Origin of the sequence: Variovorax paradoxus NBRC 15149 (assembly GCF_001591365.1) — a bacterium.
In the GTDB taxonomy this organism is placed as follows: domain Bacteria; phylum Pseudomonadota; class Gammaproteobacteria; order Burkholderiales; family Burkholderiaceae_C; genus Variovorax; species Variovorax paradoxus.
The window spans coordinates 561,974-780,591 of the sequence record NZ_BCUT01000002.1 but is presented as its reverse complement, the minus strand read 5'-3'; the positions used below and the strand labels follow the sequence as shown (position 1 = coordinate 780,591).

Here is a 218,618-nt window from a genome sequence, read left to right as displayed (position 1 = left end):
CGGCGCGCCCGCCGAACCGGTGGGCACCGTTGCCACCACCGAGAACACCACGCTCACCGTGCTCGTGACCGATCAGCCCATGCCCTCGTTGCTGTTGCGGCAACTCGGCAGGCAGGTCCACTCGTCGATGGCCCGCGCCATCCAGCCGTTCCACACGCCGCACGACGGCGACATCCTCTTCGCGCTCTCCACGGGAACAGGAACTGCAACGGTCGACCCTTTCGTGCTTGCCGAAGCCGCATCGGACCTTGCGTGGGATGCGGTTCTTCAGGCGGTGGACGCCTGACCGCTGCGAATCATCAATCGACGACTCCAAGGAAATCAATGAACCACAAAGCCCCCCTTCGCCTGCTCCTGGCTTGCTTCAAGCACGAAACGAACACCTTCTCGCCCGCGCCAACGCCGCTGCGGCGATTTTTCCGCGACGGCGACACCCCGCTCGTCGGTGATGCCGCGGCGGCAGCCCGGCGTGGCACGGGCACGGGAATGGGCGGCTTCCTTGAAGTGACCGATCGCGAAGGCTGCGAGATCACGGTGGCCGTGGTCGCCGAAGCGAGCCCGAGCGGGCTGGTCGACACCGAAGCCTACGAGCGGATCGTGGGACTGATCCTCGACACAGCCCGTGGCAAGGTCTTCGACGGGATCCTGCTCGATCTGCATGGAGCGATGGTCACGCCCGCGCATGAAGATGGCGAAGGCGAACTCCTGCGCCGGCTTCGCGAGCTGCAGCCGACAGTCCCGATCGGCGCGGCATTCGACATGCACGCCAATCTCTATCCTGGGATGGTCGCGCGCCTGACGGTTCTCAGCGGCTACCACACCTATCCGCACGTCGACATGGCCGCCGCGGGCCGGCGGGCCGCGGAACTCCTGGTGCGCACGATTCGTGGAGAAATTCGTCCCGTGCTCGCGTGGGACAACCGGCCCATGCTGCCGCACGTCATGCGCCAGGGCACGCATGCGCAGCCCAACCGGTCGCTGCAGGCGCGTTGCATCGAGTTCGAGCAAACCGGGACAGTGCTCGCTGCCTCCGTGTTCACCGGCTTCCCGCATGCGGACATCCGCAACGCCGGCCTGTCGGCCGTGGTGTGCACGGACGCGAATGAAGAACAGGCCAGGCGAGTGCGCGATGAATTGCTGGATCAGGCCTGGGAGAACCGCTCGGCCTTCGTGTACAAGGGACAGCCCCTGGAGAAATCGGTCGCACAGGCCAAGTCGGCCACCGGACGGCTGGTGGTCCTCCTCGATCACTGCGACAACAGCGCGTCCGGTGGCACGATGGACACCACGGGCGTGCTGGCCGAGGTGCTGCGCCAGGACCTTCAGGACGCGGTGTTCTACGCCATTCGCGATCCGCAAGCGGTGGAGCAGGCCATTGCCGCAGGCATCGGCAACGAAGTCACGCTGTCTGTCGGCGGCCTGAGCGAGCTGACCGCCACCGGCGATGCCAACCCGCCGATCACCCTTTCGGCGCGTGTGCGCACCATCAGCGATGGCGCATTCCGGCTGCGCGGTCCCATGATGGCCGGCGTGGCGATCAGCGCAGGCAAGACCGTCGTGCTTCAGGCCGGCGGCGTCCAGGTCGTGGTGACTTCCATGGCGACCGAGCCGCATGACCTGGCATACCTCATGTCGCTCGGCATCGACCTCGATCGCGTCAGGTACCTGGTCTTGAAGAGCCGGGTGCATTGGCGAGCCGGCTTCGGCAGCCTGGCGGAAGACGTGATCGAATGCGACAGCGTCGGTGTGACGACGTCGGACTATTCGAAGTTGCGCTTCGAGCGCGTGCGGCGTCCGATCTACCCGCTGGATGCACTGTAAGTCGATCGCTCGCTCAGGCCATCGCAGTCTCGCCCGAAGCCGCCTGCACCGGAATGTGCGCGCGCTCTTCCTTGATGCGGTTGGCGCCGTCCACGAACACCAGCTTGGGCTTGTAGCCTGCCACCTGGTCTTCGGGCACCAGGCCGAAGGCCGCGATGATGATCAGGTCACCCACCGACGCCCGGCGCGCGGCCGAGCCGTTGACCGAGATGATGCCGGTGCCGCGCTCGCCGCGGATCGCGTAGGTGACGAAGCGCTCGCCGTTGTTGATGTTCCAGATGTGCACCTGCTCGTTCTCCGCCAGGTTGGCGGCGTCGAGCAGGTCTTCGTCGATGGCGCAGGAGCCTTCATAGTGCAGTTCGCAGTCGGTGACGGCGACGCGATGGATCTTGGACTTGAGCAGGGTGCGGAACACGGGTGGACTCTTTCTTTCTCTCTGCGAAAAGGTGGGTCGGTCCGGCGTCCATCGATGAGCGCGGCGGAACGAGGGGCACCGCATGCGCGGCGGGCGAAGCATAGTCGAGTCGTCAATGGCCGGACGGCGAGCGGGTCACGGCGTTGTGGCAGTTCGGCGCGGGGTCCTTCGGGGGCCTCTGCGAAAGGTGGGATGGGCTTGCCTGTGGGCCCTGAGGCTGCCCGTTCAGCGATGTGAGATCGTCGGCGCGTAATCAAAAAAAATCGTCATCGACCATTCGTAATGATTTTTTCGCGCCAGTAATTGTTTCCATAGACAATTTAGGGGCCAGATCTGCTTGGGCTGGCTGCAGAAGGCCTGGCGCAGCTTCAGGAGGCCATCCTGGGCAAGACAACAACCCTGCCCGCCTATGGCCTTCGCCGGTCGCCTGTGTACGTGGGGCAAACCGTGCGTTACGAGAACGTCGTGCACTACTTCGCACCGCCATGGGAGGCCGTCCCGCGGATGGTTGATGCCCTGAGCCAGTTCCTGATCCGAACAGAGGGTGCGCCCAGCGTCATGCGCGCCGCGGTGGCGTCCTTCGGATTCGTCGATATCCATCCCCTGTCCGACGGGAACGGACGCGTCCATCGCTTCCTGCTCAACGACATACTTCGCCGAGATGGCGCGGTCCACGCGCCGTTCATCCTGCCTGTGTCGGCGCTGATCACAGACAGCACCCTTGAGCGCGCAAATTACGACCGCGCCCTCGAGGCCTTCTCCAAGCCGTTCATGGGCCGCTTCGCCGAAGCGAGCTCGTTTCGGCGGGAGCCCGTTGCACAACCTGATGGGGTGCGCTCCAATTTCGAATTCGCGGCCTATGACGAAGCGATGCCGGCCTGGCGGTTCATCGATCTCACCTCACATGTCGAATACATGAGCGGTGTGATCGACAGGACCATTCGCAAGGAGATGCACAGCCAAGCCGCGTTCTTTCGTGCACATGACCACGCGCGTCAGGAACTGAAGGAAATCATCGAAGGTCCCGACGCTCACCTGGACATGATCATCCGTTCCATTCGCCAAAACGAAGGGCGCTTGAGCGACAAGCTGCGCGGACAGTTCCCGCAGCTTGGGGTGCCTGGTGTCTGGGAGCAAGTCGCGCGTGTCATCGACGAGGCCTTCGCAGTTCCAGGCGGTAATCCATTCCGGCCCGATGTCGACCCTCCACGAGGTGATCCTTGAAAACTGGGCCTGATGCAGGCCCAAGTGGAGTCGATTGGTATTTGATCGTCTCGCAGGTCCGGATGAGCGCGACGGCCAGCTGACGGGCAACCGGTCGTCGCGCCGTCGAGGCCGAACAGAAGGCAGGCGGTGCGCAGGTCGTGGCGAGCAATGGTTCAGAGCGGCTTTCGTGCGACCCGACAAGGCAAATCGTCGAGGTGTCGGCCGCCCGAACCTACGGCAGGCGTTTCGATACTCCCCACTTGAACTGGCCAGTTTGCCCAGCTTGTCTGGCGAAGCTCCCCGACTGCTGGCGCTTGTGGGGCAGGCCTTGTGTCGGTGGAAGGCCGATCGAAGCGTTTCTCGGGAGCGCCCGTCGGGGGCATCTCCGTCTCCTGCAGCAAGCTCCGCTGGCGAGAAGGCCGCCCGCAGATTCGCGGAATTTCGGAAAACCAGAAATTTTGCGCTGGTTGCGTTGAAAGACGGCTAAAGTTTCGGAATTTAGCGAATGCTGTCTCAAAGCGCGTCGCGCAGTATTAAAATTCGGAATATCAGAAATATCCCCTCGGTACGCCGAGTTCATGCGATTATTTGGTAAATTCCGAAATGAAATCCACCAGCGTCAAGGTCGAGGCGGTCGGCGCCGCTGACCCGATTGCGCCGCCCCCGATTCTGGTGCGCGGGCAGGGCGGCCTTGGGCAGTACGTGCGCCAGGCCAGAAAGCGGCAGCAACTTCGCATCGACGACGCGGCGAGCCTCTTTGGCGTCTCTGTCGACCTGGTCTCGCGACTTGAGAATGAAGCGGGCTCCGTCCGGCTGGACAAGCTGCAGGCGGTACTCGACGGGCTGGGTCTTGCGCTTGTGGTCGGACCCAAAAGTGACCTGCAGAGTTTTGTGGCCGGGCAGAAGGCGTCGGACGATGAGCGAGTCTGAGGACAACGTGCATCGCTTGCGCGTGACACACGATGGTGGCACCCCGGTCGGCGAACTCGCCTACTCAAGCGCGGAAGACCGGTGGTCGTTCCGTTATGACCACGCATGGGCGCGCCAGGGTGCCTTTCAACTCTCGCCGGCGTTTCCCTTTGAGCCGCCACCTGCCGGCTATGACTCTCATGCGATCCGACGCTTCATCGTGAACCTCTTTCCGGAGGGGGCACCTCTTCGCGCCGCACTCGAGCAACTCCATGTCGCACCGAGCAACGCATTTGCACTGCTGCGGGAAATGGGAGGGGAGACGACCGGAGCACTGGAGTTCCAGCCCGTCGATCAACCACCGGCTGCGGCCGCTCGTCGGGAACAACGCTTTCTGTCGCGAGAGGAGCTCAGCGGCCGTATCGATGCTGCAAAGGAAGGCGGCCTCACGGTGTGGGACGGCCGGGTGCGAATGTCGATTGCGGGCTATCAGGACAAGCTGGCCGTATGGGCTGCGCACGACCTCGTCCACGACACGGAGGCCAGCATGTGGCTGCCGGAGCCGCCACTGGCTTCGACTTTCATTCTCAAGCCGCAGCCGGCCGGCCCACGCACACCTCACCTCGCGGCCAACGAGCACTACTGCATGACGCTCGCAGGGGCGTATGGCACTCAGGTGGCCCGTGTTGCGATCATGCGGCTGAAGGTTCCGGTTCTGGTCGTCGCCCGGTTCGACCGGCAATGGCGCGCCGAAGAAAACCACGATTGGGTGACAAAGCTGCACGTCATCGACGCCTGCCAGGCTGCCGATCTTTCGGTGGATTCCAAATATGAGCGCCATCTGGGCAATTCCCCCGCCCTTGCACCATATCGCGATGGGATGAGTCTGCCGCGACTTTTTGGTCTTGCCGCTCTCATGCGCCGCCCGGCGGTGGCGCGGTTGGAGATGTTGCGTTGGGCACTGTTCCAGCTGGCGGTCGGCAACTCCGATGCGCATGGAAAGAACTTTTCGTTCTTTGTCGACCGAACCATGCTTGAGCCCGCGCCGTGGTACGACGTCGTGAGCGTGGCCCAATATCCGGAACTCGACCAAAGCTTCGCAATGTCCTTCGGCGACGCCTTCGGATGGGAAGAACTCAACGCGATGGAGCTTGCGCATTTCGCCCACCTATGCGGCATCGATCAAAAGCTGCTGCACCGGGAGACCGAGCGGCTGTCCCGTGCGATGAAGAGAGCACCCGAACTTCTTTCCGCCCCGGTGTACACCGAAGCGGAGCGTGACTTTCTGCACCCGATATGCGAACTGGTGCAGCGGCGCAGCCAAACGTTGGTGGAGCTGGCGGCCGGCGCCGGTGCCTTCACCGCCGAGCACTTCTAGCGGGCGTGGCGCCGTCGGGTATGCCGTTCACGACCATGAAGAAGTACACCAGGACGCGCTGAAGCCTGATGGCGCCGGTGCTCAAGATGGGCGAGACGATCTACTCTGGCGTCGGGCTCGTTGAGGTTCCTGAGATCGCCGGGCTCCGTTCTGGGGAACAACCGGTTGCATCCTGCGCGGCGCCCCGAGACTGACGATGAGAAACGCAACCTAAGCGCTCAGAGTCGTGCCTTGGCCGCCAACTCGGCCACGGACACGCCGAGGCCGGCGGCGATCTGTACAACGGTCATCACGCCAGGGTTTTGCATCCCCCTTTCGATGCTGCTCATGTAAGAGCGATCGATGTGGCTGCGATGCGCAAGTTCTTCTTGTGAAATGCCATGCGTCTTGCGCAATGCCTTGATGGCGATGCCAAGAGCCAACAACGCTGGGTCGAGCGCATGTTTGGGCGAGGCAATTGGCATGGACAAATGCTCTCGCCTTGTGTACGATTGAACCACGGATGATCTTCCACATATAGGCCTTCCTCTTCTATGTACGGCGTCGCCTCCAAGCCGGTTCTGGTCCGCAGAGGCTGTTTTGTTGTTGCATGACGCGCAGACTTGCAGCCTCTCCACTCCCCACGGCTCATCCTCTGCGGCTGCCGGCGTCGATCACGCGTGTCCGGCCGCGGCAACCCGCGCCGGTCGTGCGCAGCCTGTCCGCGGTACGCATCGGGGCGCAGGTGAGGGCGCTGCGCATGGCGGCCGAGGTATCAGGCGGGGCGCTGGCGAAGACCTCGGGGATTTCTGCGTCGATGCTTTCTCGCATCGAGCGCGGGCTGGTCTCGCCTTCGGTGGAGACCCTGGAGCGCCTCGCGAATGGTCTTGGGGTGCCGACGTCGCGGTTCTTCGGGGACCAGGCGCGGCGCACGGACTTCTGCCATGTGCGCGCAGGACATGGTGTCTTGGTCGATCGCATCGGTGCGGTCTCCGACTACCGCTACGAGCTGCTGGGCCATCTGCTGTCGGGCAACCTGTTCGTGGAGCCCTACCTGGTCACCTTGCTGCCCGGTGCCGATCCCTATGTGACCTTCCAGCATCCAGGTCTCAAGTTCCTGTACTTCCTGTCCGGGGAGGTCCGCTACCGCTACGGCGGCAGGACTGCGGAGGTGAGGGCAGGGGATTCGCTGCTGTTCGATGCAACCGCACTGCATGGGATCGAGGCCATTCAGACCCAGCCGGTCTCTTACCTGTCGCTGGTGTTCACATTGCGCGAATAGCGTTGGTGCGCGTCGACTTGCGGGCTCGCTGGCGGCACGGCGGCGACCACCGCCCGCTTGCGCCCGTCCTGCGAGTCATCGAGGCAACGCATGGAGCCTCGGAGATCCTGATCGGAGACAGCCTTTTTGCGGAGCGTGCCGCTGCAGCGCCCCGGTTCGGACATCAGATCAGGACCGGCGCTTCCTGCTCTTAACCCAATGCGGGATAACCTCCGCTGCCAGGTCCGGCGGCGCGCTCAAGGCATAGAATTCGTGCAGCTGTGCCGCCACGCCCCTTTGTCTGGCAGCTGCATCGTTATTGCTACCAGTGCAGGCGAGAGCGTGCGGCTCGGCGCGTATTCCAGCACCTCCCTGTTCTTGCTGGCGCACAGCAGCAAACCAATGACGGGTTCTCGTGCGGCTTCTTCACGTCACGGTCCAGCGCTTCCAGGTAGAAGTTCAGCTTGCCCAAGTGTTCGGGTTCGAAGGCGGGGACCTTCAGTTCGATGGCCACGAGGCAGTTCAGGCCTCGGTGGAAGAACAACAGGTCGTGCGCGAAGTCCTGGCTGCCCACTTGCACAGGGTATTCGCTGGCGATGTAGCAGAAGTCCTGTCCCAACTCGGTGAGGAAACGGCGAAGGTTCATCAGCTGGCCGCGGTCCAGTTCGGCCTCGGAGTGCGGGTCGGGCAAGGCGAGGAAACCGACGCACATGAGTGCCGCCATGTCCTGCGAAGCAACTCGGGCGCCGCGCAAACAGAAGGACGAGGTGTCCTCTTTCCTCACTGGTGCCTTGCACCGACGCACCGGCCGAGCGCAAGGCCTTGTATTTCCGCGGTGCCTGCCATCGCGCCTGGCCAATTTGACGTCGCCACTTCGTCGAGGATCTGAATCGCCACCTCGAGGGCGCACGGCGATCGATCAACTGGTGCGCGACCTCATGGCCTTCATCGACGCATCAAGGCCAATGGCGGGGCCAAGGGGGACCGTGGAGCAGCTGTCCGCCCACATCGACCTGCGCGACCCGGCCGACGTGGCTTCTCGGCCCAGAACCTGCGGTGCATGCGGCAGTTCTTCCAGGTCTACCCGCCAGGCTCAAAACTCTCAACGCTGTTGAGAGCAATGCAGCCGCAGGCCGCGCAGCATTTCAAGGTCGCGTACCTGTTGGATTCCGCCTTGCGCATACCCAGTACGAAGTCCGGGGCTGCTGTCGACTCCGATTTCTGCCAGTGGGCTCGACGGCCGAACCACGCCAGCCTTCGAGGGGGCGCGACCGTTGCGCCGCTCGGGGCATCCATCTTGCCTTCGCGTGGCCCGCGTGCGGTGCGCGGACGGCGGTGACGCCTGGACGCCGATGCGCGCGAGGGTCGGAGAAGGACCGGGCGACCGGGGAATCGGCGCGGGTCGCCAAGTGGCCGTGCATGCACGGCAGTCACTGGCCAGGCCGCTCGCCTCGGCGTTCGGCGGTTCCTGACAGGGCCGGAGGCGCGCGCTTCGCAGCGGCCTCGGTGGCATGCCGCCTTGGGCGGCGCGGCGTCGCGTGCGGGTGCCTGCGGCCTGTGCGCATGGCCTCTGCGTTCGAAGCCGCCTCTTGGCCGACGCATAGCGCGCACGGGCCGCTGTCCAGGGCTGCGGGCTTTGCCACCGTCCTCACCCGGTCCTCGCTGGCGCTCGGCTGCGGCTTGCGGGCGGTCCCTGGACATCGGCCCTTTTCGCGCGCTGTTCATGCGTCGAGGCGGCTCCGAAAGCAGATGTTCAACCACCGCGGCACATGCCGCAGAAAGGCCCAGCCATGCACGCGAATTCGACTTCCAGCGCCACCGCGCATCACGCGGGGACTCCAACAGCCACGGGCGTTCCCCCCGCACCCCCCGAGGACTCACCCAAAGCAGGTGGGGGCGTTGCCCCAACCCCGGGCACCGCTGCACGGGGGCCGGACCGCATGGACGTGCGGCAGGTCGTGACGGACCGGATCATCGCGATGCTGGAGAAGGGCGCCGGCGTGTTCCGCGAACGCTGGACGCGGGCGGCGGCGCGCGGGGTGCCTCGCAACGGCAAGACCGGGGCGCCCTACCGCGGCGCGAATGTGCTGCTCCTCTGGGAGGCGGCGATCGAGGCGGGCTACGCGTCCAACGTGTGGCTGACCTACCGGCAGGCGCAGAGCCTCGGCGCCCAGGTCCGTGGGGGCGAACGCGGCGTGCTGTGCGCGCACTTCGAGCGCAGGGCGCGGGAGCACCTTGACGATGCCGACGATGTCCTCTCGGAGGGCGGCGTGGATGAGGCGCCCCTGACGGCCCGTTCCGGTGCGCGCGCGGGCGTGCTGCTGTGCCGGCCGTTCTGGCTCTTCAACCTGGCGCAGATCGAGGGGTTGCCGCTCGAGGTCGTGGATCGGGGCGTTACCTCGCCGGCGGCGTCGCAGGGTCCCGTGGAGCGGGCGATGCGGCTGCTCGGGGGCTGCCATGCGACGATCCGGCACGGGTTCGACCGGGCGGCCTACCTGCCGACGCTCGACGAGATCCGTCTGCCGTGGCCGCGGCAGTTCACGAGCGCCGAGGCGCTGTGCGCGACCGCGCTGCACGAGCTGGTGCACTGGACCGGCCATCCCGAGCGGCTGAACCGCAGCTTCGGGCGGCGTTTCGGCGATGCGGCCTATGCGTTCGAGGAACTGGTGGCGGAGCTCGGCAGCGCGTTCCTCCTGGGGCACTGCGGGCTGGTCGATGCCACCGTCGAGGGGCATGCGGCCTACGTCGACGCCTGGCTGAAGGTGCTGCGGGCCGACCGCACGGCGATCTTCATGGCGGCGCGCCTCGCGGAGGAGGCGTTCGCGTACATCGTGGCGCGGGAGATGCCTGCGTTGGGGGAGGCCGCGATGGACTGAGGGCGCAATGCGCCGGGTGTCGCGAGGTCTCAGAAGGAGCCGTTGGCGATCTGGTCGAGGTACAGCTGGAAGCTTGTCCTCGCGCGGTACACCCCAGCGATGCCGGCCGTGCCTGGCGCCGGAAGCTCGTAGGTCGAGTATTCGAGTGTCCCGTCTGCGAGCAGAAACAGAAGCCAGTCAGAACTCGCATGGGCTGTGCGAGAAATGGCAGAGGCCGTGCCGTGGGGCCACCATGTCAACCTGCTGGCCGACTGTGATCCGCGCGTGGGACACGCGTCACAACACCCCGCATCGCAGATGGGCCCTCCGTGCCGCCCTCATAGCCGCACAAGGACTTTGCCTCCGAAGTTTCGACGTTGTCCTGCGACCGGCAGGTTGCGCGCAACTGTGCATGTTGACAGGCGACGCGCGATCGTCCCTGCACTAGGCTTTACCTCGAGTCGATCCGGTGGCGGGCAGCCCGGACCACGTCCCTGGACTTTCGGAGGTTCCCGATGCACATGCGTGTTCCGATTCGTTGTTTCCGAGCGGCCGGCGCGATGGCCGTCACGCTGGCCACACTCGCCTGTGCTTCGGACGCCACCGGGCCCGACCGGTCCGAGGGCTTCTCGACCCTCGTGGCGCTGAGCGCGGCGCGGCTCGACCTGTCCCGGCAAGTGGCGCTGACCAAATGGGACAGCCGCCAGCCGGTCGCGGATCCGCCGGGCGATCCGCGCGAGCAGGAAGTCGTTGCGGCGGCTGCGCAAGAGGCGAGCGTGCGCGGTTTGCCAGGAGAACTGGCGACCGCGTTCTTCACAGACCAGATCGAAGCGAGCAAACTCGTCCAGTTCGCGCTTATCGCCCGCTGGTGGCGGGGGGGAAGAGCACCGGACGAACCTCGCGCAGACCTGAGGAACGAACTTCGTCCGGCGCTCGATCGGCTCCGCCCCCGGTTCATCGACGAACTTGTCGCGATCCGGTCGCTGCGCGAGCGGCCGGATTGTCACGAGCGGTTGACGCATGCGACCGCGCGGCACGTCGACGCGCACGGGCTGTCGCCGCTGTTCGCGATCGCGCTGGACCGCGGCTTGGCACGCGTGTGCGCCGAGTGAACGCACGAACTTCCGGCAAGGACCTCGGGTCAGAAGACCTTGCCGAGACGCTGCGGATCCGGCCGCACCGTGCCGAAGGACTCGGGAGACGTCAGTCAGCATTTGTAGCACAACCGTGCTACTATGTGCGTACGAAAGGTTTGACCATGTCGACAACCACCATTCGCCTGGATGACGATCTCAAAGAGCGTATCTCCGCAGCAGCGGACCTGGCAGGCAAAACTGCCCATGCTTTCATCGTCGATGCCATCGCTCGCACAGTCGAGCAGGTTGAAGCAGAGGAAGAGTTGCATCGCATCGCCGAGAAGCGCTGGGCAAAGTTGCTGGCGACCGGGAACTCCGTGCCTTGGGACGACGCGAAGAAATACCTTGCTGCTCGTGGGCGAGGCGAGAAACCCGTCAAGCCCACCGCGCGAAAGCTCGAGCACTGATGGGCAGATGACGCAGATTGAACTCGCTCCAGAAGTTTTCGATGACTTCGACCGGTTCATCGATCACCTTGCGAGATTCGAGGAGGTCGATGTCCCGCAACGGCTTGGCGAGGTCATGCAAGCGATGGAGATCCTGAGACACAGCCCCCTGATAGGTCGTCCGGTCAAAGCGGGCCATCGGGAGTTGCTGATAGGACGCGGATCGCGCGCGTACATTGCGCTCTATCGATATGTTGTCGACATCGATACCGTGTTTGTTCTCGCGCTGCGGAACCAGCGAGAAGCAGGGTTCAAGCGGAAACGTTGATGGCACTGACCCGCGTGTGCCCATCCTTCGTTCATACAAGCAAGTAGCCGTCGCCGAAGCAGGTCGGACTGGACCGTGGCCCGGCACGCGTGTAGGCCAGTTGATGATCGACTGTCGCGTCGAGCCCGAGATCAGAAGACCTGGCTGAGGAATCGCTGGATCCGCGGATCCGCGCAGTGGCCGAAGAACTCGCCGGGCGGCGCGGCCTGCACGATGCGCCCGCCGTCCATGAACGCGACCTTGTCGGCGACCGCCCGCGCGAAGCCCATTTCGTGGGTGATGCAGATCATCGTCATGCCGTCCCGCGCCAGCAGGATCATGGTCTCGAGCACTTCCTTGACCATCTCCGGATCGAGTGCCGACGTGGCCTCGTCGAACAGCATGACGGAAGGATTCAGGCAGAGTGCCCGCGCGATGGCGACGCGCTGCTGCTGTCCGCCGGAGAGCTGGGCCGGATAGGCCGACGCCTTCTCGGCGAGACGGACCTTGTCGAGGTACGCGAGTGCGGTCTGCCGGGCCTCCTGCCGGGAGCGGTGCCGGACCCAGCGCTGCGCCAGGGTGCAGTTCTCGAGCACGGTGAGATGCGGAAACAGGTTGAACTGCTGGAACACCATGCCGATGTTGGCCCGTACCAGATCGACATGGCGCATGCGCGGTGAGACAGCGACGCCGTTGACCGTCACGGTGCCGCTTGCGTAGCTCTCGAGTCCGCTGATGCACCGTGCGAGCGTCGACTTGCCCGAACCCGAGGGGCCGCACACGACCACGCGCTCGCCGGCGGCGACGCTCAGATGGACGTCGCTGAGCACCTGGTGTGCGTGGAAATGCTTGGACAACCCCGCGATCGAGACCATCGGGTCGAGAGAGGAGATGGCCGTGCCCATGCTCAGGCTCCCCGCCGATAGAGCAGGGCGGCGGGGCTGTCGCGCCAGGCGCTCAGTTCCCCGGTGCTCACGCGGGTGCGCCCATAGACCATCCAGGCATCGTCGACCGTGCCGATGAACTGCCTCACATAGAGGAGCTCGGGGTGCTTTTCCGCGGCGGAGGCGTAGCCGAGGCCGACGGCATACTTCCCGTCGCTCACGCCCTGGGTGACCTCGGCGACGGTCGCCACGAATTCGATCTGCGGCCACTGGCGGCGGTCGATGTACGGCAGGGTCGGGCGCATGACCGCGAGGGACGTGGGTTGCGCGGCGTCGTGGCGCTGGAGGATCGCCAGATCCTGGCTTGGCGAGATGAAGGTGTCGATCAGGTGGAGGCCGACGAAGCACTTCGCGACCGTCGAGGCGGCCGCGGGATGCACTGCGCACTGGACCATGAAATCGGCCTCGCCCCGAAGCACGGCATCGGCGCCGTGCTCGAAATCGGCGACCAGGTCCAGGATCGCGGTGTCGCGCAGCCCGTGAAAGTCGAGGTAGCGGCGGGTCACGAATTCGTGGTTGCTGCCTGCCGGGCCCAGGGTGAGGAATCTCATGTGTTTGCTTGGGTTCAGTGGGGACGATTCAACGAGGCCTCGAGCGCGCGGATGCCGCGCAGCAGGACGTAGTTGATGGCGAGATAGACGAGGCCCGCGCCGAGAAAGATCTCGTAGGGCGCGTAGGTCTCGGCGGTGAGCAGGCGGGCGCTGCCCGTGAGCTCGAGCAGGGTGACGGTGCTGGCGAGAGACGTCGCCTTGCAGGTCAGGATGATCTCGTTGCCGAAGGCCGGCAGCGCCGTGCGCACCGCGAGCGGCAGGTCGATCAGGCCGAAGGCCTGGACGCGGCCGAGCCCGAGGACGCGGGCAGCCTCGCGCGTCCCCCGCGGGATCGCGGCCAGCGCGGCGCCCAGTGTCTTGCCCGTGTAGGCGGCCGAGTTCAGTGCCAGGGCGATCACCACGCACCAGTAGGGATCGCGCAGCACGGGCCACAGCACGGAATGCCGGATCAGGTCGAACTGGCCCGCCCCGTAGTAGAGCAGGAACAGCTGGACCAGCGCGGGGGTCCCGCGAAAGAAGAGCACGTAGGCATGGGCCGCCGCGCGCAGACCGGCGGCCCGCGCGTTCCGGCCGAGGGCGACGGGGATCGACAGGGCCGTGCCCAGGAGGATGACCCAGGCCGTGAGCGCGAGCGTGAGCCCGGCGCCCTCGACCAGCGCGGGCAGCACGGACCACAGAAGGGTGATGTCGAACATGGCGTCAGGCGGCCAGCGGGCGGGCGGCTCGGCGCTCCGCCCACTCGAGGCACAGCGTGGCGAAACCGGTCAGCGCAAGATAGATGCAGGCGGCGGCGAGGTACATCGTGAACGGCTCGCGCGTCGCGCCAGAGGCCTCTGCGGCCTTGCGCATGAGTTCGTCGCACCCGACGATGGAGACGATCGAGGTCTGCTTGAGCAGAACGATCGACTGGTTGCCGAACGGGGCGAGCGCGAAGCGGGCCGCCTGCGGCAGCACGACGGTCCACAGCGCCTGGGCGCGCGACAGTCCGAGCGTCCTTGCGGCCTCGCGCTGGGTTTTCGGGACCGACAGCAGTGCGCCCCGCGCGATCTCGGCGGCATAGGCGCCGAACGAGAGCGCCAGCGCGGCCACGCCGGCGAAGAAGGTGTCGATCTCGACATAGCGGCCGGTGAGCGCGGCGAGCGTGAGCGAGCCGCCAAAGAAGACGGCGAAGACGATCAGCAGGTCGGGAATGCCCCGGACCACCGCGGCGTAGCCGTCGCCGGCGGCCCGCAGGACGCGGTGACCCGAGAGCTGCAGGCTGCAGACGGCGGCGCCGAGCAGCGTGCCCAGCACCAGCGCGGCGGCCGCGAGCTGCAGCGTCGCGAGCGCGCCCAGGAGCAGCTGCCCGCCAAAACCATGGAGGATGTTCATCGGGGGTCGCGGCGCCTACATCAGCTTGAACGGGAAGTACTTCGCCGTGATGCGGTCGTAGGTACCGTCGGCCCGGATCGCTTCAAGCGCGGCGTTGATCCTCGCCAGGGTCTGCCCATCGTCCTTGCGCACGGCGATGCCGTTGCCTTCGCCGAGGATGCCGCCCTTGAGCTCCGGGCCGACGAACGCGAAGTCCCTGGCCTCGGGCGTCTTCAGGAAGCCGACGTGGTAGGTGACCATGTTGCCGAGGATGTACTCGACGCGGCCGGCGACGAGATCGAGTTCGGCGGCCTGCGGCGTGTCGTAGAACTTGAGGTTCGCGGCCTGGTAGTTCTGCGCGAGGTAGGCCGCCTGGACCGAGCCGCGCTGCACCCCGATGGTCTTGCCTTTCAGTGCCGCGGGGCTGACGTCCGGCGGCATTCCCTTGCGCGCGACGAAGCGCGAAATCGTGTCCTTGTACTTGGCCGAGAAGGCCACGCGCTCGCGGCGTTGCGGCGTGATCGCCATGCTCGCCACGATCATGTCGTACTTGCGGGCGACGAGGCCCGGAATGATGCCATCCCAGTCCTGCGCGACGATCTCGCACTTGGCCTTCATCTTCTCGCACAGTGCACGTGCGATGTCGACGTCCCAACCCTGGAGCATCCCCTGCGAGTCCTTGAAGCTCCAGGGCGGGTAGGCGCCTTCGGTCGCGATGCGGTAGCTGCCCTGGGCGTTGGCCGCGGCCATGCAGAGGCATGACGAGAGCGCGAGGCAGAGGGGCCGGCGAAGCAAGCCGGGAAGCGAAGCGTGGAAGCGCATGGACATTGTCTCCGAGACGAATCGTTGTGATGCGCGAATCGTCGAGGAGCTTCGGAGCGTGCGCAATGCTTGCATCGGATGCAATTGCCCGTTCGAAGGACCGCCCTTCGGGCGCCGAGGGGCCAGCGCGCCGGGGGACGCGCACATTGCATCGCGGGCAATTCGAGTCGGCGCCTGCGAACCTGCCTGGCGGCGCGCCGGAGGTATGGAGCCGCGCCGCGGTGAGCGCATCGATCTGTGCCTCGCCACCGCGCCGCCGCCGACGACCTCGTTCCACTCGCCGATTCGCGCCATGAGGCGTCCTACAGCCAGGCCTTGACCATGGTGCGCAAGTTCGCAGGGGAGTGCGGGGGACGCTCTGTGCGTACTTTGATCAAATCGCATGCCATGCCCGTGGAGGAACGCTGGTCGATGACCGTGCCCGACCTGATCGACGTCGAGAAGGTGCAACTGCCTCAACCCCTCGCCACTGATCCGTCTGGCAGCGTTCAAGAACCCCGAGTTTTTCAAAGCGCAGGCGATCCCGAACGAAAGCATGTTTTGATGCGCTGATGCAAATTGAAGTGCGTCAAGTGCGCTTGAATTGAAGCGAGGGCCAGCCACCATCAGAGGCGGCAGTGTGGCAAAAAGTATTGACGTTGTATATACTTCGTTGGTATCAATGTTTCTGGAACCGGTCATGTCCAAAGAAGCCATGTTCACCATGAAGCTGGAACCGGAGTTGCGCGACGCCTTCATGGCAGAGGCCGAGGCCAGCCACCGACCGGCGTCACAGGTGGTGCGCGAACTGATGCGTGAGTTCATCGAGCGTCAACGGCAAGCCCGTGAATACGACGCCTTCCTGCGTGCCAAGGTCGACACGGCGCGTGCGCAGATCGCATCCGGTCAATACGCCAGTGATGTCGACGTCGAGGCTCGCTTTGCTGCCCGTCGCGCTGCACTGCGGGCCAAGGCTGGCGGCGACGCATGAGGGTCCTGTGGACCCTGTCCGCCGAACAAGACCGCGCCGACATCGTCGACTTCATCGCCCAGGACAACCCGCTCGCCGCCATCCGCATGGATGAGACTTTCTCGGCAGCCGTCGGCCGGTTGGCCGAGCACCCCCTGCTAGGACGGGCAGGACAGATCCCGGGCACCCGTGAGTTGATCCCGCACGAGAGCTATCGGCTGGTCTATGAGGTGCGGGCCGATACCATCTGGATCTTGACCTTGGTGCATACCGCTCGCCAGTGGCCGCCGACCCGGTCGTGATCGACGGCCAGCAAAAGCGCTCGGTTTCTGACGGCGGAAGCGGCGGCAAAACATGGGTGGTGCGCGGCCGAAGGCCACGATCGAGGATGCGCAAAGTCTCTGCGGCCTGAACGTCACGCAAGCCCGGCTGGAGGCGGTCGGCGAGAGCGACGTGCTGATGCTGCAGCGGTTCGACCGCGACTACACCGACAAGGGTTACCTGCGTTTCGGTTTCGTCCGTGGCCTGACCGTGCTCGACTGCGGCGATAGCCACCTGGACCGGGAACGTTGGTCCTACCCGTTGATGGCCGATAACCTGCGTCGCCGGTCCGACAAACCGGAAGCCGACTGCGCCGAGCTATTCAGGCGGATGGTCTTCAATGCCGCCATGACCCACAACGATGATCATCCGCGCAATCATGCGCTGCTGCGCGGGCGGAAGGGATGGCGGCTGTCTCCGGCCTACGACCTCGTGCCCGCACCCGTGGTCAGTCTGGAGAGGCGCGACCTGACGTGACGTTGACTATCGGCCACTACGGTCGCACGGCCAGCATCTACAACCTCCTGTCGCAGGCGGGGCGTTTCGGCTTGTCGGCGGAAGAAGCGCGCGGGGAGATCGATCGACTCGTCGATGTTGTCCGGCATTGGCGCGACGGTTTCTTCGCCTGCGGCGTCTTGGTCAAGGACATCGACTACATCGCCGCGGCCATCCTGCCTGACTGCTTCTTCTTCGAAAAGCAACCGGGCGCGTAAGTCATTGAGCCGCGTTCACCTTCGGCAAGCCACGCACAGCTTCTGCGCCGATGTTGGCATCCGGCGCTCCTCGACGAGGACCGTGCCCGACCTGATTGACTTCCAGAAGGTGCAACTGCCTCAGCTCCCCGCTTGTTCGAGCGCGGAATCTGAGCCCATCCCCGGAGGCATGTTGCAATAATTATGCATTTGGCAATCAATGACGAAATATCGCTCTTGTGCCGACGAAAAAAGCGCCTCTGCCTTGAAGCCTGCGGTGATCGCTTCGTGTCGGTCGTGCGACGGGTGTCCGAGCAAGCGACGGATCAATGTGCAGGCCGCGTCTCGGCCGGCATGCCGCCTCCGGCGACCTGTGGTGGCCGGTGCCTTGCGAGGCACCGGCATCCAACGGCAATGACGGCATGGGCAGCGCACCCACGCCCCGTCAAATCCCCCTCGTCCGAATCTTCATGCCCGAGCGACGCAGCGCAAACACGCCATCGAAGGTCCGGCACCACACGAGCTCCTGCGAGCTTGCGATGAGGCGCGCAGGCATCGAATGCTCGGCGCCCCCTAGCAGCTCCGTCGAGAAGACGAACTCTCGCTCGGGCGGAGCCTTCGCGGACGCGTCCTTCCTGCCGGCTTCCTCCCTGGCGATGAAGGCCGCGAGTTCGTCGAAGCCCTGCGCGGTCTCCGCAGCGAGTTTGCGCTGAAGGTCTTCCGAGGGCCGGGCCAGTTCGTCGAGGCTGTAGGTCGAGGCCAACTGGTACATGTACAGGCCCGACCACTGCGCGGCCCCGCTGCCCAGTTCGAGCTGGACTGCCGCAGCCGCCACCAGCCTGCCGCTGGGCGACTTGCTGATGGAGAGATAGGGGGTTGCGTCCGTGCGGGCTGGGCCGCTGGTGTCGGTGAGTTCGAGCCCCTGCCGGATCGCCGCATCGAGGAACAACTGCCGCGGCTCGAGCCTGAGCTTGCCTTTCATGCGCGCCGCGTCGAGGCCGGTCTGGCTGTCGACCATGCCCATGTTGGCGAGCGCACCCAGGGCACCGAACACCAGGCCGGCGGTCAGGCTGCCGCCCTGTGTCTGCGCGTAGACGATGGTCTTCGCCTCGTCGAGGTGGCGAGTGGCGTGCCGCGGCTCTTCCACGATCGCGGCATGCGCGAGCACGAACGTCGACGGTGCGTCCGCCGCGACGGGGCGATTCCTGTAGCTCGGCGGCGCCACGCAAGCTGCCAGGCCCGCTAGCGCCAGCAACGCGCACACCCTCAGGACGCGACGATGCGCGCGGGCCTCGAAACCGATCATGGTTTTTTTCTCCTCGCTCCGTGGTCTGACAGGCCGCTCTTCGGCGGCGGGCGGATCATAGCCGTCGGGCCGCGCGCAACCATGGCCGGCCGGTTCGCGAGCGCGTCAGCGCGCATGGAAGCCTTCGGCTTCGGTGACCCATGGCGATGAGGGGCTGAACGACGAGACGTGTCGCCTGAACGATCGTCAACTTGCCCACTGAGAAAACCGTCAGCGCAGCTGCGAACGCCTGCTGCCGATGGCAAGTTTTGACTCGTGGGAGGCCTGATTGGCGCGACGCTTTCTGCTTTGCTCACCCATGGATGGCTCAACGACATGCGTATTGCCTTGCAATAAGTCCGGAACCGTCGTTTTTAGCGCGAATGCCAGGGTGCCAAGAGTCCACAACGATGGATTGGCCAACCCTCGCTCGATGAGCGATATGTAGGTCCGATCAAGTTCGCAGTCGAAGGCGAGTTCGGTCTGAGATCTATCCGCTTTGATCCGAAGTTCTTTGAGACGCTTACCGAGTGCAATCGAAATAGGCTCTCTGTGCGTTGGAGCCTGTGGGTTCGATCTCTTGGTGGCAGTGGGCATACCCACTGACGATCTTTCTTTGCAGTCCTAGAATCGACGGCATATACACTGCATAGAAAACCTGTCATGGCTCTCTATCAAGCGTCACCGTTGCCGACCGGGCGACCCGTGCGGGTTCCCACTTCCGCATTGCCCGCAAAAGCACGCCGACCGGCACCTACCGCGCGCAGCCTGTCTGCGGTTCGCATCGGTGCGCAGGTGAGGGCGCTGCGCATGGCGGCCCAGGTGTCAGGTGGAGAGCTGGCGAAGACCTCGGGGATTTCGGCCTCGATGCTTTCGCGCATCGAGCGCGGGCTGGTCTCGCCCTCGGTGGAGACGTTGGAGCGTCTCGCGCAGGGGCTGCATGTGCCGGTTTCGCGCTTCTTCAGTGATCAGGCGCGCCGAACGGATTTCAGTCATGTGCGCGCAGGGCAGGGAGTCATCGTCGATCGCGTCGGCGCGGTGGCGGACTACCGGTACGAACTGCTGGGTCATCTGCTGTCGGGCAATCTGTTCGTCGAGCCCTACCTGGTCACGCTGCTGCCGGGTGCCGATCCCTACGTGACCTTTCAGCATCCGGGCCTCAAGTTCCTGTACTTCCTGTCGGGGGAGGTCTCCTATCGCTACGGTGCCAAAGTGGTCGAGGTGAGGGCGGGGGACTCGTTGCTGTTCGACGCAACCGCCCTGCATGGGATCGAGGCCATTGGGACCCAGCCGGTCTCTTACCTGTCAGTGGTGTTCACTCTGCGAGAGTAGGCTGTTCTTGGCGGCTCTGCCGCGCAGCGGGGCGACGCGAATGCCCATTCGATGGTTCCCCGCGAATTCGCTGCGTGCCGAATTCACCTCTCTGTCCGGCTCCATTTCCCGGTGTTCGGTATGCCGAACACCGAGAAAATTGCGTATTTCAGCCCATCGTGGACGGCGTTTCAGGCTGATCGTGGACGCCGTTTCAACGTGATCGTGGACGGCATTTCAAACTGATCGTGGACGCTGTTTCAGCGCGATCGTGGACGATTTGGGGAGCGCGCAAGTGATCTTTTGACCGGGCGTCAAGCTCATCGCCTTTTGCGGTGAAGCCTGATGCCCACGAACAGAATCACGATGCGCCGAATCCGAGAGACATTGCGCCTGCACCTGCAGGCAGACCTGAGCTACAACGAGATCGGCCGAGCGCTCAAGATCTCCAAGAGCGTCGCGGGCAAGTACGTCTCGCTCGCCCGCGCCGCAGGCATCGACTGGGCGGTCGCCCAGGCGCTCACCGACGAGGAGCTTGAATCCCGGCTGTATCGACCGGCGTTGCCCCGCTCCAGCCACCAACTCGCCCCCGACTTCGCGCTGGCGCATCAGGAACTCAAGCGCGCCGGCGTCACCCTGCAGTTGCTGTGGGAGGAGTACGCCCGCAGCCTCGCCGGGGCCGGCCAGCAGGCCTACAAGTACACAAGCTTCTGCGTGAAGTACCGTGCCTGGGCGCTCGGGCTGAAGCGTTCCATGCGCCAGACGCACATCGCCGGCGAGAAGCTGTTTGTGGACTATGCCGGCCAGACCGTGCCGCTTGTGGACGCGGCCACCGGCGAGATCGCCGCCGCGCAGATCTTCGTGGCCACGCTCGGCGCGTCCAACTACACCTACGCCTGCGCCACCGCGCGTCAGACCACCGCAGACTGGATCGGCGCCCAGGTGCGTGCGCTGGAATTCTTCGGCGGCGTGCCGCGCTTGATCGTGCCCGATCAGGCCCGCGCGTTGATCAAGAGTCCAGATCGCTACGACCCCGAACCCAATCGCCTATACGACGAGTTCGCCACCCATTACGGCTGTGCGTTGCTCGCAGCACGCCCGGCCCATCCTCGCGACAAGCCGAAGGTCGAGAACGCGGTGCTCGTGGTCGAGAGATGGATTCTGGCGCGCCTGCGCAACCGGCGCTTCTTCAGCCTGGACGAACTCAACCGGGCGATCGCCGCGCTGCTGGTCGATCTGAACCAGCGCCCCTTCAAGAAGCTGCCCGGCTGCCGGCGCAGCGCCTTCGAGAGACTGGACGCGCCCGCGCTGCGGCCACTGCCGGCCCAGCGCTTCGAGACGTGCCTGTGGAAGAGCGCCAAGGTGAACATCGACTACCACGTCGAGTTCGACGGTCACTACTACAGCGTGCCGCACGCCCTCGTGCGCACCACCGTCGAGCTGCGCGTCAGCGCCAGCCTGGTGGAGTGCTTCGCGGCCAACCAGCGCGTGGCCTGTCACGCGTTGAGTCACCGCAAGGGCGCACACACGACCATCGCCGAGCACATGCCGGCGTCGCACCGTGCCCACCTGGAGTGGACGCCCCAGAAGCTGATCGACTGGGGCCGGCGCATCGGCGTCAGTGCGGCGGCGGTGGTGACATGGCAACTCGAACACCGCCCGCATCCGGAGCAGGGCTACCGCGCCTGCCTGGGGTTGCAGCGTCTGGCGCGCGAGTACACGCCGGCACGGCTGGAAGCCGCCTGTGCCCGGGCGCTGGCGATCCGCGCGCCGACCTACCGCAGCGTCGCCTCGATCCTGAAGAACGGCCTGGACCGCCAGCCCGCCCTGTTCGCGACGACACCCACGCCGCTGCCCGCTCACGAGAACGTGCGCGGCCCGGACTACTACCACTGAACCACTGAAGGAGATGACGATGCTGAATGAACACACCCTGGACCAACTGCGCAGCCTGCGCCTGGACGGCATGGTGCGCGCAATCCAGGAGCAAACTACGAGCACCGCGGCGGCCGCACTGGGCTTCGACGAGCGCCTGACCATGCTCGTGCAGCGCGAGATCGCCTGGCGCGATGACAAGCGGGTGGCGCGTCTGATGAAGGCCGCCCGGTTGAAGGTCGGCACGGCCTGCGTGGAGGACATCAATTGGCGCGCGAGTCGTTCGCTGGACCGCGCCCAGGTGGCCGCGCTGGCCGGCGGCGACTGGCTGCGAAACGCGCAGAACTTGCTGATCACCGGCGCGACGGGGTGCGGCAAGACCTGGTTGGCATGCGCGCTGGCGCACCAGGCGGCAAGGTCAGGCTTCTCGGTCCTCTACACCCGCGCTGCGCGCCTGTTCGATGAGCTGCAGGTCGCCCACGGCGACGGCAGCTTCACCCGGCGTCTGGCGCAGCTGGCCAAGCTCGATCTGATCGTGATCGACGACTTCGCGATCTCCCCGGTCGGCGCGCCCGAGCGAAACGATCTGCTGGAGGTGCTGGACGATCGCGTGGGCACGCGCTCGACGCTGATCACCAGCCAGTTGCCGGTACGAGCCTGGCACACCTACCTGGACGACCCAACCCTCGCCGACGCGATCCTGGACCGTGTCGTGCACAGCAGTCACAAGATCGAGCTCAAAGGCAAATCGCTGCGCGATGAGGAACCGATGCAATGAACGCGGCGCCTGCCTCACAAGCCCGAGGGCTTGAAAACGACTTATCCACCGCGTCGGCCGGTACGTCGCAAGCGCCGTCCGCCGCCGTGGATAAGTCTGCGCCGCGACCCTCATCAAACATCTGGAACCTCGCTTCGCGTCAGTGCGCTTCAAACTGATGATGGACGATTGAGATACATTGAACCCTTCGCTTGCGCGCATCCCCTGCGCGTCCACGATGGCGCTGAAACAGCGTCCGCGATCAGCCTGAAACAGGCGTCCACGATCGCTGAAATGCGCAGAGAAAATCTCGAACGGTCGCAACAGCGAAGGTCTTCTGCTTGATGGAGCCGTGAGGAAATTTGTGCAGCGGCCGCGTGGGCTTGCTCTGCGAGCGGAATGAATTTTCGATTTCGGTAGCCTGGACGCGGCGGTCGCAGGCCGACGTCGAAACTTCAAGGGCAAAGCCCTTGTGCGGCTATGAGGGCAGGACAGATCCCGGGCGCCCGTGAGTTGATCTCACACGAGAACTATCGGCTGAGAGGCACCGCCTGATCGGCGGAATCGTGACCGTCCAACTTCTGGGGGTCAGTTCAATCCGGGGCGATTCAAGCCGCCCACTGAATATTGGGATGGCGGGGGAACGCGGAAACGGGATCAATCCGCGCGATGATCTTCCAGTTCAGTAAAGAACGGGAGGAGCGCTTGGCCCGGATGATCAGCGAGATCTTCTACTCGGCCGCCGACTTAGTCCGCAGCTCTTTCTTGTAGCGCTTCATCAAGGAACTCATGAGTTCCGACGGCTCTACCTCGAGCCCATTGCACAAAAAGATGAGACTGGTCAATGAAGGGCTGGTAGTGGCCGTCTCCAATTTGGCAATGAATGTGCGATTGAGGCCCGAGGCAAAACCGAGCTCTTCCTGATTGAACCCGCGCACTGCCCGCCGAGCCTTCAGCTCGGCCGCAAAGGCTTTCAGTAGTGCGGGATCCTGCGTCGATCGCATGCAGCGAATCTCGCTGCATGGACTTCTTTATGCACCCGCTTGTATGGTACATAATGAGTTGCGGCGCTGCGCTTTAAGCCTTGCGATGGATCGCTTCTCGTGCCGGTTTCCTCAGTTGCCAAGCTTCGGAGCTTTACTGCTCACAACGAATTCAAATGACGCGTCGACAAGTCGCTTCGCCTCTGCCTACGGCCCGCCCCCTGCGGTTGCCGGTTTCGGTGACGCGTGTCCGGCAGCGGCAAACCGCTCCTGTCGTGCGCAGCCTGTCCGCGGCGCGCATAGGCGCGCAGGTGAGGGCGCTGCGCATGGCGGCCGATGTGTCTGGCGGCGCGCTGGCCAAGACTTCGGGGATTTCTGCCTCGATGCTTTCTCGCATCGAGCGCGGGCTGGTCTCGCCTTCGGTGGAGACCTTGGAGCGCCTCGCGCAGGGCCTGCATGTGCCGACCTCACGCTTCTTCAGTGATCAGGCGCGGCGCACTGACTTTTGCCATGTGCGCGCAGGACATGGTGTCTCGGTCGATCGCATCGGCGCGGTTTCAGACTACCGCTATGAGCTGCTGGGCCATCTGCTGTCGGGCAACCTGTTCGTCGAGCCCTACCTGGTCACGCTGCTGCCCGGGGCCGATCCCTACGTGACCTTCCAGCACCCGGGCCTCAAGTTCCTGTACTTCCTGTCCGGTGAGGTCAGCTACCGCTATGGCGGCAAGTCAGTTGGGGTGGGGGCAGGGGACTCGCTGCTGTTCGAAGCGACCGCGCTGCACGGGATCGAGACCATTCAGAGCGGGCCGGTGTCGTACCTGTCGGTGGTTTCCACGCTGCGCGAGTGAGGCTGGATACAGGGCTTGATCGCGACTGGCGCTTGCTCGCCCTGTATGAGACGCCCGCGTCGATGCGGTCTCGTGGTCTGTCGCATGAGCCAATGATCCCGGCGTTTCCGGGAAAGCTCACGGTCCTGGCGGGGCAGAAAATCGCATCCGCCGTTTCTGTTCGTCGAAGTTCGGCACGCGTCCGGCGATCGCGGCGATTCAAACAATGCGCCCAGCGCCCAGACAACCCACGCATCTTTTTCGAGCAAGTGAGTAGGCCGGCCAGTCTTTGCCCGGGCCTGTTCCAGAATTTCGTCTTGCTCTTCATTGCTCTTCATTGCTCTTCATTGCTCTTCATTGCTCTGAGCGAAGTGGTGTTCAGCCACGCAGCGCCTCTTCGCTGATGGCCCTTGCCATCCAGGCTGGCAGGGTCGCGCGCGCCGACGTCAGTGTCCGCCACTCAGCGGGCGGCAACGCGCGGCGCAAAGCCGCCAGCGACTCGCTCACATGGGCTGGGCCCATCCAGGCCAGAGCACGCACCGCCGCACCGGCTGGCCCAGCTCCGAGCGCCAGCGTCCAGCGAGGGGCATGCTTCACCAGGATTTCAGAGCTCCCGAGCTTGAGCTTGCGCGTGCGTCCCGAGGTCAGGTAGACCTCGCGAATCGGCACCTGCTGGGTCAGCCCCAGCGCGTTGGCGGCGCTCGCGCCGTGGGACATCACGACCTCGCCACTTTGGGCGGCCATCGCGTGAACTACCTTCTCGGGCGACGGCGCGCGTGTCCCGAACCGGTTCGACACCGGGGCGGTATAGAACGCACGCGCAACGCGCAGCAGCTTGTCTTCCTTCGTGAGCCAAGACAGTGCCTGATCGACGGCAGCCCGGCTTCCAAGGTGCAGGAACTCCTTGGGCGACACCAGACCTCCCTCAGGCAGGGACCGTGCGCGCATCAAGATGGATTCAGGAAGCGTGGTCATGATCATTTCCAGATGTCAGAATTGTTCGTCGATTTCTGACATCGTGCTGCTTCACCCGTCTGGGTGTTAATTCGCCTCATGCTCCTCGAATGTTCGGCATGCCGAACATCGAGAAAGCCTCGAGCGGGTATCGACAGCGGAGGTCTTCCGCTTGATTGAGCCCTCAGGAAATTTATACAGCGGCCGTCTGGGCTTGCTTCGCGAGCGGATTGAATTTTCGGTTTCGGTAGCCTGGACGCGGCAGTCGCAGGACGACGTCGAAACTTTCGGGGCAAAGTCCTCGTGCGGCTACGAGTGCGGGACCGTTCCGTCTACCTCCGTCATGTTCGGCATGCCGAACATTGATGGAGGGCGCCGAACTGCCGATCGACCGCAACGCGCTGGGAGTGGCGAAACGGCGAGGGGAGCTCGACGCTGGAATTCCGAGGGCAAAGTCCTTGTGCGGCTATGAGGGCAGGATAGACTGCCGTCAGACATTGTTTACGGCAACGGCGTTGCAATGACCAAGACCTCTCGACCGAGCCGCGTGATAGCTACCCGGGTGCCGCCCGAGACGAGGGTGCAGTTCGCCGCGCTGGCCGCGCGTCACCATCTCAGTGCGTCGAGCCTGCTCGCGAAGATGATCGACGAGGTCCTCAAGACCCACGGCGATATCTCGCCGGGCTCGGGTGCACAGCGATTCCCGCACGAAACGGAAAGCGACGTTGGCGCGACGGACCGCGTCACGCTGCGGCTTCGCCAAGGCGATCGCGCGCTGGCGGCACAGCGCGCCCATTCCCGTGGAATGAAGACAGCCAGCTACCTGGCCCTGCTGATCCACAACCATGTGCGTGACGCGGCCGTGCTGCCGCCGAACGAACTGGATCAAATCAAAGTGACCGGCGCCCGACTGGCCGCGTTGGGGCGGCAGCTTCGAATGTTCGGCATGCCGAACACGCTGCCCGAGCCGGTGGCGTCGGACCTGGGCGAAGCGATCGCGTCGGTCCGGCGGGAAGTCGAGGCGGCACGCGAAGCCACGGCCGCCCTCGTGCGTCGCAACCTCATCAGCTGGGGGACCGGCGGAGGGAGCCGCCATGCCTAAGCAGATGGTGCGCGTGGACAGAAGCGGCCTCGGCCCGACCGATGCGCCGCGCGACATGACCCTGGACATCGTGAGCTACGGCCGGCGAGGACCGGGCGGCCAGCTCCGCCTCGGCGCCGACCAGATCGCGCAGATCCAGCGCACCGTGGGGCGCACGCCCGAGGTGATGGTGAAGGTCTCCGGCGGCGGGCGGGACATCGGCGGCGTCGAGGCCCATCTGCGCTACATCGGCCGGCACGGCAAGCTGCCGATCGACACCGACGAGGGGCTGGCGCAGCAGGGACGAGGCGCAGCCAAGGAGATCACGGCCGACTGGCAGCTTGAGCTTTGCAGAAGCCAGTACAAGCCGAGACCCGCTTCGGGGCAAAAAGATACGCGTGCGAAGTTGGTTCACAACATCGTCCTGTCCATGCCCGCCGGCACGCCGCCGGAAAAGGTGCTGGCTGCGGCGCGTGTCTTCGCACGCGAGAACTTCGCGCTGCAATATCGCTACGCCATGGTGCTGCACACCGATCAGCCGCATCCGCATGTGCATCTGGTGGTCAAGTGCGAGCACGAGTTCGAGCCTGGCCAGCGCCTCTACATCCGCAAGGACACGCTGCGCCAGTGGCGCGAGCAGTTCGCCGCACTGATGCGAGAGCAGGGCGTGGCGGCCAATGCCACACCGCGACAGGTGCGAGGGCAGACCCGCAAGCCGTACAGGGATGCGATTCATCATCGGCTTCGCGCGCTTCGGACATTCGGGCAACTGCCGCCCAGCGCTCGGGCCAAGCATCGACCGCCGAAGACCTCGACCTTCATGCGCGCCAAGCTGGAGAACCTGCTCCAGGCGCTGGGTTCGGGGCGGGGCGCCGTGGATAACGGACAAGAGCAGATGCGAAACACCCGGCGGGCAGTGGTCGCAGATTGGCGCGCCACAGCAGATGCGCTTCGAAGACAGCGCAAGGCAGATCTTGCCGCCCAAGTGGATCATTTCGTCGAAAGAATGCCAGACATACAAACCGACTCGCAGCGGCTGGCCGACCACTGGAAAGAGCAGATCAGACGCCGAACTCCAGACCGAGACAACGCTCAGCCGCCCGCAACGCGCACCCGGTGAACGCGACGCGCACTCGGACGTAGGCCGCGGAGCATTGGATCCGCATTGGAGCATCCGCGCCAGTTCAATCTTCGGTGACGATCACCACCAGGGCGATCAGAGAGAGGTGGATTGGATAGAAGGCGTAGAAGACCCACCGACTGCGCGACAACGGAATCTCGACGTGCCGAGCTCCCCAGATCAAGAGCAGGGCGACCGCTGCGGCGAAGTTGCCGTTGATGGCAGTGAGTGAAGCCATCGCCAAGGCCCACAACAGCATCCGCAGACCATTGGGCCTGCGCAGGAACGCCCAGGAGCCCAGGCAGCAGAGCAGTGCCGGCCACCAGAACTCCACCACGGCGCCACCAACGAGGAAGGCGATCAAGGCCGTGCAGCGCGCGGCCCAGCCGCCCCGCTCCAGCAGCCGGACGATCAGCGTTGCCAGAAAAAAGGTGGCAAGGATGTTCAACGGCCACCAGCCGACCAGATGCACGAAAGCTGGTGTCGCCAGCAGGGCAAAGATCGCCAGTCGCTTCATGACGCGTAGGTGCAAGCCGCTTTCGAGCGTTCCGGGGCGCGTCAGGTTGACCATGAGCACGAAGCCGAAGAGCGGCATCGCCATGCGACCTAGTGCGTAGAGAGCCGGGCTCGACTCATGCAGCAGGTACTTGTTGACATGATCGCCCGCCATGAGCAGCAGACCAACCCATTTGAGCGCTTCGAGCGAGCCGTTCGAGATCGACCAGCTGCTCACCTGCGGCTGAGTTTTCATTCGATTGCGTATCTGGAGCTTTCGGGACATTGCGGCGGGACCGATTGAATCCCTTGCGCATCAGGACGCTGGCCACACCGTGCGACGCGGGGAGCACCGGCGCATTGAGTACAACCAACAAGCTCTCGGCGTTGTCGTGGAGCGGAGGACGCGCGGTTGGGGCGGCCGGCCTGCACGTCCATGTCTTCCGCCGCAGTGAACTTGTGCTGTTTCAAGGGTATGACGCGCGTTCGAGCGACCGGCGCCGTTCCTTGACCGGAAATCTGGTGGTGGAGCAGGACCGAACAGCCTCGCCGCGTCTCGGTGCCGAAAGCATCGGCCCTGCGAGCCGGCGTGTCGAGCAGGCGCCTCGGATGGTGTTCTCCGCCAGCGCAGGAACGGAGAGAGGCGCGGACAACGCGCACGCAAGGCTGGACGAAAAGCTGCAAGCTTCAACCCCTGTTTCCAACGATTTCTAGACGCGCTCGCGGCTCAACTCCTCCTGGCTTCTGGCCGTGCGTTGGCGCGCATGCATGCGAGCGACGCGCGGGAGTCGATCCGGAAGGTGGATAGCGTGGCCCTGCGCTAGCGCCTCGGCGATCCGATCGCGAATCAGCTGTACGAGGTGCTGCTGGGAGGACGGATCGCTGGTCACACGCTGTGCGTACTGCTCAGCCAACTTGAGATTCGCTGCCGCCGTGGTCAGTTCGGGGTGCGGACCCTGGGCCGCATCGGACAGCAATTCCCCGGTGCGTATGCGCATGGCGTGGTGTTCCATCGCGCGAAGGTGATCGGATGTCTCGATGCTCCAGTGCGCACGCTGCGCGACAATTTTCTTTTCGCCGACCAGCTCGCCTTCCGCATTGCGGGTCGCCACTCGGACGTTGACCGGACGGGTGCCGCGCTGCGTGAGCACCACTTGGTCGCCGATGCGCGGTTGAGAGGTCGACTCTGCGAGGGCTCTCTCGAGGTCCGTACCCCAGATGGTGCGAGCCCCGGTCTCCACGCGAACGGTCACGTAGAAGGACATGCGCTGCGTTGGAGCGAATTGATAGGGTGCGGCAGCGGCCGCCACGAGCATCCCCCTGACTGGCGATCTTGGTCCTCCCCGCTCGAATCGGCGGTCTTGCGGTTCGTACTTGTGCGGACGAAGACTGGCACTGGGATCGGCTTCGGCGGGTACGGCGCTGTGGTGCACGGGTGTTGCTTCGCGGTCCAGCGACGCAGGTATCGGACGCCGTCCATTCTCGTGCGACGGCGGGCCTCGTTTCTTCAACGCACGCTGGACCTGGAGGATTTCAGTCGAAGTCGGTTCGTAGCCTCGGGCCTCGATGCCTCGCAGCGCGGCTTCGTGCCACATGCCCTGGCAGAAGGTCTCGGTGCCCGTGAGTTCGATGACCCGCCAGCCGCGCGTTTCGGCGATCGCCACGACGCTGTGCAGCACCTCGCGGTTCTCGGTTCGCACGCGGAGACGGCCGCCGTCGTCGATGAACGCGAGGGTGCGGTCCGGGAAGAAGTAGCGATTGTCGATGCGCAGGTAGCGGCGCTCGATGGCATCGGGCACCCGGGTATGACCGCGGCCCGCAGCAGGCGCATCTCCCTGGATGGAGCCCACGCCATTCCAAGGTGCGGTGCTCTCGATCGCGTTCGGCGCTTGGCTTCCGGAAGAACTGTCTGTGGACATTGCGGCTCCTTTCATGTGTGCTGTCAGGCAGGGTGACCCTGACTGTCCAAACCGGTTCGATGTGGCATCAGTCCAGGATTCGCGCCATGAACTCATCGGCGTGGCGCTTCAGGTCCTCGTCGCTGAGCTTCTCCGTGGGAATCTCCACGTCGTCGAAGTCGAAAGAGAAGTCGTCCAACTTCAAGTCGTCGTTCAATACATTGCTGGCCACGGTACCGGCCTGCCTGGCCGTCGGCGCAGCGCCACCGTCCGGAGGCGTGGCGTTGGAGAGAGATTCGGGACCTGTGCCGGACGTGTCTTTCCTGTCATCGAGCATTGCCGCCGGCACGGTTGTGGCGACGCCGCCGGGCTTATCGACGTTCAGCTTCGGCACCGGTGGTGGCGGCAGTTCGCGTGGGGCAAATGACCTGTCGCGAAAGTAGAGGATCCGATGCGCCAGCACCGGCCGCAGGCCTTCGTAGAACAGGATCATCCGGTCCGGTCCCAGTTCCTTGACCTCCTGGGGCAGCAGCAGGCGGCGCGGCTGCTCGCTGATGGTCACGGTGGGCTCCTTGTTCGCACCGCCCCACATCGGGCGGCTGATGTTCTTCTGTCGGACCGTGTAGGTCCCCAGCTCTCGCGAGATGGCCTCGGCGTCCTCGTACTCCTTGGGTGGGAACACGATGCGCGCCGCGAGCATCTTGCGGATCGACTTGGCGCCCTCGATACCGTACTTCTCGATCAGTTGCGAATTGGACTGGACGATGATCACGGCGCGCACGTTGTAGCCGGGCAGGAAGGCAGTGGAGTCGGCGATGACGGGAATGCGCCCGAGCGCCGGAAATTCGTCGAGCATCAGGAGCACCTGATGGCGAAGCTCGGGATTGTTCTCGGGGAGTTCCCGCGTTTGCAGACCGATCGCCTGCTGGAAGAACAGGTTCAGCAGCGGCTGCAGCCGGGCGATGTTGTCGGGGTTGATCTGGACATAGATCGAGATCGGATGCTTGCGCAGTGCCCTCAGGTCGAAATCGTTGGCCGAGGTGGCCGCATCGATCATCGGGTTGAGCCACAGGTCCAGGCGGCTGGTGAAGGTCTTGCGGATGCTGGAGGCCGTGGTCGGTGCTAGGTCGATCACGTCGTAGAGGCTCTGCACCGCTTCCTGCGACAAGGGATACCCGGCGCGCTCGCAGGCATCAATGACGCGCCTCCAGTGCTTCTGAAAGCCCTCGGCATCGCTGGCCATGCCCTGGCGCAGGATCTCGCCCAAGGTGCGCGTGGCACCTTTGGTCTCGAAGAGGTAGAGGGCAATGCCCAGGAACAGAGATCGGGCCGAGGAGGTCCAGAAGGGATCGCCGGCCTGTGGATCGGGAAAGAGCATCGTGCCGATGCGCTGCAGATCGTCGATGCAGCGGTAGGGCGTCTCGGAGACATAGCCGAGCGGATTCCAGCGAGCCGAGCGCTCGCGCTCGGACAGGGGATCGAACAGGTGCACCTGCTGCCCATGGGCCGCACGGAAGCCGGCGGTGCGTATGAAGTTCTCGCCCTTGATGTCGCTGATGAGGGCCGAGCCGGGCCAGTTCAGCAGATTGGGGATGACCACGCCGACGCCCTTGCCACTGCGCGGCGGCGCCTCGAGTGCGACGCCCTGCTGGCCGGGAAGCACCAGGTAGCGGTTGCCGAGCCGCCCGAGGATGATGCCGTGCTCGTTCAGGAGGCCCGATCGCGCGATCTCGCGACGGCTCGCGAACCGGGCATTTCCATGCAGCGGCCGGCGGCGGGGCAGCATGGCAATTCCCACCAGACCGAGCATCAGCCCCTGGGAGCCGACCAGCGACGCAATGAGGACACGGCGCACGTCCCGCCGCTCGCCGTAGGCCTGCCAGTACTCGTGAAGGGTCAGCAGCGTGGCGTGCTGTGGCGGCAGATTCATCGCGATCAGGAACGCTTGGCCGGCGACGTACATGCCGACCAGCGCTGCGATCAGCAGCGCGACCGCGATTCTGAAGGGACTAGGCAAGCCTTCGTATCTTGGTGCCAGGGTCATACCAGATCTCCCGCACGCTACGCCGCAGCAGGCCGTCCCGGCGCTCTCGCGCGCACTGCACGACGATGTCCACGCTCATCTGCGCCAATTCCACGCCGTCGCGCGTGGTCATGCCGTGGCCTGCCTGACTGCGCTTCATCAGCTGCGCTAGCGCCACGAAGGCCATCTCCGCGTTGTCGGCGTGCACGCTGGTGATCGAGCCCGGATGGCCGGTGTTCACGGACACCAGATAGTCGTAAACCTCCTCGCCGGTGCGAAGCTCGGACACGAACACCCGGTCGGGGCGTTGCCGCTTGGCGCTGGCGAGCAGTTGACCGGGCGTAACCTCGGCCTGCCCCTGGGCGCCTTGCGAATAGAAGAGCCTCACATGGTTGGGCTGATTGCGCAGCGACAGCTCCTTCACGTCCTCGATCGTGATCAGGCGGTCCTCGGACGGCACCTCGAGGATCAGCGCCTTGCCGACCGTGGTCTTGCCGGAGCCGGTGGCACCGGACAGTAGGATGTTCTTGCGAAACTGGACGGCGCGACGCAGGAAAGGCACGAATTGCCGGCGTGCAAGGAGGTCGGTCAGCTCGCGGTCTTCGGGTGACAGGGACGCCAGTTCAGCCTGGCGCGCCGGAGCCGCGGGAGCGCTGTACGTCGTCTCGAAGATGTGCAAATCCCCCAGTTCTTCGAGGGTCCAGAGCGTGTTCGAGGGGCGCCGGATTGTGATCGAAACGGTCTGGTCCAGAGTCGCGGGCGGCAGCACGATCTGGATCCTTTCGCCGCCTGGGAGCGTGGCGGACAGGAGCGGCTCGTTGGCCGAGATGCGCTGTCGCGTGAAGTTGGCCACGAGCTTGGCGATGGACATGCACCAGTCGAAGTTCGCGAACGGCAACGCCTCGCGCGTCCAGCCGGACTGCCGTTCCACGAAGGCTGCACCGGGCTCGTTGATGCAGATCTCGGTCACCGCGGGATCACCCAATAAATGGCCGAGCGGACCGAGAAAGAGAGCAAGCGATGACGGCGGCTCTGCGGAGGCTTCGTCATGCGCGTGCGCTTGCGCCGGCTGGCGGCCGCCTGTGGCGGCGCCGGGCTCGCCATCAAGGGATGGCCGGTTCGGTTCGAAGCGCATAGACGCTCCTGAAATCCACATCGCGGGCGACCAGGATCTGGATCCGCTCACCCTGGTTCTTGATAACGGTCGGCGGGATCGACACGGTGCTGCGCAGGACCTCCGTGATGATGTCGCGGCTGCCCTGGGGGGCGAGCACCACGCCGCCGCCGCTACCGAAAGACGTGCCGCTTTGCTGGTGGGCGGCGATCGTCTGCATCGTGCCATCGATCACCGAGATCAGGACCGCGGCACCGAAGCGGTCCCAGAAATGGGTGTCGACGAAGCCGGGGACGCCGCTGCGCCCCAATTCGTCGGTACCCGGGGAAGCCAGCTGGACCACGACGCCGGTTGGCGTGCGCGCTTCGTTCCAGACGATGAAGACGCGGCCCTGACCCTGTCGCGGCGTTCCACGCTGTTCGCCGACGTACTTGGTGCCACGCTCCAGCAGCACGACCTTGCCGTCTGCCCCGTAGACGTCGCTCGCGCCGATGCAGGTGACCATGCCTTCATAGGTGGAATCGATGGCGGTTTCCAGCGTGCAGTCGATGAACGCGCCCTTGGGCAAAAGCATGCGCCGTGTCGGCAGGGTCTGTGCGACCACCGCCGGCGTCGGCGTGGGCCGAAGGCTGGCGGCGAGCTGGCCGCCGCCGGGTGGCGCCGAACTGGCGTGGGGCGGCTGCAGCGCACCGATCAGCTGGGCCATGCTTGGCACGTCGCCGGGAGACAGCATCGCCGGATCCACGAGCGCTTGCGGCGCAGTGGCGCTGCGCGCCTGAGCGGTTTGGGCGCGCCGAAGCACCGGGGCGCTCAGCTGTCGTTCCAGTGCAATCTGCTCGGGTGTCTTCTGCGGCGGTCCTGTATTGGCGCCGTTCGCCGACGGTGGCGGCGGGAAGGGAGCGGCGGCAGCCACTGGCGCTTCCGACGCCGCTCTGGGCGGATCGATGCGGCCGAGCGGCGGGACCTTCATCTCGCCGCCGGCGCGCGCAGCAGCCGCCTCTCTCGCAGCCTCTTCGGCCTCCTGGATCTTGGCATACTTGGTGTTGTAGTACCAGAACAGGAATCCGCCGCCAAGCAGCATGATCGCTGTCAGCGCCAGGAACCCGCTGATGCGCGACTGGATGGAGCGCTCGCGATTGACCGATGGAATGGCGCGCTCGCCCTGGATCGTCGTGCGATCTTCGGCCACCCGGAACGCCCCGTCTCCCGGGGCCGCGGCTCGCTGCGCCGACAGGATCTCTCCGGTGCTCGGGTCGATGGCCGGCGTGTCGCCATGCTCCTGGGGATCGGTCTGGCACGCGCGGCGGGGCTCGCTCATCCAGGTCATGGTCCATCCCCTGCAGTGATGCGCTGCACGCCTGTTGCGCTGGTGTTGGTGGGGGTGCGCGCGCCGCCACCAACAAAGGACCGGTTGATCACGCAACCGACCAGCCCGCCGCGACGCAGCACGAAGCGGCGCGCCACACGGTGGATCACCACCTCATCCGCTTCGACGTTGAAGTTCAACAGCGATTCGGACCCGTCGTCGTTCTGGACGAACATGGCCGGAAAGTCGGAGCGCGCCTGGAAACGCAGGCGCGTTTGCGCCCCGTCGTCATGGGCGCTCACGGGCTTGAGCGCATCGCTGCCGCAGAACCAGTAGTCGGAGTTGCGTGGCCGATCCGTCGCCCCTTGGCTCATGCGGGCATCGGCCCGGCGTCGTTCCTGATCCGCGGCTGCCGCCCGGGCCTCGTCCTCAGGGTAGCTGAAACGTATCGAATACACCATGCGCCTGGTGGCAGCGCGTAGCGGCGTGATGGGGGAGACGGTGTAGTCGAAATGATAGGCCCGCCGGTTCGTGAGGACAGTGAAGTTGGTCGCGGCGCGCGCTTCCTTGGGCTTGATGAAGAAGTGATTGCGCTCGGCACCGATATCGAAGGCACCGTTGTCGCCGGAGCCGAGATTCACGAACTCCTCGCCTTCGGCAAACTGCAGATGGATCTGATAGCCCACGTAGCCCTGCAAGCTGATGACGTCCGCCGGGTCGTAGGCGACCACCCGTACCCGGGCATCGACCTTGCCGGGAGCCGGCACAGTCGCCGCTCGGCCGTCTGGCGCTGCGAGCGCCAGACTTGCCGCCAGTCCGATCACCAGCGGAAAGCTGCGGTGCACGCGCCGGGGCTTCATCGTGCATCCTGCTTGCCGGGTGCAACGTTAGCCGGGGCGACCTCGGGCTCGCGGCGGTATTCGACGATGCGAAAGCCCAGCGGATTGAGCGACCGCGTCTTGTTGTCCGTCGAGGGTGGGACATAGGCGAACTCGATCGTGGAGACCCAGTGGCTGGTCTGCTCCTCCCCAGTGCCGCCTGCGCGCGTCGAACGGGTGAAGCGGACCTGTGCCAGCTTGTCCTTCCCGCTCTCCAGCTTGAGGAAAGTGACCGATTGCACTTGCGCGCGAATGGAAGTGCCGTCCTTGTAGACGTTCAGAGGTGAGGCCGGGTTGTCGACCGCCCACAAGGTCGCCCACTCCTGGTTTAGACGAGGCGAGTTTTGCGAGGCGACCAACTCGTAGTCGGCCTCCGCGGTGCCGTAAAAATAACGCTCGCGCGCAATTACGTAGTTCTGCAGCAGGTTGCGTGTCACGAGCTGCTCGATGTCGGTCGTGCCTTCGTAGGTGGGAACGATGTCGACGATGCCGCTGCTGCCGTCGACCCGGATGAGAACGGGAACCGGTTTCTTCAGCGGCGTGAGCCCACTGACGGCGGCGACGGCGAGAACCGCGATGAGTGCTGCCGATGTGGCCACGGCCCAGGCGATCCTGGTCGACCGCTCCGCCTGACGCGCGCGGTCGAGTTCCCAGTTCTGGGCTTCGCGCAGGTAGTTCTCAAGGGAGCGGTCCCGACGCATTGACCGCTCCTGATGGGGAAACCCCGCCCGAGATGTTGATCGGTGTGAGTGGCCCTTCGCAGTCCGGCGGTGCAGATGGGCGAGTGCCGCAGGCCGCCAGGAGAAGGGTAAGCAGAAAAAGGATGATCGAAGGCTTCATCTGCACACTCCACCGCTAGCGACTGCGCGAGAGGCTCGGCATGACCTGCTCTCTGGAAAGCACAGTGCCACCTCGGCGCGGGCTACCGATCCCTCTGAGGGAAGCCACGCCGGCGCCGACGCGGTTGCCCGCCAAGCGGCGGAACGAATCCCAGCGACTGCCAGGTTCTCGCTGTAGGGCGTCCAGCACGCCGCGTCCGAACTCGTAGCTGGTGCGCTTGGCCCCTCCCATTGCCCACCGCGCCAATCCGCTGATGAGCCCAAATGAACTCAGTGCAATCCCACTCGCAAGACCGGCTGCAATGGACATGGTTTGGCGCATCACCAGCAGCACAAGCGAAGCACACAGCACCATGTTCAGTGCGTCTACGGTCACAATGGCCGCGCCCCTTGCTGCTGTCTGGGTGGCGTAGGAAGAAACAACCTGAAGCATGAGGCTCGCCACCAGCGAGCTTAGGACAGCGACCAGTGCATAGTTGGCCATCTGGGCGATCCAAGCCTCGAAGAATCGCCGTGTAGCCTCGAAGAAAAGCAGGCAAATGAAAATCGGACCCAAGGCAAGGATCAGTGCCAGTGCGAGCTTGGACAAAACAAGCAGGAAGAACGAGTAGACGGCGACGCCTCCAATGATGAAGTAGACGATCGCTCCCGCCAAATAGAAGCCAAAGTCACCGTTCAATACGCCGCCTTTGTTCCAGAGGTTCGAAGCAACAGTCCCACCTTTTTCCCAGATCGTGTCGATTACGGACACCGGGCTCGATGCTGCGGTGATCTTGGCAGCCAGTTGGGTTGGTGCATTGAAGAACGTGTCGACAATGACCTCGTTATAAAGCCAGAGTCTCAGGCCGACGCCAAGTACGATCGCGATGAAAAGGATTCGCTTGACGCTCTCCCATATCGGTTCTTGAACTCTCCCGGTCAGGCTGAGGAATCCCCAAATCATCACGTAAATTGTCGCAAGCGTTACCACCGCCGGCTCGAGGGCACCGGCCACGGCCGCCGTCTTTGCCGCGAGGTATTCCGTCAATCGAGAGGTCAGCCACGTCCAGAATTGCTGGAAGAACATTGCTCGTCCTATCGAATCTTCATTTCTCAGCGTCGCTGGCAAGCGGCATCGTTGGCCGAAACCGATTCTGGAAGTCCCCGTGGTCGACGCTCGGTGTTACCGGCTTGCCGGTTTGGGACGGCACAAGTTCGGGCGGGACTATTGGCGTCGAGTCTTGTTTCAGCAACAGATAGGCGCCGCCTGTACCAAGTACCGCAATCACGGCGATGACGATCAATGATCTGGACATAGTGGTTCAGGGATTGGGAATAAATCTTGCGTTGAATCCGCCGTGGCCAGAGATGACTTGCTCCCGAGCGCGCTGCTGCTGGGCAGCTTCCTCGGCCATTGCAATCTGATAAAGGCTCTGCAGCTTCGTCTGCTCGTTGGTGAGCATGTTCTGCTCGACCTGGATTCTTGCCTGCAGGTCCTGGATCGCTTTGGGATCCTGTGCGGAAGCGATGCGATCGATCAGCAGTTGCAAGGCCGAGAAGCGCTGGCTGGTGTTCTGGTACGCGTTCTGGGTCATTCCGTTGAGCAGCGCTGCTGATTGCCGTCCTTGCTCGACGACCTGGCGTAACTCCGGACTGAGCCCCTCCAACTGCGTTCGCGAGAGGACGCTGTTGGCTTTCATGATCGACTGGACCTGAGCGGCCAGCCCCGCATAGCTGTCTGACGAGCCGTTGAGCGTGCCCATCAATTCGTCATAGTTGGGAGGCAGGTAGTTGCGTGCGAGGTCCGAGGTCGGCAGCAACTGCTCCATGCCTCGGCTTCCCGTCATGGCGTTGTGGGTCCGGGTCAGCTGGTCCTTCGATTCCTTCAGTTGGTCGTACTGCTTCTGCATCCCGGAGATTTGCTGTTGCCAGTACATGACCTGCTGTATCAGGTTGGCGACGGCCGTGACGTCGATCACCGGGATGCCGGCTTTCGCGTGCGGCGGTGCGAGCGAGGCTGTGGCTGCGAGGAAGAGAGCAGTAAGGAATCTACGCATGGAAGATCTCCTGGTGTGAGGATGAACGGGAAGGGTTGTTCGCAAGCGCCCTGCGGAATGACGGCAGCCATTGGGCGGGATCCGGTCCGCAGATCGCGATGAGTTCGCGCATGAGGCGGACGTTGCCGGTGCGCCCGGAGATGACGTGCAAGGCGTCGTCGAATCCATGGAGATCGAGCTGCGCGACCACGCTGACATGGTTCTGCTTGATGAGGAACTGACGAGAGCCAGGCTCGATCTCCTGCTTGATGAGCGCGAACTCCCGGTCGGTCAGGTTGAAGCCTCGGGTGTAGTCGTCGTAGTCCGCCTCCGGATTCGGGAACAGGATCTTCGTCGGCGTCTGCTCGACGATCGCGCGGGCGATGTCGGAATCGAGCACGTGGCTGGTGCTCTGGGTGAAAGTGGCGATGTTCGCGTTCTTCTTGCGCCAGGTCTCCAGGCCGTTCTTGGCGAACTTCGTGAAGGCCGGATCGCTCAGCAGCTTGGCGAACTCGTCCATCCAGCACACCAGCGGGCGGCCGTCGACCATCCGGTTCACGAGATGAAAGAGGTACAGGGTCAGCGGGGCGCGCACGACCTCGTTGTCCAGGAAGTCGGTCACATCGAAGCCCACGAGGGCGTGCCGGGCAAGCAGCGGGGCCACGTGGTCGTGCTCGTTGTCGAAGACCCAGGCATAGTCGCCGCGTTCCGAGGCGCACCACCGCCGAAGGCGTGCGTGCATCCCCTCCGGATCCGTGATATCGAGGAAGGCGGCGAGCCGGGACAGGCGCCTGAAAGAGGGCTCGAGCTTCAGGGTGCCGCGCAGTGCCTGGTCGAGATCGTCTTCCTGACGGACGGTCAGCGTCTCGCCCGGCGTGCGCATCACGAGGCGCCTGAGCCAATGCCGCATGAACTCGACGTTGTCGGCGATCGAATCGTCGAGCTGCAGCGGGTTGCAGCCGGTTGGTGCCCCGTTCTTGAGCGGGAGGTACTGGCCGCCCAGGGCCCGCACCAGGATGTGCAGCCCTTCATCCTTGTCGAAGACCACTTGTGTGGCATCGAGGCGATTGCAGATCGCCACCATGCAGAAGCCCAGCAGCGTGGTCTTGCCGGTCCCGACCGGTCCCACGCCCGTGATGTGTCCGACATCGCGGCGGCTGCCGCCGTCCCGGCTGCGCGGGTCGCTCGCATGCAGCGAGAAGTAGTAGGGCGAGCCCGCGCGCGTGGTGAACATGGTCAGCGCATCACCCCAGTAGTTGCCCATTGCCCGACCGGTCGGGAAATTGTGGAAAGGCGACATGGCGGCGAAGTTGCGGCTGGTGACGGGCGCCTTGCGGCTGCGGTAGCCGAAATTTCCCGGCAGCTGCGCCCAGAAGGCCGCCTCCAGCGCGAGGTCCTCGCGGGCCACCACCATTCCCGCGTCGCCCAGCAGGTAGCGGGCGCGGGCGACGTTGTCGTTGAGTTGCTTCAGACGGGGCCGGCCCTCGGCCTCGCTGAGGCCGTCGTAGGTGTCGGCCAGCACATGCAGGCTGAAATGGTGGTCGCCCACCACGAAGCGATTGCTCATCAGGTCGTCCAGTGCGTCCTTGAGTTCCTCGGCCTGCGAGACCGCGAGGTCACCGGCGGCGGCCATCCGGTGATGCTGGCGGCTCATCATGTCGGTGGCCGTGCCCTTGGCCAGGAAGGTGAAGCTTTGCGTGAGCACGAAGGGGAAAGGTGCGGTCAGCAGGGCGCTGAACATGCCCGGCGCGGTGGGGGTGGGGTATTCCTTGATGCCGAGGAAGGCGCCAATGCGGGTCTGGGTGCCGGCCCGGTATTCCATGGCCTCGTTGCCGAAGAAGGGCCGGGTGGTCGCCAGGACCTCGTTGAGGGGGGCGCGCGGCAGCGGCATGCGCTGCCACTCCCCATTGACGAGTAGGCCGTGGAATTCCACGAGGGAGGAAAAAAGCCCGTCGTTCCCCTGCAGCCGATAGATGCCCAGTGCTTCGGGGTCGTAGCGTTCCAGGGCGGCGAGCAGTTCCTGGCGCAGCTTGCTGCAGGCATCCAGCGCATCGCGCAGCTCCGTCCGCGCCCCCTCCGGGTCCGCGCGCTTGAACAGCCGCAATGCGGCGTTGCCGATGCGGGTGGGCTGCGGCCGGAAGACGACCGACAGGTACAGTTCGTTAACCATCAGCCGCTCGCCAGCCATCTTGCGGCGATAGCGCTGCTCGATCTCGTCGGCGAAGCCGGGCGTCGTCCGCCCGGCCGGATAGGTCGTCTCGCGACGGCGGATCACGTGGGTCCAGAGCGCCAGGTTGGGCGACGCGATGTTGCGCAGCAGGACATTGAGGCGCTCATGCCAGCTGTTGATGTCCTCGTCGTCCGCGCTTTCGAAGCTCGTGCCGGCCAGGCGGAGTGTCTGCACATAGTCTCCGGCACGTGTCAGGGCCACATGCTCGTCCACATGCGCCGAAAGCGGAATCATGGTCGCGGCGCCGGCTTCGCGGCGCAGCGCGTGCTCGGGGCGTGAGAGCAGCTTCATGGCGCGGAACGGCGTCAGACCAAGGTCACGGGCGGCGTGCGCATGCGGCGATGCCCCCGCCAGTCAGGCATGTCCAGCGCCAGGGGGCTGTACGAGTTCGCACGCCAGAACCGCAGGTTGCCGCCGAGCATGGCCGGCAGGCGCGTGCGGCCCCAGAGCTGCAGCAGATCGAAGAAGCGCGGCTCGTACAGGCAGACCAGGTAGAGCACGCCGTGGATCGGCACGAAGGCCAGCAGCCACGCGAGGCTCTTGGTCACGATGAACGACTCGGTCGTGACGACGATGTTGAACATCATGGCCGAGTAGGTGACGCCCCAAACCATCGAAGGCCGCGTCATGCCGACGAACAGGGGGTCCGCGGCAATGCCCTGGTTGCGACTCATGGACCGCTCCCTTCAGACCCCGAACAGGCCCCGAATCCAGGACACGATCTGTGGGCCGCCGAAGACCAGCACGGTGCCGATCACGACCGCGACCATCCACCACCAGCTCAGACGCCCGAACCAGGCCATGGCACCGGAGACCATCACGGCGACTGCGGCCAGCGGCGTCAGGATGGCGACGAGTTGCTGCTGTGTCGCGTTCGCACCGGTCGCGAACGGGCTCCCCGCCCAGGCAACCTCGACAGGTGCGGCGGCGATGAGCCAGGCGATGAGCAGCCATCCGATCCATTTGACACGGATGTCGGCTGCCGTTGCGGGCCGGATGTGGATCGAGCATGCGGTCATGGCATTACTCCGTTGGGCCGGGGGCTGATCCCGCGGGCGCTTGCACAGGCGGGGACGCAAGAGAAAGTGAAGCAGGCGATTCAATGCGCCGGCCGCTGCCGTAGACGTCCCACCACGGTGCCGGCACCGCGCGCTTGCCGGCGGCGGAAGGATGCCTGGCGGCCTGAACGGCCATGGGCCTGACCGCCGCAGCCTGGGTAGCGGCGTGAGAGACCGAAGCGATCTCCCGCCGGATGGCCGCGATGTCGCCGAGCGTACGGTCGCGCTGTTCCTCGGCCTCGGCCGCTGCCTTCAGGTCGGATGCGGCGAGCCGCTCGGCCTTCCGGCGCATGAGACCTTCCAATTGCGCTTCCGACTTCCTGAGCTCCTCGCGAAGGATCTCGATGCGGTCGTTGTCGCGCCCCGCCTGCTGCCGTGGTCCGACGCCCTGCGATGCGCTGGGCTCCGCCTGGGCCCACAGGGGGCGCGCGTGCGCCGCCAAGCCGGCGAACATGAGCATGGAGAGCCAGACTGAGCGTCGGCCTTCGTCGGTCGCATGCCCGCATTGAATGTCGTTTGCTTGCATGGGGCGCAATGTCCGCCTCTGCCCGTGCGTGTGTCGACTATTGTTTTTGATAGTGGTGTCGCAAAGCGCGAGGCGGCGATATTTCGTGAGCGACGCCGCAGGGCGGTTCGAGCACGGAGCAGTGAGGTGGGTCCGCCGGTGTGAGGCGAACGAGCCCCTGTTGCAAGTTGCAGCGGCTGTCCGCGAAGGTGTGCCGTTCGGGTGTGATGGACGCGCGTCCCGCGCCGAGGCCTGAGGAGCAAGTCATGGGTAACGTGGTCATTTTCGGCAACCAGAAGGGCGGCGTCGGCAAGTCCACGCTGGCGGTGCTCTACGCATGCTGGCTGGCCGATGTGCGCCGCCGGTCGGTGTGCGTGATCGATCTGGACGCGCAGGCGAACAGCTCGAAATCGCTGAATCAGTCCTCGGCAATCGCCGAAGCGGTGGAACTGTTCGGTCAGGATCTGGGCCCGATCGCCCCGCCGCGCGAGCGGACCATTGCGCTGGCGGCGGGCAGCAGAAAGCTGGCCGACGTCGAACTCGCGAGAGCGGACCTCGTGATTCCTTTGTTCCGCGGGAATGTGAGGCGCCTGGCGCAGGATTTCGACGCGGTCGTGATCGACACGCCCCCGGCGCTGGGCTTGCGCATGAGCGCGGCGCTGATTGCCGGCCATGCGGTGGCGTGTCCGATCGAGCTGGAGGAGTACAGCATCCACGGCGTCGCCGACATGCTCCGGACCGTGTTCGGGGTCAGGCGGCGCTACAACCCGCAATTGCGGATGGCGGCCATCGTGCTGAACCGGTTCAATCCGCATTCGCTGCGGCAGAAGGCCGCGATGCAGGACCTGGCCTTGAACTTCCGGGAGTTCGTGATACCGGCGCGGATCTCGACCCGTTCGGCCATTCCCGAGGCGCTGGCCGCGGGAGTGCCCGTGTGGCGGCTGCCCAAGAGCGCGGCACGCGAGGCGAGCCTCGAGGTGATGCGGGTGTTCGAGTTGCTGCAGCAACGCATCGACGGCTCGAACGCGCCGATGCCGGCGGACACGCAGGCATGAAGGCGGCCGACGGCCTGGACCTGAGTGCGCTGTCGCAGTTCAGGGCGGCCGATCTGCTCACGGTCGAAGCCGTCCCTGCGGGCCCAGGTGCACCGACGCAGGTGGCGCTCGAACGCATCGACTTCGACCCCGGCCAGCCGCGCCGTCGCATGCGGGGCGAACGCATCGAGGAACTCGCTGAATCGATCCGCGAGCATGGCGTGTTGGAGCCAGTGTCCCTGCGCTGCCATCCCGAGCACGCGGACCGGTACATCGTCAATCGCGGCGAACGCAGGGTGCGCGCGGCGCGCTGGGCCGGCCTGTCCTGCGTTCCGGCGTTCGTGGACCCGCGGGTTGACCCCTTCGCGCAGGCGGCGGAGAACCTGCACCGTGAGGACATGTCGCCGTTCGACTTGGCGACCTTCATCGCCGAGCGGGAAGGGGAAGGCCATTCGCGCGCCGAGATCGCGCGCCGGTTGGGCAAGCCGCGTTCCTTCATCACCGAGGCCGCGCGGCTCAGCGACGCGCCGGCGCAGTTGCGGGAAGCGGTGGAGGAAGGGCGGCTCGGCACGGATGTGCGGGTGCTCTACCAGTTGGTGGCCGTCGCGCGAGATCGCCCGCAGGAACTCCAGGAACTGATCGCGCGGGGCGGCCCGATCGGACGTGTCCAGACCAGGAGTCGCCCCCAATCGCCTGAGCCCGTCGGCGGCTCGGCGGCGCCGCCGCCCGGAAACGGGAACCCGAGGATCATCAGCGGCGGCCGTACGGTGCTGGTGGTCGAGCATGGTGGACGGCGCGGCTCCTTGCGCATCAAGGCGAAAGACGGCAACGTCGGCGAAGTCCGCTTCGGCGATGGCGCGCGCGTCCTGCTGCCGCTGGCGGACTTGCGGCTGGTGTGCTGGGCCACGGAGGAATAGCAATGCCGGCGTCCGCCGGCGAGGCTCGAGACCTGGTGGCGCGGCAGCGTCCTGCTAGGCCGCGCCGGCAGCTTTCATCGTCGCGTGGCGGCGCCGATATTCGCGCGGCGTCATCTGCAGGTCGCGAACGAAGGCCCTTCGCATCACCTCCTCGGATCCGTAGCCGCACTGCGCAGCGATGGCCTTGAGGGGGCGCGTGCTCGTCTCGAGCAGGCGACGGGCGGCGTCGAGGCGAATCTGCTGAACGCCACGCCCTGGTGAGAGACCCGTTGCGCGTTCGTAGAAGCGCGCGAAGGAGCGCGTGGACATGTGGACCTCCTGTGCCAATCGGGCGACGCTGAGCTTCTCCCGCAGATGTGCCGCGATCCACTGGTGCAGCACGCCGATCCGCCCGTCGGGCGTGGACGGCTCGAGCGGCAAGCGGCGACGGCGCAGCATGCCGCAGCGACGGCTGCGCGGTCCGGGCAGGCGGGAGGCAAGCGTCTCGACAAACGCGGCGCCCCGGTCCTCCTCGATCCAGGACAGCGCCAGATCGGCGCCCTGACCCGGTTCGATAACGCGCCAGCTGCGCGTTCTCATGTCGGCCGCGAACAGGTCCGCTCCCCGCCCGCCACAGCGCAGCGCCGGCGGCGCGGCGTGCCCCCGGCGCCGCACGACGCGGGCCTCCGGCACGGGCGGCAGCAATGCCTGGCCGCCCAGCACGGCGCAGCGGTTCAGCCGCCGCCCGTTCCTGGAGAGCCATTCGCGCAGGCGCTGCACGCCTGCCGCCCCGACCGCGCCCGGAACGGGTTCGCCGGTGATGAAGAGCGTGCTCGCCCGCCCGGCGAGCCGGTGCGGCAAGACACTCGTCGACAGTGCCACACCGCTTGAACTCAGGGTTTGGCCGCCCGCGGCGGAGGCCAGCCGCACATCGTAGCCTGCGAGCTTGTTGTGCGTCCGGCGCAGGGAGGCATTGGCGGCCTTGAAGACCGCGAGCATGCGGATGACGTCGAGAAGAAGGAAGCCGGGAAGCAGCAGCAGCCAGACCTTGTGCATCATGAGAAGCCCATGTAGGAGGATCGATCCGCAATCTCCCGACCCTGGGCCGCACCGCGCCATTGCGCGAAATGCAGGCTCGCGAGATTGGCAGAAATGGTGGTGAATTTTGCCTCCGGGCTCTGCGAGGCGCTTCTAGACTGTCGCACCCCTGCCTCCATCGCGCGCTGAACGACCGCCACACCCGCCGCAACGCGGGCTGGTTCAGGGGCTGCAGCCGCAGGCCCCGGCGCCCGCCGGGCTCCGCCGCGGGAGCGTCGCCCGCGGCCGCGAAGAAGGTGGGGTGCCGACGCCGCAGGAAGTGCGCCTATGGACGAGTGGACCCAAGACATTCTCGGTCGGTTGAGCGAGGCCTGCGAGCCATCCCAGGTGCTCGCGCAGATCAGCGGGGCAGCCAGGCAGCTCGGCTTTGAGCACTGCGCCTACGGGCTGCGCACCCTCGTGCCGTTCACCCGGCCGAAGACTTTGATGTTCAGCACCTACGATGAGCGATGGAGTCGCCGGTACATCAATGCGGGATACCTCCAGGTGGACCCCACGGTCGTCCACGGCGTGCACAGCGGGACGCCCGTGGTCTGGAGCAACGAAGTCTTCCGCGACGCGCCGCAGATGTGGGACGAGGCGCGCTCGTTCGGCCTGCGCGTCGGCTGGGCGCAGTCGGTCTTCGAGCCCGACGCGCGCGTCGGCATGCTGACGCTTGCGCGGTCGGGCGAACCGCTGACGCCCGCAGAGATGCGTGCCAAGGATCCCTTGCTCCAGTGGCTGGTGATTACCGCCCACCGCGCGTTCTGCCGCCTCCTGGGAGGCAGCCCGCTCGCGGGTGTTGAACCGCTGACTGCACGGCAGGTGGAGGTGCTGCGCTGGACGGGCGACGGCAAGACGAGCGACGAGATCGCGTGCATCCTCTGCATCTCGAAACCCACGGTCGATTTCCATCTGAGGAACGCAATGGCGAAATTGGGTGCCAGCACCAAGAGCTCGGCCGCGGCGTTCGCTTCACGTCTCGGGCTCCTGAACTAAACGGGTGGCAGCGGCCCCTTTGCCCGCAGGCCGGCGGGCGACTCGGCCGATCCCATCGGCGTGGCGGTCCCGGTGCGGGCACCAGTTCTTGTCCACGTCGATGAGGCAGGCGAACAGAAGCTGGCCGTCGACCCGCATCGGCGGTGCCGCTCGGTACGCGGACAGGCCCGTGCGGCGCAGGATGCGCTCGATGCCCAGGGGCGAGGCGCTGATGAGCCGTCGTCCGCCCTCCTTGGCGACGGTCCGCATCGCCGCGCTCAGCATGTCCAGCGCGAGCGACCATCCATGCGGATCCCCGCCGATCCCGAGCCGCGTGCCGTCGCCGGCGGCGAATCGCGACAGTTCCCAGATGTCGGGCGAGCACGGCGCCGGCGTGTCGCCGAGCAGCTGCGGGAAGAGGCTGGCCAGAAGATAGGGCCGGTGCGTGGGCAACAGGCGGCTCGTGCCGACGATCTCGCCGACCGGATTGCGTGCGATCAGATAGATGGTGTCCTTCCGGTCGAATTCGTCGAGTTCCAGCCGGCCGCGCGTATGGAGTTTCCAGCCCAGCTTCTCGACGAAAACCTCATGCCGGTAGCGAGCCATGTCGAACAGCACGTCCGCCGAGAAAGTATCGATCGTTCCCGCAATGATCTCCATGAGGTCACCTCGCTGAATGAGGCCGCATTACAGCCTGATGACGCACACCGGGGACACTGTCAAAGTTAATAGGGCTGGCGGACCGGGCCTTCGTTTTCTGGGGCGATCGCCCTCGCAGACTGCCGTTTTGGGGCAGATCGGTTGTCGGGGGCCGTCGCGCCGCAGGCGAGAGTCCCGGCGGTTCGCTCACGGACGGCGCGCCGCCCGGATGGTGAAGGCACCGGCCGCGACGATCAGGACCACGCCGGCGGCGGCTTCGAGGCGCGGCACGTCGCCCCAGATCGCGTATCCCAACAGCAGCGCCCAGAGGATCAGGCTGTAGCGAAAGGGCGTGACGACCGAGAGATCGACGCCGCGGCAGGCCACGATGAGCGCGTAGTTGCCCAGTGCCGCGCAACCCGCCGCCGCCGCGAGCATGCCGAGCTCGTGGCGCGTGAGCGGCGCCCAGCGTTCCACGAGACCCAGCAGCAGGCCTGCCAGACATACGGCGAGCGTGGTCGCCACGGCGATGACTGCCGATGGGACCGTGACGGGAATGCGCCGCGTCACCAGGTCGCGCGCGGCCAGCGAAGCGGCACACAACAAGGCGCAGGCGAGCCCGGCTGCAGGGACCTCGGACCGCGCAGACGGCTGGATCACCAGCAGGACGCCGGCGAATCCCGCCGCGGTGGCCAGCAGCCGGCCTCCATGCCAAGGCTCCCATCGCAGCGCCATCGCAGTGGCGGCAATCATCAGCGGCGCGGTCATCATGAGCGTGCTGACCGTGGCGAGCGGCGCGAGCGACAGGGCGACGACGGAGCTCAGGGCGGTCGTGATCTCGAGTCCGCATCGCACGCCGACGATCGGCTGCAGTGCGCTGCGCCAGCCGGCGCGTGTCCCGCGGGCGAGGGCCAGGACAAAGAAGGTGGCGAAGGCGCCGCGCACGGCCAGGACCTGCCCGGGCGGGAGGCTCTGTGCTGCCAGCTTCACGAAGACATCGTTGAGCACGTAACAGCCCATGGCCACCAGCATGAGCAGGATTCCGCGGCGGTGGGCCTGTGCGCTAGCCATTGCCGGACGCAGGCGGGGACGGCGTAGAGGTGCTTTGCGGAATCTCGGGCGCGGACGGCGACCCCGGAGGCCCCGGAACCCCGGGATCGCCCGCGGCACGGGCATCCGGCGCTGTCCCCGGCCGCGGACCGAATGGTGCGCCGCAACGCCTGAGGACGTCCCACAGCGCCTGCGCCTTCAGAACGATCTCCTCGACCTCGGCGTCAGGATCGGACATGGCGACGATGGCGCCACCGGCGCCGATCGAGACGCGGCCGTTGGCCGACACCAGGGTGCGGATCACGATGTTGAGCTGCGCCGCGCCGTTGAGCGAGAGATAGCCGATGCTGCCCGAGTAGATGCCGCGGGCCGCCGCCTCGAGTTCGTCCAGGATCTTCATCGTGCGTACCTTCGGCGCACCCGTCATCGAGCCGCCGGGGAACGCGGCGCGGATGCCGTCGACCGCTCCGAGGTCCGCGCGCAGCCGCCCCCGGATCGTGCTGACCAGCTGGTGCACGGTCGCATAGGTCTCGACCGCGAACAGGCTCGGCACGTAAACGCTGTCGATCTCGCAGACCCGGTTGAGGTCGTTGCGCAGCAGGTCGACGATCATCAGGTTCTCCGCGCGGGTCTTCTCGTCGGCGACCATGGCGTCCGCGATCGCCTGGTCCTCGGCCGGCGTCGCGCCTCGCGCCGCGGTGCCCTTGATGGGCTTCGATTCCACATCGCCGGCGCTGGAGATGTGCAGGAAGAGTTCGGGGGAGGCGCACAGCACGGCATAGCCGCCGATGCGCAGGTAGGCCGCATAGGGGGCAGGGTTGTGCCTGCGCAGGATCCGGTAGATCTCCAGCGGATGGATGCGCCCTTCGCCGACCAGTTGGTTCGTGAGGCAGACCTCATAGGTCTCGCCCTGCAGGATCTCGTGCTGGCAGCGCAGGATCAGCTCCCGGTAGATCGCCAGGTCGATCCGCCAGGCCAATGGTTGCAGATCGCGGGCCGCGGCCGCGCTGTCGTCCGGCGCGGTCGCCTGTGCGCCTGCCAGCCGCGCGCGCATGGTCTGCATCCAGCGGCGATTCTCATTGGATGGCACGGCCTCATCCAGGCAGACGATCCAGACCTGTTGCTCGGCGTGGTCGAAGGCGAGGAAACGGTCGGCGAGGATCCACATCGCGTCCGGGGTGTCCGCATCGTGGGCATGCGTGCCATCCAGCTCCCGCTTGAGCTCATAGCCGAAGTAACCCACGAAACCGCACGCGAAGTCGAAGGGAAGCGGAGGACCGGCAGGCGGTTGGCCCGGCAGGTGGTCGCGCAGATAGTCGAAGATGCTCTCGTCGCGCACCTGGACGACGTCGCCCCGGCGCACCATCAGTTCGCGCGGAGCGGTGCGGTAGTTCAGCACCTGGGCACGCGGGCCGCTCGCGTCGCCCATGAAGGAGAAGCGCGCCCGCCCGGGCTCGGCGAGGCTGCTGTCCAGCCAGAAAACGCAGTCGCGCTGTGCGAACGTGCGCATGAACACGGCCTCGGCATCGGCTGCGGTGTCGATGCACTCCGCATGCAGCGACAGCGCCTGCGGGCCCTCGAAGCGCAGCGCGGGTCCGAAGCGATTCCGTGCCTCGCGCCGCGGCGCCTGTGCGAGCCATTCCAGCGTCAGGTCCCTGAAGTTGCGCAGCAGCCGTGCGCCAAACTCGGTGCAGATCGACTCCGGATGGAACTGCACCCCCCACCAGGGCAGGGAGACGTGACGCAGTCCCATCAATGTGCCGTCGGACGTCCAGGCGAGCGGCTCCAGGGATGAGGGCAGCTGCGTGACTGCGAGCGAGTGGTACCGCACTGCCTCGAAGCGGTCCGGGATGCCGGCGAAGAGGTCGCGCTGCGCGTGCGAGATGCGGTCCAGGCGTCCGTGCATCGGTCGCACCGCCAGGTCGACACGGGCGCCGCAGTGGTGGGCGATGGCTTGGTGGCCCAGGCACACGCCGAGCACGGGTTTGCGCGAACGCTGCAGCGCGTCCGCCGAGATGCCGAGATCGGCGCGCCGCTGCGGACGTCCGGGGCCCGGCGAGATCACGATGTTGTCGAAGTGCATGCGCTCGACCTCGTCCCAGTGCATCTCGTTGTTGCGCAGCACGATCGGGGGCTCGCCGTTGCAGGCTGCCAGGTACTGGTAGAGGTTGTAGGTGAACGAGTCGTAGTTGTCGATCAACAGCGTGCGCATGGAAGGCTCCTCGGCCGAAAGCGGGACTGTGCATCGTTGAAGAATCGAACGGTCGTCGCCACTGCGCAATGTGCTAGTTGCGCAGGCCGACAGCGCCTGTGCAAGCAGCGCGTTCACCGCCTGCATGTGCGGGTCGTGCGCTTTTCTGGGATGTTCCGGTCCGTGCGCGGGCCTTCTGAGGCGGGCGAGCGTCAGGGGCCCTGCAGCTTGGGCGCCGACGCTGTAGGTATGCGCGGGCCGGGTGGGCGACTGGCGGTCTTGTGCAGGCGCGAGTTCAGATGCTCCGCCGCCAAAGCCCATGATGGGCCGATGCGCAACAGTCGTTGCGCTTGCTGGCCGAGCATGCCTCCTAGCGCCGCGAAGCCCCAGGTCCGGCCTTCGGGCCGAGCAGGTGGCCCAGCGGCAGCGCCACCTCCGACTTGATCTCGCGCAGCACGATGCTCGAGCGCACGTGCGTCACGCCCGGCAGGCTGAAGAGCACCTCGTGCAGGAAGCGCTCGTAGTGCTTCATGTCCGGCACGGTCACGTGGAGGATGTAGTCCGCGGGGCCGGTGGCCGACACGCATCGGATGATCTGCGGGCTCGCGGCCACCACCTCCTCGAAGCGCTGCACCATCGCCTCGCTGTGGCGGTCGAGGTTCACCTCGGCCACTGCCGAGACGTGCAGGCCCACCAGTTCGGGGTCGACACGCGTGGTGTAGCCGCGGATCACGCCGGCGGCCTCCATTTCCTTGATGCGTTTCCAGCAGGGCGTGGGCGAGAGCCCGACGGCCTCGGAAATCTGCTGCACGGTTTGCCGTCCGTCGTGCTGGAGCGCAGCAAGGATCTTGAGGCAATGCTCGTCAAGAGAAACAGGATCAACGTTCATTGCAGTTTTCGAGAGGATTCTTCTTCAAACAAGGGTCTGCGCGAGTGTATTGAAGAAACACTTACTTGGGGTGCGGCAGAACAATTCCGGGCATGAACGCCCCCCACAAGACGACCGCACTCCAGCGACCCGGCTACCAGCTGTCCGACAACCTCTGGGCCGATGCCGGCGCCGTCTTCATCACCGGCACGCAGGCGCTGATCCGAATCCTGGCAATGCAGAAGCGGCGCGACGCGGCACGCGGCCTGCACACGCAGGGCTTCGTGAGCGGCTACCGCGGCTCGCCGCTGGGCATGGTCGACCAGGCCATCTGGAAGGCCGGCGACCGCTTCAAGGAGGCCGGCATCCGCTTCGTGCCCGCGGTGAACGAGGAGCTTGCGGCCACGCAGGTGCTCGGCACGCAGCGTGTGGAGTCCGACCCCGAGCGCACCGTCGACGGCGTCTATGCAATGTGGTACGGCAAGGGGCCGGGCGTGGACCGCGCGGGCGACGCACTCAAGCACGGCAATGCCTACGGCTCGTCGCCGCACGGCGGCGTACTGGTGGTGGCGGGCGACGACCACGGCTGCGTGTCGTCGTCGATGCCGCATCAGAGCGACCACGCCTTCATGGCATGGCGCATGCCCGTGATGCAGCCCGCGAGCGTGGCCGAGTACCTGGAGTTCGGCCTGTATGGCTACGAGCTGTCGCGCTATTCGGGCGCGTGGGTCGGCATGGCGGCGTTGTCCGAGATCGTCGAGAGCGCCGGCACGGTGGATGTCGATGCGGTGAACGCGCGCGTGTCTGCCTGGGAGGACGCTGATGTCGTGCGCGCCGCCACCGGTCACCGCCCGCCAGCGGACGGCCTGCACTACCGCTGGCCCGATCTGCCGTCGCTGCGCATCGAGTCGCGGCTGGAGGACAAGCTCGCGGCCGTGGCCGCGTTCGCGCGGCGCAACAGCATCGACCGCCACATCATCTTGAGCCCGCACGCCCGGGTGGGCATCGTCACCTGCGGCAAGGCGCACCACGACCTGATGGAGGTGCTGCGGCGCCTGGAACTCTCGCCCGCGCAGCTCGCGCGCGCCGGTGTGCGGCTCTACAAGGTGGGGCTGAGCTTTCCGGTCGAGCAGACGCGCATCAAGGACTTCGCGCGCGGGCTCGACGAGATCCTCGTGGTGGAAGAGAAGGGGGCGGTGGTCGAGACGCAGCTGCGCGACATCCTCTACAACGCCCCCGCCGACGCGCGCCCGGTGCTCGTCGGCAAGCAGGACCGCGAAGGCCGACCACTCGTGTCCGCGCTCGGCGAGCTGCGCCCTTCGCGTCTCATCGAACTGGTCGCGCACTGGCTGGCCGTGCACTTTCCCGACAACCTCGACCTGGGCGACCATCTGCAGCATGTGCGCGACTTCACGCCGCCCGAGCTGCTGGGCAATGCGAGCGATGCGGTCAAGCGCCTGCCGTACTTCTGTGCCGGCTGCCCGCACAACACCAGTACCAAGGTGCCAGAGGGATCGACGGCGCGCGCGGGCATCGGCTGCCATTTCATGGCCAACTGGATGGACCGCAGCACGGCCGGCCTCATCCAGATGGGCGGCGAGGGCGTCGACTGGATCTCGCACGCGATGTTCACGAAGACCGCGCATGTGTTCCAGAACCTCGGCGATGGCACCTACTACCACTCGGGCTACCTGGCGATCCGCCAGGCCGTCGCGGCGAAGGCCACGCTCACCTACAAGATCCTGTTCAACGACGCGGTCGCGATGACCGGCGGCCAGCCGGTCGACGGGGTCATCAGCGTGGACGCGATCGCGCGGCAGGTGGAGTCGGAAGGCGTCACCAAGGTAGTGGTCGTGAGCGATGCCATCGGCAAGTACGACGCCATCAGGAGCCGCTTTCCGCACGGCACCGAATTCCATGACCGCGCCGCGCTCGACGAGGTGCAGCGCCGCCTGCGCGAAATGACCGGCGTGACCGTGCTGATCTACGAACAGACCTGCGCCGCTGAGAAGCGCCGCCGTCGCAAGAAGGGCGAGCTGGGCGACCCGCCCAAGCGCCTCTACATCAACGAGGCCGTGTGTGAAGGCTGCGGCGACTGCACTGTGCAGAGCAACTGCGTGGCCGTGCTCCCGCACGAAACCCCGATGGGCCGCAAGCGCAAGATCGACCAGACCAGCTGCAACAAGGACTATTCCTGCGCCAAGGGCTTCTGCCCGAGCTTCGTGGGCGTCACCGGCGGCAAGCTGCGGCGCAAGAGCGGGGCGCTGGCGGTCGGGCGCGATGCCTTCCTGCACCGCGTGGGCGCGCTCGCGCACCCCGCGCCGCACGCATGGACCGGCCCCTACGACCTGCTCGTGACCGGCGTGGGCGGCACTGGCGTGGTGACGGTGGGCGCGGTCATCGCGATGGCCGCGCACCTGGAGGGCAAGTCGGCCAGCGTGCTCGACTTCATGGGCTTCGCGCAGAAAGGCGGCTCGGTGCTGAGCTTCGTGCGTCTGGCCGACACGCCCGAGCGGCTGAACCAGGTGCGCATCGACACACAGCAGGCCGACGCGATCCTCGCGTGCGACGTGGTGGTGGGTGCGTCGCCCGACGCGCTGCAGACCGTGCGGCATGGGCGCACGCGCGTGCTCGCCAACATCCACGAGATCCCGGTGGCCGAGTCGCTGCGCAACCCCGATGCCGACCTGCATGTCGATCTGCTGCTGGAGAAGATGCGCTTCGTCGCGGGCGAGGAGCAGGTCGAGACCTTCGATGCGCAGAGCCTGGCCGAGGAGTTTCTCGGCGACACGCTGGCTGCGAACATCGTCGCGACCGGCTATGCGTGGCAGCGCGGCCTGGTGCCACTGAGCCTGGAGGCGCTCATGCATGCGATCGAACTCAACGGCGTGGCCGTGGCGGCCAACCAGTCGGCGTTCTCGCTGGGGCGGCTCGCGGCGGGCGACCCCGCTGCGCTCGACCAGTTGCGTGCTGCGCCCCTGCAAGCGCAGGCGCAGCAAACCGACGCGCGCCCGCTGGATGTGCTGCTCGCCGATGCGCGCCGCCATCTCACCGGCTACCAGAACGCCGCGTGGGCCGAGCGCTTCGACAAGCGCATCCGCGCGCTGCAGGCGGCCGAGTCCGCGCTGCCGGGCGGCGATGCGCGCCTGCCTTTCACGCACAACGCGGCGCGCAGCTTGTTGAAGCTCATGAGCTACAAGGATGAGTATGAGGTCGCGCGCCTCTACACCGACGGCGCGTTCATGCAGAAGCTCAAGGACCAGTTCGAAGGCGACCTGAAGCTCGAGTTCCACATGGCGCCGCCGCTGCTTTCGCGTCCGGCGCACGGCCAGGCGCCCCCCAAGATCCGCCTCGGCGCGTGGATCCTGCCGGCAATGAAATGGCTGGCTCACGGCAAGCGGCTGCGCGGCACGGGCCTCGACCCGTTTGGCTACACGCAGGAGCGCCGGACGGAGCGCGCGATGATCATCCAGTTCGATCATCGGCTCGATCAGCTGGTCGCCGAGCTTTCACCGGCGAACCAGCAGCTCGCCGCGCAGATCGCGGCGCTGCCGCTCTCGATTCGCGGCTTCGGTCATGTGAAGCTGGCCAACCTTGCGCTCGCCACCGAGCGCGAGGCGGAGCTGCTGCACCGCTTCGCGCCGCAGCGCTATCCCCGGCCGGAGAAGAAGACGAAGCCGGGGCAGTTCAGAGGGATCGCGGTCGTGTCGCAGTGACCGCGGGTCGAGCGCAGGGCGCGCCGCGGCTGGCTTGGTTGGGCTGGACAACAAGGGCGGTTTGTCGGCAGCGGCGAGGCTCCGCCGGCGCGCGGCTGCGCCAACGTTCGGCGCATCCTGCTGCCGATGGCAAAAGGCGACATGTGCGAGCGTAGGCTCAATGCCCGACCGGGCGGTGGACCACTGCAAATCGGTGTGCCAAGTCGCCCAAGCGCCTGTCCAAGGTCCACAACTCCGCCCCTGGTGTCATGAGCGTGGATGCCAGCAGAGTCAGGTCGATAAGCCCGCACCCCACTCCAAACAGGCGTTCCGTCTCAATCAGGACGAGCACCTCCCGCAAGTTCGCCTGCTGCATCTGTCGCAGGTGCTGGAGATGGCCGAGCGTCTGCTTGCGCGACGGCGGGGTGCCGCACGCAAGCTCTCCCAGAACCATAGGATGCATCAAAACCCTATCCAGTTCGAGCAATTGCTCTAAGGCGACATTGCGGGCGCGAAAGTGGTCAACCCAGACCGAGGTGTCGACCAGGACAGGTTTCACGAATTCATGCCTCCGCGACGGCGGGGCACATCGGGCATCTTGGGCGCACGCCCCCCGAGGGCTGCAAGTCGCTTGGCCGCTTGCACCCTCACGAAGGTCTTGATCGCTTCCCTGAAGAGGTCCGATTTGTCCATGCTGGGATCCGCAACTGCGAGCGCTTCCTCGTAGAGAGCGTCTTCAATGGTGACAGTAGTTCTCATGGCAAAATTACGTCATCAAAAGCGATGCATTTTAGCATCGAAATAGATGATTTTCAAGCCGCATGCCGTAGCTCGCGCCTGTCCGATCGTCGGGCTCGTCGACGGCATTGCGCAGGCGGCGCAGAACATCGTCCAGGGTTTCTCCGGCTGGCTGTCGGACAGGCGGCAGTGCCGCAAGCCGATCGCGCTCGCCGGCTATCTGCTGGCGGCGCTCGCCAAGCCGGTGATCGGCCTCGCGGCGGGCTGGCCGACGGTGCTGGGCGCGCGGTTCCTCGACCGGATCGGCGCGGGCTTTCGCTCGGCGCCGCGCGACGCGCTGCTCGCGTCCTCCTTTTCCGAGGCGCACCGCGGTAAGGCCTTCGGGCTCGAAGGCTTCGGCGACAACCTGGGGGCTTTCCTCGGGCCGCTGCTCGCGGTGCTGCTGATGGGTGCGCTGGCGGTCGAGATCCGCTGGATCTTCTACATCGCATTCGTGCCGGGCCTGCTTGCCTTCCTGATGGCGCTGCTGGTGGGCGAGCGTCCGGCAGCGGCGGTTGCGGCCAAGGCCCGGATCGACATCGGGCCGCAGCAGTTTCCCAAGGCCTACTGGGCCTATCTGCTGGCGACGGCGCTGTTCGGCCTCGGCAATTCGAGCAACGCGTTCCTGATCCTGCGGACCCAGGAGATCGGCGCCTCGCTCGTGACCACCACGCTGATCTATGCGGGCTTCAATCTGGTGGCGGCGCTGGTCTCTTATCCGGCCGGCTTCCTGTCGGACCGCTTCGGACGCAAAGGCGTACTGCTGCTGTCGTTCGGGATCTTCCGCGCGGCCTACATCGGCTTTGCGCCGGCGGCATCCAGCTGATTGCGCTGCTGTTCGTCTTCTACGGGCTCTACCAGGGCATGTTCCGCTCGGTCGGCAAGGCGTTTGCCTCCGACTTCGTGCCCGAGCGGCTGCGTGCCAGCGGCATCGGCTGGTACAGCACCACCGTGGGCCTCCTCGAACTGGCGGCCAGCATCGTCGCCGGGCTGCTCTGGGACCATGTGGGCCACGCCGCGGTCTTTCTCTATGGCGCCGTCTTCGCGGTCGTCGGCGCGGGTGCGCTGCTCGTGCTGGTGCCGGACGGCGTCATCGCTTCGAAACGAACGGATGGCCGCTGAACGGGCCGATGCCGCGGCACCGGCCCGCGCCGGATGCGGCATACTCCCACCCCCCAACTCGCCAGAGACCCCGCTGAATGGACAAGGAAGTCGACCCCAAAGTGCTCGCCGTCATCGATGAGATGCGGCTTTCCGGACCGCGGCTCACGCCGGTCGAGATCGTTGCGAAGATGGGCGTCTTCGATGCGCGGGAAAAGCCGTTCGACCACGCCTGGCTTGCAACGGGCGACAACGTCATTGCCACCATCTGGGCCGAATTCGTGAACATCGGCGCCGGCGGACACTGGTTCTGCCTCGAGTCGCTCGACACGCAGCACCGCGTCGGCGGCGGCGTGCGCAGCCCCCAGCAGATCCAGCGCGCCAAGGACCGCCGTGCGCTGCTCAAGCGCACCGTCGATGCGGGCCAGGGCTTCCGTGCCGTGCTGCAGACCAACCGCGTCGCCATTGCCGAGCTCGAGAGCAACAAGAGCGCGAAGGTTTCCACGCGCGTGCGCGACGACGCCGAATGGCATGTTGCAAGCTGGGATTCCGACCAGCAGCTCGCGATCCTGGTGCGCGGTGCGCGCGGCTGGGTGCCCGGCGAAGCGGAGATACAGGCGGCCAAGGCGCGGGGCAGCGTGCCGGTCGCTGCGGCCGCCGATGCGGGCGCGGCGGCTGCCGAGCGGTCGGCCTCGCGGGAGGAGGTCCAGGCCGCCGCCATGGACTACGTGATGCGCCACTTCAAGGGCTACGGCTACAACGCCGAGGACGTCACAAGCCAGAAGCTCGGCTACGACCTCGAAGTGTCGAACGCGAAGGGCGCCAAGCTTCTCAGGGTGGTGGTGAAGGGCACGTCCACCGGAGTGCCCGGTTTCCGGCTCACGGACGAAGAACGCGCAAGCTCGGCGCGCGAGCCGCTCTGGCGGCTGCTGGTGGTTGCCGATGCCATCGGCACCGCGGCGCAGCACAAGATCTACAAGCCTTCAGAAATGGAGCAGGCGCCGGGGTTCGAGCCGCTGGACTAACGGGCATTGCTGCTTTCGTGGCCGGTGTGCGCCCGGAAGCCCTGGCTCAGCTGAACAGCTTTCCGTTGAACGCGATGCGCAGGGTGCGCACCGTGAGCACCGCCAGCGCCACGGTCAGCATCCCGAGCAGCAGGACCGCGATGGTCCACAGCGGCGCGGTCGCCCGCAGTTGCGCGTACTTCAGCGCCGCGTTGGCCAGTGCGGCCATCGGGAAGCCGATCGCCCACCATCCCGCGGAGAAATTGATGCTGGGCCTGAACACCTTCGGCGCAAGCACCGCGAACATGAAGAGCGCGAAGTAGAAGAGCAGCGCGGCAAAGCGGTCGATGCTGCCCGTGATGTTCGTGTAGGCGAGGAACCCGACCGCGAAGGGCCCCACGAGGATCATCAGCGAGGGCGTCATCGCCGGCGCGAGCGGCGGCTGGTGCACCAGCCGGCCGACGATGAGCACGAGCAGCACCAGTGCGAGCACCGCGCCCACGGCCATTGCGAGCAGGTTCAGCTCTGCGGCCCAGGCCATGGACGGCTCGTGCCCGGCGGTCACTGCGATGTCCAGCGTGGCGACGCCAGGGATCAGCCAGGCCGGCACCGCATGCGATGCATCCAGTTGCCCTCTGAGCAGGCGCGAGACCACCACGAAGCCGAGCACGAAGGTCGCGATCGCGCCCAGGGTCCACAGCGCGTGCGCGGCGGACGCACTGTAGGGCGCGATCACGGCCGACAGCAGCAGCATCGAGATGACGATGGTGCCGAAGAAGTTGCCGGTCACCGGGTGATTGAACTCTCCGCGCACGGCCTGCGGATGCCTGGCCAGCTTCATCGCATAGCCCAGCGCCAGCAGCACGAAGACGCCGAGCGCAAAGGCGCCGATGGCCTCGCCGATGACGGCCGGCGCGCCCAGGCTGCCATGTGCCAGCCGCCAGGCCAAGGCCAGCCCCGAAAGCCCCATGACAGAGCCGAACAGGTTGACGGGCAGGTTGCGCAGCGAAGCTTCGCTTGCGGCGTGGAACACCGGAAAGGGCGGATTCAATGACTCGTTCTGCATGCTGGCCTCGTTGGCTGAATTTGCTGGTACGGATAGTTTCTGCCAAACTGCTCGGGCCGTGGGCGCCGCGGCACGACGTTTTCTGCCAATCACCGAGCCTTCACCGCCATGCGTGTCGCGATCCTTGCCTTTCCCCGTGTCCAGCTGCTCGACGTCGCCGGCCCCGCCGACGTGTTCGCCGAGGCGGCCCGCCAGCTCGGGCAGCCGCGCGCCTACCAGGTGCAGGTGATCGGCACCGAGACAGGGTTGCTCAAGAGCAGCAGCGGGGTGCGGTTGGCGGTCGATGCCACGGTGGGCACGCATCGCGGGCCGATCGACACCTTGCTCGTGGCCGGCAGCCCCGGTATGAATGACGTGGTCGGCGATGCGGCGTTGCACAACTGGCTCAGGCGCCAATCGCGCACGGTGCGCCGCTACGGCTCGGTGTGCAGCGGCGCCTTCGTGCTCGCGTCCGCCGGGCTGCTGGACGGCAAGCGCGTGGCGACCCACTGGAACTCCACCGCGCGCCTGGCCACGGCCTACCCGCTGGCATGTGTCGAACCGGACGCGATCTACGTGAAGGACGGCAAGCTCTTCACCTCGGCCGGGGTGACCGCGGGCATGGACCTGGCGCTTGCCATGGTGGAGGAGGACCACGGCCGCGAACTCGCGCTGCGCGTCGCGCGTGAGCTGGTGATGTTCCTCAAGCGCCCTGGCGGCCAGAGCCAGTTCAGCGCCCACCTGGCGGCCCAGACTTCCGAGCGCTCGAGCATGCGGCAGGTGCAGGACCATGTGCTTTCGCACCTGAAGGACGACCTGTCCGTGCCGGCGCTGGCCGCGCGCGCGGGCATGAGCGAGCGCAGCTTCGCGCGGATTTTTCGAAGCGAGACCGGCACCACGCCGGCCGAGTTTGTCGAGAACGCCCGCATCGATGCCGCCCGCCGCCTGGCCGAAGAGTCGCAGCTGCCGGCCAAGCGCCTGGCGGGCGAGGTGGGCTATGCCAACGTGGACGGCTTCAGGCGCGCCTTCGGCCGGCGCCTTGGCGTGAGCCTCGTGGAGTATCGGAGGCGGTTTGCGAAGTGATGGCCGGTCCCGGCCGAGGCGTCAGGTCAGAATAGCGAGGCCCCATCCTTCACGAAGCCCATGAAAGCCATCGCGTCCGCCACGGCCCTTGTGCTGGCCACCTGCCTTGCCGCGGCGCCTCGCGCCCAGCCTGCGCAGACTTCGCCGCCCTATGCCGGCCCGCTGTTCGACACGCACCTGCACTACAACCAGGAAGCCTGGGACGGCAACACCGGACCCTATCCGCCCGCCGAGGCGCTCGCGCGCATGCAGCGCAACAACGTGACGGCCATCATTGCCAACTCGCGGCCCAATGCCGGCACGCAAACGCTGGCCGCGGCGCGCGAGACCCGCGCCGCGGGCGTGGCCGTGGTGCCCTTCGTGCGGCTGTACCGCAACCGCGACGACTACAGCAACTGGTTCCGCGACGAGACGATCCACGACATGGTGCAGGCCGAACTGGCGCGCGGCACCGCGAGCGGGCCCTACCGCGGGATCGGCGAGTTCCACCTGTACGACAGCGCCAATGCCGACGGCCCGGTCGCGAAGAAGCTGGTCGCGCTGGCGGAGCGGCAGAAGCTCGCGGTGCTTGCGCACGTCGACGACGTGGCGATTGACCTGTTGATGGCCAACGCGCCGTCGAAGGGCCGGGACCTTCGCCTGATCTGGGCCCACACCGGCATCGGCGGTGCGCCCATCGAACGGGTGCAGGCGATGCTGGAACGCTATCCGCTGCTGATGGGCGAACTCTCGTACCGGCCGGGCCTGACCTGCGAAGGCGGCCGGCTGTGCCCCGAGTGGCGCGCGCTGATCCTCAAGTACCCGGAGCGCTTCATGATCGGCTCCGACACCTGGGTGAACCAGCGCTGGAGCGCCTACGACGAGATCATGCGCGGCTACCGCACCTGGCTCGGCGACCTGCCGCCCGACGTGGCGAAACGCATCGCCTGGGGCAACGCGGCTGCGCTGTTCGAGCTGCGCTGAGCGCTTCGACCGCTCAATTGCCGGCGGCGCCTTCGGGTTGCGGCTGCAGCCATTGGGCGGCCTGTTCGCGCAGCGCCTCGATCTGCTGGCGGACCCGCGCGAGCTCGGTGCGGAACAGCCGCGCGGCGTGGTCGCCGGCATCGCTTCCCTGGGGCAGTGCTTGCGGCAGTGCAAGATCCGCGGGCTCGGCCACGGCTTCCGGTGGGCCGCCTTCCAGGTACGACGCCAGCGCGTCCAGCGCCGCCGCGGCGCCCTCGGCCTCCGCGCGCAGCGCTTCAAGCTGCTGCGGCGCAGGCAGTGCCACGCGGTGCGCGCCGAGCGCCGAGAGGTAGCTCAGCAGCGCATGCGACTGGATCAGGAAGCGCAGCGCCGTGCCCGCGCGCGGCCGCACGAAGCCGGGTTCGCGGAACATCTCGAACACGGCGGTGGACAGCGTCGCATCGGCGTTGTGGGCGTTGCGCCGCGCGAGCCGGTAGGCCAGGTCGTCGCGCGCGCCCGAGCGGTACTGGCCCGCGATCTGCCGCAGGTAGTGCGCATGGTTGCGCAGCGCCGCGGCCGCCAGGTCGCTGAAGCGCCGCGCCTGCCAGTGCGGCAGCACCAGCAGCATCGCGAGCGCGGCAATCAGGCTGCCGATGGCGGTGTCGATCAGCCGCGGCACCATCAGCATGTCGCTGTCGCCCACCTGGTTGAAGCACATCAGCACCAGCACCGTGACGGCGGCGGTCGCCAGCAGGTAGCGTGTCGCGCGCGTGGCGAAGAAGAACACGCCCGCGGCCACCGCCAGCAGCGACTGCGCCCAGGGCTGCGGAAAAAGCACCAGCAGGGCCCAGCCCGCCACCACGCCGATCGCCGTGCCCGCGACGCGCTGGCCGACGCGCGACACCGTGTCGCCCCAGGCCTGCTGGCAGACGAACAGCGTGGTCAGCAGGATCCAGTAGCCGCGCACCGGATGGATCAGCAGCATCACGCCGTAGCCGGCCACCAGCGCCACCGCCAGCCGCAGCGCGTGGCGGAACAGCGCCGAGCGCGGCGTGAACTGGCGCCGCACGCGTTCCACCATCTCGCGCGCTGAACGCGGCGAGCGGTCGAACAGGCCCATGTCGGCGCGCCCGGCGCGGGCCGAGGGCTCGGTGGCGCCGGCGAGCTGCCGCTCGAGCTGCGCCAGGTTCCACGCCATGGCCTCGACGGATGCGAGCAGTGCCTGCCGGCGCGGTTCGCGCAATGGCTGCGCGCGCTCGTGGTCGATGGCGCTGTGCAGCTCCGCGAGCGCGTGGCCGGTGGCGGGATCGGCGGCAAAGGGTTCGCGCCGCTCGACGGACACGGCGAGCCGCCGGCAGGCCTCGCCCTGCAGCGCCAGCACGCGCTGGCAGCGGTAGAGCAGGTCGCTGTGGAAGAAGGCATCGGCCAGCGCGTTGTAGTCGTCATGCGAGGAGGTGGCGCGCTCGTGCACGTCCTGCGCTATCAGGTAGAGGCCGCGGTAGCGCACGATGCGGCCCGTGGGCGCGCGCGTGCTGCCGATGCGCCGGAAGATGCCTTCCTTGGCCGCGTTGAGCCCGGCCACCACCTGCGTGTTGAGCTGCGCGAGCGACAGCCGCTTGCGCTCCATGTCGATGCCGCGCAGCGGCTCGAAGAGCGAGGCCTTGAAGCACACGTAGTCGCCCAGCACGCGGAACAGCCCCGCCAGCTGCGCCTGCACCGGCTGCGCCGGAAAGAGCGTGCACCAGGCCACCGAGAACACGCCATACCAGGCGGCGCCCGCCAGCAGCCACAGGGCCTCGCCGAGCCGGCCGGTGCCGCCCGGCGCGGCCGCGCCGCCGTCGATGCCCAGCATGGCGTAGATCGCCAGCGCGAGCGTCGCAAAGCCGACGGCCTTGTAGCGCGGCTCGATCGCGCCCAGCATCGTCAGCGCGAACGCGGCCAGCGCCAGTCCGGGGACGAAGAGCAGGGGGTGGTCGATCCACGACACCACCGCGAAGGCCGCCGCCGCGAAGCACGCCAGCGTGACGGCCTGCGCGCGCAGCCGGCCCCGGGCACTGTCGTCGGTCTCGGCCAGCGCGCTTGCAATGGCACCGAGGAAAAGCGGCGTGATCGCTTCGGCATGTCCGCTGAGGCTGCCGATCGCCATCAGGCTGCCGAGCGTGAGCAACACCCGCAGCGGCTGGGCGCGGCCCGCCATCCAGCGAAGCCGCTGGTGGAAAAGATCGAGGGAGAAAAGAGAAGGCATTGCCATCGTTTTGCACGATGCGTGCCAGCGCGCGGCCTGTGCCGCGGCCGCGGGATTGATTCAGCCCGCCTCGGGCCAGCGGTGCCGGGTGCCGCCCGCGCGCCGGTCGGCCTTCTCCACCACCACGCCCTGTGCGCTCAGCGCGCCGGCGCGCTGCTCGAGGTGCTGCAGGCACTGCAGGAACACGTCGAGCTGCGCGGGCGCGATGCCGGCGAGCAGATCGGTGTTGAGCGCCGCGATGCGCGGGAACACCCGCTCGAAAAGCTCCCGGCCCGAGGGGCTCAGCCGGACATGCACGCCGCGCCGGTCCTCCTCGTCCTGCCGGCGCGACACCAGCTTCTTCTCGACCAGGCTGCGCAGGCCGCGCGAGGTGCGCACGCGGTCCAGCTGCAGATGCGCGGCCAGCGCCGAGGAGCTCATCTCGCCATGCTGCGCGAGCGTGCCGATCATTCCCCACTCGCGCCGCGTGATGCCGAAGCCGCCTTCGACCAGGCGCGTGGCCATGCCGCTGGCGGTGCGCACCGCGCGCGAAAGCCGGTACAGCAGCAGCTCGTCCAGGGAGCGGGGCGCGCGCAGGGCGCTGGCGTCGGGAAAGGCTTGCATGCCTTGCGTGTCGTGCATCAGGTCGGGGCCGTCAAGGCGGTGTCGTTCGCGCGCCTCGCGCGGAAATGATGGATTAGATCAACTGTTTGTTGCGTGCGTATAACCATGTAACAAATGACACGGGAAGAAACGAATGTGGGCTGGCGATTGTCGCCGTGAAGTCCTGCGCGCGCCCGGTCGCCACCACTGCAAGCAGGAAGATCCGATGACCGCATTCCTTTCCCGGCGCAAGCTCACGGCATGGTGCCTGGCGCTCGCCGCCGGTGCCGCTCCCCTGGCCCACGCCCAGGCGCCCGCGCTCGATGGCGCGCTCACGCTCGTGGTCGGCTACACCGCCGGCGGCAGCACCGACCGCATCGCGCGCCTGGTCGCCGAGCGGCTGGGCCCCAAGCTGGGCGTGGCCGTCACGGTGGAGAACCGACCCGGCGAAGGCGGCCGGCTCGCGGCCAAGGAGCTCCGGCGCGCGCCCGCGTCGCAGAACGTGCTGATGCTCGGCAATCCCGCGGTGATGGTGGTGGCGCCGCTCGTCTTCAAGGACGCGGGTTACGACGCCGAGAAAGACTTCGTGCCGGTGTCGCAGGTCAGCAGCTACGACTTCGCGCTGGCCGTGGGCAACAAGCTCCAGCTCGACCGCGCGATGTTCCTGGTCGGCCGGCTCTGGGCGCATCCCGAAGAGGCCGTCTTCGGCGTGCCGGCCACCGGCAGCCTGCCGCACTTCTTCGGCCTGATGGTGGGCGACGCGCTGAGCGTGCAGCCGCAGATCAAGGGCTACGGCGGCTCGGCGCCGCTGTCGGCCGACCTGAGCGGCGGCAGCCTGCCGATTGCCATCGACACGCTCGACTCGCTCTACGGCCAGCACGTGGCCGGCAAGATCCGCATCCTGGCCGTGTCGGGCAAGCAGCGCGTGAGCTTCGCGCCGGGCATCCCCACCTTCCGCGAAGCCGGCATGAAGATCGATGCCGACGGCTGGAACACCTTCTTCGCCCCGGCCACGATGCCGCCGGCCAAGGTGCAGCTGCTGTCCACCAGGATCCGCGAAGTCATGCAGGACCCGGCGCTGCAGAAGGCCGCCAACGCCGCCTACATCACGCCCATCGTGAGCACGCAGGCCGAGACCGTGCAGATGCTCAAGGCCTTCCGCCAGCAGTGGGAGCCGGTGGTGCGGCGCTCGGGGTTTCAGCCCTGAGGGGGCGGTCGGCGTTGCCGATTGGCGCGGACTTTTCTGGCCGCGGGTTCCTATCCGCTGTTCTTGAGTAGAGACTGGTGGCCGGTCACTGAGCGGATGCCGGTCTCAGGTTTCTCCCGGCTTCCAGTCCGGGCTGAAGCCACCCAGGGCGGGGTGGTACATCTCGTCGCCTTCATGCTGGGTGAACTCGACGTTCAATCGGTCCTCGCGCAGGCCCAGCAGTTCGATGCAATGCGCGCACAAGGCTTTGGCTACCTCCATCCGAAGCTCGGCTGGCCGGCCGCGGCGGATGTCCAGCATCAGCAAGGAAACGGGCACAGGCGCCTTGCCCGCTTCGGCGACGCGCCAGATAGCGCCGGCGCCCAATTCCCGGATCGCTACGGATATTCGCCGAATATCAACGCTCATCATCGAAGCATAGGTCTCGCACATCCGAGCCGCGAGCTGTTGCTTCAAATCCTCGGGATAGCTGTCGTTGACGTCGAGTTGCAGGTAAGGCACAGGATTTCCTTGGAAAATCTAAGGCTCGCATTCCGCCAGGGGATCAGCAGAAATGATAGGCCTCACGCTCGCGCCGACGGTACGCGAATGAGCGGTCAAGCCGAAGTACGTCGTATCGTCGTGCCACTGCGCGCCCCGAAGGAGTTCCCCGCCAATGACCTGGTCACTGTTCTATCGCTTCGACAACGAGGTGCCCACGGACTTTCACGAACTGCGCCAGTTCGGCAATTCGCTGTGGAGCGCGAACGGCAAGGTGAACACCATGGGGCACTCCATGGTCGCCGAGTTCGCAAGTCCCCAAGCCGCAAAGAATGCCCTCGCGCAGCGCGGCCACGAGATCGAGGCGCAGGGCTACAAACGGGTGCGCCAGGGCATGCACGATCCCGCTCGAATCGACTTCCCCTTGCTCACCAAAGAGATTCGCGAAGGTGCTCGCCGCGCCTTCCAGGCCATCCGCGCGGCCCATCCTGACGAAACCATCCGCCTTTTCTCGCTCGGCAGCGATGACGGTGCGATGACCATCGTCCATGCCGCTGGCCATCTCGCTTTGGGCGCTCCGGGCGACATGGACGATGAAAGCGAAGTCTGGTGCTCCGCCGAGTGGCCCTACGCGGAGGGCGGTGAGTTCCTCGACATCGCCTACCGCATGATCCTGCCATGCCACCGCAGCGACCTGCCTTGCGACGTTGAATTCGACGTCCTGTACGCAGGCCTGTTCGAGGCTTGCATTGCCGCCATGGAACAACTCGATCGTGAGGGTTTCTTCGGCACCGGCGACGCGCGTGAAGAGGTTGTGCTGCTCTGCCAGATCGAAGGCAACGAGGATATGGAAGGCTCGATCGGCCGACTCAACACTTCTCGCGTGGTGGGCCGGCTCGAACGCTGGATCAAGCTCTGCGAATGAGCTGCGATTGGAATCGCCTTCAAGGCGCCCAGCCGTTGAGCTTCGATCGCGCCCTCGTCAGAAGGCGCTCTTGACGACACCGCCGTCGACGCGCAGGGCCGCACCCGTGGTCGCCGACGCGAGCGGACTTGCCACGTAGGCCACGAGCGAGGCCACCTCCTGCGGCGAAGCGAAGCGCTTGATCAGCGAGGTCGGGCGGACGTGGTCGAAGAACTCTGCCTCGACCTGCTCGAAGCTCTTGTCGCTCGAGCGCGCCATGCCTTCCACGAAGTCGCCGACGCCGCGTGATCTGGTCGGGCCCGGAAGTACGCTGTTCACCGTGATGTGGGTGCCGGCGAGCGATTCCGCAAGACCGCGCGACACCGCGAGTTGCGCGGTCTTCGTCATGCCGTAGTGAATCATCTCGGTCGGGATCTGCACCGCGCTTTCACTGGAGATGAAGATGATCCGGCCCCAGTTCGCGCGCTTCATCTCCGGCAGCACCAGGCGCGCGAGACGAACGCCGCTCAGCACGTTGATGTCGAAGAAGCGCTGCCAGTCTTCATCGGGAATATCTTCGAAGGCCTTGGCCTCGAAGATGCCGAGGTTGTTCACGAGGATGCCGATGCCGGGGTGGCGACGCACGGCTTCCTCGGCAGCGTCGGCCCGGCTGAGGTCCCCGGCATAACCGAGCACCGTGCCTTGCGTTTCCGAGCGGATGCGGTCCACCGCCTCGTCGACCGCTGCCTGCGATCTGCCGTTCACGATCACGCTTGCGCCCTCCTGGGCCAGCGTGCGCGCAATTGCAAAGCCGATGCCGGCGGTGCTTCCGCTCACCAGGGCGAGCTTTCCATCGAGTTGCAGGTCCATCTTGGTTCTCCAGGTTTGGCAGCTTTTCCGCTAGCCCAGGAAATTGATCAATGCCGGAATGACCTGCTCTGGCGCCTCTTCCATCAACCAATGCCCGGAGCCTTTGACGAGGACGCCCTGCACGTTGGTCGCAACCATCTTTCCCTGCTCGATCAGGAAGGTACCGCCGGCTTTTTCACCGGAGAGCACCAGCATCGGCATGGGCAGCGGCGTCTTGCCCAGTTCGGCGAACTCGGCCGCATCCTGCTCGAAAGCCTTGAAATATTCAAACCCTGCACGCATGCCACCGGGTTGCGCGTAGGCCCTGGCATAGAACTGGCGGTCGGCTTCGGGCACCGAGTGCTTGGGGTCGGCCGCAAAGTCGTTCCAGAAGTGCTCGAAATAGATGCGCTCGCGTCCTTTCACGAGCGCCAGCGGCGTCGCGCCGTGGAAATGGAAATGCCACAGGTCGCGCAGGAGCCAGACGTTTTGCCATTCGCCGATGCCGGGCAGGAAGGCGTCCATGAGCACCACCTTGTCGGTCTCCGAAGGAAACTGCGCGGCATATGCGTAGGCCACCATCAGGCCGATGTCGTGGCCGACGATGCTGACGCTGCGAATGCCGAGCGAGCGCACAAGCTCGTGGATGTCGACAGCCATGTTCTTCTTGCCATAGCCTGTCTCGGGCTTCGAGGAATCGCCGGCACCCCGAAGATCGGGCACGACCACGGTGTGCGTCCTGGCCAGAAGCGGCATCAGCGGGTTCCACATGTGCCCGGTCTCGGCATAGCCGTGCAGCAGCACGACGGCTGGCCCGCTGCCGCCGATGCGGTAGTGAATGCGGGTGCCGTTCACCTCCGCGCTGCCCGAGCGGAAGCCCGGCACCGCGTTGGCGGCGGGTGCCGCGTGTGCGGCGCGGCCCATGGCCAGGGTGGCGCCCACGGCGACGGCGCCGCCAAGCAGGGCGCGGCGGGTGGGCGCAGAGGGGGCGGCGGAGCTGAGATCGGTGTCGGTCATGGGGTTTTCCTTTCTGTTGGTGTTGGGGTGAGGTGAATTTATGATTCAGCTTCACTTCCAGAAAGAGCCCAAAAGTGGTTTACTCATTCAGCTTTTATGAATGATTGGAAGTGGGCCCATGGACCGATTGCGTGCGTACGAGGTGTTTGTCACCGTGGTGGCGCGGGGCAGCTTCACGAAGGCGGCCGACGCGCTGGACACCTCGCCGGCCAACGTGACGCGCTACGTCAATGAGCTGGAAGCCCACCTGCGCACGCGGCTCATGAACCGCACGTCGCGGCGCCTGTCGCTCACCGAAGGGGGCGAAGCGCTCTTCGACCGGGCGAAATCGATCCTCGAAGAGGTGGCGGAGACCGAGGCCCTGGCGACCACCGCGTCATTGCAGCCGCGCGGGCGCCTGCGCATCAACGCGCCGCTGAGCTTCGGCAGCCTCGTGCTGGCGCCGCTGTGGCCGAAGTTCATGGCGAAGTACCCCGACGTCGAGCTCGACATCGCGCTCATCGACCGCGTGGTCGACATCGTCGAAGAGGGCTACGACCTGGCCATCCGCATCTCGCGCACCACCTCGGGCAACCATATCGCGCGCCGCCTGGGCCGCTCGCAGAACCTGGTCTGTGCCTCGCCCGGCTACCTTGCGGCCCATGGCATGCCCGAGATGCCGGCGGACCTTTCGCGGCATCCGTGCCTGGGCTACACCTACGGTGCGACCTCCGACGAGTGGCAGTTTGCCGGCCCCGGCGGAACACTGGAATCCGTGCGCGTGCGCTGGGCCTTGCGCGCCAACAATGGCGAAACCGCCCGCGCCGCGGCGCTCGCTGGTGCCGGCGTCATCTGGCAACCGAGCTTCGTGATTGGCGAGGATGTGCGGGCTGGTCGATTGGTCGAGGTCATGCCTGGTTATCACATGCCGCCCGTCGACATCCTGGCAATCTATGCAAGCCGTCGACATCTCAGCGCCAAGGTGCGGATGATGGTCGACTTCCTGGTCGATGCTTTTCAAGACTCGCCGCTGGTGACAGGCGGGATGGCGGCGGTGGGCAAGTGAGTCTGCGCCGATCCAGACCGGTCATCCGGGGAACTGCACCAACGGGCCGCCAGGCTTGTTGGCACCCGGCGGTACGAAAGCGGGCGCCGGGTCGCCACCGCGGCCCAGCGAGCGGGTGTAGGCGTAGATGGCCTTCAAGTCCGCGTCCGTCATCGGGCGCACGTTGAACCATGGCATGGGCGGGCGGGGTGTCATGGTGCGAGCATGCTTCACCCACTGCTGCTTGCTCATGTCGGCCATGAACAAGCGCAGGTTGACCGGATACGTCGTGCCCCAAGGGCCGGACCAGCCCAGGGCGTCGCCCGTCAACCACAGCTTTTCATCCACCTCACCGTTCTTTGCGGCGTAGCCGGGCGTGTGGCAATCATTGCAGCCCGCGACCATCACCAGATAGCGGCCGCGCTGGATCTCGCCCTTGTCTGCCTTCTGGCTGCTGGCTGTTTGCGCCCCTGCCAGGGCTGAGGACAGGAGGACGGTCAACACGGCGGTGGCGCGCGCGACGCGGCGAACCGGGCGAGCCATCAGGGCGGCATGTGGACTCATGCGATTCTTCATTGGCTGGCCCCCGGTTTGGCGTTCATGCCGAAGCAGGCATGGCACCACGGTAGCGATCGGTTCCGGACCGCGCATGGGCGCTTTGTCCTATTTCTGCCCAGGCGTTTTGTCATGGGTGGCTAACCACGCGCTGGCGCGACGATGCCGCGGCACCCACCCAAAAGCCGATGCACCGGAGGTCCTCGAGTTCACAGTAGCCGCGCAAGAGGGTGCAAGGAGCCGCCGGTGAACGGCAACATCACATCCAAAGTCGCGGCACTGCTGCTCGGCGCGGCCATCGGCAGGCCGGCTTTCGAGAAGGCCTGAGGTGATTCTGCAGAGGCGCTGGAGATGGTGTGAATCCTGCAGGTGATCCAACCAGCCAAGGAGTTCGATGCGCTCTAGGGCGGACGTCGAAGGCGTACTGCCCACGCCCGCACCCGGTCTCTTGGTCAGGCTCTCGAGGTAGATGGTGGGCGGCCGAATCGACCGACGGCTTTCTGGAGAACTGAAAGACTGGGCCAGGCCCACTGCGGTCCTGCTGAATACTCCGAAGCGGTCGTTCCATCAGGCGCTCATGCGGCTGTGCTTTCATTTTTGAGGCCAGTCTCGCACTGGTAAAGCGCTGCTACGTAGCCACTTTGTAGAGCCCGTTCGCCGACTTGAATGAATCCTCGTCTCTCGTAGTAGCGGCAAAGGGCGAAGTTCTTCTCATCGCAGTCCAGCCGAAGATACTGCCGGCCCTGCCGGGCTGCCTCCTGAACAGTCCAAGTCAGAACGTCCGCGCCTACAGCTTTGCCGTGAGCGCTTTCCTTGACGGCGAGCCCGTGCATGTAGGCCGCCACCGGCGGCTGCTTCCCCCAATAGTGCTCATCGTCCCACTGGAGGCGGAAGGTGCCGACGACATCGCAGTCGCTCAGGACGACGTACATTTCCTCTCTGTTGATTTGCTCCAGCACCTCTTGCTCGCTTGGACCGCGGCTGCCCCAGGCGAAATCGCCGCGCTGAAGTTTGTATTTCGTCGCGTCCGTCAACACGGAGACGATTTCAGCCGCATAGCCCACTGTCGCTTTGACTACCTGCATTTCAGTGTTTCTTTGCATCAACTTCACGTCACTCCTCCCCACCAAGTTCGCTGTCATTTAGCCCCGCCTCTCGAAGGCCTGCAGTTGGCCGTGAGGAGGCGTCTTGGTGATCGTCCTCATGCCGCGAACTCAGCAGTGCTGAACGAGAGTTGTGAACGCGTTCTTCGCCGGGTCATGAAAAACATACACCGCCGCCTCGTCATGAAAGTAGTCGGCGACAGGAAACTGCCCCAAGAAGACCAAAGGGCCAGCATCTCCGATGGGCCACGCTGGAGACTGCAACCAGCGCGGGGGCTGCTTGGCGTACTTGAACAGCTCCAAGATTCTCTGGCGCAGCCATGCCTTTCTCTGTTTGGAAGGTAGACATGGCGCGGCAGCGAGTAACGAGGCAAGGAACTTGACGTCCGCGTCCAGCCAGCGCGGCTGGGCATCGAGCAGCAGCGCATATTCCGCCGTTGCGGCCCCGTCCAGCGTTGTCGTCATTCCGTGCTTCTGGAGCAACGAGACCAACACGTCCTTTGCGCTGAGCACGTGGCCTGGGTCGCTGAGGTCGATTCCAATCAGGTAGTGGAACAGCGTTGTCCCCGTTTGGCAAAATCGGGGAGCGCTCTCTGCCGAGAGCAATGTTTCAATCTCCGGATCGTTGTAGAGCTGTTGCTCGAACTCAGGCACCGGGGTTTTGCCAGAGGCGAAGTCGCTCAGTCGTTGCAGGGCTTCAGTTGATGGAGGCATTTTCGAAGGCTTCTAGATTGGCATGCGCCGCGAACGACCGGTCTCGCGGAATTGGTGGCAATTGGCTGAATGACTGCATATGGCCGGCTGAAGCACGTTACTGGAGAACAGCATCTTGCTTTTCCTCAGCAGAGGCGGCCAGGGCCTCCTCGAGTATTTGGAACACGTCGCCTCCGGTGCTCGACACGAAGTAGTTGCCAAGGCTCGCCGTTACTCCGACTGCCATCAGCGCTCCTCGTGAACCGGCATCGCGTCTTGCGTCGCCTTCTATGACTGCTATCGGGTGCATTCTGCCTCGGAGCCGTACGGCCGGTTCTGGCCGACCGTAGCCGGTCGCAACGTCCAGAGCTTCAGGCCCATTGCCGTCCTTCGAATCCGCAAGGCACTAATGCCTTCTTGTGCTCGACGGAGCGCGCAGGCCGCAGAGCCGCGCATGCCACTTGTCGCAATTCGCTCTCTAGGCGGCCCGTCTTGCAGTGTCTGCGTCAGCATTGGAAATTGTTCCTGGTGGCAAGTGCTTTCGAAAGCGAGAAGACCATCAGAACTGGCGGCGACAAGTTGACGCAGCCTTCCAGGTCAGCTCGCCGGCAACGGCGCAGCGTTGACCGCCAGCTGCGCGGCGAATGCCCGCTGGTAGGCCGGCCGCGCTTCGCCGCGAGCGACATAGGCGGCCAGGCTGGGAAACTCGTTCAGCAGGCCGGAGGGCCGAAGCCGCAGCAGCACCGACACCATCAGCAGGTCGCCCGCGCTGAAGCCGCCGTCGAGCCATTCCGCATCTCCCAGGCGCGCGGACAGCTGGTTCATTCGGGCGCGCACCCGGTCTTCCACGAGGGGCATGCGCTCGGCCTTCCAGGGCTTGTCGCCCTCCATCAGCTTGACCGTGACGAGTTCGAGGATGGGAAGCTCGACCGTATTGAGTGCCGCGAACATCCACGTGATGGCGCGCGCCCTTGCGTTGGCATCGGCGGGGAACAGGCCCGGGTGGCGCTCTGCGATGTGCATCACGATGGCGCCGGTCTCGAACAGCGCGAGCTCGCCTTCCTCATAGGTGGGGATCTGGCCGAAGGGATTCAGCGCCAGATGCGCGGCCTCCTTCATCGCGCGGAAGGACACCAGGCGCACCTGGTAGGGCAGGCCGGCTTCTTCCAGCGCCCAGCGCACGCGCGTGTCGCGCGCCAGGCCCTTGCCGCCATCGGGCGAGCGTTCAAACGCGGTGATGGTGATGGTCATGGTGAGTGTCCTTTCGGCGTATGGCAGGAAGCGCCGGCGCCATTCTCAGCGAGGCCGCTCGGAAGATAGTTCACGGCGCGGCAGATGCGGCTTTCACGGTAAATTGTGCTCAAACCAAAGGAGACCGCATGCCCGCCATTCCGCACTTCAACCGCTTCGCCTTGCGAGCCGCCCTGTACTCCTGCCTCGCGATGCTCGCCCTGTCGAGCCGGGCCGCCGACTACCCGGCGCCGAAGGAGGGCAGCTGGATTGCCAAGGACTTTCGCTTTCACACCGGCCAGGTCATGCCGGAACTGCGCCTGAACTACATCACCATTGGCGCACCCAGCGGCGAGCCGGTGCTGATCCTGCATGGAACGGCCGGCTCGGCGGCCAGCATGCTGACGCCCGCATTTGCCGGCGAACTGTTCGGCGTGGGTCAGCCGCTGGATGCCACCCGCTACTACATCATCATTCCCGACGGCCTGGGAACCGGCAAGTCGGCCCGCCCCTCGGATGGCCTGCGCGCCAGCTTTCCCCGCTACAACTACGACGACATGGTGGACGCACAGTACCGGCTCGTCACCGAACACCTTGGCGTCAAGCACCTGCGGGCGATCATCGGCAATTCGATGGGAGGCATGCATGCCTGGGTGTGGGGCGTGAAGCACCCCGACGCCATGGACGCGCTGGTGCCGATGGCGTGCCAGCCGACCGAGATGTCCAGCCGCAACTGGATGATGCGCCGGCTGCTGACCGAGTCCATCCGCAGGGATCCGGAGTGGAACAACGGCAACTACACCACCCAGCCTCGCAGCGCCCAGTTGGCCTCCGTGTTCTTCGCCACCGCCACCAGCGGCGGCAACCTGGCGATGTACAAGGCCGCGCCGACGCGTGCCCAGGCCGACAAGCTGCTGGAGACGCGCCTGGGTGCGCCCTTCACTGCGGATGCAAACGACATCCTCTACCAATGGGAGGCGTCCGCCGACTACAACCCGTCCCCCGGGCTGGAGCGCATCCAGGCGACCGTGCTCGCCATCAACGCGGCCGACGACGAACGCAACCCGCCTGAGACCGGCATCATGGAACGCGAAATGAAGCGCGTGAAGAATGGCCGCTATTACCTGATTCCGGCCAGCGACCGAACCACCGGGCACGGAACCACGGGCCAGGCCACGTGGTGGAAGGCGCAGCTTGCGGAACTGCTGCAAAAGGCGCCAAGACCAGGGCTGTAGAAAACCGGCAGGCCCACCGGCGTTGACGCAGCCATCGGCCGAGGCATAGCATCGGCCTGCACGGCACTCTTGCATACGTCAGGCCGTGCGGAGGGATTGCCATGAGCACCACGTCCTCGACCTTCGTCGCCGCCGACGGCGACGGCTATGAACGGCTGATGGGCCGCTGGAGCCGCCTTCTTGCGCTGCCTTTCCTCGACTTTGTCGGCACCGCGGACGGCGACCGCATCCTCGACGTCGGATGCGGCACCGGCCACCTGACCTTTGCCGTGGCCCGCCGCACCGGCGCCGGCGAAATGCGGGGCGTGGACATCGCGCTGCCCTACATCGAGCATGCCAGGCGCCACAACGAGGATGCGCGCATCGTCTTCGAGGTGGGCGATGCCTGTTCGCTGCCGTATCCGGCGCAAAGCTTCGACCGCGTGCTCTCGCTGCTGGTGCTGCACTTCGTGCCGGAGCCGGGCAAGGCCATTGCCGAGATGCGCCGCGTCGCCCGGCCCGGCGCGGTGGTCGGTGCGGCGGTGTGGGATGCGCGCGGCGGCTGGGTCTCCAACCGCATGTTCTTCGACACCGCCGCCATGCTCGACCCCGAGGCCGGCGCCCGCCGCGCCCGCAACTACACGCGGCCCCTCACGCGGCCCGGTGAACTGGCCCGGGCCTGGCGCGACGCGGGGTTCAAGGGCGTGGAAGAAACGACGCTCGCCATCCGGATGGAGTTTGCCTCGTTCGCCGACTACTGGGCGCCCTTCGAGGGCAAGGACGGGCCCGGCGTGGAATACGTCGCGACGCTCGATGCGGATGCGCGCTCCAGGCTGCGCGAGGCGGTCGAGGCGGCCTACCTCGACGGCGAAGCCGATGGCGCGCGCTCCTATGCCGCACTCGCCTGGGCCGTCAAGGGCACGGCGCCGGCGTAGCCGCAGCGGCTGCACTCCATTGTTGGGCGCCGCCTATTTCCTTGCGACAACTTGTCCAAGAACTATCCGCCCTTCCTGGAGATTTCGCCCCTGATTTTGTGCCATCGCCTGAAAGTCGGCCCCGAGGAGCAGATGGAATCCAAGCGGCGGAAAGCCTTCCTTGCGGATCTTCTCGGCCAGGGACACAAACCACGTGCGCGCTGCCTCGGTCGTGTCCATCCAGTCGGAAATCGTGAATCCAGCGTTCTCGAGAAGCCCGCGCAACTCGTCCGGCTGCACGAGGAAGCTCGTATCCGGCGTGCGCGCCCACGGGACGGGAAACAGGACCGGTCCGGAAGGGCCGGCCAATACGTCGTAGATGGCGAGCGTGCCGCCCGGCTTCAGAACCCGGTGCATCTCCTTGTACAGCCGGAGTTTGTCTGGAATGTTCATGGCCACGTGCTCCGTCCAGACGACATCGAACACGCCGTCATCAAACGGCAGGTGGGTGGCATCACCCTGGCGATAATCGACCAGGTCCGCCAGGCCGACCTTGGCAGAGAGCATTGCAGCGGCGCGGCAGTATTCGTCTGTGAGGTCAATGCCGGTGACGTGGCAACCGAATTCCCTTGCAAGGCAGCGCGAAGTTCCGCCAACACCGCTGCCGACATCGAGCACACGCTTGTTCGCATCGAGACCCGCGGCCCGGGCGAGCTCCAGCGTCGCAGCCCGGCCCCGGATATGAAACTCGTCGACGGGTGCCAAGTCTTCCGGCGTGAGGCGGTCCAGGTCTTTGCCCGCCTTTTCCAGGGCCGCCAGAATCACGCTTCCCACATCCGGCCGGCCGTAATGCGCCTGGATGGCTTGGTTGACTCGATTCGGCATAGAAAGCCTCCAGTACCTGTTGGCGTTGTCCAGCGAATGAAAGGGACCTTTGCGTCCCGAACCGCGTGGCGGCGAACGGCGACAAGGCTGCTGATCCCGAGCCTGCGTCGACGTTGCCATGCAGCATCTTGCGCCACCTCACGCCGCGCTGCAACGGCTCGCGCTCACTGCGCCAGGCGGATGTTCGCGTCCTTGATGATCTTCGCGTAGATGGCCGCATCGGCGCGCACCACCTTCTGGAACGCTTCGGGCTTGCCGCCGGCCACCTGCAGGCCCAGCGCCTCGATCTTGGCGCTCACGTCGGGCAGGTGCACGATGCGGTCGATCTCGTCGGACAGCTTCTGCACCACCGGCGCGGGCGTGGCGGCGGGCAGGAACACGCCGAACCAGCCGTAGGGGTCGAAGGAGTGAAAGCCCAGCTCGGCAAAGGTGGGCACGTCGGGCAGGCCGGGCATGCGCTGCGTGCCGGTCACGGCCAGCGGGCGCATCGACTTGAGATGCGGGCGCGCGGTGGCGCTGTCGATGAAGGCCGAGGCGAGCTGGCCGCCCACCAGGTTGGTGACCAGCGGCGCGGCGCCCTGGAACGGCACGTGCACCAGGTCGATGCCGGCCTGCATGTTCAAGAGCGCGCCCTGGATGTGCGACGAAGTGCCGGCGCCGTAGCTGCCGAAGTTGTACTTGCCGGGGCTCTGCTTCACCATGGCGATGAAGTCCTTGAGGTTCTTTGCGGGCGAATCGAGCGGCACGGCCAGCATGCTGGGGCTGCGCGCAATCATAGTGACGGGCGCGAAGTCCTTCAGCGGGTCGTAGGCGAGCTTGTCCATGAGCGGCGGCTGCTGGATCAGCGCGGTGATGGCGATGAGCAGCGTGTGGCCGTCGGCCGGCGCCTTGGCGACGAAGCCGTTGCCGATGGTGCCGCCCGCGCCGGGGCGGTTCTCCACCAGCACAGTCTGCCCCCAGGCCTCCTGCAGCTTCTGGCCGATGGTGCGCGCCAGCGCGTCGGTGGCGCCGCCGGCGGGGTAGGGCACGATCAGCTTGAGCGGCTGGCTCGGATAGGCGGAGTGCGCGGCCGTTTGCGTGGCTGTTTGTGCCAAGGCCGGCGCGCTGAGCAGAAGCGCCAGGCCTGCGGCCGCGCAGAGCCTTCGTACCAGCATCGATGTCGTCTTCATGGGCTTGTCTCCTCTTCGGGGGTGGAATAACTCGGCTCGACTCAACGCAGCGCTTCGGCCGTGCCCAGGATCGCGGTGGCCTGGCTCGACAGCATGCCGCCGTTGCCATGCGCGAGCGCGGTCTGCGCGTTCTTCACCTGGCGCTCGCCGCATTCGCCGCGCAACTGCCGCACGGCCTCGATGAGCGCGAAGATGCCGTACATGCCGGGATGCACGCACGACAGCCCGCCGCCGTTGGTGTTCACGGGCAGCCGGCCGCCGGGGGCAATGGCGCCGTCGGCCACGAAGCGGCCGCCTTCACCCTTGGGGCAGAAGCCCAGGTCTTCGAGGAACAGCAGCGTGTTGATGGTGAAGGCGTCGTACAGCTGCACCACGTCCATGTCCGCGGGTGCGAGCCCGGCCATCGCGAAGGCCTCGCGGCCCGACTGGCGGGCCGCCGTGACGGTGAGGTCCGCCATCGAGGAGATCTGCCGGTTCCACACCGCCGTGGCGTTGCCCAGCACATAGACCGGCTTCCTCGGCAGGTCCCTCGCGCGCTCGGCGCCCACCAGCACGCAGGCACCGGCGCCATCGGTGACCAGGCAGCAGTCGCGCACGCCCAGCGGGTCCGACACCATGCGGGCGCCCAGCACGTCTGCGCGCGTGAGCGGCTCGCGCATGAAGGCCTCGGGGTTGAGCCCGGCCCAGGCGCGCGCGGCCACCGCCACGTCGGCCAGCTGCTCGCGCGTGGTGCCGAATTCGTGCATGTGGCGCGACGCCGCCAGCGCGTAGGCCGACACCGGCAGCATCGGCTCGTAAGGATGCTCGTAGGGCTGCGGGTCGAGAAAGCGGCGCGCCGCCACGATCTCTCTCCGGCCGAAGGCGGCGCTGCGCTGCGCGCTGCCGTAGCAGATGAGCACCGCGCTGCACTGGCCCGAACGGATGGCCTGCATCGCGGGCAGCAGGTGCGCGATGAAGCTGCTGCCGCCCAGCATGGTGCCGTCGATGTAGCGCGGGTTGAGGCCCAGGTATTCGACCACCGGCAGCGTCCACATCGCGGCCGAGGCGCTGGCGGTGCAGAGGCCGTCGATGTCGCGCATCTGAAGGCCCGCATCCGCCACGGCCGCGCGCGCGGCGCGCGCCAGCAGTTCCATGTCGGTGAAGCCCGGCGCCTCGCCGCAGCCGAAGGTGGCGGCGCCGGCGATGGCCGCGCTGCCGCGCAAGGCCTTGAGTTCCGCGCTCATCGAGCGGCTCCTTCGACGGCTTCGAACAGCACCAGGCCGCGGCCGTCCTTCACCTGCACCCGCGCGCGGACGCGCTGGCCGATGCGCACTGCTTCGGGCGCGAGGTTCTCGATGCGGCTCATGAGCCGCACGCCTTCGTCGAGATCGACCAGGCTCACGTTGAGGTCGCCGCCGTCGGCCGGCTTGCGCCGCACGGTCGTCACGGCATGCACGGTGCCCAGGCCGCCAGGCGCCTTCCATTCGAGCGCCGTGCCGCCGCAGTGCGGGCAGCTTTCGCGCGGGTAGTAGACGTGGCGGCCGCAGTCGCCGCAGCGCTGCAGCAGGAAGCGGCCGGCGTCCAGCTCGCGCTGGTGGAAGGCCTGCGCGCCGAGGCGGTGGTCGTTCATCGGGCTTGCTCCTTGTGGGCCGGCCACTGGAAGGGCAGCGGCTTCTTGTCGAGGAAATGGTTCGCCGCCTCGCGGTGCTCGGCACTGCCGAAGGCCAGCGCCTGCACGTTCGCCTCGGTGTCGAGCAGCGCGGCCAGCGCGCCCGCATCGCCGGTGGCGCGCTTCACCAGGCTCACGGCCAGGGGCGAGGCGCCGGCAAAGCTTTCGGCCAGCGCCAGCGCGCGCGGCAGCAGCTGCGCGGGTTCGTGCAGTTCCATCGCAATGCCGAGCTCGAGCGCCTCGGCCGCGCCGACCTCGCGCGCCGACAGCATCAGCTCGCGTGCGCGCTGCGCGCCCACCACGCGCGGCAAGGTGTAGAAGGCGCCGCAGTCCGGCACCAGGCCGAGCTTGAGAAACGACATGCAGAAGCGCGCGCGCGGGCTCGCAAGCACGAAGTCGGCCGCGAGCGCCAGGCTGAAGCCCGCGCCGTAGGCCGCGCCATCGACCGCGGCGATCACGGGCTTGTCGAGCAGGATCAGCTCGCTGAACCAGCGCTGCGTGGCCTGCATGCGCTCGCGCCAGCCGGCGTTGTCGAGCTTTGCATCGGCAATGCCGCGCAGGTCGCCGCCTGAGCAGAACTGGCCGTTGGCGCCGGCCAGCACCAGCGCGCGCACCTCGGGGTCGCCGCGCACCTGCGCGATGGCCCGTGCGAGTTCCTCGCGCATGGCGGGGGCGAGCGCGTTGCGGTTGGCGGGCGTGTCCAGCGTCAGCAGCGCGGTGCTGCCGTGGCGCTCGCAGCGCAGTGCGGTGAAGCCGTTCATGGGTGTGCTTGCTTCTGGGCAGCGGCGCGCTGCGCTTCCTGCAGTTCGCGCCAGAGGATCTTTCCGGTGCCGGACTTCGGCAGGCTCTCGAGAAACTCGACCACGCGCGGCGCCTTGTAGACGGCCATGCGCTCGCGGCACCAGGCGACGATGTCCTCTTCGGCGACGTGGCCGCGCTCCTGGGGCTTGAGCACCACCAGCGCCTTGACCGATTCGCCGCGCCTGCCGTCGGGCACCGCGATCACGCAGGCCTCGTGGATGGCCGGATGCTCGTACATCGCGTTCTCCACCTCGGTGGGCCAGACCTTGTAGCCGGAGGCGTTGATCATTCGCTTGAGCCGGTCGCGCAGGAAGAAGTAGCCGTCCTCGTCCATCGACGCCAGGTCGCCGGTGCGAAAGAAGCGCCGGCCGCCGATCTCGACGAAGGCCTCGCGGTCAGCCTCCGGGTTGCGCCAGTAGCCCTTCATGAGCTGCGCGCCGCGCGTGACCAGTTCGCCCACCTCGCCAGGCGGCAGCTCCTCGAACGTGACCGGATCGACGATGCGCGAATCCACGCCCTGCGTCGGCATGCCCAGGCACTGGCGCTTGCCGCGCGCGGGCGGGTTGGCGTGCAGGAAGGACGCGGTCTCCGTCAGGCCGTAGCCTTCGTTGTACGAGAGGCCGTGGCGCTGCAGGAGCATGGCGGCCACCGCCTCGGGCATCGCGGCGCCGCCGCCCGAGAGCAGCGCCAGGCTCGAGAGGTCGCGCCGCTCGGCTTCGGCGTGGGAGAACAGGTCGATCACCATCGCCGGCGGCGCCGACCAGGCGGTGACCGCATGGCGCTCGATCAGGCGGGCGGCCATGGCCGGGTCCCAGCGCGGCATCATCACCGCGGTGGCGCCCAGGAACATCGGCAGGTTCATGCCGTTCTGCAGGCCCAGCATGTGAAAGAGCGGCGCGACGGCCAGCGTGACCGTCTCCACATGCAGCTGCTTCCACACCGCCGAGGAAGCGAGCGAAGCCAGCAGCGTGGCATGGGTGTGCATGCAGCCCTTGGGATGGCCGGTGGTGCCCGAGGTGTAGGGCAGCACGGCCAGGTCGTCGGGCGACAGGGCCAATGCCGCGGGCGCGAGGCCGAGCGCGATCGCTTGCTCGAAGCCGTGCAGGCGCGGGTCGTCGAGCGGCGCGCGCGGCGCCGTGACCCAGCCGGGCAGCGCGTCGTCGCTCGCCGACGCATCGACGGCGTCGGCATAGGCATGGACGAGCGCGGCGCGCAGCTCGCCTTCGCCTTCGCCGAATGCGAGCGCGGGCAGCAGCTCCTGCGCGACGAGGGCGATGCGCGCACCGCTGTCTGCCGCGTAGTGCCGCACCTCCGCGGCCTTGCTCATCGGGTTCACCGGCACCACCACGGCGCCGGCGCGCAGCACGGCGTAGAAGGCCGCCACGAACTGCGGGCAGTTCTGGCTCGCGAGCAGCACGCGGTCGCCGGGCGCGACACCCAGGCGCTGCTGCAGGTAGCCGGCCAGCGCGTCGACGCGTTCGCGCAGCTGCGCATAGGAGGTGGCCGCGCCGCAGTAGACGATGGCCGGCTTGCCGGGGTAGCGGCGCGCCGCGGTGTCCAGGTAGTCGGGCAGCGTGGCGCGCGGCACGCGCAGCTCGCGCGCCACGCCCTTGGGCCAGAAGCGGAAGTGGGGAGGCCTGGCGTTCATTGCTTTTCCATCGCCCGCGCGATGATTTCCTTCATCACCTCGTTGGCGCCGCCGTAGATGCGGCCGACGCGCACATCGGCATAGAGCCGCGCGATGGGGTATTCGTTCATGAAGCCGTAGCCGCCGTGCAGCTGCAGGCATTCGTCGACGATGCGGCAGCAGGCGTCGGTGGTCCACCACTTGGCCATGGCGGCCGTCGGCACGTCGAGCTCGCCCTGCATCAGGCGTGCGATGCAGTCGTCGACGAAGGCGCGCGCCACCTGCGCCTGCGTCTCGCACTCGGCCAGCTTGAAGCGGGTGTTCTGCATCTTCAGGAGCGGCTCGCCGAACACCTGGCGGTCTCGCACGTAGCCGAGCGTGTCGCCGATGGCGCGCTGCATGGTCGCGACCGCGCCGACCGCGATCAGCAGGCGCTCGCGCGGCAGCTGCTGCATGAGCTGCGCGAAGCCGCGGCCATCTTCGCCGCCCAGCAGGTGGTCGGCCGGCACGCGCACGTCGTCGAAGAACAGTTCGGTGGTGTCGAGCGTCTTCTGGCCCATCTTGTCGAGCAGCGGACCACGCCGGAAGCCCGCCGTGCCCTCGGTCTCGACCATCAGCAGCGAGATGCCCTTGCCGCCGGCCGCCGCATCGGTCCTGGCCGCGACGCAGACCAGGCCCGCGTGCATGCCGTTGGTGATGAAGGTCTTGCTGCCGCTGATGCGCCAGTGGCCGCCGTCGCGCCGTGCCTGCGTCTTGATGCGCTGCAGGTCGGTGCCGGCGCCGGGCTCGGTCATGGCGATGGCCGCCACCAGCTCGCCGCTGGCCATGCGCGGCAGCCAGCGCTGCTTCTGCGCCTCGGTGCCGTAGGCCAGCAGGTAATGGGCGACGATGCCGCTGTGCACGTTGTTGCTGAAGCCCTGCGCCATGGCGCGCATCTGCTCCTCGCAGATCACCGCCTCGTGCAGGAAGCTGCCGCCGCCGCCGCCATATTCTTCGGGGATGCTGGCGCACAGCAGCCCGGCCGCACCGGCCTTGGTCCAGATCTCGCGGTCGGCATGGTGCTGCGCGCGCCAGCGCGGCTCGTGGGGAACGCATTCGCGCTCGAAGAAGCGGCGCGCGCTGGTGCGCAGCATCTCGAGTTCTTCGTTCATCCACGGCCGCGTGGCGACGGCCCCGCCGGTCATGGCCGCCCGCCTCCGCAAACCAGCACCTGGCCGCTCACGTAGTTCGACTCCGGAATGCAGAACAGGTAGACCGCGCCCGCCGCCTCCTGCGGCGTGCCGCCGCGGCCGAGCGGGATCAGCGCCTCGGCATTCTTGAGGATCTGCGGGTTGACACCGACCTTGATCTGCCGGCCCTCGATGTCGATGCTCGCGCCCGCGCTGGCATCGGCTTCGGTCAGCCGGGTCTTGATCAGGCCGAAGGCCACGCTGTTGACCGTGACCTTGTAGCGGCCCCATTCCTTGGCCATGGCCTTGGTCAGGCCGTTGATGCCGGCCTTGGCGGCCGCGTAGTTGGCCTGGCCCGCGTTGCCGTACACGCCCGAGGTGGACGAGATGTTGACCACCTTGCGGAACACCTCGCGGCCTTCGTCGGCTTCGCGCCTGGCCGCATCGCGGATGAAATTGGAGGCCGCGCGCAGGATGCGGAACGGCGCCGTGAGGTGCACGGCCAGCATCGCTTCCCACTGCTCGTCGCTCATCTTCTGCACCACGTTGTCCCAGGTGTAGCCGGCGTTGTTGACGACGATGTCCAGGCCGCCGTAGCTGTCGACCGCGGTGCGCACGAAGCGGTCGGCAAAGCCGGCGTCCGTCACGCTGCCGGCGCAGGCGATGGCGCTGCCGCCCGCGGCCACGATGTCATTGACGGTCTGCGCGGCGGGTCCGGCATCGAGATCGTTGATGACCACGCGCGCGCCGTCGCCCGCGAGCTTGAGCGCGATCTCGCGCCCGATGCCGCGGCCGGAGCCGGAGACGATGGCGACCTTGCCTTCGAGTTTTCTGTGGGTGCTGCTGTTCATGGGTTGTCTCCTCGGGATGTGTCAGGGCCAGGCGACCAGTGCCTCGGCGCTCAGCTTGGCGATGCCATCGTGGTTGGCCGTCATGAGCTTCAGCCGCACGCTGCGCCGGCCCTCGTGCTCGAACTTCTCGGCCACCGTGCCGGTGCAGCGGATGCGCTCGCCCACCTGGGTGATGGCGGCAAAGCGCAGGTCGAGCGAGCGGATCGCCGGCTGCGGCACCCAGTGGGTCAGCAGCCGCGCGAGCCAGGCCGCCGACAGCATGCCGTGCGCGAACACGTCGGGCATGCCGGCGGATCTGGCGAAGTCGATGTCGACGTGGATCGGGTTGTGGTCGCCCGAGGCACCGCAGTACAGCGCCAGGTCGAGCCGGCGGATCGGCGGCAATTCGAGCGGGGGCAGGGCGTCGCCGGGCTGCAGTGCGTTCCAGTCGGGAAGGGTGGCGGTGGTCATGGCGAGCCTCATGAGTTGCGGACGACGGTCACGCAGCGCAGCTCGGCCACGAGCTCATCGCGCTGGTTGCTGACGGCGGTCTTGCGCACGACGAATTCGAGCGCGCCGTTCTTCTTGTCGTAGATGTCCTCGATGCGCTGGCGGAAGGTGAGCGTGTCGCCCGCGTAGGCCATCGCGTGGTAGCTGAAGCCCTGCTCGCCGTGCAGCAGGCTGCGGTAGTCCATGCCCAGCAGCTCGCGGATGGCGGCCGGGTTGGGCGCCTCCATCTCCAGGCAGAAGAGAAAGGTGGGCGGCACCGGCAGGCCCGGATACCCCGCATCGTGCGCGACGGCCTCGTCGATGTAGACGGGATCGGTCTGGCCCGTGGCCTTGGCGAAGAAGCGCAGGCGGCCTTTTTCCACTTCCACCTGGAAGGGCGGGAGCTGGTGGCCGATGTGGCGGCGGTCGATCATCTGGATTGATAGAGCGTGACCACGCAGGCGCCGCCCAGGCCCAGGTTGTGCTGCAGCGCGAGGCGCGCGCCTTCGACCTGGCGCTGCTCGGCCCGGCCGCGCAATTGCCACACCAGCTCCGCGCACTGCGCAAGGCCGGTGGCGCCGAGCGGATGGCCCTTGGACAGCAGGCCGCCCGAAGGATTGGTTACCACGCGCCCGCCGTAGGTGTTGTCGCCCTCGACGATGAAGCGCTCGGCCGTGCCCTCGGGCGTGAGGCCCAGCGCCTCGTAGGTGATGAGCTCGTTGGCGGTGAAGCAGTCGTGCAGCTCCACCACGTCGAGCTCCTCGGGGCCGATGCCGGCGTCCTCGTACACCTGGCGGGCCGCGGCGGCGGTCATGTCGTAGCCGACCAGCTTGCGCATGTCCTTGCTCTCGAAGGTGGAGGGCGTGTCGGTGGTCATGGCCTGCGCGGCGATCACCACGCGCATGTCGAGTCCGTGCTTCTCTGCGAACTCGGCCGAGCAGACGATGGCCGCGGCCGCGCCGCAGGTGGGCGGGCAGCACTGGAAGCGCGTGAGCGGATCGAACACCAGCGGCGAGGCCATCACCTCGTCGAGCGTGAGCGTCTGGCGGAACACCGCGAGCGGGTTGCGCGCGGCATGCTGGCGCGCCTTCACCGAGATGCGGCCGAAGGTATCGCGGCGGATGCCGTGCTGAGCGATGTAGTCGCGGCCGGCACCGCCGAAGAACTGCGCGGCGCGCGGCGCTTCGGGCACGTAGCCCTGCTTCTCGGCCATGACATCGGCGAAGCGCGCCATCGGCGAAGGCCGGTCGTCGTAGGCGCCCTTGAGCGCGCCGGGCTGCATCTGCTCGAAGCCGAGCGCGATCGCGCATTCGACCATGCCGCTCTCGACCGCCTGGCGCGCGAGGAACAGCGCGCTGGAGCCGGTGGAGCAGTTGTTGTTGAGGTTGAAGACCGGAATGCCGCTCAGGCCGACACCGTAGATGGCGGCCTGCCCCGCGGTGGAGTCGCCGTAGACATAGCCGACATAGGCCTGCTGCACCAGCGCGTAGTCGACGCCGGCATCGTCGAGCGCGAGCCTGGCGGCGCGCGCACCCATCACGGTGTAGGGGTCGCTGGCGCCGGGCTTGGTGAAGGGGATCATGCCCACGCCGACCACATGGACGGGGCGCTGCATACGTGTCATGGAAACTCCTGGATGAGACGCGGTGACGATGGATGAAGTCTCCGCCGCTGCGCAGGCTTCAACAATCGCGGATCGGCCCAAAACGATTGGCCGAAACGCTCAAGCCGGGTCGCGGTAGCGGAAGGTACCCATCGCACGCGCCGCCACCTCGCCGCTGGCATCGGTGACGGTGGCCTCGCAAAAGCACACCGAACGCCCGCCGCCCGTGGCGCGCCCTTGCGCCTGCAGCAGCCCGCCCGCGGGCCGCATGAAGGCGATGTGCATGTCGACCGTGACGACCTCGCGTGCATAGCCGACGCGCGAGAGCGCGGCATGCGCCATGGCGCTGTCGAGCAGGGTCATCAGCACGCCGCCGTGGCCGCTCGCGTGGTTGTTCAGCAGTTCGGGGCGCAGCACCACCGACACCCGCGATTCGCCGCCTTCCGCATGCTCGAGCCTGAGCCCGAGGTGCTCGGAAAAGGGCACATGGCGCTGCGGTCCGCTGCGCGGCCGGCCGTCGCCTTCCTGCGGCGCGCTCGCAAGGTGCAGGCTCATGGCGCGGACCCCCGCTTCGACGCGGCAGCTGCCGCCGTGAAGTCGCGCGGCCCGGTCAGCGCAAGGCCGCCGTCCACGGGAATGACGGCGCCCGTGATGTAGGAGCCCCAGTCGCTCGCGAGCATCATCGCCATGCGGCTGATGTCCTCGATGCGGCCCAGCCGCTTGAGCGGCACGCGATCGGCCATCGCGGCCAGGGTGCCTTCGGTGGGCGCGAGCCGCTTCAGGCCCTCGGTGTCGGCGATCGGCCCGGGCACGATGGAGTTGATGCGGATGCCCTGCGGGCCCCACTCGAGCGCGAGCACCTGCGTCAGCATGTCGACACCCGCCTTGGCCGCGCACACGTGGGCCTGGAAGGGCGTGGGCGTGAAGGCCTGGCCGGCCGAGATCTGGATCACGCAGGCGCCGGGCCGGCGCAGGTGCGCATGCGCGAGCCGCGCGACGTTGAAGCTGCCCAGCAGGTCGATGTCGACCACCGTCTTGAAGGCATTGGGCGACATGTCGAGCGCGCTCGCAAGAAAGTTGCCCGCGGCGCCCGAGACCAGCACGTCGATGGGGCCGAAGCGCTCGGCGCCCTGCGCGAAGGCGCGTTCCAGTGCCTCTGGCTGGCGCACGTCGGCCGCAATGCCCAGTGCCTGCGTGCCGAGCGCCTCGAGCTGCCGCGCCGCCGCGGCCACCTTGTCGGCCGAGCGGCTGAGCACCGTGAGGCGCGCACCGGCGCGCGCAAAAGCCTGTGCGATGCCGAAGTTGATGCCGCTGGAGCCGCCGGCCACGGCCACGTGGCGGCCCGAGAAATCGAAGGCGGAAAAGTCCATGGGGTTCATCGCTGCGTTCACTCCGGCTTGAAGCCGATCTCGGCCAGCATCTTGCGTTCGCGCTCGAACTGCGCACGGGCGTAGCCGGCATAGCCCTCGCCGGTCATCAGCTTGGGCTGCATGTCGAACAGCTCCAGCTGCTGGAGGTAGGCCGGATCCGCCGCGGCCTTGCTGAAGGCCGTGTGCAGCCTGGCGGCAATCTTCGGATCGAGGTTCTTCGGCGCCACCAGGCCCACCGGCGACTCGATCACCATGTCGTGGCCCAGCTCCTTGACGGTCGGCGCGTCGTAGCGCTTCAGGCGCTCGGCGGTGAAGGTGGCGAGCAGGCGCACCTTGCCGCCCTGCACCTGGGGTCCGAAGCCGGGATCGCCGTAGACGTCGAGATGGCGGCCGATCACCGCCTGGAAGGCCTCGCTGCCGCCCTTGTAGGGCACCAGGTTGAAGGAGGTGCCCACCTGTTTGGCAAGCCGCTCGGCGTAAATGCGGTTGATGCTGATCGCGCCGACGTTGCCCCAGCTGACCGCGCCGGGGCGCTTCCTGGCGTCGGCCAGCAGCTCGGGCAGCGTCTTCCAGGGCGCATCGGCGGCCACCACGATGCCGGTGGCGAGGCCGGCCAGCCCGATCAGGTAGCTGAAGTCCTTGAGCGGATCCCAGCTCACCTTCTGCACCAGCGGCGCGCGGATCACCGAGTTGTGCATGACCGCGATGGTGTAGCCGTCGGCTTCGTTCATGGTCGCCAGCGATGCGGTGCCGGTGACGCCACCGGCGCCCGGCTTGTGCATCAGCACGATGGGCTGGCCCAGGTCCCTGGAGGCGGCCTCGGCCAGCGTGCGGAAGATCGGGTCGAAGGAGCCGCCCGGCGGAAACGGCAGCACGAGCAGGATCGGCTTGCTCGGATACGGGTCGGCGGCGAAGGCCGGGGCGGCCGCGCCGGCGCCGAGCGCGATCAGTGCGCCCAGCGCGGCGCGCCGGCTGAACGGGCGGAAGCTGCGGTTCATGGTGTCGTGTCTCCTGTGGGCTGAAATTGGCAGCGGCGCATGCGGCTCAGGCGGCCTGCGGCAGCGGCAGGTAGCGGAAGGACCCCTGCGCTTGCGCGACCACGCAGCCGGCCTCGTCGCTGACCGTGGCGCGGCACCAGGCCACACTGGCGTCGTGCTGCACCACTTCGCCGTCGGCCGTGAGGCGGCCGCGGCCCGGCGCGTGGAAGCTGGTGTTGAGGTTGAGCGTGACGGCGGTGCGCGCAAAGCCGAACAGCGACACCGCCGCGCTCGCCATCGCCACGTCGAGCAGCGTGACCAGCACGCCGCCGTGCACGGCGCCGATGACATTGCCGAGCTCGGGCCGCGCATCGATGACGAGGCGTGCGCGGCCGCCTTCGGAGAACTCGCGGCGCGCCTCCAGCAGCCGCATGAACGGCACCTGGCCGAACAGGTGGCGGGGGTCCGCACCGGTGACGGGTTGCATCACGCCTGCAGCCGCTCGCGCAGCACGTTCTTCAGCACCTTGCCCGCGGCCGACAGCGGCAGCTCGCGCAGGAAGCTGATGCCCCGCGGACACTTGTAGCCGGCCAGGCGCTCGCGGCACCAGGCGCGCAGTTCATCGGCATCGGCGCGCGCATCGTCGGCCAGCACGACCGCCGCATGCACCGCCTCGCCCCAGCGCGCATCGGGCACGCCGATGACCGCCGCCTGCCGCACCTGCGGATGGCTGCGCAGCGCGGCCTCCACCTCGGCGCAGTAGACGTTCTCGCCGCCGCTGATGATCATGTCCTTGAGGCGGTCGACGATGAACAGGTGGCCGTCGGGCAGCATGCGGCCCGCATCGCCGGTGCGCAGCCAGCCGTCCCGCAGCGCGGCGGCCGTGGCCTCGGGGTTGCGCCAGTAGCCCTGCATCACCATCGGCCCGCGCGCCAGCACTTCGCCGACTTCACCGCGCGGCAGTTCGCGGCCGCTCTCGTCCGCAATGATGATCTCGGCGCCCAGGCCGGCGCGGCCGACCGAGTTCAGCCGGCCGAGCGCGCGCGCCTCGGGTCGGTGGTTCGATGGCAGGTTGATGCACACGGCGCCCGCGGTTTCGGTGAGGCCGTAGGCCTGGAAGAACTCGGCATGCGGCCAGGCTTCCAGCGCGCGGTCGAGCAGGTCGGGCGGCATCGGCGCCGCACCGAAGGCGATGCGCGTGAGGCTGCGCACGCGATCGGGCGTGAACGCCGGGTCGTCGAGCAGCGATTGCAGCATGCTCGGCACCACGACGATGTCGCCGATGCGGTGCTCCTCGATCGCGTCGATGACCGCGGCGGGCCGGAACTGCGCCATCGTCACGCAGCCGCCGCCGACGATCAACTGGCCCACCAGGCGGCCGAGCCCGGCGACGTGGAACAGCGGCGCCACCAGCAGCGAGACGGAATCGGGCGCGTTGTTGAGTTCGGCGCCGCGCGTCATCGATGCGGTCCAGAAATTGGCGTGGCTCAGCATCACACCCTTGGAGCGGCCGGTGGTGCCGCCGGTGTAGAGGATGGCGGCGAGCGCGTCTCCGCCGGTGCGCGTGTCGGGCAGCGGTTCCAGCGCCGCGCCTTCGTTTTCGAGCGCATCCAGCTGCACAAGTGCGGGTGCATCGGCCGGCGCCAGCGCCCGCAGGCTTTCGTGCACGAGCAGCAAGGAGGCTTGGCTGTCCTGCAGCGCATGCGCGAGCTCCGGCGTGCTCCAGCGGATGTTCAAGGGACAGGCGACGGCGCCGAGCCACCAGCACGCGAGGATGGCCCGCACCAGCTGGTCGCTGTTGGGCGCGAGCAGCGCCACGCGGTCGCCGCGCGCAATGCCGCGCCGGGCCAGCGCGGCCGCCTGGCGCGCGATGCCGTCCGCCATCTGCGCATGCGTCTGGCGGCGCACGCCGGCGTCGCCCACGTGGGTGAGCGCCGCCATGCCGGGGTTGCGTTGGAGCGCGCGATGCAGGCCTTGGGTCAGGTACACGATGGAGCCACCGACGGGTAACGAAGATGCGGCACAGCTTAGGCCGCACCGCGCACCGCACCCATGGCGGGAAGCGCCAAAGGGCTTGGCGAAACCGCTCAGCGTTCCGGGCCGTGCGTCAGCCGGTACTCGCCGGGCGCCACGCCGGTCCACTGCTTGAAGGCGCGGTGGAAGGTGCTGGCTTCCGAGAAGCCCACGCGGTTGGCGATGTCCAGCAGCGGCAGCGGCGTGTGCAGCAGGTAGTCGATGGCGGCGTCGCGCCGCAGCTCGTCCTTGATCTGCTGGAAGCCGCGGCCTTCGTCGCGCAGGCGACGGCGCAGCGTCTGCGGCGTCACCGCGAGCGCCTCGCCCACTTCTTCCAGCGACGGCAGCTCGCTGCCCAGGCCCTTGCGCAGCAACCGGCGGATGCGCTCTGTGAGGCTGCTGGTGTCGCGGTACTTCACGATCAGGTTGGCCGGCGAACCCGCGAGGAATTCGCGCAGGCTCTGCGGCGACTGCACCACCGGCAGGTCGAGCCAGCGCGCCTCGAACGACATGCCCACATGCGCCTGGCCGTAGCGGATCGGCACCTGGTAGACGCGCGAGGTCTCGGTGTTGGTCTGCTCGGCCGTGTAGTCGACCTCGAGCAGCGGAATGCGGCGCGCCACCAGCCAGGAGGAGGCATTGAAGGCAAACAGCATGAAGGCCTTCACCGCATAGTCGAGCCGCGCATCGGAGGCGCGCCGCAGCACGAACTGCACATGCGCGCTGCTGCCCTGCACCGTAAGGCGCGGCACGAAGTCGTGCAGCAGCAGGTGGTAGGAAGCGAAGCCTTCGCGCAGGGCCTCGCCCAGCGTGGCGCAGCGCACCAGCTGGCGCATGCACTGGCCGAAGCTGCCGGGCGGCAGCGGGCAGCTCAGGAGGCCCCAGATCTCGTCGCGCAGTTCGCGACGCAGCGCGCGGATCAGCAGCGCGTACTGGCGCTGCGAGATGCGCGCGAGCGGCGATTCCAGCAGCGACGGCGCGATGCCCGCGCGGACCAGCACGCGCGCCGCATCGATGCCGCGGTGGCGCGCGCCCATCAGGATGCTGTGCACCTGCTGGATGGCAACGGTGTGGTGGGTGAGCGTCATCGGTGGCGGCCGCTGCTGCAACTCGGCCGGTGGGATTGTAGGCAGCGCCCCGGGAGGCAGTGCCTCAGTCGATGGCGCCGGCGGCCCGCAGCGCGGCCACGGCCGATGCATCGAGCCCGGCCTGCCGCAGGATCTCGTCGGTGTGCTCGCCGGCGCGCGGGGCGGCGCGGGGAACAGACGGCTCGAAGCCGGTCATCTTGATCGGGCAGCCGAGCTGCGGCGGCGCGGCGTCATCGGCCGCAACGCGCATGCCGCGCGCGCGGAAATGCGGATGCGCCAGCGTCTCGTCGATGCGCAGCACCGGCGTCACGCAGCCCGTGCCGTCGTGGAACAGGCTGCGCCAGTGCGCGAGCGGCCGCGCGCCGAAGATCGCGGCCAGCTCCGCGCGCAGGCGCTCCTCGGTGGCGGCATCGCCGCTGCGGTGCAGCGGCGCGAGGTCGGGGCGCTCGAGCAGGCGGCACAGGTCGTGCCAGAACTTGGGCTCGAGCGCACCGACCGCCAGCTGCCGGCCGTCGGCCGTGCGGTAGTAGCCGTAGCAGGCGAGCGCGCCCGTCAGCGCGCTGTGGCCGATGCGCGGCACCTCGCCGTGCTGGTGCAGGCCGGCCAGCGGCAGCACCGCATGGGCCAGCACGCCGTCGGCCATCGCGATGTCGACATGCCGCCCGCGTCCGCTGCGCGCGGCATCGAACAGCGCGGCCAGGATCCCGGCCACCGCGGTCATGGTGCCGCCCAACAGGTCGGCCACGGGCAGGTTCGACAGGGCAGGGCCCGCGGCATTGCCGATCTGGTCGGCCACGCCGGCAAGCGCCGCGTAGTTCAGGTCGTGCCCCGGCGTGCCGCTGAGCGGCCCGGTCTGGCCGAAGCCGCTGATGCTGCAGTAGACGATGCGCGGGTTCGCGGCCGCCACCGCTTCATAGCCGACGCCCAGCCGCTGCATCACGCCGGGCCGGAAGCCCTCCACCAGCACGTCGGCCTCGCGGCACAGGCGCAGCAGCGTGGCCACGCCCTGCGCGTGCTTCAGGTCGATGCGGATCGCGCGCTTGTTGCGGTTGACGAGCGCGCGCACGCTGGGGCTCGCGTAATCGCCGGCGCCGGTGTCTTCGATCTTGATCACGTCGGCGCCAAGGTCGGCCAGGTGCATGGCACCGAGCGGCCCGGGCAGCAGGCGCGTCAGGTCGAGCACGCGCACGCCGGCGAGCGGCGCGCCTTTGGCTGCGCCGGCGATGGGTTCGGGGGAAGAGGTCATGTGGGCTGCAATCTAGGCGGCGCGGGGCGGCGCGGCAATGGCGGCACCGCTCCGGGCGATTGGCGAAAAGCGTCAGGGGGCGCCATGGCGCGGCTTGTTGCCGGCGTATGCTTCGGAATGCGGAGGTTTCAGATGCTCCCCATGGTCATTGCGCTCATAGCGACCGTCGTCCTGCTCGTCTGGATGGGATTCTTCATGATGGGCTCGCTGCCACTGCTGGTGCTCAAGCACGACACACCGCTGGACTCGCGCTTCATCCGGGGCCTTTTCAACGTCTACTACGTTGCCGTGATGCTGACGGCGAGCGCGGCCGCACTCAGCTACACGTGGGCCGGCAAACCCGCTTTCGCCCTGGGCATGGCTCTCATCGCAGCCTGGGCATTCGCGCTGCGCCGCTGGATCATCATCCCGCGCATGGACATGCTGCGGCACACGATACCGGCCGCTGACACTTCCATCTTCCGGTTCCGCCGGCTGCACGTCGCCGGGATGATGCTCAACGTGGCGCAATTGGCCACGGTGGCCTGGGCCCTGACGCGGTTGGGCCTTTGAACCGGCCGCGCCAACCTGCGCGCAGGAGCTGCAGCGCAGCGGCTGGTGTTACGATGCCGGCATCGGGAAAACAGCCTCCCGTTCTGCAAAGTCAGACGGTGTCCCGTCCAAGCGCTGGTGACTCACAACGGAGCCTTCCGTGGACACCGCCTTGCCTGACGCACCTCCTGCGCTTCCTGCGCCCTCCCAGCCTGTTTCCTTCGCCGAAGCGCTTCGCTTCTGGCTCAAGCTCGGCTTCATCAGCTTCGGCGGGCCCGCCGGACAGATCGCCATCATGCATGCCGAGCTGGTCGAGCGCCGGCGCTGGATCAGCGAAAAGCGCTTCCTGCATGCGCTGAACTTCTGCATGCTGCTGCCCGGGCCCGAGGCGCAGCAGCTGGCCACCTACATCGGCTGGCTCATGCACCGCACCCGCGGCGGCATCGTGGCGGGCGCACTGTTCGTGCTGCCTTCGCTGTTCATCCTGATCGCGCTGTCGTGGATCTACCTGCGCTTCGGCAACGTGCCGGTGGTGGCCGGCATCTTCTACGGCATCAAGCCGGCGGTCACCGCACTGGTGCTGCACGCGGCGCATCGCATCGGCAGCCGCGCATTGAAGAACCGGTGGATGTGGGGCATTGCCGCGGCCGCCTTCGTGGCCATCTTCGCTTTCGACACGCCATTTCCCGCGATCGTGCTGGCCGCCGGGCTGGTCGGCCACTTCGGCGCGCGATGGGCGCCCGGCGTGTTTGCGCTGGGCGGCGGCCACGGCAGCGCCGCGCAGAGCTACGGCCCGGCACTTATCGACGACGACACGCCCACGCCGCCGCATGCGCGCTTCTCGCGCTCGCGCCTGGCCGGGATCCTTGCGGCCGGGCTCGGCCTGTGGCTGCTGGCGATGGGCATGCTTGTCGCCACGCAGGGGCTGCACGGCACGCTCACGCAGATGGGCTGGTTCTTCACCAAGGCGGCGCTCCTGACCTTCGGCGGCGCCTATGCCGTGCTTCCCTACGTCTACCAGGGCGCGGTCGAGCAATACCACTGGTTCTCCGGCGCGCAGATGATCGACGGGCTGGCGCTGGGTGAGACGACGCCGGGCCCGCTGATCATGGTGGTGGCTTTCGTCGGCTTCGTCGGCGGATGGCTGAAGCAGGTGCTCGGGCCCGACTCGCTGCTGCTTGCGGGCGCGCTCGCCGCGACGGTCGTCACCTTCTTCACCTTCCTGCCGTCGTTCATCTTCATCCTGGCCGGCGGACCCGCCATCGAGGCGACGCACGGCAAGCTGGGCTTCACGGCGCCGCTGTCGGCCATCACGGCGGCCGTGGTGGGCGTGATCCTGAACCTGGCGCTCTTCTTTGCGTACCACGTGCTGTGGCCGCAGGGCTTCGGCGGCCGCCTCGATGCGGTCTCCGCGGCGATCGCGCTGGCGGCGGCCGCCGCGCTGTTCCGCTTCAAGGTCGGCGTGATGCCGCTGCTCGGTGCCTGCGCGGGCATCGGATTGGCGGTGACCTTGCTGTTTTCCCAACTGCGCTGAAGGAGCCACTCATGGACGCCCGGATTCAACCCCTGCCCTTCGATCCCGCCATGCTGCGCGGCCTGTCGGAAAAACTGCTCGCGAGTCATCACCAGAACAACTACGGCGGGGCGGTGAAGCGCCTCAACGCCATCCGCGCGCAGCTCGCCGCGACGCCGTTTGCATGCACGCCGGGCTTTCAGCTCAACGGCCTCAAGCGGGAGGAACTGATCGCGAGCAACTCGATGCTGCTGCACGAGCTGTACTTCGCGTCGCTCGGTGGCGACGGCCAGTCGATGGAACCCGCCATGGCGCTGGCACTGGCGGCCAGCTTCGGCAGCGCCGAGCGGTGGCGCGAGGAATTCGCGGCCCTGGGCAAGGCGCTCGGCGGCGGCTCGGGCTGGGTGCTGCTTGCGTTCCAGCCGCGCGAGGGCACGCTGGTCAACCAATGGGCCGCCGACCACACCCATGCGCTGGCAGGCGCCACGCCCATCCTTGCGCTGGACATGTACGAGCACGCCTACCACCTCGACCATGGCGCCGCGGCGGGCGCATACGTCGATGCCTTCATGGACAACATCCACTGGGGGCAGGTCTACGCGCGCTACCAGCAGGCCGTGCATGCGGCCAGCGAGCCTTTCGGCGCCACGCAGGACGAGATCGCCGGATCGGTGCTGCTCGACGTGCGCCGCGCCGGGGTGTTCGAGCGGGCCGCCGCGATGCTTCCAGGGGCGCGCTGGCGCGATCCGGCCGCGGTCGACAGCTGGGCCTCCGAACTGCCGGCCGGCAGCGACGTGGTGGTGTATTGCGTCTATGGCCACGAGGTGGGGCGCAGCACTGCCATGCGGCTGCGCGCGGCAGGCCTGAATGCACGCTACCTGCGCGGCGGCATCGATGGCTGGCAGGCGGCGGGCCGGCCGCTCGAAGCCAGGGCCGGCGTGCAAGGCGCGGCGCCCTGAATGGGTCCGCCCGGACGCGCACGCCCGGGCACCGGCTCAGTGGATGTGCTGGTGATGGGCGTCAGGCACGTGGGCGTGCGCGTGGCGAGCCGGCTCGTGCACATGCGGATGGCTGTGCGAGCCCACGGGGAGCACATCGTGGGTGTGGTCATGGTGGCCGTCGTCGTGGCAGTGCGCATGCTCGTGCTCCATGCGCTCATGCGTGTGCTCCTGGCCATGCGACTCCGCCAGGTGCAGCGCCACGCCCAGCATCATCAGAAGCCCGCCCGCCGCCATCACCCAAGTCCCGCTCCGGTCGCCCAGCGCAATGGCAAAGGCGGCGCCGATGAACGGCGCAAAGGCAAAGACGGAGCCGGTCCGCGCCGCCCCGAAGGCGCGCTGCGCGAGCAGGTAGAAGCGAAGGCTCAGGCCATAGCCGCTGGCGCCGACCGCGAGCAGGACCAGCGCGGCGCTCGATGCAGGCATCGGCTCGCCGAACAGCCACGCCAGCAAGGCCGTCGCCGTGGCGCCGATGGCGGCCTTGCCCAGCACCACCTGCCCCGGATCGCGCTCGGCCAGCGCGCGCGAGAGCGTGTTGTCCATGCCCCAGGCGGCGGTCGCGACGAGCACGGCCAGCATTCCCCAGAGCTGCGTGCTGCCGCTGCGTCCCTGGTCGAGGACCAGCGCGATGCCTCCGGCAAGCAGGAGCAGCATGGCACCCCATACGCGCCGGTCCATCGTCTCCTGGTAGAGCAGGCGCGCCAGCAGGGCGGTGAACAGCGCTTCCAGCGTCAGCATCAGCGATGCGCTGGTCCCGCTCGTGTGCTGCAGTCCCCAGGCCAGAGCGACGGGGCCGAGCACCGCGCCGAAAGCCGCCATGGACAGGAGCCGCGGAAGATCGCCGCGCACCATCCGGGCCTCGCGTTCTACCCGCTGGCGGGACGCGAAGCCGACGGCCGCCGCGCCCGCATACAGCAGTGCGGCAGTGGTGAAGGCACCCAGTCCCTTGCCGAAATGCTGGACCAGCGGCGTGCTGACGCCAAAGAGAACGGCGGCAAGCAGTGCGAGCAGGCCGCCTTTTACGGCGGGCAGGGAAAGATGCCGAGCAGTCATGGCCGCCTTTTGAATTTCATGTGAATCGCATCCGGCGCTGTGACCGTTTTCGCCAGCGCGAGGGCGCCCAGCGCCTCGGCATTGTCGAACAGGCGCTCGCCACCGCCGAGCAGGATCGGCGCCAGGTGGAGCTGCATTTCATCGACCAGGCCGGCCTTCAGGTATTGCTGCGCAGCGCGTGCGCCGCCCGCGAGCGCCACGTCCTTGCCGCCTGCCGCGCGGCGGGCCTGGTCCAGCGCGCTCTCGATGCCGTCGGTCACGAAGCTGAAGCGCGTGCCGCCTTCCATGACCAACGGGTCGCGCGCGTGATGCGTCAGCACGAACACCGGGTGATGGAACGGCGGATTGCGGCCCCACCAGCCGTCCCAGGGGGCGGTCGTGCTCCACGGTCCCGGGCCGCCGCCGAACATGTTGCGGCCCATGATGGTCGCGCCGATGCCGGCAAGCTCTTCCTCCACCACCGGCGTGCTCTCGTTCACCACGCCGCCCTCCAGGCCATGTGGACGCCGCCAGGCTTCGAGCGGGAACACCCATTCGTGCAACCGCTCGCCGCCGATGCCCAGCGGCTCCCGCAAGCTCTGGTTCGGACCGGCGACGAAACCGTCCAGCGACATCGAGATCCTGAATCGAAGCTTTGACATGCTGCGTCTCCTGCAGGCGTGGCCGAAGAGGGCGAGTCTAGGAATTGCAAGGCCGCGCAGCAATGCCAATGAAGCCGCGGTTTCTGCCAGCGGCGCGCCGCCCGCGGGTGTCGCCGGGGCTCATCCGCCCGGATCATTGCGTGACCATCCAAAACATATACAATCCACGCACATTTCATATAAAGGCAAGCGATGGGCATCGTGAAGATTTCGGACCTGATGCATGAGAACCTGCGGGTGGCGGGGAACGCCCTGAGCAGGTCCATCAATGCACAGGCAGAGCACTGGATGCGGGTCGGCATGCTGACCGAGATGCATCCGGAACTGGACTACCGGGAAGTCTGCCAGCTGCTGATCCAGGCTGAACTCGCGGGCGGCCTGGACATTGCCGCGGCCGTCACCAGCCAGCCCGGCAAGCCCCGCGGCTCCGCGACGGGGAAGCACTAGTGGCGCACGGCGTTCCCATCAAGTCCGCCGAGGAACTCGCGATGGCGCGGCGCGCCGGCAGGCTTGCCGCGGAGGTGCTGCAGATGGTCGAGCCCTACGTGGTGCCCGGGGTGAGCACGGAAACGCTCGACCGGATCTGCCACGACCACATCGTGAACGTGCAGGGCGCCATTCCCGCCAACGTGGGATACCAGGGCTATCCCAAAACCATCCTCACCTCCGTCAACCAGGTGGTTTGCCATGGCATTCCGTCGCCGGCCAAGATCCTGAAGAAGGGCGACATCGTCAACATCGATGTCGCCGTCATCAAGGACGGCTGGTTCGGTGACACCAGCCGCATGTACTTCGTCGGCGCGCCCAGCGTGCTGGCTCGGCGCCTGGTGGAGACGACGTACGAGGCCTTGCTGGCCGGCATCCGGCAGGTCAGGCCCGGAGCGACCCTGGGCGATATCGGCCATGCGATCCAGTCGGTCGCTCACCGCGAGCAATTCAGCGTGGTGCGCGAATACTGCGGACACGGCATCGGCCGGATCTACCACGACGAACCGCAAGTGCTGCACTACGGGCAGCGCGGGGAAGGCCTCGAGCTGGAGCCGGGGATGGTCTTCACCATCGAGCCGATGCTCAACGCAGGCAGGCGCGAGACCAGGCAATTGCCCGACGGGTGGACCGTCGTGACCAGGGACCGGTCGCTGTCTGCCCAGTGGGAGCACATGGTGGCCGTCACGCCCGACGGGTATGAAGTGCTGACGGCCTGGCCGGAAGGCGCGGGCAGCTACGCGCCAAGCGCCTCGGGCACCGGCCCCACATAGCGCCCGCGCGGGCGGATCACCTGCGCCGTGCCCAGCTGCTCCAGGCTGTGCGCCAGGAGCCCGACGCTGCGCGCAGTGGCGAACAGGCCGAAGGCCGCATCGGCAGGCAGCCGATGGTGCGCGGCCATGGCGGCCAGCGCAACGTCGATGTTGGGCTGCAGGCCGGTCAGCTTGGTCACCTTTGCGATGAAGCGCGCAATCACCTTGGGAGGCTCGAACAAGGCCAGCAGCGCGGCCGCGCGCGGGTCGCCGTCGGGGTAGAGGTGGTGGCCGAAGCCTGCGAGCGACAGGCCGTTCGAGAGGTGGTGTGCGAGCACCTGGTCCTCGCCCAGCCGTTCCACCTCGCTGAACAGCGCGCGCACGCGGCCCGAGGCATCGCCGTGCAAGGGGCCGGAGAGCGTGGTCAATCCCGCCAGCAGGCATGCGGGCAGCGAGGCGCCGGTCGAAGCGGCAATGCGCGCGGCAAAGGCCGAGCTGGTCAGTTCGTGGTCGGCCAGCAGCACCAGGGCCGTTCGCAGCAGATCGGCCACCTTGGCGGGCTGCTTCCATCCTTTCGCAAAGCGAAGATGCAGCGGCTCATGGCCCGGTGACGCGCCGAACGCGTTGGCCAGCCGGCCCACCAGGTCCTGGCTTTCGGCATGCAGCACCCGGGTCAGGCGGCCCCCGGTGGAATGGCCGGCGGCCGCCAGGCTGGCCAAGGCCGCGAAGGCCGCGCCTCGCCCGGGCTTGCCGGAACGCAGGGACGCCATGCAGGTGAAGTCGACGGCATGTTCGGCGCCCCACAACAGTTGCGCCGCATCCTCGAGCGTGGCGGTCCGGGCCATGCGCACAGCATCGCGGCCGCGGTAGTACGGCCGCCCGCGCGAGAACGCGCTGAGGGCTGTCGGAATGCTGGGCTCCGAGCCGAACAGCGTGTTGGCGGCCAGCGTCTCGTGCTTGCGGCCGGCCTGCTTGCGCCTGGCCAGGCCGGCCACGTCCTCGGCGCGGTAGAGCCTGCGCCGCGTGTCGGCCGGGTCGGGCATGACCTCGAGCTTGCCGCGGCTCACGTACGCGTAGATCGTCTGGGGCTGCACGCCCAGGAGCTTGCACGCCTCGGTCATCGAAATCCAGGAAGCCATGGGCGGGTCGTGAGAGTCAGTTTCTATTGATTATATGTATCAAGATTGACCAGTATGTCAATCTATTCATAGCATAGGCCCGGCTCCGTGAAGAGCGTTCCCGAACAGCGATATGAAACCCCAAGTCCTTCAACTCAATCCGATCCTGATCCCCGCAGTCAACGACAAGCTCGCCTCGCTCTACGCCGTGCACAAGCACTTCGAGCTGCCCGATCCTGAGGGCTGGCTGCGTGAACACGGTGCATCGATCGACGCCGTGATCACCGGTGGGCACACCGGCATTTCGCGCGCCATGCTCGAGCAGCTGCCCAGCCTCAAGGTGGTGGCCGTCAATGGCGTGGGCACCGACGCCGTGGACCTGGCGTACTGCCGGGAGCGCGGCCTGCCCGTCACCGCAACGCTGGGCGCGCTCACCGAAGACGTGGCCGACCTCGCCATCGGCTTGCTGATCGCGGCCTGCCGCAACCTGTGCGCGGGCGACCGCTTCGTGCGGGACGGCCAGTGGGAGCGCCACCCCCAGCCCGGCGCCATTCCGCTTGCCCGCCGCTTCAGCGGCATGCGCATCGGCATCGTCGGAATGGGGCGGGTGGGCCGCGCCGTGGCGGTGCGGGCGGCTGCCTTCGGTGGCCCCATCCGCTACACCGACCTGCGCCCGATGGACGATGTTGCCTACAGCTTCATGCCGAGCCTGGTGGACCTGGCGCGCGAATCGGATGCGCTGGTGCTGTGCGCCGCCGCGGACCAGGCCGAAGGCATCGTCGACGCGGCCGTGCTCGACGCGCTGGGGCCGCGCGGCTTCCTGGTCAACGTCGCGCGCGGCCGGCTCGTGAACGAAGCCGACCTCACACAGGCGCTGGTCGACGGCCGCATTGCAGGTGCGGGGCTGGACGTGTTCGTCGACGAGCCGCGCGTGCCGCTGGCGCTGCGCCAGTCCGAGCGCACGACGCTGCAGGCCCACCGCGCCAGCGCCACCTGGGAGACCCGCACCGCCATGGCCGAGATGGTGCTGGCCAGCGTTGCCCAGGCCCTGGCCGGCGAGCGGCCGGCCATGAGCCTGACCACCTGAGCATCCGTCCGCCTTCGCGGCGCAGCGGCCGCGCATCAAAACCTATAAATGGAGACACCCTTGTTCATTCGACGCCTTGCCATTCCCCTGGCCCTTGCCCTCTGCGCCATCCAGGCGCCTGGCTTCGCGCAGACTTTTCCTTCGCGCCCCGTCACGCTGGTGGTGCCGTTCCCGCCGGGCGGCGGGACGGACACCGGCGGCCGCGTCATCGCCGAGCAGTTGGGCCGGCGCTGGGGCCAGCCCGTGATCGTGGAGAACAAGGGTGGCGCCGCCGGGCAGATCGGCGCCGACTTCGTCGCCAAGTCCAGGCCGGACGGCTACACGCTGCTGCTGGGCAACATCGGGACGCAGGCGATCAATCCGCTGCTGTATCCCAAGCTGCCCTACGACGCCGACAAGGCCTTTGCGCCCGTCTCGTTGGTGGCCGAACTGCCGCTGGCGATGATGGTGAATCCAGCGGTCCCGGCGAAGACGGCGGCCGAATTCGTGGCGCTGGCCAAGGCCAGGCCGGGCCAGATGAGCTACAGCAGCTCGGGCGCCGGCGGCGCACCGCACCTGGCGGCCGAGATGTTCAAGGACCAGACCGGTGCCTTCATCCTGCATGTGCCCTACCGCGGCGGCGGGCCGGCCATCGCCGACCTGCTCGCGGGCCATGTGCAGCTGTCGTTCATGACCGTGCTCGAGGCCTCCGGCCACATCAAGGCGGGCAAGCTGCGTGCGCTGGCCGTGACCGGCGACAAGCGCGTGCCGGCGTTTCCCGAGGTGCCCACGCTCGCCGAAAGCGTGGCGCCCGGCTTCAACGCGATCTCCTGGATCGGCCTGCTCGCACCGGCGGGCACGCCGCCCGAGGTGGTGGAGAAGATCGCCGCCGACCTGCGCGCCGTGCTGGCCGACGAATCGGTCAAGGCGCGCTTCGTGGGGCTGGGCGGCGTGCCGCGCGCCACATCGCCGCAGGAGTTCGCGCGGCTGATCGACGACGACAAGCGCCGCTACGCCCAGATCATCCGCAGCCGCAAGATCACGATCGAGTGAGCGCGGCGAGCCGGGCTTTCCTTTCGAAAGAGACACAGACCCACCCCCAAGAGGAGACATCCATGCAGCTCACATCCCTGGCCAAGATCCTTGCCGTCTCGGCGTCGCTCGCGGCAATGCCGATCGCCGCATCGGCCGATGCGGCCTATCCGGCGCGCGCCATCAAGATCGTCGTGCCCGCGCCGCCGGGCGGCGCGATCGACACCATTGCCCGCGTCGTCGGCGACAAGCTCGCGGTGTCGATGGGCCAGCCGGTGATCGTCGACAACCGGCCCGGCGCTTCCAACAACCTGGGCACCGACGTGCTCGCCAAGTCGGCGCCCGACGGCTACACCATCGGCATCGTCGGCGGCAGCCACAACATCAACAAGTTCCTGTTCAGGAACCTCGGCTGGGATCCGGAAAAAAGCTTCGAGCCCATCGTCTACAGCCACGAGGTTCCACTGGTGTTTGCCATCTACCCGCAGCTTCCGGCCAGGACGCTGCCGGAGCTGGTGGCGTGGATGAAGGCCCATCCGGACGAGGCCAAGGTTGCCACCTCCGGCCGCGGCAGCGCGCAGGAAATGGCGGCCGAGATGTTCCGCATGGCCAGCGGCGCACCGATGCTGCTGGTGCCCTACAAGGGTTCGTCCGCCGCGCACCCGGACCTGCTGGCCGGACGCACCGCGCTCTTCATCGACACCATCAGTGCCATCCAGCCGCAGGTGAAGGCCGGCAACGTGCGCGCCGTGGCAGTCTCGACGCGCAAGCGGACAAGCTCGCTGCCCGACGTGCCGACCGCGGACGAGCAGGGATTGAAGGGCTACGACGCCAACACGAACGGCGGCTTCCTGGCACCGGCCGGCACGCCCAAGGCCGTCGTCGCCAAGCTGAACGCCGAGATCAACGCGGCGCTCAAGCTGCCCGACGTGCGGTCCAAGCTGGAGGCCGCCGGCATCGAGGTACAGGGCGGCACGCCGCAGGATTACGCGGCACTGATCAAGTCCGATCTTGCCAAGTGGGGCAGGGTGGTGAAGGAGGCGGGGATCCAGGCGGAGTGAGGGCCTGAGAGCTTGATGGCCGGATTCGATCGGACCAATCTCGGCATCCAAGCCGCCCGCCGGCTGCGGCGCCGCCGCGGTGACGCCTGATGCAGGCAATGGTGCGGTCGCATCGAGTCCCGCTTCAGCCTCCAACGCGCGTGGCCAGCTGGCGCGCCAGCGCCTCGCGAGCCCTGCGGCCCGTCTCCGCATCCACGCGCTGTGCAAGCACCTGCGCCAGCTGGTCGAGCTGGGCCGCGGTGATGCCCACGTTCATGCTGATGCGCATGTGGGATTGAAGCTGGGATTCGGCGCCCGCAAGCGCCGACAGCATGCCGACCGTCGCCAGCTCGCGGCTCGGCCAGTCGAGGTTGTCGCGCTCGAACACATCGCCGAAGAGGTGCGTCTTCAGGTATTCGTCGATGGCCGGCGCGAAATCGAACAATGCGCCCTTGACCGGGCCACCGGCGAGCTTCGTCTGGTTGACCGTGCCGGCCGCCAGCAGTGCGTCGCCCTTCGGAATGGGGCGCGAGGGCAGCTGGCCCTGCTTGTCCTGGGCACCGCGCTGCTTGCGGGCTTCCACGACCTTCATCAGTTCGCCCAGCGCATTGAGGCTGCGCGGGAATCCGGCATAGGCATACGCCTGCACCAGGATCTCCTTCGCCTCGTTGATGGCGAGGCCGGCATCGAGCCCCTGCTCGAGCGCCGTGTTCAGGCGGGCGATGTCGCCCGCCGCTGCGAACGCCGCAATCGGGATGATGGATTGCTGGCGAAGCGAAAGTGTTTCGGATGCGGTGCGTGTGGTGTTCATGTTCGTGGACTCCTGGAGCGCGGTGCCGGCATGGCACGGCGCGGCGGCCAGGCACAGCGCCAAGGCCAGCGCGCCCGCCTTGCTGCCATGCCTAGCGCTGGCTGTATTGCTCATCGCTGACCTTCTCCATCCATTCGACGTTCCTGCCGTCCACGGTGCCGGTGACGGCCAGGTGGACCAGTGCCGTGAACGGAGCGGCGCCATGCCAGTGCTTGACGCCCGGAGGGCACCAGACGACGTCGCCGGGGCGGATTTCCTGCACGGGTTGGCCCCACTCCTGGGTCAGGCCGACGCCCGACTGCACCACCAGGCGCTGCCCCGCCGGGTGGGTGTGCCACGCGGAGCGCGCGCCGGGCTCGAAGGTCACGAGGCCGCCGGAGGCATTGAGGGTTTCGGTGGCGGGCCAGAGCGGGTCGACGCGGACGCGGCCGGTGAAGTATTCGGCAGGGCCGGCTGCCGAAGGTTGGCTGCCGGCCCTCGCGATCTGCTGGGCCGCCCCCGGTGCCGGGGCGGGTTCGGCGCCTGCGCCGATGGAGTTCAGGGCCGCAAGGTAGAGCGCGGCCTTCAAGGGTCGGGTGCACATGGTGGGTCAATTCCTGGTCGTCGATGGCAAGAGTGCGCCGCCTATGAGCGCGACGCGAACGCCTTAACTCTATGGACGCCACGCGCGGTTGAGAAGGAAGCAAAATCGGGATGCTTATGTGAATGCAGCTCACCAATGGCAAAAGAAAACCTGAACGATCTCCAGGCCTTCGTGGTGGTTGCCCGGGAACGCAGCTTCACCCGTGCCGCCGCCCAGATGGGCGTGTCGCGCTCGGCGCTCAGCCATTCGATGCTGGCGCTGGAGGCGCGCCTGGGCGTGCGCCTCCTGACCCGCACCACGCGCAGCGTCTCCGTGACCGACGCAGGCGCCCGGCTCCTCCATACGCTGGCCCCACGGTTGCAGGACATCGAGCGGGAGCTCGAATCGCTTTCCGCAATGCGCGACAAGCCGGCCGGCACGGTCCGCATCACCACGCATGACCATGCGGTTGCCACGGTGCTGTGGCCCAGGCTCCTGCCGCTGCTCAAGCAGCATCCGGACATCCAGGTGGAGTTCAGCGTCGACTACGGCTTCACCGACATCGCCGCCGAAAGGTTCGATGCCGGCGTGCGGGTGGGAAACCGCGTCGACAAGGACATGGTGGCGGTGCCGATCGCACCGGCGCTGAGGATGGCGGTGGCGGCCTCCCCGGAATACCTCGCGGGCAAGCCCGTGCCGGTGAAACCCGCGGACCTCACGGCGCACCGCTGCGTGAACCTGCGGCTGCCGACGCACGGCGGCCTGTACGCCTGGGATTTCGAGAAGGGAAGGAAGCAGGTCAGCGTGCGGGTGCAAGGCCAGACGGTGTTCAACAACACCTTCCTGATGCTGCGCGCGGCACTGGACGGCATGGGCTTTGCCTACGTGCCCTTCGACATCATGGAACAGCACATCGAGGAGGGGCGGCTCGTTCCGGTCCTGCAGGACTGGTGGCCGGCCTTCCCGGGCTACCACCTCTACTACGCCCATCGCCGCCAGCTTTCCCCGGCGCTCGCCCTGGTCATCGAAGCCTTGAGGTACCGGGCGCCGCCGCCCAGGCGAACGGGGTGACCGCCCCGCCGGGGCTTGCTGTGTTCTTCAGCGCAGCGACGCGTGGATCAGCTTCTGCACCGCGAAGAGCGGCTTGAGCTGGTCTTCGCGGTAATAGTTGCCCATGAAAATGACATACACCAGCTCGAGCGCAGGAATGACGACCAGCCGCTGGCCTCCGAGTCCGATCGCCATGTAGGCTGGCGAGCCATCCTGGCGCTGGATCACATACCAGTGGTAGCCATACCGGAGGCCTTCGAAAGCGTCGGCGCGCGGCGTCAGCGACTCGGAAATCCAATCCTTCGGAACCAGCGCCCGGCCGTTCCACTCGCCGCGCTGGAGCAGCAGCTGGCCAACGCGAGCCAGATCCGGCGCGCGCATGCACAGCCCCGATGCCGCGGCCGCCTCTCCATTGAAACCACGGGTCCACTCGACCTTCTCGATGCCCATGGGCGAGAACAGCCTGTCGCGTGCGTAGTCCAGCAGCGGCACGCCCGCGCCCTTGGCGATGAGATGGCCCAGCAGGGCCGTTGCGCCGCCCGAGTAGCGCCACCGCTCGCCCGGGTTGGCGACGATGGGGCGTTCCAGCACATAGCGGTAGCGATCCTTGCTGCGCTCCATCGAAATTTCGCTGTTGCGCGGATCGCTGTAGGGCAGGTCCTCGTTCCACTCCAGGCCCATCGTCATCGCGAGGGCATGGGAGATGCGGATCGCACGCCTGCGTTCGTCGCGGGCCAGGTCAAGGTAGGCGGGAAAGGCATCCAGCAGCGGCGCATCGAGCGCGGGAACCTTGCCTTCGGCGAGTGCGATGCCGTAGAGCAAGCCCACGATGCTCTTGCTGACGGAACGAAGGTCATGCAAGGTATCGGCGTTGAATGCAACCGTGCCCAGCGGCGTACCCCAGCGTTCGTCCGGGCCTTCGAAGTAGCGCTCCATCTCGACCCGGCCCTTGCGCGCAATGAAGACGGCATGCAGATTCGAGAACTCGCCGCTTTGCACGCCCTGGTCCAGGCGCGCCGCAAGATCCGGCGCCATTGCGCTGGACTCCGGACTGCCTCGTGTCCATTGGAATGGGGTTGCCGCGAATCCCCGTCCCGTGCAGGCGAGTGCAGCTGCGGCGCCGGCCGTCACGAGCACGCTGCGACGCCGCGGGGCATGGGACTGCGGGTGGCTTGTCATATGGGGGCTCGATGGTCTTGGTCGGTAATTCATGGGCATCGCTCACCGGGGCGAAGTACGCGGCCGAGTTTGGTACGCTGCGCCTGCCTGCAGGCCAATCCCAATCCGAGCCATTTCGTCGCACGATCGGTGCTTGCCGACGCAAGCCTAACCCAAGGCGGAACGCAGTCCTCGATTCGGACGGTTGCCCCTGCATCCCCTACACATCGCAACCCAGGAGACTCCCTTGAAAAAGAACATCGGCATGATCGGCATCGGCATGATGGGCCACGGCATTGCCAGCAACATCGCCAGGCATGGCTACCCGCTGGCGGTGCTCGAGCACCCGGGCAACCAGCCGCTGGACGCGCTCAAGGCCGCCGGCGCGCGCAGCTTCACGCGCGCGGCCGAGCTGGCCGCGCAGTCCGACATCGTCATCCTCGTGCTCACGGGCTCGCCCCAGGTCGAGGCCGTGCTCACGGGTGAGGGCGGCGTGCTGCAGGGCCTGCGCCCGGGCAGCATCGTGATCGACTGCTCCACCGCGATTCCCGCTTCCACGCTGCGCATGGCCCGGGCCGTGCAGGCCGCGGGCAGCCGCTTCCTGGACACGCCGATGACGCGCACGCCGAAGGAAGCGGCCGAAGGCCGGCTCAACCTGCTGGTGGGCGGCGATGCGGCCCTGCTCGAGGAATGCCGCCCGCTGCTGTCGTGCTTTGCCGAGAACATCCTGCACGCGGGCCCGGTGGGCGCAGGCCATGGCATGAAGCTGCTGCACAACTTCGTCTCGCTGGGCACGGTGGCGCTGATCGCCGAGGCGGCGGCCTGCGCCGGCCAGCATGGCGTGGCGCCCGAGATGTTCGTGGAGATCCTGGCCAAGGGCGGCGGCGGCGGCGTGGCGCTGGAGCGGCTGCGGCCCTACCTCACGGCCAAGGACACGTCGAGCCTGCGCTTCTCGATCGCCAATGCGAGCAAGGACCTCGGCTACTACAACACCATGGCGGGCGATGCCGGTGCGCACCGCGACATTGCGGCGGCGGTGCTGCAGACCCTGCAGCATGCGCAGGGCCTGGCGCCCGAGGCCCTGGTGCCCGAGCTGGCAGACCTGCTGGCCCGGCGCTGAGCGCCGGCGGCCGCCTCCACTTCACCGGCGGCGGTTCGCGGGCTTGGGCCGGAAGTCGGGCGAGCGGGCGACCACCGCGCGGATCTCCTGCATCAGCGCGCGCGCACCGGGCGAGGGGAACGCGCCGAGGCGCTGGGTGAGGCCGATCTCGCGCCGCGTCTCGTCGAGCGGAAAGTCGAGCACCACCAGGCTGGCATTGCGGATCTCGTGGCGCAGCTGGTGGGCCGAGATCGCGGTCAGCATGTCGCTCTCGAGCAGCAGGCCGCGCAGCACGGCAAGGTCACCGGTCTCCACCGCGGGAACCGGCGGCGCTTCGCACGCGGCCGAAAAAAAGCGCTCGAGCAGCTCGCGCGAAGGCGTGCCCTGCCGCGAGAGTGCCCAGGTCGCCTGACGCAGCGCATCGAAGTCGACACGCGCGGCGCGCGCCAGCGGATGGCCGGCGCGCGCGATCACCGAGATGCGGTCTTCGAACAGCGCCTCCTGCTGCAGGTCGCGCGCGTCGGCGCTGCTGCGCAGTGCGCCGAGGATGAAGTCGATGTCGCCGCTGCGCAGCGACGCCGCCAGCGCGTCGTAAGGGCTCTCGACCGTGGCGACGTGCAGCCCCGGATGGCGCGCCAGCAGCGAGGCGATCGCTTGCGGCAGTATCTGCGTGCGGCCGAGCGGCAGCGCCCCCACGTTCACGCTGCCCTGCAGCATGCCTTCGCTGGCCGCGATGTCGGGGCCGATGTGGCGCAGCTCCGCGAGCACGCGCTTGAAATGGAAGGCCACGATCTCGCCGGCCGGCGTGGGCACCAGGCCTCGCGTCCGGCGCTCGAGCAGCGCCACGCCGAGCCCGCCCTCGAGATCCTTCAGCGCGCTGCTGATCGCCGGCTGCGTGATGCCGAACTCGCGCGCGACGGCCGGCATGTTGCGCTTCTCCACCAGGCTCGCAATCACCGCGAGACGCCGGCCGTTGAGGATCGATGCAAAGAGCGAATGCACGTCGGCCGATGCGCCGATGCCGCCGCGCGCGACGAGCTGGGCGCGCGCGTCCTCGAACTCGCGCTCGATGCGGCGCGCGCGCAGCAGCACCAGGTCGCCATAGGAGTTCAGCGCCATGCCGCGCGGGCCGCGGTCGAACAGCGGCCGGCCGAGCGCGCCTTCGAGCTCGGAGATGGAGCGCGTCACGCCCGAGGCGACGCGGAACAGCTGCTCGTCCGCGGCCCGGGCGATGCTGCCGGCCGCCGCCACGGCCGTGAACGCGCGCAGGTGCCGCAGGTTGAGGCCCAGCGCATGGGTGTGCGTGCGGTCGATCACTTTGTCTTGCAGCTGGCGTCGGCCCGTCATTCCAGGGGTGCCTGGGCAGGAGCCCTGGCCGATAAGAAAGTCTGATGGTAGGGCAAGCCGAACTCACGCCACGCGGCGGCGTCCGGAACCACACTTGACGCAAGGGCCGGCGCACGCGCTGCGCATGCCCGCAAGACACCACCAGCCACCCACGGAACCGCCCATGATCATCGACTGCCACGGCCACTACACCACGGCGCCCAAGGCGCTCGAGAACTGGCGCAGCCAGCAGATCGCCGGGTTGAAAGACCCTGCGCTGAAGCCCCGCGCCGCCGACCTGAAGATCAGCGACGACGAACTGCGCGAATCGATCGAGGGCAACCAGCTGCGCCTCATGAAGGAGCGCGGCAGCGACCTGACGATCTTCAGCCCGCGCGCGAGCTTCATGGCCCACCACATCGGCGACTTCGAGACCTCGTCGACCTGGGCCGCCATCTGCAACGAGCTGTGCTTTCGCGTGAGCGAGCTGTTCCCCGACCACTTCATCGGCGCGGCCATGCTGCCGCAGTCGCCGGGCGTGGACCCGCGCAGCTGCATTGCGGAACTCGAGCGCTGCGTGCGCGAGTACGGCTTCGTCGCCATCAACCTCAACCCCGATCCCTCGGGCGGGCACTGGACCTCGCCGCCGCTGTCGGACCGCCACTGGTACCCGCTCTACGAGAAGATGGTCGAGCACGACATCCCGGCCATGGTGCATGTGAGCACGAGCTGCAACGCCTGCTTCCACACCACCGGCGCGCACTACCTGAATGCCGACACCACGGCCTTCATGCAGTGCCTCACCTCGGACCTGTTCACCGACTTTCCGACGCTGCGCTTCGTGATCCCGCACGGCGGCGGCGCGGTGCCCTACCACTGGGGGCGCTTTCGCGGGCTGGCGCAGGAGATGAAGAAGCCGCTGCTCAAGGCCCACCTGCTGAACAACATCTTCTTCGACACCTGCGTGTACCACCAGCCGGGCATCGACCTGCTGACGCGCGTGATCCCGGTCGACAACATCCTGTTCGCGAGCGAAATGATCGGCGCGGTGCGCGGCATCGATCCCGAGACCGGCTTCTTCTACGACGACACGCGCCGCTACATCGACGCCACGCCCATGCTCGACGCCGAGGCGCGCCACAAGGTGTTCGAAGCCAACGCACGCCGCGTGTACCCGCGCCTGGACCGCGCACTCATCGCCAAGGGGCTCTGATCTCATGACTTCTTTTTCTTCCAACACCCTCCAGCAGCTCGGCGTCGTCCATCGCCACGTGGCGCGCCCGGATGCCGCCGCGGTCGACAAGCTGTCGCGCTTCGGCGTCTCGACCGTGCACGAGGCGCTCGGCCGGCTCGGGCTGATGCAGCCGCGCATCCGCCCGATCTACCCCGATGCGCGCTTCTGCGGCCCGGCCGTCACGGTGCTGCTGCAGCCCGGCGACAACTGGATGCTGCACGTGGCGGCCGAGCAGATCCAGCCCGGCGACGTGGTGGTGGCGGCTTGCACCAGCGACAGCACCGACGGCTTCTTCGGCGACCTGCTTGCCACTTCGTTCAAGGCGCGCGGCTGCAAGGGCCTGGTGATCGACGGCGGCGTGCGCGACGTGCGCGACCTCCACGCGATGGGTTTCCCGGTGTTCAGCCGCGCCATCCATTCCAAGGGCACGATCAAGGCCACCCTCGGCTCGGTCAACGTGCCGGTGGTGTGCGCCGGCGCTCTGGTGCATCCGGGCGACGTGGTGGTGGCCGACATCGACGGCGTGGTGGTGGTGCCGGCTGCGCGCGCGCAAGAGGTGGCCGATGCGGCCGAAGCGCGCGAGGCCAACGAGACGGCCAAACGCGCGCGCTTCGCGGCCGGCGAACTCGGCCTGGACATGTACGCCATGCGCGAGCCGCTGGCCAAGGCTGGCCTGCGCTACATCGACTGACGGCGGCAGGACGACATGGCTCGCATCATCGGCACCGCGACCACCGGCATCACCCGCCGCCAGGCCTGCATCTTTTCCGCAGGCGGCGCGCTCTGGCTTGCGAGCCGCAGTGGCGCCGCCGCCGAGGCCTATCCGGACCACCCGCCGCACCTGGTCGTGCCGTTCACGCCCGGCGGCTCCACCGACGTGCTGGCGCGCAGCATCGGGCAGGAGCTCGGCCGCGCATGGAACCAGGCCGTGGTGATCGACAACGTGCCCGGCGCGGGCGGCTCCGTCGGCGCGGAGAAGGTCGCGAAGGCGCCCGCCGACGGCTACACGCTGCTGATGGGGCACATCGGCACGCTGGCCATCAACCCGTCTCTCTACCCCAAGCTCGGCTACCACCCGCTGCGCAGCTTCGCGCCCGTGGCATGGGTCGCGCGGGTGCCGAACGTGCTCGTGGTCCATGCCTCGGTGCCGGCGCGCACGCTGGCCGAGCTGATCGCGCTGGCCAAGGCCAGGCCCGGGCAGCTGGCCTACGGCTCGGGCGGCAATGGCAGCGCGGCGCACATTGCAATGGAATACCTCAAGCTGCAGACCGGCGCCTCGCTGCTGCACATTCCCTACCGCGGCACCGCGCCGGCCGTGAACGACCTGCTGGCGGGCCAGCTGCAGGCGATCTTCACCGGCACGCCGGCGCTGCTGCCGCACATCAAGGCCGGCAAGCTGCGTGCGCTCGCGGTGTCGAGCCCGCGCCGCATCGCGTCGCTGCCCGACGTGCCCACGGTGGCCGAGAGCGGCGTGCCCGGCACCCAGGATTTCGAGGCCGACCAGTGGTACGGCATGGTCGCGCCGGCTGCAACGCCCGCGCCGATCGTCGCGATGATCAACCAGCAGATCAATCGCTCGCTCGACTCGGTGGAGGTCAGGGCGCGCCTCGCGGCCGAGGGCGCCGAGGCCACGCCCGCCACGCCGCAGGCCTTCGGCCAGCTGATCGCGAGCGAGATGGTGCGCTGGGAGCGCGTGATCAAGGCGGCCCGCATCACCGTCGATTGAACAGCAAGGAGACACACATGGGCATCACACTGGGCATCGTCGGCTGCGGCGAAGTGGGCGGCATCTTCGGCCGCGGCCTGCTGCACAAGGAAGGCGTCGAGGCGGTCTGGGTCTGGGACCTGAAATTCGCCGACCCCGACGGCGGCGCGGCAGCACGGGCCGCCGCCGAAGCAGACGGCCTGCGCGTTGCCTCGGGCATGCAGGCGCTGTGCGCCGCGGCCGATCTGCTGGTTTCGGCGGTAACCGCATCCAGCACCTTCGCGGTGGCCGAGGAAGCGGCGCGGCATGCGCGAGCAGGCACGCGCTTTCTCGATCTCAACTCGGCCTCGCCCGGCACCAAGCAGCGGGCCGGCGCCGTGCTCGAAGCCGCCGGCGCTGGCTATGTGGAAGCCGGCGTGATGACCTCGGTGCCGCCCTACGGCATCCGCGTGCCCATGCTGCTGGGCGGCGCCCAGGCCGAGGCACTCGCGGCCACGCTGTGCGCATGGGGCATGGAGGCGCGCGCCGTGAGCGAGCGGCTCGGCGTGGCCTCGGCCATCAAGATGAGCCGCAGCATCATGATCAAGGGGCTGGAGGCGCTGGTGATCGAAAGCTACACCACGGCGCGGCGCTACGGCGTGGAGGCGCATGTGCTGCCCACGCTCGCCGAGACCTTTCCGCAGATCGACTGGGAGCGCCAGGGCGCCTACTTCTTCAGCCGCGTCGTGCAGCATGGCAAGCGGCGCGCCGAGGAAATGCGCGAAGCGGCGCAGACTGTTCGCGAGACCGGCTTCGAGCCTTTCATGGCGGCGGCCATTGCAGCCAAGCAGGATTGGGTCGCGCAGCAGGCGCACACCGGCCTCTTCGAAGGACTGGACGCCAAGAGCCCATGGCAAGACTACGCCGACCGCCTGATCGGCAGAGGGCAGGACGAAGAGAAATGACAGTGCCCGCGATCCGTGGCCTCTGCTCGATGGCGACCCGGGGCTTGCTGCAGGAGCTTGCGGCCGCCCATTCGCAGCGCAGCGGCGTGCCCGTCTCGTTCCTGGCGATCGGCGGGGTCGAGGCGGCGCGGCGCGTGTCCGCGGGCGAGCCCTTCGACGTGGTGGTGCTGGCGTCGGAGGCGATCGACACGCTTGTCGCGCAGGGCAGGCTCGATGGCGGCGGCAAGGTCGACCTGGTCCGTTCGGGCGTGGCCGTGGCGGTGCCTGCGGGCGCGGTGCGTCCCGATATTTCCACCGAGGACGCGCTGCGCAGCGCAGTGCGCACCGCCTCCGGCATCGCGTACTCGACCGGGCCGAGCGGCGTTGCCTTGATGGCATTGTTCGAGCGCTGGGGCATCGCTGGCGAGATCCGCGCCCGGCTGGTGCAGGCGCCGCCCGGCGTGCCGGTCGGCGCGCTGCTCGCACGCGGCGAGGCCGCGCTGGGGTTCCAGCAATGGAGCGAGCTGATCGGCCTCGAAGGCATCGACCTGGTCGGCCCCCTGCCGCCGGAGGTCCAGATCACCACGGTCTTTTCCGCGGCGCCGGTGGTCGGCTGCGCGCAGCCGGATGCGGTGCGCGCGCTGCTCGAATCCATGCGTTCGGCAGACAGCGCCGAGGCCAAGCGCCGCCATGGCATGGCGCCGGCCTGAGGCAGGTTCGGCGCTGGTTCAGCCGCGCGCCTGGATCAGCTTCCAGCCATTGCCCGACGGATCGCGAAAGCCCGCGTCCACGGTGCCGTAGCGCTCCACCGGCTCCTGCGTGAATTCCACGCCCAGGCCGCGCATCCGCTCATAGGCAGCGCGGCAGTCGTCCACCCGCAGCACCAGCGGCGGCATCGCGCCCTTGGCGACGATGGCGCGCACCGCCTGCGCCGTGGCTGCATCGAGCACCGGCGGCCCGGGCCTGAACAGGCCGAGCTGGAACGACGGCTGCTCGGGGTGCTGCACCGTGAGCCAGCGGTAGTCGCCGTTTCCCACGTCCGTGTGGACGCGGAAGCCGAGCTTCTCGACATAGAACGCCAGCGCCTCGTCCTGATCGTGCACATACAGACCGGCGACTTCAATGCCCTGATTCATGGAATCTCCTGTGGTTGTTCAGGCTCGTTTGTACCGTCCGCCGCGAGGCGCCGCTTCTCCGAAACTGCGGTCGTGAGATGGGGCCGGTGCGCGGCGTTGACGATGCACACGGGCACCCGGCCGAGCTCGTGCGGCGTGGCCTTGCCGCGCGCGCGGATCGCGCTCGGGCTGCTGCCGGTGATGTCGCGGAAGGTGCGCCCGAAGGTGCCCAGGCTGGCCCAGCCCGTCTCGAAGGCGATGTCGGTGATCGGCCGGTCGGTCTCGCGCAGCAGCGCCATCGCGCGCTCGATGCGGCGCGTGAGCAGGTACCGGTGCGGCGGCGTGCCGAAGGCCTGCTTGAACGATCGCGCGAAGTGTGCCTCCGACACGCCGCTCACCCGGGCCAGCCGCTCGACCGGCCACTCCTCATGCGATGCGGCGTCCATCCGGTCCTTGGCGCGCAGCAGCCGCCGCAGCAGTGCGGGGTCCTGGATGGTCGGATCGATGGCCATCGCAAAATTATCGCGGACGCGCGTGTGGCGGCTGGAGGCGCTATCCTGCCGTGGATCGCAACTGGCGTTCGTATCTGCCCCATTCAGGAGACCCAAGATGATCAGCAAGAACACGATTTGTCTCTGGTACGACGGCACCGCCCTGGATGCCGCCAAGTTCTACGCAGAGACCTTCCCCGACAGCGCCGTGGGCGCCGTCCATCGCGCGCCCGGCGACTATCCCTCGGGCAAGGAGGGCGACGTGCTGACGGTCGAGTTCACGGTGATGGGCATCCCCTGCCTGGGCCTGAACGGAGGCCCGGCGTTCAAGCACAGCGAGGCCTTCTCGTTCCAGGTTGCGACCGACGACCAGGCCGAAACGGACCGCTTGTGGAACGCGATCATCGGCAACGGCGGCCAGGCCAGCGCGTGCGGCTGGTGCAAGGACAAGTGGGGACTGTCGTGGCAGATCACGCCGCGCGCCCTGACGACCGCCATCACCGATCCCGACCCGGCGGCAGCCAAGCGAGCGTTCGAAGCGATGATGGAGATGACAAAGATCGACATCGCCGCGATCGAAGCGGCTCGGCGCGGCTGACGCGCAATTCAACACAGTGGCGGCCACAAGCCGCCGAACCATGATCATCCTGCACCACTGCGTCAGCGCACGCTCGTTCCGCCCTCTCTGGATGCTCGAAGAGATCGGGCTTTCCTACGAACTCAGGATGCTGCCCTTTCCGCCGCGCGTGCTGTCTCGGCCGTACCTCGAGGTCAACCCGCTCGGCACGGTGCCGATGCTGTCCGACGGCGCCATGCGAATGACCGAGTCGGCCGCGATCTGCCAGTACCTGGCCGCGCGCTTCTCGGCGGGCCAGCTGGATGTGGGTTGCGGCGAGCCGGACTTCGGGCCGTACCTCAACTACCTTCATTTCGGCGAGGCAACCTTGACCTTTCCGCAGACGCTCGTGTTGCGGTACGCGCACTTCGAGCCGGCGGAGCGAAAGCAGCCGCAGGTGGCCGACGACTATGCCAAGTGGTTCCTCGCGCGCCTGCGAACGCTGGAGCCGCTGCTCGCCGAACGCGAGCATCTCTGCGCGGGCCGCTTCACCGCGGCGGACGTGTCGGTCGGCTATGCACTGCTGCTGGCCGAGCACCTGGGCCTGGCCGAGCGCTTCACGCCGGCGGTGGCGGCCTACTGGGAGCGCTTGCAGGCGCGACCGGGCTTCAAGGCCGCCATGGCTGCGCAATCGAGAGCGGCCGAGGTGCAGGGGGTCTCCTTGACCCCTGCACCCGACATCAGGCCCGACAGGCCCTGACGGGCGGCCGCGGCCCCAAGCGCCTACGCAGCTTCAGCCCCTGGCAGCAGTTGCGGGTTGTAGATCGCCTCCCACAGGTGCCCGTCGGGGTCCATGAAGTAGCCGGCATAGCCGCCGTAGAAAGTGTCGGCCGCGGTTTTCACCACCGTGGCACCGGCCTTCGCGGCTTGCTGCATCACGGCGTCCACTTCGGCCTTCGACATGACGTTGTGCCCGAGGGTGAATTCGAGGGACCCGCCCGCGCGCAGCGGAAGGCCGGCATCGGCCGCGATGCTCGAGCGCGGCCACACGGCCAGCTTGAGCCCGTCCTGCAGGTCGAAGAAGGCGACGGCGCCGTTCTCGAACTCCCTGCCCACGATGCCGTTGGTGGGCAGGCCGAGCCCGTCTCGATAGAAGGCGACCGCCCTCTCCAGGTCCTCGACGCCGAGGGTGATGACGGTGATTCTTGGTTGCATGGAGGTCTCCGAAGAAAGGGCGATGTTGCCCGCGTCAGGCCGCATGCCCGATCTCGGCGCGAAATGCACGCAGCGCCTCGCAGGTTGCAGCGGGCGCCTCGATGGGAAGGAATTCTCCGCTGCCGCTGATGAGCCGCGATCGAAGATTCGCGGCGCCGGCCTTGCGCAGGCCTTCCACATAGTCGTCGATGTCGCGGCCGCCGGCGTCGCCGCGCAAATACAGGATGGGCGTGTCGATGCGAACAGGGCTCGCGTTGCGTTGCGCGGCGCTCTCGAGCGCCCGGTACCAGTCGAAGCCGGCCTTCAAGGCTTCGGGCCGCTGGTAGGCGCGCGTCCAGTCGTTTCGGATCTCGTTCGTCAGCGCATGCTTGTCGCCCGCGAGCAGCTCGTAGAAGTAATCGAAATAGGCGCGTTCGCGCCCGCTCACCAGCCGTTCGGGCAGCTGCGGTATCGCATGGAACGCGAAGTGCCAGATGCGGGGCTCGGCGATGAGTCTCGACCACGGCGCAACGCCGGGGATGACGGTGTTCATGATCACCGCGCCCGCAATGCGTGCGCCGTGCTCCCGCGCCGCTGCAAATGCGAGCATGCCGCCGACGTCCACGCCCGCGAACACGATCGAATGCGCGCCCAGCGATTCGGCCGCGCGCAGCAGGAGGCCGGCGAGTGCATGCAGCTCGCACGGCGATGGGCCATGCGGCAGGCCGACCGACCCGCCGATGCCGGGCAGGTCGAAGGCGATGGCGTGCTCATCCTTTCCGAGCTCATCGAGCACCGGGTCGTAGATCGACTTCGATTGCGGCCAGCCATGCAGCAGGATGAGCCACGGCGATCCCGGGTCGCCGGCGCAGCGGTAGGAAAGGGTCAGGCCGTCGATCGAAAGCGTGGATTCGCGGGCCATGGGTGCTTGCTCCTTCGAGAAACACCCTATGCCTCGCGAAGCCCGTGCTGATCAGCCTCGCCCGCAGCCGGATGTAGGCCGTTTACTCGCCTGCGGCTTGGCTGCGATCAGTCGCGGTCTTCGCGATAGTGGCGGTAGTGCTCGCGCCGCTCCCATTCGCGGCGGCGCCATTCATGGCGCGCTGCGCGGCGTTCTTCCCAGCTCGGTCCCGGCTCGTAGTAGACGGGTGCCGGTGCAACGTAGGCGGGCGCCTGGTAGCGCACCGGCGGCGCCGGCTCGTAGTAGACGGGGGCCGGCCGCGAATACACAGGCGCGGGCTCGTAGTAGACCGGTGCCGGCTCGCTCACCACCACGCCGGGCACCGACACGCCGATGGACCAGCTGGTGCCCGCGGTTGCGGCGGCCACGCCGAAAAGGGCGCCTGCGGCAATCGTGCCCGAGAGAGCCAGCTTGAGAACGGTTCGAGGAAAGGTCATCTCATCTCCAGAGATATGGGATTGCTCCCGATGCCTCTACCAACGTTCGGCCGAGCAAGATCGCACACATCGCTTCGGTGAAGAACATTTCAAGATGTCACGCGAAAGCCCCGGAAAGCCGCATGGCAGACTCCGTTCCTGCTTCCCCTCCTTCTTTTTTTGCCGGCATTGCCGTGCCGAAAGACCTTCCATGCTTGAACTGCTGACGGATCCCCAGGTCTGGATCGCCTTTGCGACCCTGACCGCGCTCGAGCTCGTGCTGGGCATCGACAACATCATCTTCATCTCGATCCTGGTCGACAAGCTCCCGCCAGCCAAGCGCGAGTTCGCACGGCGCGTCGGCCTCTTCATGGCCATGTTCATGCGCATCGGCCTGCTGCTGGTGCTCGCGTGGATCGTGGGCCTGGTCGCGCCGCTTTTCTCGGTGCTCGGCAAAGACATTTCGGGGCGCGACCTGATCCTGATCCTGGGCGGGCTGTTCCTGATCTGGAAGAGCACGAGCGAGGTCCACCAGTCGCTGGAGGGCGGCCATGAGCAGAAGTCCAGCGCGGTCAAGGCCACCTTCGCGGGCGTCATCCTCCAGATCATGGTCATCGACCTGGTGTTCTCGCTCGATTCGATCATTACCGCGGTCGGCATGGTGGACGACGTGCGGGTGATGATCGCCGCGGTGATCGTGTCGGTGTTCCTGATGATGCTGTTTGCCGGCCCGATCGGCCGCTTCGTCTCGAACCATCCCACCATCAAGATGCTGGCGCTGGCCTTCCTGGTGGTGGTGGGCGTGGTTCTTGTCGCGGAGGGCTTCGGGCACCACGTGCCCAAGGGCTACGTGTACTTTGCGATGGCCTTCTCGCTGGCCGTGGAGATGCTGAACATCCGGCTGCGCAAGAAGGCGGCCAAGGCCGTGGAGCTGCATCCGCCCCATATTCCGGGCGACTGAAGCCCCTCGGCGCTCAGCCCGGAATGTTCGGCTCGACCAGCTGGGCGAGCGCGACAAGCGACTCCTGCCAGCCCAGGTAGCACATCTCCACGGGAACCAGGTCGGGGATGCCTTCCTGCACGACGGACATGTCGGTGCCGCAGGACACGGCCGTGAGCGTCACGGTGGTCTTCATGGTGCCCGGCAGGTTGGGATCGTCGAAGCTCGCGTCGTAGGCAATGCGCTGGCCGGGAACGAGCTCCAGGTACTTCCCGCCGAACGAGTGGCTGTGGCCACTGCCAAAGGCGGTGAAGGACATGCGCCAGGCGCCGCCGACCACGGGGTCCATGCTGTGGACCTTGCCGGTGAATCCGAAGGGCGGCAGCCAGCGCTCGAAGGCGCTGGGCTCGATGAAGGCGCGGTAGAGCCGCTCGGGCGGGGTGCGCAGTACGCGGTGCAGGCGGACGGTGTTGGTAGTAGCCATGGCTGTGTTCTCCTGAAGTGCAGAGGATGACCCTCCACTGGCACGACGAACGAGGCTGCGGAAAATCGACAGCGAACTGTAGCGCCGTACGATAAAAATTTTTTGAGGCCGAAAGTTTGCAGTTTTTGGCCTGCGCGCCGCCGGGGTTGCGGGCACCCACAGGCCCTCGTCGCAGTGCTCGTCGTCTTCCAGGCGAATCCTGCAGATTCGCATGCCGCATGCATACTCCGCGCGATGATGAAGAACCCGCACCACGACTGCCGCGTCTTCGGCTCTCCCTGGGAGGGCGTGCATGGCACCCGCATCTCGAGCCAACGGCGCTACGGCAGGCATTGGCATGCCACCTTCGGCATTGGCGTCATCGACGAAGGCGCCCAGCGCTCGGCCAGCGGGTGCGGCGAGGTCGAGGCCCATGCCGGCCAACTCATTGCGACGAATCCGGGCGAAGTGCATGACGGGCGGCCACTCGGCGCGCCGTTCCGGCGCTGGCGCATGCTGTATCTCGAACCCGCCGCGCTCCGATGGGCCGTGGATGCGGCTGCAACGGGCGCGGCGAACGAGGACATGGCCCTGATCCGCCCCGTCATCAAGGACGAGGGGTTGCGGCGCATGCTCGGCGAGCTCCTGCGGCTGCTGGAGGCGCGCGCTGCCGCGCCGCAGCGGGCAGAGGTGGATGCACTGCGCTGCGAGGAGCTGCTCGTGCAGACCTGCACCGTGCTCGCTTCGCACCACGGTGCGCAAAGGCTGCCCACGCGCGCCACATCGGCCGACGTCTCGCAAGCGCGCGACATGCTCGCGGATTGCCTTGCGCAGCCGCCCAGCCTGGCGCAGCTTGCGGCGTCTTCGGGGCTGAGCAAATACCAGCTGCTGCGGCGCTTCAAGGCGGTCCATGGCGTTACGCCGTTCGCGTGGCTGCTGCAGCAGCGCGCGGAAGTGGCGCGCGGCCTCATCCGGCGCGGCGCCGCACTGGCGGATGCGGCCATGGCGACGGGCTTTGCCGACCAGAGCCACATGACGCGCGCGTTCGCACTGCACTTCGGCTTCACGCCCGGCGCATGGCAGCGCGCCTGGGTGGCGCCCGCACGGCTGCAATAGCGTTCAAGACACGCCGCGGCGCCCGCGACACACTGGGCCATGCACTCTTTCTTCTTCTCTCATTCGCCGGAAATCTGGGAGCGCCATCCCGAACTGGTGCCCGGCGTCCTGCTGGCCCAGGGCATCGACCGGAACGCCTCCGTGCAGGCGCAGGTGGCGCACTACCACGGCGTGGCGCGCGCACGGCTCGAAGCCGTCGGCTCGGAAGCCGATCTTCCGGAGATCCAGGCCTGGCGCAGCAGCTTCGCGCGCATGGGCCTCAAGCCCACGCAGTACCGGTGCGCCTCCGAGTCGCTGCTGCGCCGGTTCAGGAAGGAAGGCGCGCTGCCGCCGATCCATCCGCTGGTCGATTTGTGCAACGCGCTGTCGCTGGCCTTCGCGATTCCGATCGCGGTGTTCGACCTGTCGAAGGTGGCCGAGGGGCTGCAAGTGCGGTGCGCCGACGGCAGCGAAAGCTACCTCGCGTTCTCGGGCGAAACGGAAACGCCCGAACGCGGCGAAGTCGTCTTTGCGGATGCCGCAGGCTGCGCGCATGCGCGGCGCTGGACCCATCGCCAGAGCGCGCTTTCGGCCGTGCGCGATGAAACCTCCCGCGTCCTCATCGTGGCCGAGGCCCTGCATGCGGATGCCGCCAACGATGTCCGGCAGCTGCTGGATGCACTGTCCCGGGCATTGGCCGAGACCTGGGCGCCGCCGGCCGCGAGCGCGCTGTTGCGGCAAGACGCGCCCCGCCTGGTGTTCTGAAAAGCGGCCGTCCCCCGAGGCGCCCGGTCAGGCGCGCCGCTTGAAGAGCGCGGACGCGCCGCTCGCGTGCGCCACATCCTCGGCCGTGGCCAGCAGGGCCGGGCCCAGCGCGAGCATGCGTTCTTCCGTCAGCCGCACCAGCGGACCGGCGATGGTGATGACGCCGATCACCGCGCCGTTGCCGCTGCGCACCGGGGCGGCCATGGCCGTCATGGCGGGCGCGAACACCTCGTTGATCATCGCGAAGCCGCGCTTGCGGGCCGCGCGCAGGTACACCAGCAGTGCCTTGACGGTGGTCGGCGCCTTCGGGCCGTAGTCCTCGGGCTTGCCGAAGCCTTGCCTGGCGACCAGCTGGAGCGCCTGTTCGTCCGTCATGGTCGACAGCCACGCGTGGCCCGCGGAACTGCACGAGAGGTTGACCGAGAGGCCCATGTCGGGGTCGTAGCGCAGGCCGCGCACGGCGCCTTGCGCCTTGGCGACGAAGGTCAGCTCGTCGCCGTCGACCACCGCCAGCCGCACCAGCTCGCCCGATTCGGCCGCGAGCCGGTCGAGCAGCGGCTGTGCCACGTCGACGATGCCGCTGTTGCTCAGGAAGCTCAGGCCGAGCGACACCAGCTTGATCGTGAGCATGTAGTCGCCATGGCTCTGGTCCTGCCGCACATAGCCGCAGCGGATCAGCTCGCCCAGCAGGCGGTGGGTGGCGCTCAGCGGCATCTCCAGCTCGGCGGAGAGCGCGGAAAGCGCGCGGCCTTCGGGGTGGCCGGCCAGGTGTTCAAGGACCTTGAAGCTGCGTTCGAGGATGGCGCTCATGTCGTTGGAAAGAAGGGGAAGCAGGCGCCACTCTAGCTCTTTTGCCAAGTGTTTTCACTAGTGGAAAAGATTTCCACTTCAGTCCTAAGATCGCGCCGCATCACCTTGCTGGAGAACCATCTTGAGAAAGCTTCATCGCTCGCTGGCAGCCGCCGGCCTGGCCCTCGCATTGGCCGTTCCGGCGCTTGCGCAGGAGGCGCAGGAACGCGTCATCCGCTTCGGCCACCTCAACAACGCCGACCACCCGGTGAGCTTTGGCGTGAAGCGTTTTGCCGAGCTGCTGGCGGCCAAGAGCGGCGGCAAGATGAAGGTGCAGGAATACCCGGCCTCGCAGCTGGGCAACGAGATGCAGCAGCAGTCGGCGCTGCAGGGCGGCGTGCAGCAGATGTCGGCGCCGGCCACCACTTCGCTCGCGGGCATCGTGAAGGAGTTCGGCCTCGTCGACTTTCCGTTCGCGGTCGGCAACTTCGCGCAGGCCGATGCGCTGCTCGACGGCCCGCTCGGGCAGGCGCTGGTTGCGAAGCTGCCGGAGAAGGGGCTGGTCGCGCTGGGCTATTGGGACCTGGGCTTTCGCAACGTCACCAACAGCAAGCGCCCGATCACCCGGCCCGAAGACCTGGAGGGCCTGAAGATCCGCGTGATTCCCAACCCGGTGTTCCTGGAGACCTTCAAGTCCTTCAAGGCCAACCCGGTGCCGATGCCCTTCGCGGAGCTCTACGGCGCGCTCGAGTCGAAGGCGGTCGACGGCCAGGAGAACCCGTACTCGGTGATTCTTTCGAACAAGTTCTTCGAGGTGCAGAAGTTCGTGAGCGCCACCAACCACGTGTACGCGGCCAACATCGTCCTGGTCAGCAAGAAGTTCTGGGACACGCTCAATCCCGCGGAGCAGAACATGATGCGCGAGGCTGCCGACGAGGCCCGGGGCTACCAGCGCCAGGTGAGCCGCGCCGCCGCGCAGCGCGCCGTGGGCGAGCTCCAGGCCAAGGGCGCGAAGTTCAACGAGGTGGCGCCGGCCGAGCAGGCCCGCATGCGGCAGATTGCGAGGCCCGTCATCGAGCGCTTCGCCGCGAGCTACGACCCCGCCGTCGTCAAGCTCTACAACGACGAACTTGCGCGCATCCGCAAATAGGAAAGAAGCCACGGAATGAAGATCCTCGTCCTGCACGGCCCCAACCTCAACCTGTTCGGCCGCCGCGAACCCCACATCTACGGCACCACCACGCTGGCCGAGATCGACGCCATGCTGCACAAGCTCGCGGGCGAACTCGGCGCCACGCTGGAGACGATCCAGTCGAACCACGAAGGCGTGCTGGTGGACTTCCTGCACGCGCACATCGATGATGCGCAGGGTGCGCTGGTCAATCCGGCAGGCCTCACGCAGCACGGCGTTCCGCTGCACGACGCGATCAAGGCCATGCCGTTTCCGACCATCGAGGTGCACATGTCGAACATTGCGGCGCGCGAGGCATGGCGCGCGCACTCGATCATCTCGCCGGCCGTCAAGGGCACGGTCCAGGGCCTGGGGCCGCAGTCGTACCTGGCCGCGCTGCGCGCGCTGGTCGAGATGCAGCAAAGGCAACCGGCCGGCGCTTGAAGGGAGCCCCGGCGGAACACACGAAGGAGACTCCCATGAAAGGCTCGAAGCAGAAATGGCTGGCGCTGGCCGTCGCGGCTTTCGCCGCATTGGCGGCGGCCGGTGCCGGCGCGCAGGTCAAGGAACGCACGCTCAAGTTCGCGTTCCAGAACCAGACCGGCCATCCGCAGGCGCAGGGCGCGCAGAAATTCGCCGACATCGTCGCGGCCAAGTCCGGCGGCAAGATCACGGTGAAGCTGTTCCCGGGCGGCACGCTCGGCGGCGACCTGCAGACCGTGTCCGCGCTGCAGGGCGGAACGGTCGAGCTCACGGTGCTCAACGCCGGCATCCTCTCGGCGCAGGTCAAGGAGTTCGCGGTCTTCGACTTTCCGTTCCTCTTCAACAGCGGCAAGGAGGCCGATGCGGTCACCGACGGGCCCTTCGGCCAGAAGCTGATGGCCAGGCTCGACGACAAGGGCCTGCACGGGCTTGGCTACTGGGACCTGGGCTTTCGCAATCTCACCAACAGCAAGCGGCCGATCGCGGCGGCGGACGACATCGCGGGGCTCAAGATCCGCGTCATTCAATCGCCGATCTACATCGACCTGTTCAGCGCGCTGGGCGCCAACCCCGCGCCGCTGCCGTTCCCCGAGCTCTATCCGGCGCTCGACCAGAAGGCGGTCGACGGGCAGGAGAACCCGAACACCACCATCCTTGCCTCCAAGTTTGCCGAGGTGCAGAAGTACATCACCCAGACGCGGCACGTCTACAACCCGCAGGCGCTCCTGGTGAGCAAGAAGACCTGGGACGGCATGAGCGCCGACGAGCGGCAGATCCTCACCAAGGCTGCCAAGGACTCGACCGTGTTCCAGCGTGCGGCCTCGCGCAGCGCCGCCGACAGCGCGCTCGAGGCGCTCAGGAGAGCCGGCATGACCGTCTCGGAACTGCCGCCGGAAGAAATGGAGAAGCTGCGCGCCAAGGTGAAGCCGGTGATCGACAAGTATTCCGCATCGGTGGGCGAGGCCACGGTCAAGGAACTGATGTCGGAGATCGCCAAGGTACGCAAGTAGCTCCGAGGCAGTCCGTCTAGAGGGACTGGAGGGACGCGGCGCCGTCCAGCAATTCGATCTCCCGGAGCAGATCGGCGAGCGCCGCCCGCAGGAAGTCGAGCGTCGGTTCGTCATGGAGCCGGCCGTCGCGGATGCGCGTGGCAACGTTCGCAATGGCGACGTGCTGCCGCACCACGGGCCGCGCGAGCGTGGCCGCCAGGGCATCGCGGATCTGCGCCTGCGCGCGCACGCCGCCCGCGGTGCCGGGCGAGGCGGTCGCGATCAGGACCGGCTTGCCCTTGAGCGGCGAGGCGAAGCTGGGCCGCGATGCCCAATCGATCGCATTCTTCAGCACGCCGGGCATGCCGTAGTTGTATTCGGGCGAGCACAGGACCAAGCCATCGGCCTCTGCAATCGCTGCCTTGAGCCGGGCCACGGCTGCGGGCTGCGCATCGCCGTCCAGGTCGGCGTTGTAGAGCGGAACATCGTTCAGCGCAAAGAGCTCGATGGTTGCCAGCGCAGGCAGCAACGGCTGCAGGCTGCGCAGCACCGCGGTGCAATGAGAGTCGCGCCGGATGCTCCCGGAAATGCCAAGCAGGCGGATGCCGGCGATCGATGTGCTGCGTGTCATGGTGATCCCTTATTTCCAAGATCCAGAGTTTATGCATAAAATTAACTCCATGCACAAACCAGAAATTACCGCCAACGAGCCGCCACTGGCCGAGCAGGCATTCAACCGTTTGCGGCAGGACGTCCTGGCCGGCACCTTCGAAGCCGGCGCCAAGCTCAAGCTCGACGAGCTCCAGTCGGCCTACGGCTACTCGAGCAGCCCGCTGCGCGAGGCGCTCAGCCGCCTGGCGCAGGAAGGGCTCGTTCGCGCCGACGAGCGCCGCGGCTTCCGCGTGGCGCCGATCTCCGAAGAGGACCTGGCCGACATCACGCGCATGCGCATCATGCTGGACGTGCCCGCGCTGCGCGAATCCATCGCGCACGGCGACGACGCCTGGGAGGCCACGGTACTCGCCGCCTTCCATCGGCTGGAGAAAGTCGAGTCGCGCCTGAGCGACGGGCCGGTCATTCTCGATGGCGAGTGGTCGCAGCTGCACCGCAGCTTCCACCTCTCGTTGCTGGCCGCCTGCCCGTCGCTGCGCCAACGTGCCTGGGGCGCGAGCCTGTTCGACCAGGCCGAGCGCTACCGGCGGTTTTCTGCGCGCCACCGGAAGACCGCGCGCCGCAAGTCGAGCGAGCACAAGAAGATCATGGACGCCGCCTTGCGCCGCGATGCGGACACGGCCTGCGCGCTGCTGGAGGAGCACATCCTGAGCACGCAGCGCAACGTGATTGCCGCACTCAAGGCGGCCCAGGCCACGCAATCCTAGGGACGCCAGAGCCCGCCACCGGAGACAGACAGCATGCTCAAGGTCGCACGACCCACGCCTTCGCATTTCGGCATCTTCGTCACCGACCTGGAGCGGATGGTGGCCTTCTATACCGAGACCTTCGACCTCACGGTCACCGACCGCGGCGAGGGCCGCACCTTCAGGAACCAGCTGGTGTTCACGAGCGCGAGCCCCGACCAGCACCACCAGCTGGTGCTCGCCTCGGGCCGGCCGGCGGAGGCGACGTTCAGCACCGTGATGCAGATCTCGTTCTTGGTGCCGAGCATCCAGCACCTGCGCGACATCTCCGCGCGCGCCGAGGCCCGGGGCGCCACCAACATCCGCGGCCTGAACCACGGCAACGCGCTCTCGGTCTACATGCTCGATCCGGAAGGCAACACGGTGGAGATCTACGTCGACACACCGTTCTACATCGCGCAGCCGCATGGCGATCCGCTCGACCTCACCAAGGACGACGAAACGCTCATGCGCGAGACCGAGGAGGCCTGCCGCAGGGACCCGAGCTTCATGCCGCTCGCGCAGTGGCAGGCGCAGTTCGAGTCGCGTTCGCCGGCCGCGCCCTGACTCTTCATCCAACCGCACATTTCAACCGGAGTTCCCATGAAGCTTTTGTCATTTGTCCATCAAGGCCGCGAAACCTGGGGCGCCGTCGTCGGCGACGGCGTGGTCGATCTCGGCAAGGCGCGTCCGCAGCACGCGGGCCTTGTCGACTACATCGCCTCGGGCGAGTACCTGCAGGCGGCCCAGCACGTCGAAGGGCTGCCTGTGGCGGCCAAGCTCGCGGACATCACCTTTCTTCCGCCGATCCCCAGGTCCGAGAAGATCGTGTGCGCGGTGCGCAACTACATGGACCACCACCAGGAGGTGCTGGCCGCCGGCATGCATCGCGAGCTCTCCGAGCAGCCGCCGATCTTCCTGCGCGTGTGGCGTTCGCAATGCGCGCACAACCAGCCGATCGTGCGGCCGCACGTGTCGGAATCGCTCGACTGGGAAGGCGAGCTCGCCGTCATCATCGGCAAGGGCGGGCGCAACATCGCCGAGGCCGACGCCTTCGATCATGTGGCAGGCTATTCCTGCTACAACGACGGCAGCGTGCGCGAGTGGCAGTTCCATGCCAAGCAGATCGCCTCGGGCAAGAACTTCGAGTCGACCGGCGGCTTCGGCCCCTGGATGGTGACGGCCGACGAGATCGCGCCCGGCCGCGAACTCAAGCTCGAGACCCGGCTCAACGGCGAAGTGGTGCAGAGCAGCCACACGGGCCACATGATCTTCAGCATTCCGAAGCTCATCAGCTACTCGTCGACCATCTTCACGCTCGCGCCCGGCGACGTCATTGCCACCGGCACGCCGGCCGGCGTGGGCTGGAGCAAGAAGCCGCCGCGCTTCATGAAGCCGGGCGACGTGTGCGAGGTCGAGATCGAAGGCATCGGCGTGCTGCGCAATCCCATCGTCCAGCAGGACTGAGGCCCCCGGACCCGGACCGCGGCGGCACAAGCCGCGGCCTTCCTTCCACAACATCGGAGACAAAACCATGTGGCACAGACGATCGCTCGTCGCCGCAGGCCTGGCCCTGGCCTGCGCGGCACCCCTACACAGCCTGGCCCAGGGCTTTCCGGACAAGCCGATCAAGATCTATCAGGGCTTTGCGGCCGGCGGCAACGCCGACACCATCGCGCGCGTGGTCAGCACCGAGATGGCCAAGGGGCTCGGCCAGCCCTTCGTGGTCGAGGCCCAGACCGGCGCGGGCGGCACCATTGCCTCGGGCACGGTGGCGCGCGCCAAGCCCGACGGCTACACGCTGCTGCTGGCCACGGGCGGCCACGCGGTGGCCGGCGCGCTCTACAACAAGCTCAGCTACCAGACAGTGACGGACTTCCAGATGGTCTCGACGATCACCTACTTTCCGTTCCTGCTGGTGGTGCGGGCCGACTCGCCCTACCGCGGGCTGGCCGAGATGCTCGCCGCGGCGCGTGCCGATGCGCGGGGCGTGTCGTACGGCTCGGCCGGTATCGGCTCCACGCATCATCTTGCGGGCGAGCTGCTGGTGAAGAGCGCCAATGTCGAGATGCTGCACATTCCCTACCGCGGCGATGCGGCCTCGGTGGCGGCGCTGCTCGGCGGCGAGGTGCCGATGATCATCGCGCCGCCCACGGCCGTGCTGGCCAATATCAAGGCCGGCAAGCTCCGCGCGCTGGCCACCACCGGCGCACAGCGCTGGAGCCAGATGCCCGAGCTGCCGACCGTGGCCGAGCAGGGCGTGCCCGGCTACGACGTGCGCTCCTGGGCCGGCTTCATGGCGCCCGCGGGCACGCCGCGCCCGGTCGTCGACCGCCTGCGCGCCGAAGCGCTCAAGGCCCTGCAGGCGCCGGCCGTGCGTGCGCGGCTCGAAGAAATGGGCGGCGAAGCGCGCGGCAGCACGCCCGAAGAAATGACCACCATGGTGGCCGCCGAGCTCAAGCGGTGGACCGCCGTGGTGAACGATGCTCACATACCCAGGCAATAAGGACCCCTCCATGTCCCTGATCGACATCCGCAAGCGCAGTCTTTGCATCGAGACCATCTACCACGAGGGCGGTCCACCGGCCGCCACGCCGCTCAGGCTGGCGGCCGCCTGCGCGGTCATCCACAACCCCTACGCAGGCCGCTACGAGCCGGACCTGCTGCCCTTCATGGCCGAGCTGCGCGCGCTCGGCACGCTGCTGGCCACCGAACTGGTCGAGACGCTCGGGCGCGACAAGGTCGAGGTCTACAGCAAGGCCGCGATCGTTGGCGTGAACGGCGAGATGGAGCACGGCGCCGTCTGGCACGAAGCCGGCGGCTGGGCCATGCGCGAGGTGCTCGGCGAGCCGAAGGCGATCGTGCCGTCGGCCAAGGCGGTGGCCGCCACCGGCTACCGGCTGATGGTGCCGCTGCACTACATCCACGCCGCGTACGTGCGCAGCCACTACAACTCGATGGAGATCGGCATCCAGGATGGGCCGCGGCCGAACGAGATCCTGTTCGCGCTGGTGATGGGCACGGGAGGCCGCGTGCATGCGCGCCTGGGCGGGCTCACCAAGGACAAGGTGTCCGTGCACGACGGGCAGCGTTGATGTCGCGCCCCACGATGAAGGCGATCCAGCTGCAGGCACCGGGCGGCCCCGAGGTGCTGCAGCTGGTGGAGCTGCCGCAGCCGCAGCCGCAGGCCGGCGAAGTTCGGGTCAAGGCCATGGCCATCGGCGCCGGCGGCCCCGACGTGCTGATCCGCAACGGCACCTACAAATGGATGCCGCCGATGCCGGCGATTCCCGGCAACGAGATGGCCGGCATCGTCGATGCCGTCGGCCCCGGTGTCACTGCGCTGCAGGTCGGCCAGCGCGTGTTCGTGAGCGCGCGCGAGCTTGCGCAGCGCGGCGGCTGCTATGCCGAAGCCATCTGCGTGCCCGAGGCCGCGCCCTTCGTGCTGCCCGATGCGATCCGCTTCGAGGATGCCGTGAGCCTCGGCAACTTCCAGCTCGCGCTGGCCATGCTGTCGAGCAACGGCAACCTGCCGGCGCAATCCGTGCTGATTCCTGGCGCGGCCGGCGGCGTGGCCACGGCGCTGGTGCAGGTGGCACGCGACCGCGGCTTGCGCGTGATCGGCACCGCGTCTACGCCGCAGAAGCGGGATTTCGCGCGGGCCAACGGCGCGCACGAGGTGATCGAGAGCGACCCGCAGGGCCTGACAGAAAAGGTCATGCAACTCACCGGCGGGCGCGGTGTGGACCTGGCCTTCGACCACCTGGGCGGCGATCTCTTCATCGCCTGCCTGCGCGCCCTTGCGCCGTTCGGCATGGCAGTCTCCTACAACATCGTCAACGGCCCACCGACCGGTGACGTGTTCGAGGAGCTTCGGCGGCTGCTGGGCAGGAGCCTGGCCGTGCGCACGTTCTCGATCCATGCCATCGACGCCGACGCGGCGCAGCGGCGCGGCTTCATGGAGGCCGCGATCGCGCTCATGGCCGAGGGACGCGTGCATGCGCCCCCGGCCACCTGCTTCGCGCTCGCGGATTCGCGCCGCGCGCACGAGGTGCTCGACAGCGGAAGCGCGGTCGGCAAGATCGTGCTGCTGCCTGGCGGCTCGCCTCGTGGCTAGGCAACGCGAGAACCGGCGCGGGCGTCGGGCGCAGCGATTCAAAGCAGCGCGCTCCGGAACAAGGATCGCCGGCTGAACGCCTTTCCCGATTCGAGAAAAACGCCGTCGCCGGTGTAGTGGATCGTCTTCGGATGCCGGGGCGACTCGGCGGCGTGGGCCTTCACCACCTCGAGGATGAAGAAGTCGTACTTGCCGACCAGGCTGCGGTCGTGGACGCGGCATTCGAAGCTCGCGTGGCATTCGCCGATGAGCGGCGCCTCCACGCGCTCGGCATCGACTGCCGTGAAGCCGAAGGCCGCGAACTTGTCGATCTCGGCGCCCGAGCTGTTGCCGATGCGCACGACCTCGTCGGTGAGCGGCCGCGTGGGGAGGTTGATGACGCACTCGCCGCTGCGGCGGATCATTTCGAAGCTGTGGTTCGTGCGCGCGATCACGCAGCCGACCAGCGAGGGCGTGAACTCGATCACCGTGTGCCAGCCCAGCGTCATGATGTTGTTCTTCCCCCGCCAGCGGGAAGACAGGAGCACGACCGGGCCCGGCTCCAGGAACCTGCGCACCTGCGAGACAGGGAAATCCGCCTTGGTGAGGAGCTTCTTCTTCGTCATCGCGATACCTTTTCGCATTCGGAAATGCGTACGGTACCGCGAAGCACGTCTCAGCTCCTCCCCGCAATGAAATCCGGATGCCGCGCGCAGATCTCCGGCAGCGAGCTCAGCGTGCCGGAGAGGTGCTCGCGCAGCGCCTTCTGCGCCGCCGCGCCGTCGTGCTTTGCAATGGCGCGCACGATGGCGCGGTGGTCGCGCAGGATCGCCTCGGTCTTGCCGGCGGTGGGCAGGTGCAGGCGGCGCAGGCGGTCCACGTGGCCCGAGACGCGGGACACCATGTCCCACAGGCTCGGCACGCCCGCAGCTTCATACATCAGGTGGTGGAACTTGCGGTCGGCGCCGACGAAGTCGCCGTACTGCCGCGCCGCTGCCAGCGTGGCCTGCAGCGCGACCTGGGCCTGCAGCTGGGCCACCAGCTCGGGCGGCGCCTCTTCGGCCAGCTGGTGCACGATCTCGAGCTCGATCGAGCGGCGCAAAAAGTGCGCCTGCTTCGCGGCGTCGACGTCGATGCGGCTCACCAGCGTGGCGTGCTGTGGGAACACATCCACCAGGCCTTCCTCGGCAAGGCGCAGCAGGGCCTCGCGCACCGGCGTCTGGCTCACGCCGAAGCGGTCGGCCAGCTCCTGGCGGACCAGCACGGCGCCGGGCACGAGTTCGAGGGAGAGGATGGCACCGCGCAGCTTTTCGAGCACCTGGGGCGCTGCAAGGCGTGTGCGGTCGAGTCGGATCCGGGGGAGGGCTGTCATTCGCTTGAATTTTCGCTTTGACCGAGTGATATATTAGTGTTTTAATGTAGTGGATCCCACAAAGAATGCCGGTTCCGCCCCGATGCCACGTTCCTACGACACCCTGCGCAGCGCCCGCTGGTTCGCGCCCGACGACTTCCGCTCCTTCGGCCACCGCTCGCGCGTGATGCAGATGGGCTATGCGCCCGCCGACTGGGTCGGCAAGCCGATCATCGCCATCGTCAACACCTGGAGCGACGCCAACCAGTGCCACTCGCACTTCAAGCAGCGCGTGGACGACGTCAAGCGCGGCATCTTCCAGGCGGGCGGCTTTCCGCTCGAGCTGCCGGCCATTTCGCTGTCCGAGAGCATGGTCAAGCCCACCACCATGCTCTACCGCAACTTCCTCGCGATGGAGACGGAAGAGCTGCTGCGCAGCCATCCGGTGGACGGCGCGGTGCTGATGGGCGGCTGCGACAAGACCACGCCGGGCCTCACGATGGGCGCGCTCTCCATGGGGCTGCCGTTCATCTACCTGCCGGCCGGCCCGATGCTGCGCGGCAACTGGCGCGGACAGGTGCTGGGCTCGGGCTCGGACGCCTTCAAGTACTGGGACCAGCGCCGCGCCGGCCAGCTGAGCGACCAGGCCTGGCAGGAGATGGAAGCGGGCATCGCGCGCAGCCACGGCACCTGCATGACCATGGGCACTGCCGCCACCATGATGGGCATCGCCGAGGCCGTGGGCTTCACGCTGCCGGGCGCCTCGAGCATTCCGGCGGCCGATGCCAACCACGTGCGCATGAGCGCCGAGTGCGGCCGCCGCATCGTCGAGATGGTGTGGGACGACCTCACGCCCGCCCGCATGCTCACGCGCGCCAGCTTCGAGAACGGCATCGCCTGCGCGATGGCCATGGGCTGCAGCACCAACGCCATCGTCCACCTGATCGCCATGTCGCGCCGCGCCGGCCATCCGGTCACGCTGGACGACTTCGATGCGGCGAGCCGCCTTGTGCCGGTGGTGGCCAACATCCGCCCGAGCGGCGACACCTACCTGATGGAAGACTTCTTCTATGCGGGCGGCCTGCCCGCGATGCTCGAGCGCATCCGCGGCCACCTGAAGACCGGGGCGCGCACGGTCAACGGCCGCACCCTCGGTGAGAACATCGCGGGCGCCGAGGTATTCAACGACGACGTCATCCGCCCGCTCGCCAACCCCATCTATGCCGAAGGCGCGCTGGCCGTGCTGCGCGGCAACCTCGCGCCCGACGGCGTGGTGATCAAGCCCAGCGCCTGCGCGCCGCACCTGCTGCAGCACACCGGGCGCGCGCTGGTATTCGACGACTATCCGGCGCTCAAGCAGGCGGTTGACGATCCCGCGCTCGACGTGACCGGCGACGACATCCTGGTGCTGCGCAACGCCGGCCCCAAGGGCGCGGGCATGCCCGAGTGGGGCATGCTGCCGATCCCGACCAAGCTGCTCAAGCAGGGCGTGAAGGACATGCTGCGCCTGTCGGATGCGCGCATGAGCGGCACCAGCTACGGCGGCTGCCTGCTGCACTGCTCGCCCGAGGCGGCCGTGGGCGGGCCGCTGGCATTGGTGCGCACGGGCGACCGCATCACGGTGGACGTGCCCGCACGCACCATCCATCTCGAAGTGAGCGACGAGGAACTGGCCCGCCGCAAGGCCGCCTGGACACCGCCGCCTGCGCGCTACGAACGCGGCTACGGCTGGATGTTCGGCCGCCACATCCTGCAGGCCAACGAGGGCTGCGACTTCGACTTTCTCGAAACCACCTTCGGCCGGCCGGTGCCCGAGCCGGACATCTTTTGAAGACCTGAACGGAGACCCACGTGAATCCCCAAACCCGCGAGAAGCTGATGAAGGTCAGCACCGCCACCCTGTGCACGGCGCTGTTCAAGCGCGGACTGCGCAACCAGTTCATCCAGGACGTGCATCCGCTCGACCCGACGCTTCCCAACATGGTCGGCGAGGCCTTCACGCTGCGCTACATGCCGGCGCGCGAGGACCTGAACCCGATCACCGTGTTCAACGACCGCAACCATCCGCAGCGCCAGGCCGTGGAGCAGTGCCCGGTGGGCGCGGTGCTGCTGATGGACAGCCGCAAGGACGCGCGCGCCGCCTCGGCCGGCGGCATCCTGGTGAGCCGGCTCATGAAGCGCGGCGTGGCCGGCGTGGTCACCGACGGGGGCTTTCGCGACAGCCCCGACATCGCGAAGCTCGGCTTTCCGGCCTACCACCAGCGCCCGAGCGCGCCCACCAACCTGACCTTGCACCAGGCGATCGACATCAACGTGCCGATCGGCTGCGGCGACGTGGCCGTGTGGCCCGGCGACGTGGTGGTGGGCGATGCCGAAGGCGTCATCGTGATTCCGGCGGCCATGCCCGACGAGGTCGCGGCCGAGGCCACCGAGATGACCGTCTTCGAGGACTTCGTGCAGGAGAAGGTGCTCGAGGGCCGCTCCATCCTCGGCCTCTATCCGCCGACCGACGAGCAAAGCCGCACCGAGTTCGCCGCCTGGCGCGAGGCCCGCGGGCGCTGACGCCGGCTTTTCCGACGACGACCAACGACAACAGAGACAACACCATGCCCTTCATCCAACGTGCCGCGGGCCTTTTGCTCGCCGCACTCGCATTGGCCCCGGTCGCAGCGCTCGCGCAGACCGAATGGCCCGCCGCCAAGACCATCACCTACGTCGTGCCCTTCACGGCCGGCGGCTCCACCGACATCGTGGGCCGCATCCTGTCGAACAAGCTGCAGGAGAGCCTTCACCAGTCGGTGGTGGTGGACAACAAGCCGGGCCAGGCCGGCGGCATCGGCGCGGCCTACGTGGCCAAGGCGGCGCCCGACGGCTACACGCTGTTCGGCGGCACCATCAGCACGCACGCCATCAACGCCAGCCTCTACAAGAAGCTGCCCTACGACCCGATGAAGGACTTCGAGCCCGTGTCGCTGGTCGGGCGGCTGCCCAACGTGCTGATCGTCAACAGCCAGCTCGGCGTGAACTCGGTGGCCGAACTCATCGCGCTGCTCAAGAAGGACGAGTCCAAGCGCACCTTCGCATCGTCCGGCGCCGGCACCTCGACGCACCTGGCGGGCGAGATGTTCGCCGACATGATCGGCGTGAAGCTCACGCACGTGCCGTACAAGGGCACGCCGCCGGCCATGACCGATGTCGCGTCGGGCCTGGTGCCCTTCATGTTCGACCAGGTGACGGCCGCGCTGCCGCTCGTCAAGAGCGGCCGGCTCAAGCTGCTGGCCGTGACCACCGGCAAGCGCATCGCGCTGGTGCCCGAGCTGCCGACCATGATCGAGTCGGGCGTGCCGGGCTTCGAGATGTCGTCGTGGCAGGCCGTGTATGCGCCCAAGGGCACGCCCAAGCCGATCGTGCAGCGCCTGAACGCCGAGATCGTCAAGGCGCTGAAGCAGCCCGACGTGCAGGCCAAGCTCTCGGGCCAGCTGGCGATGGAGATCGTCGGCAGCACGCCCGAGGAACTGCGCGACCACATGGCGCGCGAGATCCCGCGCTGGGCCGAGCTCGTGAAGAAGTCGGGCGCGACCGCGGACTGAGAATCTGCCTGGAGTTCCCACCCCTCTCGCGGCGCATCAGGCCGAAGCTTTCGCCGCCGACGCCGAGCCGGGTGCACGGCGAAAGCTCTTCAGGAGGCGGGCCTCAGTCGTAGCTGGCGGTCAGGCCGACCGACGAGTACGCGCTGCGTCCGTGGATCGCGATGTAGAAGTCGCCAGGCAGGGGATTGCTGATCGCGATGGCTTCGTTGCTGCCGTTGACGTAGGGGCGATAGTCCCAGGCCGTCAACGACGGAAGTGCGCCGAGGCGAACGTACATGTCGCCATCACCACCGCCGACGGGGCCGGTCATGTTGACGTTGAGTTGCGCGACGCCGGGTGGGACGGTGATCCTGTAATAGCTCCAGCTGTCGGTGCCGCCGGCCAGGCCTTGGACGGCCTGGTTGTCCAGGAGCTGCACAAGGGGCGGGCGGGTGTCCATCTTGAAGGAGCGCACCATGACGTCCCACCCGGTCCCGGCAGAGGTGCTGACCCATGCCACTGCAAAATTTCCCACCGGGTCCATGGCCAGCAGCGGGTTGGCTCCAAATTGCGGTTGTGGCGGGTCGACCCGGAATTCATCGGCAATCGGCGTTCCGTCGCTGCGAAATTGTCTGGCCGCCAACGTGGAGCTTTGGGGGCCGCCGACCACGCCGCTCGATGCAATCCATGAAACGACAAAATCGCCGTTCTCTGCAACTCCCGGGTTCGGCCCGGGTTGGCCTTCGTGGATGCGCTGGTTGACCCGCACCACTCCGCTGCCGGGGTTGCCATTCGCGTCATAGGGGCGGGCGTAGATGTTCCAGGTGTAGTTGTCATCCTGGGAAGCACTCCAGCTGATGACGGATCTTCCGCCGGGGTCCATGGCGATGCGGCCGCCTGAACTGTAGATCGACCGGATGGCGCCGACGACAAGCGCCGGAGTCAGCGCAACACCTGCGCGGCTGAAGCGCTGGATCATGATGTTGGATTGGTTTGCCGTGGGACCGGGCCTGGTCGCAAATGACAAAGCGATGTTGCCTGCATCGTCGGTGGCAATCGAACTGGGGCCGGAGAGCTTGTCCGGGGCATCCGATGCAACGATGACTTCGGGACCGAGGGCAACTCCGCGGGTATTGAATCGCCTGATCGCAATCGTCCGAGGCGCCCCTTGCGAGGCGGAGCGCGAGTAGGCAGCAGTGATATTGCCATCCGTGTCCATGCTGGCGACCGTGCTCGATGAATCCGGAGTGGTTTGGAAACTGGAGAGCAGAGTGCCGCTTCTGTCATAGGCCGTGACTCTTCCCGGGTCGCTTCCGAAGACGAAGTTGCCGATGCGGTCGACCGAGAAATTCGCATACGCCGGAGGCGCCTGGATCAGGTGTTTGGTCAGATAAGGCGTTCCTGACGACCTGATTCTTTGAGCGTATGTGGCATTTGCCGCGGCGTCGGACCAGATCAGAAGTTTCTCGCCGTTCGATCCTGCGGAGAAGTAGACCGGACGCTGGTTGCCCGCGGTGGCGGTATTCACCATGACGGGATCGCCGAGCGGCGCGGCCTGCGCCAGAGAAGCAGCGGCAAATCCCGACAGGCAGCCCAGTGACATCACAAGTCGTCGCAGCAAGGTGTGGGGCATGGATTCCTTCTTTCGCGATGGGCATCCGAGGGCGTCCCTCGATCCGCGGGAATCATGATGTCGGGGTCGATGAAGTTGTCAACGTAGAGTTAAGTTGCCATCGGTGCTCCGCGTGAGTCCTTTTGGCAGCGGTAATGCTCAAGCCGCCAGCCGCCGCTCCTCGCTGCCCAAGGCCATCCCCTCGGCATCGAAGAAATGAAGCGAGGCCGGCGCGATCGCCAGGCGCAGGGTGCCCGAGAGATCCGCTGCGGCATCGGGCGCCATGAGCACCAGCTCGCCCAGCGACGAGCGCAGGTAGCAGTACGCGCGGTCGCCCAGCTGCTCGACCGCCAGCGTTTCGCAGCCCTGCAGTTCGAGCAGCACTTCGCCGGGCGCAGGTTCGCCGATGCGTGCCTGCTCGGCGCGAAAGCCCAGCGTGACGGGCTGGCCCGGCATGCGGCGCGGTATCTGCACGCGGGCATCGCCTAGCCGCAGCAGCGTGCCGTTCGCGTCGCCCTGCGCGGCATCGATCTTGAAGAAGTTCATGCGCGGCGTGCCGATGAAGCCCGCCACGAACAGGTTGGCGGGCGAGCGGTACAGCGCGAGCGGCGAGCCCACCTGCTCGATGCGGCCCTTGCGCAGCACCACGATCTGGTCGGCCAGCGTCATGGCCTCGGTCTGGTCGTGCGTCACGTAGACGGCAGTGGCCTTCAGCGTGCGCTGCATGCGCGCGATCTCCAGGCGCAGCTTCACGCGCAGCTCGAGGTCGAGGTTCGACAGCGGCTCGTCATAGAGGAACACCTCGGGCTTGCGGATCATCGCGCGGCCCATCGCCACGCGCTGGCGCTGGCCGCCCGAGAGCTGGCGCGGATAGCGCTCCAGGAGCGGCGTGAGCTCGAGCTTGTGCGCGATCTCGTCCACGCTGCGCTCCTGCTCGGCGGCCGTGGCCTTGGCCATGCGCAACGGAAAGGCGAGGTTCTGCCGCACCGTCTTGTGCGGATAGAGCGCGTAGTTCTGGAACACCAGCGCGCAGCCGCGCTCGGCAGGCGGCACATCGTTCACCACGCGGCCGCCGACCAGCACCTGGCCGCCGCTCGGCGTCTCCAGCCCCGCGATCATGCGCAGCAAGGTCGACTTGCCGCAGCCCGAAGGCCCGAGCAGCACCGTGACCTGGCCGTCGGGCATGGTGAGATCGATGCCGGGGATCACCTCGACATCGCCGAAGCGCTTGCTGATGGATTGGAGTTGGATCTCTGCCATGGTGGTGGGTTGCTTGCTGATAAGGAGGGGTCAGGCCGGCGGCGTGGCGCCCGACCTGGCGACCCCGCGCTGGATGTTCGATTCGGTGAGGCCGAGCAGCTCTTCCATGGCCTTGCGCGCCGCGGCCGGCTTGCGGGCCCAGATCTGATCGAGCACCGCGCGGTGCATCGGCAGGCTCTTGCGCGGCGCGCCCGGCTGGCGCGTCGACAGCTCGAAGGACATGCGCAGCGCCGCTTCGATGGTGGCGCCGAAGGCCACCAGGAACGGATTGCCGGTGGCGCTGAGGATCGCCTGGTGAAAGCTCAGGTCCGGCCCGGCATAGGCCACCGGGTCCATGCCGGCGGCGTCCATCAGGCGGTAGGCGCGCTCGATCGCGGCAATGGCCGCGTCGGGCGCCGAAGCGGCCGCAATCTCGCAGGCGGCCGGCTCGACGATGCGCCGCAGCTGCATCAGGTGCTGCGCCATCTGCGCGCGGTCGTGGCCCGACCAGGTCCAGCGCAGCACGTCCTCGTCGAGCATGTTCCATTGCATGCGCGGCAGCACCCGCGTGCCGGCCTTCTGGCGCGACGCGAGCAGGCCCTTGGCCTTCAGCCGCGTGAGCGCCTCGCGCACGGAGGTGCGGGCCACGCCCAGTTGCTCGGCCAGTTCGACCTCGGTCGGCAGCGTCGATTCGTCATCCCATTCGCCGCCGATCACGCGCCGCGCGAGCGCCTCCGTCACGGCCAGCGGACCGCGCCGCGCGGGCGTGTCCGTGGCGGCGGGTTTCTTCGGCGTTTTGGTTTTATGGTCTGACATATTTATTGGTGGAATGAGCTTATATGGATGAGTGGCGCAGGGAATTCCGGGTTTTCCATGATCTTTGGAATCTTATTTGTCTGTCATATTCGCTTCCACGAGCAAGTTGAACATGCCGGCCGCCCTCGTTGCGCCGCGTGATTCTGATCGAAAGAGAGACAAGCATGAGCCTCCTGCACTCCCCCGCCGTCGACACGCGGCGCCGCCGGTTGATCAAGGCCGCGGCCGCCACGGCGGTGGCCGGCGCCGGCAGCGCGCTGGCCTTTCCCGCCATCGCGCAAGCCAAGCCCTTTGCCGGCCTCAAGCTGCGCGGCGCCGCGTACCAGCACGGCTTCTTCAACATCCTGCGCAAGTACATCCCGGAGTTCGAGCAGCAGACCGGCATGACGGTCGACCTCCAGCTGTCGGCCTTTCCGGTCTACAACCAGCAGGCCGACCTGGAGCTGTCCTCGGGCGGCAGCGCCTGGGATTTCTGCAACGTCACCTTCATCCTGGCCGCGCGCTGGGTCGCGGCCGGCCTGCTCGCCAACCTGAGCGACTTCGCGGCCGACCGCAAGCTCACGCCCGCCAGCTGGAACCCGGACGACTTCGTCAAGGGCGCGCAGCTGCCGTACCTCGACAAGGCCGGCAAGGCCTACGGCTTCGCATGGGAAGGCGGCGCGATGCTCATGGGCATGAGCCGCACCGACCTGATGAAGAAGCGCGGGGTCGAGGCGCCGCAGACCTTCGACGAATTGATGAAGGTCTGCGAGGCGGTGCACGGCCAGGACGGCGTGACGGGCTTCGTGAGCTCCAACCTGCACCACTGGTTCCTGCCGCCGTACATCCACGGCTTCGGCGGCGACCTGTTCGCCAATCCGCCGGCCGACATCAAGCCCACGCTCGACTCGGCTGCGGCGGTGCAGGCGGCGGGCTTCTATTCGACGCTGCTGTCCAAGTACAGCCCGCAGGGCGTGCTCGGCTACACCGAGGACCAGGCGCGCGCCGCGCTGATCGGCGGCCGCTCGAACATCTTCATCCATTCGAGTTCCTGGGTCACGGCGATGCTGAGCTCGCCGGAGAGCAAGGTGAAGGACACCGCGCGCGTGGTGCGCATGCCGGCCGGCCCGAAGGGCGACTTTCCCGCCGCCAACAGCCAGGGGCTCGGCATTCCGAAAAACGCGAAGAACAAGGAAGCGGCCTGGGAGTTCATCAAGTGGGCGCTGAGCCCCGAGCTCACCGCGCGCATCGTGAAGGACACCGGGCATCCGTCGATCTGCCGGCGCTCGGTGATCGAAAGCGCCGAGTACAAGCGCATCAACACCATCAACGGCCAGGACATCGGCAAGCTCTATCTCGAAGTGCTCGAGCAGCCCGGCAAGACGCGCAACTACATGGCGTACCGCACGGTCAAGGAGTTCCCGCTGGTGGGCGACGTGCTGAACAAGGCCGTGGAGCGCGTGGTCTCGGGCCAGGCGCCGGCCGCGGATGCCATGAAGACGGCGCAGGAGGCCGCGCTCGGCAGCCTGCGGCGCGCCGGAGCCAAGGTATGAGCGCAGCAGCGCCAAGGGTGCAGAAATGAGCGTGAAAGGTGCCTCCTACGAGGCGCAGCGGCGCCGCTTCGTGCGCATGGCGATGGCGCCGAGCCTGCTGTTCCTGCTGGTGGTGGCGGGGCTGCCCACCGTCTTCCTGCTGGTCACGAGCCTCACGCCCGGGGCGCTGGTGAACCCGGGCTCGCTGGGCGACTTCTCGGAGCCGCTGCGCAACTACAGGCTGCTGGGCAGCGACGAGCGCTTCGTCGGCTCGCTCGGCGTGCAGGCGCGCCTTTCGGTCTACACGGTCGTGCTGCAGGTGCTGCTGGGCACGGGGCTCGCGCTGCTCGTGCATTCGGGGCAGGAGCGCTGGAAATCGCTGCGCCACCTGTTCGTGATTCCGATGGTGCTGCCGCCGATCGTCGTCGCAGTGATCTGGAAGCTGGTCTACACGCCCGACATCAGCCCGATCTACCAGGCCGCCCGCATGCTCGGCGTGACGCTGCCGGCGCTCACCACGCACGTCGACTTCGCGCTGTGGTCCATCGTCATCGCCGACACCTGGGAGTGGGCACCGTTCACCTTCCTGATGGTGCTTGCCGCCTTGCAGACGCTGCCGGCCGAATACGTCGAGGCCGCCCGCATGGACGGCGCCGACGCCTGGCGCGTGTTCGGCCACATCGTGCTGCCGTACATCGCACCGGTGCTGCTGGTGTGCACCCTGTTCCGCCTCATCGACAGCATCAAGGCCTTTCCGCTGATCTTCCTCTTGACCGGCGGCGGACCGGGCTCGGTGACGGAGGTGACCAACTACTACGCCTACCTCGTGGCCTTCAACTTCGGCGAGCTCGGCTATTCGAGCGCGATCACCGTCGTGCTGCTCGCGGCCACCGTGCTGATCAGCTGGGGCGCGATGCGCGTGAGCCGCAATGCGGGAGGTGCGGAATGAGCACCAATCGAATGGCGTCGCTGCGCCGGCGCTGGCCGCTCGCGCGCTGGGCCGTGCCGCTCGTCCTGTTCGCGATGCTGCTGCCGTTCCTGTGGCTGCTGCAGATGTCGTTCAAGCCGACGCCGCTGATCCTCGAGTTTCCGCCGCGGGTCTTCTTCATGCCCACGCTGGAGCACTACGTGGGGCTCTGGCAGGCCGGCTTTCCGGAGTCCTTCGCCAACAGCCTGGTCACGAGCATCGTGTCGACGCTGCTCGCGCTGGTGTTCGGCATTCCGGCGGCCTACGCGCTGTCGCGCTGGACCGGGCGCGGGCGCTTCGGCCTGGGCCTGGGCATCCTGCTGACGCGCATGGCGCCGCCGATCGCCTTCACGATCCCCTTCTTCCTGGCGTATCGGTATCTCGGCCTGCTCGACACCCGCACCGGCCTGATCCTCATCTACATGACCTTCAACCTGCCGCTGGTGATCTGGATGATGCAGCCCTTCTTCGACGCGGTGCCGGCTTCGCTCGAAGAGGCGGCGCTGATGGACGGCGCGGGCTACGCCACCGTGTTCATGGAGATCGTGATGCCGATGGCGGCCGCCGGCATCGCGGCCACCGCGATCCTGTGCTTCCTCTATGCCTGGAACGACTTCTTCTTCGCGCTGATCCTCACGCGCACCGATGCGCGCACCGCGCCGGTCGCGGTGGTCAACTTCATGAACTACGAAGGCTGGGAGTGGGGCAAGATCGCCGCCGGCGGCTCGCTGGTGATGGCGCCCGTGCTGGTGTTCTCGATGCTGGTGCGGCGCTACCTGGTCAGCGGCCTCACGGCCGGCGCGGTGAAGGGCTGAGGCGATGGTCCCCGCAAACCTCAGCGGCGCGACGCGCCTCGTGCCGATCCTCGCGCACCCGGTCGACCACGTGCGCGCGCCGCGCATCTACAACCCGGCCTTCGCCGCCGCCGGCCTCGACTGGTGCCTGGTGCCGATGGGCGTGCATCCCGGCGACTTCGCAGCCACCGTGGCGCAACTCGCGCGCGTGGACAACCTGCAGGGCCTGAACCTCACGATCCCGCACAAGGCCGCGGCGCATGCGCTGTGCGCGCGCCTCGGGCCCGAGGCGCGGCGCACCGGCGTGGTCAACACCATGCGCATCGATGCCGATGGCCAATGGTCGGGCGAGAGCTTCGATGGCGTGGGCTTTGTCGATGCCGCACGCGCACACGGCGTGCTGCGCACCGATCGGCCGGTGGTGCTGGTGGGCGCGGGCGGTGCGGGCACCGCCATTGCCTTCGCGCTGGCCGCGGCCGGCGTGCGCGAGCTGCACATCGTCAACCGCGAAGCCGAGCGCGCGCAGCAGCTGTGCACCGAATTGCGCAAGGCGTATCCGGACATCCATGCCGACACCAGCGCCGGCAGCCTGGGGCGCGCCGGCCTCGCCATCAACGCCACCTCGCTCGGCCTGCACGCGGGCGACCCGATGCCCTTCGACCCGGCGCAGCTGCCGGCCGATGCGGCGCTGTTCGACATCATCGCCGCGCGCGACACCGAGCTCATGGCCGCGTGCGCCGCGCGCGGGCTGCGGGTGGTCGGCGGCAAACCCATGATCGACCACCAGGTCGCCGCGCAGATCGCGTTCTGGCGCGGCGCCGCCGCATGAACAACACTTGATCCAGGAGACTCCATGAAGAAATTCGCAAGGGCCGCGATGGCCCTGTCGGCCATGGCGCTCGCCGCCACACCCGCGCTGGCGCAGCCCAAGGCCGACTATCCGCACAAGCCCATCGTGCTGGTCGTGCCGCAGCCCGCGGGCGGCGCGGCCGACCAGTTCGCGCGGCCCTTCGGCCAGGCGCTGTCGCAGCGGCTGGGCCAGCCGGTGGTCATCGACAACCGGCCCGGCGCCAACGGCAACATCGCGGCCGCCTACGTGGCGCGCAACCAGCCGGCCGACGGCTACACCATCTTCTTCGGCTCGGTCAGCACGCTGGCCGTGAACCCGCACCTCTACAAGGCCACGGGCTTCGACGCGCTGAAGGACTTCCAGCCGATCACGCTCACCAACCAGACGCCCAACGTGCTGGTGGTGGGCGCGGGCACGCCCTACAAGACTGTGGCCGACGTGGTGGCGGCCGCCAAGAAAGAGCCCGGCACGCTGAGTTTCGGCTCGGCCGGCAACGGCAACACCATGCATCTCACGGGGCTGCAGTTCGAGGCGAAGACGGGCACCCGGCTGATCCACGTGCCCTACAAGGGCGGCCCCGCCGCGCTCAACGACGTGATGGGCGGGCAGATCCCGATGATGTTCCACAACCTCTCGGCCGTGCTCGGGCAGGAGAAGGGCGGCCGCGTGCGCGTGCTGGCCGTGGCCGACACGCAGCGCTCGAAGCTGCTGCCCAACGTGCCGACCATGGCCGAGGCCGGCGCGCCCGGCGTGGTGCAGCTCGCATGGAGCGGCATGCTGGTGCGCAGCGGCACGCCCGCGCCGGTGGTCGAGCGGCTGCACAAGGAGATGGTTGCGATCCTGAAGGAGCCCGCGTTCCGCAAGCCGCTGGAAGAGCAGGGCTTCGATGTACTCTCATCGACGCCACAGGCGTTCGCCGAGCGCCTGAAGGCCGACCACGCCGCGATGGGCGAGGTCATCAAGGCCGGCAACGTGAAGATCGACTGACCCCGCAAAGGACCGAACCCATGCCCTCGCGCAACACCTTCAAGCACGCCCTCGCGGCGAAGATCCCGCAGATCGGCCTCTGGTCGACGCTGCCCGACCCCTACATCTCCGAGCTGCTCGCGGGCGCCGGCTTCGACTGGATGCTGCTCGATGCCGAGCACACGCCCGGCGATCCGACCACCATGCTGCGCCAGCTGCAGGCGGTTCAGGCCGAGCGCGATCGCCCCACCTCGGCCGTGGTGCGCCCGCCCTGGAACGACCCGGTGCTGATCAAGCAGTACCTGGACATCGGCGCGCAGACGCTGCTGCTGCCCTTCGTGCAGAACCGCGCCGAGGCCGAGGCCGCCGTGGCCGCCACGCGCTATCCGCCGGACGGCATCCGCGGCATGGGCGGCACGGTGCGCGCCACCCGCTTCGGGCGCGACACCAGGTACGTGGCCGAGGCCTCCAGCGAGATCTGCGTGCTGGTGCAGGTCGAGACCGTCGAAGCGCTCGAGCACCTGGAGGACATCGCAAACGTCGACGGTGTGGACGGCGTCTTCATCGGCCCCGGCGACCTGTCGGCCAGCATGGGCGTGGCCGGCCAGGTCAACCACCCCACGGTGCGCGCCGCCATCGACCGCGCCATCGCGCGCATCCTCGCCTGCGGCAAGGCGCCCGGCATCCTCATGAACGACGAGCCGCGCGCGCGCGAGCTGCTCGACCTTGGCGCGCTCTTCGTGGCGGTGGCCAACGACCAGCTGCTGCTGCGCAAGAGCGCCGACGACATCGCCGCGCGTTTCAAGCAGCGCGGCGCACCCGCCGCCTCCGCCTCGGCGCCGGCCCCCGCCACCTATTGAACCCAGAGATCCAGAGAACACACCGCATGTCCACAGAAGCCGCCCGCCCCAAGACCCTGCAGGAACTGCGCAGCCAGCGCTGGTTCGCGAGCGACGACATCCGCGGCTTCGCGCACCGCCAGCGCATGCAGCAGCAGGGGCTCGCGCGCGAGGAGTTCATGGGCCGGCCGGTCATCGGCATCGTCAACACCTGGAGCGAGCTCTCGCCGTGCCACGCGCACCTGCGCGAGCGTGCCGAGTCCGTCAAGCGCGGCGTGCTGCAGGCCGGCGGCTATCCGCTCGAGCTGCCCGCGCTGAGCCTGGGCGAAGTGATGGTCAAGCCCACGACCATGATCTACCGCAACCTGCTGGCCATCGAATGCGAGGAGCTGCTGCGCAGCCTGCCGATCGACGGCGTGGTGCTGATGGGCGGCTGCGACAAGACCACGCCCGGCCTGGTCATGGGGGCACTGTCGATGGACATCCCCGCCATCTTCCTGCCCGCCGGCCCGATGATGAATGACCGCTACAAGGGCCAGGCCGTGGGCGCGGGCACCCACACCAAGAAGTTCTGGGCCGAGCGCACCATCGGCAACATCGGCGAGGCCGAATGGATCCGCCTCGAAGCGCGCATGACGCGCACGCCCGGCACCTGCAACACCATGGGCACGGCCAGCACCATGACCGCCATTGCCGAGGCCATGGGCCTGTCGCTGCCCGGCGCGATGAGCATTCCGGCCGTCGACTCCGAGCACAGCCGCATGGCCTGGCGCTGCGGCGAGCGCATTGTCTCGATGGTGTGGGAAGACCTGAAGCCCTCGCGCATCGTCACCAAGGCATCTTTCCTCAACGCCGTGGCCGCCTACATGGCGCTCGGCGGCTCGACCAACGCGGCGGTGCACCTGCCCGCGATGGCGGGGCGCGCAGGCATCGAGCTGAACATCGACGAGCTCGACGCGATCGCGCGGCGCGTGCCCGTCATCGCCAACCTCTATCCGTCGGGCGAGAAGCTGATGGAAGACTTCCACTACGCCGGCGGCCTGCCGGCGGTGCTCAACAGGATCGCGGCGCACCTGGACCTGTCGGCGCGCACCGTCACCGGCCGCACGCTCGGCGAGAACATCGCGGGCTGGCCCGCGGAGGACGACGGCACCATCCTCGACCCGGCCGCGCCGCTCAAGCAGGGCACGCCCGAGTGCCCCGAGGCCGGCATTGCGCTGGCCGTGCTGCGCGGCAACCTGTGCCCCGACGGCGCGGTCATCAAGCCTTCGGCCGCCACGCCCGAGCTGCTGCGCCACACCGGGCGCGCGCTGGTGTTCGACTCGAACGCCGAGATGCTCGCAGCCATGGCCGACGAAGAACTCGACTGCGACGCGTCGACCGTGCTGGTGCTGCGCAACGGCGGCCCGGTCGGCGGGCCCGGCATGCCCGAGTGGGGCAACCTGCCGATTCCCAAGAAGCTGCTGCGGCGCGGCGTGCGCGACATGCTGCGCATTTCCGATTCGCGCATGAGCGGCACGCACTACGGCACCTGCGTGCTGCATGTGTCGCCGGAGTCGGCCATCGGCGGTCCGCTGGCGCTGCTGAAGACCGGCGACACGGTGCGCCTGGACATCGGCGAGCGCCGCCTCGACATGCTGGTGTCCGACGAGGAACTGGCCGAACGCCGCAAGCAGTGGACGCCGCCCGCACCGGCCTACGCGCGCGGCTACACGAAGATCTTCCAGCACGAAGTGACGCAGGCGCACCTGGGCTGCGACTTCGCGAGCCTGGCCGGCAACGCGCCCACGCCCGAGCCGCCGATCTACTGAAAAAAGCGCCCCGCGCCTTGCGCGCGGCGCAGCGGAATCGGCCACCGGCCGTTCGGGGACAATACGGCCCGCGACATTCGGGCCCGACGCGGCCCCTCGACGATTTTCTTTTCCGGTGCAAGCGATTCTTTCCGAAGCCGGCCCCGTGCTGGTCTTCATGGCCTGCGTGGCGCTGGCCACTTATGCGCAGAACCTCACGGGGTTCGCATTCAGCCTCATCCTGCTTGGCCTGGTGTCGGTGTTCCACGTCGCCAGCGTGGGCGACACGGCCAACGCCGCCACGGTGCTGAGCCTGATCAATGCATGGACCTATTTCCGCGCGCGGCCCGGCGTGGTGCCGTGGCGGCTGATGAAGCCGGCGCTCAACGGCAGCACCGTGGGCGTGATCGCGGGGCTCATGCTGCTCACCTGGCTCAGCGGCGGCGCGGTGAACTGGCTGCGCGGCCTGCTGGGCGTGTCGATCCTGGGCTGCGCGCTGCTGCTGGTGCTGCAGGGCCGGCCGCAGCCCGCGGTGTCGGGCCGCACGAGCTTTGCCGTCATCGGTGGGTTGTCGGGCGTGCTGGGCGGGCTGTTCTCGAGCTCGGGGCCGCCCATCGTCTTTCACATGTACCGCCAGCCGCTGGAGCGCGAACTGGTGCGCCGCGCGCTGCTGCTGATGTTCGCGTTCAATTCGCTGGTGCGGCTGGTGATCGTGCTGCCCACGGGGCACTTCTCGTGGCGCGCGGCGCTGCTGGCCGCCTGCGCGATGCCGGTGGTCTACGGCGTGACTCGGCTGCACCACCGGCTGCCCAACAAGCTGCAGCCGCGCACCCTCCAATGGCTGGTGGGCGGCCTGCTGGCCGCGGCGGGTTCGACGCTGGTCGCGAGCGCGTGGCTGGCGATTGCGCAGGCCTAGCGGGCCCGCCCGCTCCTTGCCTCACGCGCGCATCGGCGCGCGGCTTCTGTCGTTGTTGGCCGTGACGAACTTGGCGAGCAGCTTCATGAAATCGCGACGCTCCTGCTCGCTCATGGTGCTGAAGAGCGCATCCTGCATCTCGGCCATGGCCGGCACGGTCTGCGCGAGCAGCTCGGTGCCCTCGGCCGTGAGGCGCAGTTCGCGCTGGCCGCGCGCGAGCACCTGGCGCGTGATCCATCCCTTGGTCTCCAGCCGCGCGGCAATGTCGGCGGCGGTGGAGGTGTCGAGCGCCACCTGCTGGGCCAGCGTGACCTGGTCGATGCCGGGCTTCTTCTGCAGGGTGCGCAGGATCGCGTACTGGACCGGTGTGATGTCGCGCCCCAGCTTCTCGTGGAACACCGACACCGCGATCTGGTGAGCCCGGCGGATCAGGTGTCCGGGCTGGTCATTGATGTCGATCTCGGTGGCGTCGGAAGTGGGGCTGGGCATGGATGTCGAAACCTGAATCGGGTCCCGGCGGTAAGGACGGAGCCTGCGATTCTATGGCGCCGCTGCGACGCGCCCGCGCCTACAGGTCGAGCACCAGCATCGGCGAGCGCGAGCGCGAGCAGCAGGGAGTGAACTGGTCGTTGGCCGCCTGTTCTTCGGGCGACAGGTACATGTCCTTGTGGTCCGGCTCGCCTTCGAGCACGCGCGTGAGGCAGGTGCCGCACACGCCCTGTTCGCAGGAGGTCGCCACCTCGACGCCCGCCGCGGCAAGCGCCTGCACCACCGTGCAATCCTTGGGCACCGTGACGATGCGCCCAGAGCTTGCGAGCTTGACCTGGAATTCCGCATCGGTGTCCGACGCGGCGATCTCGGCCGAGAAGAACTCGTAGTGCAGCTGGTCGGCCGGCCAGCCGGCGGTGCGCGCGCCATCCAGCACCCAGTCCATGAAGCCCTTCGGGCCGCAGACATACAGGTGCACGCCGGGCTGCGGCGTGCCGATTGCCGCCGGCAGCGACAGCTTCTGCGCCGCGTCCCCGTCGTCGAAGTGGAACTGCACCTGCGATGCGAACGCGGACTGCGCGATGCGTCCGGCAAAGGCGGTGCGCTCGCGCGAGCGCGTGCAGTAGTGCATCTCGAACGGCGCTGCGCTCAGTGCCAGCCGCTCGGCCATGCACAGGATCGGCGTCACGCCGATGCCGCCTGCGATCAGCACGCTGCGGGTGGCCGCGTGGGCCAGCGGAAAGTGGTTCTTGGGTGCGCTGATGCGCAGCAGGCTGCCTTCCTGCACCAGTTCATGCATCGCCTGCGAGCCGCCGCGCGATGCGGGATCGCGCAGCACGCCGATCAGGTAGCGGTGGCTCTCCTGCGGATCGTTGCACAGCGAGTACTGGCGCGTGAGGCCGTTCGGCAGGTGCACGTCGATGTGCGAGCCGGCCGAGAACGCCGGCAGGGCCTGCCCGTCGGCGTGCACCAGCTCGAAGGTGCAGATGTCCGGCGCCTCCGCATGCTTGCGGGCGACGCGTACGCTCAGTTCGGAGGCGTTCATGCCGCACCTGCCGCAGTTGCCGGGGCGGCTTGGCCTTCCTGCGCGATCAGGCGCTCCAGCACGCGGCGCGACTGCACGCCGCCCGAGTCGATGTTGAGTTTCAGCAGCGAGCGGGTGGGGTGCGCGAGCAGGTTGCGCTGCTGGGATTCGAGCATCTCCAGGTCTTCGCTGAAGATCTTGCCCTGGCCTTCGCGGATCGATGCGGTCAGCGCCTTGTCGTGCGGCTGGAAGTTGCGCGCCATGCCCCAGAAGTACCAGTGCGAGGTCTCGGTCTCGGGCGTGATGAAGTCCACCACGATGCTCGACACCTTGTGCGCCGCGTCGGCGTCGTAACCGCCCTTTCCGGCGTGGGCGACGCCCACCTCGATCAGCACGTGGCTCGGCGGCGTGAAGCGGCAGATCTGCCAGCGGTCGACCGGCACGTCGTCGGCCAGGTGGTTGCCGCGCAGCGCCATGCGCCAGAAGGGCGGCGCCGAGATGTTCTCCATGAAGCGGCTGGTGGTGACCTGGTCGCCCTCGGTCTTGGTGGTGGTGGGCGTCTCGTCGATTTCCTTCTGGCCGATGCTGGTCGAGTGCACGTAGGTCTCGTGCGTCAGGTCCATCAGGTTGTCGATCATCAGGCGGTAGTCGCACTGGATGTGGAACAGGCCGCCGCCGTAGGCCCAGTCGGGGCTTTCGGCCCATTCGAGGTGATGCAGCTTGGCCGGGTCGGCCAGCGCGGGGTCGCCGGGCCAGATCCAGACGAAGCCGTAGCGCTCGATCACCGGGAAGGAGCGGATCGGCGGAAAGCCGCGCACGCGCTGCCCGGGCATGGCAACGGTCTTGCCGTCGCAGCCCATCTCCAGCCCGTGGTAGCCGCACACCAGCTTGCCCTCGACCACGCGGCCCAGCGACAGCGGCGCGCCGCGGTGCGGGCAGAAGTCTTCCAGCGCCGTGGCCTTGCCTTCCGCAGCGCGGTAGAGCACCAGGTTCTCGCCACAGATCTTGCGGCCCAGGGGCTTGTCGTCGATCTCGTTGCCTGTGCAGGCCACGTACCAGGTGTTTTTCGGGAACATATGGCTTTCCTTTTGGATGGCTGGGTTGGGAGGAGAAGGGGTGTTCAATGGGCGCTGGCCACGCGGCCGGCCGGCTGTGCCTTGGCGCTGCGGCGCAGCGCGAGCACGGCCGCCATCGCCGCCACCAGCGGCAGCGCGTAGGCGTAGTAGAGATGCGGCGGCTGCCAGCCGCGGTCGAGCAGCATCCCGGCGATGAGCGGCGCGAGGATGGCGCCGATGCGGCCGATGCCGATCGCCCATCCCATGCCGGTCGTGCGCACGGCGGCCGGGTAGATCACCGGTGCGAACGCATAGAGCCCGGCCATCGAGCCGAAGATGAATCCGCCGATCAGGAAGGCGATCGCGAACGATGCGCCCAGGTGCCCGGTGGCCGCGCCGAATGCGGCCATGGCCAGCGCCGTGATGACGAGGCTGGCGGCCGTCAGGCGCCCGAGGTCCAGCCGCGCGACGAGCAGCCCGAACAGGCTGCCGCCGACGATGCCGCCGATGTTCAGCAGCACGCCGCCGGTGATGCCCTCGCGCGCCGACAGCCCCGCCGAGACCAGCAGCTTCGGCGTCCAGCTGAGCGCAAAGTAGAAGCCGAACATCAAGAGGAAGAACGCTGCCCACAGCAGCAGCGTCGAGCGCGCCAGGCCTGCGTTGAACAGGCTCGCCACCGTGGAGGCGGAGCGCTCGCCGGCCGGCGGCAGCGGCGGGAGTTCGGCCAGCTCGGGGCGCTTCATCTGGCGCAGCAGCGCGTTGAGCTTGCGCAGCGCGCCGGCGGGGCGCCTGGAGACGAGGAAGTCGACCGATTCGGGCAGGCGCCACAGCACCAGCGGAATCATCAGCGCCGTGGCCAGGCCGCCGAAGACGAAGACCGACCGCCAGCCGTAGTGCTCCAGCAGCACGGCGGCAATGCTGCCGCCGATGGTCGCGCCGATCGGATAGCCCGTGGCCTGCAGGGCCACCGCGGTGCTGCGCCATTTGTTCGAGGCGTATTCGGAGGTGATGACGCCGACGCTGGCCAGCATGCCGCCGATGCCCAGGCCGGTGAGCGCGCGCAGCGCCGCCAGCTGCGTGCTGCTCTGGGACAGCGCCGACAGCCCCATGCCGAGCGCGATCACCACCAGGCACAGCAGGATGATGGCTTGCCGTCCGAAGCGATCGGCCAGCGGTGCGAGGAACAGCGAGCCGGCGGCCATGCCGAACAGGCCGGCACTGAACAGAACGCCGAGCTGCGCGCCGCTGAGCTTCCACTCGGCCGACACGCTGGCCGCGGTGAAGGCCATGACCAGCACGTCGAAGCCGTCGAGCATGATCAGCGTGATGCAGATCGTGATCGCGCTCCACTGGAAGCGGCTCATGGGGCCTTCGTCGAAGGTCTTGCGTAGATCGTGGGTCAAATTTTGTCTCCTTGTGCAGGGCAGCCAAGTACATTGCCGGCGCTCCTGGATTCAGTACACTGAACGACAATCAGTGTACTGAACCATGGTCCATCGAATCAAGGGGTCAGACACTGGGGTTTACCCTGCGTGAAAGGGCGAACGAACCGAAGGGGCTACTCGAAGCCGCGAGAAAGGCGGGCTGAGGCTCAGACCCGCGTCACGCCGCCAGCGGCTGTCCCGTCGAGGCGCACACGCGGTTGCGCCCGCCCGACTTGGCGGCGTACAGCGCCTTGTCCGCGGACCGGATCAGTTCCTTGGGCTGGCCGCCGATGCCGGCCTGGGGACTGAGCGCATCCACGCCGGCGCTCAGCGTCACGAATCCGTCGGCGGTGCCCGCATGTTCGATCTTCAGCTCGCGCACGGCGCTGCGGATGCGTTCGGCCAGCATCACGGCGCCCGCCACGTCGGTGTTCGGCAGCAGCACCGCCAGCTCTTCTCCGCCATAGCGCGCCGCAAGATCTCCCGGGCGCCGCGACGCGACGCGCGCGATGGTGCGGCCGATGGTCTGCAGGCACTCGTCGCCCGCCGCATGGCCGTAGATGTCGTTGTATTGCTTGAAGCAATCCACATCCATCATGATCAGCGCCAGCGTGCTCGCGTTGCGCGCGGCGCGGCTGTATTCGCTGTCCAGCGCCACGTCGAACTGCCTGCGGTTCGCGAGCCCGGTCAGGCCGTCTTCCATGGCCAGGGTGTTGAGGGTCTTGTTGAGCGTTTCGAGCGCATCGCGCGCCTGCCGCAGCTCGGCCTCGGTGCGGGTCTGGAGCTGGAACTGCCGCACCAGGCGCCATCCGATGAAGCCGACGATCAGGCTCAGCAGAACGACGCCGCCCGAATGCCACAGCGTGTCGCGCCACCAGTTGGCCAGGATCTCGTCCTTGGACAGCGCCGCGGAAACGAACAGCGGGTAGTTGTCCAGGCGCCGGAAGCTGTTCAACCGTGTCACGCCGTCCTGCGCCGACTTGATGTAGGCCGTGCCGACCGGCCCATGCGCGGCGTAGGAGCGAAAGAGCTGGGTCTCCAGCATGTTCCGTCCCACCATGTCGGGGCTGTAGGGCCGCCGGGTCATCATGGTTCCGTTCTCGAGCACCAGCGCCACAGCGCCGGCCTGGCCGATGTCCAGGCTGTCGTAGAACCTGGAGAAGAAGTCGACGTGGATCGTCGCGAGCGCCACGCCGGCAAAGCTGCCGTCCGCATGGTTGATGCGCCGCGAAACCGGCACCAGCAGACGGCCGCTGGTACGGCTTTGAACCGGAATGCCGATGTGCGGTCCGCGCTCTGCGTGCGTGCGGTGGAAGGCGAAGTACTCGCGGTCCGCGTTGTTCAGGTTCTCCGGCCGCGTGGGGCGGGAGTTCGCAATCCAGTTGCCGTCCTGGTCGTAGATGTGCAGGCCGTCGAGCTGGGGGAGCTCGGCAACGCGCAGGGCCAGCAGCTGGCGAAGCCGCGCCACGTCGGATGGATCGGTGCCGTCGTGCTCCACGCGCTCGACCATGCCGACCAGCACGGTGTCGGCCTTCTTGATCGTGTCGTCGGCCTGCTGCGCCATGGCGCGCGAGAGGTTCGACGTGGCCACGTTCATCTGCTGGAGCTGGTCGGTGCGCGCCTCCCAGCTGTTCCAGAAGTCGATCGCCAGAAGGCTGAGGCAGACGACGGCCACGAAAGCCATGGTCCGGGCGGTGATGGAGGGTCCGCGAATCACTACGCGCTTTCGGGGCAAGGAAGCATGGCGGCGGAAGGAAGGATGGGGTGGCTCGCCGGAGGCGAACGCGGCCCCAATGTATCCGAATGCGACGCCCAGCGCGCATTCGGCAGCCGCTCGATCTTGTGTGCCAGCGGCGGGTGTCTTGTCCCGTTTAGTGACAGCTGCTCACCGCGACACGCAGCGCTGTTGCAGCCTGGCGCAGGAAATCGGGCCGATGCATGTGCCAGATCGGGCGAATGACCTCCAGGACCGCGTGGCATGGCCCGTGCAATGCAGCACCCGGGACCGCGCGGCATCCGGCTTGCGCGGCCGCCTTCCACCCCTTTACCCGACGGAGACAAGAGACCATGCAATACGCGAGCCCCAACACCCCCGGTGCCAAGATCGACTTCAAGCCGGCCTACGACAACTTCATCAACGGCAAGTTCGTGCCGCCCGTGAAGGGCCAGTACTTCGACGTGATCACGCCGATCACCGGCAAGCCCTACACGCGCGCCGCCCGCTCGGGCGCGGAGGACATCGAGCTCGCGCTCGACGCCGCCCACGCGGCCGCGGGCCAATGGGGACGCACCTCGCCGGCCGAGCGCGCCAACCTGCTGCTGAAGATTGCCGACCGCCTGGAGCAGAACCTCGAGCTGCTCGCCTATGCGGAAACCGTGGACAACGGCAAGCCGATCCGCGAGACGCTCAACGCCGACATTCCGCTGACCATCGACCACTTCCGCTACTTTGCCGGCTGCCTGCGCGCACAGGAAGGCGCGCTGAGCGAGATCGACGAGAACACCATCGCCTATCACTTCCATGAGCCGCTGGGCGTGGTGGGGCTGATCATTCCGTGGAACTTCCCGATCCTGATGGCCGCGTGGAAGCTCGCGCCCGCCATTGCCGCGGGCAACTGCGTGGTGCTCAAGCCCGCCGAATCCACGCCGGTGAGCATCATGGTGATGGCCGAGCTGCTGGCCGACCTGCTGCCGCCCGGCGTGCTGAACATCGTGAACGGCTACGGCCGCGAAGCCGGCATGGCGCTGGCAGGAAGCAAGCGCATCGCGAAGATCGCCTTCACGGGCTCCACCGCCACCGGCCGCGTCATCGCGCAGGCCGCGGCCGGCAACCTGATCCCGGCCACGCTGGAACTCGGCGGCAAGAGCCCCAACATCTTCTTCGAGGACATCGCCGACGCGGACGACGACTTCTTCGACAAGGCCATCGAAGGCCTGGTGCTGTTCGCCTTCAACCAGGGCGAGGTCTGCACCTGCCCGTCGCGCGCGCTGATCCAGGAATCGATCTACGACAAGTTCATGGCGCGTGCGCTCGAGCGCATCAAGGCCATCAAGCAGGGCCATCCGCTGGACACCGACACCATGATGGGCGCGCAGGCTTCGGCCATCCAGATGGACAAGATCATGAGCTACCTCGCGCTCGGCAAGGAAGAGGGCGCGCAGTGCCTGACCGGCGGCGGCCGCGCGCAGCTCGGCGGCGAGCTGGCCGGCGGCTACTACATCGAGCCCACGCTGTTCAAGGGCCACAACAAGATGCGCATCTTCCAGGAGGAGATCTTCGGCCCCGTGCTCGCCGTTGCCACCTTCAAGACCGAGGCCGAGGCGCTGGAGATTGCCAACGACACGCCCTACGGCCTGGGCGCCGGCGTGTGGACGCGCAACGGCAGCACCGCCTACCGCATGGGCCGCGCCATCCAGGCCGGCCGCGTGTGGACCAACTGCTACCACGCCTATCCGGCGCACGCCACCTTCGGCGGCTACAAGGAATCGGGCATCGGCCGCGAGACGCACAAGATGATGCTCGACCACTACCAGCAGACCAAGAACCTGCTCGTGAGCTATTCGCCGAAGAAGCTCGGCTTCTTCTGACGGCACGGCGGCGCCCGAAGATGACGGCGCTGTAATCCAGCCGACGGGAAACCATCGGGCTGGATGGCTAGAGTGGCAGGCATGCCCGTCGAATACGGACAGGCATTGCCGCTCTATCTACAATGTTCCGCATGCACCGGGTTCGCCTCTTCGTCCTCTTGATCGTGATGTTTGCCGTGCCCTTCCAGGCGTACGCGGCTGCCGCCATGGTCTTTTGCGGACCGGGCCATGAGGGTGCGGCCCTGGCTGCTGCGGCAGCCGCCGCGCCGGCCGAAGCGCATCGGCATGCGCAGCAGGCGCACGGCGATGGGCATGCAGGCCATCAGCACCACGAAGCTGCCGCGCAGGACGCCGGGACATCTTCCGGCGACCAAAGCGCTCACGCCGACACCCACGCGTCGCCCGATGGCATGCACAAGTGCGGCACCTGCGGCGCCTGCCACGCCACCGCGCTCACCAGCACGCTGGAACTGATCGTGTTCCAGGGCCTTCCCCGCGCCGACCTCGCCGAGCCCGCCAGCACGGTGGCCACGGTCGCGCCGCGCCTTCTCGACAAACCTCCTCGCGCCTGAAGCGTTCGTGCGCCTGCGCGCGCCCGGTCACGGGCCGCAGCAGCGCGCATGCATCGCCTGCGTCACGCCCCTTCGGGCGGCCGTGACGCATTCCGTTCATGAACACGCGAGGATTCCATGTTCCCTTCATTGCCGGCCCGTTGGCTGGCTGTTCTTCCGGCCATGGCAGCGGCGCTCGCTGCCGCGGCCCAGCCGGCACCGGCCTCCGCGCCGCGCGCTGAAGAGGCAGCCACCCGTGCGCCCACCACGCTGAGCTACAAGTCCGCGCTCGAGGGCTATCGGCCCTTCACCGACGACAAGCCCGTTCCCTGGAAAGAGGCCAACGAGACCGTCCGCCAGCGCGGCGGCTGGAAGGCCTATGCCGAAGAGGCGGCGGGTGGGGCAGGTGGCGGCGCCTCCGAGGCACCCGCCGCGCACCAGGGGCACGCGATGCCCATGCCTCCCGCCAGCAAGGAGAAGAAGCCATGAAGCGCGCCTTGCGCCTCACGGCCGCGGCCGCTGCTGCGGCCCTCTTGCTGGCCGGCTGCGCCTCGGTCGGCATCGACGACGCGCTGCAGGACACCAACACCCAGGCCCAGCAGTTCACCGGCGGCAAGCTCGAACTCAGCCGCACGCAGGAGCAGCGCGACCGCCGCGCGGCGCTCGCGCAGGAGCTGCTGTCCAGGCCGATTTCGCAAAGCGACGCGGTGCAGCTCGCGCTCACCAACAGCCCCGCGGTGCAGGCGCTGGTCGCGCAGAGCTGGGGCGACATCGCCGCGGCGAACCAGTCGAGCCGGCTGCCCAACCCGGTCTTCAGCTTCGAGCGCATGCGCCTGGGCAGCGAACTCGAACTCGGACGGCTCCTGTCCTTCGGCCTCGTGGACCTCATCCTGCTGCCGCAGCGCCTGTCGATCTCGCGCAGCCAATCGAGCCAGGCCAAGGTGCAGCTCACCGGCGCCGTGGTCGACCAGGTCACGCAGGTGCGGCAGGCCTGGGTCCGCGCGGTGGCCGCGCAGCAGATGCTGCGCTATGCCGAGCAGGTCAACCGATCGGCCCAGGCCAGCGCGGAACTCGCGCGGCGCATGCAGCAGATCGGCAACTTCAGCAAGCTGCAGCGCGCGCGCCAGCAGGTCTTCTATGCCGATGCGACCACGCAGCTGGCCTCGGCGCAGCACGCCGCCACTGCTGCGCGCGAGGAACTGGTGCGTGCCTTGGGGCTCGACGATGCGCAGGCCGCTCAACTGGCCTTGCCCGATCGGCTGCCCGATCTGCCAAAGGCGCCGCGCGAGGCCAAGGAAGTGGCCGCCACCGCGACCGAGCAGCGGCTGGACGTGCAGCTCGCGCGCGCGCAGCTCGACGTGGCGGGCAAGTCGCAGGGCATCAACCTGCTGTCGACCTTCGTCGACGTGGAGGTGGGCGGCCGGCGCGACACCGTGTTCGACAACGCCGAAGGCACCAAGGGCACGCGGCGCGGCTTCGAGCTGGACATCCGGCTGCCGCTGTTCGACTGGGGCTCGGCGCAGCGCGACGCACTGAACGCGCAATCGCTGGCCGCGGCCAACCGCTACGACGCCACCGTGCGCGGCGCTTCTTCCCAGCTGCGCGAAGGCTACTCGGCCTACCGCACTGCCTACGACATCGCGCGGCACTACCGCGACGAGATCGTGCCGCTGCGCCAGGCCATGGCCGACGAGAACGTGCTTCGCTACAACGGCATGCTGATCGGCGTCTTCGAGCTGCTGGCCGAGGCGCGCGACCAGATCTCGAGCGTGAGCAACGCCATCAACGCCCAGCAGCAGTTCTGGCTGGCCGATGCCGCGCTGGCGGCCTCGGTGATCGGCAAGCCCACGGCCTCGGGTGCTTCGACCGCCAGTGCGGGCGCTGAAGCCGCCTCCGCAAATGCCGGCCACTGAGCGCAGCACCTGCACCACCAAGACGATTCGAACGACATGACAAACAGACGCAACTTTCTCGGCGGCGCCGGCGCCATCACCGGCGCCCTTGCCGCCGCGAGCGTGAGCAAGGTGGCCATGGCCGCGCTGCCCGAGCCCGTGACCCAGACCACGCCCAACACCATGCCGCCGCTCATGCCACCCGGTGGTCGGCCCTACAACCCCGTGGTCACGCTCAACGGCTGGACGCTGCCCTGGCGCATGAACAACGGCGTGAAGGAATTCCACCTGGTGGCCGAGCCTGTGGTGCGCGAGATGGCGCCCGGCTTCAAGGCCAACCTGTGGGGCTACAACGGCCAGTCGCCAGGCCCGACCATCGAGGTGGTCGAAGGCGACCGCGTGCGCATCTTCGTGACCAACAAGCTGCCCGAGCACACCAGCGTGCACTGGCACGGCCAGCGCCTGCCCAACGGCATGGACGGCGTCTCGGGCCTGACCCAGCCGCCGATCCGCCCGGGCAAGACCTTCGTCTACGAGTTTGTCGCGCGCCGCCCCGGCACCTTCATGTACCACCCGCATGCGGACGAGATGACGCAGATGGCCATGGGCATGATGGGCTTCTGGGTGACGCACCCCAAGGCCGAGCATCCGCTGATCGAGAAGGTCGACCGCGACTTCGTGTTCCTGCTCAACGCCTACGACGTGGAGCCCGGCAGCGCCACGCCCAAGATCATGACCATGCTGGACTTCAACCTGTGGTCCTGGAACAGCCGCATCTTTCCGGGCATCGACTCGCTCAACGTGCGGCTCAACGACAAGGTGCGCATCCGCATCGGCAACCTCACGATGACCAACCACCCGATGCACTTGCACGGGCACGAGTTCCTCGTCACCGGCACCGATGGCGGGCCGACGCCCAAAAGCACGCGCCAGTACGAGGTGACCACCGACGTGGCCGTCGGCCAGATGCGCCAGATCGAGTTCCTGGCCGACGAGGAGGGCGACTGGGCCTTCCACTGCCACAAGAGCCACCACACGATGAACGCGATGGGCCACGACGTGCCCACCCTCATCGGCCTGGACCACAAGGATGTGGCCCGGCAGATCACGAACCTGGTGCCCGACTACATGGTGATGGGCGAGCGCGGCATGGCCGACATGGGCGAGATGGAAATGCCCATTCCCGACAACACCGCGCGAATGATGACGGGCGAAGGGCCCTTCGGCTCGGTCGAGATGGGCGGCATGTTCAGCATGGTGAAGGTGCGCAGGAACCAGAAGCCCGGCGACTACAGCAACCCCGGCTGGTTCAAGCACCCCAAGGGCACCGTGGCCTACGAGCTCGACGGCCCCGCGCCCGAGACCTCGCGCCAGCGCGACCCCGGCGCGGCCGCGATGCCTGCGCGGAACATGCCCGCGAAGAACATCGAAGTGCAGATCCGCAAGCCCGGTGGTGGCCACTCCGGCCACTGAGTTTTTTCTGTTCGTTCCTTCTTTCTCTTTCTTCCAACCAACCTTCCAAAGGAAAACCATGAAGCACAGCATCCTCCGCAACGCCGCCTTCGCAGCACTCTGCGCCGTGGCGGCCGCAGGCGCCTCTGCCACCGGCAACCACGCCGGCGGGCATGGCCACGGCGACGCCGATGCGGCCATTGGCCAACCCGGCGTGGCCGCCAAGGCCACGCGAACCATCAACGTCGACATGACCGACGGCATGCGCTTCACACCCGCCGACATCAAGGTGAAGCAGGGCGAGACCGTGCGCTTCGTCGTCAAGAACTCCGGCCAGCTGAAGCACGAGCTCGTGCTCGGCACCGAGAAGGAACTCAAGGAGCACTACGAAGCCATGAAGAAGAACCCCGAGATGGAGCACGCCGATCCCAACATGGTGACCCTGGCCGCGGGCAAGAGCGGCGAGATCGTGTGGCAGTTCACCAAGGCCGGCAAGGTCGACTTCGCATGCCTGCAGCCGGGCCACTACGACGCCGGCATGAAGGGCGCCGTGACGGTGGCCAGCAAGACCGCTGCCGCCAAGTAAGACAACCCAACCCAACCTTCAGGAGAGACACGACCATGTCGAAGATTCGCATTGCACTCATGGCGGCGCTGGCCGCATTCGCTTTCACGGCCTCTGCCGCGGAGCTTGCCGATGGCGAGATCCGCAAGGTGGACAAGGACAACAAGAAACTCACGATCAAGCACGGCCCGCTCAAGAGCCTGGACATGCCCGGCATGACCATGGTCTTTGGGGTGAGCGACGAGACCGTGCTGGACAAGTTTCAGCCGGGGGACAAGGTTCGCTTTGATGCGGGGAAGGCGGATGGGAAGATTGTTGTGACGCACATCGAGCCTGCCCGCTGAGAAGGGCAGGAGCTTCGGCGACCGAGCACCCCGCGTCATCTGTGGTGCTGAGGTCTCCCATTGTTCGATCCGACCTTATGCCGGCTCGGCTTCGTCGTCCCTCTAGGGAAACTGATCAGTCGCCATTCGAGCCGAAAAGAAGATGGTGTCCCGACTATGCCGAATAGTCCAAACCACTCGGCCCGATTTCGTCGATCAGAACAAAATCGTCCACATTTGTCGAATATGGAGGGGTATTTAACGCAAAGAGAATGCCCTCCAAATAGCCTCGCCGATCTACTACGCGATTAAGAGGGAGATCGTGCGGAACGGCGCATCGCCATAGTGAATCATCGGAAAGATCCGCCAAAACGTAGTTTAATCCGTTGATGATATTCTCTTTTGATATTGGTCCAAATGTCGAAAAACTATGCCTCATTTTTCCAAAGAGAATTTTCTGATTGGCAGCGGAATTAATGTCAAATCGCTCCAGCTCCTCATCGCTTTTGCTCATTAAAAAATCGTAGAGGCCGCGTAGGTAGCCAAGATTTAATGAATTCATACGGATAACTGTGTGGATTTAGCCAAAAATGGTTTTTGGACCGTGACGTGCGACGTAGTGGCAGGCGACGTCGTGCTCGGAGCGCTTGGCAATGCGCCGGCCCAGGGCGTCGTAGCTGAAGGTGGTGGTCTTGCCGTAACTGGTCCCGCTGCGCATGCGGTTGAATTTTCATGAGTTGTCGAGCTGATCAAGCAGATCGGCAAATCTCTTGAGTTGATCAGCCAATGCCCTGGCTTCACTTGCGGCGAACTCAACTGGATCATCAAATTTGTTGATCGACTTCAGCTGAATTGACGATTCTTGCTCGATCCACAAGTCGATGGCACCGTCTTTGAATGTATGCAGATCCATCGGTCCTCACTCATTAAAATTCTCTTGACCTTACCAAGTGGTAATTTGGCAAATTTCTTTGTTCGTGCCATGAATCTCTGGATTTCCTGCATAAACATCTAAAACAATGCCATGCTTAAGTTTCTCGGAAACTAAGGCCAAATAGTCTACTTGAGTCAATTGTTTTTGCATTGATTCAAGAAGTGGATGTAATTGGGCTGCCTCTACTTTGATTGCAGGATACTGTGTATAAATGAACCCGCTTTGAGGTGAAAGACCGGGAAGAATGAGGAGGCACGCATCACTTTGATTGGCTGCAAAATCGAATAAATGTTCGAATAAATGTGCGGCGCCCTGTGCCTCTGTGCCATTCTTGAGCTTTGTAATATTTTTTATTTTTTCCAGAAGAATTGAAGATTCGGGAAATTGAATTAAATCTAGGATTGAATTCGATCCAAGAAATAATCCCTGGAAGTTCTTTTGCTGCAGAAGAGTAAATCTCTTCTCCTGGGCTTTTGTCAAATTGAATGCCATTATTCATGCTCCACTTCAGGCCCATATCCACGTCGCCGCGCCAGGCCTGCAGCTCCTGCTCGCCCTCGGTGCTCTGCGTGCTCTCGAAGGCCAGCGTGTCGCCGACAGAATGACGCCGTGCTCGGAGCTTGGCGATGCGCCGGCCCAGGGCGTCGTAGCTGAAGGGTTGCCGCAGCGGCTGTCGCCGATGGTCACCAGCTGCCCGGCCTTGTCATAGGCATAGCTGCGGCGGAAGTCGACGGCCTCGATCGCGCCCGGCCTGGTCTGCGAGATCTGTTGCTCCAGTAGCCGGTTCAAAGAGATTGCTTTAGGCGTAAAAGAATCCTGGAAATCAACACATCTCGGCATGCATTTAATCTTTTTTTTAGAGAAAATTCATCGCTTGCGAAATTGAAGATTTCCTCTTCTTCTTGTCCTTCTTGATTCATTATTTCCGCGGCAACGAGATAATTTTCTTTTTCATGCTTGCTTAATTGAATTATCAAGTCAAGTTCCTGTGGATAGAAGCTTGCGTAACCATAAAACACTCTTCCGTTGTCATTCACTCCAGAATTGGCTCTGGTCACGTCACCTTTATCCAGGAAATGCGCCTCTATTTCCTTGAGGTATTCTTTCAAAAAATGCTTCATATCCCAGGTGTAGTGGGTCCCCGCATTGTCCATGAGCCAGTCAGCCATGCTGCGGCCATCGCCTTCCAGCAAGCAGCCCAATGGGATCGGCAGCGGTCGACAGCCGGCTTTACCACTCTATATAAGCATCGTTCTCATAGAAGAAGTTGAAGGCCTCGAAAAGTTGATCTATCGATGGGTCTTCGATTTGATTCTTCGTGTTTTCGATGATATCTTCAATATCTTCTTTTGATACTGTACTTTTCCAACCTTGAGCTTCAAATTCGTCTCGAATTTTCTTTTCATCTACCGGCAAGAGGTCTACATCGGTGGAGTAAAAGAAACCTTCTGACTCAACACTCCAAGGCGGAGGACTCAGGTATAGCCACCCCTTAAAGTTCTCAATTTCTTCAATGGCTTCTTTGAGGGAAATTTTTTGCATCCTCAGGATTTCATTCGCCACGAATTAAGATCCAATGTACTTATATTGCAATTTTAGGTCTGAGGCTTGCCTGAAGAATTCAACATGCAAGATGGGCTCGCTTGGTTTGCCGTTGACCCATAGAACACATTCCGCGCCCCATCTATTTCTTTCATTCATCTCGAATAATTCAATATTTGGCCTTTTCGAATTTTTCGTCGCAAAGGCGGACTCAAAGGGAGCAACTCCGAGTGAGAACTTCTCGTTAGGGTAGTAGTCGCGAATCATTTCTTGAATCTCCTCAGCCAATGCCTCGGAAACATCGAATTGATTTTTTAGTTCCTGCCTGTCGTCTTGGTTTATTGCTCGAATAAACTCGCTAAGTAGTTTATGGGCTTGGGCTTTAAGTTCGTCGTCCATTTCATTTCCTCTTTAGTGGGGTGGTTGTGGATGTTCCTGCGCCCGCTCCAATTGATTTGAAATATCCGCGTGCTTGTAATGTCGCGCATTTTGCAGCTGCGGGGCTCAGTCCTGCTGCTTTCAGTGAGTTATAGGCTACTACTGTCTCGCTACCCAAGAGTCCTGCCCGCGACGCATTGTCCTGTGCCCGATTGGCTCCGTAGTGAGGCGTGCCTCGCGTTGTTCCATCAGGATTGCGCCCCTGCAAACTAATTGCCGGGGCAGCGTTGTAGTCATAGCCACCGATGTTTTTCATGGCCGCGTCTTGATAGATGTGATGCGAGTCTTGGAGACCTCCAATCTTCTTGAGATCCCCATGCTTGCCTGTTACTACGCCTTCTTCTGCAAGGATTCGCTCGCATTCGCAGGGGCATGAATTAACCGGTGAAAGCCCCAGTGGATCGATCCAGCTCACTGGATTGGGAGCAAACTGATGAAGGTTCAAACCCCCTCTCAACTTGATCGGATCGCTACTGACAAACCTTCCACTCACCGGGTCGTAATACCGATACCGGTTGTAGTGCAGCCCCGTCTCCTCGTCAAAGTACTGCCCCTGGAACCGGATCGGATTCCTGAACCCCGCCTTCCGTCCCGCCTCGCTGATCGCCTGCTTGGCTTCACCCCAGGCCTTGTACTGCGCAGACCACGCGATCCGCCCCTCATGGTCCGTCAGCTCCTGCGGCGTGCCCAAGTGGTCGCACTGGTAGAACGCGATCTCTTCCTTCGCGAAGGCGGTTGGCGTCTTGAGCTGCTCCCCGTTCCATAGCGGATCCTGCTCGATGTCGTAGCGCCCGCCGTTGGCCGCGATCAGCGCCTTCACGTCTGTGGTCTGGCTCAGCGCAACGGCCTGCGCCTGCCTGATCTGCACCAGCGGCACGAAGGAGCCGGGCTCGTGGATGTAGTGCACGCTGTCGCCGCGCCAGGCTTGCAGTTCTTGTTGGCCCTCGGTGCTTTGCGTGCTCTCGAAGGCCAGTGTGTCGCCGTCCCAGCCGAACAGGGTGACGTCGTGCTCGGAGCGCTTGGCGATGCGCCGGCCCAGCGCGTCGTAGCTGAAGGTCGTGGTCTTGCCGTAGGTGCTCGCGCTGCGCATGCGGTTGAAGCCGTCCCAGGTGAACACGGTCTTCTCGCCGTTCCAGGTCCGCTCGATGAGGTTGCCGCGCTCGTCCCAGGTGTAGTGGGTGCCTGCATAGTCCTTGAGCAGGTTGTCCATCAGCCGGCCGGCCATGCTGCGGCCATCGCCGTTCAGGCGCACCGCGACGCGGGTGGTGACGCGGCCTGCGGCCTGCGCGTTGGCACCGGTGTCGTCGGAAGGATGGCCGATGTTCCCTGCCGGGTCGAACGCAAAGGTCTCGCGTCCCAGGCGGCTGTGGGCTTCCAGCAGGCGCCCCACCGGGTCGTAGCGGTAGCTCAGGTTGCCGCGGCGGCTGTCGCCGATGGCCGTCAACTGGCCGGCCTTGTCGTAGGCATAGCTGCGGCGGATGCCCACGGCCTCGACAGCCCCCGGCCTGGTCTGCGAGATCTGCTGCTCCAGCAGCCGGCCGGCCGGGTCGTATTTCAGCCCTTGATGCAGCCCGTTGCCCTGGTCGCGGCCGATCTCGCGGTGCAGGTCGTCGCGCTCGAAGCCCAGGATGTCCTGGCCGTCCACGAGCAGGCCGTGCACGTGGCCCGAGCCGTAGGTGAGCCATTGGGTGACGTGGCCATCGGGGCGCATGCTGGCGATGCGCTGGTTGAGCTCGTCGTAGCCGTGCTGCCAGACCGCCGTGTGGCCATGGTCCAGGTAGTGCTGGTGCTCGCGCACGAGGTTGCCCGCGCGGTCGTAGAACCACTGGAGCCTGGCCTCGGCGTTGGTGGCCTCGACCAGGCGGCCGTTGCGGTCGTAGGCGAAGCGTTCGGCCTGCTCGTCGGCCTGGCGCTCGCTCAGGCGGCCCAGGGGGTCGAACGCGAGCCGGGTGCTGTGGCCGGCTTCGATGACCTCGGCCAGCACGCCGCTGGCTTCGTCGTAACGGTACTGGGTGCTCTTGCGGTCGAAGCCGGTTTCTTCGAGCAGCTTGCCGACGGGGTCGTAGCGGAAGTCGTAGCGGCTGCCGTTCTCGTTGTGCAGCTCGCGCAGGCGTCCCAGCAGGTCCCAGTGGTATTTGAGGGTGTGGCCGGCCGCATCGGTGCGCTGGGCCACGAGGCCGGCGCGGGTGTAGCCGTAGCTGGTGCGGCGGCCCAGCGCGTCGGTGTGCGCGAGCAGGCGGCCTTCGGCGTCGTGCGCGAAGTACTCGCTGGTGTTGTCGGGGTGGACGATCTCCTCGAGCTGGCCCGGGTGGTTGTTGGCATGGCCGGGCATCGCGGACTGCGCGGCTTCGCCGGCTTCGGTGTAGCGAAAGCGCGCGGCCTGGCCCAGGGCGTTGGTGATCCTGGCCAGGCGGCCGCGGCCGTCGTAGGCCCACTGGGTGGTCTTGCCGGAGCAGTCGGTGTGGCTGGCCAGCTGGCCGTCGGGGGTGTAGGCGAGGGTCTTGATGCCGCCCTTGGCGTCGGTGATGCGCACGGGGCGCCCGGCGTTGTCGTAGGCGTATTCGGTCTTGTGGCCGAGTGGGTCGATCTCTTCGGTGAGGTTGCCGCTCGCGTCGTAGTCGCGCTTCCAGGCGCCGCCTTCGGCGTCGAGGATGCCGGTGATGCGGTGGCGTGCGTCGTAGGCGTAGTGCACGCTGCTGCCGTCGGCGCGGGTGTGGGTCTTGAGGTTGCCGTTGGCGTCGTAGACGTAGTCGTCGGTGGTGCCGTCGGTGTGGATGTGGCGCGTGATGTTCTTGGCGTCGTCGCGCAGGAACCATTCCTCGCGCTGGTCCGGGTGGATGATCCGGTAGGTGTAGCCCAGCACGTCGTAGTAGTACCAGGTCTCGCCGCCCATGGCGTCGGTCAGGTAGGTGAGGCGGATGTTCTTGTCCCACTCGAGCGTGAGCGCAAAGCTGCCGTCGTCGGACCATTCGCGCACGGCCTTGGCATCGGCGCCGGTGCCGTCGTACTGCAGGTTCATGCCGCGGCCGGTGCGGTCGGTGTAGCGGGTGACGAGGTGGTGGCTGTAGCTGTACTGCCAGCCGGCGCCGTTCTCGTCCTGCGCGGCGACGAGGTCGCCTTCGGCGTCGTGGGTGTAGGCGGCCAGCTGGCGCACGACGCGGCCTTCCTTCAGCTCCCACAGGGCCTTGATGAGGCCGGTCTGCGCATCGGGCTGGGTGCCGACGTGGGCGATGACGGCCTCGCCCTGCCTGCTGATGATGTCGCTGAGCACCTGCTCGCCGGTGGCCGCGATCACGTGGTCGTAGCGCAGGCCGACGGCGGCGCCGCTGTTCGTGTGCTGCGCCACCAGCCGGAAGTGCTGCTTGCCTTGCGCGGCGGCCTTGGCGGGCACGGTGTCGACCAGCTCGTAGGTCTCGCGCCAGTCGGGGGCTTGGCCGGCCGGCACGGGCTTGCCGAAATCGATCGCGAGCAGCCGTTCGCCGAGGCGGGTGAGGGTGATCTCCTCGATCGGGTTGCGATGGCTCTGCCCCACGGCCAGCAGCGGAAAGGCATGGCTGCGGCCATCGGCACCGCGATAGATCAGGCTCATCTGGCCCTGGCGGCGGCCCCTGGCGGGTTTGGCAACATCGACGCGCGTGCTGTAGGGCGTGATCCAGCGCGCGCCGAGGCTGCCCTGGTCGAAGGCGGCAAGATCGCTGCGGTAGGTGCGCGTCCAGGTGATGGGCAGGGGCGCGCCGAGCACGAAGTCGGTGTGGTCGAAGCTCTCGCAGCCGGTGGCCAGGCTGATGGCGCCGCCCGCGGCGGCGTTCGTGCAGTTCTTGCAGCCGGGGTCGCCGCTGGCTGGCACCTGGGCGGAGGTGGCGGCCTGTTCGCCGCCGGGCTTCTTGCTTTCGACCTGCGTTCCGTTGTTCGCGGAAATGTTGGCGCTGTGCTTTCCCTTGCGCCTGAGCAATGCATCCTTGAGGATCTTGATCATCCACTTGATGCCGTACTGCAGGCTCTCGTCGCCCAGCCGCATGATCTGCCGGCGGGCCGCGCCCTTGAGGTCGGTCAGGCTGGCGACGGTGTCCCGGATCATGGCCTTGGCACTGTCGGGCAGCGCATAGTGGCTCGCGGTGGCCGCCGCGTAGTTGGCGGATTTCTTCGCGGCCTCGGCCGCGGCGGCCATCATGCGGCTCCAGGTGCTCTGGGTCTTGGGGTCGTAGGTGTTCCTCTCGGCAGCGGCGCCGGTCGCGAACACCGGCTTCTCGCCCAGCGCCACCTGCAGCGCGCCGATCAGCGCATCGGCGATGCCGTCGACCTTTTTTGCGCAGGACTGCAGGAAGTCGTCGAGATAGCCGAGCGCCTCGTCCACGAACTTGTCGAGCGTGCCGGCGATGGTGTCGTTCAGGTGGGTGATGAGCACGGCAATGAACGCCTCGCCGATGTTCGGCACCGCGTTCCTGGCCGACTTGGCGATCTCCTGCTTGAGCAGGTGCAGCATGGGCCGCAGGCTCATGCGCGCAGCGCCGGTGGCGGGCGGAAACGGAATCACGCCCAGCAGGTTGATGGCCAGGCTGACCCACTGCAGCACGTCGCTGTACGCCTTCTTGGTGACCATCTCGATGAGGTCCCAGACCGCATCGATGAGCGCCATGATGTTGCCGATGACCGGCAGGCTGCCCGCGAAGGTTGCCAGCACGTTCAGCGTGACGTAGTCGTTGGTGAGCTTGCGCAGCCACTTGTCGATCTTGGCGGCGCCGGCGCCGATGTCTTCCTCGCCGATGGTGTTGAGCGGCGCCACCGCGGTCTGGCGCTCGCGCTCCTTGGTTTGCGCGTCGTTTTGGGGGGCTTGGTCAGCCATTCGCGGATCTCTCCCGTGTTCTCTTGTGGTCGTCGTCTTGCGGTGCCGGCGATCAGCCCGCGAAGCCCGGCGTCTGGCCGCGCGGCAGCGTGGCCAGGGACTTCAGCGAGGGCATCGAAGGCAGCGACGCGGGCAGCTTGGGCACCATGGCGCCCACGGTCTGCGCGGCCATGCCGCTGGCCGCCTGGCCGACCTGGCCCAGCAATGCCTTGGCGCCGCCTTGCTGGATGGCCTGCACGGCACCGACGGCCCGCTGCGCGGTGCTTGCCGCCTCGCTCGCCTGGCTTACGAGGCCGCCCGCCTGGCCCAGCAGGCCCGCCGCTGCGCTGCCGATTCCGCCAAGTCCGTCCGCCCCGCTGAGGAAGCTCGTTCCACCGCCTCCAGAATCCATGGCCTTGTCGCTCGCAGGCCGGGTGGGCCAGCGGTTCGGCTGGCCGAAGTAGCTGCCGGTGTCCCAGGGGTCGCTCGGATCGCCGCCGAACGTGACCTTGGCCTGCCCGAGCGGAAGCCCCGCCACGGAGGCGAAGCCGTTCGCGTCGAGCTTGCCCGTGTGCGTGCCCCCGTCGGAATCCACCACCGTGTAGTCGCCTTGCTTCACGCCTTGGCGCATGGCGCCGTCGGCCTTGATGTACTGGTGGTACAGGTCGAGCTGGCCTCTCGGAAGCTGGGGCGGCTGCGGCAGCCGCGGCTGTCCGTCGCTCTTGGGCCCCACCATCGAATGCGAAGCCGCATGCGCGCGCCACTGCCCGTTGGTGCCGCTCTCGATGCCGCCCGCTGTCCAGCGCGTGTAGCTGGAGCCGCCGTTGATCAGCACCTCTTCCTTGGCGGTGATGGTGATCCGGTTGGCCTCCAGCTTGATGTCGAGCTTGGCCATCGCGTTGATGCTGTCCTTGAGCGCCGTGATATCGATGTCGGCCGCGGCCGCCGCCATGCGGATGCCGTGGTTGAAGGCGACCATGCGCACCGCATCCTTGGCGCTCACCAGGAAGCTGTTGCCCGTGGCCACGCTGGTGTGCGCACCGCTGCTGATGGCCGTGTGCTCCACGCTCACGAGGTGGGTGCTGGCGGCCGTGGTGGCCTGGATGCCCGCCGGGCTGGCCAGCGTGAGGTGCGGCTCCTGGAACTCCGGGAACTCGCCCTGGCCCGAGGGGCCGCCTTGCCCCCTGATCGCATCGTTCTGCGCCTTCAGCGCGCGGGCCACCTCGTCCTGGTCGCCGGCCTCATGGGCCTTGGCCTGCTGCGCCACCTGCGCCAGGCTCTCGTGCAGGTCGCGCCCCTCGGTGAGCCTGGCGATGGTCTCGCGCATGTCGGTGATGTGGCCCTGGGCATTGGGCCGCGCCTCGGTGCTCAGCAGCAGGCCGCGGGCGGCGCGCACGGCGCCATGCCCGTCGGTGCGCAGCTCGAAGCCCTGGCCGCGGTCGTCCTTGCGGCCCGAGGTGTCCTCGATGCGCCCGATGTGGCCCAGGCTCAGGCTGGTGCTCTGGTGGTCGCTCTTGAGCTGGGCCTGCACCTTGCCGCTCGAATCGTCGAGCGCGAGGTGGTTGCTTTGGCCACCGCCGAGCTCGCGGCTGCGGATGCCCGTGAGCTGCTTCTGCTGGGGCAGCTGCCAGGCGGGCATCTCGTCGGCGTTGTGCACCCGGCCGGTGACGATCGGGTAATCGGGATCGCCGTTGAGGAAGTCGACGATCACCTCCTGCCCGATGCGCGGCAGCGCGGCCGCGCCGAAGGTGGCGCCGGCCCAGGCGGTGGACACGCGCAGCCAGCAGCTCGAATTCTCGTTGCGCTGGCCCAGGCGGTCCCAGTGGAACTGGACCTTGATGCGGCCGTAGGGATCGGTCCAGATCTCCTCGCCGGCCGGGCCGACCACCACGGCGGTCTGCGGGCCGCGGGTGCGCGGCTTGGGGGTGCTGCGCCGCGGGCGCCAGGCGTAGCTGGTGGGCTGGGCCTCGAAGGCGAAGCGCTGGACCGAGCCTTCGGAAGCATCCGCGCCTTCGCTGGCCTGCAGGTTCTCCTGCAGTTCGTAGTCCACGGCCAGCAGCAGGTGCTGGCGGTTCTGGTCCTCGCGCGGATGGTCCCGCAGGCGGAAGGTGTGGCCCGGCGCCAGTTCGCGCAGATTGGCGCGGCCCTTGACCCGGCTGCGCTGGCTCAGCTGTTCCTCGGTGCGCAGCCGCGCGTAGGTCTCGCCGTCGTCGTGCTGCAGGTAGTCGCCCGGCCATTCGTACTGTTCGAAGCCGTCGTGCTCGTGGCCCGGCGGCATCTGGCGCCGGCTGGCGAGGTCGGCCTGGGGCTTCTCGAAGTCGTAGTGGTTGCGAAAGTGATGGCCGGGGCGGATCTCCTCCGCCTGCGCCCATTCGTAGATGCGCTCGCTGGCCTCCAGCCCGCCGGTCATGCCGGCCTTCTCGTGCGGGTGGTAGCGCACGGTTTCGCCGCCGGGCAGCGGGGCGTGCGAGCTGGCGATGTCGTCGGCGAAGACCAGCACATGCTGCTCGGCCTCGTGGCGGAAGTGGTAGTAGATGCCTTCGTGCTCGCACAGGCGCGAGATGAAGTCGAAGTCGCTCTCGTGGTACTGCACGCAGTAGGTCCAGGCGCGGTAGCTGCGGCTGAGCTTCTGCTCCATCGGATGGCCGTAGCGGCCCAGCACGGCCGCGACGATCTCGGGCACCGTCTGGTCCTGGAAGATACGGAAGTCGGAGCGGCGCGTGGCCAGCCACAGCCATGGGCGCAGCCGCATGCTGTAGAAGGCCTGGCGGTCGTCTTCGTGCGACAGGCCGAAGCGGGTGACGAGGCCGGCGAGGTAGCGCGGGGCGCCGCTCTCGGTCTCCATCACCACGGTGGCGGGCTTGCCCAGGATGGACTTGGGGTCCAGCGCATTGCTGCTGCCCAGCAGGTCCAGGTCGAAGGCATAGGCCTGGCTGAGCGCTTCGCGCCCCTCCAGCCGGTGGAATTGCAGTGCCTCGCCCAGCGGCGTCTGGATGGTGACGCGGCGCTTCATGAGCCGCCACCTTGCAGGAACGTGGTGTCCATGTGACCTCCCTGATCTTTTTCTTCTTCTGGAGAAGAAACTAGCCAATCAACTGTCTGGATGCAATGTGTGTGACAGGACGCATCAGACGGTCGGATTATGCAAGAGACCTTTGGTCATTCCATGGTAATTCGGCACGGATCGGGGCTATTTGATCGCAGTTGCCGAAAGATGTAATCCATACGGGCTACACCGCGCGCATTCTGCGAAGCCCGATGAAGCCCTTCGGGTTAACCCGCGAGCGCGCGCATCTCGGCAATCAGGTCGGCCTTGCCCTCGAAACCGATGCCGGGCAGCGGCGGCAGCGTGACGTAGCCGTCCTGCACCTTCACGCCGTCGGGGAAGCCGCCATAGGGCTGGAACAGGTCGGGGTAGCTCTCGTTGCCGCCGAGGCCCAGGCCCGCCGCAATGGCCAGCGACATCTGGTGGCCGCCGTGCGGAATGCAGCGCGAGGGCGACCAGCCGTGCTCCTTCAGCATGTCGAGCGTGCGCAGGTACTCGACGAGGCCGTAGCTCAGCGCGCAGTCGAACTGCAGCCAGTCGCGGTCGGGCCGCATGCCGCCGTGGCGGATCAGGTTGCGCGCGTCCTGCATCGAGAACAGGTTCTCGCCCGTGGCCATGGGGCCGGCGTAGACCTCGCCGAGCTTGGCCTGTAGCTCGTAGTCGAGCGGGTCGCCGGCTTCCTCGTACCAGAAGAGCGGGTATTGCGAGAGCGCGCGGCCGTAGTCGATGGCGGTGGCCAGGTCGAAGCGGCCGTTGGCGTCCACCGCCAGCTGCTGGCCGGGGCCGAGGATCTTGAGCACCGACTCGATGCGCTCGCAGTCCTGCGCAAGCGTGGCGCCGCCGATCTTCATCTTGACCACCGAGTAGCCGCGCTCCAGGTAGCTCGCCATCTCGCGCTGCAGGCCCTCCACGCCCTTGCCGGGGTAGTAGTAGCCGCCCGCGGCATAGACGAACACGCGCGGATCGGGCGTGCCGCTGCCGTAGCGTTCGGCCAGCAGCTGGTAGAGCGGCTTGCCGGCGATCTTGGCGACGGCGTCCCACACGGCCATGTCGATGGTGCCCACGGCCACCGAGCGCTCGCCATGGCCGCCGGGCTTCTCGTTGATCATCATGCGGGCCCAGATCCTGTGCGGATCGAGGTTGTCGCCGGTCTCGTCGAGGAGCGAGGCGGGCTCGGCCTCGAGCAGGCGCGGCAGGAAGCGCTCGCGGATCAGCCCGCCCTGGCCGTAGCGCCCGTTGGAGTTGAAGCCGTAGCCCACCACCGGCCGGCCGTCGCGGATCACGTCGGTGACCACCGCCACGAGGCTCAGGGTCATCTTGGAGAAGTCGATGTAGGCGTTGCGGATGTCCGACTTGATGGGACGCGTGGACTCGAGGATGTTGACGATCTTCATGGTGCTTGTAGCTGGAGGAAAAAAAGAACTCAGCGGTGCAGCGACGCACCGCCGCAGATGGCGATGTCCTGGCCGGTGATGGCCGCGGCTGGCGCCGAAAGAAGAAAGGCCACCAGCGCAGCGATTTCCGCGGGCTGGATCAGCCGGCCGATGGGCGGCAGGCGCGGCGCGCTGCCGGCGCGCGCCGGGTCCTGCAGCATCGCGGTCTGCGTGGCGCCGGGCGACACCACGTTGAGGGTGACGCCGCGCTCCGCGACCTCGGCCGCCCAGCTGCGCGCGAGCGCGACCAGCGCCGCCTTGGTGGCGGCGTACTGGCCGCGGCCCGGCATGCCGTGCGCCACGCGGCTGCCGACGAACACCACGCGGCCATGTCCGCGCGCGGCCATCGCGGGCACCAGCGCATCGGCCAGCCGCGTGGCGGCATCGACATGCAGGCGCCACATCAATTCACCGCCCGCATGGTCGAGCTGCCCGAGCGGGCCCACGCGCAGCACGCCGGCCGCATGCACGAGCGCGCCGGCATCCTGGAGAGCGGCCGCGGCGCGCGCGATGGCCTCGGCATCCGACAGGTCGACCGCCACATGCGCAAAAGCGGAATGCGAGAGCGTGGGCGCTGCCAGGTCGAGCCCGCTCACGCGCCAGCCTTCATCGAGCAGGTGCAGCGCGATGGCGCGGCCGATGCCGCTGCTGCTGCCCGTCACCACGGCATGCGGGACGGCTTCATCATTCGACACGGATGTTGCCCTCCACGATGATCTTCCTGGAGCGCTCCATGTCGGCCTGCTGGAACTTCGCGAAGTCGTCGACGCTGCCCGGCGTCAGCAGCAGGCCCTGCGCATTCAGCGTCTCGCGCATGTCGGTGCCCAGCGCCTTGTTCACTTCGGCATTGAGCCGCTGCGTGATCGCGGCCGGCAGCTTGGCCGGACCCCACAGGCCATACCAGCTGTAGAACTCGTAGCCCGGAATGCTCTCGCCCACCGTGGGCACGTTCGGCAGGCTGGTGGCGCGCTGGGCCGAGGTGACGGCCACCACGCGCAGCATGCCGCTCTTGTGGTACTGCAGCGAGCCAAGGATCGGGTCGATGAAGCCGTCGATCTGCCCGCCGATCAGGTCCTGGAAGGCCGGCGCCGTGCCCTTGTACGGCACGATCAGGTAGTCGAGCCCGCCGGCGCGCTTGAGCAGCTCGGTCGACAGGTGGCCGGCCGAGCCGATCGAGCCCACCGCGAAGGTCATCTTGCCCGGATGCGCCTTCGCGTAGGCGATGAGCGATTTCACGTCGGTGATCGGCAGGTTCTTGTTGATGGCCACCGACAGCGGCGCCTTGGCGACCAGCGCCACCGGCGTGAAGTCGCGCGCGACCTCGTAGGGCACGGACTTCATCGTCATCGGCGCCGTGGTGAAGGTCGAGGCGTTGAACAGCAGCGTGTAGCCGTCGGCCGGCGCCTTCGACACCACGTCGGCGCCGATCACGCCATTGCCGCCGGGCCGGTTCTCCACGATGAAGGGCTGGCCCAGCTGGTCGCCGAGCTTCTGCGCGAGCAGGCGGCCGACGGTGTCGAGCGTGCCGCCGGGCGGGAACGGGATCACCATGCGCACGGGTCGGGCGGGCCAGGGCTGGGTCTGCGCAAAGCCGGGCGACGCCGCGGCGAGCGCGAGGGCCGCGAGCGCGGCGCGCAGGAAATGGGTGCGTTGCATGTCTCTTGTCTCCTTGTGTTTTTCGGGGGGAGGGCGGCGTGCCTTCCGCGTGTTCGCTCAGCGCCTCGACAGCCCGGCCTGCGCCACGGCGGCGCGTAGCGCGTCCATCTCGCGCGCATTGGGCGCCTCGGTCGGCGGGCGCACCGTGGCGTTGTCGAGCACGCCGGCCAGGTACATGCCGCCTTTCATGCGCGCATGCGCCTCGCCGGTCGGCTCGCCGCCGCCGTACACCGCGTCCTTCAGCGGCGTGATCAGGGCCTGCACCGCCATCGCCTTCTTCAGGTCGCCGGCCTTGACCGCGTTCCACAGGTCGATGATCAGTTGCGGAATGAAAGTGGCAAAGCCGACCAGCGCGCCGTCCACGCCTTGCACCATCGAGGCCAGCAGGTACTCGTCGTGGCAGGTGAGGATGGCCTTGGAGGCGTCGGCCTCGCGGATGGCCTGGATGTCGCGGGCGTACTTGTTCATGTCGCGCTGGCCGACCTTGAAGGCCTGCAGGTAGGGCAGGCGGGCCAGCTCGGCCAGCAGCTGCGACGAGTAGGAGGCGCGGGTCCAGGCCGGGTACACGTGGCAGACCAGGTCGAGCTCCGGCGCGGCGCGGTGGATGGCCTCGAAGTACTGCAGCGCATGGCCCGGCGTGAAGCCGAAGCGCAGCCAGTGGTGCGGCGGCATCACGTCGAGCGCGGCCGCGCCGGCGGCCTGGGCGGCGCGCGCATGCTCGGCGGCTTCGGCCAGGCCTTCGCACACGATCGACGAGATCACCGGCATGCGGCCGCGCAGCTCGTCGGCGACGATGCGGGTCACCTCGGCGCGTTCGGCCGGCGTCAGCGAGAACACCTCGCCGGTGTGGCCGTTGGTCATGACCGCCACCACGCCGTCGTGCCCCGCCAGCCACGAGGCCAGCTTGCGCAGCGCCGGCTCATCGATGCGGTGGTCCGCGGTGAAAGGGCAGGAAATGGCGGGAATGATCCCGCGATAATTCGCGATGGAAGGCATGCTGTGTCTCCGTTGGGGTTCAAGGTGCAGGAATGCCCGCATCTTTGGCCGGCGGGGCATGCACCGTCCAATACTCGAATCGCATACAACTATTCAACCGCTCGCACTGCGCATGGGCCCCGGCAACCGACCCCTCGACCTCGAATGGCTGGAAGACTTCCTGGCCCTGGCCGAGAGCGGCAATTTCTCGCGCGCGGCGCAGGCGCGCTCCATCGCCCAGCCGGCCTTCAGCCGCCATATCCGCGCGCTCGAGGAGTGGGTGGGGGTCGACCTGTTCGACCGCAGCGCGCACCCGGCCGCGCTCACGGCGGCGGGCAAGCGCTTCCAGCCGCTGCTGCAGGAGGTGCTGGCCGCGCTGGAGGCCGCGCGCATCAAGACGCGCGCGGCGCACGACATGGCCGCGGCGAGCCTGAGCTTTGCCGCCACGCACGTGCTGTCGCTGACCTTCTTTCCGCGCTGGCTCGCCAGCGTGGAGGCGCGGCTGAGCCTGGGGCCGATCCAGACCATCTCCGACAGTTCGCAGGCCTGCGAAGACCTGATGCTGCAGCGCCGCGTGCAGTTCGTGCTGTGCCATGGCCATGCGGGTGCGCCCGGCCGGCTCGATGAAGCGCAGTACCCCATGCAGCGCCTGAGCGGCGACGTGCTCGTGCCGGTGGCGGCGCCGGATGCGCGCGGCCTGCCGCTGCATGCGCTGGGCACGCAGCAGGCGCCGTCGGTGCTGGCCTACAGCGAGGCCTCGGGGCTGGGGCGGATCATGCGGGCGATCCAGGACATCGAGTTCGGCAAGGACTTCGCGCCCTCGCTGTCGGTGGTCTTCACGGCGCACCATGCCGCGCTGCTGCGGACCATGGCGCTCGAAGGACGCGGCCTCGCATGGCTGCCGATGAGCCTGGTGGCGGACGACCTGCGCGGCGGCACGCTGGTGGATGCCGGTGCAGGCGGCTGGCGGGTGCCGGTGGACATCCGGCTGTACCGGCAGCAGGCCCACATGGCGCCCGTGGCCGAGGCGCTGTGGGACCTGGTGAAGGACGGCGCCGCGGCGCCCGGCGCCTGAGCGCCCTCAGACGCTGCTGAGCGTCGGCAGCAGCGCCAGCAGCGCGCGCACCAGCGGCGAATCGTCCGCCTTGCGCCAGACCGCCAGGGTGTCGATGTAGGTCTTCTCGCCCTTGAGCGAGCGGTACGCCACGCCTTCGCGGTGCAGTGCCTTGACGCAGGCCGGCACCAGCGCCACGCCCAGCCCGCCCGAGACCAGGCTCACGATGGTGTGCATCTGGCGCGCCGGAAACAGGCGCGGGCTGAAGCCGCGCCGCATGCAGGTGGCCACGATCGCGTCGAACACCTGCGGCCCGAAGTGCCGCTCGAAGCCCAGGAAGCGCTCGCCCGAGAATTTCTCGAGCGCAATGCTGCCGGGCCGCACCAGCGGATGCGCCTCGGGCATCGCGAGGATCAGCGCATCCTTCTGCACCAGCCGCGAGCCCAGCGAGGCGGGCATGCTGGACGGCTGCAGCACCAGGCCCACGTCGAGCCGGCCCGATTCGACGTCGCCGATGATCTGGTCGGTCGTGCCCTCCCACAGCGCGATCTCGGCCCGCTCGTTCTCGTCCGAGAACTGCCGCAGCACCCGCGGCAAAAACGAATAGGCCGGCAGGCTGATGAAGCCGATCGAGATCGATCCCATGAGCCCGGCCGCGGCCTCCTGCGCGCGCCGGCGCAAGGTGTCCATGCCGAGCAGCACGGCGCGTGCGTCGCGGAGCGCTTCGTCCCCCGCGCGCGTGATCGCGATGCGGCGCGAGGTGCGCTCGAACAGCGTGACGCCCAGTTCTTCCTCCATCTCCTTGATCGCGAGGCTCACGGGCGGCTGCGACAGGTTCAGGCGCTGCGCCGCGCGCCCGAAGTGCAGCTCTTCGGCCACGGCGATAAGGCAGCGGAGGTGGCGGATTTCCATCTATCTGAATTTTGTATTGATCGATACGAATTCTAAATTTGTTGCTATTGATGTCAACTTCTAGACTTTGCCTCCACCAGCGCTGTCGATCCGAACGGCGCGGCAAGGAGACAACGCGATGGTCGAGAAACTGATGGGGCTGCCGCGCTCGCGCACGGTGGTGCATCCGGGGCCTTTCCGGCCCGTGCGCATCGATCGCATGCGCGACCAGAAGGGCCGGCACTTCCGGCTTTCGCTGCCCGGCGGCCGCACGCTGCACGAGAGCCTCGTGCAGGCGCTGGCGGACGAAGGCGTGGCCAGCGCATCGATGACGCTGATCGGCGGCGAGCTGGCCGAGCTCGGCTTCTGCCTTGCGTTGCCCGATCCCACGGGCCGCGTGCTCGCCACCTACGGCGCGCCGCACACGGTGCAGGGCGCCTGCTTCATCTTCGGCAACGCGACGCTGGGCAGCTCCGCCAGCGGCACGCCGGTGGTCCATTGCCACGGCGCCTTCCGCACCGCCGACGGCGCGGTGCGCGGCGGCCACATCCTGACCGACTGCACGGTGGTCGGACGCCGCAGCGTCACCGCGGTGGTCACCGCACTCGACAGCTTCGAGCTGCGCGTGGTCTACGACGACGAAACCCGCATGCCGCTGATGCGGCCCCAGGCCAGGCGCATCCATGGCTGAGATGCGCATGATCGAAAGCGGGCGCATGGGCCGCGTGGCCTATGCGCGCATCGCGCCCAACGAAGACCTCGTCTCGAGCGTCGAGAAGCTCTGCCTCGCGGAAGGTTTCGGCAACGCGTTCGTGCGCGGCGCGCTGGGCAGCCTCGTCGATGCCTGCCTCGAGCGCGCCGACGGTTCCTGCCAGGTGATCCGCGGTCCGGCCGCCGAGATCGTGAGCCTGGCCGGCGAGGTGCGTTCGCAGCCCGACGGATCGCTGCGCGCCGCGCTCACCGGCGTGGTGGCGGACACGCACGGCCACTTGTATGGCGGGCCGTTCGTGGCGGGCGCCAATGCCGTCTGCGTCACCTTCGAAGTCACGCTCGAAGAGTGGCTGCCATCGCCGGGCAACAACTGATCTCATTCACTGCAGAAACTCCCATCCATGACCGAACTCTCCGCTTCATCTTCTTCCCGCGTCGCCGTCGTCACCGGAGGCGCGCGCGGCATCGGCCTGGCCATCGGCCGCTGGTTCCTCGCGCACGGCTACAGCGTCGCGCTGCTCGACATCGACGGCGCCACGCTCGACCAGGCGGTGGCCGAACTCGCGCAGCCCGCGAAGCTGCTCGGCCTGCACTGCGACGTGTCGAAGCCGGCGCAGGTCGAGAGCGCGGCAAAGGCCGTGGTCGAGCGCTTCGGCCGCGTCGATGCGCTGGTCAACAACGCCGGCGTGGCGGTGTTCAAGCCGGTGCTCCAGACTTCCTTCGAGGAATGGCGCACCGTGCTCGGCACCAACCTGGATGGTGCCTTCCTCTGCACGCAGGCCTTCGGCGCGCTGATGGTCGAACGCGGGAGCGGCGCGGTGGTGAACATCGCCTCCATCTCGGGCCTGCGCGCCAGCACGCTGCGGGTGGCCTACGGCACCAGCAAGGCCGCGCTCATCCACCTGACCAAGCAGCACGCGGTGGAGCTGGGCAACGCTGGCGTGCGCGTGAACGTGATCGCGCCGGGGCCGGTGGAAACCGAGATGGCCAAGCTCGTGCACAGCGTGGCGATCCGCTCCGACTACTACGACACCATTCCGCTCGGCCGCTACGGCACGCCGGAGGAAATGGCCAACGCCGTGGGCTTCCTGTGCAGCGACGAGGCGAGCTTCATCAACGGCCAGGTGCTGGCCGTCGATGGCGGCTTCGATGCCGCCGGCGTCGGCCTGCCGACCCTGCGCCGGGGCATGCCCGCACCCGCCGCCGACCACGCCTGACAAGGAGAACCGCCCAATGACCACCAACGCCTGCATCATCGGCTGGGGACACACGCCTTTCGGCAAGCTCGATGCCGTGGAGAGCGAAGCGCTCATCCGCTCGGCCGTCGAGCCCGCGCTGCAGACCGCAGGGCTCGCCGCGGTCGACATCGACGGCATTTTCGTCGGCCATTTCAACAGCGGCTTCCTGCCGCAGGACTTCAGCGCGTCGCTGGTGGGCCTGGCGCTTCCCGAGCTGCGCCACGTTCCTGCGGTGCGCATGGAAAACGCATGCGCCACCGGTTCGGCCGCAATCTGGGCCGCGCTCGATGCGGTGCAGTGCGGGCGCGTGCGGCATGCGCTGGTGGTCGGCTTCGAGATCATGAACGCCGTGCCCGGCCCGCGCATTGCCGAGACGCTGCTGCGCTGCTCCTACGTGAAGGAAGAGGGCGAAACGCCGGCGGGCTTTGCCGGCGTCTTCGGCAACATCGCGGGCGGCTACTTCGAGCGCTTCGGCGACCAGAGCGATGCGCTCGCGGCCATCTCGGCCAAGAACCACGCCAACGGCGTGCACAACCCTTATGCGCACATGCGGCGCGACCTGGGTTTCGACTTCTGCCGCCAGCCGTCGGAGAAGAACCCCTTCGTCGCGGGCCCGCTCAAGCGCTCCGACTGCTCGCTGGTTTCCGACGGCGCGGCGGCGCTGGTCATCTCGGCCGAGCCGGTTGCGTCGGCGACGGTCCCGGCGGTGCGCTGGCGCGCGCGCACGCAGGTCAACGACTACCTGCCGCTGTCGCGCCGCGACCCGACGCGCTTCGAGGGCGCGGCGCTCGCGTGGCAGCGGGGGCTGGCCGCGGCGGGACTCTCGCTGCATGACCTGGGCTTCGTCGAGACGCACGACTGCTTCACCATTGCGGAGCTGCTCGAGTACGAAGCCATGGGCCTGGCGCCGCACGGGCAGGGCGCGCGCGTGATCCTCGACGGCGTGAGCCGCAAGGACGGCCGGCTGCCCGTCAACCCGTCGGGCGGGCTGAAGTCGCGCGGCCATCCGATCGGCGCCACGGGCGTGTCGCAGCATGTGATGGCGGCCATGCAGCTCGCGGGCCTCGCGGGCGACATGCAGGTGGGCTCCGGCAAGCCGGGCGCGGTCTTCAACATGGGCGGCGCCGCGGTCGCCAACTACCTGAGCGTGCTGGAGGCGGCATGAGCCAGGCGCGGGCGATGAACCTGTCCGCGCTGCTGTCGCAGACGGCCGCGCTCTTTCCCGATCGGCCGGGCCTGATCCAGGGCGAGCGGCAGTGGACTTGGCGCGAGATCGATGCGCGCGTCGATGCGCTGGTGCAGGCGCTGCGCGCGCTCGGCCTGCGGCCGGGCGACAAGCTGCTCGTGATGTCGCGCAACAACCCGGCGCTGTTCGAGAGCTGCTGGGCCGCCTTCCGCCTGGGCGCGGTATGGGTGCCCGTCAACTTCCGGCTCACGCCGCCGGAGGTCGCCTACCTGGGCAGCGCCAGCGAGGCCAGCGTGATGCTGGCCGAAGACTGCTTCGCCGAGCATGTGGAGGCCGTGAAGGCCGCGTCTTCGCATCTGCGCTCGGTCGTCACCATCGGTCTTCCGCGCGCGGATGAACTCGGCTACGAGGCGCTGCTCGCGGCCAATGCCGGTGCGCCCGCGGCGATGGTGCAGGTCGATGCCGATCATCCGCTGTGGTACTTCTACACCTCGGGCACCACCGGCCGCCCGAAGGCCGCCGTGCTCACGCACGGGCAGATGGCCTTCGTCGTGGCCAACCACCTGGCCGATCTCATTCCGGGCACCACCGAGCACGACTGCTCGATCGCCGTCGCGCCGCTGTCGCATGGCGCGGGCATCCACGCGCTGCTCAACGTGGCCCGCGGCGCGGCCACCGTGCTGCTCGCGTCCGACAGGCTGGAGCCGGCCACCTTCTGGGCGCTGGTGGAGCGGCATCGCGTGACCAACGTCTTCACGGTGCCGACCATCGTCAAGATGCTGGTGGAAGACCCGGCCGTCGACCGCTTCGACCACGGCTCGCTGCGCTACGTGGTCTATGCGGGCGCGCCGATGTACCGCGCGGACCAGAAGCGCGCGCTGCAAAAACTCGGCAAGGTGCTGGTGCAGTACTTCGGCCTGGGCGAAGTCACGGGCTGCATCACGGTGCTGCCGCCGGCCATGCATGCCGCCGACGACGACGATCCGAACGCGAACATCGGCTGCTGCGGCCGGGCCCGCACCGGCATGGACGTGGCCATCCTCGACGAGCGGATGCAGCCGGTGCCGGCCGGCACCGTGGGCGAGATCTGCTGCCGCGGGCCGGCCGTGTTCGCGGGCTACTTCAACAACCCCGAAGCCACCGAGAAAGCGCTGCGCGGCGGCTGGTTCCACACCGGCGATCTCGGCCGCATGGATGCGCGCGGGCTGCTCTACATCACGGGCCGCGAATCGGACATGTACATCTCGGGCGGCTCCAACGTGTACCCGCGCGAGGTCGAAGAAATCTTGCTGATGCATCCCGCCGTGCGCGAGGCGGCGGTGCTCGGCATCGCGGACGAGAAATGGGGCGAGGTGGGCGTGGCGGTGATCGTCGCTTCGCAACCCGGCCTCACGGCCGAGCAGCTGCTGCAGCACCTGGACGGCCGCTGCGCGAAGTACCGCTGGCCGCGGCACATCTTCTTCTGGGATGCGCTGCCGAAGTCGGGCTACGGAAAGGTCGCCAAGGCCGACATCCGCAAGCAGTTGCTCGAACGCGGCGACATGAAGGAGGCCGCCACCACCTGAGCGCACCCATCGACGCCGCCCCGCACGAGCAGATCCATTCACAAAAGGACCAGGAGACAAAAAATGAGCATCACCCGCCGCACCGTGCTGCGCTCGACGGCACTGGCCGCCAGCCTCGCCGTTCCCATGCACCGCGCCTTCGCGCAGAAGGCCGAGTTCAACTACAAGTACGCAAACAACCTGCCGGTCACGCATCCGCTCAACATCCGCGCCAAGGAGATGGCCGACGCCATCCGCGCCGAGACCGGCGGCCGCGTCGACATCCAGATCTTCCCGAGCAACCAGCTGGGCTCCGACACCGACGTGCTGAGCCAGCTGCGCTCGGGCGGCGTGGAGTTCTTCACGCTGTCGGGGTTGATCCTTTCCACGCTCGTGCCGTCTGCATCGATCAGCGGCGTGGGCTTTGCGTTCAACGACTACGCGAGCGTGTGGAAGGCGATGGACGGCGAGCTGGGCGCGCACATCCGCCAGCAGATCGCCAAGGCCAACATCGTGCCGATGGAGAAGATCTGGGACAACGGCTTCAGGCAGATCACCTCGTCGAGCCGGGCCATTGCCGCGCCGCAGGACATGAAAGGCTTCAAGATCCGCGTGCCGGTGTCGCCGCTGTGGACCTCGATGTTCAAGGCACTCGACGCCGCGCCCACGTCCATCAACTTTGCCGAGGTCTATTCGGCGCTGCAGACCAAGATCGTCGACGGGCAGGAGAATCCGCTCGCCATCATCGCGACGGCCAAGCTCTACGAGGTGCAGAAATTCTGCTCGCTGAGCAACCACATGTGGGACGGCTTCTGGTTCCTGGCCAACCGGCGTGCCTGGGACAAGCTGCCCGCCGACCTGCGCACCGTGGTGGCCCGCCACATCAACGCAGCCGGCATGAAGGAGCGCGCCGACGTGGCCGAGCTCAACGCCGGGCTGCAGAAGGAGCTGGCCGCCAAGGGCATGGCCTTCAACCAGCCGGACGCAGCCGCCTTCCGCGACCAGCTGCGCAAGGCCGGCTTCTACAGCGAGTGGAAGGCCAAGTACGGCGACGAGGCCTGGGCGCTGCTCGAGCGCAGCGCGGGCAAGCTTGCATGAGCGGGCCGGCCCTCGGCCTGGCGGCCGGTGCGCGGGTCGATGCGCCCCGGCTCTCGGCCATCGAGCGCCGGCTCGGCATGCTGGTCGACATGGCGGCCGGCGGCCTGGTGCTGGCCGACGTGGCGGTGCTGCTCGCGGGCGTGCTGGCGCGCTTCGTGTTCCACAGCCCGCTGGTCTGGTCCGACGAGCTCGCGTCGATCTTGTTCATCTGGCTCGCGATGCTGGGCGCGGTGGTCGCGCTGCGGCGCGGCGAGCACATGCGCATGACGGCGCTGGTCTCGATGCAGCCGCCATCGCGGCGTCCGTTGTTCGAGGCCTTGGCGCTGTGCGCCTCGCTCGCCTTCCTGGCGATGGTGGCGTGGCCGGCCTGGGAGTACGCGTCGGAGGAGCGCTTCATCACCACGCCCGCGCTGAACATCTCGAATGCGTGGCGGGCCGCGGCGCTGCCGGTGGGTGTGGGCCTGATGGGCCTGTTCGCGGTGCTCAGGCTGCTGCGCGATGTGGAGTGGCGCATCACGGCCAAGGCGGTGGCGATCGTGGCCACGCTGGTGGTGGCGTTCACGCTCGGCCGCTCGGTGTTCCAGGAGCTCGGTCGGCTGAACCTGCTGGTGTTCTTCGTCGGCGTGGTGCTGGCGGGCGTGCTCGCGGGCATTCCCATCGCCTTCTCCTTCGGCCTTGGCACCTTCGGCTACCTGGCGCTGGCCACCGACACGGCGCTGCCGGTGATCGTGGGGCGCATGGACGAGGGCATGTCGCACCTGATCCTGCTCGCGGTGCCGCTCTTCGTGTTCCTTGGCCTGCTGATCGAGATGACCGGCATGGCCAAGGCGATGGTCGCGTTCCTCGCGGGCCTGCTGGGGCATGTGAAGGGCGGGCTGTCGTACGTGCTGGTGGGTGCGATGTACCTCGTGTCGGGCATCTCGGGCTCCAAGGCGGCCGACATGGCGGCGGTGGCGCCGGCGCTTTTCCCCGAGATGAAGCAGCGCGGCGCGAGCGAGGGCGAACTCGTCGCGCTGCTGGCCGCGACCGGCGCGCAGACCGAGACGGTGCCGCCCAGCCTGGTGCTGATCACCATCGGCTCGGTCACGGGCGTGTCGATTGCCGCGCTGTTCACGGGCGGCCTGCTGCCGGCTGTGGTGCTGGGCCTGATGCTGTGCGTGGTCGTGTACTTCCGCTGCCGCGGCGAGGACCTGCGCGAGGTCGTGCGCACGCCGTGGCGCGAGGTCGGCCGGCTGGCCGTCGTGGCGCTGCCGGCGCTGGCGCTGCCGTTCGTGATCCGCGCGGCGGTGGTCGAAGGCGTGGCCACCGCCACCGAGGTGTCGACCATCGGCATCATGTACGCCGTGGTCGCGGGGCTGGTCGTGTACCGGCAGTTCGACTGGAAGCGGCTGGGGCCGATGCTCGTTGCGACGGCGTCGCTGTCGGGCGCCATCCTGCTGATCATCGGCACCGCGACGGCCATGGCCTGGGGCCTCACGCAGTCGGGCTTCTCGCGCCTGCTGGCCGAAGCGATGACCGGCCTGCCCGGCGGCGCGCCGATGTTCCTGGCGGTGTCGCTGGTGATCTTCGTGGTGCTGGGCAGCGTGCTCGAGGGCATTCCGGCCATCGTGCTGTTCGGGCCGCTCTTGTTTCCGATAGCGCGCCAGTTGGGCATCCACGAGGTGCACTACGCGATGGTGGTGGTGCTGTCGATGGGCCTCGGCCTGTTCGCGCCGCCGCTGGGCGTGGGCTACTACGCGGCCTGCGCGATCGGCCGCGTGCATCCTGACGCGGGCATCCGGCCGATTGCAGGCTACATGGTGGCGCTGCTGGTGGGGACGATTGCGGTGGCGGCGATTCCTTGGCTGTCCATTGGGTTTCTTTGAAGGGGCGGGGGACCTGCTATCAGTAGTTGGCAGCTTTGCCCCTGGCGCTCGGAGTTCGGGGCAGCAAGGCCTTGATGCGCTGGCGAAGCAGCGCGGGTGTCACAGCAGGCGTCATTTGCAGCACCGCCATGCAGCGGTCCATTCGTCCGTGGCGTGTCAGCAGCGCATTCACGGCCTTTGCCAGATCGCTGTCGATGCTGCTGCCGTAGGCTTGTCTGGCCTTGGTCGCCGCGCGGCGCAGCAGTGCAGAACCAGGGTGCATCATGGCCAGGTCGATGATGTCGCGGCTGAAGACGCTGTCGTCGGCCCAGCGATCCGAATTTGCAAGCAGCTTGCTTGCGGCCATGTCCAGCACGGTGAGCGTCGCAATGTCGCCGATGCGGTCTTGCTCGCCCGGCGCATCAAGTTCGATGCGTGCTTCGAGCACGATCTCGAACTTGATATCGACGTCACCCACACGCACCATCGATCGGATGCCATATTGATCGGCGCGAAGTTCGCCGGTCTGCTGGATCTTCGCGCCCTTGCGGGCCAGCGCGCTCAGCCCCTGCTCACCGGTCAGCAGCTGGCGCAGCTGCCGGTAGCCATCGATATCGGAAACGAGGAAGTCGATGTCCACCGACTCGCGGTACTCGCCATAGCGAAGCGCGATGGCCGTGCCGCCGCCGAACAGGCAGTGGTTCTCGGCGAGCACTTCGGCATCGAGCATTGCAAGTGCCTCGGCGACCCGCCGGTGGTGCGGGCGTTCAAACATGCAGCGGCTTCCTGCCCAATGCGCGTGCCAGTTCGTCGAGCAGTTGCCGCTCCCGCGCGTCGAGCGCCGATGCGTCGACATGGCGCCAGTTGCGTTCGTAGGTGGCCCACGCCTCTGTGGGGGTGAGTTCGGTATCCGGCGCCAATTGCCAGGCGAGCCGGCGCAGTTGGGGGTAGTCGGCGATTCGGATGCCGCCCGCAATCGGCGCGGGGGGCGCGGATTGCGTTGATGGGACCACGTCGACATCGAGGCCCAGCGCCGCGAGGGCATTCATGTAGGCCCCCATCGTGACCGACGGCTCGCCGCGTTCGATACGGTGCAGCGTCATGCGGGACACGCCCGCCGCCTCTGCCGCTGTGGTGGCGCTGACCTTCAGGGCCTTGCGGCGAGCGTGGATGCGCCGGCCGAACGCTGCGAGGCGGCGATCGGCCGCCGGGGCAAGGGGTGGCGCTGCAGAGGGCATATATGTATCTCATACTAGACAAAACTTGAGAATATGTCCAGAATGAGATACGTAAATTGAGATTACGGCGAACATTGCCGCACGGCGCGGCCTGCTCAGGTCCTTTTCGGGCTGGCAGAACTCCTCGCGCGTTCATTCGCCCTTGACGTAGCCGCGCGCTTCCACGATCTGGCCGCCGCGCACCAGCATCAGGTTCACGCCGCGCACCGACTGGCTCTCGTCCTCGCCCCAGTGCAGCCGCCAGCGGATCGTCGCCCGCTCTCCGGCGACCGTCACGTCCTCGATGTCGAACCAGGTATCCGGACGGGTCGCGATTCCCCGCCACAACGCCAGGCAGGCGTCGTGGCCGACATGGCGCGAGCCATTCGGCGCCGGCGTGGTGTTCTCGATGACGCAGTCCGCGGCGATCAGCTCGGGGAGGGCCGCCGGATCATGCCGCTGGAAGACCTCGTTGAACCGCCGGATGACCTCGGAGGTGCTCTGCTGCCCGGCCTGGCCGAGGTTCGACACCGCCGGTGTCTTGGCGTAGCCCAGGGCCTCCGCGATCCGGCCATGGCGCACCTTGATCAGCGTGACGCCCCGGACCGAGTTCTCCGGGCCCTCGCCGAAGCGGTAGCGCCAGCGGTTGATCGCCCGGTCGCCGCAGATGACCACTTCCTCGGTCTCGAAGGCGCCGTTCGGATCCGCGATCATGGCCTGCCAGAAGGCGACATTGGGCTCCTGGCCCTCGACCCGCAGCCCGTCGGGCGCCGGCTGCATCGCTTCCATGATGCAATCCGGAGCGACGAGCTCCCGTATGGCGGCGGCGTCCTTGTGCCGGAATGCGGCCATGAAGCGCCGCACGGCATCGGCCGTCTCCCCGGCCGATGCGGAATCGGAAAATATGAAACTGCTTGCGTCGGTCATGATGGTGTGTCCATGGTTGTCGAGCCCCAAGGATGGGCCGCCTGTGGCCGCATGACCTGATCGAGCGTCCGGCTTACTTTGCAGCGCATGAACCAGACCGATCCTCTTTCCGAAGCGTTGGGCAACGTGCGCCTGAGCGGCGCGATCTTTCTTGACGCCGAGCTGAGCGCGCCCTGGGGCTTTGCGTCGCCGCCGGCCAGTGCGGGCGCGCACCTCATCGCGCCTTCGGCGGAACACATGGTGCTGTTTCACCTGCTTGTCGAAGGCAGGGCCTCCGTGCGGCTTCCGGGGCAGCCCCGGTTGGCGCTCGAGGCGGGCGACGTTGCCATCCTCCCGCTGGGAGACGCGCATGAGCTCTGGAACGGGCGCGGGGCCGAGCTCACCGACTCGTCCGCGCTGCTGCCGAAGATCCTGGAGGGAACGGTGGTCTCGGAGCGCGGCGGCGGCGGCGGGCCCGTCACCAAGTTCATCTGCGGCTACATCGGCTGCGATCGCCAGGCCAGGCGCTTCTTCCTGGCGGGCTTGCCGCCGCTGTTCAAGGTGAACATCCGCCGCGGGTCGACGGGCGCGTGGCTCGAAAGCACGCTCCGCCATCTCGCCTCCGATCGCGAGCCGGCCGGCGCCGGGCGCAACGCGCTGCTCGCCAAGCTGGCCGAGGCGCTCTTCATCGAGACGCTGCGCCGCTACATGTCCGAGCTGCCGCGGCAGCGGACCGGATGGCTCGCGGCCGCACGCGATTCGGCGGTGGGCCGGGCCCTGGGCGCGATCCATCGCGAGCCCGCGCACCCGTGGACGGTCGCGTCGCTGGCCGAACAGGCCGGGATGTCGCGCACCGTGTTTGCGGAACGGTTCACCCGCCTGCTGGGCGAGGCGCCGCTGGGCTATGTCGCGCGCTGCCGCATGCAGCTCGGCGCCCGCCTGCTCGAGAGCACCGATGACACGGTGCTCGAAGTCGCGCTGAACGCGGGCTACGAGTCCGAGGCCGCCTTCAACCGTGCGTTCAAGCGCGAGTTCGATGTTCCGCCTGCGCGCTATCGGATGCAGCGGCGCAGGGGAGACCGGATGGCGGCGGACAGCGGCGCGCAATGACCGCCGGCCCGGGTGACTCAATAGCCGAGCAAGGCGTCCCAGACACCCAGTTGTGCGACCTTGGGTACCGGGCCGATCGTCGCCACCGCGGCGTTCTGTCCGCCGAACGACGCCGCCGCGGAGTCCGACGCGCCCGAAAAGCGCGGCCAGCCGAGCTCTGGCGCCAACCGCGCATTCCCATCGCTTGCGAACGACAGCACCGCGGTCATCAATGCGTCCGACAGCTGCGCTTCGGCAGCCCCTGCTCCCACCTTGTCCCGGTAGTAGTCGAGCCCGAAGCTGCCGAACAGCATGGGCAATTCCGCGCAATGGGGCACGCCGCGCCCCGGCGCCTGTATCTGATGCGCATAGGTGGCGTATCGGACATTGCCTCCGTCGCCGGCAACCTTGGCGGCATAGCGCACGCTGAAGTTGCGCAGGACGCGGTCGCCATAGATCTCGATCCACACATCACCCGGCGCGGTCGACCGGCCTTCGCGTGCGGCTGTATCGGTGTAGGCGTCGATCACCGCATCGGCGTTCGCCTGCGAGCCACCTGCTTGTGGTGTCACCAGGGCCAGGAGCTCGGCGCGGCTGGCGGGCAAGGCCGGCGTCAGCCGTGCCTGGGTGATCGGGTCGTAGGCATCGAGGAAGAACGATCCTTCCGTCAGCGTATTGGTGATCACGAGGGGAAGATCGCCTGGCCACGCGGTGCGCGTCCAGTCGGAAAGGCAGACCTGGCCGTCGATGATCGGTGCTGCGCGCAAGCCCCGGCCGGAGGTGATGCCCGCCGGCAGCGGCTGCGCATTGAGCGCGAGTTCGGCCTGGTGCAGCGTCGACGCCGGAATGTCGCGCAGGCCCGAGGGCGTGGTCTGCAGCCTGGCGGCCAGCGCTTCGGCATACCTCCCGGCGTCGGCCAGGGTGAAGCCGGTGGGCGCCGGCACCCCGGCCGGGCTCAACAGCATGGCCTTCTGGAAGCAGGCCCGCGCCACCGGGTTCTGCGCCAGGATCGCGCCGCTCGTGCCGCCGGCGGACTGCCCGATGAGGCAGACATTGGCGGGATCGCCACCGAAAGCCTCGGCGTTGCGCCGCACCCACTGCAGCACCGCGATCTGGTCCTGCAGCTGCCAGTTGGCTTGCGTCCCGGTGTCGGGATCGACGAGGTCCGGGTGCGACAGCGTGCCCATCGCGCCGAGCCGGAAATTGGCGGTGACGACGACCACGCCCTTGCGCGCAAGAGCCTCGCCGTTCATCAGCGGCATGCTGGTGGCGCCGGTGCGCCATGCGCCGCCGTGCAGCCACACCACGACGGGCAGCTTGCGGCGCTGGCTTGGCGCCCACACGTTCAGCGTCAGGCAATCCTCGCTCTGAACGGCAGGGGAGGGATAGATCCAGGTCACGTATGCCGGCAAGGTCTGCAGGCTGGCGGCCCCGAAGGCCGTGGCGTCGAACACGCCGCCCGGGGCCCGGTACGGCTGCGGCGAGCGAAACCGCAGGGCGCCGACGGGCGGCTGCGCATACGGGACGCCGAGGAAGAACGCGACGGCGTCATCGGCCGTGCGCTGGCCCTTCAATGTGCCGGAGCTCGTTTCGACCATGGGTGCCGGGGCCGGCGAGGACGCGGGTGCAGGGGCGGGTGCGGGTGGCGTCGCCGCAGCGGGCAACGGGAGAAAGCTGCTGTTGCTGCCGCCGCCACCGCCGCAGCCACTCAGCGGCAAGGCGGCCAATGCGCCGGCGGAAAGGATGAACCGGCGCCGGTTGGTTGCCGAGTGCTCGCATGGGTCGCTCGAAGTCGTCATGTGCTTCCTTGTTCGCCGGCCCGGATGGTGCCGAAGCGGTGGCGAGTCTAGGAAGGATGACCGCCGCATGACAGGGCCGGCGGCGCAACTCAGCTTTCCAAAAATGCGTTGCCTTGGCCCGGCTTTCCCAGCGCCGAGGCCGCTTCGCAGAGTTCGTCCAGAAAAAGGCGCCCCGCGATGGTGAGATCGCGCCGCGAGGGATAGAGCGCAAAAAGCGAGATCGGCGGCGGCGTCCAGCCGGGTGCGATCAGGCTGAGGCGCCGGGCCTTGAAGTCCGCGGTGCACATCGACGCGGGCAGCTGCGCCACACCGAGCCCCGCGAGCGCAGCTTCGCGGATCTGCAGCAGGCTGTCGCTCGTGAACTGCACGCGCACATCGATCTCCGCGTCGCCCTCGCGCGCGTGGCTCAGCAACCAGCGCGCGGCATGCGGCATGAACGTCCAGCCGATCGCGGGGCAGCCCTGCAGCTGCGCGGGGAGCATGGCACCCGGCAGCGCGTCGCGGACCTTGGGCGATGCGACGAGCACGTAGGGAACGTCGGCCAGCTTGCGCATCACCAGGCTCGAGTCGCGAAGCGGCTTGACCGAAGGACGTATCAACAGGTCGACGGGATCGCTGAATGCCGAGGGCCGGCCGTCGGTTGCGTCGAGCGTGATCGCCACGCGCGGATGCCTCAAGCTGAAGTCGATGGCCAGCGGGCCCACGAGCATGGCACTCAAGGCGATGGGACACGAGATGCGCAGCGTCCCCGATGCCTCGCCCAGGCTGTCGCGCGCGGCGGACAGCGCGCGCTGCGCTTCGGCCCGGATGTTCGCGCCGTGCGCATACATCCGCTGTCCGATGTCGGTCACCTTGAACCTGCGCGAGTTGCGCACGATCAGGCTGACGTTCAGGCGTTTCTCGAGCCCCGAGATGCGGCGGCTGAGCCGCGACACGGGAATGCCGAAGCGCTGGCTCGCGGCGCTGAACCCGCCTGCCTCGACCACGGCGACCAGGGCCATCAGGTCGTCCGCGACATCTCCGGTTTTGTCCATCTTCGGCTCCCAGGGCAAAAGACGGCATTGTGAGTTGGCCAGGCACCTGGCGGCGGCGCTGGGGGCCTGCGCAACGCGCTCAACTGTTCATGACGCGCGCAAAGAGGGCCTGGTGCAGCCATCGCGGCGTTGCCCACACCATCGCCACGGCCGCCTTGTTGTTGAAGCCTGGAACGACACTGACGCGGCCGGCGTGCAGCGCCCGGATTCCCGCCCGCACCACCGGTGGCGGCTTCATCATCAGCAGCTTGAGCCCCCATGTGATCTTCTGCTTTGCGGCCTGCGCAAAGCCGGTGTCGGACATGCCGGGGCACAGCGAGGTCACCGTCACGCCATCGCGCTTGAACTCACGGTGCAAGGCATCGCCAAGGCGCAGCACATAGGCCTTGGCTGCGCCATAGACGGCCATGTTTTCCACGCCGAAGTAAGCCAGCATGCTGGCCACGAGCAGTATCTTGCCGTGGCCGCGTGCGCGCATGTCCTCGCCGAAGAGCCGCGTCATGACCGTCAGGCTTGCGATGTCCAGTTGCAGCATGTCCAGCGCGCTTTGCATCGGCGTGTCGAGGAAAGTACCCTGCAGGCCATGGCCTGCGTTGTTGATCAGGATCTCGACCTTGATGGCGCGCTCGCGAAGGCTGGCGTGCAGCGCGTGGACGGCGGCCACGTCCGACAGGTCGGCCTGTTCCACGATGACTCTGGTGCCCCACTCCTGTTGCAGCGCCGCAGCCAGGGCTTGCAGCCGATCGAGCCGGCGCGCCACCAGAATCAGCGGGTGGCCCTTGGCCGCGTATTGCCTTGCGAATTCTTCGCCAAAACCACTGGATGCACCAGTGATGAGAACCCAGGAGTCGATGTTGGTAGCCATGATGTTCGCCTTTGTTGAAGCCGCTGTGATGCTGGAGGTGGCCGGCATCCTTGCTTTCAGGCAAGATTGGAGACCGACGGTCTGTAATGTAACAGACCATCGGTCTTTTAGCAAATGGAGTGTGATCGCCGCATGAATTCGCCCATCCCCTACGTACGCGCCCGCTCTGCCGAGCAGAAGGAAGAGCGGCGCCGCCATCTGCTGGCCACGGCCCGGGAAATGCTGCACCGGAGCCCGGAGGCCCTCGACCTGGGCATCAACGAACTCGCGCGCGAGGCGCAGATGACCAAGTCGAACGTCTACCGGTACTTCGAAAGCAGCGAGGCGGTGTTGATGGACCTGCTCGTCGAAGAATTCGCAGGCTGGCATGCCGAGCTGGGCGCGGCACTGGCGCGCGGCGGCAAGGCCGGCGCGAGCGTCGAGCACATTGCCCGCGTCTTCGCCTCGACCATTTCTGCACGGCCCTTGCTTTGCCGGCTGATCAGCATCCTGCCGTCCATCCTCGAGCGCAAGGTGTCGTTCGAACGCATGGTCGACTTCAAGGGCAGCCTGCTGGCGGTCCGCCAACAGACAGCGCGGGACTTCCATGCCCGCGTGCCCGCCATGCCGGTGCCGGCCTTCGAACAGGTGGTGAAGCATTCGCTGCCGCTCATCATCGGGCTGTGGCCGCTCAGCAACCCGGCGGGGATGGCCGCGCAGGTGACCGAGCTCCCCGAGTTGAAGAGCCTGCGGTACGACTTCGAGAAAGACCTCGAACATGCCCTGCTTACATTGATGCGGGGAATGGCCCAGGCGTAGAAGGCGTTCGCAGCGGGAATGCGCCATGCGCGGTTGGAGCGCTGTGCATCGTGGCCGCCGACACCCTGAACTGACGGCACGCCGTGCGCTCCCGGCTGACGCGCGCATCGGCGGCAGCCTACGTTGAAAACCAAGGTCCTCACATTCAAATGGCGCCGACGTCGAACGGGGACCGAGGCGTGCCGTGCGTCTTGCCGTCGGCGGATCAGGAGACTGCCATGCGCATCCACGACGAGAAGAAGAACAACGGCGAGGCAAGCCATGCCGTTCATGATGCAGACACCGACCCCCCGCAAGCCCTGAGCGGCACCACCCGGCGCTCGCTGCTGCGCAGCGCCGTGCTGTTCGCGATGTTCTCGGGCAGCGGCATCGGCCTGACCGCCTGCGGCGGGGGCGGCGGCGGAGGAGGAGGAGGAGGAGGAGGGGGCATCGGCGGCGGAGTGGGGGGAGGGCGTCCGCCCGACGACTCCAACTCGGTGTTCAAGCACGGGATCGCGAGCGGCGATCCCTTGTCCGACCGCGTGATCCTCTGGACCCGCGTGACGGCCGCCGCGCCGGGCACTCTCAACGTCGAGTGGGAAGTGGCCAGCGACGAGCGCTTCGGCATCATCGTGGCGCGCGGCACCGCGAGCACCGGCCCCGAGCACGACTACACGGTCAAGGTGGACGCCATGGGGCTCCAGCCGGCCAGCACCTATTTCTATCGCTTCCTGATGGGCAACGACCACTCGCCCATCGGCCGCACCCGCACGCTGCCGGTGGGCGGCGTGTCGCAGGCCAGGCTGGCGGTGGTGTCGTGCTCCAATTTCCCGAGCGGCTACTTCAACGTCTATGCCGACATTGCCAAGCGCACCGACATCGACGTGGTGCTGCACCTGGGCGACTACATCTACGAGTACGGGGTGGTGGGCTATGCGTCGCAGCTGGCCATTGCGATCGACCGCACATCGAACCCCGACCACGAGATCCTGACGCTCGCCGACTACCGCCTGCGCCATGCGCAGTACCGCACCGACGGCGACCTGCGCGCCCTGCATGCGCGGCTGCCCATGATCGCGGTGTGGGACGACCACGACCTGGCCAACGGCGCATGGTCCGGCGGCGCCGGGAACCACGACGAAGCAACCGAGGGCAGCTTTGCGGCCCGGCGCGCGGCCGCCGTGCAGGCCTACCACGAGTGGCTGCCGACGCGGCTGCCCGACCCGGCCAACCCGCTGCGGATCTACCGCTCCTTCGACTTCGGCACGCTGGCTTCGATGCACATGCTCGACACCCGGCTGATCGGCCGCGACAAGCAGGTCACGCTCTCGCAGTACCTGGCCGGCGAGGCTTCGGCGGCCACGCGGCAGCTGATGGGCCAGCCGCAGGTGGACTGGCTGTCGCAGCGCATGGCCGCATCGCCCTGCACCTGGCAGGTGCTCGGCCAGCAGGTGCTCATGATGCGCATGGCCATCCCCGTGAGCATCGCGACCGACTTCAGCCTCGAGACGCTGAGCGCCTACCTGGCGGCGCAGGCGCTTCCGGATTCCGCCCGCAGCGACAGCCAGCGCGCGCTGATCACGCAGCAGAAGGTGCCCTACAACCTGGACGCGTGGGACGGCTACCCGGCCGCGCGCGACGTGGTGCTTGCCATGGCGCGCAACCAGGGCAAGAACCTGATCTCGCTGGCCGGCGACACGCACAACGCCTGGGCCGGGAACCTCACCGACGCCTCCGGGCAGCGGGTCGGCGTGGAGTTCGGCACTTCCTCGGTGTCGTCGCCCGGCTTCGAGCGGGCGCTGCCGCTGATTGCCAACGACCTGCTGGCCGATGGCTTCCGGCGCATGGTCGACGACCTGCGCTACGCCGAGACCAGCAAGCGCGGCTATGCGGTGCTGACCCTCACGCCGGCCGAAGCGCGCTGCGACTACATCGAGATCAGCACGGTGCTGAGCCGCGACTATTCGGTGAGGACCGCAGCCACGCTGCGCGTGCTGCCCGGTGTCGGCAACCTGCAGGTGCTCGCTGCCTGAACATGGGTGGGTGGCGCGGTGCCGTCAGGATCGCGCCACCAGGCCGCGGATGTAGGCCTCGAGCGTCGTCGAGCCGCGCAGCGCGTCGCCTGGCATCTCGAAGCCGCTGTCGACGCTCACCGCGGTCATCCGCGCATACGAGTCCGCGGCAGCTTCGGAAAAGCCGAGGTCGCGGAACGCTGCCTTCCACTTGCCGCGCGGCGTGACGTCCAGTTCCACCGGCCGGCCGAGCGCCTCCGAGAACGCCCTTGCCACGTCGGCCGAGGTATAGCGCCGCGGGCCCTCCACGTAGCGGATGCCGACGTCGTCGAGCGGGGACACCAGCCTGCGGGCCGCGATCTCGCCGAGGTCGTGCGGCGCGGCCATGGGAATGGCAAGCTCGGGGTCGAACATCGTGGGCAGCCTGCCCGTGCTGCGCACCGTATCGAGCAGTCCGTCCCAGTTGCTCATGTAGTAGGCCGCGCGGTTGATGGCCGCCGGAATGGATTGGCGGCGCAGGCCCTCTTCGAGTTCCCACAGCACGCTCAGGTCGCCGATGCGCTCGCCGGGCTGCGCGCCGCCGGTCGATTCCGCCACCACCTTCTGCAGCCCCGAGCCTTCGAGCGCCTGCAGGATGTTGGCGACCGTGCGCCGCTCGATGGTGTCGGTGTCCGCCGACGTGTCCGCGGACGGATTGAGCAGGAAGGCGCGGCGCCCGCGCTGCAACGCCGCGCGCAGCGACGCCACGTCTTCAGCATTCGCCTCGGCGATCTCGGCGCCCTTTGCGCGCCACGCGCCTGCGCGCTTCGCGTCGCGCGTGACGATCGTCACTGCTTCGCCGCGGCCGAGCAGCGCCTGCGCGACCGCCGAACCGACATGCCCCGTACCGCCCATGATGACGTACATCCGTGTCTCTCCTTTTCGTCGTGCCTGGAGGAAAGCCTGGCGGGGTGCGACTGGCGCAATGGCTCACCGCGCGGGCGCGGGGCCTGCGCAGACGACACCCTCGATCAGCGCCTTGGTGTAGCGCACGAATGCCGCGAGCTGGGTAGGACGATCGGCCAAGTTGTCCGGTGCATGGCCCAGGTAAGCCGCATGCGCACTCGCCAGCACGGGCCGGTGCTCGCCGGGCAGGCGCTCCAGCGCCCATGCGGCGGCGGCATCCTTGGGCGCGATCTGGCCGGTACAGGCACTGAACCAGATGCGCGCGAGCGCGAGCACCACATTGCGCTCGTCGCCCTGCCAGTCCGGCGCGTTGTTCCACTGCGCCACGGTGTCCAGCAGCGACTGCGAGAAATCGGCGCGCGGCACGGGGTCGAACAGTTCGTCCGCGGGAGGGCCGAGCAGGCAGACGCTGTGCTGCCGGAGCTTCGTGAGCAGGATCGCCAGGTCATGGTCCGGCATGGCCGGCTCCACGATGCCGGCCTGCAACTCTTCGCGCAGCCATTCGCCGAACTGCAGCTCGCGCAGCGGCGGATAGCGCCAGGGCACGACCTCGTCCCGCACCACGGCCGTCACTTCGAGCGGGCGCCATGGTCCGCCGGCGCCGGGGCTGCCCGAGACCGACAGCAGGTCCGTCATCAGCGGATGCCGCACTTGCGCGGCCAGCGGCGCTTCCACGGTCACCATCAGGTCGATGTCGCTGTGCGGCTTGAGCCCCCCATCGACGGCGGAGCCGAACAGGTGGATGGCCTGGAGCGTGCCGGCCAGGTGGCGCTCGAGAACGGCGCGCGCCTGCGCCAGCTGCGGGATGATTTCGGGTGGCAGTGAAGCGGTCATCACGGCCGATGTTAAGGGCCGTGAGGAGTGGAAGCCGATGGGCGCGGCAGGTCAATCCACGCGGATGTTGCGCGCCTTCACGACGCGGCTGTAGATCTCCGCGTCGCGCCGCACCATCGCGCTCATCTCGGTGCGCGTGACGCCCAGCGGCTCGCTGTTGAGATCCTTGATGCGCTTGGCAAGGTCCGGGTCCTTGCTCGCTTCGACGAACACCGCGTTGAACCGGTTGAGCACCGCGGCCGGCGTGTTCGCGGGCGCCCAGATGCCGTGCCACGACATCATCGAGAAGCCCGGCATCACCTCCGAGAGCGTGGGCACATCGGGCAGCGCGGGGTGCCGCGTGGGGCCCGAGTAGGCCAGCGCCTGCACGCGGCCGCTGCTGATCAGCGGGTAGCCCGTGGCGATGGGTTCCATCAAGGTGTCGACCTGTCCGCCAACGAGATCGGCGATGGGGCTCGCGCGGTAGGGCACATGCAGCATGGTGATGCCCACCTCGTCCTTCAGCGATTCGACGATCAGCTGCGACGGGCTTCCCGCGCCGTACGAGGCGTGCGAATAGGTGCCGGGCTTTTCCTTGGCCGCGGCCACGAGCTCCTTGAGGGTCTTGGCCGGAAACTTGGTGTTGGCGATCAGCACGAGGCCCTGGCGCATCGTGGTGGCGACGGGAACCAGGTCCTTCTCGGGGTCGAACGGCAGCTTGCTGTAGATGTACGGGTTGATCGTGAACGCGGTCGACAGGTTGTAGAGGAAGGTGTAGCCGTCCGCGGGCGCCTTGGCGACGGTGTCCGACGCCAGGTTGCCGGCCGTGCCGGGCTTGTTGTCGATGAGCACCGGCACGCCGAGCTTGCGGCTCGCATAGTCGCCGTACATGCGCGCGAAGATGTCGGGCGGCGTGCCGGGCGCGAAGCCCACCACGATCCGGATCGGCTTGGTGGGCCACTCCGCGGCCTGGGCGCTTGCATGGCCCGTGGCCAGGATGCCGGCAAGGCCCAGCACCACGCCGAGCATCTTCTTGACGAGGTTTTTTGTCGAACGCATGGCTTGTCTCCTTGGGCTGATGGGTGCCCGTTTGTTGGGTTGTTCTGTCTACTTCAATCCACCTGCGCGCCGGAGCGGCGCACGGCCTCGCCCCACTTCGCGATCTCGGCCGCGGCGAAGGCGGCCATGTCCGATGCGTTCATCGCCATCGGCTCGATGCCCTGGGCCGCGAGCTTGTCGCGCACCGCGGGCTGCGCGAGCACCGCCTGCGTGGCCTCGCGCAGGCGGTCGCGCTGCGCGGCGGGCATGTCGGCCGGCGCATACAACATGAACCATGCGACCAGGTCGAAATCCGGAATGCCCTGCTCGGCCAGCGTGGGCACGTCGGGCGCGGCCATGCTTCGCCGGGCGCTCGATGCACCCAGCGCGCGCAGCCTGCCGGCGCGGATCTGCGGCAGCACGGCGGCCGGGTGATAGAACATGAACTGCACATTGCCCGCCATCACCTCGGTGAGCGCCTGGGCGCCGTCGCGGTAGGGCACGTGCACGAAGTCCTTGCCGAGCCGCAGGTTGAGCAACTCGCCCGCCAGGTGCCCCGAGGTGCCGTTGCCGGCCGAGGCAAAGCTCACCGACTTGCCGCTGGCCTGGCGCAGATCGGCCACCGTCTTCCACGGCGCGGCGGCGGGCACGACCAGCAGCGTGGGCGTGGCGCCGACGAAGCCCAGCGGCACGAAGTCGCGCTGCGGCTGGTAGGACAGGCGCTTGTAGAGCGTCGCGTTGATGGCATGCGTGCCCACGGTGCCCAGCAGCACGGTGTGTGCATCCGCCCCCGAGCGGGCCACCAGTTCGCTGCCGATGGCGCCGCCCGCACCGGGCCGGTTGTCGACGATCACCGCCTGCGACAGCTGGCGCCCGAGGGCTTCGGCCAGCACCCGTCCCACGATGTCGGTCGTGGTGCCGGCCGCGAAGGGCACGACCAGCTTGAGGGGCCGCGCGTCGCCCGCCTGCGCCCATGTGCTGCTGTTGCCCTGCGCCAGCATTGCTGCTGCGGCAACGGCCAGGATGGCGCGTCGCTTCGTCACCGCGCCTCCCCGAAGCCCGCGGGCACGGTGCCTTCGTACTGCAGCTCGCGCGTGGCCTGGTAGGACAGCGCAAAGCCGCTCGGTGTCTCGGCCTCTTCCGCAAGGTGCGCGATCAGCCCCGCGGTGCGCGCGAGGATCGGCACGCCGCGCAGCGACGCCACCGGAAAGCCCACGCCCAGCAGCACCGCCGGAATCGCCGCCGAGACGTTCATGCGCAGGTCCTTGCCCACGATGGCCGGGATCGCCTCTTCCAGCGCCTGCGCGATGCGCACATAGCGCAGGTCGGCGCCGGCCTGCGTCGCCACGTCGATCAGCCGGTCGACGCGCGGATCGCGTTCCTTGTGCAGCGGATGGCCGTACCCGGGGATCGCGGCGCGCGCGGCCTTGAGTTCGGCGATGGCCGCGGCGGCGGCCTGCGGCAGCGTGGCGCCCGCATCCACGCGCGCCGCCACGTCGATGAACAGCCGGCCCGCGGTTTCGGACGCACCGAGGATGACGGAGCCGCAGCCGAGGATGCCGGCCGCCACCGCGCCCTGCAGCGCATCGGGCGCGGCCGCGAAGGTCATGCGGCTGGCCTGCACGCTCGGCACGAGGCCGTGCTCGGCAATCGCCACCAGCGTGGCGTCGAGCACGGTGCTGCACGCGGCATCGGGGCGGCGCCCGGTGAGCAGCAGGAAGAAATAGTCGGTGAACGACAGGTGCCCGATCAGCTCCCGGCACAGGTCCTGGCCGCGCACGACGATGGTGTGTTCGTCCGAGGTGCAGATGGCGGTGCGCGGGACGGTGGACTTTCCGATTTTCATGGGCGTGGTCTTTCAGGCGTGTCGGGGTTCGAGGCAGAAGTCGTAGTGCGCGGACCAGTAGGGCGTTTCCAGCGGCCTGCCGTCGGGCGCGCGGCCCGGCGGATGCGACTCGAAGTCGACGACGAGCCGCGGCCGCACGCCGAACACGGCGTCGGACTCGATGTACGGGCTGCCCGCCACGAACAGGTGCGTGGTCACGGGCACATGGCCCGGCGCCGAGACCATCATGTGGATGTGGCCGGGGCGGTTCGGATGGCGGCCCATCGCTTCGAGCATGCGGCCGACGGGCCCGTCGACCGGGATCGGATAGAAGCTCGGGCGGATCGACCAGAACCAGTAGCGGCCTTCGTGGTCGGTGCGGATGCGCCCGCGCGCCTGCATCGCGGCGCCTTCGAGCTGCATGTCGTACACGCCTTCGCCGTCGCCCGACCAGATGTCGAGCAGCGCACCCTGGAGCGGCTGGCCGTGGGTGTCGGTGACGCGGCCGCTGTAGAAGGTCGGCTCGCCGCGGGCGCCCTGGGCCACGTCGGCGCCGAGCGGCAGGTCGGGCGCGCCCTCCCAGTAGAAGGGGCCCTGCACGGTGGCGTGCGTGGCCTCGGTGAGCTCGGTGGCCTGCGTGGCTTCGCTGGCCTCGGCCCGGCCGCGCTTGCCGGCGGCGGCGCGCAGCTGGTCCAGGATCACGACCATCATCGAGGCGCCCAGCGTGTCCGACAGCAGGATGAACTCCTGGCGCTTGTCGGTGCAGGTCTGGCCCGTGGCCGTCAGGAACTCGATGCCCTGCATCCATTCGTCGGGCTTCAGGTCCACTTCGCGGATGAAGGCATGCAGGTGCGTGATCAGCGACTGCATCAGCTGCAGGAAGCGCGCGTCGCGCGTTCCCTCGAGGCTCTGCAGCACGGTCTGCGTCAGCTCGCTTTCGTTCGATGGGGTCATGGTTGTCTTGTCTCCTGGCTCGTTATGTCTGGAAGGCCGCGCGGGGTCAGCGCGCGGCGTTGGGCGGCTGCCCCAGGCGCTGGCGGATCGGATCGACGATGGCCGCGTTGTCGGCGCCGAGCATGGGCGGCGCCGTCACCTCGAGCGAGCGCTCGCCGTCGAAGCTCACGGGCGAGCGGATGGTGTGCCACTCGCCGCCCTCGGGGTGCGGCGCGCTCACCTGCAGCTGCAGGTGCCGCGCCTGCGGGTCTTCCATGGCTTCGCGCGTGTCGTACATGGGCGCGTGCGGCACGTCCTCGGCCTCGAGCCGCGCACACCACGTTGCGCGGGTCTGCTGGCGGAACACGTCGCCGAGCAGCGCGATCAGGTCTTCCTGGTGCGCGATGCGCGCCTCGCGCGTGGCGAAGCGCGGGTCCGCGAACAGGCGAGGGCGCTCGATGGCATTGGCCAGGCCCTGCCAGAACTTCTCGGGCGAGGACATGTGCAGCGCGATCCACAGGCCGTCCGCGCACTCCAGCACGTAGGACTGCGAGACGCTTGGCCGGCTGAACGGGCCCATGACCTCGCTCTCGGAAAAGTAGTGCGTGAAGGCGTCGAGGTTGAAGTGGCACATGGCCTCCAGCATCGACACCTCGACCGCGCGCCCGCGGCCGGTGCGGCCCCGTTCGACCAGCGCGCCGAGCACGCCGTAGGCGGCGTAGAAGCCGGTCATGGCATCGGCCAGCGCGGGGCCGACCACGCGCGGGTTGGCCGGGTTCACGAGCAGCTTGAGGAAGGCGCTGGCGGCCTGCGCCACCGTGTCGTAGGCGGGGCGCCCCGCTGCGGGGCCGGTCTGCCCGAAGCCGCTGATGGCGCAATACACGAGCCGCGGATTGAGCGCCCGCAGCCGCGACTCGCCAGCGCCCAGCCGCTCGGCCGCACCGGGGCGGAAATTCTGGATGTAGACGTCGGCGTCCTTGACGAGCTCGTCGAACACGGCCGCATCCTCGGGCAGCTTCGGGTTGAGCGTGACGCTGCGCTTGTTGCGGTTGTAGGTCTGGAAGTGCGGGCTGTAGAGGCCGCCGCGAAAGGCGCGGAACGGATCGCCCGCGCCGGGCTGCTCGATCTTGACCACCTCGGCACCCAGGTCCGCGAGGAACATGCCGGCGGCCGGTCCGGTGATGAACGTGCCTTGTTCCAGCACCTTGATGCCGCTGAGGACTTTTTGCACCGGGAGGTCTCCTGTCGTTGTTGTGGGGCCGGAGAAACTTTAGGTTGCATCCACGAATTCCGAAAATGATTGTTTTACATCGTTAGCATCGATGCCATCGATCATTGCCCCCGGGGAACGCCATGGAACTCAGGCACCTGCGCTACTTCATCGCCCTGTCGGGCTCGCTGAACTTCACGCGCGCGGCCGAGCGCCTGCATGTGACGCAGTCGACGCTGTCGCACCAGATCAAGCAGCTCGAAGAGGAGATCGGCGTTGCGCTGTTCGACCGCATCGGCAAGCGCGTGAGCCTGACCGATGCCGGCGACGAGTTCCTGCACTACTGCACCAAGGCCCTGCACGAGATCGACCTGGGGCTGGGCGCGCTGCGCCAGGACAGCTCCGAGGTGGCGGGCGAGCTGCGCGTGGGCTCCACGCACACCTTCAACCTCGGCTTCATCCCCGACTGCATCGCGAGCTTCCAGGCGCGGCATCCGCGCGTGAAGGTGGTGGTCGAGGAACTGTCGGCCGACCAGATCGCCGCGCGCCTGCAGCAGGGCACGCTGGACCTGGGCATCGCCTACCGGCCGAGCGTGCCCGGGCCGCTGCAGTTCGAGCCGCTCTACAACGAGGAGATGGTGCTGGTGGTGGCCAGGAAGCACCCGCTCGCGCGGCGCAAGCGCGTGCGCATGGTGGAGCTGCACCGCCTGCCGATGGTGCTGCTGCCGGCCAGCTTTGCCACGCGCCAGATGCTCGACGAATGCTTTCGCTCCTGCGGCGCGCAGCCCCACGTGGTGGCCGAGATCAACACGCTGGCGCCGATGATGGACCTCGTCGCCAAGACGCAGCTCGCGTCCATCGTGGCCGCGAACGTGGTCAACCCGCTCTCGGGGCTCGTGGTCATCCGGCTCGAAAGCCCCACGCCCGTGCGCACGCCCGGCATGCTGTGGTCGCCGGTGGCGCGCGATGCCGCGGCCACGCGCGCGTTCTCGACCATCGTGCGCAAGCTGGCGCTGCGCAGCAGCCTGCAGGGGGCTGGCCCGCGCGTGCGGTAGCGGCGGGGCCGGTTCTTCAGGCGGTTCCGAGCTTCTGGAATTCGCTGCGCAACAGCGCGACGACCGTGGAGAGGGCGAGGTCGCCCAACCGGTTCCTTTGGAGGAAGGCGGCCCATTGGCCTTGCTTTGCCGGATCATGCGCGAATGCATCGCTCAACCCCAAGGGCACGGTGCCGGGCACCGCCAGTTGCCGCCGCGCGAAAGTGGCATGGACAGCGCGGCGCAGCTCGGTGGCTTCCAGCGCACCCTCGGTGAGCAGCACCCAGAGATCGAAGTAGTCCTTCATGCGGGTATTACCCATGCCCAGCAGGCACACCGCATGAAACTTCTCGGCGACCACCGTGTATTTCGGATAGGCGCGCAGTTGCGGCGCGGACAGGTCTTCGAGCAGCACCGGGTAGCTCACCGGTTCGGGTGCCGGCGTGACCGCATCGCCAAAACCGATATCCACCTGCAGCGCGAGGCGCGCGCCGTCCAACTTCGCAAGCAAGTCGATCCGTACGCCGCCGTAGCCCGCCTCCTTGCGGATCACCGAGCCCCTGACCGAAGCGGTGTCGAACGCGATGCCGTCGTCCACTTCGATCTGGCAGATCTCGCGGAAAGCCGATACCGCGGTGTCGACGTCATCCGGACCAAAGCCCAGCAGATCTGCGTCGCGCGTCGGCCGATGCGGCTGGTCGTACCACAGCGAAAACAGCAGCGCACCCTTGAGCAGGTAGTTGGCTGCATGCGGCGACACCGAGAGCCGGTACAACAGCCGCTCCAGCCCGTAGCGGGTGAGCGTCAGGTTGAAGTCCTGTCTCGTGGCATCGGCTCGCTGCTTCAAGCGGGCGCGGACGGACGCTGCGAGATTGCGGCTCATGCAATGACGCTTTCCAGGTAGGGCCGCATGACATTGGCCACGCGATTCACCGTTGCGTAGTGCCAGAGCGCATCCATCGACAGCTTGCGCTGCGACCAGCCATCTCGCAGCGCTTCCAGTGCCACGTCCAGGCCGATCTTGTTGCGGTACTTGAAGCAGTCGGCCACCGTCTTGGCGGCATTGAATACCGGCACTTGCACGCCGTCGATGTCGACGAGATCGACGCCTTCAGTCAGAGCCGCCCCCGACATGCGCACCACGCGAAGCGCGGGCTGGTCCAGCCGCGGCGTGGGCGAGTGATGGGGAATCGCCATCCAGACCTCGAACGGCGCCTGGGTGCCAATGCCGTGGACGCGCAGCGCCGACAGCAGGCACACCACGCCTCGCGGCACCCGCAGCGCCGCTTCGGCCAGCGACCGGTGCTCGCTGAGCGCGCGTCCCGGAAGGCTGTAGACGCCGCGGGCAACGCGTTCGAGCCTGCCGGCAGCCACGAGCCGGCTGAGAACCACCGTCGGCAGGCCGTGCGTTGCAAGATCTCGCGCGCGCAGCAGTGGCTGACGCTCGGCGAGTGCCAGCGCGGCTTGTTCCAGGGTGGGATCGGAGTGCAGTGCCACTGCGCCAGTTTGTTGCAATTACTAGTCATTTGTCAATAAATGACTAAATATTGCACCGCGAGGGCGTGAGCACGTACTCGGTCTCGGTAGCGAAGGCGGTGCGAGGCTGGTAGAAGCACGGCATGACCGTCTCGCTCGCGGCCTCCCTCATCGAACTCGCACTCGGATCGGAACTCGGGGCGTCCGGCGATGCCGGGCGCAACCGCTGCACGCTCGAGGGCGTGACGTGGCAATCCATGCCGGACGGCGCCGTCGAGCTCCGGGTCCGGCGGTTCGAGGCCATGGCGCTGCGGCTTGCGTCGGATCCGTTCGTCCTTGAAATCGACCGCATCGACGTGCACGAACTGGTGGCCCGGCTGCGCACCGAGGCCGGCGTGCCGCGCCTGGTGTCCGTCCAGGCGGACAAGGCCGAGTGCTCGGGATTGAAGCTGCATGGCCCGCTGGTGCTGCCGCCGCAGATCCAGAAGATCCGCGAGGCGGGCCAAGGCGTGGACGCGTCGGCGGCAACACCCACCGTGGCCGGCCAGGCTGCCGCCGACGCGTGGCGCCTTGCGCCGCTCAACGAGGCCGAAGGCACCATCCGCGGCCAGATCACCGACGCGCACCTGCTGTTCGATGCCGATGTCACGGTGCCCATTCGCCACGGCCAGATCGACTTCAACGATGCGACGGTCGAACATGTCGGGCCCGACTCGCGCATGGGCGTGAGCCGGATGGGCATCTACGTCGATGCGCCCAACGGTCGCAGCTACCTGTACCAGTTCGCCGCGGCGCCGCTCGCCGGCGTGGTGTTCGAGCACCGCGGTACCTTGCTGGGCCCCTGGGTTTCCGAGCGCGGCAAGTTGCAACTGCAGGCCTTTGCCGAATCGGTGCTGCGCCAGGGCCGGCGCGGACCCGGCCAGGGCCTGACGCAACAGGCGCGCCTGCTGCTGGGCCGCACATCGCTGTCGGGCGAGCTGCGGCTTGGCGAGGGGCTCGTCGCGGTGCCGGGCCTGCAAGTGCATCTGGAAGGGCGCCATGCGATCGGGGTGCATTCCCAGTCCGTCGGCCGCGGCCTCAAGGTGGAGATGGCTTCACTCGCGGCCCGCGATGCCGCGGCGGCCTGGAAGGGCGCGCAGATGGGCTTCGACCGGGCGACGGCGAAGCTGGCGATCGAGATCCTGGTCGAAGGTCCGGCGATGCGTTTCGCGCTTCATGTCGAGAACGGCATCGCCGAGGGGCTGCGGGTCGATCTTCAGCGCAGAGGGCCGGACGGCGGCGAAGGGACCTGAGGCAAGCGCACCTCGCTGAAGCGCATCCAGGCGAAGGTCGCCCTCGGCACTTGGGCGCGCATCAAGGGGCGAAGCCGTTGAGGCGCCAGAACGCTCGCAGGATCAGAGCCTCCACCAGCCACCATTGACCGGCCAGCAGGCCGAGGGCTGTTGCTGCGACCGGCCAGGCCCTGAGGCCAGTCTGCAGGAGAAGTCTCGCCGCGAACACGGCGCTCAGGCCAGCCAGCAGCCACAGGAGCGCGTAGTACCACTCGCTCGCGGAAAGGGTCCTGTAGACCAGGAAAGCGAGGGCGGATACACAGGCAAAAGGAATCCAGGGACTGGCTTGCCGCAGGTTCATGCGTCAAGCCTGAGACCGAGCCGGGACCATCGAGGCATGCGGGAGTCCAGATCCTATTTCACGCCATTGCTCAATGCCTGAGCGGCGCTGCGCGAAAGCGACCGCAGGTGCGCATCGATCGAGGCAGCCACAGGCGCGAACTCTGCATTGCTCAGCCGCTTGAAATCGCGGGGCTCGGGAAAATTGTCGAGTTGCCGGACACGGCGCGCCTGCAGGGTCTTCATCGGCTCGTAGGCCATGAGGTCCATCGGAGGATCCATGACAAAGACCTTTGCCTCGATGGCCGGCACGGCGAAGTATCTCGTCATGCCCAACATGCTGCGCGTGAAAAGACCCGAGTTCGCCATGTAGCTTTCGGCGCAGGGGCCACCGGTGCATTCGAGCCGCGCGAGCGTTCGTTTCCCTTCGACCAGGACGACTGCCGAGATCTGCTCTTCCCGGAGCTTTCGGGCCGCCCATTCCTGCTTTGGATTCGCGCTCCATCGGTCGTCGGATGAAACGGCCAAGGCATCGATGGTGCTCGTTGCAAAGCTCGAGAGCCGCACGACCTGGAAGCCCTCCTTCTCCAAGTCTGACGCGACGATCTCGTAGGCCCTGGCGGTGGGCGTCCAGGGAAACTGATAGTTCGTGGAGAAGTTGTTGAAGACGGTGGTACCCACGTGCAGGTGCTGCGCCGGCGAAGGCATGTAGACCAGCACCCCGACCTTGGCGCCTTTCGCCAGCTTGCCTGTATGGGGCGGAACCGGTGGCGCCGTGGCAGCGCATCCGGACAGGACGATCGCAATGACAAAGGCAAGCAGTCGGCTGCGCATGGTTCTCTTCTCCTCTTTATGTATGGCTGGCACGGTGGATTGTGCGCGTGCACGGTCTCAGGGCTCGCGGCCCAAGGCCTTGTGCAGCTTCGCCGCGAGCTGCTGCGCATGCAGCGCCGAGCCAACATTGGTGAAGCCCATCAACAGCCCCTCGTCCCGGAAACCTGCCGTGCCCCGCGCGGACAGCGGCTGGCAGTTCAGTCCGGCGCGCTGCGCCCGGCGCGCCAGTTCCGCGTCGCCTTCGCGCCGCCGGTCGAAGCGCGCGATCAGGTGCATGCCGCCGGCCTGCAGGTCGATGCGCACTTCGTCACCGAAGGCCTTCTGCAGCGCGGCCGCGAGCATGTGGCGGCGGCGCGCATAGAGCAGCCGCATCTTCTTCAAGTGGCGCGAGAAGTGGCCTTCGCGCATGAAATCGGCAACCACCGCCTGCGTGATCTGAGGGCATCCGTTGGACCCGGTCCGCGCGGCCTCGTCGAAGGCGCCGCGCAGCGCGTCGGGCACCACCACGTAGCCGAGCGCCAGTCCGGGATACAGCACCTTCGAGAAGCTGCCGGCGTAGAGCACGCGGTCATGGCGGTCGAGGCTCTTGAGCGCGGGCAGGGGCGGGCCGGTGTAGCGGTATTCGCCGTCGTAGTCGTCCTCGACGATCCAGGCCTTCGCCTGCGAGGCCCAGTCGAGCAGTTGCAGCCGGCGGGCGAGCGACATCGAGACGCCGAGCGGCGCCTGGTGCGAGGGCGTGACGACGGCCATCTTCGCCTTCGCTGCCTTGCGCATGCCGCGCGCAACGACCAGGCCTTCTTCGTCGACCGGCACGGGCACCGTGCGCTGGCCGGCGCTGCGCAGCACCTCCTGCGTCGGCGGATAGCCCGGGTCTTCCACCCACACGCGCTCGTCCCTTGCGAGCAGCGCGTGCGAGATGAGCGCGAGCGATGCGCGGTAGCCGCCGGTCACGAAGACCTGTGACGGATGGCATGCGACGCCGCGCGACACCCGCAGGTAGGCGGCAATGGCGATGCGCAGCGGCGGATGGCCCGAGGGGTCGCCATAGAACATGTCGGCCGCGGCCATCGCCCTGGCGCGGCGCGACACCAGGCGCGCCCAGAGCTTGCGCGGAAAAGCATCGAGCGCCGGGATGCCCAACTGCAGGGGCGGCGGCGGCGCGGGTTCGGCCAGGTCCTGTTCCACGGCCCGCGCCTCGGCTTGCCGGGACGTGCGGCGCGCCGACCGCGGAGCGGGCAGCGAGGGCGAGACCACCGTGCCGGCCTGGCCCTGCGGCGAGAAATAGCCTTCGCCCGCGAGCTGGTTGTAGGCCGCCTCGATGGTGCCGCGCGCCACGCCCAGTTCGCTGGCCAGGCTGCGCGCCGAGGCCACGCGGCTGCCCGGGCGGAGCAGGCCCTGCTCGATGGCCGTGCGGAAGCGCTCGTAGATCTGCCGGTGCAGCGGCGTGGACGCTGCGCGGTCGAGCGCGAGGAGGGCGGCGGGCGGTTTCTTCTCCTGGATCATGGCCCATTCATTTTGACGAATCTTGGCTCTTTGGAATGGGGCATCGAAAACCTAAGCTTCGAACTGCCCATGAAAAAAGGAGATGCGATGAGCGAGAAGATATTCGTGGCGGGTGCGGCCGGGGCCATCGGCAGCGCACTCGTGCCCCTGTTGGTCGACGCGGGCTACACCGTGTACGGCAGCACGCGGCGCACCGAGCGCGCGCAGGCGCTGGAGGCGAGCGGTGCCGTGCCGGTCGTCGTCGACGTGTTCGACGCGAAGGCGCTGCGCGCGGCGCTGATGCGCATCGCACCGGCGATCGTGATCCTCCAGCTCACCGACCTGCCGCGGGATCTCGATCCCAGGCGGATGGCCGATGCCGTCCATCGCAATGCGCGCGTGCGCACCGAGGGCACGCGCAACCTCGTGGCCGCCGCGGTGGCGGCCGGCAGCCGCCGGCTGGTGGCGCAGAGCATCGCCTGGGTCTATGCGCCCGGCGCCACCCCGCATGTCGAGGAAGACCCGCTCGATCTCGCGGCCGAGGGCACGCGCGGCGTCAGCGTGGGCGGCGTGGCGGCGCTGGAGCGCAGCGTGCTGGGCACGGCGGGCCTCACGGGCACGGTGCTGCGCTACGGGCAGTTCTACGGTTCCGGCACGTCGACCGCCGAGCCCAGGGGCGCGTGTCCGGTCCACGTGGAGGCCGCGGCCTGGGCAGCGGTGCTGGCGCTGCGGCATGCACGCGGCGGTGTCTTCAACATCGCCGAGGACAACCCCGAAGTCAGCAGCGAGAAGGCCAGGCGCGAGCTGGGCTGGAGTGCATCGCTGCGGCTGCGCCAGCGGCAGGGAGTGGCCTCGTGAAGGCGGGGCGGCTTCATCGCCGGCAACTCGGCGCGGGCATTGCGGCGCTCTCGCTGGTGCTGGCCGCCGGCTGGGCGCTGACGCCGCATGGCAACCGGCAGGAGGCGGCGCAGTGGTTTGCCGACGTGTGCAGCAGCGTCGCCCGGCCGATGTTCGCGTCGGCCCCGGCGCCCGCGGGCTCGGGCGCCGATGCGAGGCCCGCGACCTCGAGCAAGGTGCTCTCGTGCGAGGCGCTGCCGAACGTGCCGGGCAAGTCGGTGACCACCGTGCTCGTGGACTTTCCGCCGCTGGCCTATTCGCCGGCCCATCGGCATCCGGGCTCGGTGACCGCGATCATCCTCGAAGGCACCATCCGCTCGCAGCTCGGCGGCGGTCCGGTGGGCACCTACAAGAGCGGCGAGACCTTCTTCGAGCCGCCGCGCACGCTGCATCTCTTTGCGGAGAACCCCGATCCGGTGCGCCCTGCAAAGCTGCTGGCGGTGTTCGTGGCCGACGAGAACTGCGGGCCGCTGGTGCTGCCGCCGGATGCCGATTGAGCGAAGGCCCGTCGAGATACAAGCGGCCTCAGGTGTCCCTCGTCGTTCCGAAGCCGGGCAGCGTCCGAAGCACCGCCCTCATCGACTTGGCGGCAAGCACCGGTATGTCTGCGGTGTCCACCCACTTGAACTGGTCCACCTCGGGCGTCATCACGCCTGAAGCGTGATGAGGAAAGAAGCTCGTGCACTTGCACGCCGCAATGTCGCAGTCGCGCGTGTGCACGAAGGCACGGAACAGGTGCAGGTCCTTGGCCGGGCGGTAAGGCATGCGCCCGAGCTCTTCCATCGAATCCGCGGCCAGCTCGATGCCCGTCTCTTCCCGAACCTCGCGGATGGCCGCTTCGCACGCGGACTCGCCTGCTTCTGCGCCGCCCTTGGGGATGTCCCAGTGCTTCTGGCCCGTCGCGTGCGCCATGAGAAGCTGGTTCTGCTCGTTGACGATGAGCACGCCATAGGAGGTGGTTGGCATGATCGAACGATTGTCGCCATGCCGCTGCAACGCTGCAACAACGTCGCTCGAGCTGCGCTCAGGCCGCCTGCCGCCACGCGACAACCCCCGCCGTTCGCGCCCGCACCTCCGGCGTCGCCAGGCAGGTGGCGACGGCCTCGTAGCCCGGCGCGCCGGGGCAGGGTGCGACCAGGGTCGGCGGGCTGTGGTTTGCGGGGCACAGGATGATCGCCTCGTCCGGCCCGACGGCGGCCAGGTCGAGGATTGCGCAGGAGCGCGTGAGCATGAAGATCGGCCGCGCGTTGGGTCCGCGGCGGCGCAGCCGGGCGATCAGCGCCTGCTGGGTGGCCTGGTCCAGGCCGTGTTCGATCAGGTCCACGACCACGGCATCGGGCCCTTCCGCTTCCAGCCCGGCCAGAAGTGCAATCAGCGCGTCCGATGGCGTTGCGCCGTCCTCCACGAGCCAGGCCAGCGCGTGGCCGGCCCGAGGCTCGCGCGCAGCGGCGCCGCTCTCCGCCTGCCGGTCCAGCCCGAGCCAGGCCGCATTGGGCAGCACCTCGGCAATGCGCTGCGCCAGCCGGGTCTTGCCGCTGCCGAGCGGCCCGACGATGTAGTTGAGTGGCCGGATGTCCCGAAGCTCGAAGCGCTCCCCGCCCCAGGGCCATGGCAGGTCGAAGGCCAGGCGCACTTCGCCGGCGGGCGCGAGCAGGCCCGCGAGTTCGCCGATGCTTGGCGTCCGGCCTTGTGCAACATCGCTTCGCAAACCGCGGACCTTCTCGACGGTGTGCATGAGCTGGCGAAGCTGCGCCTCCAGGGCCCCTTGGTGCGCGGACAATGCCTGCTCCAGGCCTTCGGGGTTGCCCGCGAGCACCCGTGCCACCTGGGCCAGGCTGAAGCCGAGCGCGCGAAGCGCGACGATCTCGCCGGCGCGCGCCATCTCCGCCGGGCCGTAGGCCCGCCATCCCGCCGCGGTCCGGCCGGGCTCGACCAGGCCGCGCTGCTCGTACAGCCGCAGGGCCTTGGCCGAGACGCCGAGCCGCCTCGCGGCTTCGGAGGGGTTCAGGTGCGGGGCGGGAGATCGCATGAAGTGTTCCTTTCGATGGATCTTCCCCTTTTAAAGGGTGCCCCTGGGGCCGGGTCAAGACGGAATGCCGAAAAGGCGCGATTGCCGCCTCAAAGCCCGCCCTGGCACAGGTACTTGGTGTGCATGTAATCGTCGAGTCCGTGCACCGAGCCTTCGCGCCCGTAGCCCGACTCCTTCACGCCGCCGAAGGGCGCGGCCTCGGCGGCCAGCGCGCCTTCGTTGATGCCGACAATGCCGGATTCGAGCGCCTCGGCCACGCGCCAGATGCGGCGCACGTCGGTCGAGTAGAAGTAGGCGGCCAGGCCGAAGGGCGTGTCGTTGGCGGCCGCGATCACCTCGGCCTCGGTCTCGAAGCGTGTGACCGGCACGACGGGTCCGAAAGTCTCTTCGCAGCTGCAATCCATGCCCGCATCGGCGTTCACGAGCACGGTCGGCGCGTAGTAGTTGGGGCCGTCGCAGCGCGCGGAGCGCAGCCGTTCGCCGCCCACCACGATGCGCGCGCCGCGGGCCACGGCGTCGCGCACGTGGCGCTCGATCTTGTCGACCGCACGTGCGTTGATCATCGGGCCGATCTGCGAGTCGGGCTCCGTCGCCGGGCCGACCTTGAGTGCGCCGACGCGCGCGGCCAGCTTGTCGACGAAGGCGTCGTGCACCCTGGCCTGCACGAACACGCGGTTCGGGCACACGCAGGTCTGGCCGCCATTGCGGAACTTGGCGGCCATCAGGCCTTCGACCGCGGCATCGACGTCGGCATCCTCGAACACGATGAACGGCGCATTGCCGCCGAGCTCGAGCGACAGCTTCTTGAGCGTGTCGGCCGAGGCGCGCGCCAGGTGCTTGCCGACCGGCGTGGAGCCGGTAAAACTGATCTTGCGCACCCGCGCATCGGCCAGCCACACGTCGACCACCTCGGGCGTGCGCTCGCGCGAAGCCGTCACGATGTTGAGCACGCCTGCAGGCACGCCGGCCTCCTGCGCGAGCCTGACCAGCGCGAGCGAGGTCAGCGGCGTGTCCTCGGCCGGCTTGCACACCACGGTGCAGCCCGCGGCCAGCGCGGGCGCGATCTTGCGCGCGATCATCGCGGCCGGAAAGTTCCACGGCGTGATCGCGGCGACCACACCGACCGGCTCCTTCAGCGCGAGCATGCGGCGGCCCGTGACGGGTGCGGGAATCACGTCGCCGTTGGCGCGCGTGGCTTCTTCGCCGAACCATTCGACGTAGCTCGCTGCATAGGCCACTTCACCACGGCCTTCGGCCAGCGGCTTGCCCTGCTCGCGCGAGATGAGGCGGCCCAGGTCTTCCTGGTGCGCGAGCATCAGGTCGTTCCAGCGCTTGAGGATCTGCGCGCGCTGCTTGGCCGGCACGGCGCGCCAGGCGGGGAAGGCGGCATGCGCGGCATTCACCGCGGCGCGCGCATCGGCGGCGGTGCCGTCGGGAACGCTCGCGAAGACGCCATCGGTGGCGGGGTCGGTCACGTCGAGGCGGCGGCCGTCGCTGGCTTCGCGCCACTCGGCGCCGATGAGCTGTTGGCCGGGCAGCAGGTCCTGGCGTGCAAGTGTCAGTGTCATGGTCGAAAAGGTCCTGGATGAATGGAGAGGTCAGGCGGCGGCCACGCGCTCGGCAATGGCTGTTCCAACTTCGGTGGTCGAGGCGGTGCCGCCCAGGTCGCGCGTGCGCGGGCCGTCGCGCAGCACCGCTTCGATCGCGCCGAGGATCGCGTCATGCGCGGCGCGGCCCGCACCCTGGCCCTGCGTGAGGAAGTCCAGCATCAGCGCGCCCGACCAGATCATCGCGATCGGGTTCGCGATGTTCTGGCCATAGATGTCGGGCGCCGAGCCGTGCACCGGCTCGAACAGCGATGGAAACTTGCGCTCCGGGTTGAGGTTGGCCGAGGGCGCGAGGCCGATGGTGCCGGTGGTGGCCGGGCCCAGGTCGGAGAGGATGTCGCCGAACAGGTTGCTCGCCACCACCACGTCGAAGCGCGTGGGCTGCAGCACGAAGCGCGCCGACAGGATGTCGATGTGCTGCTTGTCGATGGTCACGTCCGGATAGTCGCGGCCGACGGCGTCGGCGCGGCCGTCCCACCACGGCATGCTGATCGCGATGCCGTTGCTCTTGGTGGCCACGGTGAGGTGCTTGCGCTTGCGCGACTGGGCGAGCTCATAGGCGTACTTCAGCACGCGGTCGGTGCCGTGGCGCGAGAACACCGATTCCTGGATCACGATCTCGCGCTCGGTGCCTTCGTACATCACGCCGCCGAGCGAGGTGTATTCGCCTTCGGTGTTCTCGCGCACCACCAGGTAGTCGATGTCGCCGGGCTTGCGGCCGGCCAGCGGGCAGGGCACGCCTTCGAACAGGCGCACCGGGCGCAGGTTGATGTACTGGTCGAACTCGCGGCGGAACTTCAGCAGCGATCCCCAGAGCGAGACATGGTCGGGCACCGTATCGGGCCAGCCGACGGCGCCGAAGTAGAGCGCGTCCACGCCTCGCAGCTGTTCCTTCCAGTCGTCCGGCATCATCTGGCCGTGCTGTGCGTAGTAGTCGCAGCTGGCCCATTCGATGGTGCGGCAGTCGAGCTCGAAGCCGAAGCGCTCGGCCGCGGCCAGCACCACGCGCAGGCCCTCGGGCATCACTTCCTTGCCGATGCCGTCGCCGGCGATCAGCGCAATGCGGAATGTGGGGGTCATGCGAGTGCTTCCCTGGTTGATGGCGTGGCTGCTGCTGCTGCTGCTGCTGCTGCTGCGTGGTCCATGTCGTCGAGCCAGCCCTGGCGCAGCTCGGGCACGGAACGCGCCAGCAGTTCGTAGTAGGGATGGTGCGGCCCGCGCTCGTAGTCGGCACGCGCCACCTGCGAGAGCTTGCGGCCGTGCTGCATCACCACGATCTCGTCGCACACCGAGCGCACCGTGTGCAGGTCGTGGCTGATGAAGAGATAGGACACGCCGAGCTCGCGCCGCAGCTCGGCCATGAGGTCGAGCACCGCCGCGGCCACCACGGTGTCCAGCGCCGAGGTCACTTCGTCGCACAGGATGAGGTCGGGTTCGGCCGCCAGTGCGCGCGCCAGGTTCACGCGCTGCTTCTGCCCGCCCGAGAGCCCGCCCGGCAGGCGGTCGGCCACCGTGCGCGGCAGCTTCACGAGATCGAGCAGCTCGAAGATGCGCTGCTTGAGCGGCTCGCCGCGCAGGCCCTTGTAGAACTGCAGCGGCCGCGCGAGGATGCGCCAGATGGTCTGCGAAGGGTTGAGCGCCGTGTCGGCCATCTGGAACACGATCTGGATGCGGCGCAACTGCTCGCGATCGCGCTGCTGCAGCGTGGGCGCGAGCGCGTGGCCGTCGAAGGTGACGCTGCCATGGCAGGGCGCCAGAAGCCCGGCAACGGCCCGTGCCAGCGTGGTCTTGCCCGAGCCCGATTCGCCGATCACGCCAATGGCCTGGCCGCGATAGAGCTTCAGGTTGATGTCCTCCAGGATGATCTTGGCCGGCTGGCCCTTGGCGTCCACCGCGCCGTAGCCGCATGAAAGCTGGTCCACATGAAGCAGCAGCGCGGAATCGCCCGAGGCCTGGCCGGAGGCGCGCACCGCGGGCCGCGCGGCCGCCAGCAGGCACTTGGTGTAGTCGTCGGCCGGGGCGCAAAGGATCTGCCCGGTGGCGTTGAGCTCGCTCATCCGGCCATTGCGCAGCACCAGGATGTGGTCGGCCATCTGCGCCACCACGGCCAGGTCGTGGCTCACGTACACGGCGGTGGCGCGGCGCTCGCGCACCACGCGGCGGAAGGCGCGCAGCACCTCGATCTGCGTGGTCACGTCGAGCGCGGTGGTCGGCTCGTCGAGGATCACCAGCTCGGGATCGCCGATCAGCGCCATGGCCGCCATCAGCCGCTGCAACTGGCCGCCGGAGACCTGGTGCGGATAGCGCGCGCCGATGTTCTCCGGGTCGGGCAGCGCCAGCTCGCGGAACAGCTGCACCGCCTTGGCCTCGGCCTCGGCCCGCTTGCACAGGCCGTGGATGACGGTGGGCTCGACCACCTGGTCCATGATCGTGCGCGAAGGATTGAAGGAGGCGGCCGCGCTCTGCGCAATGTAGGAAACCGTGCGGCCGCGCAGCCCGCGCTGCCGCGCCGCATCGAGCGCCAGCACGTCGGTGTCGCCGATCTGCACCCGGCCGGCCGAGATGCGGCAGCCGCTGCGTGCATAGCCCATCAGCGCGAGCGCGGTGGTGGTCTTGCCCGAGCCCGATTCGCCGATCAGTGCCAGCACTTCGCCGGGCTGCACCGAGAAGCTCAGGTTGTCGACCAGCGTGCTTTCGCCGGCCACGATGCTGAGGCACTGGACAGTGAGTGGTGCGCCCATCAGCGTGCTCCTCGTTCCCGGGCCGCACGGCCGGGCAGGTTGTCGATGACGAGATTGACCGCGATGGTCAGGCTCGCAATGGCCAGCGCCGGCACGATCACCGAGGCGCCGCCCATGGCCAGCGCCCCGATGTTCTCGCGCACCAGCGAGCCCCAGTCGGCCGCCGGCGGCTGGATGCCCAGGCCCAGGAAGCTCAGGCTCGCCAGCAGCAGCACGACGTAGACGAAGCGCAGGCCCAGGTCGGCCAGCATCGGGCCCAGGATGTTGGGCAGGATCTCGCGCAGCATGATGTAGAGCGTGCCTTCGCCGCGCGTGCGCGCCACGGTCACGTAGTCGAGCGCGTTGATGTTGACGGCCAGCGAGCGCGCCATGCGGTAGGCGCCCGGCACGTAGATGATGGCCGCCGTGACCACCAGCATCGGCACCGAGGAGCCGAAGCCCGCCACCATGATGAGGGCGAACATCTTGCTCGGGATGGCGGTGAGCGTGTCCAGGCCGCGGCTGAGCACCGCGTCGATCCAGCGGCCGCTGGCGGCGGCCAGCAGCGCCAGCACGGTGCCGGTGCCGCTGGCCAGCAGCGTGGCCAGCAGCGCAACGCCGATCGTGTAGCGCGCGCCTTCGATGATCAGCGCCAGCATGTCGCGGCCGAGGTAGTCGGTGCCCAGCCAGTGCGCCGCGCTGATCGGCTCGAAGACGTTCGAGGTGCCCATGGCTGCCGCGCTGTGCGACAGCAGCCAGGGTCCGAGCAGCGCCGCGAGCAGCCAGAACAGCAGCACCGCGAGGCCCAGCAGCCCGGAGGCGCCAAAGCCGGCGAGCCAGCGCAGCGGACCGGCCTGTCGCTCTTGCGGCACCGGCGCCAGCAAGGCCGTGGTGCTCGCGACCGTTGAAGTGGTGGACGTTTCCATGGCGCTTCCTTCAGCGGTGCCGCAGCCGCGGGTTGGCAAGAATGCCGAAGATGTCGGCCGTCGTCACCAGGATCAGGTAGGCGCAGCAGAAGATCATGGCGCAGGTCTGCACCAGCGGCATGTCGCGCTGCGACACGCCGTCGACCATCAGCTTGGCGATGCCCGGATAGTTGAAGATGGTCTCGACGATGATCACGCCGCCCAGCAGGTACGACAGGCTCAGCGCCACCGCGTTGGCGATCGGTCCCACCGCATTGGGCAGCGCATGCGCGAGCACCATGCGCATCGGCGAGGCGCCCTTGAGCCGCACCATCTCGATGTAGGGCGCCTCGAGCTGGTCGATCACCGCGGCGCGCGTCATGCGCATCATCTGCGCGACGATCACGCAGCACAGCACCAGCACCGGCATGGCGAAGGCGCGCAGCAGTTGGCCCAGCGATTCGATGTCGTTGACGAAGGACAGCGCCGGCAGCCAGTGCAGCTGCACCGCGAACACCAGCACCGCCAGCGTCGCGACCAGGAACTCCGGCACCGACACCACGCCCACCGCCGCCGTCGAGGCCGCGCGGTCGAACCACGAGCCGCGCCACACGGCCGAGGCGATGCCCAGCGCCAGCGCGATCGGCACCGAGAAGAGGGCCGTGACTGCGGCCAGCAGCAGCGAGTTGGGCAGGCGGCTCGCCACCAGCTCGGACACCGGCATCTGCGTGGTCGCAGAGCGGCCGAGGTCGCCCTTCGCCATGCCGAGCAGCCACTTGGCATAGCGCGCGGGCGCCGGCACGTCCAGGCCCATCTGCGCGCGCAGCGCGGCCACCGCCTCGGGCGTGGCGTCCTGGCCGAGCTGCTCCTGCGCGGCGTCGCCCGGTAGCACCGCGGTGATCGAGAACACGACCACCGAGACCGCCAGCAGCGACACGAGCGCCAGCGCGATGCGCTGGCCGAGGAGTTTGAGAATGACGTGATTCATATCAGTGACTTCCCTGCGTTATGCGCTTCACGCCCACCGCGGCCGGCGAAGCCAGGCCCGTTCGGGGAACACCGCGGAACCGGCTTTGCCGGGCCGCTGGTGTTGCCCCCGGTGAGGGGGTTGGCGGCTACACGAAGTGAGCAAGACTGGGGGAGAGCTCATGTTTCTAGCCAGACGTTCTCGGCAAAGTTGTAGCCCATGAGGCCGCCCAGCGGGATGGGCGACAGGCCCTTGAGCTTGGAGCTGTGGCCGTCGAGGCTCGAGAGGAACAGCGGAATGCCGATGCCGGCGTCCTGGTGGATCATGGTCTGCATGTCGGCATACATCTGCTTGCGCTTGGCCAGGTCGGTTTCGGCGCGCGAGGCCACGAGCAGCTGGTCGAACTTCTCGCTCTTCCAGCGCGACTCGTTCCATGCCGCACCCGACTGGAAGAACTGCGTCAGCAGCACGTCGGCGCTCGGGCGCGGATTGACGTTGCCGAAGCCGACGTGGCTGTTGAGCCAGTGGTTCGACCAGTAGCCGTCGGCCGGCATGCGCTTGATATCCAGCTCCAGCCCCGCGCGCTGCGCCGTCTGCTGCAGCAGCAGGGACATCTCCACCGAATAGAGCGCCGCGGGCGACGCCACCATCGGCACCTTGCCCGTGATGCCGGACTTCTGCAGGTGGAACTTCGCCTTGTCCAGGTCGAAGGCGCGCTGCGGCAGGCCGGCAAAGTAGAAGCGGTTGGTCGGGTCGACGGGCTGGTCGTTGGCCACCACCGCGTAATCGAGCGCAATGGTCTTCTTCATCTGCTCGCGGTCGAACAGGTGCTTCATGGCGAGCACGAAGTCGGGGTTGGCGCCGGGGCCCACGTCCTTGCGCATGATGAGGTCGGAGTACTGGCCCGACTGCGTCACGAAGATGCCGAAGCCGGGCGTTCCCTTCACGCGCTCCACCGAGCGCGGATTGACCGAGCCGACCAGGTCCATGCCGCCCGAGAGCAGCGCGTTGACGCGCGCGCTCTCGTCGCCGATGCCCACGAACTCGATCTCGTCGAGGTAGGGCTTGCCGGGCTTCCAGTAGGTGTCATTGCGCACCATCAGCGAGCGCACGCCGGGCTTGAACTCCTTGAGCTTGTAGGGTCCGGTGCCGATGCCGGCGTTGAAGTCGGTGGTGCCTTCCTTGACGATGTGGAAGTGGAAGGTGCCCAGGATCACCGGCAGGTCGGCGTTCGGTGCGCTGAGCACGAAGGTCACTTCGTTCGGGCCGGTGGCCTTGGCGCTCTCGATCTGGTCGGCCAGGATCTTGGCCTTGGAGGCGGTGGCCGGGTCCTTGTGGCGCATCACCGAGAACACCACGTCGGCGGGCGCGAGCGCCTTGCCGTCGTGGAAGCTCACGCCCTTGCGCAAGGTGAAGACCCAGGTCTTGGCGTCCCTGGTGGTGAAGGATTCGGCCAGCGCGGGCTGCGGCGTGAGGCTGCCGTCCAGCGTGGTCAGGCCGTTGTAGATCATGTTGCAGCGCGAGTAGTCGGTCTGGTTCGACTGCTTGGCCGGATCGAGCGTGTCGGTGGCGGCGGCCGTGGCGCCTGCCACGCGCAGCCGGCCGCCCTTGCGCGGCGTCTGCGCATGGGCGCTCATCGCCACGCTTGCAAGGCTGCCCGCCAGGGTGGCCTGCATGCCGCCGGCCATCAGCATCGTGAGGATGTCGCGCCGCGATGCGCCGCGCTTGAGCGAATCCATCACGCGAAGGCTTTCGCCGGGACCGACGAGGTTTTCGAACCTCTTGTTGCTGCTGTCGCTCATGGTGGGGTACTCCTGTGGGGCCGGTGACGGATGAGGGTTGAAGAACAAACAAACACGGAACGAAAACGGTGCACGCGCGGGGCGCTCAGGCCAGCTTGTCCTTGAGCGAGTAGTAGAGGCCCATGGCAGGCAGGAACCAGGGCGGGCCGAAGTGGCCGGGAATGGCGGGCCAGCCGCGGTCCTGCCAGGGGTTGGCGGCGGCGTTGCCGTCCATCACGGCGGCCATGCGCTCGCCCATGTGGACCGACATCTGCGTGCCGTGGCCGCTGTAGCCCATCGCGTAGTAGAGGCCGTCGCGCTCGCCGGCATGGGGCAGGCGGTCCTGCGTCATGTCGACCAGTCCGCCCCAGCAATAATCGAGCCGCACGGCGCCGAGCTGCGGAAAGGTTTCGGCGAGCCCGGCGCGCAGGATCTCTCCGCTCGCGGCATCGGCCTGCGGGCTGGAGACCGAGAAGCGCGCGCGCCCGCCGAACACCAGCCGGTGGTCGGCCGTGAGGCGGAAGTAATGGTGGATGTTGGCCACCGTCGTGTAGGTGCGCCGCGCCGCGAGCAGCGCCTGCGCGCGCTCGGCGCCGAGCGGTTCGGTCACCACGATGAAGCTGCCGATCGGCACGATGCGCCGGCGCAGCCAGCCGAAGCTGCCGTAGCCGCCATGCCGCGTGGCGCCGGTGGCCAGCAGCACCTGCTGCGCGGTGACGATGCCGCCGGCCGTGTGCAGCCGGTGCGCGTGGCCGGCGCCCAGGCGCTCGATGCGGTCGACGGCCGTGCCGGTGTGGATCTGCGCGCCATGGCGCTCTGCGGCCTCGGCCAAGCCGTGGGCGAAGCGGCCCATGTGCATCTGGCCGCTGCGCTTGTAGAGCAGGCCGCCGTGGAAGCGCTCGCTTTGCACCTCGCTGCGCACTTGCGCTGCGTCGAGGATTTCGACGTCGGTGTCCACGCCGTCGCCGAGCAGGCGCTCGGCGCTGCGTTCGAGCGCGGCCATCTGGTTGGCACGCGTGGCGAGCTTGAGCTTGCCGTGGCGCATGAAGTCGCAGTCGATCGCCTCGTCGCGCACCAGCCGCGCCACGGTGTCGACCGCGTCGTCGTAGGCGCGGTACCAGGCGCGGGCCTTGTCGATGCCGACCTTGGCGGCCACATCGGCATAGTCCACCGCGAGCCCGTTGTTCACATGCCCGCCGTTGCGCCCCGACGCCTCGGCCGCCACGCGGCTGCCGGCCTCCAGCACCGCGACGCGGGCGCCGCGCCTGGCCAGCGCCAGCGCCGCCGACAGGCCCGTGAAGCCGCCGCCGACGATCGCGACGTCGACCTGCGCCGGCAGTGCATGCACTGCGGGAACGAAGGCCGGCGCGGAATCGGTCCAATAGGAGTCGAGCTTCATGGCGTGGGGCCTGTGCTGGAAGAAAAAAGGATCAGAGGCCGACGACACCCGGCAGGCCGCCGATGTCCTGGATCTCGGTGTAGCGGTAGGCGGGGTTGCCCGGGCCGTGGCCGCGGTTGACGAACACCTTGTTGACAATGCCGATGTCGTCGGCCGACATCAGGTCGTAGCGCAGGCTCGACGACACATGCAACACGTCTTCCGGGTTGCAGCCGAGCGAATCGAGCATGTATTCGAAGGCCTGCAGCCGCGGCTTGTAGGCCTGGGCCTGCTGCGCGGTGTAGACGCGGTGGAAGGGCGCGCCGAGCATCGCCACGTTCTTCTGGATCTGGTCGTCCGAGGCGTTCGAGAGGATGACCAGCGGGATTTCCTTGGCCACCGTGGCCAGGCCCGCGGCCACGTCGTCATGCGGGCCCCAGGTGGGCACGGCGTCGTAGTACGCCTGGCCGTCGCTGTCGAGGTACTGGATCTTCCATTTCCTGCACAGGCGTCGCACCGCGTTCTTCAGCACCACCTCGTAGGGCTGCCAGGCGCCCAGCACTTCGTCGAAGCGGTAGGCGGTGAAGTCGGTGACGAACTGCGCCATCTGCTCGGGCCGGATGCGGTCGGCGAAGAGGTCGGTGGTCAGCTCCTTCATGCGGAACCGGGTGAGGGTGCCGTAGCAGTCGAAGGTCACGTACTTGGGGCGGAAGGTCATGGTCTCGAATCCTCTGTGAAGGGTGGCAAATGCGACAAACTCATTACGAAGCGATTGCAGCACGCCATTGCTCGGTGCATGTAGGGAAAAACGGCGCCTGGCGAAACGAAGCTGCGGTTTGCGGGGGCGCCGACGGCATGCCGTGCGGCGTGCCCTGCGTGCGTGCAGCCATGCACCTTGGTGCGCCGCGGCAAGGCCGAAGAGCACGCTTTTGAAGCGCAGCCTGGCGTCGGCCAACTGGCGTTCCAGGTCCGTGCCGATGGGTGTTTCGCGGATCGAAGGCTTGCATGGCGGGGATCGTGGAAAGTGGCGGTCGATCCTAGGCAGGTTGGCACAGCATTTGTGTGCGTATGCGGCCGCACCGCCGCAGCGAATTGCGAAACCGGGGTGTGCTGCAACCGAAGCTTGCAAGTTGCGAAAGAGGCCCTTTTCGCGCTGGTGCGGCGCCGCAATGTCGTCCAAGATGGATGCGCCATTCCGCCGCAACAGAGAGTTTTCCCTATGCCTGAACCCACTTCGAACGCACCCGCCATGGATGGCGTGGTGCTCAGGCCG

General features: G+C 67.6%; 227 protein-coding genes (2 of these 227 running past the window's edge). 99 read left to right on the top strand and 128 right to left on the bottom strand.

The window, feature by feature from the left end:
- Positions 1-286 carry the 3' end of a P1 family peptidase gene (locus tag VPA02S_RS18525; RefSeq protein WP_062365119.1) on the top strand. It extends 707 nt beyond the left edge of the window, so 286 of the gene's 993 nt are visible here — the last part of the coding sequence; its start codon lies off the left edge, out of view; it ends in the stop codon at positions 284-286.
- A gap of 38 nt (positions 287-324) precedes the next feature.
- The gene (locus VPA02S_RS18520; protein ID WP_062365118.1) at positions 325-1,821 is read left to right on the top strand and encodes a M81 family metallopeptidase; all 1,497 of its coding nucleotides are present in this window, start codon (positions 325-327) and stop codon (positions 1,819-1,821) included.
- A 13-nt stretch (positions 1,822-1,834) separates the two neighbouring features.
- Here VPA02S_RS18520 and panD read toward each other — a convergent pair whose 3' ends face one another.
- Entirely contained in the window at positions 1,835-2,236 is a 402-nt protein-coding gene (gene panD / locus VPA02S_RS18515) for an aspartate 1-decarboxylase (protein WP_062365117.1), read from the bottom strand.
- Positions 2,237-2,569: 333 nt separating this feature from the next.
- Here panD and VPA02S_RS18510 point away from each other — a divergent pair, with 333 nt between their 5' ends.
- The 3 genes from VPA02S_RS18510 (at position 2,570) to VPA02S_RS18500 (ending at position 5,729) form a co-directional block, all read left to right on the top strand.
- A complete protein-coding gene (locus tag VPA02S_RS18510; protein WP_081247585.1) occupies positions 2,570-3,460 on the top strand; it encodes a Fic family protein in 891 nt (296 codons plus the stop codon).
- Between the two features lie 585 nt (positions 3,461-4,045).
- Positions 4,046-4,372: a helix-turn-helix domain-containing protein gene (locus VPA02S_RS18505; RefSeq protein WP_062365115.1), complete on the top strand. Its 327-nt coding sequence runs from the start codon at positions 4,046-4,048 to the stop codon at positions 4,370-4,372.
- Positions 4,359-5,729, top strand: coding sequence for a HipA domain-containing protein (locus VPA02S_RS18500; RefSeq protein WP_081247584.1), 1,371 nt, complete (start codon positions 4,359-4,361; stop codon positions 5,727-5,729). The genes VPA02S_RS18505 and VPA02S_RS18500 overlap by 14 nt, the downstream gene beginning before the upstream one ends.
- Positions 5,730-5,947: 218 nt before the next feature.
- On the opposite strand, the gene VPA02S_RS18495 is transcribed toward VPA02S_RS18500, so the two are convergent.
- A complete protein-coding gene (locus tag VPA02S_RS18495) occupies positions 5,948-6,193 on the bottom strand; it encodes a helix-turn-helix domain-containing protein (protein ID WP_062365407.1) in 246 nt (81 codons plus the stop codon).
- 224 nt (positions 6,194-6,417) lie between these two features.
- Between VPA02S_RS18495 and VPA02S_RS18490 the strand changes: the two genes are divergently transcribed.
- Positions 6,418-6,990 carry a helix-turn-helix domain-containing protein gene (locus VPA02S_RS18490; RefSeq protein WP_062365113.1) on the top strand — a complete coding sequence of 191 codons (573 nt, stop codon included), beginning with the start codon at positions 6,418-6,420 and terminating at the stop codon, positions 6,988-6,990.
- A 301-nt stretch (positions 6,991-7,291) separates the two neighbouring features.
- Here VPA02S_RS18490 and VPA02S_RS18485 read toward each other — a convergent pair whose 3' ends face one another.
- A complete protein-coding gene (locus VPA02S_RS18485; protein ID WP_218002182.1) occupies positions 7,292-7,693 on the bottom strand; it encodes a PDDEXK nuclease domain-containing protein in 402 nt (133 codons plus the stop codon).
- Positions 7,694-8,909: 1,216 nt separating this feature from the next.
- Here VPA02S_RS18485 and VPA02S_RS18480 point away from each other — a divergent pair.
- From VPA02S_RS18480 to VPA02S_RS18465, 4 genes are all read left to right on the top strand, one after another.
- Positions 8,910-9,845 (top strand): ArdC family protein, encoded by a 936-nt coding sequence (locus tag VPA02S_RS18480; protein ID WP_062365111.1) that lies wholly within the window; start codon positions 8,910-8,912, stop codon positions 9,843-9,845.
- Between the two features lie 539 nt (positions 9,846-10,384).
- Positions 10,385-10,936 carry a chorismate mutase gene (locus VPA02S_RS18475; RefSeq protein ID WP_244883604.1) on the top strand — a complete coding sequence of 184 codons (552 nt, stop codon included), beginning with the start codon at positions 10,385-10,387 and terminating at the stop codon, positions 10,934-10,936.
- Between the two features lie 146 nt (positions 10,937-11,082).
- Positions 11,083-11,367: a CopG family ribbon-helix-helix protein gene (locus VPA02S_RS18470; RefSeq protein ID WP_062365109.1), complete on the top strand. Its 285-nt coding sequence runs from the start codon at positions 11,083-11,085 to the stop codon at positions 11,365-11,367.
- 7 nt (positions 11,368-11,374) lie between these two features.
- A complete protein-coding gene (locus VPA02S_RS18465) occupies positions 11,375-11,674 on the top strand; it encodes a type II toxin-antitoxin system RelE/ParE family toxin (protein ID WP_062365108.1) in 300 nt (99 codons plus the stop codon).
- Positions 11,675-11,805: 131 nt separating this feature from the next.
- On the opposite strand, the gene VPA02S_RS18460 is transcribed toward VPA02S_RS18465, so the two are convergent.
- Genes VPA02S_RS18460 through VPA02S_RS18440 form a run of 5 tightly spaced genes read right to left on the bottom strand, consistent with a single transcriptional unit; the run spans position 11,806 to position 15,248 of the window.
- The gene (locus tag VPA02S_RS18460) at positions 11,806-12,558 is read right to left on the bottom strand and encodes an amino acid ABC transporter ATP-binding protein (RefSeq protein WP_062365107.1); all 753 of its coding nucleotides are present in this window, start codon (positions 12,556-12,558) and stop codon (positions 11,806-11,808) included.
- A gap of 2 nt (positions 12,559-12,560) precedes the next feature.
- Positions 12,561-13,148, bottom strand: a complete 588-nt coding sequence (locus VPA02S_RS18455) for a type 2 periplasmic-binding domain-containing protein (protein ID WP_062365106.1) — start codon at positions 13,146-13,148, stop codon at positions 12,561-12,563.
- Between the two features lie 14 nt (positions 13,149-13,162).
- Positions 13,163-13,843, bottom strand: coding sequence for an ABC transporter permease (locus tag VPA02S_RS18450; RefSeq protein ID WP_062365105.1), 681 nt, complete (start codon positions 13,841-13,843; stop codon positions 13,163-13,165).
- Positions 13,844-13,847: 4 nt separating this feature from the next.
- The gene (locus VPA02S_RS18445; protein WP_062365104.1) at positions 13,848-14,519 is read right to left on the bottom strand and encodes an ABC transporter permease subunit; all 672 of its coding nucleotides are present in this window, start codon (positions 14,517-14,519) and stop codon (positions 13,848-13,850) included.
- 15 nt (positions 14,520-14,534) lie between these two features.
- Entirely contained in the window at positions 14,535-15,248 is a 714-nt protein-coding gene (locus tag VPA02S_RS18440) for an ABC transporter substrate-binding protein (protein WP_062365103.1), read from the bottom strand.
- A 393-nt stretch (positions 15,249-15,641) separates the two neighbouring features.
- Between VPA02S_RS18440 and VPA02S_RS18435 the strand changes: the two genes are divergently transcribed.
- The 5 genes from VPA02S_RS18435 (at position 15,642) to VPA02S_RS32225 (ending at position 17,303) form a co-directional block, all read left to right on the top strand.
- The gene (locus tag VPA02S_RS18435) at positions 15,642-15,872 is read left to right on the top strand and encodes a hypothetical protein (protein ID WP_155736600.1); all 231 of its coding nucleotides are present in this window, start codon (positions 15,642-15,644) and stop codon (positions 15,870-15,872) included.
- A 127-nt stretch (positions 15,873-15,999) separates the two neighbouring features.
- Positions 16,000-16,290, top strand: coding sequence for a hypothetical protein (locus VPA02S_RS18430; RefSeq protein WP_062365101.1), 291 nt, complete (start codon positions 16,000-16,002; stop codon positions 16,288-16,290).
- Positions 16,287-16,571: a type II toxin-antitoxin system RelE/ParE family toxin gene (locus VPA02S_RS18425; RefSeq protein WP_062365100.1), complete on the top strand. Its 285-nt coding sequence runs from the start codon at positions 16,287-16,289 to the stop codon at positions 16,569-16,571. Before VPA02S_RS18430 ends, VPA02S_RS18425 begins: the two co-directional genes overlap by 4 nt.
- A gap of 52 nt (positions 16,572-16,623) precedes the next feature.
- Positions 16,624-17,067 (top strand): HipA domain-containing protein, encoded by a 444-nt coding sequence (locus VPA02S_RS18420; protein ID WP_244883602.1) that lies wholly within the window; start codon positions 16,624-16,626, stop codon positions 17,065-17,067.
- On the top strand, positions 17,064-17,303 hold the full coding sequence (locus VPA02S_RS32225; protein WP_244883600.1) for a hypothetical protein: 240 nt from the start codon (positions 17,064-17,066) through the stop codon (positions 17,301-17,303). Before VPA02S_RS18420 ends, VPA02S_RS32225 begins: the two co-directional genes overlap by 4 nt.
- 424 nt (positions 17,304-17,727) lie before the next feature.
- Here the strand turns inward: VPA02S_RS32225 and VPA02S_RS18415 are convergent, their stop codons facing one another.
- Together VPA02S_RS18415 and VPA02S_RS31435 are read right to left on the bottom strand one after the other, a co-directional pair.
- The gene (locus VPA02S_RS18415; RefSeq protein WP_062365099.1) at positions 17,728-18,588 is read right to left on the bottom strand and encodes a hypothetical protein; all 861 of its coding nucleotides are present in this window, start codon (positions 18,586-18,588) and stop codon (positions 17,728-17,730) included.
- 210 nt (positions 18,589-18,798) lie between these two features.
- The gene (locus VPA02S_RS31435; RefSeq protein WP_081247583.1) at positions 18,799-19,164 is read right to left on the bottom strand and encodes a helix-turn-helix domain-containing protein; all 366 of its coding nucleotides are present in this window, start codon (positions 19,162-19,164) and stop codon (positions 18,799-18,801) included.
- A 171-nt stretch (positions 19,165-19,335) separates the two neighbouring features.
- On the opposite strand from VPA02S_RS31435, the gene VPA02S_RS18410 reads away from it, so the two are divergent.
- From VPA02S_RS18410 to istB, 3 genes are all read left to right on the top strand, one after another.
- Positions 19,336-19,899 carry a helix-turn-helix domain-containing protein gene (locus VPA02S_RS18410; protein ID WP_169804844.1) on the top strand — a complete coding sequence of 188 codons (564 nt, stop codon included), beginning with the start codon at positions 19,336-19,338 and terminating at the stop codon, positions 19,897-19,899.
- Positions 19,900-20,223: 324 nt separating this feature from the next.
- On the top strand, positions 20,224-21,774 hold the full coding sequence (gene istA, locus VPA02S_RS18405; protein WP_062365097.1) for an IS21 family transposase: 1,551 nt from the start codon (positions 20,224-20,226) through the stop codon (positions 21,772-21,774).
- A gap of 19 nt (positions 21,775-21,793) precedes the next feature.
- A complete protein-coding gene (gene istB / locus VPA02S_RS18400; RefSeq protein ID WP_026284326.1) occupies positions 21,794-22,531 on the top strand; it encodes an IS21-like element helper ATPase IstB in 738 nt (245 codons plus the stop codon).
- A gap of 710 nt (positions 22,532-23,241) precedes the next feature.
- Here istB and VPA02S_RS31430 read toward each other — a convergent pair.
- Positions 23,242-23,514 carry a helix-turn-helix domain-containing protein gene (locus tag VPA02S_RS31430; RefSeq protein ID WP_056586223.1) on the bottom strand — a complete coding sequence of 91 codons (273 nt, stop codon included), beginning with the start codon at positions 23,512-23,514 and terminating at the stop codon, positions 23,242-23,244.
- A 254-nt stretch (positions 23,515-23,768) separates the two neighbouring features.
- Here VPA02S_RS31430 and VPA02S_RS18395 point away from each other — a divergent pair, with 254 nt between their 5' ends.
- Positions 23,769-24,341, top strand: coding sequence for a helix-turn-helix domain-containing protein (locus tag VPA02S_RS18395; protein WP_062365096.1), 573 nt, complete (start codon positions 23,769-23,771; stop codon positions 24,339-24,341).
- Positions 24,342-24,698: 357 nt separating this feature from the next.
- Here VPA02S_RS18395 and VPA02S_RS18390 read toward each other — a convergent pair whose 3' ends face one another.
- Complete coding sequence (locus tag VPA02S_RS18390; RefSeq protein ID WP_062365406.1) at positions 24,699-25,295, bottom strand: DUF6088 family protein; 597 nt, start codon at positions 25,293-25,295, stop codon at positions 24,699-24,701.
- 499 nt (positions 25,296-25,794) lie between these two features.
- Here VPA02S_RS18390 and VPA02S_RS32220 point away from each other — a divergent pair, with 499 nt between their 5' ends.
- Positions 25,795-26,376, top strand: a complete 582-nt coding sequence (locus VPA02S_RS32220) for a hypothetical protein (RefSeq protein WP_244883597.1) — start codon at positions 25,795-25,797, stop codon at positions 26,374-26,376.
- On the top strand, positions 26,369-27,475 hold the full coding sequence (locus VPA02S_RS18380) for a relaxase/mobilization nuclease domain-containing protein (protein WP_244883596.1): 1,107 nt from the start codon (positions 26,369-26,371) through the stop codon (positions 27,473-27,475). Before VPA02S_RS32220 ends, VPA02S_RS18380 begins: the two co-directional genes overlap by 8 nt.
- A 64-nt stretch (positions 27,476-27,539) precedes the next feature.
- Here the strand turns inward: VPA02S_RS18380 and VPA02S_RS18375 are convergent, their stop codons facing one another.
- On the bottom strand, positions 27,540-28,226 hold the full coding sequence (locus tag VPA02S_RS18375; RefSeq protein WP_244883594.1) for a TraX family protein: 687 nt from the start codon (positions 28,224-28,226) through the stop codon (positions 27,540-27,542).
- Between the two features lie 44 nt (positions 28,227-28,270).
- Here VPA02S_RS18375 and VPA02S_RS31790 point away from each other — a divergent pair, with 44 nt between their 5' ends.
- On the top strand, positions 28,271-28,684 hold the full coding sequence (locus VPA02S_RS31790; RefSeq protein ID WP_162269821.1) for a hypothetical protein: 414 nt from the start codon (positions 28,271-28,273) through the stop codon (positions 28,682-28,684).
- Here VPA02S_RS31790 and VPA02S_RS18370 read toward each other — a convergent pair.
- The 13 genes from VPA02S_RS18370 to VPA02S_RS18315 form a co-directional block, all read right to left on the bottom strand.
- Positions 28,681-29,889, bottom strand: a complete 1,209-nt coding sequence (locus tag VPA02S_RS18370; RefSeq protein ID WP_244883593.1) for an LPD7 domain-containing protein — start codon at positions 29,887-29,889, stop codon at positions 28,681-28,683. The genes VPA02S_RS31790 and VPA02S_RS18370 overlap by 4 nt on opposite strands.
- Before the next feature lie 67 nt (positions 29,890-29,956).
- On the bottom strand, positions 29,957-31,912 hold the full coding sequence (locus VPA02S_RS18365) for a type IV secretory system conjugative DNA transfer family protein (RefSeq protein ID WP_062365094.1): 1,956 nt from the start codon (positions 31,910-31,912) through the stop codon (positions 29,957-29,959).
- Complete coding sequence (virB11, locus tag VPA02S_RS18360; protein WP_081247580.1) at positions 31,878-33,026, bottom strand: P-type DNA transfer ATPase VirB11; 1,149 nt, start codon at positions 33,024-33,026, stop codon at positions 31,878-31,880. Before virB11 ends, VPA02S_RS18365 begins: the two co-directional genes overlap by 35 nt.
- Positions 32,995-34,332: a type IV secretion system protein VirB10 gene (virB10, locus tag VPA02S_RS18355; RefSeq protein ID WP_062365093.1), complete on the bottom strand. Its 1,338-nt coding sequence runs from the start codon at positions 34,330-34,332 to the stop codon at positions 32,995-32,997. Before virB10 ends, virB11 begins: the two co-directional genes overlap by 32 nt.
- A complete protein-coding gene (locus VPA02S_RS18350) occupies positions 34,329-35,171 on the bottom strand; it encodes a TrbG/VirB9 family P-type conjugative transfer protein (RefSeq protein ID WP_062365092.1) in 843 nt (280 codons plus the stop codon). The genes virB10 and VPA02S_RS18350 overlap by 4 nt, the downstream gene beginning before the upstream one ends.
- Entirely contained in the window at positions 35,168-35,890 is a 723-nt protein-coding gene (locus VPA02S_RS18345; protein WP_062365091.1) for a VirB8 family type IV secretion system protein, read from the bottom strand. Before VPA02S_RS18345 ends, VPA02S_RS18350 begins: the two co-directional genes overlap by 4 nt.
- A gap of 154 nt (positions 35,891-36,044) precedes the next feature.
- Positions 36,045-37,094, bottom strand: a complete 1,050-nt coding sequence (locus VPA02S_RS18340; protein WP_062365090.1) for a TrbL/VirB6 family protein — start codon at positions 37,092-37,094, stop codon at positions 36,045-36,047.
- A gap of 19 nt (positions 37,095-37,113) precedes the next feature.
- Complete coding sequence (locus VPA02S_RS31785) at positions 37,114-37,311, bottom strand: hypothetical protein (RefSeq protein WP_155736598.1); 198 nt, start codon at positions 37,309-37,311, stop codon at positions 37,114-37,116.
- A gap of 18 nt (positions 37,312-37,329) precedes the next feature.
- Entirely contained in the window at positions 37,330-38,064 is a 735-nt protein-coding gene (locus VPA02S_RS18335; protein WP_062365089.1) for a TrbJ/VirB5 family protein, read from the bottom strand.
- Positions 38,057-40,564, bottom strand: a complete 2,508-nt coding sequence (locus VPA02S_RS18330; RefSeq protein WP_062365088.1) for a VirB4 family type IV secretion/conjugal transfer ATPase — start codon at positions 40,562-40,564, stop codon at positions 38,057-38,059. Before VPA02S_RS18330 ends, VPA02S_RS18335 begins: the two co-directional genes overlap by 8 nt.
- A 14-nt stretch (positions 40,565-40,578) precedes the next feature.
- Positions 40,579-40,947: a VirB3 family type IV secretion system protein gene (locus VPA02S_RS18325; protein WP_062365087.1), complete on the bottom strand. Its 369-nt coding sequence runs from the start codon at positions 40,945-40,947 to the stop codon at positions 40,579-40,581.
- A gap of 12 nt (positions 40,948-40,959) precedes the next feature.
- Entirely contained in the window at positions 40,960-41,292 is a 333-nt protein-coding gene (locus tag VPA02S_RS18320; protein WP_062365086.1) for a TrbC/VirB2 family protein, read from the bottom strand.
- A 4-nt stretch (positions 41,293-41,296) separates the two neighbouring features.
- Positions 41,297-41,857: a hypothetical protein gene (locus tag VPA02S_RS18315; RefSeq protein WP_244883592.1), complete on the bottom strand. Its 561-nt coding sequence runs from the start codon at positions 41,855-41,857 to the stop codon at positions 41,297-41,299.
- 245 nt (positions 41,858-42,102) lie between these two features.
- On the opposite strand from VPA02S_RS18315, the gene VPA02S_RS18310 reads away from it, so the two are divergent.
- Together VPA02S_RS18310 and VPA02S_RS18305 are read left to right on the top strand one after the other, a co-directional pair.
- Positions 42,103-42,891, top strand: coding sequence for a ParA family protein (locus VPA02S_RS18310; RefSeq protein WP_062365084.1), 789 nt, complete (start codon positions 42,103-42,105; stop codon positions 42,889-42,891).
- Positions 42,888-43,787 carry a ParB/RepB/Spo0J family partition protein gene (locus tag VPA02S_RS18305; RefSeq protein WP_062365083.1) on the top strand — a complete coding sequence of 300 codons (900 nt, stop codon included), beginning with the start codon at positions 42,888-42,890 and terminating at the stop codon, positions 43,785-43,787. The genes VPA02S_RS18310 and VPA02S_RS18305 overlap by 4 nt, the downstream gene beginning before the upstream one ends.
- A gap of 54 nt (positions 43,788-43,841) precedes the next feature.
- Here VPA02S_RS18305 and VPA02S_RS18300 read toward each other — a convergent pair whose 3' ends face one another.
- Complete coding sequence (locus VPA02S_RS18300; RefSeq protein ID WP_244883590.1) at positions 43,842-44,825, bottom strand: helix-turn-helix domain-containing protein; 984 nt, start codon at positions 44,823-44,825, stop codon at positions 43,842-43,844.
- A gap of 306 nt (positions 44,826-45,131) precedes the next feature.
- On the opposite strand from VPA02S_RS18300, the gene VPA02S_RS18295 reads away from it, so the two are divergent.
- Positions 45,132-45,842 carry an autoinducer binding domain-containing protein gene (locus VPA02S_RS18295; RefSeq protein ID WP_062365082.1) on the top strand — a complete coding sequence of 237 codons (711 nt, stop codon included), beginning with the start codon at positions 45,132-45,134 and terminating at the stop codon, positions 45,840-45,842.
- Here VPA02S_RS18295 and VPA02S_RS18290 read toward each other — a convergent pair.
- The 4 genes from VPA02S_RS18290 to VPA02S_RS18275 all read right to left on the bottom strand — a co-directional run bounded on the left by VPA02S_RS18290 (position 45,819) and on the right by VPA02S_RS18275 (position 50,590).
- Positions 45,819-46,481 (bottom strand): acyl-homoserine-lactone synthase, encoded by a 663-nt coding sequence (locus tag VPA02S_RS18290; RefSeq protein WP_062365081.1) that lies wholly within the window; start codon positions 46,479-46,481, stop codon positions 45,819-45,821. The two genes, VPA02S_RS18295 and VPA02S_RS18290, sit on opposite strands and share 24 nt — an antisense overlap.
- Before the next feature lie 186 nt (positions 46,482-46,667).
- The gene (locus VPA02S_RS18285; RefSeq protein ID WP_244883588.1) at positions 46,668-47,531 is read right to left on the bottom strand and encodes a DMT family transporter; all 864 of its coding nucleotides are present in this window, start codon (positions 47,529-47,531) and stop codon (positions 46,668-46,670) included.
- Positions 47,524-49,722 carry an aminodeoxychorismate synthase component I gene (gene pabB, locus VPA02S_RS18280; protein ID WP_081247579.1) on the bottom strand — a complete coding sequence of 733 codons (2,199 nt, stop codon included), beginning with the start codon at positions 49,720-49,722 and terminating at the stop codon, positions 47,524-47,526. Before pabB ends, VPA02S_RS18285 begins: the two co-directional genes overlap by 8 nt.
- Positions 49,723-50,071: 349 nt before the next feature.
- Positions 50,072-50,590, bottom strand: a complete 519-nt coding sequence (locus tag VPA02S_RS18275) for an Lrp/AsnC family transcriptional regulator (RefSeq protein WP_062365079.1) — start codon at positions 50,588-50,590, stop codon at positions 50,072-50,074.
- Between the two features lie 92 nt (positions 50,591-50,682).
- On the opposite strand from VPA02S_RS18275, the gene VPA02S_RS18270 reads away from it, so the two are divergent.
- Entirely contained in the window at positions 50,683-54,285 is a 3,603-nt protein-coding gene (locus VPA02S_RS18270) for an indolepyruvate ferredoxin oxidoreductase family protein (RefSeq protein WP_062365078.1), read from the top strand.
- A 157-nt stretch (positions 54,286-54,442) separates the two neighbouring features.
- Here VPA02S_RS18270 and VPA02S_RS18265 read toward each other — a convergent pair whose 3' ends face one another.
- On the bottom strand, positions 54,443-54,823 hold the full coding sequence (locus tag VPA02S_RS18265; RefSeq protein WP_062365077.1) for a type II toxin-antitoxin system VapC family toxin: 381 nt from the start codon (positions 54,821-54,823) through the stop codon (positions 54,443-54,445).
- The gene (locus tag VPA02S_RS18260) at positions 54,820-55,023 is read right to left on the bottom strand and encodes a type II toxin-antitoxin system VapB family antitoxin (protein ID WP_018904925.1); all 204 of its coding nucleotides are present in this window, start codon (positions 55,021-55,023) and stop codon (positions 54,820-54,822) included. Before VPA02S_RS18260 ends, VPA02S_RS18265 begins: the two co-directional genes overlap by 4 nt.
- Before the next feature lie 46 nt (positions 55,024-55,069).
- Between VPA02S_RS18260 and VPA02S_RS18255 the strand changes: the two genes are divergently transcribed.
- From VPA02S_RS18255 to VPA02S_RS18245, 3 genes are all read left to right on the top strand, one after another.
- Positions 55,070-55,867: an MFS transporter gene (locus VPA02S_RS18255; RefSeq protein ID WP_062365076.1), complete on the top strand. Its 798-nt coding sequence runs from the start codon at positions 55,070-55,072 to the stop codon at positions 55,865-55,867.
- Positions 55,858-56,163 (top strand): MFS transporter, encoded by a 306-nt coding sequence (locus VPA02S_RS32110; RefSeq protein ID WP_369688556.1) that lies wholly within the window; start codon positions 55,858-55,860, stop codon positions 56,161-56,163. The genes VPA02S_RS18255 and VPA02S_RS32110 overlap by 10 nt, the downstream gene beginning before the upstream one ends.
- Positions 56,164-56,240: 77 nt before the next feature.
- Positions 56,241-57,167, top strand: coding sequence for a protein NO VEIN domain-containing protein (locus tag VPA02S_RS18245; protein ID WP_062365074.1), 927 nt, complete (start codon positions 56,241-56,243; stop codon positions 57,165-57,167).
- Positions 57,168-57,213: 46 nt separating this feature from the next.
- Here VPA02S_RS18245 and VPA02S_RS18240 read toward each other — a convergent pair whose 3' ends face one another.
- The gene (locus tag VPA02S_RS18240) at positions 57,214-58,212 is read right to left on the bottom strand and encodes an SLAC1 anion channel family protein (protein ID WP_062365073.1); all 999 of its coding nucleotides are present in this window, start codon (positions 58,210-58,212) and stop codon (positions 57,214-57,216) included.
- Between the two features lie 108 nt (positions 58,213-58,320).
- On the opposite strand from VPA02S_RS18240, the gene VPA02S_RS18235 reads away from it, so the two are divergent.
- Entirely contained in the window at positions 58,321-59,274 is a 954-nt protein-coding gene (locus tag VPA02S_RS18235; RefSeq protein WP_062365072.1) for a GlxA family transcriptional regulator, read from the top strand.
- 60 nt (positions 59,275-59,334) lie between these two features.
- Positions 59,335-60,237, top strand: a complete 903-nt coding sequence (locus tag VPA02S_RS18230; RefSeq protein WP_062365071.1) for an amidohydrolase family protein — start codon at positions 59,335-59,337, stop codon at positions 60,235-60,237.
- 13 nt (positions 60,238-60,250) lie between these two features.
- On the opposite strand, the gene yccS is transcribed toward VPA02S_RS18230, so the two are convergent.
- The gene (gene yccS, locus VPA02S_RS18225) at positions 60,251-62,413 is read right to left on the bottom strand and encodes a YccS family putative transporter (protein ID WP_062365070.1); all 2,163 of its coding nucleotides are present in this window, start codon (positions 62,411-62,413) and stop codon (positions 60,251-60,253) included.
- 108 nt (positions 62,414-62,521) lie between these two features.
- On the bottom strand, positions 62,522-63,082 hold the full coding sequence (locus VPA02S_RS18220) for a MarR family winged helix-turn-helix transcriptional regulator (protein ID WP_018904916.1): 561 nt from the start codon (positions 63,080-63,082) through the stop codon (positions 62,522-62,524).
- A gap of 187 nt (positions 63,083-63,269) precedes the next feature.
- Here VPA02S_RS18220 and VPA02S_RS18215 point away from each other — a divergent pair, with 187 nt between their 5' ends.
- The gene (locus tag VPA02S_RS18215) at positions 63,270-64,250 is read left to right on the top strand and encodes a tripartite tricarboxylate transporter substrate-binding protein (RefSeq protein WP_015865842.1); all 981 of its coding nucleotides are present in this window, start codon (positions 63,270-63,272) and stop codon (positions 64,248-64,250) included.
- Between the two features lie 105 nt (positions 64,251-64,355).
- Here VPA02S_RS18215 and VPA02S_RS18210 read toward each other — a convergent pair whose 3' ends face one another.
- Positions 64,356-64,751, bottom strand: a complete 396-nt coding sequence (locus tag VPA02S_RS18210) for a tautomerase family protein (protein WP_062365069.1) — start codon at positions 64,749-64,751, stop codon at positions 64,356-64,358.
- A 154-nt stretch (positions 64,752-64,905) separates the two neighbouring features.
- Between VPA02S_RS18210 and VPA02S_RS18205 the strand changes: the two genes are divergently transcribed.
- Positions 64,906-65,655, top strand: coding sequence for a DUF4303 domain-containing protein (locus VPA02S_RS18205; RefSeq protein ID WP_244883584.1), 750 nt, complete (start codon positions 64,906-64,908; stop codon positions 65,653-65,655).
- A gap of 57 nt (positions 65,656-65,712) precedes the next feature.
- Here VPA02S_RS18205 and VPA02S_RS18200 read toward each other — a convergent pair whose 3' ends face one another.
- Both VPA02S_RS18200 and VPA02S_RS18195 read right to left on the bottom strand, forming a co-directional pair.
- Positions 65,713-66,504: an SDR family NAD(P)-dependent oxidoreductase gene (locus tag VPA02S_RS18200; RefSeq protein WP_062365068.1), complete on the bottom strand. Its 792-nt coding sequence runs from the start codon at positions 66,502-66,504 to the stop codon at positions 65,713-65,715.
- A gap of 30 nt (positions 66,505-66,534) precedes the next feature.
- Entirely contained in the window at positions 66,535-67,500 is a 966-nt protein-coding gene (locus tag VPA02S_RS18195; RefSeq protein WP_062365067.1) for an alpha/beta fold hydrolase, read from the bottom strand.
- Positions 67,501-67,618: 118 nt separating this feature from the next.
- Between VPA02S_RS18195 and VPA02S_RS18190 the strand changes: the two genes are divergently transcribed.
- Positions 67,619-68,545, top strand: coding sequence for a LysR family transcriptional regulator (locus VPA02S_RS18190; protein ID WP_062365066.1), 927 nt, complete (start codon positions 67,619-67,621; stop codon positions 68,543-68,545).
- Positions 68,546-68,566: 21 nt separating this feature from the next.
- On the opposite strand, the gene VPA02S_RS18185 is transcribed toward VPA02S_RS18190, so the two are convergent.
- From VPA02S_RS18185 to VPA02S_RS18170, 4 genes are all read right to left on the bottom strand, one after another.
- A complete protein-coding gene (locus tag VPA02S_RS18185; RefSeq protein ID WP_244883582.1) occupies positions 68,567-69,100 on the bottom strand; it encodes a c-type cytochrome in 534 nt (177 codons plus the stop codon).
- Positions 69,101-69,654: 554 nt separating this feature from the next.
- Positions 69,655-70,164, bottom strand: coding sequence for a GNAT family N-acetyltransferase (locus VPA02S_RS18180; RefSeq protein ID WP_062365065.1), 510 nt, complete (start codon positions 70,162-70,164; stop codon positions 69,655-69,657).
- A gap of 129 nt (positions 70,165-70,293) precedes the next feature.
- A complete protein-coding gene (locus tag VPA02S_RS18175) occupies positions 70,294-70,896 on the bottom strand; it encodes a hypothetical protein (RefSeq protein WP_062365064.1) in 603 nt (200 codons plus the stop codon).
- Positions 70,897-71,472: 576 nt separating this feature from the next.
- Positions 71,473-72,126 carry a glutathione S-transferase family protein gene (locus VPA02S_RS18170; protein WP_062365063.1) on the bottom strand — a complete coding sequence of 218 codons (654 nt, stop codon included), beginning with the start codon at positions 72,124-72,126 and terminating at the stop codon, positions 71,473-71,475.
- A gap of 128 nt (positions 72,127-72,254) precedes the next feature.
- Here VPA02S_RS18170 and VPA02S_RS18165 point away from each other — a divergent pair, with 128 nt between their 5' ends.
- The gene (locus tag VPA02S_RS18165) at positions 72,255-73,340 is read left to right on the top strand and encodes an alpha/beta fold hydrolase (protein WP_062365062.1); all 1,086 of its coding nucleotides are present in this window, start codon (positions 72,255-72,257) and stop codon (positions 73,338-73,340) included.
- A gap of 101 nt (positions 73,341-73,441) precedes the next feature.
- On the top strand, positions 73,442-74,254 hold the full coding sequence (locus VPA02S_RS18160; protein ID WP_062365061.1) for a class I SAM-dependent methyltransferase: 813 nt from the start codon (positions 73,442-73,444) through the stop codon (positions 74,252-74,254).
- 33 nt (positions 74,255-74,287) lie between these two features.
- On the opposite strand, the gene VPA02S_RS18155 is transcribed toward VPA02S_RS18160, so the two are convergent.
- From VPA02S_RS18155 to VPA02S_RS18070, 18 genes are all read right to left on the bottom strand, one after another.
- Positions 74,288-75,118, bottom strand: a complete 831-nt coding sequence (locus tag VPA02S_RS18155; protein WP_062365060.1) for a methyltransferase domain-containing protein — start codon at positions 75,116-75,118, stop codon at positions 74,288-74,290.
- A gap of 164 nt (positions 75,119-75,282) precedes the next feature.
- The gene (locus tag VPA02S_RS18150) at positions 75,283-76,287 is read right to left on the bottom strand and encodes a Bug family tripartite tricarboxylate transporter substrate binding protein (protein ID WP_015865827.1); all 1,005 of its coding nucleotides are present in this window, start codon (positions 76,285-76,287) and stop codon (positions 75,283-75,285) included.
- A gap of 41 nt (positions 76,288-76,328) precedes the next feature.
- Positions 76,329-77,510 carry a thiolase family protein gene (locus VPA02S_RS18145; RefSeq protein WP_062365059.1) on the bottom strand — a complete coding sequence of 394 codons (1,182 nt, stop codon included), beginning with the start codon at positions 77,508-77,510 and terminating at the stop codon, positions 76,329-76,331.
- Positions 77,507-77,896 (bottom strand): Zn-ribbon domain-containing OB-fold protein, encoded by a 390-nt coding sequence (locus tag VPA02S_RS18140; RefSeq protein ID WP_062365058.1) that lies wholly within the window; start codon positions 77,894-77,896, stop codon positions 77,507-77,509. Before VPA02S_RS18140 ends, VPA02S_RS18145 begins: the two co-directional genes overlap by 4 nt.
- Positions 77,893-78,696: an enoyl-CoA hydratase/isomerase family protein gene (locus VPA02S_RS18135; protein WP_062365057.1), complete on the bottom strand. Its 804-nt coding sequence runs from the start codon at positions 78,694-78,696 to the stop codon at positions 77,893-77,895. Before VPA02S_RS18135 ends, VPA02S_RS18140 begins: the two co-directional genes overlap by 4 nt.
- Entirely contained in the window at positions 78,693-80,384 is a 1,692-nt protein-coding gene (locus VPA02S_RS18130) for a long-chain-fatty-acid--CoA ligase (RefSeq protein ID WP_062365056.1), read from the bottom strand. The genes VPA02S_RS18135 and VPA02S_RS18130 overlap by 4 nt, the downstream gene beginning before the upstream one ends.
- A complete protein-coding gene (locus VPA02S_RS18125) occupies positions 80,381-81,547 on the bottom strand; it encodes an acyl-CoA dehydrogenase family protein (protein ID WP_062365055.1) in 1,167 nt (388 codons plus the stop codon). The genes VPA02S_RS18130 and VPA02S_RS18125 overlap by 4 nt, the downstream gene beginning before the upstream one ends.
- A complete protein-coding gene (locus tag VPA02S_RS18120; protein WP_062365054.1) occupies positions 81,544-82,383 on the bottom strand; it encodes an SDR family NAD(P)-dependent oxidoreductase in 840 nt (279 codons plus the stop codon). The genes VPA02S_RS18125 and VPA02S_RS18120 overlap by 4 nt, the downstream gene beginning before the upstream one ends.
- Positions 82,384-82,404: 21 nt before the next feature.
- Positions 82,405-82,833, bottom strand: coding sequence for a MaoC family dehydratase (locus VPA02S_RS18115; RefSeq protein WP_062365053.1), 429 nt, complete (start codon positions 82,831-82,833; stop codon positions 82,405-82,407).
- Between the two features lie 8 nt (positions 82,834-82,841).
- Positions 82,842-83,285 (bottom strand): MaoC family dehydratase N-terminal domain-containing protein, encoded by a 444-nt coding sequence (locus tag VPA02S_RS18110; RefSeq protein ID WP_062365052.1) that lies wholly within the window; start codon positions 83,283-83,285, stop codon positions 82,842-82,844.
- Positions 83,282-84,466 (bottom strand): lipid-transfer protein, encoded by a 1,185-nt coding sequence (locus tag VPA02S_RS18105; RefSeq protein WP_174545086.1) that lies wholly within the window; start codon positions 84,464-84,466, stop codon positions 83,282-83,284. Before VPA02S_RS18105 ends, VPA02S_RS18110 begins: the two co-directional genes overlap by 4 nt.
- Positions 84,467-84,574: 108 nt before the next feature.
- Positions 84,575-85,009 carry a PaaI family thioesterase gene (locus tag VPA02S_RS18100; RefSeq protein ID WP_062365050.1) on the bottom strand — a complete coding sequence of 145 codons (435 nt, stop codon included), beginning with the start codon at positions 85,007-85,009 and terminating at the stop codon, positions 84,575-84,577.
- Complete coding sequence (locus VPA02S_RS18095) at positions 85,006-85,824, bottom strand: SDR family oxidoreductase (protein WP_062365049.1); 819 nt, start codon at positions 85,822-85,824, stop codon at positions 85,006-85,008. The genes VPA02S_RS18100 and VPA02S_RS18095 overlap by 4 nt, the downstream gene beginning before the upstream one ends.
- A 17-nt stretch (positions 85,825-85,841) precedes the next feature.
- The gene (locus VPA02S_RS18090) at positions 85,842-86,822 is read right to left on the bottom strand and encodes a tripartite tricarboxylate transporter substrate binding protein (RefSeq protein WP_062365048.1); all 981 of its coding nucleotides are present in this window, start codon (positions 86,820-86,822) and stop codon (positions 85,842-85,844) included.
- 46 nt (positions 86,823-86,868) lie between these two features.
- Complete coding sequence (locus tag VPA02S_RS18085) at positions 86,869-87,288, bottom strand: PaaI family thioesterase (protein ID WP_062365047.1); 420 nt, start codon at positions 87,286-87,288, stop codon at positions 86,869-86,871.
- The gene (locus VPA02S_RS18080; protein WP_062365046.1) at positions 87,288-88,790 is read right to left on the bottom strand and encodes a class I adenylate-forming enzyme family protein; all 1,503 of its coding nucleotides are present in this window, start codon (positions 88,788-88,790) and stop codon (positions 87,288-87,290) included. The genes VPA02S_RS18085 and VPA02S_RS18080 overlap by 1 nt, the downstream gene beginning before the upstream one ends.
- 98 nt (positions 88,791-88,888) lie before the next feature.
- Positions 88,889-89,902 carry an AraC family transcriptional regulator gene (locus VPA02S_RS18075; RefSeq protein ID WP_018904815.1) on the bottom strand — a complete coding sequence of 338 codons (1,014 nt, stop codon included), beginning with the start codon at positions 89,900-89,902 and terminating at the stop codon, positions 88,889-88,891.
- Positions 89,903-89,966: 64 nt separating this feature from the next.
- A complete protein-coding gene (locus VPA02S_RS18070) occupies positions 89,967-91,148 on the bottom strand; it encodes a CaiB/BaiF CoA transferase family protein (protein ID WP_062365045.1) in 1,182 nt (393 codons plus the stop codon).
- Between the two features lie 141 nt (positions 91,149-91,289).
- On the opposite strand from VPA02S_RS18070, the gene VPA02S_RS18065 reads away from it, so the two are divergent.
- The 3 genes from VPA02S_RS18065 (at position 91,290) to VPA02S_RS18055 (ending at position 94,151) form a co-directional block, all read left to right on the top strand.
- Positions 91,290-91,700 carry a hypothetical protein gene (locus tag VPA02S_RS18065; protein WP_230537802.1) on the top strand — a complete coding sequence of 137 codons (411 nt, stop codon included), beginning with the start codon at positions 91,290-91,292 and terminating at the stop codon, positions 91,698-91,700.
- A 139-nt stretch (positions 91,701-91,839) separates the two neighbouring features.
- The gene (gene chrA / locus VPA02S_RS18060; RefSeq protein WP_062365044.1) at positions 91,840-93,213 is read left to right on the top strand and encodes a chromate efflux transporter; all 1,374 of its coding nucleotides are present in this window, start codon (positions 91,840-91,842) and stop codon (positions 93,211-93,213) included.
- A gap of 11 nt (positions 93,214-93,224) precedes the next feature.
- The gene (locus VPA02S_RS18055) at positions 93,225-94,151 is read left to right on the top strand and encodes a Fe-Mn family superoxide dismutase (RefSeq protein WP_062365043.1); all 927 of its coding nucleotides are present in this window, start codon (positions 93,225-93,227) and stop codon (positions 94,149-94,151) included.
- Between the two features lie 36 nt (positions 94,152-94,187).
- On the opposite strand, the gene VPA02S_RS18050 is transcribed toward VPA02S_RS18055, so the two are convergent.
- Together VPA02S_RS18050 and VPA02S_RS18045 are read right to left on the bottom strand one after the other, a co-directional pair.
- Entirely contained in the window at positions 94,188-95,243 is a 1,056-nt protein-coding gene (locus VPA02S_RS18050; protein ID WP_062365042.1) for a DMT family transporter, read from the bottom strand.
- Positions 95,240-95,884, bottom strand: a complete 645-nt coding sequence (locus tag VPA02S_RS18045; RefSeq protein WP_062365041.1) for a dihydrofolate reductase family protein — start codon at positions 95,882-95,884, stop codon at positions 95,240-95,242. Before VPA02S_RS18045 ends, VPA02S_RS18050 begins: the two co-directional genes overlap by 4 nt.
- Positions 95,885-96,076: 192 nt before the next feature.
- Here VPA02S_RS18045 and VPA02S_RS18040 point away from each other — a divergent pair, with 192 nt between their 5' ends.
- The gene (locus VPA02S_RS18040) at positions 96,077-96,331 is read left to right on the top strand and encodes a ParD-like family protein (RefSeq protein WP_015865805.1); all 255 of its coding nucleotides are present in this window, start codon (positions 96,077-96,079) and stop codon (positions 96,329-96,331) included.
- Positions 96,331-97,143 (top strand): type I methionyl aminopeptidase, encoded by an 813-nt coding sequence (gene map, locus VPA02S_RS18035; RefSeq protein WP_062365040.1) that lies wholly within the window; start codon positions 96,331-96,333, stop codon positions 97,141-97,143. Before VPA02S_RS18040 ends, map begins: the two co-directional genes overlap by 1 nt.
- On the opposite strand, the gene VPA02S_RS18030 is transcribed toward map, so the two are convergent.
- Complete coding sequence (locus tag VPA02S_RS18030) at positions 97,107-98,261, bottom strand: citrate/2-methylcitrate synthase (protein WP_062365039.1); 1,155 nt, start codon at positions 98,259-98,261, stop codon at positions 97,107-97,109. The genes map and VPA02S_RS18030 overlap by 37 nt on opposite strands.
- A 112-nt stretch (positions 98,262-98,373) precedes the next feature.
- On the opposite strand from VPA02S_RS18030, the gene VPA02S_RS18025 reads away from it, so the two are divergent.
- The 3 genes from VPA02S_RS18025 (at position 98,374) to VPA02S_RS18015 (ending at position 101,399) form a co-directional block, all read left to right on the top strand.
- Positions 98,374-99,327 carry a 2-hydroxyacid dehydrogenase gene (locus tag VPA02S_RS18025; protein ID WP_062365038.1) on the top strand — a complete coding sequence of 318 codons (954 nt, stop codon included), beginning with the start codon at positions 98,374-98,376 and terminating at the stop codon, positions 99,325-99,327.
- Between the two features lie 48 nt (positions 99,328-99,375).
- Positions 99,376-100,359, top strand: coding sequence for a Bug family tripartite tricarboxylate transporter substrate binding protein (locus VPA02S_RS18020; protein ID WP_062365037.1), 984 nt, complete (start codon positions 99,376-99,378; stop codon positions 100,357-100,359).
- A 62-nt stretch (positions 100,360-100,421) separates the two neighbouring features.
- Positions 100,422-101,399 carry a Bug family tripartite tricarboxylate transporter substrate binding protein gene (locus VPA02S_RS18015; RefSeq protein ID WP_062365036.1) on the top strand — a complete coding sequence of 326 codons (978 nt, stop codon included), beginning with the start codon at positions 100,422-100,424 and terminating at the stop codon, positions 101,397-101,399.
- 124 nt (positions 101,400-101,523) lie between these two features.
- Here VPA02S_RS18015 and VPA02S_RS18010 read toward each other — a convergent pair whose 3' ends face one another.
- Together VPA02S_RS18010 and VPA02S_RS18005 are read right to left on the bottom strand one after the other, a co-directional pair.
- Positions 101,524-102,189 carry a carboxymuconolactone decarboxylase family protein gene (locus tag VPA02S_RS18010; protein ID WP_062365399.1) on the bottom strand — a complete coding sequence of 222 codons (666 nt, stop codon included), beginning with the start codon at positions 102,187-102,189 and terminating at the stop codon, positions 101,524-101,526.
- Positions 102,190-102,280: 91 nt separating this feature from the next.
- A complete protein-coding gene (locus tag VPA02S_RS18005; protein WP_062365035.1) occupies positions 102,281-102,772 on the bottom strand; it encodes a (R)-mandelonitrile lyase in 492 nt (163 codons plus the stop codon).
- Positions 102,773-102,907: 135 nt separating this feature from the next.
- Here VPA02S_RS18005 and VPA02S_RS18000 point away from each other — a divergent pair, with 135 nt between their 5' ends.
- Positions 102,908-103,822, top strand: coding sequence for a LysR family transcriptional regulator (locus tag VPA02S_RS18000; RefSeq protein ID WP_062365034.1), 915 nt, complete (start codon positions 102,908-102,910; stop codon positions 103,820-103,822).
- A 27-nt stretch (positions 103,823-103,849) separates the two neighbouring features.
- On the opposite strand, the gene VPA02S_RS17995 is transcribed toward VPA02S_RS18000, so the two are convergent.
- Entirely contained in the window at positions 103,850-104,836 is a 987-nt protein-coding gene (locus VPA02S_RS17995; RefSeq protein ID WP_062365033.1) for a serine hydrolase domain-containing protein, read from the bottom strand.
- 370 nt (positions 104,837-105,206) lie between these two features.
- Between VPA02S_RS17995 and VPA02S_RS17990 the strand changes: the two genes are divergently transcribed.
- Positions 105,207-106,079, top strand: a complete 873-nt coding sequence (locus tag VPA02S_RS17990; RefSeq protein ID WP_081247576.1) for an NAD(P)-dependent oxidoreductase — start codon at positions 105,207-105,209, stop codon at positions 106,077-106,079.
- A 21-nt stretch (positions 106,080-106,100) separates the two neighbouring features.
- On the opposite strand, the gene VPA02S_RS17985 is transcribed toward VPA02S_RS17990, so the two are convergent.
- The gene (locus VPA02S_RS17985) at positions 106,101-107,405 is read right to left on the bottom strand and encodes a LysR family transcriptional regulator (protein ID WP_062365032.1); all 1,305 of its coding nucleotides are present in this window, start codon (positions 107,403-107,405) and stop codon (positions 106,101-106,103) included.
- A gap of 163 nt (positions 107,406-107,568) precedes the next feature.
- On the opposite strand from VPA02S_RS17985, the gene VPA02S_RS17980 reads away from it, so the two are divergent.
- From VPA02S_RS17980 to VPA02S_RS17960, 5 genes are read left to right on the top strand one after another with little or no spacing between them, the layout of a single operon-like run.
- Positions 107,569-108,597 carry an amidohydrolase family protein gene (locus VPA02S_RS17980; protein ID WP_062365031.1) on the top strand — a complete coding sequence of 343 codons (1,029 nt, stop codon included), beginning with the start codon at positions 107,569-107,571 and terminating at the stop codon, positions 108,595-108,597.
- 4 nt (positions 108,598-108,601) lie between these two features.
- Positions 108,602-109,309, top strand: a complete 708-nt coding sequence (gene ligK / locus VPA02S_RS17975; protein WP_062365030.1) for a 4-carboxy-4-hydroxy-2-oxoadipate aldolase/oxaloacetate decarboxylase — start codon at positions 108,602-108,604, stop codon at positions 109,307-109,309.
- A 15-nt stretch (positions 109,310-109,324) separates the two neighbouring features.
- Complete coding sequence (locus tag VPA02S_RS17970; protein WP_062365029.1) at positions 109,325-110,344, top strand: Bug family tripartite tricarboxylate transporter substrate binding protein; 1,020 nt, start codon at positions 109,325-109,327, stop codon at positions 110,342-110,344.
- Positions 110,345-110,361: 17 nt separating this feature from the next.
- Positions 110,362-111,267 carry a DUF1932 domain-containing protein gene (locus tag VPA02S_RS17965; protein ID WP_062365028.1) on the top strand — a complete coding sequence of 302 codons (906 nt, stop codon included), beginning with the start codon at positions 110,362-110,364 and terminating at the stop codon, positions 111,265-111,267.
- Positions 111,264-111,956, top strand: coding sequence for a substrate-binding domain-containing protein (locus tag VPA02S_RS17960; RefSeq protein ID WP_081247575.1), 693 nt, complete (start codon positions 111,264-111,266; stop codon positions 111,954-111,956). The genes VPA02S_RS17965 and VPA02S_RS17960 overlap by 4 nt, the downstream gene beginning before the upstream one ends.
- Before the next feature lie 18 nt (positions 111,957-111,974).
- Here the strand turns inward: VPA02S_RS17960 and VPA02S_RS17955 are convergent, their stop codons facing one another.
- Positions 111,975-112,382 carry a VOC family protein gene (locus VPA02S_RS17955; protein WP_015865788.1) on the bottom strand — a complete coding sequence of 136 codons (408 nt, stop codon included), beginning with the start codon at positions 112,380-112,382 and terminating at the stop codon, positions 111,975-111,977.
- The gene (locus tag VPA02S_RS17950; RefSeq protein ID WP_062365026.1) at positions 112,379-112,873 is read right to left on the bottom strand and encodes a helix-turn-helix transcriptional regulator; all 495 of its coding nucleotides are present in this window, start codon (positions 112,871-112,873) and stop codon (positions 112,379-112,381) included. The genes VPA02S_RS17955 and VPA02S_RS17950 overlap by 4 nt, the downstream gene beginning before the upstream one ends.
- Positions 112,874-112,970: 97 nt before the next feature.
- Here VPA02S_RS17950 and VPA02S_RS17945 point away from each other — a divergent pair, with 97 nt between their 5' ends.
- Together VPA02S_RS17945 and VPA02S_RS17940 are read left to right on the top strand one after the other, a co-directional pair.
- Positions 112,971-113,450 carry a VOC family protein gene (locus VPA02S_RS17945; protein ID WP_062365025.1) on the top strand — a complete coding sequence of 160 codons (480 nt, stop codon included), beginning with the start codon at positions 112,971-112,973 and terminating at the stop codon, positions 113,448-113,450.
- 40 nt (positions 113,451-113,490) lie between these two features.
- Positions 113,491-114,168, top strand: a complete 678-nt coding sequence (locus VPA02S_RS17940) for a glutathione S-transferase family protein (RefSeq protein ID WP_062365024.1) — start codon at positions 113,491-113,493, stop codon at positions 114,166-114,168.
- 23 nt (positions 114,169-114,191) lie between these two features.
- Here VPA02S_RS17940 and VPA02S_RS17935 read toward each other — a convergent pair whose 3' ends face one another.
- From VPA02S_RS17935 to VPA02S_RS17925, 3 genes are all read right to left on the bottom strand, one after another.
- Positions 114,192-114,623, bottom strand: a complete 432-nt coding sequence (locus VPA02S_RS17935; RefSeq protein WP_015865784.1) for a VOC family protein — start codon at positions 114,621-114,623, stop codon at positions 114,192-114,194.
- A 34-nt stretch (positions 114,624-114,657) separates the two neighbouring features.
- On the bottom strand, positions 114,658-115,524 hold the full coding sequence (locus VPA02S_RS17930) for an alpha/beta fold hydrolase (RefSeq protein ID WP_062365023.1): 867 nt from the start codon (positions 115,522-115,524) through the stop codon (positions 114,658-114,660).
- Positions 115,525-115,631: 107 nt separating this feature from the next.
- Entirely contained in the window at positions 115,632-116,000 is a 369-nt protein-coding gene (locus tag VPA02S_RS17925; RefSeq protein WP_062365022.1) for a hypothetical protein, read from the bottom strand.
- A 190-nt stretch (positions 116,001-116,190) separates the two neighbouring features.
- On the opposite strand from VPA02S_RS17925, the gene VPA02S_RS17920 reads away from it, so the two are divergent.
- Positions 116,191-116,940: a TerC family protein gene (locus VPA02S_RS17920; RefSeq protein WP_015865779.1), complete on the top strand. Its 750-nt coding sequence runs from the start codon at positions 116,191-116,193 to the stop codon at positions 116,938-116,940.
- 13 nt (positions 116,941-116,953) lie between these two features.
- Here the strand turns inward: VPA02S_RS17920 and VPA02S_RS17915 are convergent, their stop codons facing one another.
- Positions 116,954-117,403, bottom strand: coding sequence for an SRPBCC family protein (locus VPA02S_RS17915; RefSeq protein ID WP_062365021.1), 450 nt, complete (start codon positions 117,401-117,403; stop codon positions 116,954-116,956).
- A gap of 234 nt (positions 117,404-117,637) precedes the next feature.
- On the opposite strand from VPA02S_RS17915, the gene VPA02S_RS17910 reads away from it, so the two are divergent.
- A complete protein-coding gene (locus VPA02S_RS17910) occupies positions 117,638-118,498 on the top strand; it encodes an AraC family transcriptional regulator (RefSeq protein WP_062365020.1) in 861 nt (286 codons plus the stop codon).
- 39 nt (positions 118,499-118,537) lie between these two features.
- Positions 118,538-119,242 (top strand): B3/B4 domain-containing protein, encoded by a 705-nt coding sequence (locus VPA02S_RS17905; RefSeq protein WP_062365019.1) that lies wholly within the window; start codon positions 118,538-118,540, stop codon positions 119,240-119,242.
- Between the two features lie 27 nt (positions 119,243-119,269).
- Here the strand turns inward: VPA02S_RS17905 and VPA02S_RS17900 are convergent, their stop codons facing one another.
- Complete coding sequence (locus tag VPA02S_RS17900; RefSeq protein WP_015865774.1) at positions 119,270-120,052, bottom strand: IclR family transcriptional regulator; 783 nt, start codon at positions 120,050-120,052, stop codon at positions 119,270-119,272.
- Positions 120,053-120,173: 121 nt separating this feature from the next.
- Here VPA02S_RS17900 and VPA02S_RS17895 point away from each other — a divergent pair, with 121 nt between their 5' ends.
- Genes VPA02S_RS17895 through VPA02S_RS17885 form a run of 3 tightly spaced genes read left to right on the top strand, consistent with a single transcriptional unit; the run spans position 120,174 to position 122,695 of the window.
- Entirely contained in the window at positions 120,174-121,181 is a 1,008-nt protein-coding gene (locus VPA02S_RS17895) for a TRAP transporter substrate-binding protein (protein ID WP_062365018.1), read from the top strand.
- Positions 121,182-121,196: 15 nt separating this feature from the next.
- On the top strand, positions 121,197-121,646 hold the full coding sequence (locus tag VPA02S_RS17890; protein WP_018904783.1) for a type II 3-dehydroquinate dehydratase: 450 nt from the start codon (positions 121,197-121,199) through the stop codon (positions 121,644-121,646).
- Positions 121,647-121,681: 35 nt separating this feature from the next.
- Positions 121,682-122,695: a TRAP transporter substrate-binding protein gene (locus VPA02S_RS17885; RefSeq protein WP_062365017.1), complete on the top strand. Its 1,014-nt coding sequence runs from the start codon at positions 121,682-121,684 to the stop codon at positions 122,693-122,695.
- Positions 122,696-122,711: 16 nt separating this feature from the next.
- Here VPA02S_RS17885 and VPA02S_RS17880 read toward each other — a convergent pair whose 3' ends face one another.
- A complete protein-coding gene (locus tag VPA02S_RS17880; RefSeq protein ID WP_062365016.1) occupies positions 122,712-123,305 on the bottom strand; it encodes an NADPH-dependent FMN reductase in 594 nt (197 codons plus the stop codon).
- A 31-nt stretch (positions 123,306-123,336) separates the two neighbouring features.
- Between VPA02S_RS17880 and VPA02S_RS17875 the strand changes: the two genes are divergently transcribed.
- From VPA02S_RS17875 to VPA02S_RS17850, 6 genes are all read left to right on the top strand, one after another.
- On the top strand, positions 123,337-124,053 hold the full coding sequence (locus tag VPA02S_RS17875; protein WP_062365015.1) for a GntR family transcriptional regulator: 717 nt from the start codon (positions 123,337-123,339) through the stop codon (positions 124,051-124,053).
- Between the two features lie 33 nt (positions 124,054-124,086).
- Entirely contained in the window at positions 124,087-124,638 is a 552-nt protein-coding gene (locus VPA02S_RS17870) for a VOC family protein (protein WP_062365014.1), read from the top strand.
- A gap of 36 nt (positions 124,639-124,674) precedes the next feature.
- A complete protein-coding gene (locus tag VPA02S_RS17865; RefSeq protein WP_062365013.1) occupies positions 124,675-125,538 on the top strand; it encodes a fumarylacetoacetate hydrolase family protein in 864 nt (287 codons plus the stop codon).
- Between the two features lie 67 nt (positions 125,539-125,605).
- Entirely contained in the window at positions 125,606-126,577 is a 972-nt protein-coding gene (locus VPA02S_RS17860; RefSeq protein ID WP_062365012.1) for a tripartite tricarboxylate transporter substrate binding protein, read from the top strand.
- A 10-nt stretch (positions 126,578-126,587) separates the two neighbouring features.
- Entirely contained in the window at positions 126,588-127,166 is a 579-nt protein-coding gene (locus VPA02S_RS17855) for an amino acid synthesis family protein (protein WP_062365011.1), read from the top strand.
- Positions 127,166-128,188 (top strand): zinc-dependent alcohol dehydrogenase family protein, encoded by a 1,023-nt coding sequence (locus VPA02S_RS17850; protein ID WP_062365010.1) that lies wholly within the window; start codon positions 127,166-127,168, stop codon positions 128,186-128,188. The genes VPA02S_RS17855 and VPA02S_RS17850 overlap by 1 nt, the downstream gene beginning before the upstream one ends.
- Before the next feature lie 38 nt (positions 128,189-128,226).
- Here VPA02S_RS17850 and VPA02S_RS17845 read toward each other — a convergent pair whose 3' ends face one another.
- Both VPA02S_RS17845 and VPA02S_RS17840 read right to left on the bottom strand, forming a co-directional pair.
- Positions 128,227-128,793, bottom strand: coding sequence for a flavin reductase family protein (locus VPA02S_RS17845; RefSeq protein ID WP_062365009.1), 567 nt, complete (start codon positions 128,791-128,793; stop codon positions 128,227-128,229).
- Positions 128,794-128,843: 50 nt separating this feature from the next.
- On the bottom strand, positions 128,844-129,539 hold the full coding sequence (locus VPA02S_RS17840; RefSeq protein ID WP_062365008.1) for a GntR family transcriptional regulator: 696 nt from the start codon (positions 129,537-129,539) through the stop codon (positions 128,844-128,846).
- 82 nt (positions 129,540-129,621) lie between these two features.
- On the opposite strand from VPA02S_RS17840, the gene araD (VPA02S_RS17835) reads away from it, so the two are divergent.
- Genes araD (VPA02S_RS17835) through VPA02S_RS17825 form a run of 3 tightly spaced genes read left to right on the top strand, consistent with a single transcriptional unit; the run spans position 129,622 to position 133,108 of the window.
- Complete coding sequence (gene araD / locus VPA02S_RS17835) at positions 129,622-131,349, top strand: L-arabinonate dehydratase (RefSeq protein ID WP_062365007.1); 1,728 nt, start codon at positions 129,622-129,624, stop codon at positions 131,347-131,349.
- Between the two features lie 20 nt (positions 131,350-131,369).
- Positions 131,370-132,080, top strand: a complete 711-nt coding sequence (locus VPA02S_RS17830; RefSeq protein WP_062365006.1) for a ribonuclease activity regulator RraA — start codon at positions 131,370-131,372, stop codon at positions 132,078-132,080.
- A gap of 44 nt (positions 132,081-132,124) precedes the next feature.
- On the top strand, positions 132,125-133,108 hold the full coding sequence (locus VPA02S_RS17825) for a Bug family tripartite tricarboxylate transporter substrate binding protein (protein ID WP_062365005.1): 984 nt from the start codon (positions 132,125-132,127) through the stop codon (positions 133,106-133,108).
- A 103-nt stretch (positions 133,109-133,211) separates the two neighbouring features.
- On the opposite strand, the gene VPA02S_RS17820 is transcribed toward VPA02S_RS17825, so the two are convergent.
- From VPA02S_RS17820 to VPA02S_RS17810, 3 genes are all read right to left on the bottom strand, one after another.
- A complete protein-coding gene (locus tag VPA02S_RS17820) occupies positions 133,212-134,720 on the bottom strand; it encodes a PPC domain-containing protein (RefSeq protein WP_155736597.1) in 1,509 nt (502 codons plus the stop codon).
- 138 nt (positions 134,721-134,858) lie between these two features.
- Complete coding sequence (locus tag VPA02S_RS17815; RefSeq protein ID WP_062365003.1) at positions 134,859-135,959, bottom strand: ABC transporter ATP-binding protein; 1,101 nt, start codon at positions 135,957-135,959, stop codon at positions 134,859-134,861.
- A gap of 30 nt (positions 135,960-135,989) precedes the next feature.
- The gene (locus tag VPA02S_RS17810) at positions 135,990-136,754 is read right to left on the bottom strand and encodes a FadR/GntR family transcriptional regulator (RefSeq protein WP_018904771.1); all 765 of its coding nucleotides are present in this window, start codon (positions 136,752-136,754) and stop codon (positions 135,990-135,992) included.
- A gap of 164 nt (positions 136,755-136,918) precedes the next feature.
- Here VPA02S_RS17810 and VPA02S_RS17805 point away from each other — a divergent pair, with 164 nt between their 5' ends.
- The 8 genes from VPA02S_RS17805 to VPA02S_RS17770 all read left to right on the top strand — a co-directional run bounded on the left by VPA02S_RS17805 (position 136,919) and on the right by VPA02S_RS17770 (position 145,387).
- Positions 136,919-138,286 carry an ABC transporter substrate-binding protein gene (locus VPA02S_RS17805; protein WP_062365002.1) on the top strand — a complete coding sequence of 456 codons (1,368 nt, stop codon included), beginning with the start codon at positions 136,919-136,921 and terminating at the stop codon, positions 138,284-138,286.
- A 25-nt stretch (positions 138,287-138,311) separates the two neighbouring features.
- Positions 138,312-139,214, top strand: coding sequence for a carbohydrate ABC transporter permease (locus tag VPA02S_RS17800; protein WP_062365001.1), 903 nt, complete (start codon positions 138,312-138,314; stop codon positions 139,212-139,214).
- The gene (locus VPA02S_RS17795) at positions 139,211-140,047 is read left to right on the top strand and encodes a carbohydrate ABC transporter permease (RefSeq protein WP_015865752.1); all 837 of its coding nucleotides are present in this window, start codon (positions 139,211-139,213) and stop codon (positions 140,045-140,047) included. The genes VPA02S_RS17800 and VPA02S_RS17795 overlap by 4 nt, the downstream gene beginning before the upstream one ends.
- Positions 140,048-140,051: 4 nt before the next feature.
- Positions 140,052-140,855, top strand: coding sequence for a shikimate dehydrogenase family protein (locus VPA02S_RS17790; protein ID WP_062365000.1), 804 nt, complete (start codon positions 140,052-140,054; stop codon positions 140,853-140,855).
- A 24-nt stretch (positions 140,856-140,879) separates the two neighbouring features.
- On the top strand, positions 140,880-141,863 hold the full coding sequence (locus tag VPA02S_RS17785; protein WP_062364999.1) for a Bug family tripartite tricarboxylate transporter substrate binding protein: 984 nt from the start codon (positions 140,880-140,882) through the stop codon (positions 141,861-141,863).
- A gap of 20 nt (positions 141,864-141,883) precedes the next feature.
- Positions 141,884-142,702 carry an aldolase/citrate lyase family protein gene (locus VPA02S_RS17780; RefSeq protein WP_062364998.1) on the top strand — a complete coding sequence of 273 codons (819 nt, stop codon included), beginning with the start codon at positions 141,884-141,886 and terminating at the stop codon, positions 142,700-142,702.
- Positions 142,703-142,728: 26 nt separating this feature from the next.
- Complete coding sequence (araD, locus tag VPA02S_RS17775) at positions 142,729-144,492, top strand: L-arabinonate dehydratase (RefSeq protein ID WP_062364997.1); 1,764 nt, start codon at positions 142,729-142,731, stop codon at positions 144,490-144,492.
- Positions 144,493-144,607: 115 nt separating this feature from the next.
- Entirely contained in the window at positions 144,608-145,387 is a 780-nt protein-coding gene (locus tag VPA02S_RS17770; RefSeq protein WP_081247574.1) for a sulfite exporter TauE/SafE family protein, read from the top strand.
- Between the two features lie 21 nt (positions 145,388-145,408).
- Here VPA02S_RS17770 and VPA02S_RS17765 read toward each other — a convergent pair whose 3' ends face one another.
- The 5 genes from VPA02S_RS17765 to VPA02S_RS17745 form a co-directional block, all read right to left on the bottom strand.
- On the bottom strand, positions 145,409-145,876 hold the full coding sequence (locus tag VPA02S_RS17765) for a MarR family winged helix-turn-helix transcriptional regulator (RefSeq protein ID WP_062364996.1): 468 nt from the start codon (positions 145,874-145,876) through the stop codon (positions 145,409-145,411).
- A 79-nt stretch (positions 145,877-145,955) separates the two neighbouring features.
- Positions 145,956-146,921 carry a PDR/VanB family oxidoreductase gene (locus tag VPA02S_RS17760; RefSeq protein ID WP_062364995.1) on the bottom strand — a complete coding sequence of 322 codons (966 nt, stop codon included), beginning with the start codon at positions 146,919-146,921 and terminating at the stop codon, positions 145,956-145,958.
- Positions 146,918-147,976: an aromatic ring-hydroxylating dioxygenase subunit alpha gene (locus tag VPA02S_RS17755; protein ID WP_062364994.1), complete on the bottom strand. Its 1,059-nt coding sequence runs from the start codon at positions 147,974-147,976 to the stop codon at positions 146,918-146,920. The genes VPA02S_RS17760 and VPA02S_RS17755 overlap by 4 nt, the downstream gene beginning before the upstream one ends.
- 44 nt (positions 147,977-148,020) lie before the next feature.
- A complete protein-coding gene (locus VPA02S_RS17750) occupies positions 148,021-149,358 on the bottom strand; it encodes an MFS transporter (RefSeq protein ID WP_081247573.1) in 1,338 nt (445 codons plus the stop codon).
- A 199-nt stretch (positions 149,359-149,557) separates the two neighbouring features.
- Complete coding sequence (locus tag VPA02S_RS17745; RefSeq protein WP_230537800.1) at positions 149,558-151,063, bottom strand: sensor domain-containing diguanylate cyclase; 1,506 nt, start codon at positions 151,061-151,063, stop codon at positions 149,558-149,560.
- Positions 151,064-151,446: 383 nt separating this feature from the next.
- On the opposite strand from VPA02S_RS17745, the gene adh reads away from it, so the two are divergent.
- From adh to VPA02S_RS17710, 7 genes are all read left to right on the top strand, one after another.
- On the top strand, positions 151,447-152,967 hold the full coding sequence (gene adh / locus VPA02S_RS17740; protein ID WP_062364993.1) for an aldehyde dehydrogenase: 1,521 nt from the start codon (positions 151,447-151,449) through the stop codon (positions 152,965-152,967).
- Between the two features lie 131 nt (positions 152,968-153,098).
- On the top strand, positions 153,099-153,539 hold the full coding sequence (locus tag VPA02S_RS17735; RefSeq protein ID WP_244883571.1) for a hypothetical protein: 441 nt from the start codon (positions 153,099-153,101) through the stop codon (positions 153,537-153,539).
- Positions 153,540-153,656: 117 nt separating this feature from the next.
- Positions 153,657-154,007 carry a hypothetical protein gene (locus tag VPA02S_RS17730; RefSeq protein WP_062364991.1) on the top strand — a complete coding sequence of 117 codons (351 nt, stop codon included), beginning with the start codon at positions 153,657-153,659 and terminating at the stop codon, positions 154,005-154,007.
- Positions 154,004-155,431, top strand: a complete 1,428-nt coding sequence (locus tag VPA02S_RS17725; protein ID WP_062364990.1) for a TolC family protein — start codon at positions 154,004-154,006, stop codon at positions 155,429-155,431. The genes VPA02S_RS17730 and VPA02S_RS17725 overlap by 4 nt, the downstream gene beginning before the upstream one ends.
- Positions 155,432-155,467: 36 nt before the next feature.
- Complete coding sequence (locus VPA02S_RS17720; protein ID WP_062364989.1) at positions 155,468-156,883, top strand: multicopper oxidase family protein; 1,416 nt, start codon at positions 155,468-155,470, stop codon at positions 156,881-156,883.
- A 58-nt stretch (positions 156,884-156,941) separates the two neighbouring features.
- The gene (locus VPA02S_RS17715) at positions 156,942-157,448 is read left to right on the top strand and encodes a cupredoxin domain-containing protein (RefSeq protein ID WP_062364988.1); all 507 of its coding nucleotides are present in this window, start codon (positions 156,942-156,944) and stop codon (positions 157,446-157,448) included.
- A 35-nt stretch (positions 157,449-157,483) separates the two neighbouring features.
- Positions 157,484-157,771, top strand: a complete 288-nt coding sequence (locus VPA02S_RS17710; RefSeq protein WP_062364987.1) for a copper-binding protein — start codon at positions 157,484-157,486, stop codon at positions 157,769-157,771.
- A 154-nt stretch (positions 157,772-157,925) separates the two neighbouring features.
- Here the strand turns inward: VPA02S_RS17710 and VPA02S_RS31780 are convergent, their stop codons facing one another.
- The 13 genes from VPA02S_RS31780 to VPA02S_RS17675 form a co-directional block, all read right to left on the bottom strand.
- Positions 157,926-158,264, bottom strand: a complete 339-nt coding sequence (locus tag VPA02S_RS31780) for a hypothetical protein (protein ID WP_155736596.1) — start codon at positions 158,262-158,264, stop codon at positions 157,926-157,928.
- A gap of 66 nt (positions 158,265-158,330) precedes the next feature.
- Complete coding sequence (locus VPA02S_RS31775; RefSeq protein ID WP_155736595.1) at positions 158,331-158,468, bottom strand: hypothetical protein; 138 nt, start codon at positions 158,466-158,468, stop codon at positions 158,331-158,333.
- A 12-nt stretch (positions 158,469-158,480) separates the two neighbouring features.
- Positions 158,481-158,663, bottom strand: coding sequence for a hypothetical protein (locus VPA02S_RS17705; RefSeq protein ID WP_062364986.1), 183 nt, complete (start codon positions 158,661-158,663; stop codon positions 158,481-158,483).
- 30 nt (positions 158,664-158,693) lie between these two features.
- A complete protein-coding gene (locus VPA02S_RS31770) occupies positions 158,694-159,176 on the bottom strand; it encodes a hypothetical protein (protein WP_155736594.1) in 483 nt (160 codons plus the stop codon).
- Positions 159,177-159,469: 293 nt separating this feature from the next.
- Entirely contained in the window at positions 159,470-159,853 is a 384-nt protein-coding gene (locus tag VPA02S_RS31765) for a hypothetical protein (RefSeq protein ID WP_155736593.1), read from the bottom strand.
- A gap of 61 nt (positions 159,854-159,914) precedes the next feature.
- Positions 159,915-160,247 (bottom strand): DUF7716 domain-containing protein, encoded by a 333-nt coding sequence (locus tag VPA02S_RS31760; protein ID WP_155736592.1) that lies wholly within the window; start codon positions 160,245-160,247, stop codon positions 159,915-159,917.
- A gap of 3 nt (positions 160,248-160,250) precedes the next feature.
- Complete coding sequence (locus tag VPA02S_RS31755) at positions 160,251-160,625, bottom strand: DUF7668 domain-containing protein (RefSeq protein ID WP_155736591.1); 375 nt, start codon at positions 160,623-160,625, stop codon at positions 160,251-160,253.
- Position 160,626: 1 nt separating this feature from the next.
- Entirely contained in the window at positions 160,627-165,507 is a 4,881-nt protein-coding gene (locus tag VPA02S_RS17700; RefSeq protein ID WP_244883570.1) for an RHS repeat-associated core domain-containing protein, read from the bottom strand.
- 52 nt (positions 165,508-165,559) lie between these two features.
- The gene (locus VPA02S_RS17695; protein WP_062364985.1) at positions 165,560-168,499 is read right to left on the bottom strand and encodes a type VI secretion system Vgr family protein; all 2,940 of its coding nucleotides are present in this window, start codon (positions 168,497-168,499) and stop codon (positions 165,560-165,562) included.
- 260 nt (positions 168,500-168,759) lie between these two features.
- Positions 168,760-169,926, bottom strand: a complete 1,167-nt coding sequence (locus VPA02S_RS17690) for a mandelate racemase/muconate lactonizing enzyme family protein (protein ID WP_062364984.1) — start codon at positions 169,924-169,926, stop codon at positions 168,760-168,762.
- A gap of 29 nt (positions 169,927-169,955) precedes the next feature.
- Positions 169,956-170,660, bottom strand: a complete 705-nt coding sequence (locus VPA02S_RS17685; RefSeq protein ID WP_062364983.1) for an SDR family NAD(P)-dependent oxidoreductase — start codon at positions 170,658-170,660, stop codon at positions 169,956-169,958.
- Positions 170,650-171,621, bottom strand: coding sequence for a Bug family tripartite tricarboxylate transporter substrate binding protein (locus VPA02S_RS17680; protein WP_062364982.1), 972 nt, complete (start codon positions 171,619-171,621; stop codon positions 170,650-170,652). Before VPA02S_RS17680 ends, VPA02S_RS17685 begins: the two co-directional genes overlap by 11 nt.
- Positions 171,622-171,678: 57 nt before the next feature.
- Positions 171,679-172,617, bottom strand: coding sequence for a dihydrodipicolinate synthase family protein (locus VPA02S_RS17675; RefSeq protein ID WP_015865728.1), 939 nt, complete (start codon positions 172,615-172,617; stop codon positions 171,679-171,681).
- 112 nt (positions 172,618-172,729) lie between these two features.
- On the opposite strand from VPA02S_RS17675, the gene VPA02S_RS17670 reads away from it, so the two are divergent.
- On the top strand, positions 172,730-173,671 hold the full coding sequence (locus VPA02S_RS17670; protein WP_062364981.1) for a LysR family transcriptional regulator: 942 nt from the start codon (positions 172,730-172,732) through the stop codon (positions 173,669-173,671).
- Positions 173,672-173,677: 6 nt separating this feature from the next.
- Here the strand turns inward: VPA02S_RS17670 and VPA02S_RS17665 are convergent, their stop codons facing one another.
- Positions 173,678-174,562, bottom strand: a complete 885-nt coding sequence (locus VPA02S_RS17665) for a LysR family transcriptional regulator (RefSeq protein WP_015865726.1) — start codon at positions 174,560-174,562, stop codon at positions 173,678-173,680.
- A 118-nt stretch (positions 174,563-174,680) separates the two neighbouring features.
- Here VPA02S_RS17665 and VPA02S_RS17660 point away from each other — a divergent pair, with 118 nt between their 5' ends.
- The 7 genes from VPA02S_RS17660 (at position 174,681) to VPA02S_RS17630 (ending at position 182,183) form a co-directional block, all read left to right on the top strand.
- A complete protein-coding gene (locus VPA02S_RS17660) occupies positions 174,681-175,232 on the top strand; it encodes a PPC domain-containing DNA-binding protein (RefSeq protein ID WP_062364980.1) in 552 nt (183 codons plus the stop codon).
- A complete protein-coding gene (locus tag VPA02S_RS17655; protein ID WP_062364979.1) occupies positions 175,225-175,626 on the top strand; it encodes a PPC domain-containing DNA-binding protein in 402 nt (133 codons plus the stop codon). The genes VPA02S_RS17660 and VPA02S_RS17655 overlap by 8 nt, the downstream gene beginning before the upstream one ends.
- 27 nt (positions 175,627-175,653) lie before the next feature.
- Positions 175,654-176,469 carry an SDR family NAD(P)-dependent oxidoreductase gene (locus tag VPA02S_RS17650; protein WP_062364978.1) on the top strand — a complete coding sequence of 272 codons (816 nt, stop codon included), beginning with the start codon at positions 175,654-175,656 and terminating at the stop codon, positions 176,467-176,469.
- Between the two features lie 16 nt (positions 176,470-176,485).
- Positions 176,486-177,655, top strand: coding sequence for an acetyl-CoA acetyltransferase (locus VPA02S_RS17645; RefSeq protein WP_062364977.1), 1,170 nt, complete (start codon positions 176,486-176,488; stop codon positions 177,653-177,655).
- Positions 177,652-179,241, top strand: a complete 1,590-nt coding sequence (locus VPA02S_RS17640; protein WP_062364976.1) for an acyl-CoA synthetase — start codon at positions 177,652-177,654, stop codon at positions 179,239-179,241. Before VPA02S_RS17645 ends, VPA02S_RS17640 begins: the two co-directional genes overlap by 4 nt.
- Before the next feature lie 63 nt (positions 179,242-179,304).
- A complete protein-coding gene (locus VPA02S_RS17635; RefSeq protein ID WP_062364975.1) occupies positions 179,305-180,318 on the top strand; it encodes a TRAP transporter substrate-binding protein in 1,014 nt (337 codons plus the stop codon).
- Positions 180,315-182,183: a TRAP transporter large permease gene (locus VPA02S_RS17630; RefSeq protein WP_081247572.1), complete on the top strand. Its 1,869-nt coding sequence runs from the start codon at positions 180,315-180,317 to the stop codon at positions 182,181-182,183. The genes VPA02S_RS17635 and VPA02S_RS17630 overlap by 4 nt, the downstream gene beginning before the upstream one ends.
- A 19-nt stretch (positions 182,184-182,202) precedes the next feature.
- Here the strand turns inward: VPA02S_RS17630 and VPA02S_RS17625 are convergent, their stop codons facing one another.
- The 3 genes from VPA02S_RS17625 to VPA02S_RS17615 all read right to left on the bottom strand — a co-directional run bounded on the left by VPA02S_RS17625 (position 182,203) and on the right by VPA02S_RS17615 (position 184,306).
- On the bottom strand, positions 182,203-182,937 hold the full coding sequence (locus VPA02S_RS17625) for a nucleotidyl transferase AbiEii/AbiGii toxin family protein (protein ID WP_018904739.1): 735 nt from the start codon (positions 182,935-182,937) through the stop codon (positions 182,203-182,205).
- Positions 182,930-183,400, bottom strand: coding sequence for a helix-turn-helix domain-containing protein (locus VPA02S_RS17620; RefSeq protein ID WP_015865717.1), 471 nt, complete (start codon positions 183,398-183,400; stop codon positions 182,930-182,932). Before VPA02S_RS17620 ends, VPA02S_RS17625 begins: the two co-directional genes overlap by 8 nt.
- 132 nt (positions 183,401-183,532) lie before the next feature.
- Positions 183,533-184,306 (bottom strand): nuclear transport factor 2 family protein, encoded by a 774-nt coding sequence (locus tag VPA02S_RS17615; RefSeq protein ID WP_062365394.1) that lies wholly within the window; start codon positions 184,304-184,306, stop codon positions 183,533-183,535.
- Between the two features lie 87 nt (positions 184,307-184,393).
- Between VPA02S_RS17615 and VPA02S_RS17610 the strand changes: the two genes are divergently transcribed.
- A complete protein-coding gene (locus tag VPA02S_RS17610; protein WP_062364974.1) occupies positions 184,394-185,395 on the top strand; it encodes an AraC family transcriptional regulator in 1,002 nt (333 codons plus the stop codon).
- A 17-nt stretch (positions 185,396-185,412) separates the two neighbouring features.
- Here VPA02S_RS17610 and VPA02S_RS17605 read toward each other — a convergent pair whose 3' ends face one another.
- From VPA02S_RS17605 to VPA02S_RS17595, 3 genes are all read right to left on the bottom strand, one after another.
- Positions 185,413-187,173, bottom strand: a complete 1,761-nt coding sequence (locus VPA02S_RS17605) for a carboxylesterase/lipase family protein (RefSeq protein ID WP_244883567.1) — start codon at positions 187,171-187,173, stop codon at positions 185,413-185,415.
- Positions 187,174-187,262: 89 nt separating this feature from the next.
- Positions 187,263-188,207: a LysR substrate-binding domain-containing protein gene (locus tag VPA02S_RS17600; protein WP_062364972.1), complete on the bottom strand. Its 945-nt coding sequence runs from the start codon at positions 188,205-188,207 to the stop codon at positions 187,263-187,265.
- A 79-nt stretch (positions 188,208-188,286) separates the two neighbouring features.
- Entirely contained in the window at positions 188,287-189,120 is an 834-nt protein-coding gene (locus VPA02S_RS17595; protein ID WP_218002181.1) for an SDR family NAD(P)-dependent oxidoreductase, read from the bottom strand.
- A gap of 84 nt (positions 189,121-189,204) precedes the next feature.
- Here VPA02S_RS17595 and VPA02S_RS17590 point away from each other — a divergent pair, with 84 nt between their 5' ends.
- Both VPA02S_RS17590 and VPA02S_RS17585 read left to right on the top strand, forming a co-directional pair.
- Complete coding sequence (locus tag VPA02S_RS17590) at positions 189,205-189,870, top strand: TetR/AcrR family transcriptional regulator (RefSeq protein WP_062364971.1); 666 nt, start codon at positions 189,205-189,207, stop codon at positions 189,868-189,870.
- Between the two features lie 218 nt (positions 189,871-190,088).
- On the top strand, positions 190,089-191,882 hold the full coding sequence (locus VPA02S_RS17585) for an alkaline phosphatase D family protein (RefSeq protein ID WP_062364970.1): 1,794 nt from the start codon (positions 190,089-190,091) through the stop codon (positions 191,880-191,882).
- A 24-nt stretch (positions 191,883-191,906) separates the two neighbouring features.
- On the opposite strand, the gene VPA02S_RS17580 is transcribed toward VPA02S_RS17585, so the two are convergent.
- From VPA02S_RS17580 to VPA02S_RS17550, 7 genes are all read right to left on the bottom strand, one after another.
- Positions 191,907-192,767, bottom strand: a complete 861-nt coding sequence (locus VPA02S_RS17580) for an NmrA family NAD(P)-binding protein (protein ID WP_062364969.1) — start codon at positions 192,765-192,767, stop codon at positions 191,907-191,909.
- A 63-nt stretch (positions 192,768-192,830) separates the two neighbouring features.
- Positions 192,831-193,640 (bottom strand): AadA family aminoglycoside 3''-O-nucleotidyltransferase, encoded by an 810-nt coding sequence (locus VPA02S_RS17575; protein WP_018904725.1) that lies wholly within the window; start codon positions 193,638-193,640, stop codon positions 192,831-192,833.
- A gap of 51 nt (positions 193,641-193,691) precedes the next feature.
- Complete coding sequence (locus tag VPA02S_RS17570; RefSeq protein WP_062364968.1) at positions 193,692-194,678, bottom strand: Bug family tripartite tricarboxylate transporter substrate binding protein; 987 nt, start codon at positions 194,676-194,678, stop codon at positions 193,692-193,694.
- Positions 194,679-194,731: 53 nt separating this feature from the next.
- Entirely contained in the window at positions 194,732-195,658 is a 927-nt protein-coding gene (locus tag VPA02S_RS17565) for a Bug family tripartite tricarboxylate transporter substrate binding protein (RefSeq protein WP_062364967.1), read from the bottom strand.
- Positions 195,659-195,696: 38 nt separating this feature from the next.
- Positions 195,697-196,503: a citryl-CoA lyase gene (locus VPA02S_RS17560; RefSeq protein WP_018904722.1), complete on the bottom strand. Its 807-nt coding sequence runs from the start codon at positions 196,501-196,503 to the stop codon at positions 195,697-195,699.
- 12 nt (positions 196,504-196,515) lie between these two features.
- Complete coding sequence (locus VPA02S_RS17555; protein ID WP_062364966.1) at positions 196,516-197,436, bottom strand: dioxygenase family protein; 921 nt, start codon at positions 197,434-197,436, stop codon at positions 196,516-196,518.
- 46 nt (positions 197,437-197,482) lie between these two features.
- On the bottom strand, positions 197,483-198,646 hold the full coding sequence (locus tag VPA02S_RS17550; protein ID WP_062364965.1) for a CaiB/BaiF CoA transferase family protein: 1,164 nt from the start codon (positions 198,644-198,646) through the stop codon (positions 197,483-197,485).
- Positions 198,647-198,768: 122 nt separating this feature from the next.
- On the opposite strand from VPA02S_RS17550, the gene VPA02S_RS17545 reads away from it, so the two are divergent.
- Entirely contained in the window at positions 198,769-199,680 is a 912-nt protein-coding gene (locus VPA02S_RS17545) for a LysR substrate-binding domain-containing protein (RefSeq protein WP_018904719.1), read from the top strand.
- A 16-nt stretch (positions 199,681-199,696) separates the two neighbouring features.
- Here the strand turns inward: VPA02S_RS17545 and VPA02S_RS17540 are convergent, their stop codons facing one another.
- Both VPA02S_RS17540 and VPA02S_RS17535 read right to left on the bottom strand, forming a co-directional pair.
- Positions 199,697-200,542 carry a nucleotidyl transferase AbiEii/AbiGii toxin family protein gene (locus tag VPA02S_RS17540; protein ID WP_062364964.1) on the bottom strand — a complete coding sequence of 282 codons (846 nt, stop codon included), beginning with the start codon at positions 200,540-200,542 and terminating at the stop codon, positions 199,697-199,699.
- Positions 200,539-201,156 carry a type IV toxin-antitoxin system AbiEi family antitoxin domain-containing protein gene (locus VPA02S_RS17535; RefSeq protein WP_062364963.1) on the bottom strand — a complete coding sequence of 206 codons (618 nt, stop codon included), beginning with the start codon at positions 201,154-201,156 and terminating at the stop codon, positions 200,539-200,541. The genes VPA02S_RS17540 and VPA02S_RS17535 overlap by 4 nt, the downstream gene beginning before the upstream one ends.
- Before the next feature lie 122 nt (positions 201,157-201,278).
- Here VPA02S_RS17535 and VPA02S_RS17530 point away from each other — a divergent pair, with 122 nt between their 5' ends.
- Positions 201,279-202,427 carry a hypothetical protein gene (locus tag VPA02S_RS17530; protein ID WP_062364962.1) on the top strand — a complete coding sequence of 383 codons (1,149 nt, stop codon included), beginning with the start codon at positions 201,279-201,281 and terminating at the stop codon, positions 202,425-202,427.
- Positions 202,428-202,488: 61 nt separating this feature from the next.
- Here the strand turns inward: VPA02S_RS17530 and VPA02S_RS17525 are convergent, their stop codons facing one another.
- The 3 genes from VPA02S_RS17525 to pdxR are packed head-to-tail and all read right to left on the bottom strand — an operon-like array spanning position 202,489 to position 205,082.
- Complete coding sequence (locus VPA02S_RS17525) at positions 202,489-202,767, bottom strand: hypothetical protein (protein WP_015865699.1); 279 nt, start codon at positions 202,765-202,767, stop codon at positions 202,489-202,491.
- Between the two features lie 53 nt (positions 202,768-202,820).
- Positions 202,821-203,579, bottom strand: coding sequence for a hypothetical protein (locus tag VPA02S_RS17520; RefSeq protein WP_018904714.1), 759 nt, complete (start codon positions 203,577-203,579; stop codon positions 202,821-202,823).
- Positions 203,580-203,636: 57 nt separating this feature from the next.
- Positions 203,637-205,082, bottom strand: coding sequence for a MocR-like pyridoxine biosynthesis transcription factor PdxR (gene pdxR, locus VPA02S_RS17515; protein WP_062364961.1), 1,446 nt, complete (start codon positions 205,080-205,082; stop codon positions 203,637-203,639).
- An 87-nt stretch (positions 205,083-205,169) separates the two neighbouring features.
- Between pdxR and VPA02S_RS17510 the strand changes: the two genes are divergently transcribed.
- Both VPA02S_RS17510 and VPA02S_RS17505 read left to right on the top strand, forming a co-directional pair.
- On the top strand, positions 205,170-205,919 hold the full coding sequence (locus tag VPA02S_RS17510; protein ID WP_062364960.1) for an NAD-dependent epimerase/dehydratase family protein: 750 nt from the start codon (positions 205,170-205,172) through the stop codon (positions 205,917-205,919).
- Positions 205,916-206,455 (top strand): cupin domain-containing protein, encoded by a 540-nt coding sequence (locus tag VPA02S_RS17505; protein WP_062364959.1) that lies wholly within the window; start codon positions 205,916-205,918, stop codon positions 206,453-206,455. Before VPA02S_RS17510 ends, VPA02S_RS17505 begins: the two co-directional genes overlap by 4 nt.
- A 28-nt stretch (positions 206,456-206,483) precedes the next feature.
- On the opposite strand, the gene VPA02S_RS17500 is transcribed toward VPA02S_RS17505, so the two are convergent.
- The 10 genes from VPA02S_RS17500 to VPA02S_RS17455 all read right to left on the bottom strand — a co-directional run bounded on the left by VPA02S_RS17500 (position 206,484) and on the right by VPA02S_RS17455 (position 218,063).
- Positions 206,484-206,924 (bottom strand): NUDIX hydrolase, encoded by a 441-nt coding sequence (locus VPA02S_RS17500; RefSeq protein WP_062365392.1) that lies wholly within the window; start codon positions 206,922-206,924, stop codon positions 206,484-206,486.
- A 58-nt stretch (positions 206,925-206,982) separates the two neighbouring features.
- A complete protein-coding gene (locus VPA02S_RS17495) occupies positions 206,983-207,987 on the bottom strand; it encodes a MerR family transcriptional regulator (RefSeq protein WP_062364958.1) in 1,005 nt (334 codons plus the stop codon).
- Between the two features lie 89 nt (positions 207,988-208,076).
- The gene (locus tag VPA02S_RS17490) at positions 208,077-209,555 is read right to left on the bottom strand and encodes an NAD-dependent succinate-semialdehyde dehydrogenase (protein WP_062364957.1); all 1,479 of its coding nucleotides are present in this window, start codon (positions 209,553-209,555) and stop codon (positions 208,077-208,079) included.
- A 30-nt stretch (positions 209,556-209,585) separates the two neighbouring features.
- Positions 209,586-210,674, bottom strand: coding sequence for a tartrate dehydrogenase (locus tag VPA02S_RS17485; RefSeq protein WP_062364956.1), 1,089 nt, complete (start codon positions 210,672-210,674; stop codon positions 209,586-209,588).
- Positions 210,671-212,335 (bottom strand): ABC transporter ATP-binding protein, encoded by a 1,665-nt coding sequence (locus tag VPA02S_RS17480; protein ID WP_062364955.1) that lies wholly within the window; start codon positions 212,333-212,335, stop codon positions 210,671-210,673. Before VPA02S_RS17480 ends, VPA02S_RS17485 begins: the two co-directional genes overlap by 4 nt.
- Positions 212,335-213,240 (bottom strand): ABC transporter permease, encoded by a 906-nt coding sequence (locus tag VPA02S_RS17475; RefSeq protein WP_062364954.1) that lies wholly within the window; start codon positions 213,238-213,240, stop codon positions 212,335-212,337. Before VPA02S_RS17475 ends, VPA02S_RS17480 begins: the two co-directional genes overlap by 1 nt.
- Before the next feature lie 10 nt (positions 213,241-213,250).
- Positions 213,251-214,207, bottom strand: a complete 957-nt coding sequence (locus VPA02S_RS17470; protein WP_015865688.1) for an ABC transporter permease — start codon at positions 214,205-214,207, stop codon at positions 213,251-213,253.
- 158 nt (positions 214,208-214,365) lie between these two features.
- On the bottom strand, positions 214,366-215,988 hold the full coding sequence (locus VPA02S_RS17465) for an ABC transporter substrate-binding protein (RefSeq protein ID WP_062364953.1): 1,623 nt from the start codon (positions 215,986-215,988) through the stop codon (positions 214,366-214,368).
- Between the two features lie 85 nt (positions 215,989-216,073).
- Positions 216,074-217,366 carry an NAD(P)/FAD-dependent oxidoreductase gene (locus VPA02S_RS17460; RefSeq protein WP_062364952.1) on the bottom strand — a complete coding sequence of 431 codons (1,293 nt, stop codon included), beginning with the start codon at positions 217,364-217,366 and terminating at the stop codon, positions 216,074-216,076.
- 31 nt (positions 217,367-217,397) lie between these two features.
- Positions 217,398-218,063 carry a haloacid dehalogenase type II gene (locus VPA02S_RS17455; protein WP_062364951.1) on the bottom strand — a complete coding sequence of 222 codons (666 nt, stop codon included), beginning with the start codon at positions 218,061-218,063 and terminating at the stop codon, positions 217,398-217,400.
- A 501-nt stretch (positions 218,064-218,564) separates the two neighbouring features.
- Here VPA02S_RS17455 and VPA02S_RS17450 point away from each other — a divergent pair.
- Positions 218,565-218,618 carry the 5' end (the start) of a GNAT family N-acetyltransferase gene (locus VPA02S_RS17450; RefSeq protein ID WP_027730866.1) on the top strand. Its footprint extends 825 nt past the window's final position, so only the first 54 of its 879 coding nucleotides appear in the window; its start codon is at positions 218,565-218,567; its stop codon lies beyond the right edge, outside the window.

Excerpts from the sequence above, each read along its gene's own strand:
- VPA02S_RS18045 (WP_062365041.1), bottom strand. The coding sequence starts at position 95,884 with ATGTCAAAGCTTCGATTCAGGATCTCGATGTCGCTGGACGGTTTCGTC.
- VPA02S_RS18100 (WP_062365050.1), bottom strand. The coding sequence starts at position 85,009 with ATGAGCCTGCACCTTGCGAGCGCGCCGCAGGAAGGCGACGGCCGGCCG.
- VPA02S_RS18065 (WP_230537802.1), top strand. The coding sequence starts at position 91,290 with ATGGTCATTGCGCTCATAGCGACCGTCGTCCTGCTCGTCTGGATGGGA.
- VPA02S_RS18380 (WP_244883596.1), top strand. The coding sequence starts at position 26,369 with ATGCCTAAGCAGATGGTGCGCGTGGACAGAAGCGGCCTCGGCCCGACC.
- VPA02S_RS17545 (WP_018904719.1), top strand. The coding sequence starts at position 198,769 with ATGGAACTCAGGCACCTGCGCTACTTCATCGCCCTGTCGGGCTCGCTG.
- VPA02S_RS17875 (WP_062365015.1), top strand. The coding sequence starts at position 123,337 with ATGCATAAAATTAACTCCATGCACAAACCAGAAATTACCGCCAACGAG.
- VPA02S_RS18270 (WP_062365078.1), top strand. The coding sequence starts at position 50,683 with ATGAACGCCCCCCACAAGACGACCGCACTCCAGCGACCCGGCTACCAG.
- VPA02S_RS17865 (WP_062365013.1), top strand. The coding sequence starts at position 124,675 with ATGAAGCTTTTGTCATTTGTCCATCAAGGCCGCGAAACCTGGGGCGCC.
- VPA02S_RS18430 (WP_062365101.1), top strand. The coding sequence starts at position 16,000 with ATGTCCAAAGAAGCCATGTTCACCATGAAGCTGGAACCGGAGTTGCGC.
- VPA02S_RS18390 (WP_062365406.1), bottom strand. The coding sequence starts at position 25,295 with ATGACCACGCTTCCTGAATCCATCTTGATGCGCGCACGGTCCCTGCCT.
- VPA02S_RS18460 (WP_062365107.1), bottom strand. The coding sequence starts at position 12,558 with ATGGGCACGGCCATCTCCTCTCTCGACCCGATGGTCTCGATCGCGGGG.
- ligK (WP_062365030.1), top strand. The coding sequence starts at position 108,602 with ATGACTTCTTTTTCTTCCAACACCCTCCAGCAGCTCGGCGTCGTCCAT.
- VPA02S_RS18200 (WP_062365068.1), bottom strand. The coding sequence starts at position 66,504 with ATGGACCTGCAACTCGATGGAAAGCTCGCCCTGGTGAGCGGAAGCACC.
- VPA02S_RS17620 (WP_015865717.1), bottom strand. The coding sequence starts at position 183,400 with ATGCCCTCTGCAGCGCCACCCCTTGCCCCGGCGGCCGATCGCCGCCTC.
- VPA02S_RS31755 (WP_155736591.1), bottom strand. The coding sequence starts at position 160,625 with ATGGACGACGAACTTAAAGCCCAAGCCCATAAACTACTTAGCGAGTTT.
- VPA02S_RS18365 (WP_062365094.1), bottom strand. The coding sequence starts at position 31,912 with ATGACCCTGGCACCAAGATACGAAGGCTTGCCTAGTCCCTTCAGAATC.
- VPA02S_RS17725 (WP_062364990.1), top strand. The coding sequence starts at position 154,004 with ATGAAGCGCGCCTTGCGCCTCACGGCCGCGGCCGCTGCTGCGGCCCTC.
- VPA02S_RS17920 (WP_015865779.1), top strand. The coding sequence starts at position 116,191 with ATGCTTGAACTGCTGACGGATCCCCAGGTCTGGATCGCCTTTGCGACC.
- VPA02S_RS17700 (WP_244883570.1), bottom strand. The coding sequence starts at position 165,507 with ATGGCTGACCAAGCCCCCCAAAACGACGCGCAAACCAAGGAGCGCGAG.
- VPA02S_RS31430 (WP_056586223.1), bottom strand. The coding sequence starts at position 23,514 with ATGCGATCGACGCAGGATCCCGCACTACTGAAAGCCTTTGCGGCCGAG.
- VPA02S_RS18485 (WP_218002182.1), bottom strand. The coding sequence starts at position 7,693 with ATGGCGGCACTCATGTGCGTCGGTTTCCTCGCCTTGCCCGACCCGCAC.
- VPA02S_RS17660 (WP_062364980.1), top strand. The coding sequence starts at position 174,681 with ATGGTCGAGAAACTGATGGGGCTGCCGCGCTCGCGCACGGTGGTGCAT.
- VPA02S_RS17490 (WP_062364957.1), bottom strand. The coding sequence starts at position 209,555 with ATGACACTGACACTTGCACGCCAGGACCTGCTGCCCGGCCAACAGCTC.
- VPA02S_RS18260 (WP_018904925.1), bottom strand. The coding sequence starts at position 55,023 with ATGAGAACTACTGTCACCATTGAAGACGCTCTCTACGAGGAAGCGCTC.
- VPA02S_RS17980 (WP_062365031.1), top strand. The coding sequence starts at position 107,569 with ATGATCATCGACTGCCACGGCCACTACACCACGGCGCCCAAGGCGCTC.
- VPA02S_RS18030 (WP_062365039.1), bottom strand. The coding sequence starts at position 98,261 with ATGGCTTCCTGGATTTCGATGACCGAGGCGTGCAAGCTCCTGGGCGTG.
- VPA02S_RS18155 (WP_062365060.1), bottom strand. The coding sequence starts at position 75,118 with ATGCCGAATCGAGTCAACCAAGCCATCCAGGCGCATTACGGCCGGCCG.
- VPA02S_RS18235 (WP_062365072.1), top strand. The coding sequence starts at position 58,321 with ATGCGTGTCGCGATCCTTGCCTTTCCCCGTGTCCAGCTGCTCGACGTC.
- VPA02S_RS18245 (WP_062365074.1), top strand. The coding sequence starts at position 56,241 with ATGGACAAGGAAGTCGACCCCAAAGTGCTCGCCGTCATCGATGAGATG.
- VPA02S_RS17640 (WP_062364976.1), top strand. The coding sequence starts at position 177,652 with ATGAGCCAGGCGCGGGCGATGAACCTGTCCGCGCTGCTGTCGCAGACG.
- VPA02S_RS18160 (WP_062365061.1), top strand. The coding sequence starts at position 73,442 with ATGAGCACCACGTCCTCGACCTTCGTCGCCGCCGACGGCGACGGCTAT.
- VPA02S_RS18315 (WP_244883592.1), bottom strand. The coding sequence starts at position 41,857 with ATGCAAGCAAACGACATTCAATGCGGGCATGCGACCGACGAAGGCCGA.
- VPA02S_RS18205 (WP_244883584.1), top strand. The coding sequence starts at position 64,906 with ATGACCTGGTCACTGTTCTATCGCTTCGACAACGAGGTGCCCACGGAC.
- VPA02S_RS18440 (WP_062365103.1), bottom strand. The coding sequence starts at position 15,248 with ATGGCCGCGGCCAACGCCCAGGGCAGCTACCGCATCGCGACCGAAGGC.
- VPA02S_RS18145 (WP_062365059.1), bottom strand. The coding sequence starts at position 77,510 with ATGAGCGCGGAACTCAAGGCCTTGCGCGGCAGCGCGGCCATCGCCGGC.
- VPA02S_RS17995 (WP_062365033.1), bottom strand. The coding sequence starts at position 104,836 with ATGGCGCCGGATCTTGCGGCGCGCCTGGACCAGGGCGTGCAAAGCGGC.
- VPA02S_RS18215 (WP_015865842.1), top strand. The coding sequence starts at position 63,270 with ATGACCGCATTCCTTTCCCGGCGCAAGCTCACGGCATGGTGCCTGGCG.
- araD (WP_062364997.1), top strand. The coding sequence starts at position 142,729 with ATGTCCACAGAAGCCGCCCGCCCCAAGACCCTGCAGGAACTGCGCAGC.
- VPA02S_RS18115 (WP_062365053.1), bottom strand. The coding sequence starts at position 82,833 with ATGACCACCGCCACCCTTCCCGACTGGAACGCACTGCAGCCCGGCGAC.
- VPA02S_RS17540 (WP_062364964.1), bottom strand. The coding sequence starts at position 200,542 with ATGAGCCGCAATCTCGCAGCGTCCGTCCGCGCCCGCTTGAAGCAGCGA.
- VPA02S_RS17780 (WP_062364998.1), top strand. The coding sequence starts at position 141,884 with ATGCCCTCGCGCAACACCTTCAAGCACGCCCTCGCGGCGAAGATCCCG.
- VPA02S_RS18150 (WP_015865827.1), bottom strand. The coding sequence starts at position 76,287 with ATGAAGACGACATCGATGCTGGTACGAAGGCTCTGCGCGGCCGCAGGC.
- VPA02S_RS18435 (WP_155736600.1), top strand. The coding sequence starts at position 15,642 with ATGGTGCGCAAGTTCGCAGGGGAGTGCGGGGGACGCTCTGTGCGTACT.
- VPA02S_RS17880 (WP_062365016.1), bottom strand. The coding sequence starts at position 123,305 with ATGACACGCAGCACATCGATCGCCGGCATCCGCCTGCTTGGCATTTCC.
- VPA02S_RS17710 (WP_062364987.1), top strand. The coding sequence starts at position 157,484 with ATGTCGAAGATTCGCATTGCACTCATGGCGGCGCTGGCCGCATTCGCT.
- VPA02S_RS18450 (WP_062365105.1), bottom strand. The coding sequence starts at position 13,843 with ATGTTCGACATCACCCTTCTGTGGTCCGTGCTGCCCGCGCTGGTCGAG.
- VPA02S_RS17590 (WP_062364971.1), top strand. The coding sequence starts at position 189,205 with ATGAATTCGCCCATCCCCTACGTACGCGCCCGCTCTGCCGAGCAGAAG.
- VPA02S_RS18425 (WP_062365100.1), top strand. The coding sequence starts at position 16,287 with ATGAGGGTCCTGTGGACCCTGTCCGCCGAACAAGACCGCGCCGACATC.
- VPA02S_RS31775 (WP_155736595.1), bottom strand. The coding sequence starts at position 158,468 with ATGCGCAGCGGGACCAGTTACGGCAAGACCACCACCTTCAGCTACGAC.
- VPA02S_RS18170 (WP_062365063.1), bottom strand. The coding sequence starts at position 72,126 with ATGACCATCACCATCACCGCGTTTGAACGCTCGCCCGATGGCGGCAAG.
- VPA02S_RS17965 (WP_062365028.1), top strand. The coding sequence starts at position 110,362 with ATGGGCATCACACTGGGCATCGTCGGCTGCGGCGAAGTGGGCGGCATC.
- VPA02S_RS17845 (WP_062365009.1), bottom strand. The coding sequence starts at position 128,793 with ATGACGAAGAAGAAGCTCCTCACCAAGGCGGATTTCCCTGTCTCGCAG.
- VPA02S_RS17565 (WP_062364967.1), bottom strand. The coding sequence starts at position 195,658 with ATGCTGGCGCAGGGCAACAGCAGCACATGGGCGCAGGCGGGCGACGCG.
- VPA02S_RS18140 (WP_062365058.1), bottom strand. The coding sequence starts at position 77,896 with ATGAACGACCACCGCCTCGGCGCGCAGGCCTTCCACCAGCGCGAGCTG.
- VPA02S_RS18220 (WP_018904916.1), bottom strand. The coding sequence starts at position 63,082 with ATGCACGACACGCAAGGCATGCAAGCCTTTCCCGACGCCAGCGCCCTG.
- VPA02S_RS18120 (WP_062365054.1), bottom strand. The coding sequence starts at position 82,383 with ATGAACAGCAGCACCCACAGAAAACTCGAAGGCAAGGTCGCCATCGTC.
- VPA02S_RS17615 (WP_062365394.1), bottom strand. The coding sequence starts at position 184,306 with ATGACCGACGCAAGCAGTTTCATATTTTCCGATTCCGCATCGGCCGGG.
- araD (WP_062365007.1), top strand. The coding sequence starts at position 129,622 with ATGCCACGTTCCTACGACACCCTGCGCAGCGCCCGCTGGTTCGCGCCC.
- VPA02S_RS17460 (WP_062364952.1), bottom strand. The coding sequence starts at position 217,366 with ATGAAGCTCGACTCCTATTGGACCGATTCCGCGCCGGCCTTCGTTCCC.
- pdxR (WP_062364961.1), bottom strand. The coding sequence starts at position 205,082 with ATGATCCAGGAGAAGAAACCGCCCGCCGCCCTCCTCGCGCTCGACCGC.
- VPA02S_RS17670 (WP_062364981.1), top strand. The coding sequence starts at position 172,730 with ATGGGCCCCGGCAACCGACCCCTCGACCTCGAATGGCTGGAAGACTTC.
- VPA02S_RS18335 (WP_062365089.1), bottom strand. The coding sequence starts at position 38,064 with ATGCGTAGATTCCTTACTGCTCTCTTCCTCGCAGCCACAGCCTCGCTC.
- VPA02S_RS17810 (WP_018904771.1), bottom strand. The coding sequence starts at position 136,754 with ATGTCAGACCATAAAACCAAAACGCCGAAGAAACCCGCCGCCACGGAC.
- VPA02S_RS18290 (WP_062365081.1), bottom strand. The coding sequence starts at position 46,481 with ATGGAGATCATTGCGGGAACGATCGATACTTTCTCGGCGGACGTGCTG.
- VPA02S_RS17595 (WP_218002181.1), bottom strand. The coding sequence starts at position 189,120 with ATGCCGGCCACCTCCAGCATCACAGCGGCTTCAACAAAGGCGAACATC.
- VPA02S_RS18505 (WP_062365115.1), top strand. The coding sequence starts at position 4,046 with ATGAAATCCACCAGCGTCAAGGTCGAGGCGGTCGGCGCCGCTGACCCG.
- VPA02S_RS17510 (WP_062364960.1), top strand. The coding sequence starts at position 205,170 with ATGAGCGAGAAGATATTCGTGGCGGGTGCGGCCGGGGCCATCGGCAGC.
- yccS (WP_062365070.1), bottom strand. The coding sequence starts at position 62,413 with ATGGCGGGCCGCGCCCAGCCGCTGCGGGTGTTGCTCACGCTCGGCAGC.
- VPA02S_RS18465 (WP_062365108.1), top strand. The coding sequence starts at position 11,375 with ATGACGCAGATTGAACTCGCTCCAGAAGTTTTCGATGACTTCGACCGG.
- VPA02S_RS17650 (WP_062364978.1), top strand. The coding sequence starts at position 175,654 with ATGACCGAACTCTCCGCTTCATCTTCTTCCCGCGTCGCCGTCGTCACC.
- VPA02S_RS18375 (WP_244883594.1), bottom strand. The coding sequence starts at position 28,226 with ATGAAAACTCAGCCGCAGGTGAGCAGCTGGTCGATCTCGAACGGCTCG.
- pabB (WP_081247579.1), bottom strand. The coding sequence starts at position 49,722 with ATGCGCACGCTGTTGATCGACAACTACGACTCGTTCACCTACAACCTC.
- VPA02S_RS18040 (WP_015865805.1), top strand. The coding sequence starts at position 96,077 with ATGGGCATCGTGAAGATTTCGGACCTGATGCATGAGAACCTGCGGGTG.
- VPA02S_RS17960 (WP_081247575.1), top strand. The coding sequence starts at position 111,264 with ATGACAGTGCCCGCGATCCGTGGCCTCTGCTCGATGGCGACCCGGGGC.
- VPA02S_RS17795 (WP_015865752.1), top strand. The coding sequence starts at position 139,211 with ATGAGCACCAATCGAATGGCGTCGCTGCGCCGGCGCTGGCCGCTCGCG.
- VPA02S_RS17655 (WP_062364979.1), top strand. The coding sequence starts at position 175,225 with ATGGCTGAGATGCGCATGATCGAAAGCGGGCGCATGGGCCGCGTGGCC.
- VPA02S_RS31435 (WP_081247583.1), bottom strand. The coding sequence starts at position 19,164 with ATGCCCACTGCCACCAAGAGATCGAACCCACAGGCTCCAACGCACAGA.
- VPA02S_RS18175 (WP_062365064.1), bottom strand. The coding sequence starts at position 70,896 with ATGCCTCCATCAACTGAAGCCCTGCAACGACTGAGCGACTTCGCCTCT.
- VPA02S_RS17530 (WP_062364962.1), top strand. The coding sequence starts at position 201,279 with ATGACCGTCTCGCTCGCGGCCTCCCTCATCGAACTCGCACTCGGATCG.
- VPA02S_RS17930 (WP_062365023.1), bottom strand. The coding sequence starts at position 115,524 with ATGGCCCGCGAATCCACGCTTTCGATCGACGGCCTGACCCTTTCCTAC.
- VPA02S_RS17475 (WP_062364954.1), bottom strand. The coding sequence starts at position 213,240 with ATGGAAACGTCCACCACTTCAACGGTCGCGAGCACCACGGCCTTGCTG.
- VPA02S_RS17745 (WP_230537800.1), bottom strand. The coding sequence starts at position 151,063 with ATGGCTTTCGTGGCCGTCGTCTGCCTCAGCCTTCTGGCGATCGACTTC.
- VPA02S_RS18320 (WP_062365086.1), bottom strand. The coding sequence starts at position 41,292 with ATGACCGCATGCTCGATCCACATCCGGCCCGCAACGGCAGCCGACATC.
- VPA02S_RS17635 (WP_062364975.1), top strand. The coding sequence starts at position 179,305 with ATGAGCATCACCCGCCGCACCGTGCTGCGCTCGACGGCACTGGCCGCC.
- VPA02S_RS17885 (WP_062365017.1), top strand. The coding sequence starts at position 121,682 with ATGAAAGGCTCGAAGCAGAAATGGCTGGCGCTGGCCGTCGCGGCTTTC.
- VPA02S_RS18300 (WP_244883590.1), bottom strand. The coding sequence starts at position 44,825 with ATGATGCACAAGGTCTGGCTGCTGCTGCTTCCCGGCTTCCTTCTTCTC.
- VPA02S_RS17730 (WP_062364991.1), top strand. The coding sequence starts at position 153,657 with ATGTTCCCTTCATTGCCGGCCCGTTGGCTGGCTGTTCTTCCGGCCATG.
- VPA02S_RS17765 (WP_062364996.1), bottom strand. The coding sequence starts at position 145,876 with ATGCCCAGCCCCACTTCCGACGCCACCGAGATCGACATCAATGACCAG.
- VPA02S_RS18240 (WP_062365073.1), bottom strand. The coding sequence starts at position 58,212 with ATGCAGAACGAGTCATTGAATCCGCCCTTTCCGGTGTTCCACGCCGCA.
- VPA02S_RS17480 (WP_062364955.1), bottom strand. The coding sequence starts at position 212,335 with ATGGGCGCACCACTCACTGTCCAGTGCCTCAGCATCGTGGCCGGCGAA.
- VPA02S_RS18415 (WP_062365099.1), bottom strand. The coding sequence starts at position 18,588 with ATGATCGGTTTCGAGGCCCGCGCGCATCGTCGCGTCCTGAGGGTGTGC.
- VPA02S_RS17735 (WP_244883571.1), top strand. The coding sequence starts at position 153,099 with ATGCACCGGGTTCGCCTCTTCGTCCTCTTGATCGTGATGTTTGCCGTG.
- VPA02S_RS18010 (WP_062365399.1), bottom strand. The coding sequence starts at position 102,189 with ATGAACACCACACGCACCGCATCCGAAACACTTTCGCTTCGCCAGCAA.
- istB (WP_026284326.1), top strand. The coding sequence starts at position 21,794 with ATGCTGAATGAACACACCCTGGACCAACTGCGCAGCCTGCGCCTGGAC.
- VPA02S_RS32220 (WP_244883597.1), top strand. The coding sequence starts at position 25,795 with ATGACCAAGACCTCTCGACCGAGCCGCGTGATAGCTACCCGGGTGCCG.
- VPA02S_RS31780 (WP_155736596.1), bottom strand. The coding sequence starts at position 158,264 with ATGAGCAAAAGCGATGAGGAGCTGGAGCGATTTGACATTAATTCCGCT.
- VPA02S_RS17850 (WP_062365010.1), top strand. The coding sequence starts at position 127,166 with ATGTCGCGCCCCACGATGAAGGCGATCCAGCTGCAGGCACCGGGCGGC.
- VPA02S_RS17720 (WP_062364989.1), top strand. The coding sequence starts at position 155,468 with ATGACAAACAGACGCAACTTTCTCGGCGGCGCCGGCGCCATCACCGGC.
- VPA02S_RS18180 (WP_062365065.1), bottom strand. The coding sequence starts at position 70,164 with ATGCAGGTAGTCAAAGCGACAGTGGGCTATGCGGCTGAAATCGTCTCC.
- VPA02S_RS17500 (WP_062365392.1), bottom strand. The coding sequence starts at position 206,924 with ATGCCAACCACCTCCTATGGCGTGCTCATCGTCAACGAGCAGAACCAG.
- VPA02S_RS17580 (WP_062364969.1), bottom strand. The coding sequence starts at position 192,767 with ATGTACGTCATCATGGGCGGTACGGGGCATGTCGGTTCGGCGGTCGCG.
- VPA02S_RS17870 (WP_062365014.1), top strand. The coding sequence starts at position 124,087 with ATGCTCAAGGTCGCACGACCCACGCCTTCGCATTTCGGCATCTTCGTC.
- VPA02S_RS31770 (WP_155736594.1), bottom strand. The coding sequence starts at position 159,176 with ATGGCATTCAATTTGACAAAAGCCCAGGAGAAGAGATTTACTCTTCTG.
- VPA02S_RS18495 (WP_062365407.1), bottom strand. The coding sequence starts at position 6,193 with ATGCCAATTGCCTCGCCCAAACATGCGCTCGACCCAGCGTTGTTGGCT.
- VPA02S_RS17800 (WP_062365001.1), top strand. The coding sequence starts at position 138,312 with ATGAGCGTGAAAGGTGCCTCCTACGAGGCGCAGCGGCGCCGCTTCGTG.
- VPA02S_RS18255 (WP_062365076.1), top strand. The coding sequence starts at position 55,070 with ATGATTTTCAAGCCGCATGCCGTAGCTCGCGCCTGTCCGATCGTCGGG.
- VPA02S_RS18500 (WP_081247584.1), top strand. The coding sequence starts at position 4,359 with ATGAGCGAGTCTGAGGACAACGTGCATCGCTTGCGCGTGACACACGAT.
- VPA02S_RS18370 (WP_244883593.1), bottom strand. The coding sequence starts at position 29,889 with ATGTCCACAGACAGTTCTTCCGGAAGCCAAGCGCCGAACGCGATCGAG.
- VPA02S_RS18445 (WP_062365104.1), bottom strand. The coding sequence starts at position 14,519 with ATGAACATCCTCCATGGTTTTGGCGGGCAGCTGCTCCTGGGCGCGCTC.
- VPA02S_RS18005 (WP_062365035.1), bottom strand. The coding sequence starts at position 102,772 with ATGTGCACCCGACCCTTGAAGGCCGCGCTCTACCTTGCGGCCCTGAAC.
- VPA02S_RS17575 (WP_018904725.1), bottom strand. The coding sequence starts at position 193,640 with ATGACCGCTTCACTGCCACCCGAAATCATCCCGCAGCTGGCGCAGGCG.
- VPA02S_RS17805 (WP_062365002.1), top strand. The coding sequence starts at position 136,919 with ATGAGCCTCCTGCACTCCCCCGCCGTCGACACGCGGCGCCGCCGGTTG.
- VPA02S_RS18190 (WP_062365066.1), top strand. The coding sequence starts at position 67,619 with ATGGACCGATTGCGTGCGTACGAGGTGTTTGTCACCGTGGTGGCGCGG.
- VPA02S_RS17525 (WP_015865699.1), bottom strand. The coding sequence starts at position 202,767 with ATGAACCTGCGGCAAGCCAGTCCCTGGATTCCTTTTGCCTGTGTATCC.
- VPA02S_RS18090 (WP_062365048.1), bottom strand. The coding sequence starts at position 86,822 with ATGAACCGCAGCTTCCGCCCGTTCAGCCGGCGCGCCGCGCTGGGCGCA.
- VPA02S_RS18480 (WP_062365111.1), top strand. The coding sequence starts at position 8,910 with ATGGACGTGCGGCAGGTCGTGACGGACCGGATCATCGCGATGCTGGAG.
- VPA02S_RS18025 (WP_062365038.1), top strand. The coding sequence starts at position 98,374 with ATGAAACCCCAAGTCCTTCAACTCAATCCGATCCTGATCCCCGCAGTC.
- VPA02S_RS18125 (WP_062365055.1), bottom strand. The coding sequence starts at position 81,547 with ATGACCGGCGGGGCCGTCGCCACGCGGCCGTGGATGAACGAAGAACTC.
- VPA02S_RS17520 (WP_018904714.1), bottom strand. The coding sequence starts at position 203,579 with ATGCGCAGCCGACTGCTTGCCTTTGTCATTGCGATCGTCCTGTCCGGA.
- VPA02S_RS17910 (WP_062365020.1), top strand. The coding sequence starts at position 117,638 with ATGATGAAGAACCCGCACCACGACTGCCGCGTCTTCGGCTCTCCCTGG.
- VPA02S_RS18295 (WP_062365082.1), top strand. The coding sequence starts at position 45,132 with ATGGACGAGTGGACCCAAGACATTCTCGGTCGGTTGAGCGAGGCCTGC.
- VPA02S_RS17955 (WP_015865788.1), bottom strand. The coding sequence starts at position 112,382 with ATGAATCAGGGCATTGAAGTCGCCGGTCTGTATGTGCACGATCAGGAC.
- VPA02S_RS17970 (WP_062365029.1), top strand. The coding sequence starts at position 109,325 with ATGGCTCGCATCATCGGCACCGCGACCACCGGCATCACCCGCCGCCAG.
- VPA02S_RS17495 (WP_062364958.1), bottom strand. The coding sequence starts at position 207,987 with ATGCGATCTCCCGCCCCGCACCTGAACCCCTCCGAAGCCGCGAGGCGG.
- VPA02S_RS17455 (WP_062364951.1), bottom strand. The coding sequence starts at position 218,063 with ATGACCTTCCGCCCCAAGTACGTGACCTTCGACTGCTACGGCACCCTC.
- VPA02S_RS17630 (WP_081247572.1), top strand. The coding sequence starts at position 180,315 with ATGAGCGGGCCGGCCCTCGGCCTGGCGGCCGGTGCGCGGGTCGATGCG.
- VPA02S_RS18015 (WP_062365036.1), top strand. The coding sequence starts at position 100,422 with ATGCAGCTCACATCCCTGGCCAAGATCCTTGCCGTCTCGGCGTCGCTC.
- VPA02S_RS17890 (WP_018904783.1), top strand. The coding sequence starts at position 121,197 with ATGAAGATCCTCGTCCTGCACGGCCCCAACCTCAACCTGTTCGGCCGC.
- VPA02S_RS18455 (WP_062365106.1), bottom strand. The coding sequence starts at position 13,148 with ATGAGATTCCTCACCCTGGGCCCGGCAGGCAGCAACCACGAATTCGTG.
- VPA02S_RS18325 (WP_062365087.1), bottom strand. The coding sequence starts at position 40,947 with ATGAGTCGCAACCAGGGCATTGCCGCGGACCCCCTGTTCGTCGGCATG.
- VPA02S_RS17560 (WP_018904722.1), bottom strand. The coding sequence starts at position 196,503 with ATGAAAATCGGAAAGTCCACCGTCCCGCGCACCGCCATCTGCACCTCG.
- VPA02S_RS17605 (WP_244883567.1), bottom strand. The coding sequence starts at position 187,173 with ATGACGACTTCGAGCGACCCATGCGAGCACTCGGCAACCAACCGGCGC.
- VPA02S_RS18165 (WP_062365062.1), top strand. The coding sequence starts at position 72,255 with ATGCCCGCCATTCCGCACTTCAACCGCTTCGCCTTGCGAGCCGCCCTG.
- VPA02S_RS17610 (WP_062364974.1), top strand. The coding sequence starts at position 184,394 with ATGAACCAGACCGATCCTCTTTCCGAAGCGTTGGGCAACGTGCGCCTG.
- istA (WP_062365097.1), top strand. The coding sequence starts at position 20,224 with ATGCCCACGAACAGAATCACGATGCGCCGAATCCGAGAGACATTGCGC.
- VPA02S_RS17465 (WP_062364953.1), bottom strand. The coding sequence starts at position 215,988 with ATGAGCGACAGCAGCAACAAGAGGTTCGAAAACCTCGTCGGTCCCGGC.
- VPA02S_RS18345 (WP_062365091.1), bottom strand. The coding sequence starts at position 35,890 with ATGCGTCGGGACCGCTCCCTTGAGAACTACCTGCGCGAAGCCCAGAAC.
- VPA02S_RS17935 (WP_015865784.1), bottom strand. The coding sequence starts at position 114,623 with ATGCAACCAAGAATCACCGTCATCACCCTCGGCGTCGAGGACCTGGAG.
- VPA02S_RS18305 (WP_062365083.1), top strand. The coding sequence starts at position 42,888 with ATGAAGGCGGCCGACGGCCTGGACCTGAGTGCGCTGTCGCAGTTCAGG.
- VPA02S_RS17925 (WP_062365022.1), bottom strand. The coding sequence starts at position 116,000 with ATGACCTTTCCTCGAACCGTTCTCAAGCTGGCTCTCTCGGGCACGATT.
- VPA02S_RS17470 (WP_015865688.1), bottom strand. The coding sequence starts at position 214,207 with ATGAATCACGTCATTCTCAAACTCCTCGGCCAGCGCATCGCGCTGGCG.
- VPA02S_RS17790 (WP_062365000.1), top strand. The coding sequence starts at position 140,052 with ATGGTCCCCGCAAACCTCAGCGGCGCGACGCGCCTCGTGCCGATCCTC.
- VPA02S_RS18330 (WP_062365088.1), bottom strand. The coding sequence starts at position 40,564 with ATGAAGCTGCTCTCACGCCCCGAGCACGCGCTGCGCCGCGAAGCCGGC.
- VPA02S_RS18135 (WP_062365057.1), bottom strand. The coding sequence starts at position 78,696 with ATGAACGGCTTCACCGCACTGCGCTGCGAGCGCCACGGCAGCACCGCG.
- VPA02S_RS17755 (WP_062364994.1), bottom strand. The coding sequence starts at position 147,976 with ATGTTCCCGAAAAACACCTGGTACGTGGCCTGCACAGGCAACGAGATC.
- VPA02S_RS17825 (WP_062365005.1), top strand. The coding sequence starts at position 132,125 with ATGCCCTTCATCCAACGTGCCGCGGGCCTTTTGCTCGCCGCACTCGCA.
- VPA02S_RS17905 (WP_062365019.1), top strand. The coding sequence starts at position 118,538 with ATGCACTCTTTCTTCTTCTCTCATTCGCCGGAAATCTGGGAGCGCCAT.
- VPA02S_RS17945 (WP_062365025.1), top strand. The coding sequence starts at position 112,971 with ATGATCAGCAAGAACACGATTTGTCTCTGGTACGACGGCACCGCCCTG.
- VPA02S_RS18105 (WP_174545086.1), bottom strand. The coding sequence starts at position 84,466 with ATGCAGCGCCCCGTCCATGTGGTCGGCGTGGGCATGATCCCCTTCACC.
- VPA02S_RS18110 (WP_062365052.1), bottom strand. The coding sequence starts at position 83,285 with ATGATCGACCGCCGCCACATCGGCCACCAGCTCCCGCCCTTCCAGGTG.
- VPA02S_RS17695 (WP_062364985.1), bottom strand. The coding sequence starts at position 168,499 with ATGAAGCGCCGCGTCACCATCCAGACGCCGCTGGGCGAGGCACTGCAA.
- VPA02S_RS18020 (WP_062365037.1), top strand. The coding sequence starts at position 99,376 with ATGGAGACACCCTTGTTCATTCGACGCCTTGCCATTCCCCTGGCCCTT.
- VPA02S_RS18275 (WP_062365079.1), bottom strand. The coding sequence starts at position 50,590 with ATGAACGTTGATCCTGTTTCTCTTGACGAGCATTGCCTCAAGATCCTT.
- VPA02S_RS17675 (WP_015865728.1), bottom strand. The coding sequence starts at position 172,617 with ATGCCTTCCATCGCGAATTATCGCGGGATCATTCCCGCCATTTCCTGC.
- VPA02S_RS18185 (WP_244883582.1), bottom strand. The coding sequence starts at position 69,100 with ATGAAGAATCGCATGAGTCCACATGCCGCCCTGATGGCTCGCCCGGTT.
- VPA02S_RS17760 (WP_062364995.1), bottom strand. The coding sequence starts at position 146,921 with ATGAACGCCTCCGAACTGAGCGTACGCGTCGCCCGCAAGCATGCGGAG.
- VPA02S_RS18050 (WP_062365042.1), bottom strand. The coding sequence starts at position 95,243 with ATGACTGCTCGGCATCTTTCCCTGCCCGCCGTAAAAGGCGGCCTGCTC.
- VPA02S_RS31765 (WP_155736593.1), bottom strand. The coding sequence starts at position 159,853 with ATGGCTGACTGGCTCATGGACAATGCGGGGACCCACTACACCTGGGAT.
- VPA02S_RS17815 (WP_062365003.1), bottom strand. The coding sequence starts at position 135,959 with ATGGCAGAGATCCAACTCCAATCCATCAGCAAGCGCTTCGGCGATGTC.
- VPA02S_RS17665 (WP_015865726.1), bottom strand. The coding sequence starts at position 174,562 with ATGGAAATCCGCCACCTCCGCTGCCTTATCGCCGTGGCCGAAGAGCTG.
- VPA02S_RS18195 (WP_062365067.1), bottom strand. The coding sequence starts at position 67,500 with ATGACCGACACCGATCTCAGCTCCGCCGCCCCCTCTGCGCCCACCCGC.
- VPA02S_RS17915 (WP_062365021.1), bottom strand. The coding sequence starts at position 117,403 with ATGGCTACTACCAACACCGTCCGCCTGCACCGCGTACTGCGCACCCCG.
- VPA02S_RS18475 (WP_244883604.1), top strand. The coding sequence starts at position 10,385 with ATGGCCGTCACGCTGGCCACACTCGCCTGTGCTTCGGACGCCACCGGG.
- VPA02S_RS17485 (WP_062364956.1), bottom strand. The coding sequence starts at position 210,674 with ATGACCCCCACATTCCGCATTGCGCTGATCGCCGGCGACGGCATCGGC.
- VPA02S_RS17645 (WP_062364977.1), top strand. The coding sequence starts at position 176,486 with ATGACCACCAACGCCTGCATCATCGGCTGGGGACACACGCCTTTCGGC.
- VPA02S_RS18230 (WP_062365071.1), top strand. The coding sequence starts at position 59,335 with ATGAAAGCCATCGCGTCCGCCACGGCCCTTGTGCTGGCCACCTGCCTT.
- VPA02S_RS17860 (WP_062365012.1), top strand. The coding sequence starts at position 125,606 with ATGTGGCACAGACGATCGCTCGTCGCCGCAGGCCTGGCCCTGGCCTGC.
- virB11 (WP_081247580.1), bottom strand. The coding sequence starts at position 33,026 with ATGCGCTTCGAACCGAACCGGCCATCCCTTGATGGCGAGCCCGGCGCC.
- VPA02S_RS18055 (WP_062365043.1), top strand. The coding sequence starts at position 93,225 with ATGGACGCCCGGATTCAACCCCTGCCCTTCGATCCCGCCATGCTGCGC.
- VPA02S_RS17840 (WP_062365008.1), bottom strand. The coding sequence starts at position 129,539 with ATGACAGCCCTCCCCCGGATCCGACTCGACCGCACACGCCTTGCAGCG.
- VPA02S_RS18310 (WP_062365084.1), top strand. The coding sequence starts at position 42,103 with ATGGGTAACGTGGTCATTTTCGGCAACCAGAAGGGCGGCGTCGGCAAG.
- VPA02S_RS17985 (WP_062365032.1), bottom strand. The coding sequence starts at position 107,405 with ATGACGGGCCGACGCCAGCTGCAAGACAAAGTGATCGACCGCACGCAC.
- VPA02S_RS17785 (WP_062364999.1), top strand. The coding sequence starts at position 140,880 with ATGAAGAAATTCGCAAGGGCCGCGATGGCCCTGTCGGCCATGGCGCTC.
- VPA02S_RS18070 (WP_062365045.1), bottom strand. The coding sequence starts at position 91,148 with ATGACCTCTTCCCCCGAACCCATCGCCGGCGCAGCCAAAGGCGCGCCG.
- VPA02S_RS17950 (WP_062365026.1), bottom strand. The coding sequence starts at position 112,873 with ATGGCCATCGATCCGACCATCCAGGACCCCGCACTGCTGCGGCGGCTG.
- VPA02S_RS18420 (WP_244883602.1), top strand. The coding sequence starts at position 16,624 with ATGGGTGGTGCGCGGCCGAAGGCCACGATCGAGGATGCGCAAAGTCTC.
- VPA02S_RS18470 (WP_062365109.1), top strand. The coding sequence starts at position 11,083 with ATGTCGACAACCACCATTCGCCTGGATGACGATCTCAAAGAGCGTATC.
- VPA02S_RS17555 (WP_062364966.1), bottom strand. The coding sequence starts at position 197,436 with ATGACCCCATCGAACGAAAGCGAGCTGACGCAGACCGTGCTGCAGAGC.
- VPA02S_RS18285 (WP_244883588.1), bottom strand. The coding sequence starts at position 47,531 with ATGGCTAGCGCACAGGCCCACCGCCGCGGAATCCTGCTCATGCTGGTG.
- VPA02S_RS18340 (WP_062365090.1), bottom strand. The coding sequence starts at position 37,094 with ATGTTCTTCCAGCAATTCTGGACGTGGCTGACCTCTCGATTGACGGAA.
- VPA02S_RS18000 (WP_062365034.1), top strand. The coding sequence starts at position 102,908 with ATGGCAAAAGAAAACCTGAACGATCTCCAGGCCTTCGTGGTGGTTGCC.
- adh (WP_062364993.1), top strand. The coding sequence starts at position 151,447 with ATGCAATACGCGAGCCCCAACACCCCCGGTGCCAAGATCGACTTCAAG.
- VPA02S_RS18520 (WP_062365118.1), top strand. The coding sequence starts at position 325 with ATGAACCACAAAGCCCCCCTTCGCCTGCTCCTGGCTTGCTTCAAGCAC.
- VPA02S_RS18075 (WP_018904815.1), bottom strand. The coding sequence starts at position 89,902 with ATGACGCTCACCCACCACACCGTTGCCATCCAGCAGGTGCACAGCATC.
- virB10 (WP_062365093.1), bottom strand. The coding sequence starts at position 34,332 with ATGACCTGGATGAGCGAGCCCCGCCGCGCGTGCCAGACCGATCCCCAG.
- VPA02S_RS17900 (WP_015865774.1), bottom strand. The coding sequence starts at position 120,052 with ATGAGCGCCATCCTCGAACGCAGCTTCAAGGTCCTTGAACACCTGGCC.
- VPA02S_RS17820 (WP_155736597.1), bottom strand. The coding sequence starts at position 134,720 with ATGCCCCACACCTTGCTGCGACGACTTGTGATGTCACTGGGCTGCCTG.
- VPA02S_RS17690 (WP_062364984.1), bottom strand. The coding sequence starts at position 169,926 with ATGAAGATCGTCAACATCCTCGAGTCCACGCGTCCCATCAAGTCGGAC.
- VPA02S_RS17715 (WP_062364988.1), top strand. The coding sequence starts at position 156,942 with ATGAAGCACAGCATCCTCCGCAACGCCGCCTTCGCAGCACTCTGCGCC.
- VPA02S_RS17705 (WP_062364986.1), bottom strand. The coding sequence starts at position 158,663 with ATGGATCTGCATACATTCAAAGACGGTGCCATCGACTTGTGGATCGAG.
- VPA02S_RS18095 (WP_062365049.1), bottom strand. The coding sequence starts at position 85,824 with ATGGACTTTTCCGCCTTCGATTTCTCGGGCCGCCACGTGGCCGTGGCC.
- VPA02S_RS17940 (WP_062365024.1), top strand. The coding sequence starts at position 113,491 with ATGATCATCCTGCACCACTGCGTCAGCGCACGCTCGTTCCGCCCTCTC.
- VPA02S_RS18350 (WP_062365092.1), bottom strand. The coding sequence starts at position 35,171 with ATGAAGCCCCGGCGCGTGCACCGCAGCTTTCCGCTGGTGATCGGACTG.
- VPA02S_RS17585 (WP_062364970.1), top strand. The coding sequence starts at position 190,089 with ATGCGCATCCACGACGAGAAGAAGAACAACGGCGAGGCAAGCCATGCC.
- VPA02S_RS17855 (WP_062365011.1), top strand. The coding sequence starts at position 126,588 with ATGTCCCTGATCGACATCCGCAAGCGCAGTCTTTGCATCGAGACCATC.
- VPA02S_RS17600 (WP_062364972.1), bottom strand. The coding sequence starts at position 188,207 with ATGGACAAAACCGGAGATGTCGCGGACGACCTGATGGCCCTGGTCGCC.
- VPA02S_RS18130 (WP_062365056.1), bottom strand. The coding sequence starts at position 80,384 with ATGAACGCCAGGCCTCCCCACTTCCGCTTCTGGCCCAAGGGCGTGGCG.
- VPA02S_RS18085 (WP_062365047.1), bottom strand. The coding sequence starts at position 87,288 with ATGCAACCCGTCACCGGTGCGGACCCCCGCCACCTGTTCGGCCAGGTG.
- VPA02S_RS17680 (WP_062364982.1), bottom strand. The coding sequence starts at position 171,621 with ATGCAACGCACCCATTTCCTGCGCGCCGCGCTCGCGGCCCTCGCGCTC.
- VPA02S_RS17625 (WP_018904739.1), bottom strand. The coding sequence starts at position 182,937 with ATGTTTGAACGCCCGCACCACCGGCGGGTCGCCGAGGCACTTGCAATG.
- VPA02S_RS17570 (WP_062364968.1), bottom strand. The coding sequence starts at position 194,678 with ATGCGTTCGACAAAAAACCTCGTCAAGAAGATGCTCGGCGTGGTGCTG.